The organism is Streptomyces canus (assembly GCF_041435015.1).
Lineage (GTDB): Bacteria > Actinomycetota > Actinomycetes > Streptomycetales > Streptomycetaceae > Streptomyces > Streptomyces canus_G.
In genome coordinates, this window is the sequence record NZ_CP107989.1 from 9,302,961 (window position 1) to 9,527,907 (window position 224,947).

Here is a 224,947-nt window from a genome sequence, read left to right on the forward strand (position 1 = left end):
GAAGATCCGCCGCCGAGTGCCCGCACTGAGGAAAGCCCCACGCTCGCCCGTCGCCGCTGCCGAATCTTTGGATTACGTTTGCAATACCATAGACTGGGTGAGTCGGTGAAGGGCAAACGGTCCTTCCGGCCGGCGAAGGAGTGTGTGGCGTGGTGCGGTACGGCAAAGAGCACAAGTCGGAGACGAGGCGGCGGATCATCGAGACGGCGGGCCGCCGGTTCAAGCAAGACGGTATCGACGGCTCCGGGGTCTCGACGCTCATGAAGGACGCGGGGCTGACCAATGGCGCCTTCTACGCTCACTTCGCATCCAAGGATGACCTCGTCACCACGGCCATCGCCGACCAGTTGAAGGTGCAGGCCGAGAGCGTCGTCGCGCTGGCCGAGCCTGGCCGTGCCGGGCTCGAGCAGATAGTGCGGGGTTACCTTTCGCCCCAGCACCGGGAAATGCTTGGCGACGGCTGCCCCAACGCCGCTCTGCTCGACGAGATCGGGCGCTGCACCGAGACGACCAGGCAGGCGTACACCGACGGTGTGCTGATCCTGGTCGAGGGCATTGCCGCCCGTATGGCGCCCGAGTCCCCGTCCTCCGCACGTGTGAAGGCACTCAGCCTCCTCGGCCTGATGGCCGGGACGCTGCAGCTTTCCCGCGCCTTGACCGACAGCCGGCTCGCCGACGAGCTCCTCGAACAGGGCGTCGACAACGCCCTCGCCCTGCTGGACTCCTGGCAGCGCGCCTGACGCACTCGCGCGCGGACCGCCCGCATGGCTTCATCGTTGACGGTCAGGTGCGCCATGGCCAGGTCCATTTCTCGCACCCAGACGCAGAGGCGGAGGCGTGGGACGGGCGTGTGGAGGAGGGACGCGTGGCTTCTCGCTGATGCCGGGTGAGGAGCACTGCACTCCCTCGGCAGTGTGCACGGAGGGGTCTACGCGACTTTTACAGCTCGCTTGATCCGACCGTGAAGGTTCTCCGGCGGATCACCGTGGACACCGGCAAGGTCCGAGCCATCGGTACGGTCGTCATCAACAGAGGACGCCGAACCGCCCTGGCGCAGGCCCATTTGGTCGACGACTCGGACCGCCTGCTGGCCCACGCCACCAGCGGTCGGGAGAGCTGCCCGGTGCCAACCGCATCCGGCGGACCATCGGACGTACGGCCTCGGACAGGTGCCTTCCAGCAGGCACCGTCGCACGACAGAAATGGGTTGCGGCTGAAGATCGTGACGCGAATGCTTCGCCCATGAAGATGCACGCCAACCAGCTGACCGTGTCACCTGAGACGGTGCGCATATTGGTAGAGCAGCAGTTTCCCGAGTGGCGGAACCTGCCGGTCAGGAGCATCGCGGCGCAGGGCACGGTCAACGCCGTCTTCCGTATCGGCGACCGGTTCGCAGCCCGATTCCCTCTTGAGTCCGCGGACGTCGAGTCGACGCGGCACTGGCTGGAGTCCGAAGCGGAAGCGGCTCGCGAGCTGGCAGGTCGCACGCGTTTCCCGACGCCCGAGCCGGTCGCGCTCGGTGAACCTGGGGCAGGTTACCCGCTTCCGTGGTCGGTGCAGACGTGGCTGCCCGGCGTCGTGGCCGCCCACGAGGACCCAGGCGAATCGTCAGCGTTTGCCGGTGACTTGGCCGATCTCATCGGCGAACTGCGAGCCATCGACACGCGTGGCCGCACGTTCGCCGGCACGGGCCGAGGGGGGGACCTGCGGTCCCATGACGCGTGGATGGAGACCTGTTTCCGACACAGTGAGCAACTCCTGGACGTCCCTCGGCTGCGCCGTATCTGGGCAACTCTGCGTGATCTGCCGCGAGGTGCCGCTGAGGACGCCATGGCCCATTGCGATCTGATTCCTGGCAACGTGCTCGTGTCCGCCGGCCGGCTTGCGGGAGTTCTCGACGTCGGCGGCTTCGGGCCGGCCGACCCTTCGCTGGACCTTGTGAGTGCGTGGCATTTGCTCGAGGCCGGGCCGCGGCAGGTGCTCCGTGATCACCTGGGCAGCGACGACCTTGAATGGGAGCGAGGCAAGGCGTGGGCTTTCGTTCAGGCGATGGGGTTGGTCTGGTACTACGTCAAGAGCAACCCGGTCATGAGGCGGACGGGTCAACGATCCTTGGAACGCATCCTGGCGGACGAGGCGCTCGCGTGACGTGAGGCAGCCGCTGGTCCCGGGTGCGGACATCCTGATGGGGCCTCATCGCGGCCTCATCGCGGCCTTGGCGGAGCCGGAGCTGCGCGGTCGTGCTCAGTGTGCCGGGGACAGGGCGCCGCGGAAGGTGCGCCGGTAGGCGAGCGGTGAGATGCCGATGGCGGCATGCAGGTGTTCTCGCAGTGATGTGCCGCGCGCGAAGCCGACTTGGCCGGCGAGCCGAAGTCGAGAGCCGTCAGCCCTGCGGCTGCGGCCACGGCGCCACCACCTGCGGAGCCTCCGGACGTGCGTGCGGTGTTCCACGGGTTCAGCGTCGGTCCGAACATCGGGTTGCCCGCCTGGACGTCCTGGTTCCCCGCGGGCATGTTGGTCTTGCCGATGATCACCGCACCTGCGGAACGCAGTCGTCGTACCGCCTCGGCGTCCTGGCCGGGCACGTGGTCCTCGAGATCGGTCCGACCACAGACGGTCCGCAGGGCGGTCTCGTAGCTGTCCTTCAGCGTGATCGGCAGGCCGTGCAGCGGGCCGAGGTCCGCCCCGCTCGCGCGCTGCGCGTCGGCATCCCTGGCCGCGCTCCGCCTGCTCGACGTGGAGGGTGACGATCGCGTTGAGCGTCTCGTTGTGGGACTCGATGCGGCCCAGGTGGACCTCGAGGAGTTCCTCACTCGACACCTTCCCCGAGGCAGCGCGCTCAGCCTTCGCGCACCGCTCGCCCGAGGCCGACGGCGAACCGCTGCCATCGTTGCGGCGCGGTCGCGCCCCTCAGTCGATGAACGTGCGGGCGTTCTCGACTCCCCGCTCGAGGACCTCGTCGGCGAACTTGCGGTCGGCGAGGGCGCGGGACAGCTGCAGCGTCCCCACCATCATGGTGAAGAGCCCGATGGCTCGGCCGCGAGCGGACTGTGGATCCGCGGGCGCCAGACGGACGGCGATCTCTTCCACGATGGCCGTCGCGCCCTCGGTGTACGCCTGCTTGGTGCCGTCCGCGCAGCGGCCGATCTCGTCGAGCAGAGCGGCGGAGGGGCATCCGGTGCCGGGCCGGTCACGGTGCTCGGGCGACAGATAGCCGCGAACGAAGTCCTCAAGTCCCTCTCGGCCGGGCCGCAGCGTGTCGCACTGATCCGCCAGTGTGTGCAGTTCATGGGCGACGACGTGGGCGACGAGGTCCTCCTTGGAGGCGAAGTGGGCGTAGAACGCTCCATTGGTGAGCCCGGCGTCCGCCATCAGTGTGGAGATACCCGAACCGTCGATGCCGTCCTGTTTGAATCGTTGGCCGGCCTTCTCGATGATTCGCTGCCGCGTCACCTGCTTGTGCTCCTTGGCGTAGCGCGCCACAGGCCTACTCCCCTTCGCAAGGTGAGGCCGTCGCCATGCAGGCCGAGCCTCAGTCGATGGTCTGACGTTCATAATATTACGTCCGTGAGGCAATGTGTGTGGCTTGTGGACCCGCCGTGATGCCCCCCGGGCCCGGCTGAGTCTCTGAAAGTAAACTCAAACGGTTAGAATCGCTCGCATGGATGCGTGGACCGATGGTCTCCAAGGCACCGGCATGGATCCCCGGCTCGACCGGGACACGTCGAACTGCTCGATCGCGCGGACCCTTGAGGTCGTGGGGGAGAAGTGGACGATCCTGATCTTGCGTGAGGTCTGGTACGGCTCGTCCCGCTTCAGTGAGTTCGAACGGGTCCTCGGCTGTCCTCGTAACCTGCTCGCGGCACGGCTTCGGATGCTGGTGGAGGAAGGGATCCTGGCGACCGAGACCTACAAGGAGCCGGGCTCGCGGAGTCGGCCGAAGTACGTGATCACGTCCAAGGGGATGGATCTGGTGCCGGCCGTGATGGGGCTGCTGCAGTGGGGCGACCGCTACCGTGCCGACCCGGAGGGGCCGGCGGTCCTGACACGGCATCGCGAGTGCGGTGCCCGCGTCGACGTCCAGATCCGCTGCGAACAAGGCCATCCGGTGCAGGCGAAGGACATCGAGAGCGTCCCCGGGCCGGCCTTTCGCGTGAGGTCGCCCGAGTGAACTGAGAACTTCTCGGTCAGTGTCGAGTCGTAGGGCCGCTCTGTCGTGAACGCGCCTGAAGGAGGCGGACCTTGGTGCGGTTTCCGCAGCGGGACATGGAGCACCATCGGCGATTGCGGGCCGGGGAGCGGTCCGGGAAACGCAGGGCGCAGCGATCGGCTCCACAGACGCGTACGCGCCCGATCTCGGCGGACAGAAGCAGGTCGACGGCGTCCTGGGAGATGAGCGCCAGGGCGAGTGCGGGGTCGGCGGCGAGGGGCGTGGGGCCGGCGGGTTCCAGGCGATCGCCGGTGATGACGAGTTGCAGCGCGGGTCTGGGGGCCGCCGCTGCCGACCGGTTGAGCAGCGTCACGCGCCGGGGGTACTCGGCTGTCGGCGACCGCCAGTACGGCCCGGTCGACGCTCTCACGCAGCCGCCGGGAGGTCATGAGAACGGCTGCCGTGGCGGGCGGTGGTCCCCGGTGTGAGCGGAAGGGTCTCCCGGAGCCGGCCCGTCAGGTCGTCCGGTTCCCGGAGGGCCTCCACCGCAGTGGTTCTCCACCGGCTTCGGGGAGTATGGGCGAAGTCCGGGCAGACCCGTCCGCCGTCCCAGATCTTCGACACCCGAGATCGACTCCGGAAAGCTCCGGAGATCTGGCGTGACTACGCGGACGTCGTCACCGGTGCCGAGATCCCGGAGTGCGGCCACTCCATCCCGGAGGAGCAGCCGGAGGCGCTGTTGGCGCATCTGCGGCCATTCCTGGCCGGTGCGACGACGGGCTGAGGGGCGGCCCCGCCGTAACCGGCTGGGCCGCCCCTGGGTTTTGGGGTCAGGTAGCGACCGTGACACCAGGCGGAGTATCTCCCAGGGCAAGGCCGGCAGCAGGGTCGTCGGCCTTGCGCCGGCGGGGCATCAGCAACGCCACAGCCGCTGCCAGGGCCACCGCACCGCCCCCGACCCACAGCGCGGGGATCAGTCCGTCCACGAACAGTGACGCGGATCCGTAGCCACCCTGGGCGGAGAAGACCGCGGCCAGTGACGCCACACCGACGGCGCCGCCGACCTCACGGATGGCGTTGTTGGCGCCGGAGGCGATGCCCTGCTCCTCCGGACGGACCGTGCTCATGACGAGGTTCGCGCTGGGAGCGAAGAACATGCCCAGGCCGATGCCGCAGACGATGAGCGCGGGCAGCATGTGGGGGTAGGCGACGTGGGGCTCGACGGTGATGGCCCAGAGCCCGAGGCCGACGGCGTTCAGGGCCATGCCCGCCGTGACGACGGGTGCGCCGCCGATGCGGTCGGACAGTGCCCCGGCCAGCGGCCCGGCGATCATGGGCATGGCGGTCCAGGGCAGCATGCGCACGCCGGCCTGCATCGGCGAGTAGCCGCCGACGGTCTGCAGGTACTGGCTGAGCAGGAAGATCGACCCGAACATGCCGAGCAGCATCAGCAGGCTGGCGGCGTTGATGGCGCTGAAGGAGCGGTGACGGAACAGGCGCATCGGCAGCATCGGGTGCTTGGCGCGCAGTTCGTACAGGATGAACCCGACGAGCAGGGCGGCACCGGCGAAGAAGCCGCCGAGCACCGTGGTGCTGCTCCAGCCGTCGGCGTTGCCGCGGACCAGGGCATAGACGATGCCGAACAGTCCGCCGCTGGCCAGAACGGTGCCCACGAGGTCGAGGGTCGGGTTCGGGCCGTGGCTCTCGTTCAGCCGCAGCAGGGCGAAGGGGATCAGCGCCAGACCGAGGGGTACGTTCACCCAGAAGATCCACTGCCAGGAGAGGTTTTCGGTGAGTGCGCCGCCGATGAGCGGTCCGGTGGCGACGGCGATGCCGCTGGCCGCGCCCCAGACACCCAGGGCCGCGCCGCGCCGTTCGGCAGGGACGGCGGCCGACAGCAGGGTGAGCGTCAGCGGCGTGACGATCGCGGACCCGACGCCCTGCGCCGCACGCGCGGCGATCAGTTCACCCATCCCCGGTGCGAGGGCGGCGGCTGCCGAGGCCGTGGTGAAGATCCCGAGCCCGATGGCGAACAGCCTCCGCCGGCCGAAGCGGTCACCCAGCGAAGCGCCGAACATCAGCAGGACCGCGAAGGTGAGGGTGTAGGCGCTGACCGTCCATTCGAGGTCCTCAAGGCCGCCGCCGAGGTCTTCGCGGATGGAGGGGAGGGCGGTGGTGACGATCAGGTTGTCGAGCGCGGTGATGAATCCGGCCGCGCTGGTGATGACCACGGCCCAGACGGCGCTGCCGCCCCGAACCGATTGCTTGCTGTGCTGTTTCATGGCGTTCCCTGGGCAGACGTACGGGGTGATGGATCAATGACGTGAAGGCCGGCGGCCGACGGCACGGGGGAAGCGACAGCGAGCACCGGCATCCGCCGGACTCGGGGTGGATCGCCGGGCGGCTGGTCTCAGGGGAGCTGCGGGTACAGCACGGAGACGCCTCCGGCCAGTGCGGCCTGCGCCTGGCGCGAGGCGTCGTCCGCGACGATCTCGTAGGCGCCGTCGGCGATGCCGTCGACGGCGATCCGGGCGATGTCGGTGGGATCGGACTTGGGCGCGTCGACGCCTCGGACCATGTCGGTGTCCATGTAGCCGACGTGCAGGCCGGCCACGCGGATGCCCTGGTCGGCGAGTTGGAGGCGCAGGGCGTTGGTGAGCGACCACTGGGCGGACTTGGCGGCGCAGTAGGCGCCGAAGTCCGGGAAGCTGACCCAGGACAGGCCGGACAGGACGTTCAGGATCGCCCCACCGCCGTTGGCCGCTATCTGGGGTGCGAAGGCGCGGGTCACCGCGAGGGTGCCGAAGTAGTGGGTGTCCATTTCCAGGCGGACGGCGTCCAGGTCGGCGGTCAGCAGGTCGGCGCCGGTGGACGACCCCGCGTTGTTGACCAGGACCGTGACATCGCCGGTGACCTCGGCGGCCGCGGCGACGGAGGCGGGGTCGGTGATGTCGAGCGCGATCGGCTTGGCGCCGGGCAGGTCGACCTGGTCGGGGTTGCGGGCGCCGGCGTAGACGGTGGCGCCGCGGCTGAGCAGTTCGGCGGCGAGGGCTCGGCCGAATCCCCGGTTGGCTCCGGTGACAAGGACAGTGCTGGTGGAGAGGTCCATGGAGGGTCCTGGTGCAGTGAGTCATTGAATTACGACCATAATCTAAATGTGCATGGGTGATGATCGCAAGCGCTCTGCGCGGAGAGGTTGCGCCTGGCGTCTGGCGCGCGACCGGCCCACACATGACGCGAGAGGGGCCCGCCCTGCGTGGGCGGGCCCCTCTCGCGGTCCGTCAAAGGCGGACTCAGAGCTTGACGATCATCTTTCCGACGGGTTCGCGGTAGTGGAGCCTGCCCTCGGCCGGCCGGCCGCCGGCCTCGCGGACGAAGTCCGGCTGGAGGTCCACCTCTTCGCTGTACGACGAGAGCGGCAGCGGCCTCCTCGCTCCTGGCGGGTGACGTTCGGGACGCTGTGGGCTGCTCTGGAACCACGTTGATCAGGATCGGGCGGCGAGTGCAGCGTGGGCGGCACGCAGCGAGGCCTTGTCGATCTTGCCGACCGCGTTCTTCGCGATGGCTTCCACCACGAAGAACGCGGTCGGGCGCGTGTAGCCGGTGAGGCTGCGCGCACAGAGGGCTTTCAGGGCCGACGGATCGACGGTCGCCCCCGGTCGCGGCTGGACGTAGGCGACGACCACCTCTCCCCACTGCTCGTCGTGTGCGCCGATCACGGCGGCCTCGAGCACCGCCGGGTCGCCGGCGAGCACGTCCTCGATAGACGCTGGTCGCCGCCGCGGCCGAGGGCGTTCGACGAGCGCGCCGCCAAGCGGGTGCGTACCTTCCCCTACGGCGACGCGAAACGTGCCGCCACGACAGCCCCCGGCACGGCCCATCTCGGTTGGCCGGAGGCCTTTCCCCCCGCTGGAGCGTCGAGGCGGGCCTGGGCCCGGCTCGGACGGTGGACGCGCCCGGTGCGAATCGCCGCCACGATCCAGGCACCCTTGCTGCGCTCGGCGAAGGCGTCGGCTGCTCTGGCCGGGTGGTCCGAGCGGCTCCCGGGATCACCGCGTGATCCGGACCCCGATGGCAGGTCCCTCGTGATCGCGGTCGCGCGCGACGGCCAAGGCCGGCCCCTGGCCCACGGAGGCCCTCTTCGGACCCTATCCGTACGGGATGACGGGTCCCTTGTGACGTGGGCGCCGCCCGCGCGGCACAGCCCGATGCCGTCCTCGAGCCCGGTGCGTACGGCCCGTTCGCCGCCGTCGGCCTCGACGCCGCTCGGACTCGGTGCCGCCGACGCAGGAGTACACGGAGTCGACGGGGCGTCGCTCCGCCGTCGATGATGGCGGAGCGGGCATAGATCACGGCGCCGGGGCGCTGAAGCGGAGGTCCGGGGAACTGCTGCCGAGGTGGTGCACCATGTGGTCGCCTCACTCGTCGTCCACCGATTCCCCGGCGGCGGGCGGTGGCGGATGCCGCCGCTGTCGAGCTGATGACCAGGTTGTTCGATCGGAAGGAAGCCGTCCATGGACGAGCAGGGTGAGCGCTTCGACGTCGTCGTACTCGGCGCGGGGCCCGGCGGATACGTAGCCGCCATCCGGGCCGCCCAACTGGGCAAGCGCGTCGCGGTCGTCGAGGAGAAGTACTGGGGCGGCGTCTGTCTGAACGTGGGCTGTATCCCCACCAAGGCCCTGCTGCGCAATGCCGAGCTCGCGCACCTCTTCACGCGCGAGGCGAAGACCTTCGGCATCAAGGTGGACGGTGAGGTCTCCTTCGACTACGGGGAGGCCTTCCGTCGCAGCCGGAAGGTCGCGGACGGCCGGGTCAAGGGTGTCCACTACCTGATGAAGAAGAACAAGATCACGGAGATCAGCGGTCGCGGTACGTTCCTCGACCCGCACACGCTCCAGGTGGCCGACTACGACGGCAACACCCGCACCATCGGCTTCGATCACTGCATCATCGCCGCCGGGGCGAGCCCCAAGCTGCTGCCCGGCACCCGCCGTACGTCGCGCGTGGTGACGTTCGAGGAGCAGATCCTGGCCGAGGACCTGCCGCAGTCCATCGTGATCGCGGGCGCCGGCGCGATCGGTGTCGAGTTCGCGTACGTGCTGCACAACTATGGCGTGAAGGTGACGATCGTCGAGTTCCTGGACCGGGTCGCACCGCTGGAGGACGCCGAGGTCTCCGCCGAACTGGCCAAGCAGTACCGAAAGTTGGGCATCGACGTCCTCACGTCGACCCGCGTCGAGTCGATCGACGAGTCCGGCCCGCAGGTCCGTGTCACGGTCACCGGCAAGGACGGCTCCCAGCAGGTCCTGGAGGCGGACAAGGTCCTGCAGGCGATCGGCTTCGCCCCTAACGTCACCGGATACGGCCTGGAGAACACCGGCGTGCGCGTCACCGAGCGCGGCGCGATCGACGTCGACGGCCGTTGCCGCACCTCCGTCCCGCACATCTACGCCATCGGCGACGTCACCGCGAAGCTGATGCTCGCGCACGCCGCCGAGGCGATGGGCGTGGTCGCCGCCGAGACGATCGCGGACGCGGAGACCATGGAGCTGGACTACGTGATGATCCCGCGGGCCACGTTCTGCCAGCCGCAGATCGCCAGCTTCGGCTACACCGAGGCACAGGCGAGGGAGAAGGGCTTCGACGTCCAGGTCGCCAAGTTCCCCTTCACCGCGAACGCCAAGGCGCACGGTCTGGGCGACGCGACCGGCTTCGTGAAGCTGATCAGCGACGGCAAGTACGGCGAGCTCCTCGGCGGTCACCTGATCGGCCCGGACGTCACCGAACTGCTCCCCGAGCTGACCCTGGCCCAGCAGTGGGACCTCACCGTCCACGAGGTCGCCCGCAACGTCCACGCCCACCCGACCCTGGGCGAGGCGGTCAAGGAAGCCGTCCACGGCCTCGCCGGCCACATGATCAACATGTAGCTCGGGGGAATGACCCGGCAGTGTCAAGGGAACGATCCGGAGTGACCTCGGGTGCGGGGATCGGTGTGATGCTCTGGAGACAGGCGGAGGCTGTGGCCACACCTGGGCGTACGGCAGGCGCAGCCGGCTTCGGGGCCGGCGATCCCGGGCTGTTCACCCCGGACTCGGTGACCTGGCAGATGCACGGCGACCCGATGATGTGGGTCGCCGGCATCCGCGCGCTCTACCTCCAGGCCCTGCACCCGCGCGCGCTGCGCGGGGTCATGCAGAACTCCGACTTCCGGCGCGAGGCCTGGGGCCGGCTGATGCGCACCGCCAACTTCGTCGGCACGACGACGTACGGCACCACGGAGGCCGCCGAGAAGGCCGGCGCCCGGGTCCGGAAGATCCACAGCATGCTCGGCGCGACCGACCCCGAGACCGGCGAACGCTACGGCGTCGACGAACCCGGACTGCTGCTGTGGGTGCACTGCGCCGAGATCGACTCCTACCTCCAGGTCGCCCGCCGCTCCGGCTTCCGCCTCACCGACGAACAGGCGGACCGGTACATATCCGAGCACCGGGTCTCCGCTCGCCTGGTGGGCCTGGACCCCGACGCCGTACCGGCGAGCCAGTCGGAGATGGCCGCCTACTTCGAGAAGATGCTCCCCGAACTCGCCGCTACGCCCGAGGCCCGGGAAGTGGACGACTTCCTGCTCCGCCCGCCGACGCACCCCCTCCTCGTCCCGGCGCGCGAGGTGCTGTGGCGGCGCGTGGCCCAGCTGGCGTACGCCGCCCTGCCGCCCTACGCCCACGAGCTGTACGGCAGGAAAGCGCCCGAACCCATCACCGTCACCCGCCAGTTGCGTGCCACCGGAACCCTGCTGCGCCGCGTTCCCGCCCGTCTGCGCTGGCAACTCCCGCCCAAACACATCCTCCGCGCCATGGCCCGCCTCGGCCCGGGCTCCCGGCCCGCCCCGTACAAACGCGGACGATAGGTCGCCATACTGGACGAGCCAGGGGAGGGCGGGGCGAACTTTACGGGGGCGGTCGCAGGAGATGGGGGACAGCAGGCTCATCCAGGGGCGGTACCGGCTGCTCGATCCGATCGGGCGCGGCGGCATGGGCGAGGTGTGGCGGGCGCGCGACGAGTCGCTGGGCCGCCATGTCGCCGTGAAGTGTCTCAAGCCGCTGGGCGGACACCACGACCAGACCTTCACCCGGGTCCTGAGGGAGCGGTTCCGGCGCGAGGCGCGCGTGGCCGCCGCCCTCAGCCACCGCGGCATCACGGTCGTCCATGACTTCGGCGAGTCCGACGGCGTCCTCTACCTGGTGATGGAGCTCCTGGACGGCCGCAACCTCAGCCAGCTCCTGGAGGACAACAAACAGCACCCGCTGCCCGTCGCCGATGTCGTCGAGATCGCCGACCAGGTCGCGGCCGCCCTCGCCTACACCCACCAGCAGGGCATCGTGCACCGGGACCTGAAGCCCGCGAACATCGTCCGGCTCACCGACGGCACGGTGAAGATCTGCGACTTCGGCATCGCCCGCCTCGGCCACGACGTGGACTTCACCTCCCGGCTGACCGGCACCGGCATCGCGATGGGCACCCCGCACTACATGTCGCCGGAGCAGATAGGGGGTTCCGAGGTCGACCAGCGCAGCGACCTGTACTCCCTGGGATGCGTGCTGTACGAGATCGCCACCGGGGCACCGCCGTTCGACCTGGAGGACGCGTGGGCGATCCTCGTCGGCCACCGCGACACCCCACCCCGGCCGCCGCGCAGCCATCGCGCCGAACTCCCGGAGTACCTCGAGAAGGTCATCCTCGACCTGCTGGCCAAGCAGCCCGAACAACGCCCGCACGACGCCCGTGAGCTGGGCCGCCGGATCGCCCTGGGCCGCACCACCCCGGCGTACGTACCCACGGTGGTGACCCCGCGGCCCGACTTCCGGCCGCAGGAGTCCGCCGAACCCGCCCGCCCCCGCGAGACCCGGCTGCCGTCCTGGACCCGTGGCATGACCACCGGCCACAAGGCCACCGGCGCCGGCCTCGTCACCACACCGCCGGACGCCGGAGCCGGTCTCACCGGCGAGTGGATAGCCCGACCCGCCTCCGGCCGCACCGAGGAACCCGTGCCGGAGGAGCCGCCCCTGGCCTCCGCGCAGGCCCTCGCGGCACTCGCCGGACGGCACAACGCGGGACTCAGCCTCGGGCGCCTGGGCCGCTGGGCCGAGGCCGGCGAGGTGCACCGCGCGGTCGCCGCCGAGCGCGAGCACCTGCTCGGCCCCGACCACCCCGACACCCTCGCCAGCCGCTACGAGGTCGCTTTCACCCTCAGCCGCACCGGCCGCGCCGCCGACGCGCTGCGCGAGTACAAGCACGTGGCCGCGAGCAGGACCCGCGCCCTGGGTGCCGATCACCCCGACACCCTCGCCGCGCGCCAGGAAATGGCGTACGTCCTCGGCCAGTTGGGCCGCCACTTCGACGCCCACCAGGTCTACAACTCGGTGCTCACCGCACGGGAGCGCGGTATGGGCCCCGACCACCCCGACACCCTCCGCTGCCGCCACAACCTCGCCTTCAACCTCAGCAGGCTCGGCCGTCTGGAGGACTCGTACCGCATGGCGTGCGAGGTGGCCGCCGCCCGCACCCGGGTACTGGGCCCCCACCACCCCGACACGCTGGTCACCCGCTACGAAGTCGCCTACGCGCTCGGCCAGTTGGGGCGCTGGGTGGAAGCCCTGCAGACTTACCACGAGGTCGCCGAAGCCCGCGCCCGGGCCCTCGGCCCCGACCACCCCGACACCCTCGCCGCCCGCTACGAGGTCGGCATCAGCCTCGGGCGCCTCGGCCGCAGCACGGACGCACTCCAGCTCTACCGCGATCTGATCGAGGACCGTACCCGCATCCACGGCCCCACCCACCCCGAGACCCTGCGCGCCCGGCACGGCCTCGGCGTCAACCTCGGCCGCCTCGGCCGCTGGGAAGAGGCCCTCGCCGAGTCCCGTGACGTGTGCGCGATCCGTGAACGTGTCCTCGGGGCCGACCACCCGGACACCCTGGTCAGCCGTCGCGAGGTCGCTGTGGGCCTGGGCTGGCTGGGGCGCTGGTCGGATGCCCTCACCGAGTACCGCAGGGTGGCCACCGCCCGCGAACGCGTCCTCGGCGCCGACCACCCCGACACCCTCGCCAGCCGCAACGACGAGGCCCACTGCCTGGAGCAGCTGGGGCGGGGCCCGGAGGCGGTGGAGCTGTACCGCCGGGTGGCGGTCCTGCGGCAGCAGCGGGCGTCGGGGGAGTAGTGACCCGACACCAGCGCTGTGGGCCGGCTGCGGTCCACCTCTGGCCGACCTAGATCACCACGTGTTACGAAGAACCATGCCTGCACACGAGGGACACCACCGCAGTTACGACGCCGTCATCGTCGGCGGGGGCCACAACGGACTGGTCGCCGCCGCCTATCTGGCCCGGGCCGGGCGGTCCGTACTGGTGCTCGAGCGGCTGGGGAACACCGGGGGCGCTGCGGTTTCCACGCGGCCGTTCGCGGGGGTGGACGCCCGGCTGTCGCGCTACTCGTACCTGGTCAGCCTGCTGCCCAGGAAGATCGTCCGTGACCTCGGCCTGGACTTCCGCGTCCGCACGCGCAATGTCTCGTCGTACACCCCCGTGGAACGCGACGGGAGGCCGACCGGTCTGCTCGTCGGCGGCGGCGGGCGCCGCACCAGGGAGGCCTTCGCCCGGCTCACCGGCGGCGAGCGCGAGTACCAGGCCTGGCAGCGGTTCTACGACATGACGGGCCGCGTGGCGCAGAGGATCTTCCCCACGCTCACCGAGCCCCTGCCCAGCCGGGACGAACTGCGCCTGCGGGTGGACGACGAGGAGGCGTGGCGGGTCCTGTTCGAGGAACCGATCGGCGCGGCCGTGGAGGATCGTTTCGCCGATGACCTGGTCCGGGGTGTCGTCCTGACCGACGCGCTCATCGGCACCTTCGCCGACGCCCACGACCCCTCCCTCAAGCAGAACCGCTGCTTCCTCTACCACGTGATCGGCGGCGGGACCGGCGCCTGGGACGTCCCCGTCGGCGGCATGGGCGCCCTCACCGACGCCCTGGCCACGGCGGCACGGGACGCGGGCGCGGTGCTCGCCACCGGGCACGAGGCCGTACGGATCGACACGGACGGCAGCGCGGCGGAGATCACCTATCGCACGGCGGACGGAGAGGGCGCCGTCGCGGCCCGGCACGTCCTGGTGAACGCCTCACCGCAGCAACTCGCCGTGCTCACCGGCGACCAGCCGCCCACGCCCGCCGAGGGTGCCCAGCTCAAGGTCAACATGCTGCTCAAGCGCCTCCCGCGGCTGCGCGACAGCGAGGTCGACCCGCGCGAGGCGTTCTCCGGCACCTTCCACATCGCCGAGGGCTACCAGGAGCTGGCCACCGCCCACGCCCAGGCCGCCGCCGGCCGGCTTCCAACCGCGCCGCCCTCCGAGATCTACTGCCACTCCCTCACCGACCCGACGATCCTCGGCCCGGACCTCGTCGAGCAGGGCTACCAGACCCTCACCCTGTTCGGCCTGCACACCCCGGCCCGACTGTTCGACCGGGACAACGACGCCGTACGCGAGGAACTCCTCAAGTCGACCCTCGACCAGCTCGACGCCCACCTCGCCGAGCCGCTGGCCGACTGCCTGGCCACGGACGCGGACGGCCGGCCCTGCATCGAGGCCAAGACCCCGCTCGACCTGGAGCGGGACCTGCGGCTGCCCGGCGGCAACATCTTCCACCGGGAGCTGTCCTGGCCGTACGCCCAGGAGGGCACCGGCCGCTGGGGCGTGGAGACCCGGCACGCGAACGTGCTGCTGTGCGGGGCGGGCGCCGTGCGCGGCGGCGGGGTGAGCGGCGTGCCGGGACACAACGCGGCGATGGCCGTGCTGGAGGAACTCGGCGACTGACACCCACTGCAGCGTGTCCTGCCTTCGGACACGGCTGCTGTGTCCCGTTCGTGTGCGGGTGTCTTCGGGCTCTGTTGCGGTGCGCCGTTCGTGTGCGCCTGCGCTCGGGCTGGGTGTGGTGTCCCGTTTGTGGCCGCTCGCCCCTCTCGGCCGGCTGCCGTGTTCCGTTCGTGTGCGGGTGTCGTCAGGGCTGCTCGGTTGCCGGGAGCCGCTCGTGTGCGGCTGCCCGCGGGCTGGTTGCCGTGTCCGGCTCGTGGCCGCTCGCCCCTCATGCTCGGTTGCCGTGTCCCGTTCGTGTGCGGGTGTCTTCGGGCTCGGCCGCCGTGCACTGCTCGTGTGCGCCCGCGGGCTGGTTGCCGTGTCCGGCTCGTGGCCGCTCGCCCCTCATGCTCGGTTGCCGTGTTCCGTTCGTGTGCGGGTGTCTTCGGGTACGGCCGCCGTGCACTGCTCGTGTGCGCCTGCCCCCGGGCCGGTTGCCGTGTCCGGCTCGCGGCGCCCATCCCTCACGCCCGGCTGCCGCCGTCGACCCGGAGCACCACTCCGGTGACGTACGAGGCCCGGTCGCTCAGGAGCCAGGCCGCGGCCTCGGCGATCTCGGCCGGGTCGGCGCCCCGGCCCAGCGGTGTCTGCGCGACGAGTTGCTCGACGATGCCCGGGGAGTTCGCCTCCCATGCGTCGATCATCTCGGTCAGCGTGGTGCCCGGGGCGATGGCGTTGACGCGGATGCCTTCCGGCCCGTAGGTGGCGGCGGCCGAGGCGGTCAGGCTGTTGACCGCCCGCTTCGCGGCGCCGTACGCGGGCAGCCAGGGGTTGGCCATCAGGCTGCCGACACTGGAGTTGTTGACGATCGCGCCGGTGCCCGAGGTGGCCCGGATCGCAGCGATCTCGGCTTTCATCGCCAGCCACGGACCCTTGAGGTTGACGGAGATGACGTGGTCGAAGTCGGCCTCGGACAGCCGGTCCATCGGGCCGGGCTGCTGGATGGTCGCACCGTTGTTGAAGGCGATGTCCAGTCTGCCGTACAGCTCGACGGCCCGATCCACGGCGGCTTGGACGCTCACCGGGTCGGCCAGGTCGCACAGGACGTAGTCGGCGGTGCCGCCGGCCGCCCGGATCTCCTCGGTCACGGCCTTGAGCTGGGTCTCGGTGCGGGCGGCGAGCAGGACGCGGGCACCCTCCCGGGCGAACAGCCGTGCGGCCGCCGCGCCGATGCCACGTCCGGCACCGGTGATGAAGGCGACCTTGTCGGCGAGCAGGGGTGTGATCGTGGTGTTGGTCATGCCGACGACCCTCCCCCCGGCCGCGATCCTCATCCAGGCACCAGTGGTACCTGGCTGGGCGGCCTGGAACCCGCGCACACTGGGCACGTGGACCGACGAGAACTGGCCGACTTCCTGCGCAGCCGACGCGCGCGCATCACCCCCGCCGACGTGGGCCTGCCCGCCGGACCGCGCCGCCGCACCCCGGGCCTGCGCCGCGAGGAGGTGGCGCAACTGGCGTACATCTCCACCGAGTACTACACCCGGCTGGAGCAGGCGCGCGCACCCCGTCCCTCCCTCGAGGTCCTGGCCCAGGTCGCCCGCGCACTGCGCCTGTCGGATGCCGAACGCGATCACCTCCACCATCTCGCCGGCACTCCGCCGGGCCCGCTGCCGGGCCCCTCCCGCGAGGTGCGCCAGAGCATCGTCGACCTGCTGCACCGGCTGCCGCAGGCCGCCGCGATCGTGCTGTCGGCGACGTACGAGGTCATCGCCTGGAACGACCTGGCGGCCGCCCTCATGGAGGACTTTTCCGCCCTGCCCCGCCGCGACCGCAACCTCGTCCGGCGGAGGTTCCTGGAACCGCGTCGCGGTGGCCGGTGGCTGTCCAGCGTGTCGGACGCCGACGAGTTCGCCCGGAGCGCCGCCCAGCACCTTCGCGCCGCAGCGGCCCGCTACCCCGACGACCCGGAAATGACCGGCCTGGTCGAGGAGCTCCTCGCCGGCAGTGAGGAGTTCGCACGGCTGTGGGCCGCCCACGAGGTGGCCGCGCGCCCCACCCTCCGCAAGACCTTCGAGCATCCCGTCGTCGGCCCTGTCACCGTCAACTGCGACGTTCTGGACATCACCGACCGCGACCAGCGCGTGATCATCTACACCGTCGCTCCGGGGTCGCCGTCCGAGGAGGCGTTCCGGCTGCTGTCGGTCGTCGGTACGCGGCGCATGGACATCCCCGGCTGAGTGATCAGTCCGCGCAGGCAGGACGCCGTACGCCCTCTCCACGCGCAGCCCGTCGACGTACGCGCCCCGGCCGGCGTGCAGCCGGCAACAGGTCCGACCCGATCCGGCGACCTGAATCTGACGGAGCATCAGAAAACCCCTTCCGTCGTCCGGTGGTCTGCGGCATCCTGCGGCCATGCAGACGGAGCTGAGCAAGAAACTGGGAGTCGAGCACGCCGTCTTCGGCTTCACGCCGTTCCCCGCCGTCGCCGCGGCCATCAGCCGGGCCGGCGGTTTCGGAGTGCTCGGCGCGGTCCGTTACACGGCCCCTGACGAACTCAAACGCGACCTCGACTGGATCGAGGCGAACGTCGACGGCAAGCCGTACGGCCTGGACGTCGTGATGCCCGCCAAGAAGGTCGAGGGGGTGACCGAGGCGGACGTCGAGGCCATGATCCCCGAGGGGCACCGGCAGTTCGTCAAGGACACCCTCGCCAAGTACGGCGTGCCCGAACTGGCGGAGGGCGAGGCGTCGGGGTGGCGTATCACGGGCTGGATGGAGCAGGTCGCCCGCAACCAGCTGGACGTCGCCTTCGACTATCCGATCCGGCTGCTCGCCAACGCCCTCGGCTCCCCGCCCGCCGACGTGGTGGCCCGCGCGCACGATCAGGACGTCCTCGTCGCGGCCCTCGCGGGCAGCGCCCGGCACGCGGTCAAGCACAAGGAGGGCGGCATCGACATCGTGGTCGCGCAGGGCTACGAGGCCGGCGGCCACACCGGAGACATCGCCTCCATGGTCCTCACGCCCGAGGTCGTCGACGCCGTGGACCCGCTGCCCGTGCTGGCGGCGGGCGGCATCGGCAGCGGACAGCAGGTGGCGGCCGCGCTGGCACTCGGGGCTCAGGGTGTGTGGCTGGGCTCCCTGTGGCTGACCACCACGGAGGCCGAACTGCCCTCGCCCAGACTCATCGAGAAGCTGCTGGCGGCCGGCTCCGGCGACACCGTCCGCTCCCGTGCGCTGACCGGGAAACCCGCGCGCCAGCTCCGTACGGAATGGACCGACGCCTGGGACTCCGCCGACGGACCCGGCACCCTCCCGATGCCCCTGCAGGGCCTGCTGGTCGCCGATGCGGTGTCCCGCATCCAGAAGTACGAGGTGGAGCCACTGCTGGGCACGCCCGTCGGCCAGATCGTCGGACGGATGACCAGCGAACGCAGCGTCCAGGCCGTCTTCGACGACCTCACCCGCGGCTTCGAGAAAGCCGTCGACCGTATCAACCGCATCGCCGGAAGGAGCGGCCAGTGACGAGCACACCTCCCGCGGGATTCTGGGCCCAGGCCACCCAAGACCCTTCGCGTACGGTCCTCATCGCCCCGGACGGCTCGCCCTGGACCGCCGGCCGCCTCCACGCCGCCGCCAACCAGCTCGTGCACGGCCTGCGCGCCGCCGGACTCGAACGCGGTGACGCCTTCGCCGTCGTCCTGCCGAACAGCGCCGAGTTCTTCACCGCGCACCTCGCCGCCAGCCAGGCCGGCTTCTATCTGGTCCCGATCAACCACCACTTCGTCGCCCCCGAGATCGCCTGGATCGTCGCCGACTCCGGCGCCAAGGTACTCATCGCGGACGAACGCTTCGCCGCCGCGGCACGGCAGGCGGCCGACGAGGCGGGCCTCCCGGCGAGCCACCGCTACGCCGTCGGCGAGATCGACGGCTTCCGGCCGTACGCCGAACTCCTCGACGGGCAACCGGAGTCGGCGCCTGCCGACCGCGAACTCGGCTGGGTCATGAACTACACCTCGGGTACGACGGGCCGCCCGCGCGGAATCCGCCGGCCCCTGCCCGGCAAGCGGCCGGAGGAGGCGTACCTCGGGGGCTTCCTCGGCATCTTCGGCATCCAGCCCTTCGGCGACAACGTCCACCTGGTCTGCTCGCCGCTCTACCACACGGCCGTCCTCCAGTTCGCGGCCGCTTCCCTGCACATCGGGCACCGGCTGGTCCTGATGGACAAGTGGACACCCGAGGAGATGCTGCGGCTGATCGACGCACACCGGTGCACCCACACCCACATGGTCCCGACCCAGTTCCACCGCCTGCTGGCCCTGCCGGAGGAGGTCCGGGCGCGCTACGACGTCTCGTCCATGCGGCACGCCATCCACGGAGCCGCCCCCTGCCCCGACCATGTGAAGCGGGCGATGCTCGACTGGTGGGGGCCCTGTGTGGAGGAGTACTACGCGGCCAGCGAGGGCGGCGGAGCCTTCGCGACCGCCGAGGACTGGCTGAAGAAGCCCGGCACGGTCGGCAAGGCCTGGCCCATCAGCGAACTCGCGATCTTCGACGACGACGGCAACCGGCTGCCGCCAGGCGAACTCGGCACCGTGTACCTGAAGATGAACACGGGCGGCTTCGCGTACCACAAGGACGAGGCCAAGACGAAGAAGAACCGCATCGGAGACTTCTTCACCGTGGGCGACCTGGGTCTGCTGGACGAGGACGGTTACCTCTTCCTCCGCGACCGCAAGATCGACATGATCATCTCCGGCGGGGTGAACATCTACCCCGCCGAGATCGAGTCCGTCCTGCTCCAGCACCCCGCAGTGGCCGACGCCGCCGCCTTCGGCATCCCGCACGACGACTGGGGCGAGGAGGTCAAGGCCGTGGTGGAACCGGCCCCGGGCCGCGCGCCCGGGCCGGACCTGGCCGAAGACCTCCTCGCCCACTGCGCCGCACAACTCGCCGGCTACAAGCGCCCGAAGAGCGTCGACTTCATCACCGAGATGCCCCGCGATCCCAACGGCAAGCTGTACAAGCGACGCCTGCGGGATCCGTACTGGCAGGGGCGCTCGCGACCGGTGTGAGCCTCAGGAACGGACCCGGACGACCCGCAGCGCCGGCGACGACAGGATGTCCTTCTCGCAGAACCGGGACGTCACCCACTTCTCCGCCGAGAACAGCCGCGTCTGGTCGCTGAAGTGCGGTGAGTTCGGGTTCGAGGACTGGGAGTACGTCAGCAGGGTCCGGGCCACCGGGCAGCGACCGCCGTCCCAGCCCACCGCCTGGATGTAGCTGGACCCGGTCGTTACCTCCGTGTATCCGCCGCCCGCCGGGTCCCACACCGGCTCGACCTTGTTCCACACCCCCAGCGACTCGGTACCGCCCGGAACGGCGATGCGCTTGCCGTTCCGTACGACGAACTGGTGCTCCCCGAGCCGCGAGTCCAGCGGGACACCGGCCGCCCCGAGCTCGGTCACCGTGTCCGCGAGGGCCGTGGCGAAGGCCGGCGCGTCGGTGTTGAGCGTGTTCGGGGTGCCCACCGGGTCGGCCGCCGAGAACGGCACCTTCCACAGCGAGGAAGTGGGCAGTTTCCGCCAGAGCCGGTCGAAGAGCAGCGCACCCCGGCTGTCGGTGTTCGCGGTGCGGTCCCAGGCCGCGAGCACCCCGCAGGCCTCGCGGACGTCAACCGAGGCGCCGTCACTGCCTGTTGCCGTGCCACCAGGAAGCGCGGCACATGCCTTCGCCGCGTCCGCCGCCGCGAGGCCGCCCCCGGTCACCCGGTTGGCGAACTGCTGCGCCTGAAGGTCCCGTACGGTCAGCCGCCCGCGCGCGGCCATCGCGGACACGTCCTGGAGAGCACCACGGGTGCGCATCGAGCGCTGTGTGCCCACGGTGCCGAAGACCCGCTCGTACCCGGTGATCGGCCGCTCGGCGTTGGCCAGCCAGGCGCTGTCGTTGGAGTTCTCCGCGTACGGCGCGTCCTTGAGGACCGGCATCTTCGCGGGCCCGAAGATCCCCGGCTGCACGGCGTCCGGATCACTGCCGAGGGCACAGTCGCCGCGCGAGCCGTCGAGGATCGCCACGCCCGAGGCGGGGTAGGTGACCCTGCCCAGGGGAGTGGAGCAGCGCTGGGCCAGCTCGTCGGTGATCCGGGGGAGCACCTGGGACTGGGTGAACAGCGTGTGCCCCTGTGCGTCGGCGGCGATCGTGTTGACCCACGGCAGACCCTGGGTGCGCTTCAACGCGCCCAGAACGTCACCGGTACTGCGGGCCTTGCTGAAGCCGAGGGCCGTGTCGGAAGCGCGCAGGTTGGTGGCGTTCGGGTCATTGAGGGCGTACGCCGTCGTGGTCGTCCAGGGCAGGGGCAGCGAGGCGCCGAGCGAGGTGACGACCGGGCCGTACCGCGTCCACCACTGGGTCTTCGTCACCGGTTCGCCGCCCTGGACGGCGACGGTCACCCGGCGCTCGGTCATCCGCTCCGGTTTGCCGTCGACGAGGTACGTCGTCGGGTCGGCGGGGTCCAGGGTGAGCTGGTGCAGGTTGAGGGTGACGCCCGTGGCCACGGTGTGGCTCCAGGCCACCTGCGCGTTGTGGCCTATGGAGATGGTCGCCGAGCCGAGCAGCGAGCCGCCCGCGATGTTCAGTTCGCCGGGGATGGTCTGCTGCGACTGCCAGAAGCGGCGGCCGCCCTGCCAGGGGTAGTGCGGATTGCCGAGGAGCAGCCCGCGGCCGTTCGCCGTCGTGGCCCCGCTGAAGGCGACCGCGTTGGAGCCCATGTCGGCGGAGTCGGCGGCGAAGAGTTCCCGGGCCGCGCGGGCGGTGTCCCGGGCGTCGGGCGCGCCGGATGCGCCGGTGGTGGACGCGGGCGGCTGCGCGGCCGTGATGCCGTCCACGGCCCGGCCCTGACCGCCGAGCACGGCCAGCGCGAAGTTGCGCGCGGCCACGTCCTGGACCGTCACCGGGCGCACCCAGCCGGCACCCTTGCACGCCGGGTCGGTGATCGGGTTCTTCCGCAGCCAGGCGTTGTAGCCCGCCGCGAAGCCCCGCATCAGCTCCTTCACCGCACGGCTCGGACCGCGCGGCGCAGGCGTGGCCATCAGCTTCTCCACCGTCCCCGCCTCCCGCACCCCGCGGAAGTACAGGTCGCTGGAGAGGTTCCTGGTGGCCGAGGAGAGCGCGGTGTCGGAGGCCGCGTCGGCCCCGAAGAAGCGCGAACGCTCGCCGCGCACGGTCACGAAACCGTCGGCGAGCGTGCACACCTGGTCGGTGGCCTGCGCCCACCCGGTGCCGAAACCGAGGTCCGCGTAGTTCTTCGCGAGGATGTGCGGGATGCCGTACTCGGTGTAGCGGATGGTGGCGGACAGACCGCCGTGGGACGGATGTTCCTGTTTCTGCTGGTTCTGCGCGGCTGCGGCCGGCAGCGTGCCGACGGCGGTGAACAGGGCCACGGCCGCGACGACGGCGTGTCTGAGACGGGTGCGCATCGTGCCTCCCAACGTCGTTGAGGGAAGGAGCGGTTGAGCGTACCAACCGGTAGGTTGTCCCGTATGACGCCTGGACACGGCAGTACGGTTGACGGGGTGCTGCGGCGCAGCGCCCGGCGCACCCCGGCGCGCGTCGCGGTGGAGTACGGCGAGCGATCGTGGACCTACGAGGAACTCGACGACGCCGTCTCACGGGCGGCGCGCGTTCTCCTCGACCAGGGCCTGGACCGCGGTGACCGGGTCGGCGCCTACGGCCACAACTCGGACGCGTATCTGATCGGCTTCCTCGCGTGCGCCCGCGCGGGACTGGTCCACGTGCCGGTCAACCAGAACCTCACCGGCGACGATCTCGCGTACCTCGTCGGCCAGTCGGGCAGCACGCTCGTCCTCGCCGATCCCAACCTCGCGGGGCGGCTGCCGGAGGGTGTGCGCACGGTGCCCCTGCGGGACGCCGACTCGTCGCTGCTGGCCCGCCTGGCCACGGCGTCGCCGTACGACGGCCCCGAACCGCGCAGCGAGGACCTCGTCCAGCTGCTGTACACCTCGGGGACGACGGCCCTGCCCAAGGGCGCGATGATGACCCACCGGGCCCTGGTCCACGAGTACCTGAGCGCGATCACCGCCTGCGATCTCAGTGCGGGTGACCGGCCCGTGCACTCGCTGCCGCTCTACCACTCGGCCCAGATGCACGTCTTCCTGCTGCCGTATCTCGCGGTCGGCGCGACGAACATCATCCTCGACGCGCCCGACGGCGACCGCCTCTTCGACCTGATCGAGCAGGGCCGCGCGGACAGCCTGTTCGCGCCGCCCACGGTGTGGATCGGACTGTCCAACCGTCCCGACTTCGCCACGCGTGACCTCGGCGGGCTGCGCAAGGCGTACTACGGCGCCTCGATCATGCCGGTGCCCGTCCTGGAACGACTCCGCGAGCGCCTGCCGAAGCTGGCCTTCTACAACTGTTTCGGCCAGAGCGAGATCGGTCCGCTCGCCACCGTCCTCGCGCCCGACGAGCACAAGGGGCGGATGGACTCCTGCGGCCGTACCGTCCTGTTCGTCGACGCGCGGGTCGTGGACGAGAACGGCAAGGACGTGCCGGACGGAACGCCCGGCGAGATCGTCTACAAGTCGCCGCAGTTGTGCGAGGGCTACTGGGACAAGCCCGAGGAGACCGAAGCGGCCTTCCGGGACGGCTGGTTCCACTCCGGTGACCTCGCGGTGCGGGACGCGCACGGTTACTTCACGATCGTCGACCGGGTGAAGGACGTCATCAACTCCGGTGGCGTGCTGGTCGCCTCACGCCAGGTCGAGGACGCGCTGTACACGCACGACGCCGTGGCAGAGGTCGCCGTGATCGGCCTGCCCGACGAGCGGTGGATCGAGGCCGTCACGGCGGTCGTCGTCCCGCGCGGCGAGGTCACCGAGACCGAGCTCCTCGACCACGCCCGGGAGAAGCTCGCCCACTTCAAGGCACCCAAGCGGGTGGTGTTCGTGGACGAGCTGCCGAGGAATGCGAGTGGGAAGATCCTGAAGCGGGAGCTGCGGGACCGGTTCGCGGGCTAGCGGGGGCGCAGGTCGACGATCCGGCGGATCTTTCCGACGGACCGCTCCAGGGACTCCGGTTCGACGATCTCGACGACGACCGACACCCCGATGCCGTCCTTGACGGCCGTCGCGATGGTCCGTGCGGCCGCGTCCCGGGTCTCGGGTGTGGCGCCCGGCCGGGCCTCCGCGCGCACGGTGAGGGCGTCGAGGCGGCCCTCGCGGGTGAGGCGGAGCTGGAAGTGCGGTGCGACGCCCGGGGTGCGCAGGACGATCTCCTCGATCTGCGTGGGGAAGAGGTTCACCCCGCGCAGGATCACCATGTCGTCGCTGCGGCCGGTGACCTTCTCCATCCGCCGGAACACGCGGGCCGTGCCCGGCAGCAGCCGGGTCAGATCCCGGGTCCGGTAGCGGATGACGGGCATCGCCTCCTTGGTGAGCGAGGTGAACACCAGCTCACCCCTCTCGCCGTCCGGCAGCACCTCGCCGGTGATCGGGTCGACGATCTCGGGGTAGAAGTGGTCCTCCCACACATGGAGCCCGTCCTTGGTCTCCACGCACTCCTGCGCGACGCCCGGGCCGATCACCTCCGACAGCCCGTATATGTCCACGGCGTCGATCGCGAACCGCTCCTCGATCTCCCGGCGCATCTCCTCGGTCCAGGGCTCGGCACCGAAGACGCCCACGCGCAGGGACGTGCCGCGCGGATCGACACCCTGCCGCTCGAACTCGTCGAGAAGCGTGAGCATGTACGACGGGGTCACCATGATGATGCGGGGTTCCAGGTCCTGGATGAGCTGGACCTGGCGTGCCGTCATGCCGCCGGACGCGGGGACGACCGTACAGCCGAGCCGTTCGGCGCCATAGTGAGCGCCGAGTCCACCGGTGAACAGCCCATAGCCGTACGCCACATGCACCACGTCCCCGGGCCTGCCGCCGGCCGCCCGGATGGAACGCGCCACCATGTCGGCCCACAGGTCCAGATCGTTGTCGGTGTAGCCGACGACCGTGGGGCGCCCGGTGGTGCCGCTGGAGGCATGGATGCGCCGCACATGGTCCCGGGGCACGGCGAACATCCCGTACGGATAGTGCTCGCGCAGGTCCGCCTTGGTGGTGAACGGGAACCGGGCCAGGTCGGTCAGGGAGCGGCAGTCGTCAGGCCGGACACCCGCCTTGTCGAAGGACTCCCGATAGAACGGCACGTGCTCGTACGCGTGCCGCAGCGACGCCCGCATGCGCTCCAGCTGCACCGCCCGCAACGCCCCGGCATCCAGCCGTTCCCCCGAGTCCAGCAGCTCCGCCGCATCCGCCATCGGAACGTCCCTTTCGCCAACCGCGTCATCACGGGCGACCGATCATTCGGTCGTGGTGGGGATCAGTAATCCAGGCGATCGGCGCGGAGGCAAGTCACTTCGCGAACGCCGTCATGAAGCGGTCGCGGAACTTGTCCATGCCCCACTCGGGCGCGTTGTCGGCGGGCTTGAGGCCGTCCGTCCAGTTCCAGTCGTCGACCCGGTCCAGCACCTTCGGGTCCTTGGCGACGATCGTGATCGGCACGTCCATGCTGGTCGATCCCTTGGTGACGGTCGGGACGGGCTGGTGGTCGCCGAGGAAGACCAGAACCGTGTTCTCGTCGCCGTAGCGCTGCATCCACTGGGTCAGGCTGTCCACGGAGTACTGGATGGCCTTGCGGTACTCGGTGCGCACCCGCTCCTGACTCTTCCAGACCTCCGTCGGGTTCGTGCCCTCCTTCTTGATCTGCTCGAAGACGGAGCCGTCACCGAGGTCGTTCCAGTCGATCGTGTGGGCGATCGGCGACCAGGGGTTGTGACTGGACGCCAGGATGATCTCCGCCATGATCGGGTCACGGTTCTTCTTGCCGTGCTCCAGCTTCTGGAAGGCCTCCAGGCTGAACTGGTCCGGCACGGGGGTCCAGCTGAAGTACGGACCCTTGTAGCCGAGGTGCGTGGAGTCGTAGATGTGGTCGAGGCCGAAGTACTTGCCCTCGGGCCAGGACTTGCGCACCCCCGGCACGATGCCGACCGTGCGCCAGTCACCGGTCTTCTGGAAGTAGCTGGTGAGGGTCGCGCGCTTGCTGGAGGTGAGGTTCAGGTACCGCTGCTGGTTCTTGACCCACAGGCCGGACAGGAAGGTGGAGTGCGCCATCCAGCTGCCGGCGCCCGTCACGGGGGACTTCAGCCAGCCGCTGCGCGACGCGAACCCGGCCGACTTGAGCGTCGCGTCGCCCTTCTTGAGGGTCGCGTCGATCTCGGGTGCCATCGCCGGGTCGTCGATCGCCACGCGGCCGTAGCTCTCGATGAAGGTGAACATGACGTCCTTGCCGTGCAGCCCGGTCAGGAGCTGGTCGGGAGGCGTGGCGGCGAAGGCGTCGACGGCGGACTGCTTCTCGAAGACCTTGGCGTCGCCCAGTCCGTTGCGGACGTGCTGCACCCGGTTGGCGAGGAACTCGGTGTTGCCCTTGGTGGCGAACGCGACCCCGCCGAACTGCACGCCCACCGTGAAGCAGGTGACCCAGACCGTGCCGAGGACGAGGGTGGTGCCGACGGCCGTCTGACGGTGCCGGGACATCACGTTCGCCAGCCGTACCACCGCCCACGTGCACAGCGCGAGCACGGCGATGAACAGGACGATCACCCCGGTCACCGCGAGCACCTCGCCGGTGCGGCCGAACGACTCCCTGAGCCAGTCCGTCGCGTTGCCCAGCATGATCCAGTCGAAGACCAGGTCGAACGGCCTGGCCAGGGTCTGGTAGAAGCCCATGTCCATGAACTTCAGGACGGTGAACAGCCCGAGGAACACCCCGGAGAGGACGGCCGCGATCCGGCGCGCCTTCGGCGGCAGCACGAGAAGGACGGCCGTGAGGACGATCGCCTCGACGGGGAGACGGAAGAACGACCGGAGGTTCATGTGGTCGAGCCGGTTGGGGAAGAGCAGCACGAGCAGCACCAGCAGACCGGCCAGCACGCTCGTCCCCACGGACACGCCATGGGCCTTACGGGGGTAGCGGCGGCGCCAGCCGAACCAGCCGGGGCGTGGGGAGTCGTTCCGCGCGGGACCGCTCTCGTCACCGGTTTCCGAGGACTCCGCCGTCTCCGTGGCCTCGGCGGTCTCGGCTGCCCCAGCCTCCGCTACGGCCTCCTCCGTCAGGTCTTCCCGCGTCGCACCCCCACCTTCCGCTTCCGCCTCGCCCCCAGTGGTACCCGGCAGTTGGCGAGAACGAGTGAAGAGCGACACCCGGTGGTCCTTCCGTGCGGTCTTGCTGTGACGTGCGGTCGTGCAGCGACGGCATGACGAACAGGGCCCAATGACCGAGCCTGCCACCACCAGTACGTTCGCACGTCACGTTCGGTTCAATCGCACGGGGTCGGGATTCGACCGTCACCCGTCCGCCGCCACCGCCACCTTCTGCGCCCACCGATAGTCCGCCTTGCCGCTCGGGGACCGGCGGATGGACTGAGCGAGCACCAGCTGGCGCGGCACCTTGTACCCCGCGAGCCGCTCCCGGCAGTGGGTCTGGAGGTCGTCCAGGGACATCCGCGCCGCGCCCTCGCGCAACTGCACGACGGCCGCCACATGGTGCCCCCACCTCACGTCCGGCACCCCGGCCACGAGCGCGTCGTACACGTCGGGATGCGCCTTGAGCGCCTGCTCGACCTCCTCCGGGTACACCTTCTCGCCGCCCGTGTTGATGCACTGCGAGCCCCTCCCGAGGACGGTGACGACCCCCTCCTCGTCGACGGTGGCCATGTCCCCGAGCAGCACCCAGCGCTCGCCGTCCTTCTCGAAGAAGGTGTCGGCGGTTTTCCGCGGGTCGTTGTAGTAGCCGAGCGGCACATGGCCGCACTGGGCGACCCGGCCCACCTCGCCCACGGCCACCGGTTCGTGCGTGGCCGGATCGACCACCTGGGTACGGGAGTTCACCCGGACACGGAAGCCACGCTCAGGGCCGGAGTCCTCGGTCGCCGTCCCGTTGAAGCCGGACTCGGAGGAGCCGAAGTTGTCGAGCAGCATGGCGTTCGGGACGAGTGCCCGGAACTGCCGGCTCACCGTGTCCGACATGATCGCGCCGGACGAGGACACGCTGAACACCGACGACATGTCGGTGCCCTTCATCGGGCCCTCCAGCGCGTCGATGAGCGGCCGCAGCATCGCGTCACCCACCAGCGACATGGCGCTGACCTTCTCCCGCTCCACGGTCCGCAGCACTTCCTCGGGTACGAACCTGCGATGCAGTACGACCCGTTGGCCGAAGTTGAAGCCGATGAGGGTGGTCAGTGTGGAGGTGCCGTGCATCAGCGGCGGTGTGGGGAAGAAGGTGATCCCCGCCCCGCCCGCGGCGACCCGCTCGGCGAGTTCCTCGGGCCGCTTGACCGGCTCACCGGTGGGTGCGCCCCCGCCCAGCCCCGAGAAGAACAGGTCCTCCTGACGCCACATGACACCCTTGGGCATCCCGGTGGTACCGCCGGTGTAGATGATGAACTGGTCGTCGGCCGAGCGCGCCGGGAATCCGCGCTCCGGCGACCCGCCGGCCTCGGCGTCCGTGAAGTCCACCGCCGGCAGCCGACCCGGTTCCCCGTCCCCGGCCCGCACCAGGTGCCGCAGCCGTTCCGCCTGCGGCAGCGCGGCCGCGACCCGGTCCGTGAACTCGGCGTCGAAGACGAGCGCCACCAGATCCGCGTCCCGGTAGAGGTATACCAACTCCTCTTCCACGTATCGGTAATTGACGTTGACCGGGACGATCCGTGCCTTCAGGCAGCCCAGCAATGTCTGCACGTACTCCACCCCGTTGTAGAGGTGCAGCCCGACGTGCTCACCGGGCCGTACTCCGCTGTCGAGCAGATGGTGGCCGATGCGATTGGCCGCGGCGTCCAGTTCCGCGTACGTCAGCCTGCGCTCCGCGCCCGTACCGGGAATGTCGAGGTACGCGAGCGCCTCACGGTCCGGCACCACGTCGACGACGGACTCGAACAGGTCGGCAAGGTTGTACTCCACCGCTCCTCCTGACCCAACACGGCCTGCTTCTCCGACGGTTCGCCGGTCATCAGAGCAAAGGGCGGCGTGACTGTGAAGGGTTCGCGCGAATAAATCTGACTGACTGTCAGAAAACCCTTGAAGTGCGTCGGCACCTCCTGCAACCTGTTCTCGTTCTGGCAGAGGGGAGACGGGCGATGAGTGGGACGGAACACCTCAACATCCAGCGTGAGGGCGCCACACTGGTGCTCACGCTCAACAGGCCGGAGGCGAAGAACGCGCTCTCGTTGCCGATGCTGGTCGGCCTCTACGACGGCTGGCTGGAAGCGGACGCGGACGACTCGATCCGCTCGGTCGTCTTCACCGGCGCGGGCGACTCGTTCTGTGCCGGCATGGACCTCAAGGCCCTCGCGGGCAAGGGCACCGGCGGCGAGCAGTACCGGGACCGGCTGACCGCCGACCCGGACCTGCACTGGAAGGCGATGCTGCGGCACCACCGCCCCCGCAAGCCGGTGATCGCGGCGGTCGAGGGCTACTGCGTCGCGGGCGGCACGGAGATGCTCCAGGGCACCGACATCCGGGTCGCCGGCGAGTCCGCGACCTTCGGCCTCTTCGAGGTCAGGCGCGGCCTGTTCCCGATCGGCGGCTCCACGGTCCGGCTGCAACGCCAGATCCCGCGCACCCACGCGCTGGAGATGCTGCTCACCGGCCGCCCGTACACCGCACGCGAGGCCGCCGACATCGGCCTGATCGGTCACGTCGTCCCGGACGGCACGGCGCTCACCAAGGCCCTGGAGATCGCCGAACTGATCAACGCCTGCGGTCCGTTGGCGGTGGAGGCGGTGAAGGCCTCGGTCTACGAGACGGCCGAGACGACCGAGACCGAGGGCCTGGCCGCCGAGCTCAAGCGGGGCTGGCCGATCTTCGACACCGCCGACGCGAAGGAGGGTGCCCGCGCCTTCGCGGAGAAGCGGCAGCCCGTTTACCGGCGCGCGTGAGCGATGTCGTCGCAGGTGCGTCGGACACTGCGGGCCGTCGGTGGCCGGCCGCGCAGTTCCCCGCGCCCCTCGGGCGTCGCACCGCCGAGCCACCGTCCGCCCACCCACGCGCGTCCGTCCTCGAAGGAGGCACGCCCTCGATGCCCGAAGTACTCAAAGCCCCTCTGGTCGTCGAATTCCCCTTCACCCGCTCCCTCGGCCCCGTCCAGAGCGCCTTCCTGACCGGCCTGCGCGAGCGTGTCGTCCTCGGCGTGACGACCCGCGACGGCCGCACCCTGGTCCCGCCCGTCGAGTACGACCCCGTCACCGCCGAGGAGATCAGCGACCTCGTCCACGTGGGCACCACCGGCACCGTCACCACCTGGGCCTGGAACCACGAACCCCGTCGCGGTCAGCCGCTGGACACGCCCTTCGCCTGGGCCCTGGTGAAGCTCGACGGCGCCGACACCGCCCTGCTGCACGCCCTCGACGCCCCCGGGCCCGACGCCGTCCGCACCGGCATGCGCGTGCGGATCCGCTGGGCCGAGGAACGCCGCGGCGCCATCACCGACATCGCCTGCTTCGAGCCGTACGACGGAGACGATTCCACCGTCACCGTCCACGCGGGCGAGTTCGAGGACCCCGTCCACGGCATCGTCGCCCAGGCCCGCCTCGACTACACCTACTCACCGGGCCGCGCCCAGACCGCGTACATCAACGCCCTCGCCGAACACCGGGCCGTCGGCGAGCGCTGCCCGGCCTGCCGCAAGGTGTACGTCCCGCCGAGGGGTGCATGCCCCACATGTGGCGTGGCCACAGCGGAACAGGTGGAAGTAGGTCCTGCCGGCACGGTGACCACCTTCTGCATCGTCAACATCAAGGCGAAGAACCTCGACATCGAAGTCCCGTACGTCTACGCCCACATCGCCCTCGACGGCGCCGACCTCGCGCTGCACGGCCGGATCGGCGGCATCCCGTACGACCAGGTGCGCATGGGCCTCAGGGTCGAGCCGGTGTGGAGCGAGGGCGGCCGCTACCCGGACCACTACCGGCCGACCGGCGAACCCGACGCGGACTACGAGACGTACAAGGAGCTCCTGTGACCAGCGACGCAGCCCCGGAGCCCCGCGACATCGCCGTCGTGGCCTTCGCCCAGTCCGACACCCTGCGCTCCACCGCCGAAGTCTCCGAGGTGGAGATGCTCATGCCGGTCCTGCACGACGTCATCGCGCAGACCGGTCTGAAGACCGCAGACATCGGCTTCACCTGCTCCGGTTCCTGTGACTACCTCGCGGGGCGGGCCTTCTCCTTCACCCTGGCCCTCGACGGCGTGGGCGCCTGGCCGCCCATCTCCGAGTCGCACGTCGAGATGGACGGGGCCTGGGCCCTGTACGAGGCGTGGACGAAGCTGCTGTCCGGGGACGCCGACACCGCCCTGGTGTACGCGTACGGCAAGTCCTCACCCGGATCCCTGCGCGACGTGCTCACCCGGCAGCTGGACCCGTACTACGTCGCCCCCCTGTGGCCCGACTCCGTCGCCCTCGCCGCCCTCCAGGCCCAGGCGCTGATCGACGCGGGCGCCACGGACGAACCCGAGCTGGCGGCCATCGGCGCCCGGAGCCGCGCGACCGACAACCCGCGCGCACAGCTCAAAGGCCCTGTACCGCAGGGCGATTACCTCGTACGACCACTCCGCACCGGAGACTGCCCGCCCGTCGGAGACGGGGCTGCCGCCGTGGTCCTCGCGGCGGGGGAGCGGGCCAGGGAGCTGTGCGAGCGCCCCGCCTGGATCCGCGGGATCGACCACCGCATCGAGGCGCACTCGCTCGGCGTCCGTGACCTCACCGACTCTCCCTCCACCCGCCTGGCGGCCGAGCGGGCCGGGGCCTTCGAACGGCCCGTGGACACCGCCGAGTTGCACGCGTCGTTCACCTCGCAGGAAGTCGTCCTGCGCAAGGCGCTGCGGCTCGGTGACGAAGTCGCCGTCAATCCGTCCGGCGGTGCCCTCGCCGCCAACCCGATGATGGCCGCCGGGCTCGCCCGTATCGGCGAGGCCGCCGCCCGGATCCACCGGGGCGAGTCCGACCGGGCCCTCGCCCACGCCACCTCCGGGCCCTGTCTCCAGCAGAACCTGGTCGCCGTACTCGAAGGGGATCCGCGATGAGCAAGGAGCCCGTGGCCGTCGTAGGGATCGGCCAGACCAAGCATGTCGCGGCCCGCCGGGACGTGTCGATCGCCGGGCTCGTCCGCGAGGCGGCCGTGCGGGCGCTCGACGACGCCGAGTTGACCTGGGCCGACATCGACGCCGTGGTGATCGGCAAGGCGCCCGACTTCTTCGAGGGCGTCATGATGCCGGAGCTGTACCTGGCCGACGCGCTCGGCGCGGTGGGCAAGCCGATGCTGCGGGTGCACACGGCGGGCAGCGTCGGCGGCTCCACGGCGCTGGTCGCCGCGAACCTGGTGGCGGCCCGGGTGCACTCCACCGTCCTCACCCTCGCCTTCGAGAAACAGTCCGAGTCCAACGCCATGTGGGGCCTGTCCCTGCCGATCCCCTTCCAGCAACCCCTGCTGGCCGGAGCCGGCGGCTTCTTCGCACCGCACGTGCGCGCCTACATGCGGCGCACCGGCGCGCCCGACACGGTCGGGTCGCTGGTGGCGTACAAGGACCGACGTAACGCGCTCAAGAACCCGTACGCGCATCTGCACGAGCACGACATCACCCTGGAGAAGGTCCAGGCCTCGCCCATGCTCTGGGACCCGATCCGCTACTCCGAGACCTGCCCCTCCTCGGACGGCGCCTGCGCGATGGTGCTCACCGACCGGGCGGGCGCCGCGCGGGCGCCCCGGCCGCCGGCCTGGATGCTGGGCGGTGCCATGCGCAGCGAGCCGACGCTCTTCGCGGGCAAGGACGCCGTGTCGCCCCAGGCGGGCAAGGACTGCGCGGCCGACGTGTACCGGCAGGCCGGGATCGCCGACCCGCGCCGGGACATCGACGCCGTCGAGATGTACGTGCCGTTCTCCTGGTACGAGCCCATGTGGCTGGAGAACCTCGGCTTCGCCGACGAGGGCGAGGGGTGGAAGCTCACCGAGGCCGGCGTCACCGAACTGGACGGGGATCTGCCCGTCAACATGTCGGGCGGCGTGCTGTCCACCAATCCGATCGGCGCCTCCGGCATGATCCGCTTCGCCGAGGCCGCCCTCCAGGCCCGCGGACAGGCCGGGGAACACCAGGTGGAGGGCGCCCGCAGGGTCCTGGGGCACGCCTATGGCGGCGGATCCCAGTTCTTCTCCATGTGGCTCGTGGGGTCTGAGCCCCCTGACGCGTGAATTGCCTCCTGAAAGGTCCCCCTCACGTGGCCTGTCGGCGGTCGGGGTCGATCGCTAGGCTGGCCGCGGACGACGCAATCGGGAGGAGCACGGACGTGGCCGAGACCACCATCCAGCAGCAGCCGCTCATGGGCTGGGAGAAGCCGGAGCTGGACCTGAGCAACGCCGACTGGCACTCGAGCAGCCGCGGTCGGGGGGATGTCCAGATCGCCTTCGTCGAGGGGTTCATCGCGATGCGCAACAGCGGCCGCCCGGAGAGCCCTTCCCTGATCTTCACCCCCGCGGAATGGGGGGCGTTCGTGTCAGGGGCACGGGAAGGAGAGTTCGACCTCACCTGAGGGTGAGCGAAAAGGGGCCCTGGCCCACGTGTTAATGGATGCGGCGGAACCTATCATTAGCCGTATGCAGGACACGATCGACAGGGACGCCCGTCTCACCCTGGACCTGGCCCTCACCATCCGGCACGACGGACACGGCGGCGTCGCCGACGACCTGGCCGACCCCGTGGGTCTCACCGCCTGGGTCCGGGACCATGCCGAGACGCTGCCGGACGCCTCGCACTTCGTCGCCGACGAGGGGACCCTCGCGGCGGTCCGTGACCTGCGGGCCGCCGTCCGAGCCCTCTTCGCCCGCGCCGTGCGTCCCGGCGAGCCCAGCCCCGCCGACGCGGCACGCCTGCTGCCCGTGCCCGAAGCCGTCGCCCGCCTCAACGCGGCCGCCGCCCGCACCCCGACCGTCCCGGTGCTGCACTGGACCGACGACGCCGAACCCGTCGTACACCGGCAGCCGGTGCCGCGGGGGACCGACCTCACGGCCGTACTCGCGCAGGCCGCGATCGCCTTTCTCGCCGGAGCGGACCGGCACCGGCTGCGCGCCTGCCATGCCCCGCGCTGCGTCCGCTACTTCCTGAAGGATCATCCGCGGCAGGAGTGGTGCAAGTCCTCCTGCGGCAACCGGGCGCGGGTGGCACGGCATCATGAGCGCCACCGGGGGCAGGGGAGGGGCCGTGACGTCGAAGGCGGGCAGACGGCGGTTCAGGAAGCGGGGAAAGCGGCGGGGTGAGCGGTTCCGTTCGGCCGCAGCCGCCGGCGTCGGGGGGCTGATCCACGTTCTCGCCGTGCTGTACGAACATGTCTTCCAGCCATGACCCGAGTGGGTCGACACGGGCCCGTACCGCACCACGCAGGCGTACGCTGAGGTGCCTGTAGGTGGTCACGGTGTGCGCCCGCTCCCCGCGCGGGTGTGCCGCCGTGACGGGGGGTGCGCCATGGTGCAGCGCAGTGTGCGGAGCAGAAGGACTCTCCTGGAGCGGGAGAGTGAACTTGCCGCCGTCGACGAGGCGTTGGCAGAGCTCACCGGGCTGCGCACGGACGGTGCCGAAGCGCGCGGGCGCTCCCGCGGCGCTGTGCTCGCCGTCGCCGGCCGGGCCGGCATCGGCAAGACGACCCTGCTCACCGAGGTCCGTCGCCGTGCCGCCGCCCGGGGCTGCACGGTGCTGGCCGCCCGCGGCGGCGACCAGGAGCAGCGGGTCGCCTTCCATGTCGCCCGGCAGCTGCTGCAGCCGCAGTTCGCCGGCGCGGGCGAAGCCGATCTCCGTGCCCAGCTGGGGAGTTGGTTCGACATCGTCGGCCCCGCACTCGGCCTGTGCGCTCCGACCGACGGGGCGCCGCCCGACCCGCAGGGCCTGCGGGACGGACTCGACTGGGTGCTCACCCATCTCGCCGTCCTGCGCTCCCCGATGGTGCTGGTGCTCGACGACGCCCACTGGGCCGACCCCGAATCGCTGGGCTGGCTGGCCGCGTTCGCACCCCGTGCCGAGGAACTCCCGCTGCTGGTGGTCGTCGCCTACCGGCCCGACGAACTCCCCGACCACGCCGAGTCGTTCAGGGCACTGCCCGGCCGGGCCGGCGGACGCCCGCTCGACCTGGAACCGCTGAGCGCCGTCGCCGTCGCCCGTCTCGTACGGGAGACGCTCGGTGCGCACGCCGACGACGCGTTCTGCCGGGAATGCTGGGCCGTCACCGCGGGCAACCCCTTCGAGACGGTCGAGCTGACCGCCAAGGTGCACGACCGCGGCGTCACCCCGACCGAGGACGCGGCGCACCTCCTGCGTGATCTCGCGGCCGCGGTCAAGGGCAGCGGGCTGGTCGCCCGCCTCGAACGCCTCGGCACCTCGACCGTCCGCTTCGCCTGGGCCTGCGCGGTCCTCGGCACCGAGATCCATCCCCACCTCGCCGCCGCCGTCGCCGGACTCGGCCACGAAGAGGCCGCCGACGCGGCCGACGCCCTGCGCGGCGCCCGCATCCTCACCGGCGGCGAATCCCTGGAGTTCGTCCACCCACTCATCGCCACCGCCGTCTACCGGGCCATCCCGGCCGGGTTCCGCGTCGCGCTGCACGGCCAGGCCGCCTGGTGCGTGGTCGACGACGGACGGGGCCCTGCCGCCGCCGCCCGCCACCTCCTGGAGACGCATCCCGACGGCGACCCCTGGGTCGTCCAGCAACTGCGCGCCGCCGCGGCCGAGACCCTGCGCTCCGGCGCTCCCGACGCGGCCCGCAGCTATCTCGCCCGCGCCCTGCGCGAAGCTCCGCCTTCCGAGGACCGGGCCGCCGTCCTGTACGAACTGGGCAGTGCCTCCCTGCTCACCGAACCGGCCACCACGGTCAACCACCTGCGCGCCGCCCTCGAGGAGCCCATCGCCGACTCCGCTCTGCGCCACCGCATCGTCTACCGGCTCTCCCAGGTCCTCGCCCACAGCGACCGCCTCGCCGAGGCCTCCGACACCCTCGCCCGCGAGATCAGGGTCACCGGCGACGCCCGCGTCAAGCTGCGCATGGTGGCCGAACAGTTCATGTGGGACGCCTTCCGCGCCGACGAACCCGACCACCCCTCCCGCTCCCGCCGCATGGCGCGGCTCGCCGACCGTCTCACCGGCCGCGACCTCACCGAGCGGTACATCATCGGCCTGCGCACCTGGGACGCCGTCCTGCGCGGCGAACCCGCCCACATCGCCCTCCACCACGCCGAGCGCGCCCTCGTCGGCGGCCTCGGCTGGGCCGATCCCGACCGCGGCTTCGAGGTGCCCGTCCTGGTCGCCCTCGCCTTCACCTACGCCGACCGCCCGGGCCGCACGGAGGAGCTCTTCGCCGCCGGGATCGCCGACTTCGAACGGCAGGGCTGGCGCGGCGCCCACCTCTCCTTCGCCTACACCCTGCTCGCCTACGTCCGTTTCCGCCGCGGACGCCTGGCCGAGGCCGAGGACTTCGTCCGCGCGGGACTGCGCCTCGCCGAGCGCGTCGGGCCGGGCACCCCGGCCCAGTGGTACGCCGTGGGCATCCTCATCGAGGTCCTGCTCGCCCGTGGCCGGGTCCACGAGGCCGCGCAGACCGCCGAGGACCACTCCTTCGGCCCCCCTTTCCCGGCCGTGGTGGTCTTCCCCGACGCCCAGACCGTGTACGGCGAGCTGCTGCTGGCGCGCGGCCTCACCAAGGACGCGGCCGCCGAGCTGGCAGCCGCCGGCCGCCGCCTGGAACCGCGCGGCATGCGCAACCCCGCGTGGTGCCCCTGGCAGCTCCACCTGGCCCGCGCCGAGAGCCACGACGCCCCGGAGCGGGCGGTCACGACGGCCCTCGAAGCGGTGGCACGAGCCCGCCAGTTCGGGACCCCTTCGGCGGTGGGCCAGGCACTCCGGCTGGCTGCCGAGGTCTCACCGGACTCGGCCCGAGTGAAGCTCCTGGAGGAGTCGGTCGCCCACCTGGAACGTTCTCCGGCCGCGTACGAGCTCGCCTGCGCGCTGGTGGCGCTGGGCACGGAACTCCGTCGCACGGGTCGTGCCCGGGAGGCGGCGGAACACCTCTACCGGGGTCTCGACACAGCCGTCCAGTGCGGCGCCGACGGTCTGATCGAGACCGCCCGCGACGAACTGACCGCCGCGGGCCTCCGTCCCCGCCGGCTGCACAGCACGGAGACGGACACGCTCACGGCGCGCGAACGTACGGTGGCGAACCTGGCGGCGCAGGGACACACCGAGGAGGAGATCGCGAAGGAGCTGAACGCCGATGAGCAGACGACGACACGGTTGCTGTCGGCCGTATGTCGCAAGCTGGGAACGGACAGTGCAGGCCTGCGAACGGTGAGTGGTCCCCCGTAGGGGCGCGGAATCGCGCGGCAGGTCCCCACCCACCTGCACCCGCACGACCACGTGACTGCCCATTACCATTGGCGCATGTCGTTTCTCCGCCGCCGTAGTGCCACCCCCGCCGGTCCAGACTTCGATGTCCTGGCCATGGACCCGGGCGACTGGCCCGGCAACCTCGGCGCGGGGCTCCTGCCCGCCCCCGACGGCACCTGTCAGGGCGTTTTCCTGCGCTACGACCTCTTCGGCGGCCGCGGCCCCGCGATGATCATCGGTAACCTCCCCGAGGGCTCCCCGGCCCGCGAGGTCCCCGACGGGCAGGTCCCCTTCGAGGTGGCGCAGCTGCTGATCGCGCTGGAGAACGACGAGGAGGTGACCGTCACCGACACCGAGGAGATGCCGGTGATGCAGGGCGACAACCTCCTGATCGTGCGCCGCCTCAAGCTCTCCGAGAGCCGCATCTCCTGCGTCCAGTTCGATCGCAGCGACAACGTCCTGGTGACCATCGCCGCCTGGGACCGACCGATCACGGACGACCTGTACGCCCTCCTCAAGCCCTTGCCGGCGGAGCTCTTCCAGCAGGCCTGAACGTGTGGTGAGCGTCCGGCGGGTGGCGGCCCCACCCCGGAGGAGTGGAGCTTCCACCCGCCGAACGCCCCCTACCGGCGCCGGCCCGAGGGCTTCACCTCGACGTCCGCCGCCCGCACGAACTCCACCCGGTGGCCGTACTGGATCTCGTAGTACAGGTCCTGGCCGACCACGACCTTGTGCGAGTCCGTCGTGAAGGTGACCGCGTAGTAGTACTCGCCGGGCACCTTGTCACCGATCACGTACGTCTGGCCCTTGAGCAGCTTGTACGGCAGCGGCGACACCGCCTGTGCGGGGACCCCCGTCGGATAGGCGGAGGCCTCGGGGTAGGCGCGGCCGTACACCGGGACGCTGTCGAGGCCCTCCTTGGGGGTGACGACGAGACCGGCGGTACTCACCGCGGTCGGGTTGCTCCTGGGGTTCTTGAACCACGCCTTCTGGCCCAGGTACCAGATCGCCGTCCAGTCACCGTCCCGGTCCGCGACTGCATACTGCTGGCCGGTGGAGACCCGCGACGAGAGGTCGTTCACGTCGGTCGTCGGAGCCCGGCCGCCCATACCGATGTCCGTGATGAGAGCGGAGTTCTCGTCGGGGGACGAGTGGAGCCGTACCTCGCTCGAACCGTGGGACGCGCAGGGCTCGCCCTTGGCGACGCAGCCCGTGTACTGCGGCTGGTTGGTCGCGTAGTCGGGCCGGATCGTCACCAGGCCGCCCCGCTTGGCGGAGGTCGCCTTGAACGGGTGGCCCAGCAGCTCGAAGTAGTGCCGCCAGTCCCAGTACGGGCCGGGGTCGGTGTGCATGCCCGAGACGGTGGAGGTCGTCGGGCCCGGCACGTTGTCATGGCCGAGGATGTGCTGCCGGTCCAGCGGGATGCCGTACTTCGCGGAGAGGTACTTCACCAGCCGCGCCGAGGACCGGTACATCGCCTCCGTGTACCAGGCGTCCGGATTCGCCAGGAAGCCCTCGTGCTCCAGACCGATCGACTTCGCGTTGATGTACCAGTTGCCCGCGTGCCAGGCCACGTCCTTCGCCTTCACATGCTGGGCGATGTGACCGTCGGTCGAGCGCAGGGTGTAGTTCCACGACACATAGGTGGGGTCCTGCACCAGGTTGAGGACACCCTCCCAGGCGCCCTCCGTGTCGTGGATGACGATGTATTTGATGCTCTGCGAGGCCGGACGGTTCCCCAGGTCGTGGTTGCCGTAGTCGTTGTCCCCGAACTCCTCGTAAGGTGCCGGGATCCACTCGCAGGACACGCTCTTCGGGCACTCGGTGTTGCCGCTGCCGAGCGTGCGCAGCCCCGTCCGGGCGAGCTGCGCGGTGTCGGGGGCGAGCGTCGGCTGCGCGGTCAGTGCGATCCGCTGACCGGCGTCCGTGGTGCGCTCCTCGCCGGTGCGCAGCACGTCGAAGACGTCGTTCGCGTACGCTGCCGCCGTCGCGCTGTCGTCCGCGCCGGAGAAGCGGGCCACCGCGCCGTACCAGTCCGCCGGGTCCTGGCTCAGCGGCTCGCCCAGGTCCTTCTGTGCGGCGGCCAGCAACGCGGCACCGCCGGCGATGTTCGCCGCGGGGTCGGCGCGCAGGTCCCCGGCGCTCAGACCGCTCAGCTCGGCCGCCTTCGGCAAGGTCTCCAGCCGGGCCGGGAGCTCGGTGGGCGTCGGCACCTTCGTCTCCGGGAGCAGCGCCGGGCGGGCGCTGTCGCCACGGGCGTCCTCCGTGCCCTCGCTGTGGTGCGGTCCCGAGGCGAGTGCGGTGCGGGCGTCGGTCAGGTGCATCGGGCCGTAGCCACCGGTCACACTCGGCGCTCCGGCGTGGCCGTCCCAGCGGGACTGGAGATAGGAGACGCCGAGGAGGACGCTCTGCGGGACGTGGTACTCGGCGGCCGCCGAGGCGAAGGCCTGCTGGAGGCCGGCCGAGGAGTCTTCGGCCTGCGACGGGGCCGCGCCGAGCAGGGGCAGCAGCAGGGCGGTGCCGGCCAGCGTGCCGATCACCCTCCGGGTGGCTCTGTTGGGGTCGGTCGTGGATCCTCGCAATGCAGCCTCCTGGGACGGTCGGGCGCGATGAGCCGTGCGGGGCCGGGCGTGCGTCAGTGGTACCGGCTTGCCGACGATCCGTCAATCATGCCCAGGGGCAGACGATTTCCCATGTCAATGAGGGGTGCCGGGAGTTTCGTGGCTGATGCATCCAGGCCTGCGGGGCGTCAGTGGCGTACACCAATGTCCCCTGGCGAGGAGCCGCACATACGAAGGTCCGCGGTGCGCCCAAGTCTTCGGGGCGCACCGCGGACCTTCGTCCCCGTCAGCGAGTGCCGACCGCCGCGCGCACGGCCCGACGGGCCAGCTGGCAGTCGTCGTGCAGCCGCCTCAGCAGCAGCCGCTGTTCCTCGCCGGACGGCGCAGCACCCGGGTGGGCCGCGCCCGGTGCCGCCGGGGTCGCGTCGTGCATCGAACGCTGCACGGCCGTCTCGTAGGTACGGATCTCACGAGTCAGGACGAGCATCAGGTTCACCAGGAAGGCGTCCCGCGAGGCGGGGCCCGCCGACTGGGCGATCTGGCTGATCTGACGGCGGGCCACCGGGGCGTCGCCGAGGACCGACCACAGCGTCGCCAGATCGTAGCCCGGCAGATACCAGCCCGCGTGCTCCCAGTCCACCAGCACTGGACCGGCCGGTGAGAGCAGGATGTTCGAGAGCAGCGCATCGCCGTGGCAGAACTGGCCCATGCCCTGTCGGCCCCCCGAGTGGGCGATGCCGTGCAGCAGCTTCTGCAGGTCGCCCATGTCCCGGTCGGTCAGCAGTCCCAGCTCGTGGTAGCGGGAGATGCGGGCCGCGTAGTCGAGGGGGGCGTTGAAGGTGCCCGCGGGCGGACGCCAGGCGTTGAGCCGGCACACCGCGCCGAGCGCCGCCCTGATGTCCGCGCGCGGCGGGGCTTCGGCCGGATGCCGGTGCAGAGCCGCCACCCGGCCGGGCATCCGCTCGATGACCAGGGTGCAGTTGTCCGGGTCCGCCGCGATCAGCCGCGGGACGCGCACCGGGGGCCGGTGCCGGACGAACGAACGGTATGCGGCTATTTCGTGCCGGATCCGCTCGGCCCATACGGGGGAGTGGTCGAGTAAGCACTTGGCGACAGCCGTGCTGCGTCCCGTCGTACCGACCAGGAGCACGGAGCGTCCGCTGCGGCGCAGCACCTGCACCGGGGCGAACTCCGGGCAGATCCGGTGCACCGACGCGATCGCCGTGCGCAGCTGGGCGCCCTGGGGGCCGGACAAGTCGAGTCTCCCGCTGAGCGGTTGGGTGCCGAGCCCCGGAACGCGCCGCGTCCTGCCCGTACCCGGTACGGGGGCCGTCGGACGCGCGGGGTCGAGGTAGGGGCCACCGCCCGCCGGGCGGAGATGCGGCGACCGGGGCGGGGCGGACACAGAGGACGATGCTGCGTACATGGGCGAGACAGATCCCTTCGTGTGCCTGCTGTGCCTGGAGAAGCAGTGCGCTGCCCGACCCGGAACACGGGGTGCACCCTGGGGAATGTCCCAGTGAGGTCCGGGTCGGGGTGGCGCGTTCCTACCTCACCGCAGACGCGCACTGGCACACCATCTGGCGCACCCTGGCGAACCCTGGCGAATAGTCCCGGAGCAACTGACACGGGGCTACTGTCAACTCAGCCGAGTACCTGGGGGCTTGATGTGAGCGGACAACCCAACACCCGACTTTCGGACCTGTTCGGCCTCGCCGGCTGGTCCAAGGGTGAACTCGCGAGGCTGGTCAACCGGCAGGCGGCGGCCATGGGCCATCCGCAGCTCTCGACCGACACCTCGCGGGTGCGGCGGTGGATCGACATGGGAGAGATCCCGCGCGATCCGGTGCCGCGGGTGCTGGCGGCTCTGTTCACCGAGCGTCTCGGCCGTGTCGTGACCATTGAGGACCTCGGTCTGGTCCGGCACGGGCGTACGGGGAAACGGCAGGGCGACGGGAGCGTGGAACATCCCGACGGCATGCCGTGGGCGCCCGACCGAACCGCCGCGGTCCTCACCGAATTCACGGGAATGGACCTCATGCTCAACCGACGCGGCTTGGTGGGCGCGGGTGCCGCGCTCACCGCGGGATCCGTACTCAGCAGTGCCATGCACGACTGGCTGCACACCGATCCGGCCCTCACCGCCGATGCCCCCCAGTTCGACGACCCCCTGCACGCCGACCCCGCTGGGTTCGACCGCTACGAGGCCGCCCCCATCGGGTCGCAGGAGATCGAGGAACTGGAGCGCTCGGTCGAGGTGTTCCGGGCCTGGGACGCGGCCCGCGGCGGCGGGCTGCAACGCAAGGCGGTCGTGGGCCAGCTCAACGAGGTGGGCGGCATGCTCGCCTACCGGCAGCCCGACCATCTCCAGCGGCGCCTGTGGGGCGTCGCCGCCAACCTGGCCGTCCTCGCGGGCTGGATGTCCCACGACGTGGGCCTCGAACCGACGGCTCAGAAGTACTTCGTCATCGCCGCCCATGCCGCGAGAGAGGGCGGTGACCGGCCCCGCGCCGGCGAGGCGCTCTCCCGTGCGGCCCGCCAGATGGTGCACCTGGGCCGGCCCGACGACGCACTCGACCTGATGAAGCTCGCCCGGTCCGGCTCCGGCGAACAGGTGCTGCCCCGCACCAGGGCGATGCTCTACACCATCGAGGCCTGGGCACAGGCTTCCATGGGCAAGGGCCAGGCGATGCGCCGCACCCTCGGACAGGCGGAGGACCTCTTCGTCTCCGACAAGAGCGACGTGCCACCGCCGAGCTGGATGCAGACCTTCAAGGAGGAGGACCTGTACGGCATGCAGGCCCTGGCCTACCGCACGCTGGCGGAGCACGATCCGAGTGCGGCCGCGCACGCCCAGCACTACGCGGAGAAGGCCCTCGCCCTGCGGGTCGACGGACGGCAGCGGTCGAAGATCTTCGACTTCCTGTCGATGGCCTCGGCCTGCTTCATCGCCGACGACCCCGAACAGGCGGACCGCTATGCGCGGCTGGCGCTGGTGTCGATGGGCTCCAACTCCTCGCACCGCACCTGGGACCGGCTGCGTCAGATGTACCGGCTCACCGCCGAGTACTCCAGCTACCCGAAGATCAACGAGCTGCGCGAGGAGATCAGGCAGGCACTGCCGAAGCCGAAGGGAAGGGGTGGCAACAGCGCTCGGGCGTGAGCTTGTTATGCAGTCACCTTCGCGATGAGCACGCAGGCGTCGTCCTCGCGCTCGGTCTCGCCGAACTCCTCCATGACCATGCGCACACAGTCCTGTGCGGTGCGCGCCCCGTCGAAACGGGGGGCCAGGTCGAGGAGCCGGTTCACGGCAGCCGTACTGCTGCGCCCGGGTACCAGTCCGTCCGTGTGCAGCAGGAGCAGGTCGCCCGGTTCGAGGGTCTCCTCGGCCTGCGCGTAGACGGCTCCGGAGGTCGCGCCGAGGAGCACGCCGTCGGGTGAGTTCAGCCTGCGCCCCGTCCCGCTCCGGAACAGCAGCGGGGCGGGGTGCCCGGCCTGCGCCCAGACCAGGGTGCGGGTCTTGGGACGGTAGCGGCAGCAGACCGCGCTGCCGAGAGCCGGCTGCACGGTGGCGTCGAGCAACTGGTTGAGCAGCGACATCAGTTGGCCGGGTTGGGTGCCCGCCATCGCCATGCCGCGCACGGCGCCGAGGAGGGTCGCCATGCCGGAGGCCACGGCGACTCCGTGCCCGGTGAGGTCGCCGACGCTCAGCAGGGTCTCGCCGTCGGCCAGTTCGAGTGCGTCGTACCAGTCGCCGCCGATCAGGGCGCTGGCCGACGACGGTAGATAGTGGGCGGCCAGGTCCAGGGTCTCGGTGCCCTGGTGCGGGAGCCGCAGGGAGCCACGCCACGGCGGCAGCACGGCCTCCTGCAGCTCGACCGCGAGCCGGTGCTCGCTCTGCGCGCGCTGCCTCTGGCGTTGTAACGAGTCACGGGTCTCGCTCACCGCCCGTTCACTGCGCCGCAGTTCGCTGACGTCCCGCAGCACGGCCCACATCGAGGCGGTGCTGTCGTCGGCGCCGAGCACGGGCTCGCCCATCATGTGGACGGTGCGCACCTCGCCGTCCGGGCGCACGACACGGAACTCGCCGTCTATGCGTTTGGCATCGACCAGACAGTCCGTGACCATGCCCGTCAGTGTCGGCCGGTCCTCGTCGAGCACCAGGGAAGGGAGTTCGTCGAGGGTGAGCGGGGGAGCTGTGCGGTCGCGGCCGAGTATCTCGTACAGCTCCCCGGACCAACTCGCCTCGTCCGTAAGGAGGTTCCACTCCGCGCTGCCGACCCGGCTGAGCAGCGAGCCGCGCCGGGGAGCGGGCGGCGCGGTTCGCGCGGCGGACTGTGCCCCGGGTACCGACGGCACGGGCGGCGGGCCTTCCCGCAGCTGCGCCAAGTGCTCGTCCAGATCGGTGAGTTGGTGAAGTGCGAGGTCGTACAGCGCGCGCTGCCAGCGCTCCTGGGGGTCCGAACCGTCACTGGGCGCGTCCCGTCGTACGGCGTCCACATCGCCCTTGAGCCGCCGTGTCTGCGAAATCAGCGCGTCGACCGAGCCGCGTCCTGGCGGCTGGGCGGCGGGGTGGTCCGCGGAGAGGTGGGACGGCATGACGCACTCCGATGCGGGGACGGTTCGGCCTGGGCGGGGCGGAGGGACCGTTACGACTGTTGCACAGGGCGCGACGCGCTGTAAGGGATTTGGCAGCACACGATACGGTGGTGCTTCTGGCATATGCCACAGTCTTCGCAGAGGGATCGGGCGGAGCGTGTCGTCTACGCCCTTTGATGGTGCAAGTCGTAGGCGCTGTACGCGACTTGGTGGGTCGGTGGGGTGTCCGATCCGGTGTTCATCTGCGTGTTCGACGGTCCTTTGTTCTAAGGAGTCTGGCAAGACCTCGTGGTGAAGTCGAGGAATCTTGCCATGTGACGCAGGTCACATTAATTCACCCCCGTTCAGGCGTAATGCAAACGCCACTTGCGAGGTCGTAAGTACACATCGGCACAACCGGCCGACCTCTCGCCCGCAGTGGAGACCGTATGGACACGACCCTCGAGCAGCCCGCCCCTGCCCGGCTGATCACCGCGGAGAACCAGGAACTGCCCGTCCCCGCCATCCTGCGCTACGACTCCACCGACCCGCTGGCCGTCTGTGTCGACTTCCCGCCCGAGGTCTCCCTGGACGGACAGGCAGTGACCTGGACCTTCGCCCGTACCCTGCTGGAGGAGGGGCTGCGGGGGCCGGCCGGCGGCGGGGACGTGCACCTCTGGCCGTGCGGCCGGAGCACGACGGTCGTGGAGTTCCACTCGCCGTATGGTCTCGCCCTCCTCCAGTTCGGCACGCCCGCCCTGCGAAGCTTCCTGCTCCGCACCTATGCGGTGGTCGACGCAGGGCAGGAGGACCTCGGCGAGGCCGTCGAACAGGGGCTCAGCGCGCTCTTCGGGGGTGTCTGAGTGGCGTAGGGCGGTCTCAGTACCGCAGCACCCCCGCGATGCCGTCGGATCCTCCCAGCGTGCCGTCCGGTACGAAACGGACCTCGGCACCGGTCTCCAGGCATTGTTCGACGATCTCGTCCACGATGTCCTCGCGGGCGTCGAGGTCGCCGCTCTCGGCCGGCATCAGATGGTCGCCGCCCGCATCGCGGACCGTGACCCGGTAGTTCTCCTCGACGGCCAGCAATCGCAGTCGACCCTCCCGGGCGCTCTGCCAGATCTCGTCGACACCGGCCGCGAACGCCCTCCGTCCGCGCGCCGCTTCGAGCTCCAGGGTCACCGCGTCGGTGCTCCTGCGGGCTTCCGCGGCGACCAGTGGCCGGACCGCATGCCAGACCGCGTCCGGGGTGCCGTGCGCGAGACCGCCGTGCGGGACGTGCACCGCGTCCTTGGTGACGCTGCCGACGTCGTCCAGCGCGGACAGTGCCGCGGTCTCGCCGGTGATGTACAGCGGCCGCGGGTCCTCGCGCAGGAGCTTGGCCAGCGCCGTGTCGGTGTCCCGCAGGAAGTGCCGCGTGTCCTCGTCCCGGAACGTGCTCGGCATGTCACCGATCCGCTCCAGGCGCTCGGAGTCGAAATTCTCGCGGGTCCTGGTCAGCGGAAAGCCGCCGGCCCGGTGCTCGGTGACACGGTCGACGCCGCCGTTCCACAGTGTGGCGCGGTCGGCCGAGACCGACAGGACCCAGAACGGGCGCTCCGAGGCCTGGGCGGAGACGAGGTTGCGGGTCAGGAAGGTGTCCGAGAGCACCACGCGCTCCGGTACGGCACGGGACAGGGACCACACCTGGTGCTCGCCCGGAGCGGCGAAGATCACCAGACCGTCCTCGGTATGGGAAAGATCGATCTCGGCGAGGGCCAGGTCGAGCTGCCGGACGACATCGGCGCGCCGCTCCCGGGGGACCGCCGGGTCGGCCTCCAGCTGTTTCTTGGCCTCGGCCACCACATTGCGCAGCCGGACCGGGTCCTGGGCGTTCTCGGGTTCACGGCGGTGGGTCGGCGTGAGTACGGACACCGCCGGATAGGCGCGCGGTCGGCGCAGTTCGGAGAGGGTCGCAGGGCTGAGTGCGTGCTCCATAACAGCACCATAGGGCCGATCGGCCGATCAGGCATTTGGGGCAACTTGATCGGGCACTCAGGGCATTCCTCGGGCTGCCGGCGCTGCCGGCGCTGCGGGTCGTCGGGACCGGCGGGGATGTGTACGCCTCCGAACGCCAACGCTGCTGCGCAAGGCCGGCATGGGCGTCATCACCATCGTCGGTGCCGAACCGGGGCGCGGCCGGGGCGGCGGGCACCGTACGACCTGCCCGATCGTGCGGATCCGGTGGAGTTCTGACCACGTCGATGCGGCTTCGGCCGGGCGCGGCAGCCACCGTCGGGTGGTCTTCAACTCCTCGGCCGTCTCGCTCCGTTCACTCATGCCGGGATCGCGGACGGAGTGGATCTCAGTCGTCGCGTTCGGGCCCGCAGGAGCTGCCGTCGGGCGGGAGACTGCCGTACAGCAGGAAGTCGTCGACCTTGCGGTGCACGCACGTGGAGGAGCCGTAACCTGTGTGGCCCTCGCCCTTGTTGTCGAGGACCACGGCCGAGTCGCCGAGGCGCTTGGCGGTCTCCACGGTCCAGCGGTACGGCGTCGCGGGGTCGCCGCGGGTGCCGACGAGGAGCATCTTCGGGGCGTGGACGTCGCGCACCTTCTCGCGGATGAAGTCGGTGCCCTTCGGGCGGCCGTAGCAGATCAGGTACTCGGTGAGCCGGTAGCGGCCGAAGACCGGCGACGCCTGATCGTAGGCGGCGCGCAGCCGGGCCAGGTCCTTGGTGATCCGGTCGGCGCCGGGGCGGTCGGGATCGTCCGCGCAGTTGACCGCCATCAGCGCCGCCGGAAGATTGTCGAGCGGTACGTCCTCCACGTCGGTGAGGGTGCTGTGCGTCGGGTCGTCGGAGGGAGCGTGCGCGCGGGTGAGGACATCGGAGCCGCCGCCCGTGAAGCCGAGGACGCCCGCCGTGTCGCCCTGCTCCACCAGCTCGGCGAGCGCCCGCTCCAGCGAGGGCCACAGATCCTTGCTGTAGAGGGCCTGGCCGATGGCGCCCACCAGGTCCTGTCCGGTGAAGTCGGGGCCGAAGCCCGTCGGCACCGGATCCTCGTCCAGCGATGCCACGAGCTGCAGGACCTGTTGCCGGGCGCCGCGCGCGTCGGTGCCGAACGGACAGGCGATGTCCTTCACGCACCAGTCGACGAAGTCCTCCAGCGCCGTCTGCTGCCCGGCGGCGCCCGCCACGCCCTGTTCGGCCAGCGGCTCGGTGAGGGTGTCCACGCCGTCCAGCACCAGCCGGCCCACCTTCTTGGGGAACTGGGCCGCGTAGACCGCGCCGAGCCGGCTGCCGTACGAGAAGCCGAGGTAGTTGAGCTTCTTGTCGCCGAGGGCCTGGCGCATGACGTCCAGATCGCGGGAGACGTTCACCGTGCCGATGTGCGGGAGCACGGGCCCGGAGTGCTTGGTGCACTGGTCGGCGGCCTTCCGCAACGTCCCGAGCACGGCCTGCGGGTCCTGGTCGAAGGCGGTGTCGTCGTCGGTGGCCGCGAGCGCCTGGTCGGTGCCGTTGCCACAACTGACCGGGGAGGACCTGCCGACACCGCGCGGATCGAAGGACACCACGTCGTACTCGTCCGTGAGGGCCATGAAGTCGTCGCCGTCGGCCGCGAGGGCGGGCACGCCCGCGCCGCCCGGGCCGCCGAAGTTCAGCAGCACCGAGCCACGCTTGTGCTTGGTCGTGGCCCGGTAGCGGGCGAGTGCCAGTTCGAGGGTGCCCGCGCGGGGCTTGGCGTAGTCGAGGGGAACAGTGACCTTTCCGCACTGCAGGTCCTTCGGGGCCTCCATGCCCACGCACTTCGACCACTTGATCTTCTGGCGGTAGAAGCGCGACAGGTCCGGTCCGGAGCCGTCCGTGACCATGGACGGCAGTCCGGCGCCGAGCAGGGCCAGCCCCACGGCTCCGGAGAGAGCGCATCGCCGCCTCGTCACCTTGGCGAGCATCCATGCCTCCAAGGACGCCCATCGGCGCCCTCGATCACGATAAGCGGCCGTTCTACGGGCCGCCTCCGGGGAGCGCGATCACGGAATGTGCCCGGCTCTGTGCTCGCTCGATGCGCCTGAGCCGGCCTATGCCGGACCTGTCCAGCTCGCCGCGCGATGCTGCGCTCGCCCGCGGCCCTTCGGGGTACGGCGACCGGTTCACCCCCGCTCGCGCGCCGGGCGATGTCCCGCTCGCCTGCGGTGTCGGCCGTGCGGTGCGGTGCTTATGCCCGGTCGTTCGTCGGCCTGTCCCGCTCGCTCTCGGCTGTCCCGCGCGAGACGCCATGCTCACGCCGGGTCGTCCCCATGGGTCTGTCCCGCTTGGCCTCGGCTGTCGGCTGCGCGGTGCCGCGTCCGTCCTGTGCCCTCCGCTGTACGGTCACCCCGGCCTCCGCCGTACAACCGCCCCCGTCCTCCTCCGCGCGGCTCTGCGCTCGCCCCCGGCCCTTCGCCGTGCGACAACCCGCTCACGCCCTCCCTCCCGTCGCCACCGCCGTGAGCAGCACCATCCCGGAGTCCCCGTGGGCCGGCAGGGGCGGGTCGGGGTCGACGTGGGTGATCGACAAGTCCCGGGTGAGGGGGGTGAACACCTCCGTGACGGTCTCCGGGTTCACCGGACAGCCCGGCCAGCGCGAGGTCGGTCCGATGCGGTGGGTCGGCATGTTCTCCATGAACGCGGCCACCAGATGTCCGCCCGGCACCACACAGCGGGCGAACGCCCGGCAGAAGTCAGTGAATTCGGCGATGTCCTCCGTGGCGCCCTCGGCGACGAAGTGCATGGACGCCAGCTCGTACCCACCCCGCTCCAGGTCCCGGACGTCCGCGTGGACGACGTGCACCTGCGCCAGCGACCCCGCGAGCGTCCTCGGCACCGCGGGGTTGAGGTGCCGGCACAGCGCGTGGAAGGGCAGCCAGCTCGCGTCGGGCCCGCAGACGATCTGCCGTTGCAGATAGGCCACATTGCCCGCGCCGGCCTCGACGGCATCCACACGGCGGCTCGCCGCGGACGCGAGGATCAGCGGGTAGAGGTTGGGCCCGGCACCGAACTCCACCGAGCGGGCGACCCCGCCCGGTGCCAGACGCCGGTAGAACGCGGAGTGGTGGGTGATCACTTCGGCGTCCGAGGGATGCAACTCCCGGTAGTTCTCGGCGAGATAGTCGGCGACCGGCCAACGGTCCCAGTCCACGTCGTCGTTGTGCGTCATCATCGCCGCATCCACCTCCTCAGTCCCTCGGGCACGGCCGGAAGCGTCCCGCCGGCGCGGTCGGTGTGGCGAGATGGTCCCAGCACCCGCCCGGTCTTGCGGTACACGCGCCCACCAGGGCCGGCGGTGCGCGGGCCGGTGCACCCGGGTACCGGTGAGTGCGGTGACGGCCCACAGAGACGTACGCGCAGCGAGGACCGTCACGCAGGCGACCGTGCTGACAGCGACCGGAGTGACGTGAGCGGCCATGAGCCGACGATCTTTTTCGATCGTAGGCACCGGGGCGCGGGGCTGCATCCCGGCAGAGCGCGTCAGCTCTGATGGAACCGGCCGTGCAACTGCCGTACACGCTCCGTCAGCTCGGGCACCGGCCCCTCCACGATCACGCCGGGGGCGACCTCGTTGACCGGCAGTGTCCGCACCGGGGGTGCCGGGACGCCCAACTGGGTGAGCCACTGGGTCAGTTGCTGGGACGAGGCGACGTACACGATGCGTCCGAGGCCCACCCAGGCGTGCGCGGCCGCGCACATCGGACAGTGCTCGCCGGAGGTGTACACGGTGGCCGCCGCCCGGTCCTCGGGCGTCATGTGCGCCGCCGCCCAGCGGGCCAGCTCGAACTCGGGATGCCGGGTGCGGTCCCCTGAGGCCACGCGGTTGTGGTCCTCGGCGAGGATCTCGCCGTCGGCGCTCACCAGGACCGAGCCGAACGGTTCGTCCCCGGCCTCCAGCGCCTCGGTGGCCAGCTCGACGCAGCGGCGCAGATACGGCAGTTCGGTTTCCTTCACGATTCTGTGTCCTTCGCGACCATGGAATACGGCCCTCCTCGCCACGAGCCTAAGGTCATCGCCGCGTCGCCGGGAACGCGTTTCGGGCCACGGTGACCACCCCGAGGGCCACCGCGACCAACGGCAACGCGGTCCACGGCAGCGCCCCGGCGCCCCAGCCGTCCAGTGCCAGACCCCCGGTCAGCGAACCCACCGCGATCCCGGCGTTGTACACCGTGGTCTGCAACGACGTGGCCACGTCCGCCCGCTCCGGACCCGACGCGTCGATCAGCGCCGTCTGGATCAGCGTCGGCGCACCCCCGAAGGCGACGCCCCACAGGGCGACCGAGATCAGCAGTACACCAGGGACCCCGGCGGCCGGCCCCAGCGCGAGCATCACGGCCGCGCACAGCGCCAGCGCGCCGATGAGCGTCGGCCGCAGATGCCGGTCCACCAGCACCCCGGTGATCCAGATCCCCACCACCGTCGCCGCCCCGAACACCAGAAGCACCAGTCCCGTACGGCCGAAACCGGCATGCGCCGCGAACGGGGCGACGTACGTGTACATCACCTGGTGTCCCACCAGCAGGAACAGCGTGACGGACAGGACGGCCGGGATGCCCGGCAGCGCGGCGACCCGGGCGAGCGGCACGCGCGCGTGCGCCGTCTCGCCCGGGAAACCGGGCACCCGCCACCGCACCCAGCCCACCAGCAGCACCGCGAGCCCGGACAGCAGCCCGAACGCCGTGCGCCAGCCCACCGTCCCGGCCAGCGCGGTCCCGGCCGGGATGCCCAGGGCCAGGGCGAGGGTGATCCCGGCGAGGACGATCGCGATCGCCCGGCCGCGCCGCTCGGCCGGCACCATCCGTGCCGCGTACCCGGCGAGCATCGCCCAGAGCGTCCCGCCCATGGCCCCGGCCACCAGCCGTGCCCCGAAGGTGAGGGCGTACGACGAGGACATCGCCACCACCGCGTTGCTCACCGCGAAGCCGAGCAGTGCCCCGACGAGCACCGGCCGGCGTGGCAGCCCGCGCAGCATCGCCGTGAGCGGGATCGCGGCGGCGAAGGACGCGAGCGCGTACCCGGTGACGAGGAAGCCGATCCGGGCTTCGGAGACGCCCAGATCCGGGGCCATGCGGGGCAGCAGACCCGCGGGCAGCAGCTCGGTCAGCGCAGCGGTGAAGGCGGCCGTCGACAGGGCGAGGAGCCCGGACCACGGAAGCGGGACGGAACTGGGCGGGGCTGTGCCCTTGGCCGGGCAGGTGGTGGACATGCGACCATGATCGGACCTTCACATCAGTGTGAAGGCAAGGGCGACCCGGGAGTACGCGATGAAGATCGGTGAACTGTCCCGACGCACCGGAGTCCCCACCCGGCTGCTGCGCTACTACGAGGAGCAGGGCCTGCTCCACCCCGAGCGCACCGACAACGGCTACCGCGCCTTCGGAGAGGCCGCGGTCCGCGACGTCCAGCAGATCCGCGGGCTGCTGGACTCGGGCCTGACCACGGAGATGATCCGCGTGATCCTGCCGTACCTTTCGGGGCCGGAGGAGATCCTGTTGCCGCCCGAGCACCTGACACCTCGGACCGCGGCTCTCCTGGAGGCCCACGTCGATCGCATCCAGGCCCGGATCGACTGTCTTGCCCGCAACCGCGACCGGCTCAGCGCCTACCTGGCGGCGGTCCGCGCGGAGGCCGGGCGGCCGTAATCGCCATTGCCGCAAAGGCGTCCGGGTGATGAAGTGAGCCCATGGATCATGTAGCGGTACTCGCCCTCTTCGACCGGGACATGCGCGAAGGCGCACAGCCGGACGGTCCCGGTGCCCATGTCGAGCGGGTCGGCGGGGTGGTCCGCCAGGTCGCCGCCGAGCACGGCTGGAACGGCGTCGTCTGGTCCGACCTGGACGCGTCGAGCGCCGACAAGGCGATCGCCGAGCAGATCGCGTACTACACCGGGCTCGGCCGCGAGTTCGAGTGGAAGCTGTACGGCCACGACCTGCCGTTCGACCTCGGACAGCGGCTCAGGGCAGCCGGATTCACTCCCGAGCCCGAGGAGACGCTGATGATCGCCGAGGTCGCCGACCTCACCCTGGACGTCGAACCGCCCGAGGGGATCCGTTTCCTTCCGGTCACCGACCGGGCGGGCGTCAACCTCGTGGCGGATGTGCACGAGAAGGCCTTCGGCACCGACAGCTCCCGGCTGCGGCACCAGCTGCTCGCCCGGCTGGACGACCCCGACAGCGTGGTCGCCGTCGTCGCGCTCGCCGGAGACGAGCCGGTCAGCGCCGCCCGCATGGAGCTCGTGCCCGGCACCCGCTTCGCCGGCCTGTGGGGCGGCGGCACCGTCGAGAGCTGGCGCGGCCGCGGGATCTACCGCGCCCTGGTCGCGCACCGGGCCCGCGCCGCCGTGGAGCGTGGATACCGCTACCTCCAGGTCGACGCGCTGGCCACGAGCCGGCCGATCCTGGAACGCCTCGGGTTCGAGCCGCTGACGATCACGCAGCCGCACGTGTACCAGCCGTAGCACCCGGCGGCCGGGACAGCTGTGGTCAGGTGGCGGGGACGGCTGTAGAGGCCGGCGGCCGCGATGTCACATCCGGGCCCGCCCGATCCGTCGCACCGGTATGACGACGAACCAGAACCAGAGCATCCTCCTCGCCGGCGCGAGCGGCGTCCTCGGCCGCCACGTCGCCAGGGCCCTGACCGACGCGGGCCACAAGGTCACCGGACTCGGCCGGAGCGAGGGCAACGGCGTCCGGGCCGACCTCATGGACCGCGAGGCCCTGCTGCGGGCCGTGGACGGACAGCACTTCGACACGGTCGTCCACGCGGCGACCGCCCTGCGCAAGCCGCCCATGCGCCACCGCGACATGTACGCCACCGACGCGCTGCGCATCGAGGGCACCGCCCACCTCGTCGAGGCCGCCCGGGCCACCGGCGCCCGCCGTTTCGTCACCGAGTCGATGGTCTTCGGATACGGGTACGGCGACTTCGGCGACCGACCGGTCACGGAGGACGACGAGTTCGCGCCGCGCGGCACCGACCCGGAGCTGGAGCGGCACCTCGCCGGGATGCGTACGAAGGAACAACTCACCTTCGAGGCGGCCGGGTTGGAGGGCATCGCACTGCGCTTCGGCCTCTTCTACGGCCCCGGCGGCACCGACAACGTCCTGGCCCTGCTGCGCAAGCGGCAACTGCCCGCCCCCGCCGACCACGGCCGGGTCCTGCCGTGGGTCGAACTCACCGACGCGGCCCGCGCGGTGGCCGCGGCGGTCGTACACGGGCGCCCGGGGCAGGCGTACAACGTCGTGGACCGCGCACCGCTCGGCTTCCGCGCCCATCTGCTGTGCGTGGCCGAGGAGTTCGGACTGCCGAAGCCGATGAGCGTACCGCTGTGGCTCACGAGGCCGATGAGCTACGCGCACACGATGTTCTCGGCGAACCTGAGGGTGTCGGCGGAGAAGGCCGAGCGGGAACTGGGCTGGACGCCCGCGTACCCGTCCAGTCGCGACGGTCTGGCCGCACTGCGGGCCGCGACGGCCCGGTGATCACAGATCGAGCTGGTACTCCACGGACCTGTGCGTCGGCAGGTATCCGAGTGAGTCGTTGACGGCCAGCATCGGCTTGTTGCTCTCCGCGGTGTCGGTGCACAACCCGGACAGTCTCGGGTACCGTTCGAGCGCGTGGCAGACGGCCGCGGCCTTCATCCAGCGGGCGAGGCCCTTCCCGCGGTGCTCGGGCAGCACAGCGGTGCCGTAGTGCTGTCCGTCCCCTGATCCGTCGCCCGGCACGACCAGTTCGGAGAAGCCGACCACGCTGCCGTCCGTCGCGTCCACGGCGGCGACGGTGTGCAGCAGCTCTCCGCGTCGCGCGATCGCCTCCGCGGCCGCGATCACGCGCTCCACGTCCCAGACGACCCTGCCGAAGTCCGTGCCCTCCATCGGCATGTCGTCCATCGCCCGCCGCGAGTCGGCGAAGGACCGCGCCAGCGCGTCCGGCACGGTGCCCTCCCACTCGGCCAACCGGTAACCGGGGTGCGGCAGTTCGACGAGCGCGTCGATCGCGGCACGATCGACGTCGGCCAGCGGGAGCCGGGCGTAGGTGAGCGCCAGGACCTGCCGGAAGCCCCGCGCGGCCAGAAACTGATCGGCGGGGGAGCCCTGTACGGCCTGCGCGATCACAGACCGCCGCCCCTCCGCCTTCGCGGCGCCCACGGCGGCCTTCAGCAGCCGGCTTCCGACGCCCTGCCGCCGCTCGGCGCCGTGCACGGCGAGGTGTAGTTCGGCGAGGTGCTCCTGCCCCTCCTTCGTGAACAGCCGTAGGAAGGCGGACCCGAGCGGGACCCCGTCGTCCCCGGAGGCCAGCCAGGCCAGACGGCGGCTGGAGGCGGTGGGTTCGAGGTCGGCGAGCGGGGTGATGGGGAAGCGCAAGCGAGTCTCCGTCAGGGAGGGGGCGGCGGGCGCTTGAAGCCTGCCGTCGCACTCCGGCGGGCGCAACGGGATTTGACGTCGGGGCACCCCCACGCGTCGGAGCACCCACACTCAGGGCACTCACGTGCGGCGGCGCGCCGGAGTCTCCGGCGCGCCGCGTTCTCGCGTGTGCTGGTGTGGTGCCCTGTGCCGTACGACCGTCAGCGGCGCGCCTTCGACCGGTCCAGCGCCGCCACGCCGAGCGCGGCGAGACCGATCTGGATGAGCCACTCGACCCAGTCGATGCCCTTGGTGTCGGCCACGTCGAAGGCCCCGGCGATCGCCGAGCCGATCAGTGCGGCCACGATGCCGACCAGAATGGTCCACAGAATTCCGATGCGCTGACGGCCCGGAACCACGAGCCGGCCCAGGACACCGATGACTATGCCGATCACGATGGCACTGATGATGCCGTCGACTTCCATCTCCGCCCCTTTTCTGATGAGCCCCGATGTAGTCCGGATGCCCGCTGGGGGCGGCGTCAGTCCGGCTCCGTCCCAACCGTCGGTCAACACCCGGTCAATCCTGGTCCGGAGTAGCGGACGATTCTGTTCAGCCTTCTTCGTGTCATGTACCGTTCAAATTAATCGCATATCTATGCGCGTAGTTCCCTTCCCGCATCACCCTTCCCCCACTCCTCACGGAGGTATGCCGGATGCTCGGACTTACCGTTCCCCGCCACAGACTCGGCGCGGTCCTCGCCGGATTCAGCCTCATCGCCGCGGGTGTCGCCGTGCAGGTCGCCGCCACCCCCGCCGCCGCTGCCACCCCGCACCGGATCCTCTTCGACAACGCCCACGCCGAGACGGCCGGCAACGCGGACTGGATCATCTCCACCGGTCAGCCCGACCCCCTGGGGGAGGACTCCTCGCCCTCCGCCGAGACCGACTGGACCGGCGCCCTCTCCTCCTGGGGTGTCGCCCTCCAGAAAACCGGCGACTACAGCCTCAGGACCGCGACGAGCGCCCTCACTTACGGCGGCTCCGCGGCCACCGACCTGTCGAACTTCGACACCCTGGTCCTGCCCGAGCCCAACACGCTCTTCACCACCGCCGAGAAGACGGCGATCATGACCTTCGTGAAGAACGGCGGCGGCCTCTTCATGATCTCGGACCACACCGGCGCCGACCGCAACAACGACGGCGAGGACGCGGTCGAGATCCTCAACGACCTGATGACCAACAACAGTGTCGACTCGACCGACCCGTTCGGCTTCTCGATCGACTCGCTGAGCATCGGCTCGGACTACCCGAGCGCCATCAGCGACAGCAGCAACCCCGTCCTGCACGGCTCCTTCGGCACCGTGACCAAGAGCCTGATCGCCAGCGGCACCACGGCCACCCTCAAGCCCGCCGACAACTCCGCCGTCAAGGGCCTGCTCTACCGCACGGGTTACTCGGGCAACACCGGGGCCTTCTTCGCGACCAGCACCTTCGGCAGCGGCCGCGTCGCCTTCTGGGGCGACAGCTCACCCATGGACGACGGCACCGGCCAGTCCGGCAACACCCTCTACGACGGCTGGAACGACTCCGGCGCCACCAACGCGGCCCTCGCCCTGAACGCCACGGAATGGCTGGCGGGCGGCAGCGGCAGCGGTGGTGGCGGCGGTTCCACCTGCACGCCCGCCCAACTCCTCGGCAACAACGGCTTCGAGTCGGGCAGCAGCGCCTGGAGTGGCACCAGCGGCGTGATCACCAACTCAGGCGACGAGTCCGCCCGCACCGGCTCGTACTACGCCTGGCTCGCCGGCTACGGCTCCGCGCACACCGACACCCTGTCCCAGTCGGTGACCGTCCCGGCCGCGTGCACCACGGCCACGCTCAGCTTCTACCTGCACGTCGACACCGCCGAGACCACCACCAGCACCGCCTACGACACCCTCAAGGTGCAGGTCCTGAACGGCTCGGGCACGGTACTGGGCACGCCGGCCACGTACTCGAACCTCAACGCGGCCTCCGGCTACACCCAGCGCAGCTTCAGCCTGGCGGGTTACGCCGGCCAGACCGTCACCCTCAAGTTCACCGGCACGGAGGGCTCCACCCTCCAGACGTCGTTCGTCATCGACGACACGGCACTGAACGTCAGCTGACCCGCTCGGGGACCCACCCGGTCACGGCCGTCACCTCGGCCGCGATGTCGATCACCGTACGCCCGTCGGTCACCACGCGCAGCGTGCCGGCGGGCGCACGCTCGTCCAGCATCCGAGCCTTGCGGGCGCTGCCCCGCAGCTCCCGCTCCAGCTCGGAGCCGAGCTCCCGCCCGGCCAGCCGCCGCTCGGTCGTCTCGTCGCTCGCGGTGAGCAGGACCCGTACGATCCGGACGCCGACGCCCATCGCCCGCCGGAACACGCCCGTCGACTCCTCCAGCACGCTCACGGTGTGGGTGTAGACGAGGCGCCGGTAGCCGAGTTCGGCGTAGTTCCCCCACACGGCTGTCAGATTGCGCTCAGCGACGGCGGCCCGGTGCGGATCGCCCCCGGGCGCCGGATGCACCTGCCCCATGAAGTCACCGTCGATCACCGCATGGGCGACCCGAGCGGCCCGCAACCTCGCCGAGATCTCCCAGCCCACGGTCGTCTTGCCGACTCCGGCACGTCCTCCGAGGAGCAGAACCTCCGCGTGATCCATACGGCGAGAGTGGCACGCCAAGTCTCCGCAGGGCCACGGAGTTTCAGGCACGCAGGCGCCACGTGCGCAGGACGACCTCCCGGCCGCGCGACACCCTCCGGACCGGCGGCTCGTCCGTGAGCTCGAACGCACAGGACCGGGCGACCGCCTCACTCGCCGCGTTGGCGGCGTCGATGCACAGCACCACCCGACGGGGCCGGATCTCCCGGACGGCGTACTCGGCCGCGAGGCCCACCGCCCGCCCGGCGAGCCCTTGGCCGCGGTGTGCGGGCCCGATGCCATAGGCGAGTTCCAGGTCACGCTCGTCCGACCCGCTGCGGAACAGCAGCACCTCCCCGCGGGGGAGGAGCCCGTCCGTGGTGACGGCCAACTGGATCCTCCGTCCCTCGGCCTGGCCCTCCCGCGCGCCGGCGAGATAGGCGCGCGCCGCGTCCAGGTCGAACGGCGAGGCCACCGGCGTCCAGCGGGCCATCTCCGGATCGTCGTAGAGCGCGACCAGGTCGGCGAGGTCGGCGTCCGCCCACTCGCGCAGCCGGACGCCGTAGCCTTCGAGAGGTGCGGGCGGGACAAGGGTGAAGGTCTTGTTCGTGTCCATGGGTCGATCCTGCCCCGGGAGGCGGTCGGTGGAGGAGTCGGTGCTCGGCGGCGGCGCGGTCAACGAGGTCGTCCGCGTCGGAGAGACCGTGCGGCGCACACCGTCGCAACGGTCGCCGTTCGTACGGGAGTTGCTCGCGCTGTTCGAGAGCGCCCACTGGCGTGGCGCGCCCCGGTTCCTCGGCATCGACGAACACGGCCGGGAGACGTTCGGCTACCTCGAGGGGAGGGCCGGGGTGACCTTGTCCGAGCGCGTCGCCGCCCGTGACGACGAAGCCCTCGTGGAGGTCGCCCGACTCGTCCGGTCCTTCCACGACCTGACCCACGGGACGCCGCTCGCCGGCCATCGGGACGTCGTCTGCCACAACGACCTCGCGCCGAAGAACACCGTCTACGCCGTGGCGGACGGCGCATGGCGCCCTTCGGCCTTCATCGACTGGGACCTGGCCGCCCCGGGCGCCCGGATCCACGACGTCGCCCACGTGTGCTGGCAGTACCTCGACCTGGGTCCGGCCGTCACCGACGTGGCGGAGGCCGCTCGCCGGATCCGGCTGATCTGCGACGCCTACGGCCTCGACGGGCGGGACCGGCTGCTGGACACGGTGCTGTGGTGGCAGGACCGGTGCCGGCGAGGAATCGAGGCCGGGGCGCTGCGCGGCGAGCCGGCCATGGTCGGGCTGCGGGAACGGGGGGCCGTGGACGAGGTACGGGCCGCCTGGGAGTGGGTCGCCGGTCACCGGCGCGAGCTGGGCTCCCTCCTGGGGTGACGCCATGCGGAGGGGGCCGGTCCACCGAGTGTGGACCGGCCCCCTACTCCTGGGTCGAGGATTCTCTACGGCTTGGGTGCGCTCTTCGCCGCCGTGACGGTGCACATCAGCCCCAGGATCACCGCGAGGGCGCCGATGATGATGTTGTTCAGCGCCACACCGGCGTCGGGGCTCTCGCCGACGACCCAGGGGGCGATGATCATCCAGATGCCGACCGCGCAGAAGGCCCAGCTGAGGCCGTACATGCGCTCAGGGGTCTGGGTGAATCCGAGGGCCAGCAGACCGGTCGCTATGCCCACGATGAGGTTGTGGGTCACGAGGGCGGGCTGGCTCGTCGTGTAGTGGAGTATCCAGGGGGACACGGCGCAGTACAGACCGAGCAGGAACACCGGTCCGTCCACGAGCGCCACATCACGACCGCCGAGCATGCGGGCGTAGCGTTCCCGCATTTCTGGAGCGTCAGGGTGGCTGGTGATGTCACCTCTGGTGTGCGAGACGTTGGCCATGACTCGTCTCCTTTGACTTGCTGGCCTGACCGCGTCTGGTGCGGTGTGCGGTAAGCGCCGCCTGCATACATTCTGCGCTTATTTTCCCTTTATGTGTAGAGGTGGCGGCCCGTCTCCCGGTTCCCGGCCGACCTCAGTCACGGCCCCGGGCCCGCTTGAAGCGGGCGAGTCCCTCGGGCAGCTCCACGATCGGATCCGGATAGTCGAGCGCGGCGCGGTCCAGACCCCGCAGCTTCCACGGCTCGTGCACCACGGGCCCCCGCAGCGCGGCCAGTTCGGGCACCCAGCGGCGGACGTAGGCGCCGTCGGGGTCGTAGCGCTTGGCCTGGGTGACGGGGTTGAGGACGCGGTGGGGCCGGGTGTCGGTGCCGGTACCCGCCATCCACTGCCAGTTGAGCTGGTTGTTGGCGAGGTCGCCGTCGACCAGCAGATCCAGGAAGTGCCGGGCACCGACGCGCCAGTCGACGTACAGCGTCTTGGTGAGGAAGCTCGCCGTCAGCAGCCGGCCACGGTTGTGCATCCACCCCTCGTGGCGCAGCTGGCGCATCGCCGCGTCGACGATCGGGTAGCCGGTGCGGCCTTCCTTCCACGCCGCGATGTCCTCGGCGGCGGCCCGCCCGGAGCGCCAACGGTCGTGTCGGGTGCGGTAGTCGGTGGCGGCCGCGGCAGGGCGTGCCGCGAGCACCTGCCGGTTGAAGTCGCGCCAGGCGAGCTGCCGTACGAAGGCCTCGGCGCCCGGACCGCCTGCCCGGCGCGAGCGGTGGACGAGTTCGACGGGGGAGAGGGTGCCGAAGTGAAGGTGCGGGGAGAGCCGGGAGGTCGCGTCGCCGGCCAGGTCGTCATGGTGGTCCTCGTACGCGGTCACGCCCGCCCGCAGCCACGTGGTGAGCTGCTTGCGGCCCTCCGTCTCACCGCCGGCGGCGAGTCCTTCCGAGAGTCCGGACAGCTCGTCACGGGACGGCAGGAGCTCGGACCCGACGCCGTCAGGGACCCGCACGGTCCGCGGGGCGGCGAGCGGGTCCCGCAGCCGCTCCTGGGACCAGCGCCGGAAGTAGGGAGTGAAGACGGCGAAATGGTCCGAGGCTGCCGGGACCACCGAGCCGGGAGCGACGGCCGTGGTCACCGTGTCGTGAACGTGCAGCCGTACGCCCTCCGCCTCCAGGGCCCGGCGCAGCCGCTCCTCCCGCCGGTGGGCGTGGGCGCTGACGTCGGACGCCATGTGCACCTCGTCGGCGTCCGCCTCGGCGGCGACCTTGCACACCTCCTCGACGAGGCTGCCGTGGCGCACGACCAGCCGGCCGCCCCGCTCGCGCAGACCGGCGTCGAGGTCACGCAGACAGTCGGCCAGGAACGCCAGCCGGTTGGGGGCGGCGAATCCGGCGGCGTCCACGGCCTGGTCCCGCACGAACAGCGGGACGACCTGCTCGGTGCCGTCCAGGGCGGCTCGGAGCGGCGGGTGGTCGTGCAGGCGCAGGTCGCAGGTGAACAGGACGACCGAGATGCTCATGGTGCGTACTCCGGGATGCAGAGAGGAGCCGGGAGGTCAGGGGGCAGGGGTGTGCTGCGGATCGCGGGCCGTCGAACCCGCCGCTGTCCGGGCGATGTTGCGGGCCATGCCACCGAAGACGATCGCGTGGAAGGGGGAGACGCTCCACCAGTAGGCGTGGCCGAGCAGACCGTGCGGATGGAACAGGGCGCGCTGCCGGTAGCGGGTGCGGCCGTCCTCGTCCGTGACCGCGCCCATCTCCAGCCAGGCCAGGCCCGGCAGCCGCATCTCGGCCCGCAACCGCAGGAGCCGGCCGGGCTCGATCGCCTCGACCCGCCAGAAGTCCAGCGAGTCGCCGACCCGCAGCCGGGCCGCGTCCCGGCGCCCCCGGCGCAGTCCGACCCCGCCCACCAGCCGGTCCAGCCCGCCCCGCACCGCCCAAGCGAGCGGGAAGGAGTACCAGCCGTTCTCGCCGCCGATGCCCTCGATGACCCGCCACAGCGCCTCCGGCGAGGCGTCGACACGGAGCTCCCGGTGGTCGCTGTAGAGACTTCCGCCCGCCCAGTCGGGGTCGGTGGGCAACGGATCGCTGGGGGCGCCCGGCACCGAGGCAGACGACCACCGCGTCGTGACCCGCGCCTCCCGCACCCGCTGCAGCGCCAGTCGTACGGCCTCGTCGAAGCCGATCGGACGACCGGGCGGGCCGGGGAGATGGCGGGCGATGTCGTGCTCGCGGCAGACCACCTCGTGCCGCAGCGACTCGGTCAGCGGCCGGGCGATCGAGGCGGGCACCGGTGTCACCAGGCCCACCCAGTGGCTCGAGAGCCCGGGGGTGAGCACCGGCACCGGAAGGATGATCCGGCGCGGCAGTCCGGCGACCGCCGCGTACCTGAGCATCATCTGCCGGTACGTCAGCACCTCCGGTCCGCCGATGTCGAAGGCCCGGTTGACGTCCGACGGCATGCGGGCGCTGCCGACGAGGGCCCGGAGCACATCGCGGACCGCCACGGGCTGGATGCGGGTGTGCACCCAGCTCGGGGTGATCATCACGGGAAGGCGTTCGGTCAGGTACCGCAGCATCTCGAAGGACGCGGAACCCGAGCCGATGACGACGGCCGCCCGCAGGACCGTGGTCGGGACCTCGGAATCGAGCAGGATGCGGGCCACCTCGGCACGGGACCGCAGATGCGGGGAGAGTTCGTGCTCGGGCACGCCCGCCGGGGTGAGCCCGCTGAGGTGCACGATCCGCCGTACGCCCGCGATCCGGGCCTGCTCGGCGAAGATCAGCGCCGCCCTGCGGTCGGTCTCCTCGAAGTCCTTGCCGGAGCTCATCGTGTGCACCAGGTAGTACGCCACATCCATCCCGGCCAGTGCGCGGGCGACGGATGCGGCGTCGGTCACGTCACCGGCCACCACCTCGGCACGGTCGGCCCAGGGATGGTCGCGCAGCCGGTCGGGGGAGCGGGCCAGACAGCGCACCCGGTGTCCCGCCGAGAGGAGTTCGGGGACGAGCCGGCCGCCGATGTACCCCGTGGCGCCGGTCACCAGGCAGCGCAGTCCCTCTCGCGTGTCGTCGTGCTCCATCGGCCCTCGGTCCTTCGTCCAGGTCCCCCCTGCTGATCACTTCCGTGGCGTGGCTCGCTCCGGATGCGGTGCCGCGTGAACTCATCGGCGGGGCCACCACGCCGCCCGGCGCACGCGACCGCCCCGACCGCCCTGAGCCCGCTGCCCCTGGCACGCTCCGGAACCGGAACCGGAACCTGAACCGGGACGGGAGCAGGCGCGGGGCGAGCAGTGGCCGGGACGCGTTCGTGACCATGCTGCGCCGGCACCGGTTCCTGCCGACGGCCGACGCCCGTGGACGAAAACGCGGGCTCGGGAACATGATCGCGCCCATCGCGGGAAGCCGCACTCGTACGGAACAGGACGGTTCGAGTCGTACATCGATGCTGGAGGTGTTCGCCGCTATGGGCGCGAAGGTGTTGGAGCGGTTTCCAGCGGGAGCTCCTCGCGGATCGTGGCCGGCGGAGGAGTACGCGGCGGAGCGACGAGCCAAGGGTGAGCCGGCGACCGTCGTGATGGATCTGAAGTCGGACGCGTTCCTCGTGGTCGTCCCGGGGCGAGACGAGGACTGAACGGGGCACGCTCCTCCCCGGAGCGGCTCAGTCGGGCGGGGTGAGCGTCCCGCCCAGGTGCCGGGCCCTGCGGACGAACACCTCGTGCAGGTCCCGGGCCGCCCGCGGCACGGACTCGGCCCTGCGGCGCTGAAGCATCAGCAGCACCCGGGTCGTGTCGCCCTCGATCGGCCGGTGGGTGATCGTGCCCTGCCGCTCCAGCGGATCCCCGACCACGCTGAAGTCGGGCAGCACGGTCACCCCCAGCCCCTCGGCCACCATCAGCTTGCCCATCTCGGCGCCGTCGGTGGAGTACGCGAAGGACGTGCCGTGGTGGCCCAGCAGCCGGTGGACGAAACGGTGCATGACATAGCCGGTGCGCATCGCGATCAACGGCTGGGTGAGCAGGTCGTCCACCGACACACCGGTCCGCGCGGCCAGCGGACTGTCCGGGCGCAGGCACACCACCGGCCGCCCCCGCAGCAGCTGAGTGGACTCGAATCCCGCCGGCGTGTCGTCGCCGTCGAGGTGATTGACCAGACCGAGGTCGAACCCGCCCTCGGACAGGGCCCGGTGGATGTCCGTCTGCTGCGCGCCGACCACCTCGACCTGGGTGACCGGATGAGCGGCCCGGAAATCCTCGACCGCCGGAATGAGCAGCGGCACGGTCGCCGCGTTCACCGTCCCGACCCGGACCATCCGGCTGATGCGGTGCTGCTCGCCCGCCGCCGCCCGCAGCCGGTCCACCGCCTCCAGTACGCCGACGATGTGCGGAAGCAGCTCCCGGCCCTCCGCGCTCATCGTGGCCCCGGACCGCTTGCGCTCCAGCAGATCGACCCCGAGCTCCCGCTCCAGGTTCCGCACGGTCTCGCTCAACGCGGGCTGCGACAGGCGCAGTTCGTCCGCCGCCCGGCGCAGTGAGCCGAGCCGGGTCACCGCGGCGATGTATTCCAGCTGTTCCGTCCGCATGCCCGCAGAATGCGGGTCATTTCCCGCCCGGTTCAAGGGTTTCCCTGTCACACGTTCGTGAAATTCAATGGTCCGCGATACGAGACCGGTCGGGTTTACCTTGACGCCTCTCGCCACCGGCTGTCACGATCGACGACATGAAGATGCGACTGGACCTCACGCGGCGACGCCATGTCGACCTCGCGCGCGTCTCCAGTGCCTCCTGTTGCGCCGCGGCCTGATCAACCTCCTGTGATCCGCCGCGCTTTCCCTCTTTCCGAGGCTTTCCCCGCCTGAATTCCTTGTGCCCGCGCACCTCTTGAATTCGGCGTGCCCGAAAACATTCCGCAACAGGAGTCACGCATGCCTGCCGCGCCCGTGAAATTCGCCTACTGGGTCCCCAACGTCAGTGGGGGACTGGTCACCAGCAAGATCGAGCAGCGCACCGACTGGGGCTACGACTACAACCGCGAACTCGCCGTCCTCGCCGAGAACAACGGCTTCGACTACGCCCTCAGTCAGGTCCGCTACATGGCCAGCTACGGCGCCGAGTTCCAGCACGAGTCGACCAGCTTCAGCCTCGCCCTGCTGCTCGCCACCCAGCGTCTGAAGGTCATCGCCGCCGTCCACCCCGGCCTGTGGCACCCGGGCGTCCTCGCCAAGCTCGGCGCCACCGCCGACCACCTCTCCAAGGGCCGCTTCGCCGTGAACGTCGTGTCGGGCTGGTTCAAGGGTGAGTTCACCGCCCTGGGCGAGCCCTGGCTGGAGCACGACGAGCGCTACCGCCGCTCCGAGGAGTTCATCACCGCCCTGCGCAAGATCTGGACCGAGGACCATGCCGAACTCGGCGGTGACTTCTACCGGTTGCGGGACTTCTCCCTCAAGCCCAAGCCCCTCAACACCGAGGATCGGCCGCACCCGGAGATCTTCCAGGGCGGCAACTCCAGCGCCGCCCGCGCCATGGCGGGCCGGGTCTCCGACTGGTACTTCTCCAACGGCAAGGACTTCGACGGAGTCGTCGAGCAGATCACCGACGTCCGCAAGTCCGCCGCCGAAGTCGGGCGCACGGCACCGAAGTTCGGCCTCAACGGCTTCCTCATCGCTCGGGACACCGAGGCCGAGGCCCGCGAGACGCTGAGGGAGATCGTCGCCAAGGCCGACACGGAGGCCGTCGAGGGATTCGGCGCGGCCGTGAAGCAGGCCGGACAGTCCACCGGCGACAAGAAGGGCATGTGGCAGGACTCCACCTTCGAGGACCTCGTCCAGTACAACGACGGCTTCCGCACCGGTCTCATCGGCACGCCGGAGCAGATCGCCGAGCGGATCGTCGCCTACAAGAAGCTCGGCGTGGACCTCCTGCTTCTCGGTTTCCTGCACTACCACGAGGAGGTCGAGTACTTCGGCAGGCGAGTGCTGCCGCTCGTGCGGGAGCTGGAGTCCCAGCTCCCGGACTCCGACGCCTGATCCCCCACCCGCGAAAGAGGTCATCCGCATGAGCACCGCCACGCCCACCGACTGGCAGACCCGCCCCGTCCCCGAGACCGCCCAGGACTGGATCGCCCGCGCCGCCGAGGTCGCCGCCGTCCTCGCCACCGACGCCGCCGAACGCGACCACGTGGGTGCCACCCCGTACGCCGAGGTCCATCTCCTCAAGGACGCCGGCCTCGTCACCCTGCTCGGTCCCACCGAGCACGGCGGTGGAGGCCAGGACTGGCCCACCGCCTACCGGGTGGTCCGCGAGATCGCCAAGGCCGACGGCTCCATCGGCCAGCTCCTCGGCTATCACTACCTGTGGTTCTGGGCCGCCCGCCTGGTCGGCACCCGCGAGCAGTGGGAGCACGTCGAGGCCGAGGCGTCCCGCAACCGCTGGTTCTTCGGTGGCGCGGTCAACCCGCGCGACAAGGACGTCGTGGTGACCGAGGACGGCGACGACCTCGTCTACACCGGCCGCAAGTCCTTCTCCACCGGCAGCAAGGTCTCCGACGTCACCGTCCTGGAAGGCGTCCTGGAGGGCACCGACCAGCACATCTTCGCGATCGTGCCCTCCGACTCGGAAGGCCTGACCTTCCACGACGACTGGGACAACATCGGTCAGCGCCTCACCGAGAGCGGGCGCGTCACCCTCGACGGCGTGCGCACCCCGTGGTCGAGCGCGGCCGGATATGTCGACAAGGTGTTCCAGCCGCGCGTCTACAACACCCTCAACGTCCCCACCATCCAGCTGGTCTTCGTCAACTTCTACCTGGGCATCGCGGGCGGCGCGCTGGAGACGGCCGCCACGTACACCCGTGAGAAGTCGCGCTCCTGGCTGCACGGTGGCTACGAGCGAGCGGTCGACGAGCCGTACGTCATCGACATCTACGGCGACCTCACCGCCAAGCTCTGGGCGGCCGAGGCCCTCGCCGACGCCGTCGCCGCCGAGGGACAGAAGCTCCACGACGACCCCGACGCGGTCACGGATCAGACGCGAGGAGACTTCGAGGTCCGGGTGGCCGCGGTCAAGGCCCGCGCCACCGACGTGGCCCTGGAGATCTCGAACCGGATCTTCGAGGTGACGGGCGCCCGCTCCACGGCCACCTCCGAGGGCCTGGACCGCTTCTGGCGCAACGTCCGCACCCGCCCACCCGTCACCCGACCACCGCCCCTCAAAGAGGCGCTTCGCGCCGCACCTTTGGATGCCACGACCCGGTCGCGTACAAGCGGCGCGAGGTCGGCCGCTGGGTCCTTGAAGGCGAGCTGCCCGAGCCTACCTGGTACTCCTGACCGCTTCCCCAGGGGCGCCCCCTCCCTACCGGGGGCGCCCTCCTCCCCGAAAGAGGACCGCATGGCCACCGTCCTGTCCGTCTCCGGCAGTCCCTCCGCCTCCTCCCGCACCAACCGGCTGCTGCGCCATCTCGACCGGCGCCTGACCGCGCAGGGCCACGAGGTGATCCCGCTCGACGTCCGCACCGTCCCCGCCGAGGCCCTTCTCGGCGCCGACTTCAAGCACCCGGCGATCGTCGAGGTGACCGAGCTCTTCGAGCGCGCCGACGGGATCGTCGTGGGTACTCCTGTCTACAAGGCGTCGTACTCCGGTGTCCTCAAGGCCCTGCTCGACCTGCTCCCGCAGTACGCCCTTCTCGGCAAGACCGTGCTGCCGCTGGCGACCGGCGGCTCCACCGCCCACGTCCTGGCCATCGACTACGCGCTCCGTCCGGTCCTCAGCTCCATGGGCGCGGCCCACATAGTGCAGGGCTGGTTCACCCTCGACAAGGACATCTCCGTGCAGGAGGACGGCTCGCTGATCGTCGCGCCGGCCGCGACCGAGGCGCTCACGCAGGTCGTCGACCAGTTCTCGACCGCGCTGGGACGGCGGCCGGTGCTCGCGGCGGCGGGCTGATCCCCATGACAGCCCATGTGATCGCCGACGACGCGGAGGCCCTCGCGGTCGCCGCGTCGCTGGCCGCGGAGTTCCGCACGGGTGCCTCCGCAAGGGACATCCAACGCAGGCTGCCGCGCGAGGAGTTGGATCGGCTCTCCGCCTCCGGTCTGCTCGCTGTCACCGTCCCCGCCGAGCACGGGGGAGCGGACGTGAGCGCCTCCACCCTGGCCGAGATCTTCCGGCTGCTCGCCTCCGCCGACGGAAGCCTTTCCCAGATCCCGCAGAGCCACTTCGCCTACGTCAATGTGATCCGCCGTCAGGGCACCGACGAGCAGCAAAAGTTCTTCTTCTCCGAGCTGCTGGCCGGCCGCCGCTTCGGCAACGCGCAGTCCGAGGCCGGAACCAAGCACGTCCAGGACATCCGCACCCGCCTGCAGCCGGGGCCGGCCGGCTCGTACGTCCTCGACGGCGTGAAGCACTACTCCACCGGCGCCCTGTTCGCCGACTGGATCCCCGTGCTGGCCCGCGCCGAGGACGACAAACTGCACGTCGCCTACGTCCCCGGCAACGCTCCCGGCCTCACGGTGATCGACGACTGGGACGGACTCGGCCAGCGTACGACGGCCAGCGGCACCGTCCGCCTCGAAGGCGTCGAGGTCCCGGCCGACCGGGTCCTGCCCCACCACCTCACCTTCGAGGGACCCCAACTCCACGGAGCCGTCGCCCAGTTGCTGCACGCCGCCATCGACGCCGGGATCGCCGGGGGAGCGCTCGCGGAGGCCGCGGAGTTCGTCCGGACGAAGAGCCGTCCGTGGTTCGAGAGCGGAGTCGAGACCGCCGCCGAGGACCCCCTGCTTATCCAGCGCTTCGGCGAACTGGCCATCCAGGCAAGAGCGTCCGAGGCCCTGCTCCGGGAAGCCGCCCGTGCCGTGGACGCCGCCCGGGCCGACCTCACCGACGACTCGGCGGCCGAGGCGTCCATCGCCGTGGCCGCGGCCAAGGTGTCGGCGGCCCAGGCCGCGGTGGAGGTCGCGAGCGCCCTGTTCGAGGTGTCCGGAACCCGATCGGCGCTCAACTCCCTCAATCTGCACCGGCATTGGCGCGATGCCCGCACCCATACCCTGCACGACCCGACCCGCTGGAAGATCCAGCACATCGGAAGGTACGTGCTCAACGGCACCCGGCCACCCCGGCACGGCCTCCTCTAGCGAACTGCGGACCTTCCAGATCGGAGCCCTCCCATGTCCCTCACCTTCCACTGGTTCCTGCCCACCAACGGCGACAGCCGCCATGTCGTGGGCGGCGGTCACGGCACGCCCGCCACCGTCTCCGGACGGGACCGGCCGCCGACGGTCGCCTACCTGAGCCAGATCGCCCGCGCGGCCGAGGACCTGGGCTTCGTGGGGGCGCTGACGCCCACCGGCGCCTGGTGCGAGGACGCGTGGCTGACCACCGCCATGGTCAGCCAGAACACCGAGCGCCTGAAGTTCCTGGTCGCCTTCCGGCCCGGGTTCGTCTCACCCACCCTCGCCGCGCAGATGGCGTCCACCTTTCAGCGGCAGACCGGCGGGCGGCTGCTGCTCAACGTGGTCACCGGCGGGGAGAGCCACGAGCAGCGGGCCTACGGGGACTTCCTCGACAAGGACGCCCGCTACCGCCGTACCGGAGAATTCCTGGACGTCGTACGGGGGTTGTGGGAGGGCAAGACCGTCGACCTGCGCGGCGAGCACCTCCACGTCGAGGACGCGAAACTGGCGCGTGTGCCCGATCCGGTGCCCGAGGTGTACTTCGGCGGATCCTCGCCCATCGCCGGGGAGGTCGCCGCCAAGTACGTCGACGTGTACCTCACCTGGGGCGAGCCGCCCGCGCAGGTCGCCGAGAAGATCGCCTGGATCCGTGGGCTCGCGGCGAAGGAGGGCCGCACCCTGCGGTTCGGGATCCGCCTGCACGTCATCACCCGGGACACCTCCGAGCAGGCCTGGGCCGAGGCGAACCGTCTCCTGGAGGGCTTCGACCCCGAGACCGTGAGGTCGGTGCAGGCCGGGCTCGCCCGCAGCGAGTCCGAGGGGCAGCAGCGCATGCTCGCCCTGCACGGCGGCGGCGCTCGCGACGGCCTGGAGATCCACCCCAACCTGTGGGCCGGTATCGGCCTGGTGCGCGGTGGCGCGGGAACCGCACTGGTCGGCAGCCACGACGAGGTCGCGGAGCGGATCAAGGAGTATCACGCCCTCGGCATCGACGAGTTCGTGCTCTCCGGCTACCCGCATCTGGAGGAGGCCTACTGGTTCGGCGAGGGAGTCCTGCCACGTCTGGCCGCACAGGGGCTGTGGCAGCACCCGGCCGGTAAGCAGGCCGCGCCCTCGGCGCAGGTGCCGTTCGCGAGCTAGGCCCTCACCACGTACGCTCACGGGCTCGACCTGCGCAACCGTCGAGAGGAACAGCCCGTGAGCGACTGGCCGTTGACCAGGATCTTCCACAGCAGCTCGGGTGAGGTCCGCTGGGACAGACTCGGAGACCCGGGCCGGGACCCGGTCGTCCTCCTCCACGGCACGCCCTTCTCCTCCTATGTCTGGCGTGCCGTAGCCCGCGCCCTCGCACGCCGCCACCACGTGTTCGTGTGGGACATGCCCGGCTACGGGGCCTCGGAGAAATTCGCCGGCCAGGATGTCTCCCTGGCGGCCCAGGGCCGGGTCTTCACCGAGCTGCTGGCGCACTGGGATCTCGACCGACCCCGGGTCGTGGCCCACGACTTCGGCGGTGCCGTGTCCTTGCGGGCCCATCTGCTGCACGGTGCCCGCTACGGCTCGCTCGCCCTGGTCGACCCGGTCGCGCTGGCCCCCTGGGGATCGCCGTTCTTCCGGCTCGTCGGCAAGCACTCCGACGTCTTCGATCAACTGCCGCCCGCCCTGCACCGGGCCCTCGTCCGCGAGTACGTCGGCTCCGCCAGCGGCCCCGGCCTGCACCCCACCGTCCTGGACCGGCTGGTCGAACCCTGGCTCGGCGACCCGGGCCAGGCGGCCTTCTACCGCCAGATCGCCCAGGCCGACCAGCGCTACACCGACGAAGTGCAGGACCGGTACGGTGAGATCGCGATCCCGACCCTGGTGTGCTGGGGCGAGGACGACACCTGGATCCCCGTCGACAAGGGGCACGAACTCGTCGCGCGCATCCCGGGCGCACGCCTCGAAACCGTTCCGGGCGCCGGTCACCTCGTCCAGGAGGACGCCCCCGCCCACCTCACGGCCGCCCTCGTCGACTTCCTGGCCTAGGTCCCTTCTGATGGACCTCCGCGGCGTCACGGCGTCCGGCACGCACGCTCGCCGCACGGCGCAAAGGGACAGGTGGCTCCGCCACATGACCCTTCGCACCGCACGCCGATCGCACGCACCGGACGCCGCTCCTTCCTCCACGGAGATCCATCAGAAGGGCCCTAGAGCTGCGCCAGCGCGTCCAGATGGGCGCGGCGCACGTCGGTGGTCTGTCCCTGCACGAGCAGGAACATCCCCTCGCGGAAGAGCCGTTGGGCCGTACCGTCGAGGCCCATGGCCCGGCCGCCCCCGGCCACGACGGCCGCGGTCGTGGCGGCGCGCATCAGGTCGTACGACCGCGTCTTGAGCGCCAGCCGTTCGGCGACGCGCTCATGCAGGACGGGGTGGTCGGCCAGGGCGTACACCTGCCCGCGCACCGCGTCGAGGCGGCCACGCAGGGCACCCGCGGTCTCGGACTCCCCGGCGTCGTCCAGCACTTGGAGCGCCGCGTACGCCACCCCGAAGACGGCGGGGGAGGCGTTGGTGTTGCGGGGCCGGTCCACCAGCGCGAACGTCTCCTGCGGAGTGCGGAGCACCACCGCGTCATCGGGCAGCCACAGGCCGTCCAGCTCCAGGGAGACCGTCCGGGCCGCGGTGAGCGCCGCCAGCCGCATCGGCTCCGACGCCCGCAGTCCCGGCTGTTCGCGTGCCTCGGTGAACGCGAACACCACCTCGTCCGCCTCGCTCACCCCGGCCAGCAGCATCACGTCGTTCAGACCCCAGCCGGTGAACCACGGCACCGTCCCGTCGAAGCGCCAGCCGCCTCGCTCGGCCGTCGCCCGCACCGGCACCCGCGGAAAGGCGCGGACGTGGGCGAACGCGATCCCGGCCAGCAGCTCGCCGGTCGCCAGCGGCCCGAGCAGCCGCTCCCGCACCGGCAGGGCGGACTGCGCGAGCAGCCGCACCGGCGAGTGGTGCTGGGTCTGCACGAACCACGTGGAGCAGCACGCCCCGGCGAGGATCTCCTGGACCTCCCGCGCCACCGCGTCCGGGGCGCCCGCACCGCCGTACTCCTTCGGTGCGCTCACCCCGAGCAGGCCCGAGCGCCTGATCGCGTCGAGGTGGCTCGCGGGCACGCCCTCCTGATCGACCCGTGCCGCGTGCGGGGCGAGGAGGCCGGCCGCGAGGGCGTGGGCGGTGGCGAGGAGCGGGTGCGGTGCGGCGGTGGTCATGGACAAGATTCTCCCGATCGAGTCGCGCGCGGTGTCGATCCGGGGGTGTGCCGTTCGTGTAGGAGGTGAGACACACGCACAGGAGGAGAGCGACATGCAGTACTACCTGCTCAACGTCATGCAGCCCGGCTGGGACGAGCTGCCCGCGCCCGAGGTCCTGGCCGAGATCGGCAAGCGCCTGGACGCCTTCCACCAGGAGCTGCGCGAGGCCGGGGCCTGGGTCTTCGCCGGGGGCCTGCACAGCCCCGACTCCTCGACCGTGCTGCGGCCGCGTGACGGCGACGTGCTGATCACCGACGGGCCGTACGCCGAGGGCAAGGAACAACTCGGCGGCCTCTGCATCGTGAAGGCGCCCGACCTGGACGCGGCCCTGGAGTGGGGACGCAAGGCGGCCCTGGCCACCACCCTGCCCATCGAGGTGCGCCCCTTCCAGCACCAGTCCGAGGACTGATGACCCTGGACATCGAGGGCGTCTTCCGCGAGGAGTACGGCCGCGCGGTCGCGGTCCTGGTCCGCTTCCTCGGCGACATCGACCTCGCCGAGGAAGCGGTCCAGGACGCCTTCACCACGGCTGTGCGGCGCTGGCCGGAGACCGGTGTGCCGCCCAGCCCGGCCGGCTGGATCATCACCACCGCCCGCCATCGCGCGATCGACCGGCTGCGCCGCGAGTCCACCAGGCAGGCCCGCCACGCCGAGGCCGCCCTGCTGCACGCCCCCGACGCACCGCCCGAGGAGGGCCCCGTGCGCGACGAACGGCTCCGCCTCATCTTCACCTGCTGCCACCCCGCCCTCGCGCCCCAGGCACAGGTCGCCCTCACCCTGCGCCTGCTCGGCGGCCTCACCACCGCCCGGATCGCCCGCGCCTTCCTCGTCCCCGAGCCGACCATGGCCCAACGCCTCGTCCGCGCCAAGGCCAAGATCCGCGACGCCCGCATCCCCTACCGCGTCCCCCGCGACGCCGACCTGCCCGACCGGCTCAAGGGCGTGCTCGCCGTCGTCTACCTGATCTTCAACGAGGGGTACGGCGGTACAGCCGACCTGTGCGCGGAGGCCGTACGCCTGGGCCGTGTGCTGGCCGAGCTCATGCCGGACGAACCCGAGGTCACCGGTCTCCTCGCACTCATGCTGCTCGTCGACTCCCGCCGCGCCGCCCGCACCGATGACAACGGTGAACTCGTGCCGCTGTCCGAGCAGGACCCGGATCGCTGGGACCGCGCGCTCATCGCCGAGGGCCAATCACTCGTACGGCGGTGTCTGCGCCGGAACCATCCGGGGCCGTATCAGATCCAGGCCGCCATCCAGGCCGTGCACAGCGACGCGCCCACCGACTGGGGGCAGGTCCGCCGGCTGTACGACCAGCTGATGGCCGTGGCTCCCAGTCCCGTCGTGGCCCTGAACCGGGCGGTCGCCGTGGCCGAGACCGACGGACCCGCACAGGCCCTCGCCCTGGTGGACGCGCTGGACCTCGACGACTACCACGTCCTCCACGCCGTCCGGGCCGACCTGCTGCGCCGGCTCGGACGCGACGCGGAGGCCGCGGACGCCTACGCGAAGGCCGCGGAACTCACCGAGAATCCGGCGGAGCGTACCTATCTCGAACACCGCCGCCGCTCGCTGTCCCCTCGGCGCGAAAAGTCCTGACGGCGGCCCGGAATTTACCCGGACGCGAAAAGGTTGCAATATGCATCTGATCGTCGAGACCCGGCCGCAAGGCCCGCCCACCCCAGCGAGGCATCCGTGAACCACCCCGCCCCCGAGCAGCCCGCCGACGTCGTGGCCCGACTGCGCGCCACCTTCCGCAGCGGCCGCACCAAGCCCGTCGCATGGCGTACGACCCAGCTGCGCCGTCTGCGCGAGATGCTCACGGAGAACGGCACGGAGCTGGCCGCCGCCCTCCACGCCGACCTGGGCAAGAGCTCCACCGAGGCCTTCCGCACCGAGATCGACTTCACGATCCGCGAGATCGACCACACCCTGGAGCACCTCACCGACTGGCTGCGGCCCGAGTCCGCCCCGGTCCCGGCGCACCTCGGCGCCGACGCGAGCGCCCGGACGCAGTACGACCCGCTCGGCGTCGTCCTCGTCATCGCCCCCTGGAACTACCCGGCCCAGTTGCTGCTCGCCCCGGTGGTCGGCGCCCTCGCCGCGGGCAACGTGGTGGTCGCCAAGCCGAGCGAGCTGGCCCCGGCCACCTCCGCCGCCCTGGCCCGGCTGCTGCCCGCCCACTTGGACACGGACGCCGTGGCCGTGGTCGAGGGCGGCATCCCGGAGACCACGGCCCTGCTGGCCGAGCGCTTCGACCACATCTTCTACACCGGCAACGGCGCCGTCGGCCGTATCGTCCTGCGCGCCGCCGCCGAGCACCTGACCCCGGTCACGCTCGAACTGGGCGGCAAGTCCCCGGCGTTCGTCGACCGCGACGCCGACCTCACCGTCGTCGCGGACCGCCTGGCCCGCGGCAAGTTCCTCAACGCCGGACAGACCTGCGTCGCCCCCGACTACGTCCTGACCGACCCGGAGACGGCGGCCGCCCTGGAGCCGCTGCTGGCCGGCGCCGTGGAAACGCTGTACGGCAGCGACCCCGCCGACTCCGGCGAGTACGGACGCATCATCAACGAACGGCACTTCGACCGCCTCACCGGCCTGCTCGACTCGGGCCGCACGGTCGTCGGCGGCGCGAGCGACCGTACGAGCAAGTACATCGCGCCCACCGTCCTCGCCGACGTGGACCCCAAGTCCCCGGTGATGCAGGAGGAGATCTTCGGTCCGATCCTGCCGATCGTCACCGTCCCCGGCCTCGACGAGGCCATCGACTTCATCAACGACCGGGACAAGCCGCTCGCGCTGTACGTCTTCACCGACTCCGACACGACACGGCGCCGCATCGCCGACGAGACCTCCTCCGGCGGTCTCGGCTACGGCCTGCCGCTCGCCCATCTCACCGTCTCCGACCTGCCGTTCGGCGGCGTCGGGGAGAGCGGCATGGGCAACTACCACGGCCGCTACTCCATCGAGACCTTCAGCCACCGCAAGGCGATCCTCGAGAAGCCCCTCGGCTAGGGCGCGTGTCGGGTCGTGATCCATGAGCTCGCGGCCTCCGGCGTGGGTGCCCCGTCCGGGGTGCGGGGCCCGGCGATCTGCGGCTGCGCCGCGTGGACGCGAATGACCGGAAGCGTTGCCCAAGGCGGGTGGGCAGGCGGGAAGACGGGCAGGCAGGCAGCGGCCGGGGCACGAGGGCCGCGGCCGCGCGCCCGCCAGGGCGGTGTCAGAGCATGGCCAGCCGATCCACCAGCAGCTCCACCCTCGGCTCGGCGTCCTCGGGCAGCAGGCGGCCTGCGCGGGTCAGGGTCGCAAGGCCGTGCAGCGCCGCCCAGAACGCCTCGGTGAACAGTCCTGGGGGGACGCCGTCGCCGGCGACCTCGCCGAGAGTCTCCAGCAGGGCGGCGAAGGCGTCCTTGAGGGGCTCGGGGGTGTCCTCCTGTGCGTACGCCAGGCCACCGTCGAGCTGGAACAAGGCGTCGTAGACCGCCGGATTGCGTACGGCGAAGTCGAGGTAGGCGCGGGCCAGGGCGACGACCCGGGCGCGGGGGCGGTCCGCGGCGGCGGTCGCTGCCCGCACCGCCGTGGCCAGTTCGGCGGCCCCCTGAAGGGCGACGGCGCCGATGATCTCGCGCTTGCCCCGGAAGTGGCTGTAGAGGACGGGCTGGCTGTATTCGATGCGCTCGGCGAGCCGACGGGTGGTGACTGCGTCCCAGCCCTGCTGCTCGGCGAGTTCGCGGGCTGTCGCCACGATGAGGCGCTCGCGCTCCGCCCGTTCGCGCTGCTTGCGTTCCTGTACCGACATGAATCGATCCTAGCACTGCTAGACAATCGAGCGACAGTAGTACTAGCGTTGCCTCATCAGCTAGCAACGCTAGTTCACGGAGGGATCGTCATGCTCAACGCACTCGGGGTCGTCACCACCGTCGTCGTCGGCCTGATGGTGGGGGTGGAGTTCTGCGTCGCCTTCATCATGAGCCGGATCCTGGACGCGCTTCCCGGGGACAGCGGCCAGCTCGGCCACGCCCACGGCGGCCGCATGCTCGGCGCCCTGATGCCGTTCTGGTACATCGGCTCGCTCGTCCTCAGCGCGATCTGGGCCGTCGCCGGATGGCACCACCACGGCGCCGGACTCGTCGTCACCGCCGCCGGACTGCTGATCGTCAGCGTGGTCATGTCGGTGCTGCTGCTCGTCCCGATCAACAACCGGAACAAGACCTGGACCCCCGAGAACCGGCCCGCCGACTGGAAGCAGCAGCTGCACCGCTGGGAGCGCTACCACTACGTCCGCGTCGCCGTCATCATCGCCGCCTTCGCCCTGCTCGCCTCCGCCCTCGTCTGATACCGGCGCCGAGAGAACCGACTAGGTCTCGCAAGGGGGAGAACAATGTCGCTGAACAAGATCAATACCGTACTGACCACCGCCTTCATCCTCTTCATCCTCTGGTTCGGGACGGAGTTCATCCTGAGCCCGGAGACGACGGCGCCGGGCTTCGGCCTGCCGAGCCGGCCGTCCGGCGACGGCGGCGGCTTCCTGGTCGTCAAGGGAATCCGCGATGTCGTCCTGGCCCTGGTCCTGGGCGTCCTGCTGGTGACGGGCCACCGCCGGGCGCTGGGCTGGGTGCTGTTGGTGGAGGCGCTCGCCGCGTACGGCGACATGACTACGGTGCTGGCCCACCACGGCTCCGTGGCCACCGCGCTCGGCGTCCACGGCCTGACCGCGACACTGATGGTGGTCAACGGACTGCTGATCATGCGCGAGACCCGCAAGGGCGCGGCCGCTCCGGTCGCGCCCGCCCCGCGGCCCACCTGAGGCGCGGACGGGGCGTGATCAATCCGTGGGTTTCGCCCCCGTTCCAGGCGCGGCAGGACGACGAGCCGGTCCGGGTCCACCTCGACCGGCTTCGCCGCCGCGATCAGGCAGGGCATCGAGCACGCCGGCGTCTCGACCCCGCCCGGCTGGATGCCGCATCGGCGGCGGCTTCGCCGCCGCGATCAGGCAGGGCATCGAGCACGCCGGCGTCTCGACCCCGCCCGGCTGGATGCCGCATCGGCGGATCGCCACTCCTTTCGCCCACGGGGACCGCTTGCATCGAGGGCCATCGATCGAGTTCGAGCTGGGTGAGCTGGTCAGGACTTGTTCCCCGACGGCCTCCTACTGCGGTCGCATCAGGTCCACGTCCTCACCCCAGGCATCCAATACCGCGCCGTGCCCAGCTCGTCGGGCCACTGCCTCGACCCGGGCGAAGAGACGACGCTGTGTCGACACGTCGCCTGTTCCTGTGATGTGGTCCGCGGCGTCGAGCAGCATGCCAGTCTCCCAGCCAGGCAGCGGGAATCGGGCAAGCTCCCATTCCAGATACTTGTTGTAGGGACGGGGACGACGGTCGAGAGCGAAGAGCAACTCCAGCAGAAACCGGATGCTGTCGGCGGCATCAAGCCGGGCCGCGAGCGCATGTCCGTCGCGGTCGTTCTTGACCGAGCGGTAGAGGGAGTTGGCGTAGGCATCGAGCCATTCGCCCGCCTCTCGGAAGGCTTCATCGGTGTCGAGGCGTGCCTTGCCGGCCAAGATCTGGGCGATACCTCCATCGAGCCGGTCGAGCACGACCCGGGCGCGGGCGAGGGCATACCGCTCGAAGCCGGGCATTCCAGCGGCGCGGAACTCATCCAGGGAGAGGATGACGAGATCGAGTTCCGGGGTGCGGTGACCCGCAAACCGGGTGAGAGCCGTCGTCGCGCCGGCTTCGAGAACGACGTACAGGTCGTGGTCGGAGTGCTCGGTGGTCATGCCCTCGTGGGCTCGGGAACCCTTGAGGACAAGGCCTACGACAGCAGAATCAGCGGTGGCGAGTTCGACGAACGTGTCGTAGGTGATGGCCTTCTGAGCAGTCATTGATGATCTCCGGTGTTGTGATGACGGGTACGCCAGCCGGGTGGTCCCGAACGCATCGGGGCCACCCGCACCGTCTGCGGCGGCACTTGGCCGCCGCCCGGAAGATCAACTCACATGCGGACACTATCGTCCGGCCAGGCGAAAGGTCTCGCATGTGGCCGCACAAGCACGACACGCACGCAGGTCAGTCGTGAGCCCTGGAAATCAACGCGCGGCCCAGGTGCGGAGACATAAGCACCCACTTGTGGAATGCGGATCGAGTCGACCGGCCAAGGGCATCATCGGCGCCCGGTAGTCGCCGTCTACGCTCTTGGCATGCAGCGCAGTGATGTCACGCGAGACGACGGCACATGGGTGGGCCTGTCCTTGGACGTACAGCACCGTCACCAGCCGGAACTGTGTGTTTTCACTGCTGGGTCACGGCTGCTGATATCCCAGCTGTCGCGGCCTGTGCTGCTCGCCGTCGTCGAAAAGCCCCTCCAGGGCGTGGACTTCTGGCGTACCGACGAATACCGCTCCTTCGTCCCACCGTTGCGCGCCGACGTGGGGCGTGCCCTGTCGGGCAGCCGGCAAGGTTGGGCTCACCGCTTCGCGCAATACCTCATCGACCCGCCGGGCAGCCCGTTGCACGAGGGCCGGTGGCTCCTCTCGTGCGAGAGCCCGCTCCCGCGCTGGCGCCACGCTGCCACTTCGCACGCCGAGTACTGGAGCTCACTGCTCGTCGAGGGCCATCCGGACGGATACATCGACTGGTTCTTCCACTCCACATCGTTCGAGGTCCTGCCGCTGCGGCCCATGCCCGGCCCCGGCGACAGCCGAGTCAAGGCGTACCGCAAGCAGGTCCGCGAGGGGACGCTCCCACCCGTTCTGCTGTGGTGGGTCAGTGGCCTGGACTGTCATCTGATCCTGGACGGTCACGCACGACTCGCCGCGGCGATCGCCGAGTCCGTTGAGCCTCCGCTGCTGCATGTGCACCGCACCGTGCCGCGCGATGACCTGGCCGCACGTATCGATGACGCCGTGGGCTTCTATGAGTACGAACTGGCACGCTTCGCCGAACTCCGCGCCATCCACGGTCCCACCGTCCCGGACGGCGCCGCCACAGCCGGCCCACAGCTCGTCCGCCTCCTCCACGATGTGAACACCGCGGAACAGCCGACCTGGGCCTGGCCCTTGCCCGGAGGGGAAGGCCGGTGGCGTCGCATCGCACGCGAGGTGACCGTCGGCAGGGACTGGCTCCGTACCCAAGCCCTGCCGAATCACATTCCCCGACCATCACGTCGGGGCGTACCGCGAGGGACGCTCCACCTGTGACGAAGGACTGCTTCTCCCGGGCGCACGAAGCCCTTTCGCCCGGACAACGCGCTGCCCGTCGACATGACGATCCCGGACGACCCGCTGGTCTGCTTGATCGGCGCAGCGGGTTCGGGTAGATCGGCGTGGGCTGCCAGCACCTTGCCGACACGCAGGTCCTCGAACTCGACATTCGACGGTGCGCTGGACCTGCTGAAGGATGTTGACGGAGTCTGCGAGTGACGGCATGATGACCGACTGCGTGGCCTACGCCGAACCTCCCGCGACCGTCCCCAGCACGGTCTCCTGTCGGAGGCAAAGGGACCAGGGTCTCAGGTCGTTGTTGCAGCCCGATCGCCTCGTGCGAGGTTGCTGGGGAGCCGTCGCTCAAGGCGTGGAAGGCCGCGATGACAGCCCGTAGGAACTTCAAGAGCCAGGTGCGCGCCCGCGCCGCCAAGACCGGCGAGTCCTACACATCCGCCCTGCGGCACTTCCGTCCGACTCCATCAGGAGACGTCATGTCGGAAGCAGGGAATCCCAAGAGCGTGCGGCTCGCCGTAGCGCAGACGCTCGTACGCGATGACCCCCGAGACGCTGAAGCGCTGCGCCAAAGCGGGCGTGAGGTCCGTGCTCTGATGCGTGAGGCCAGGGCTCAGGGAGCGAGGATCGTGCACTTTCCGGAAGGCGCGATCTGCTTTCCCAGCAAGTTCGTCATGTCCGTCGACGGCCCTGACGCGGTCGGCCCGGCGGACTGGGGCCGGTGCCAGTGGCCCGTGCTCCAATCGGAGTTGGCCGCGATCGCCGAACTGGCCCGCGAGTTGCGGCTGTGGACGGTGATCCCGTCGGTGCACCGCCTGACCGGCCCGAACCGCCCGCACAACAGCCTCTACGTCATCTCCGATCGGGGCGAGGTCGTCACGCGCTATGACGAGCGCCTGCTGTCGAAGACGAAGGTCTCGTACATGTACTCGCCGGGCGTCTCACCGGTGACGTTCGAGGTCGACGGTGTGCGCTTCGGCTGCCTGCTCGGCATGGAGATCCACTACCCGGAGTTGTTCGCAGAATACGAGAGGCTGGATGTCGACTGCGTGCTGCTCTCCACCAGCGGCACGCCGGGCAACTCCACCGCCCCAGCCCAAGTCCAAGGCCACGCCGCGTTCAACAGCTACTGGGTCAGCCTGTCGGGGCCGGCACAGGACAGCGTCACCGCACCGACCGGAATCGTCGCTCCCAACGGCGACTGGCTTGCGCGGTGCCCCGCGGACGGGTCGCCGTCGGTAGCCGTCGTGAACCTCGACGACAGCTCCGAGGCCGCCGCCTCGGCACTGACCTACGCGCGTCCCTGGCGTCGTGAGTCGCGCTCGGGCCTCTACACCGAACACCAGGTGAGCGACCCTCGCAGCGAAGACCGGACCGCTGCCTTCTAGCTGTCCGTCCCTCACCTTGGTGAAACCGCTGACGAGCGGAAGGCGCCCTGTACACCGGCTTACGGTCTCACCCGCGATTGAATGTGGCTGCTGTGCGTTGAGCCCAAGGGTTAGGGTCGTGGCTGACCATTGTCACTGGAGGGGATCCGAGGATGAGCGGGATAGTGGCGGCAGTCAGCAGCAACGGTGAGTACTCCTTCACCAAGCCGAACCGGGACAGCATCATGCTGCTCGCCGGGCTCGGTGTGGAGGGTGATGTGCATGCCGGCGTGACGGTCAAGCACCGCTCTCGGGTCGCGCAGGACCCCACCCAGCCGAACCTGCGCCAGGTCCACCTCATCCATGAGGAGCTCTTCGCCGAGGTCAGCGCAGAGGGATTCAAGGTGAGGCCGGGTGACCTCGGCGAGAACATCACCACCCGCGACATCGATCTGCTGGGTCTGCCGGTCGGCACGCTGCTGAGCATCGGCGACCATGCGGTGCTGGAGGTGACTGGCCTGCGCAATCCCTGCCTGCAGATCGACAACTTCCAGGATGGGCTGCTCAAGCAGGTTGTCGGCCGCGATGAGGCCGGGAACGTCGTGCGCAGGGCCGGAATCATGAGCATCGTGAAGCAAGGCGGCCCGGTGGGCCCGGGCGACACGATCAAGGCGGAGCTTCCCAGCGGACCGCACCGGCCTCTGGAGCGGGTCTGACGTCTCCTTTGGGCGAGCCGCGAAGTGGCCTGGGCCGCGCGGGTTCTTGTGGTGTGAACATCAAGCAGGCCCGCGCGCTGTGAGTGCGTCCGGCATGAACGGCGCCAGGGCAGCCGAGCCGCCAGGCCCCACGGCGCCTATCGCGCGACACCGTGGCCCTCGCCGGCTTCCTCCACGGTCCGGATGTGCCGGGCGAGCGGGGCCCGCGCCGGAGGCGCTCGCGCATCCGGGCGACGCGCACGGATCTGGGCGGTCACGGTCGGCTGCGGTAGCCCGAGGAGCGGGGCCGCGGCGGTGAAGGTGCCGGAGCTGTGGACGGCAAGGAAGGTGCGCAGGAGGTTGAGGTCCGCCGTCGGCCGCGCACCTCGTAGAGTTCCAGGTGTCGGCTACCGAGACCGCCTGGACCGTCAGGCGGGACGGCGAGTCCGAGGAGCGGTTCGACGTGCCGCCCGGTCGGCTGGTGGAGGATCTCCCCGGTGGCGGGGTACGCGTCCCGACGCAGGAGACGCGGATCGGCGAGCCCGCCGCCGCGCCGGCCCAGGAGCGTCCGAACCCGATGCTCAGCAGCCACCGGGCGTGGCTCGACGGACTGATCCGCGCCGCTTCCGGCAAGCTCGACGCCTGACCGCACATCCGCACCCCGCAGAGAGTTGACCTCATGACCGACAAGCTCACCGTGAGCGTCCTGGGCACGGGCATCATGGGCGCCGCGATGGCCCGCAACCTCGCCCGCGCCGGACACACCGTCCGTGCCTGGAACCGCAGCGCCGCCAAGGCGCAACCGCTGGCCGCGGACGGCGTCGAGATCGCCGACAGCCCCGCCGAGGCCGTGCGGGGCGCCGACGTCGTCCTGACCATGCTGTACGACGGTCCCGCGGCCCTGGACGTCATGCGTCAGGCCGCCGAAGGGCTCCGCCCGGGCATCGCGTGGGTGCAGTCGACCACCGCCGGCGTCGAGGGAATCGCCGAGCTGGCCGCCTTCGCCCGCGAGCACCGACTGGTCTTCTTCGACGCGCCCGTTCTGGGCACCCGCCAGCCCGCCGAGGCCGGTCAGCTGCTGGTCCTCGCGGCCGGCCCGGTCGACGGCCGCGGTGCGGTGACCCCCGTCTTCGACGCGGTCGGCGCGCGCACGGTGTGGACCGGCGAGGACGGTGCCGAGGGCAGCGCGACCCGGCTGAAGCTGGTCGCCAACAGCTGGGTGCTCGCGGTGACCAACGCGGCCGGAGAGGCCCTCGCCCTCGCGAAGGCCCTCGGCGTGGACCCGCAGGGCTTCTTCGACGCCATCGACGGCGGCCCCCTGGACATGGGCTACCTGCGGGCCAAGTCGGGCCTGGTCCTCAACGACCAGTTGTCGCCGGCCCAGTTCGCGGTCTCCACCGCCGCCAAGGACGCCCGCCTGATCGTCGAGGCCGGGGAGCGGAGTGGAGTCCGCCTGGACGTGGCCGCCGCGAGCGCCGAACGCTTCGAACGCGCCGCCGCCCAGGGGCACGGCGACGAGGACATGGCCGCCGCCTACTATGCAAGCTTCGACGAGAACGCCTGAACCCAAGGCTTTCGAGGAGGAACCCTTCGTGTCCAAGCCCCCGCTGCCGCCCGCGGCCGTCGAACTGCTGCGCCGCCCCAACCCCTGTGTCATGGCGACCCTGCGCTCCGACGGAACGCCGGTCTCGACCCCCACCTGGTACCTCTGGGAGGACGGCCGCGTCCTGATCAACCTGGACGAGGGCCGGATCCGGCTGCAGCACCTGCGCCGCGACCCGCGCGTCACGCTCACCGTCCTGGACGGCGACAACTGGTACACACACGTCACGCTCATCGGCCGCGTGACCGAGATGTACGAGGACGAGGGCCTCGTCGACATCGACCGCCTCTCCACCCACTACGGCGGCCGTGCCTACCCGAACCGGGTCCGGGCCCGCTTCAGCGCCTGGATCGAGGTCGAGCGCTGGCACGGCTGGGGCGAGATGAAGGACAGTGACCAGGCTTCCGGGTGAGGAGACCGCGGCGAGGGCGCGACCGCACCCTCGCCCGCCCGTCAGCGGACCGAGCCGGGCCGACTCGGTCTGATGCGGAGTCCCGGCCGCCGGGTGTCAGACGGTGCTGCTCAGCGGGTGGCTGAAGCCCTGGCCGGAGATGAGGCGGGCGCCCTCGGCGAGCTCCGTGGCGAAACGTTCGACGGCCTCGTAGGGGAACCGGTGGCTGGGGCCGCTCAGGGAGAGGGAGGCGACGACCTTGCCGGTACGGCCGGTCACGGGCACCGCCACGGCGGTGAGCCCCTCGTCCCACTCGCTGCTGCTGACGGCGTAGCCGCGTTCGGCCGCCTCCGTGACCCACGCCCGCAGCCGCTCGACGTGTGCCTCGCCCTGCGGTGAGGCCGCCGCGACCCGGAGCAGGAACACCTCCGAGGCGTCCCGCAGCAGGATCTTCGAGGAGGCGCCGGCCCACAGCGGCTGTTCGTCGCCGACGTCGACGACATGGCGCAGCGGGTGTGGGCTCTCCTCATGGGCGACGCAGATGCGGTGGACGCCTCGGGCGACGAAGAGATTGACGGTCTCGCCGAGCCGGTCCGCGAGATCGCGCATGACCTTCCGGGTCTCCTGCGGCACCTCCCACTGGCTGCGCGCGAGATAGGCCCAGCGCCACAGCGCGGGCCCCGCGACGTAGCCGGACGGGTGCGAGCCCAGCAGGCCGGTCTCCTCAAGGGTCTGGACCAGACGCAGCGCGGTCGTCTTGGCGAGCCCCGTCGACTCGGTGATCTCCCGCAGGGTGATCACGGGCCGGTCCTCGGTGAGCAGGGTGAGGATCTCGAAGGCCCGCCGCACACTGCGCACCCCACCCGCCTGCTGATCGGAGTCGCCGCCCGCCCCCGCCTGTCCCTCACTCACGCGCTGCCTCCCCGTACGTTTCCTGCGGCCCTCGGCCGATGTTGTTCCCGACCGTAGTCCGCTGTGCGGACCAGGGAAACCGCAAGGCCGAAGAGATCTCGTTCGAGCGGCTCGACGGGGCCTTGTTCGAGGAGCCCACTCCCTCTAGGCTGACCGCACAGCGGATCAGTAGGACCATCTAGTGGTCACCTTGGAGTCCCAGTGACAGCTGCAGTCCTCACGGCACCGGAACGCATCGCCACGGTTGAGGCTCGGGCGGAGCCGTTCTGCGGACCGGGCGATGTGATCGTGGAGAGCACGGAGTCGGGCTGTGCGGCACGGACTTGGCGGTGTTCCACGGCAAGCGGGACGCCCCGGCCCTGCGTCCCGCCGTGGACCGGGCCGTGCCCGGAGCCACGGTGGTGCTGCGCGGGTCGAGGATCTACGACCACCTCGGCGACTTCAGCGCCGCCATGACCGAACTGCCCGCGGTCCGGCTTCCCGCGCGCGGGCGCAGGAGGCCGGGGCCGCCGGACGGGCCGGGAAGACCTGGATCGACCTCGGGAGCGAGTATGCGCACGACCACGGGAGCGAGTATGCGTAAGTCCATCGCCACCGTCTGCCTCAGCGGCACCCTCACCGAGAAGCTGACGGCCGCCTCACGGGCCGGCTTCGACGGCGTCGAGATCTTCGAGAACGACCTTCTGGCGAGCCCGCTCGCCCCCGAGGAGATCGCTGCCCGCACAGCCGACCTGGGCCTGAGTATCGACCTTTACCAGCCGATGCGGGACATCGAGGCGGTCCCGGAAGAGATCTTCGCCCGCAACCTCAGGCGCGCCCGGCGCAAGTTCGAGCTGATGCGCAGGCTCGGCGCCGACACCGTCCTCGTCTGCTCCAGCGTCGCCCCACAGGCCGTGGACGACGACGCCCTCGCGGCCGAGCAGCTGAGCCGACTCGCCGACCTGGCCCAGGAGTTCGGCATCCGGGTGGCCTACGAGGCACTCGCGTGGGGGCGGCACGTCAGCACGTACGGCCACGCCTGGCGGATCGTCGAAGCCGCAGACCATCCTGCGCTCGGCACCTGCCTGGACAGCTTTCACATCCTCTCCCGGGCTTCCGGACCCGAGGACCTCAAAGGCATCGCGGACATCCCCGGCGACAAGATCTTCTTCCTCCAGCTCGCCGACGCCCCCTTGATGGCCATGGACGTCCTCCAGTGGAGCCGCCACTACCGCTGCTTCCCCGGGCAGGGCGGCTTCGACGTGGCCGGACTCCTCCGTCACGTCCTGAACGCCGGATACGACGGCCCCCTGTCCCTGGAGGTCTTCAACGACGTCTTCCGCCAGGCGGACGCGGGCCGCACCGCGCTGGACGGGCTGCGCTCCCTGCTCGCCCTCGAGGAGAACGCCGGCGTCTCCCCGCTCCCGGCTCCGGTGATCCCCTCCGGCGTGGCCTTCGCGGAACTCGCCACCAGCGACCCCGAACCCGTCGGCGAACTCCTCTCCGCTCTCGGCTTCACCCGCACCGCCCGTCACCACGGCAAACCGGTCGACCTCTGGGAGCAGGGTACGGCCCGGGTCCTGGTCAACACGGGTGCCGCCGGCCGCCGTACCGACACCACCCTGGCCGCCGTAGGCCTGGAGACGGCGGATCCGGCGGCCTCCGCCCGCCGCGCGGAAGCCCTGCTCGCACCCGCCCTGCCCAAGCGCCGTGCCGCCAGGGACGTTCCGTTGGAGTCGATCGCGGCCCCCGATGGCACCGAGGTCCTCTTCTGTGCGACCAGCCGTCCCGAACTCCCCAGCTGGACCGACGACTTCACCTGCACGGCCGAGAACGGACCCGGGGACGCCATGGTCATCGACCACCTCGCGCTGACCCAGCCGTGGCACCACTTCGACGAATCGGTGCTCTTCCACCGCACGGTACTGGGCCTCAGCCCGCACGAGACCGTCGAACTCGCCGACCCCTATGGCCTGTTCCGCAGCCGAGCCCTGTCGGCCTCGACCGACGGGCCCCGGCTGGTCCTCAACCTCGCGCCCGCTCCGGAGGATGGCGGCGAAACCCGAGCCCGGCACGTGGCGTTCGCCGTCGACGACATCGTCGCCGCGGTGCGCCGCTTCCGGGCGGCCGGGGCAGGGCTGCTGCGCGTCCCGGCGAACTACTACGACGACCTCGATGCGCGATTCGATTTCGCCGAGGGGGAGTTGGAGACGTACCGCGAGCTGGGCATCCTCTATGACCGTGACGAGCGGGGCGGCGAGTTCCAGCACTGCTACACCGAGACGGTCGGCCACGTCTTCTTCGAGTTCGTGCAGCGGACCGGCGGTTATTCGGGGTTCGGCGCGGCGAACGCGCCCATCCGGCTGGCCGCGCAGCGAAGGTAGGAGTTCGGAAACTGCCGACGGTGGTGGGCCGGAGGTGTGTCATCATCCGCCGATGACCTCCGAAACGATCACCGCGGACGCGGCAGGCACTTGGACACTCGGCGATCTCACCGTCAACCGCGTCGGCTTCGGCGCGATGCGGCTGACGGGCAGCGCGGCCTTCCACTTCGGCACCCCGAGCGACCGGCAGCGGTCGATCGCCGTGCTGCGCAGGGCGATCGAGCTCGGCGTGAACCACATCGACACGGCCGCCTTCTACTTCTCCTCGCTGCGCTCCGCCAACGAGATCATCAACAGCGCACTGTCCCCGTACCCCGACGACCTCGTCATCGCCGCGAAGGTCGGGCCCTTCCGGGACTACACGGGCGAGTGGGGCACCTCGGCCCGACCGGAAGACCTGCGCGGTCACGTCGAGGAGAACCTCCGTCAGCTCGGCCGCGACCACCTCGACCTGGTGTATCTCCGCCGGATGCGCCAGGACTCGGTCGCCGCGCACTTCGGGGCCCTCGCCGAACTGCGCGACAAGGGGCTGATCCGGCACCTCGGCATCTCCGACGTCGAGCCCCGGCACCTTGCCGAGGCGCAGGCCATCGCGCCGGTGGTGTCCGTGCAGAACCGCTTCGGGCTCGACTCCCGCAACCGGGTCACCGACGACATGGTGCGGATCTGCGGCGAACAGGGCATCGCCTTCGTGCCGTTCTTCGCGATCGCCGGGGACGCCGGAGCCGAGGGCGCCACCACCGCTCACGACGAGGCGGTGCTCGCCGTCGCACGGGCGCACGACGCGACCCCCGCCCAGGTCCGGCTCGCCTGGACCCTCGCCCAGGGCCCGCACGTCCTGGCGATCCCCGGCACCTGCAACCCCGACCATCTCGCCGAGAACATCGCGGCCGGCGCGCTGAGGCTCACCGACGGCGAGCTGGAGATCCTGAACTCACTGCATCAGAAAGCCGGTTGATAGATCAGACGGCCCACACGCCGTCCTGCATGACGTGCCGCCCGCGCATCTCGTGCTGCCCGTGAAGGGCCTGCACCGTGCGCGGGCGCACCTGGAAGAAGGCGTAGGAGGCACTGTCGAGGCGCGGGTCCCAGCCCGTCTTCGCCAGAAAGACGTCGATCGCCCCGGGCGGCACGTCCTCCCCGCTATAGGTCCGCACATCCCCGTCGATGAGCACGACGTCCTGGGTGTCCCCGAACGCCAGCCGGGTGCGCCCGCCGTCGCGCAGATTGCGGCCCGTGGGATTGGTGATCCGCGTGGACAGCCAGACGGACTCGCCGTCCCAGGCGAACCACAGCGCGACCAGACACGGCAGCCCGTCGGCGTCCGCCGAGGCCACCCAGATGTCCGTCTCGCGCTCCAGCCGGGCCAGTACGTCGCGCTTGCGCTGTTCGGGGGTGCGGCTCTCGGTGATCGTCATGGCCGGGACGCTACCGGCCGCCTCGCCCCGGCGCCTCGGTCCGGGGCCCTACGACCGCCGCCCGAGGCGCCGCCCACCCGCGGAGTCCGACAGGCAGTCCCGCCTCACTTCCGGCAGCGTTGACGTCACCGTCCCCACCTGCGGGCTCGCTCGAGCGGGAACCCCTCGGCAGGCGTCCCGCCCGCCGCCACAGGCTCCTCCGCCGTGCGGCCGCGCGCACTGGTCCGGCCCGTAGCCGATCGGGCAGGCCGTCGTCATGGGCTCCTCGTTGTGCGGCTGGGCCCACGGGTCCCGCCTGAGTCGGTCGGGCAGGCCGCCGTTATGGGCTTTCCGTTGTGCGGTTGGGCGCAGTGGTCCGGCCTGAGTCGGTCGGGTCGGCCGCCGTTATGGGCTTTCCGTTGTGCGGTTGGGCGCAGTGGTCCGGCCTGAGTCGGTCGGGTCGGCCGCTGTCATGGGCTTTCCGTTGTGCGGCTGGACGCACCGGGCCGTGCCCGTCTCAGTCGGCCGGGCAACAACGTTGATCGCCGCAGCCCTGATCCGTGCTGGGGCACCCCGCTTCGCAGCCGGTCCGGTCCGGACCGTCGCGGAGCGTCTGAGCTTTGGAGCGGGCCGAGCCGCCCCAGGGCACCCGCGCCGTGCAAGCAGCCCAGAGCCACCACGGGGCGCCCGCGCCGTGCAGCCGGTCCGATCCGTCGCAGTGCACCCCGCCGTGCAGTCCAGCCGCCCTGCTCCTCAGCGCAACCCCTAGCCCAGCCGCTCGTGCAGGAAGGGCACCGTGCTCTCCCATGCGCGGGTGGCGGACTCGGCGTCGTAGACCGGGCGGCCGTCGTTGAAGAAGGCGTGGTTCGCCGGGTAGAGGCGCAGGTCCGGGGTGATGCCCGACTGCTGCCGGACGGCCGCGCGCAGAGCGTCGAGGCTCTTCGCCGGGATGCTCTCGTCGAGCTCGCCGTAGTGGCCCAGGATCTCCGCCTTCAGGCCCGAGAAGTCGGGCAGCTCGCCCTGGATCACGCCGTAGAACGGCACCGCGGCGCTCACCCGGGGGTCGGCCGCCGCCAGGTAGAGGACGAAGCCGCCGCCCATGCAGAACCCGACCGCGCCGACGGTGTCCGAGGTGACCTCGTCCAGCGACAGCAGATGGTCGACCGCGCCGGAGAGCAGTTCCACACCCCGCGAGACCGGGAGGTCCTGCATCATCCGCAGGGCCTCGGCGCTCTCGTGGGCGACATTGCCGCCGTACAGGTCGGGGGCGAGGGCCACGAAGCCCGCCGCCGCCAGCCGGTCGGCGACGTCGGCGATGTGGTCGGTCAGGCCCCACCACTCCTGGATGACGATGACGCCCGGCCCGCTCCCGGACGGCGGCAGCGCCAGATAGCCGTGCGCGGTGGTGCCGCCGCTCGGGAAGGTGACGTTCTGGCGGGCGGGAGCTCCAGTCGACTTCGGCAGTTCTGTCATGGTGCTCGACTCCTGTGCGGCAGTCCGGTCATGGGGCGCCGGAGCCGTGACCCCGGCGGTGATCACCAGCCTGTCACGCGGCACACGGCCCACGCACAGGAGCCCCGGCCGACCCGACTGGCGCCGACAACGTTTTACGTATAACCTCTCCCGTCAACCACCCGCTACCAGCCGTAAAGCAGCCGCCCCGAGAGGACGTCGTTCCGATGAGACGCGTCGCCCTGGTCACCCTCGTCGTCGACGACTACGACGAGGCGATCCGCTTCTACACCGAAGCCCTCGGCTTCCGGCTCGTCGAGGACACGCCCCGCTCCGACGGCTCCCGCTGGGTCGTCGTACGGCCGGACGACCGCGAAGGCGGCACCGACCTGCTGCTCGCCCGCGCCAAGGGTGAGGCTCAGCGGACTCGGGTGGGGAACCAGACCGGCGGGCGCGTCGGCTTCTTCCTGCACACCGACGACTTCGCCCGCGACCACGCCCGCATGCTCGGCGCGGGCGTGACCTTCCTGGAGGAGCCGCGCCACGAGCCCTACGGCTCGGTCGCCGTCTTCCAGGACCTCTACGGAAACCGCTGGGACCTGCTCCAGCCCGCCGACTGACCTTCACGACACCCCTGTTCGAAGTCCGAGGAAGACCCCGCCATGACCGCTACGCGCGTAGACACCGAACTGATCCGCCGCCTCCCCAAGGCCGTCCTGCACGACCACCTCGACGGCGGCCTGCGCCCCGCCACCGTGGTGGAACTCGCGGCGGAGATCGGCCACACCCTGCCCACCACCGACCCGGACGAGCTCGCCGCCTGGTACTTCGAGGCCGCCAACTCCGGCGACCTGGTGCGCTACATAGCCACCTTCGAGCACACCCTCGCCGTCATGCAGACGCGTGAGGGCCTGCTGCGCACGGCCGAGGAGTACGTCCTCGACCTGGCCGCCGACGGGGTCGTGTACGGCGAGGTGCGCTACGCCCCCGAGCTGAACACCGACGGCGAACTGACCATGGCCGAGGTCGTCGAGACGGTCCAGGAGGGCCTGGCCGCCGGCATGGCGAAGGCCGCCGCCGCCGGCACCCCGGTACGGGTCGGCACGCTGCTGTGCGGGATGCGGATGTTCGACCGGGTGCGCGAGGCCGCCGACCTGGCCGTGGCCTTCCGGGACGCCGGTGTCGTCGGCTTCGACATCGCCGGCGCCGAGGACGGCTTCCCGGCCGCCGACCACCGGGACGCCTTCGAGCACCTGCGCCGCGAGAACGTGCCGTTCACCATCCACGCCGGTGAGGCCCACGGCCTGCCCAGCATCCACCAGGCCGTGCAGGTGTGCGGCGCCCAGCGCCTCGGCCACGGCGTGCGGATCACCGACGACATCGTCGACGGCAAGCTCGGCCGGCTCGCGGGCTGGGTCCGGGACCGCCGTATCGCGCTGGAGATGTGCCCGACCTCCAACCTGCAGACCGGCGCCGCCACCTCGATCGCCGAGCACCCGATCACGGCCTTGAAGGACCTGGGCTTCCGGGTCACCCTCAACACCGACAACCGACTCGTGTCCGGTACGACGATGACCCGGGAGATGTCCCTGCTGGTCGAGGACGCGGGCTGGACGGTCGAGGACCTGCGCACCGTCACGGTGAACGCGCTCAAGAGCGCCTTCATCCCGTTCGACGAGCGCAAGGCCCTCATCGACGACGTCGTCCTGCCGGGCTACGCGCTCTGAAGCAGCCCCCGCACATAGGCGGCCTGTCCGACGTGCTGGAGATCGTCGGACAGGACGCTGATCAACCGGACCCCCAGGGTGACCGGCGGATCCCAGTTCTCGTCCACGACCCGGTCCAGGTCCGCGGCCGTCAGCCCGCGCAGGGCTTCGAGGCTCTGGGCGTGCACGGCGTCGTAGTAGCCGGTCAACAGGTCGGCGGAGTCGACCCGCACCTTGGCGACCTGCGCGGAGGTGTGGCCGTACCCGATGTCATGGGGCTTCAGGTCCAGGCCGAAGCGCTTCTCCCAGTCCTGGGTCAGCCAGACCTGGTCGAGGTCGAGGGCGCCGGCCACGTGGTCGTCCTGGACCCGGGTGAGATGCCAGACCAACCAGGCGACGGAGTTGGCGTCGGGAGCGGGGCGACGGTGGAGGTCGTCGAGGGTCAGTCCCTCGACGGCCGCGTGGACCTCTTCCTGGATGCGGGTGTACGCGTCGATGAGGATGTCCTTTGCATGCATGGTCTCCACCATCGCGCATCGCGCCGCGTCACGCGTCGGGAATCCAGCTCCCGTGGAAGCCCAGCGGCACCCGCCCCGGCAGATGGATCCGGGCGACCGGCTCGCCGCTGAAGTCCTGGGCCGCGAGAATCACCAGGTCCGAGGCGCCGCGATCGGGGTTGTGCACATACGCGATCGCGTACCCGTCGTCCTCCGCGGCCCGCTCGTCGCAGGGGTCGGACGGCACGAACACGGCCTCGCTCGCCGCCGCTCCCCGGGGCAGCCGGTGCACCTGCGAGGTGCCGCGCAGCAGGTCGTGCTTGATGAGCGCGTTGCTGAACGCCCGGTCGGGCGGGTTGCCGTCGACCGCCTGATAGGCCAGCGCCATCTCCGCGGCCGCCGCCGAGTAGCCGTAGCGGTGCCGGCGGGACACCAACGCCTCGTTGACGCGTGGGAATTCCTGAGGGCGGTCGTCGAGGGTCCGGGTCCGTACCCGCCCCTGACGCAGGTCCACCGTCCAGCGGTCCAGCCGGGGGGTGCCCGCTCCGTACGGCCCTCCCGAGCCGTTGCCCGCCACGAGGAAGGGCGCGTCGAAGTTCGTCATGTCGATGACCAGGTTCGGGCCCTCCTCGTACGCGTTGAGGGTGTGCGAGTAGTACACCGGGTCGACCTCGAACCAGCGGACCGCGCCCCCGGCGCGAGGCAGCACGCCGACCCGTGCCGGATGCCGGTCGTTCCAGACGTACGGCACGATGTCGCCGCGCTCGGCGCCCGCCGCGTCGAAGGTGACCGGCATGTCGAGGATCACCACATGGTTCTCGGTGAGCGCGAAGTCATGGATCATCGGCGCGTCCGCCACCGGGATCCGTGTGCTGCGCGAGACGCGGCCCGCCGCGTTCACGACCAGGTGCCGCACATGGTCCCAGGTCGGGTAGTAGGCGATCGCGTGCAGTTCATCGGCGTGGACGTCGTACTTGGTGTGCGCCGTGAACGCGCCCTCCAGGGTGCCCCGGAAGTCGTAGGTGCCCACGGTGTTCAGCTCGTCGTCGAGTTCGTACGGCAGCGGCCCGCTCTCCTGGAGCGCCAGGATCCGCCCCCGGTACGGGATCACGTGGGTGTTGCAGGGGAAGTCGTCCGGCGGCACCGGGCCCGGGTAGGGCTCGCCGAGCTTCTTCGCGACCTGGGACGAGCGCACCCAGCGGTTGCGGTACCACTCCGCGCGGCCCTCGCGCAGCCGGACGCCGTGCACCATGCCCTCGCCGAGCATCCAGTGGTGGGCGCGCGGGTCCTCAAGGCCCAGAGCGTTGGGGCCGTTGCGCAGATAACGGCCGTTGAGCTCGCGCGGGATGCGGCCGGTGACCGGCAGGTCGAAGGCCGTCAGCTCCTCGGTGACCGGCTTGAAGGCGCCCTCCAGGAAGGGGAAGCGGCGCGCTGTCCGGGGAGCCGCAGCGGCGGGCAGCGCGCCCGCCCCGGTGCCGACGAGCGCGCCGGCCGCCGTGATCGCCGCCGCGCCGCGCAGTACGTTCCGTCGTGTCGGGTCCGTCATCTTCCCTACTCCTGACCGTGGTTGTTCTCGGGAACGGTCATGAGTCTGGTGCGCGGGACGGATCAGGTCACGAGGGGTGGACCCCCGTCGGGGGGTGTACTCAGACCCCCTGTTTCCAGCAGCGCCATCAGCGCCCGCGCCGCCGGACTCGTCGCCTGCGAGGGCGGCAGCAGGGCGACCGTCTCGTACACGGTCTCGCCGGTGCCCTTGACCGGCAGAGCCGTCAGCGACGACCGCTTGTGCCGGAAGTGCTGGGGCACGACGGCCACGCCGAGGTTCTCGTCCACGAGGTCGAGGAGACTGTGCACGTCGTTGACCTCCAGCGCGACGTTGCGACGCAGTCCCGCGGCGGCGAAGGCGGCGTCGGTCGTGCGGCGCGGGCCCCAGTCGGGATGGAAGTCGACGAAGACCTCGCCGCCCAGATCCTCCGGTGTCACGGCCGCGCCGACGGCCGCGAGCCGGTGGCTGGGGTGGCACAGCACGGTCATGGGCTCGCTCGACAGCGGTACGACGCGCAGCTGGTCGGTGTCCTGTTGCGCCGCCCGGACGGCGAAGGCCAGATCGAGCCGTCCGGCGGCGACCTCCTCGGCGAGGGCGGCGGACCCCGCCTGGCGCAGACAGATCTCGACGTCCGGATGCTGGCGCCGGAACGCGGCGAGCAGCCCCGCCACGTGCAGCCCGGCGATGCACTGCTCGGAGCCCAGCGCGAGCATCCCGCGCAGCACCCCCTGCACGGCCGCCACCGCCTCGTGGGCCGCGCGCACCTGTGCGAGGATCCGCTCGGCCTCGCCGAGCAGTGCCCGCCCCGCCGGGGTGAGCGTCACCCGGCGCGTGGTCCGCACGAACAGCGGGGTCTGCAGCTCCCGCTCCAGCGCCCGGATGGACGCGGACAGTCCCGACTGGGACACCAGGAGCCGCTCGGCGGCCCGCGTGAAGTGCTGGTCCTCGGCGACCGCCACGAAGTGTTGGAGATGGCGCAGTTCCATGATTGAGAAGCCTATCCGCTGAATTCCATCGGATTCTTCTGTTGGACCAATGCCCCCAGGTCGCGAAAGAGTGGATACAGGTTCAAGACCCTGGTTCCACCGTGCCAACCCCTCTGGAGTCGCGTTGTACACCGCACACCCCGACCGCTACGTGGAGATGCCCTACCGGCGCACCGGACGCAGCGGCCTGAAGCTTCCCGCGATCTCGCTCGGTCTGTGGCACAACTTCGGCCCGGCGGACCGTACGGTCGAGACCCAGCGGGCCATCCTGCGCCGCGCCTTCGACCTCGGCGTCACCCACTTCGACCTCGCCAACAACTACGGGCCGCCGCCCGGCGCCGCCGAGTCCGCCTTCGGCGAGGCCCTCAAGGCCGACCTCGCGGCCTACCGCGACGAGCTGATCGTCTCCACCAAGGCCGGATACCTGATGTGGCCCGGCCCGTACGGCGAGTGGGGTTCCCGCAAGTACCTGCTGTCCTCGCTGGACCAGAGCCTCACCCGGATGGGTCTGGACTACGTCGACATCTTCTACTCGCACCGGCCCGACCCGGAGACTCCCCTGGAGGAGACGATGGGCGCCCTGCACACCGCGGTCCAGCAGGGCAAGGCGCTCTACGTCGGCATCTCGAACTACTCGGCCGAGCAGACCCGCGAGGCCGCCCGCATCCTCGGTGAGCTGGGCACCCCGCTCCTCATCCACCAGCCGCGCTACTCGATGCTGGACCGCCGCCCCGAGGAGGGCGGTCTGCTGGACGCGCTGGACGAGCTCCAGGTCGGCTCCATCGTCTTCTCCCCGCTGGAGCAGGGCCTGCTGACCGGCCGCTACCTGGACGGCATCCCCGAGGACTCGCGAGCCGCGAGCGACAGCCCCTTCCTGAACTCGGACGCGGTCACCGCGGACCTGGTGCAGCAGCTCCGCGAGCTCAACGACATCGCCAAGGGCCGCGGCCAGACCCTCGCCCAGCTGGCCCTGGCCTGGGTCCTGCGCGGCGGCCGCGTCACCTCGGCCCTCGTGGGCGCCAGCAGCCCGAAGCAGATCGAGGACAGCGTGGGCACGATCGCCAACCTGGACTTCGACGCGGAGGAACTGGCGAGGATCGACGCGATCGTCAAGGCGTGACCGGCGCGGCCGTCATGGCCGCGGGAGGTTGAACGGACGGGCACCGGCTTCAGGCCGGTGCCCGGGCTCGTTGCGCCTGGCGTGCCCATGGCCACAGGGTGACCCGACCCGGGGCGGCGGCCTGCACGCGGTCGAGGCGGCGCTGCGAGTCGCCCGTCACGTCACCGGCCGCTCCGGTGTCGTCGGGGGGCACGGTCGTTTCCAGGGGCGTACGGCCGCCCCGCGTCGGGGGTCCCGTGGGGCAGGCCTGATCAGCCGGTTCGCTCCTCGATCCGCACGGTGACCGTGTCCCCGGCCTCCTTCCCGATGGCCTTTCGCACGTCGGCCTTCACCGGCAGCATGTGGGTGCCGTCCCCGAGCGCCATGAAGGAGCTCCGGAAGGGGTGCCCGTCGATCGTCCCGCGGACCTTCACCAGTCCGCGGGTGCCGAAGAACTCGACGGAGGCGGGCCAGTGGACACAGGTCCAACTGCCTTTCTCCGGTTTCCTGCTGAGGACCGCGGTGAATTCCGCGTCCACTTCCCCGGTAGTGGCCATGAGGGTCTCCCTCGCCGGTGGCTTCTCTCCAGGAGACCACCGGCGAGGGGAAAACTCATCGCGGCCGTCGCTCACGCCCCGTCCGGAACCCGGTCGAGAAATCCGAGCACGGTCCTGATCCGGCCGTCACCGGCCAGCGTGATCACGTCGGATCCGGCGACGGGCGCCGAACCGTCGACCTCGCTCACGAGTTCCCAGGAGAACCGCGCGGTGTCGTGATGCCCGTCGACGGCGCCGGTGAGCCGGAACGCGAAACCGGGGAACTGCTCGTGGGCCGCCGCGATGACCCCGGCGATCTGCTCGTGGCCGACCACGTCGGCGAGCGGGTCGGTGTAGCCGCCGCCCACCGCCCAGGCGGCCGCCACGGCTTTCGTACGCGCCTTCGGCTCCCTGGCGTTCCAGGCTTCGAAGTAGCGGCTGACGGCGTTCTCGTAACGATCTGTGTTCGCGGGCATGGGTGATCAGCCTCCGTCGAGGTCGTCTGTGCTGGTGGGACCTGATACCGCAACCCTGCCCGCGCCCCTCGGAACCGTCGATTACTTCCCGGGTAATGACGTTTGAGTGTGTACCCGTCAGATTTCGGCCAGGAGGGCGGGCGAATATGCCAGGAGACTGGCCAAAAAGATGTGGTGACAGTGTTTCAGTAGTGAACATACTCGACTGACAGGTCTTCACATCGAGCGAAGAGTCCGTCACGTACAGCACGGAGAACCGCGTACCGCGCATGAGCCGCACGAAAGCGAGGCCCTGCCGCCAGGTGAACGGAGCAAGCGGGGGAGTGGATCGTGCACGACGAATTCCTGTGCCATGTCACGGGGTACGGCATCTGCGACGGGCGGCGCATCGGCGTACCGCTCGGAACCTATCGCGCACCCACCCTCGCCCTCGCCCTGTGGTGGTTACGTGACCGGGCCTCGTGGATCGCCGACCGATTAGACCCCCAGCCCGAGGCCGAGTACTTCCCGGCGGGCGCCCTCGCCCCCGTCGCCGGCACCGTGCGCGACGTGCCCGCCGTCATGCGGGCCTGGTGTGCCGACCTGTACCAACAGGATCTGGTCGCCGACGAGTTGGCGGCCGGCCGGCTGGTCCGGATCGCCGCCAGTGACGACACCACCGAGTACGAACTGCTCGCCGAGTCCGTGGACGCGGTGAGAATGCACCGGATGGCCTCGGCGCTCTTCACACCGGTCGCCTGAGCCGGGCCGACGCCCTCTGTGCGCGGCGCCCGAACCGTGCCGCCAGGCGGCAAAGGTGGTGAATCGGTAGAATTCTGGCATGGCGGAGCGGCCGGTTGCACCGACGGCGCCCGAGCTCGTCCTGGAGACCGACACCGGCTCCACGGTGATGAGCCCGGGCCACGACTACCACGTGGGGCGCGACCCGTTGAGCGACATCGTCATCGACGATGCCCGGGTCTCCTGGCACCACGCCGTGCTGCGACCCGACACCGACCACTGGACCCTCGAGGACGAGAACAGCACCAACGGCACCTACGCCGACGGCCGCCGCGTCCGCGAGTGGGACGTCGGCCCCGGCAGCGTGATCCACTTCGGCAGCCCCGCCGACGGCCCCTGCGCGGTCCTGCTGGGGCGCCTGGCCCCCGAGCGCCCTTCCGCCGTCTCGATGCCGGGCCTGACCGGCACCTTCCGGCGGCCCACCGCCGTACGCCCGCTGCCCACGCGCACGGTCCGTATCGGCCGCGCCGACGACAACGACCTCGTCATCGACGATCTGGTCGTCTCCCGCCACCACGCCGAGCTGCGCGCCCTGCCCGACGACAGCTACGAGATCGCCGACCTCGGCAGCCACAACGGCACCTATCTCAACGGTCGGCCCGTCACCGGCGCCGCCATCGGCCCCGGTGACATCGTCGGCATCGGCCACTCGGCGTTCTGCCTGGTCGGCGACACGCTCCAGGAGTACGTCGACACCGGCGAGGTCTCCCTCGACGTCCAGGACCTCACGGTCGCCGTCGACCGCGGCCGCAAGACCCTGCTCGACCACGTGTCCTTCCCGGTGGGGGAGAAGTGCCTGCTCGCGGTCGTCGGCCCGAGCGGCGCCGGAAAGTCCACCCTCCTGAACGCCCTCACCGGACAGCGCCCCGCCGACCACGGCACCGTCCTCTACGACGGCCGCGACCTCTACCGCGACTACGCCGAGCTGCGCCAGCGCATCGGCCTGGTCCCGCAGGACGACATCCTGCACGCCCAGCTCACCGTCCGCAGCGCCCTGTCCTACGCCGCCGAACTGCGCTTCCCGCAGGACACCGCCAAGTCCGAGCGCCGGGCCCGGGTCGACGAGGTCATCCGGGAACTCGGCCTGGAACAGCGAGCCGCCCAGCCCGTGCACAGCCTGTCCGGCGGCCAGCGCAAGCGGGTCAGCGTGGCCCTGGAGCTGCTGACCAAGCCCTCCCTGCTCTTCCTCGACGAACCGACCTCCGGCCTCGACCCCGGCATGGACCGCTCGGTGATGCACATGCTGCGCGGCCTCGCCGACGACGGCCGCACCGTCATCGTCGTCACCCACAGCGTCCTGAGCCTCGACGTCTGCGACCGCCTCCTCGTCCTCGCGCCCGGCGGGAAGATCGCCTACTACGGCCCGCCCGAGGACGCCCTCGCCTACTTCGGTTTCGCGCAGTGGCCGGAGGCCTTCGAGGCCTTCGAACGGGACCAGGACCGGGACTGGTCCGGCGACTTCCGCACCTCGCCCTTCCAGCACCAGTACGTCGCCGAGGCCACCGCACAGCCCCGGATGCCCCGCTCCGAGCCGGTCATCATCGCGCCCCCTCCCAGGCCCCGCAGCCGCGGCGCCCAGCTCGGCACCCTGATCCGCCGCTACGGCGCCGCTCTCGGCGCCGACCGCACCTTCCTCGTCATCATGATCGCCCTCCCCTTCGTCATGGGCGCCATGGCCCGTGCCCTCGCGGGCAGCCAACTCACCCGCGACACCGCGATGAACGCCCTGCTCATCCTGTGCGTCGGAGGAGTCCTCACCGGCGCCGCGAACGCCGTGCGCGAGCTGGTGAAGGAGCGGGTCATCTACCAGCGCGAACGAGCCGTGGGCCTCTCCAGATCGGCGTACCTGATGTCCAAGGTCGTCGTGCTGGGCACGATCACCGTCGTGCAGGCGGTGGTCCTGACCCTGGTCGCCCTCCTCGGGGTCGACCTCAACGCGCCCGGTGGCGAAGGTGTGTTGATGCCGCCCCTTGCCGAGATCACGATCGCTGTCGCCCTTCTGGCGTTCACGGCGATGATGCTCGGTCTGCTCGTGTCCGCGCTGGTGCGCAAGGAGGAGGTGACGATGCCGCTGCTCGTGCTGCTCGCCATCGTCCAGGTCGTCTTCTGCGGGGCCTTGCTGAAGCTCGACGGTGTGCCCGGCCTGGAACAGCTGTCCTGGCTGGTGCCCTCGCGCTGGGCGCTCGGAGCGATGGCCGGCACGATCGGCCTCGCCCGGATCGTGCCGGGCGACCTCACCGGCGATCCTCTGTTCAAACACTCGGCGGGGGTGTGGCTGCTGAACATCGGCATGCTCGTCGTCCTCTCCGTGCTCTTCGGATACGTCGTCTCGCGGCTGCTGCGCCGCCACGAACCCGCGGTCATGCGGAAGTAGGCCGCCGATGACGACACCCGACTTCCGGCCCACCCACGTCGTGCCCGGCCAGGGCATGCCCGCCTGGGACGCCCCCGACCCGGCCCGCCCCACCGTCCCCCTCGACCCGCTCCTGCCCGTCCAGCTCTCGGAGCGACGCGGCGACTGGGCCCACGTCCTGTGCGCCAACGGCTGGTCGGCCTGGGTCGACGGCCGCCACCTGGTCGCCGTACCGCAGGATCCCCCCGCCCCCGACAGCCCGCTCACCCGCGCCGCCGACCCACGCCCCCTGCTGGCCCGCGCCGACGAGACCCTCGCCCGCTACCGGGCCGCGGTCGAGGAGCTGGCCGGCGGCGGCCTCGACGGGGAGGCGTTCCGCGGCCGCACGCGGGGACTGCGGATCGGTGTGGTCGTCGACGGGGAGCACGTGTGGCTGTACGACGCCCAGCACGGACGCTGGGTGTACGCGGACGGGACCCGGCTGAACACCTACGCCACCGATGACGGGCCACAAGCGGGCGGGCCTCAAGCGGGCGGACATGCCCCCACCCAGGTCGTGACGCGCGATGGCACGTGAGACCAGCCTCTTCTCCGGCAGCCCCTCCGAACTGGTCGGCAGACAGGTCGCGAGCTACCGCATCGAGCAGGAGATCGGCCGCGGTGGCATGGCCGTCGTCTACCGGGCCCGGGACCTGCGCCTGGACCGCACGGTGGCGCTGAAGCTGCTGGCCCCCGAACTGGCCCGCAACGACACCTTCCGCAACCGCTTCAGCCACGAGTCCCGGGTGGCCGCCGCGATCGACCACCCGCACATCGTCCCTGTCTTCGAGGCGGGCGAGACGGACGGCGTCCTGTACATCGCCATGCGGTACGTCGCCGGCAGCGACCTGCGTCATCTCCTGGACCGCCAGGGCCCGTTGCCCCTCCCGACCGCCTTGCGGATCGCCGCCCAGATCGCCTCCGCGCTCGACGCGGCCCACGAGCACGGGCTGGTCCACCGGGACGTGAAACCCGGCAACATCCTGGTCGCCCGCGGCACCGACAGCGACCACCCCGAGCACACCTACCTCACCGACTTCGGCCTCACGAAGAAGTCCCTGTCGTTGACCGGGTTCACGACGGTCGGCCAGTTCGTCGGCACCCTCGACTACGTGGCACCCGAGCAGATCTCGGGCCGCCCGGTCGACGGCCGCTGCGACGTCTACGGTTTCGCCTGCGTGGTCTACGAATCCCTCACAGGCCACCCGCCGTTCCGCCGCGACGACGACATGGCCCTGCTGTGGGCCCACCAGTACGACGCCCCGCCCGCCCTCTCCGCGTCCCGCCCCGGCCTCCCCGCGCCACTCGACGCGGTGTTCGCCAAAGCCCTCGCCAAGGCGCCCGACGACCGCCACGACTCCTGCCTGGCCTTCGTCGCGGCCCTCCGCTCGGCGGCGACGGGCGCTCACCCGCCGACGGAGGTCGCCCTGCCGACCGTGGAACCACCGGAAACCCAGCCCAAGTCCCCGCCCCGCTGGGCGGAGCCGGTGGTCCGGGGACGGTAGTCAGCCCAGGCCCAGCCCGTTCAACGGCAGCTTCCGCGCCGGCACCCTGCGGTGGCTGATCCGCCACTGCGCACCGACGCGGATCACGGTGTCCTCGTACGTGACCGAGCCGCACGCGCCGTCCGCCATGACGCCGGTCCAGGGCCCGGGCGTCCACCAGGTGTCCGTGCAGCGCGATCAACTAGGCCACGGCAAGGCGGTCTTCAAGAGCCGACGTCATGGCATGCCCCTTCCTCGGCTGAGCGCACCCTGCCACGCCCTGCCTCACGCGTCAGCCGGTTTGATCTCTCCTTTGCGCCGCACCGGCCGTGCCAGCAGCGCGCCGAGGAAACCGGTGACCAGACCCCACAGGGCGCCGAGGCCGACCGCCGTCCAGAGCTCCGGCTCGAGGAACAGCTTTCCGCCCAGGCCGCCCCCGAGGTCGCCGATGCCGAGCACCGACAGTCCGTAGTGGGCGGAGATCCGGCCCATGAGGCAGATCATGAGAACCGTCAGGGCGAGGGCGACCGCCAGATGCACGGCGTGTCGCCAGGCGCGGACCCGGGCGGGTGAGCGGGCCGCCATCAGGAACGCCACGGCCAGCAGCAGGACCGCGTCGACGACCACCAGCCACCAGATCCGGCCGTCGTGCTCGGAGAGGGTGTGCAGATCGAGCGTGGCGGTGTCCTTGGAGCGCAGCACCTCGTCCAGGACGTGCGGCATGGGCAGTCCGAAGGGCCCTTCCACCCGGCCGTTCCAGGTGGCGCCCAGGCCGATGGTCAGAGTGAGCCAGACCAGGTTCGGCATGCCCAGCAGGATCACCGCGAGCGTCTCACGCGCATGGCCGCGCGTCGCGGCGACGACCAGGGCGACGAGGGTGCCGAGGACGACGTAGGCGAGCAGCAGGACGACCATGGCGTGGGCGGCCGGCCGTACCGACTGCTGGAACGGCAGCAGCCGACCGGGCAGCGGAGCCCGGGCCGACACCAGCAGGGCCAGCACCAGGACGCCGGCCATCCACAGCAGGCCGAACAGAAGGGTCTGCGGTACGTCCGTGGTGAAGCCGACCTCGGGGGAGACACCGAACAGATCCCCCAGGTCGCTCAGTGTGTCGTCGCCGAGGGAGAGCTTGAACGTCTGGCGGGCCGCGTAGGCCAGGGCGAGGAGCGCCGGCAGCCACAGGACGGCGATCCGGGCGGCCCATCCGGCGAGCTCCCGGCCGCTCGCGACCGCCCGGTGCCGCAGTGGACGCAGAAAGCCCGCGCCGAGCACCAGCGCACCCGTCAGGGTGACGGAGAGGGGGATCACGGTGAGCCCGGCCTGGGTGTCGGCGAGCCCTCCCGCGCTTCCCGACAGCTTGATCGTGCCGCCGACGGCGGTGACCACGGCCGCCGCGACGACCCGGGGGAACGCGTGGTCCGGAAGGTCGGACGCACCCGCCGCCCACAGCCCCAGCGCGGCCACCACCCCCATGGCGCCCAGCGAGACCAGGACCGTGGCCACGGCCTGCACCCAGCCGTGGCGGGCGACGACTGCCTGGTCAAAGGGGGGTTGGGGGCTCACCCTGCCACGCTAAGCAGCCCCGGCACGGCGCGCCCGCCGGGAGGTCCGTCCGCGTCCGCTTGCGGACGGCACAAGGCCGGAGCAGAGAATAGGTACGGAACGTAGAAATGCGGCTGAACCGGGGCAAGCGCATCGCGCGCCGCAGGAATCCCGAGTCGGGAAGAAGAAGAGCTCGTGAGCGTCGAACCTCCGTCGTCAGGCCGCCCCACCGGGCCACCCTCCGGCCCGCTCTCGGGCCCCTCGCAGCCGCCTTCGGGCCCGCCCTCGCAGCCCCCGGGCAGCAGCGGCGGGGCATCCGCGCCCGAACCCCGCCGCCCCTGGTGGAGGTCGGCACCCCGGGTCGCGATGATCGCCACCGCCGTGGTCGCCGCCGTGGTCCTCGCGGTCGTCTTCACCCGCTCCGACGGCGGCTCCACCTCGGCCGGAGGCGACGGCGAGGTCTTCCTCCAGGCCGCCGCCAAGACGGGCCCCGACCCCTTCACGGAGTCGACCGCGAAAGACAGCTCAGCCCCACCCGTCTCCGCCTCCCCGGCGGACACCTCAGAGCCCGCGAACGCCGTACGAGGCGTCGACGGCGGCGCCCCCGGTCTCTACGGCGGCACCCGCAACGTCTCCAGCTGCGACGTCGAGAAGCAGGTCAAGGCCCTCCAGGCGGACCCGTCGAAGAACAGGGCATTCGCCTCGGTCGCCGGCGTCCAGCCGACCGAGGTCCCGGCCTACCTGCGCTCGCTCACACCCGTCCAGCTGCGCATGGACACCCGCGTCACCAACCACGGCTACCGCGACGGCGCCGCCACCAGCTACCAGGCCGTCCTCCAGGCCGGCACCGCTGTCCTCGTCGACTCCCACGGGGTGCCCCGCACCCGCTGCGCCTGCGGCAACCCGCTGACCCCGCCGGTCGCCCAGCAGACCACGCCGAAGCGCACCGGCGACTCCTGGCCGTCGTACCGCCCCTCGAACGTGGTCGTGGTCGCGCCCTCCACGACGGTCATCAACATCTTCGTGATCTACGACCCCGACCATCACGACTGGATCGCCCGGCACCGCGGCGACACCGGGGGCAAGGACCACAAGACCCACCCGCCGGTAAGGCCCTCCCCGTCGGTGAGCGCGTCCACGCTGCCCCCGACCTCTCCGTCGCCCTGCGTCTCCACGTCCAAGGGAGCCACCGGGACCCCCTCCGGATCGGCGAGCCCTTGCCCGCCGACCTCGACCGCCCCGTCCTCACCGGCCCCGAAGACGCCCTCGACGAAGCCGCCCACCAGCGAATCCTCGGGTGACGAGTCCGTCACGCCCGACTCCTCGGCACCGCAGTCGCCCCTCGTGTCCGACACCACGCCCGGCACCACACAGTCGGCGTCCCTGTCCAGCGGTCCGGTGTCCTGGGTGATGTGACGCGTCACCTGGACTGCGGCGCGTGGCTCGGGGTACGAGGACTGGTGCAGCAGCGTCCGGCCAGTCCGGCTTCCGAGAGAGAAACGCATGATCGAGCACCTGGACGGGGCAGTCATACCGACTGGTTTCGACGTGCCCGTGGAACCCCTGAGGCAGGCGGCGCACTACACCGGGGAGCCGGGAAGTATCGCCGAGGCGCGGTCGTTCGCCGCGGACTTCCTCGGCAGGCTCAGAACCGAGTGGTGTGCCGCCATCGGTGACCGCACCGAGGAGGAGGTCCTCCTCGTGGTGAGCGAACTCGTCACCAACGCCGACCGGCACAGCAACGGGCCCTACATCCTTGAGCTGGAGGGCACCGACGCCACGGTCGCCGTCACGGTCTACGACAGCAGCGCCACCCTGCCCCGCAGGTTCCCGCGGGATCCTGAGCGCGTGGGGCGGCACGGCCTGGAGATCGTGCACGTCCTGGCGCGCGAGGTCGCGGCGGAACGCGTACCGGTGGGCAAGCGGGTGAGGGCGGTACTGGGCTTCAGCGGCAAGGAATGAGCCCGCCCGGTACTCGGGGTAGTGCAGCGGGTGCCGTCCCGGGGCGGCACCCGCTGCTTTCGCTGTCCGTGTGCGTCAGGCGCAGCCCAGCTCGCCCAGCATGCCCTCGCGCAGCCGAGTGATGATCCGCTTGATCAGCCGGGACACATGCATCTGCGAGCAGCCGAGCCGCTCACCGATCTCCGACTGGGTGGCCTCCTCCACGAACCGCATGTGGATGATCTGCCGGTCGCGGTCGCTGAGCTCGGCCATCAGCGGGGCGAGTGACTGGAAGTCCTCGACGAGCCGCAGCCCGTCCTCCTCCACACCGATGAAGTCGGCGAGCACCGCCTCGCCGCCCTCGGGGCCGTCGCCGGTCAGGGCCGCGTCCAGGGACGAGGAGTTGTAGCCGTTCGAGGCGATCTGTGCCTCGATCACCTCGTTCTCGGAGATGTTCATCAGGGTGGCGAGTTCGGCCACCGACGGGTCCCGGTCCAGACGGCTGGCGAGCTCCTCGCGCGCCTTGGCCAGCTCGACGCGCAGCTCCTGCAGGCGCCGGGGGACGTGCACCGCCCAGGTGGTGTCGCGGAAGAAACGCTTGATCTCGCCGACGATGTAGGGCAGCGCGAACGACGTGAACTCGACCTCGCGGGACACCTCGAACCGGTCGATCGCCTTGATCAGGCCGATCATGCCGGTCTGGACGATGTCCTCCATGTCGTCCCCGCGGCCCCGGAACCTTCCGGCCGCGAAACGCACGAGCGACATGTTCATCTCAATGAGGGTGTTGCGCGCGTACTGGTACTCGTGCGTCCCCTCCTCGAGCTCGGTCAGACGGTGGAAGAACTGACGGGACAGCTCCCGCGCGTCCCGCGGTGCGACGGCCCGCGGTTCCTCGACTCCCGGCAGCGGTGTCTCACCCGTCCTGGTCCCGCTGGCGTGCTCGGTGACCTGTGCCTCCGAACGATTCACGGCGGTGACGACGGTATGCATTACCTCTCCCACGAAAGTCACGGCTCGACGTCTGCCTCTTCGGCCTGGGTTGTCTCGGGTCCTGCGGATGGTACGCGGTGTGCCGTGTACCCGGAACGCGACAACATATGCGTCCCCGGCCACCGGCCGACCAATTGCCCGCAGCTCCCTCACCTTGCGCGTACCCGAGGAGTGACGACGCATGCCCGGCATGTGGCCCAGTGGCGCGAAATCGACGCTGCTCAGAGAGCGAGACGGGCCGTGACGATCAGTTCGTGGAGATACCGCTTGGTGACACGGCCGCCATGGCGGGTCTCGATCAGATCCCGGATACAAGCCAGGAGGCCCTCGCGGCGGGTGCTGTCGAGGGCCCGGTGGCCCGAGTAGGTCAGGAGCACGTCGATGTACTGGTCTGTGGTGTAGGTGATGTCCTGTTCGAAACGGGTCACCGAGACGGCACCGAAGCGCGGACACCTCTCGAATTCCTCCGTGTCCGAGGTGATCTCCGACGACGGCTGGAGCCGCAGTCCGGGCGGCGTGGCCGGATCCCAGCGTTCGTAGCAGTCCTGGGCCCGGGCGAAGAAGTCGACGGTGCCGCCCGCCACATGCGAGGTGACGACCACGGCGAGGTGCCCTCCCGGGCGCAGCGCGTCCGCGGACTTCTCCACGCGGACGGCCGGGTCGAGCCAGTGCCAGGCGGTGGCACAGGCGACCAGGTCGAAGGGCTCGTCCGGCAGGGTCCAGCCCTCGAAGTCCGCGTGGCGCACCTCGACACGGGGGAACACGCCCAGTCGCCGCCGGGCCACCGCCGCCATCGCGTCGCCCAGTTCCACGGCGGTGACGTGGCAACCGAACTCGGCCAGGGCGCGGGTGAGCTGGCCGGTCCCGGCGCCCACCTCCAGGACACGGCTCCCAGGGCCGAGGCCCGCCACCTGGGCCAACTCCGCGACCAGAGCCGGGGGATAGCCCGGCCGCGCCTTGTCGTACAGCTCCGCCGCCTCGTTGAACGTGTCGCGCAGCACCGGTTCCCGCACTTTCCCGTCGGACGATTCCACCCAGGGCAGAATGCCGGACCCTTCCCATGGCGGCCACGGAATTTAGGCTGATCCGGTGAGCAACGAAGCGCCGAACCAAGCCCGCGTGATCCCCCTGCGCCCGCAGTCCGTGCGCCCGGGGACCGCCCGCCCAGTGTCCGAACGCCCCGCCACGACCCCGCCCCGGGAGCCCGTCGACAGGCAGACCAGGGAACCTCTGTGGCGTGACCTCGTCGGAGACGTCCTGCGCCGCGAGCGTCTCGCCCAGGAACGCACGCTCAAGGACGTGGCCGACGCGGCCAGGATCTCGATGCCCTATCTCTCCGAGGTGGAGCGCGGCCGCAAGGAGGCCTCCTCGGAGGTCCTCGCGGCCGCCGCCCACGCTCTGGGCCTCGGCCTCGGCGATCTGCTCTCCCTGGCCCAGGGGGAGCTCACCCGGCACTCGGCGCGCAGCCGTCGCGCGGTGCCGGGATCGCCGTACAACGGGATGTGCCTGGCGGCCTGAGGCGACGGGGCCGGTGCCTCAGACCGTCACGAGGCGCCGGCTCACCACCTCGTCGGCCAGCCCGTACTCCACGGCCTCCTCCGCGGTGAACACCTTGTCGCGGTCCATGTCCGCGCGCAGGGTCGCGATGTCGTGGTGGGTGTGGCGGGCCAGCACCTCCTCGACCTGGGAGCGGATGCGGACCATCTCCTTGGCCTGCAGGGCGAGATCGGAGATCGCGCCGCGGCTGCCGCCGGAGGCGGGCTGGCCGAGCAGCACGCGCGCGTGCTCGAGCACGAGCCGTCGCCCGGGATCCCCGCCCGCCAGTAGCACGGCCGCCGTGGATGCCGCCTGGCCCACGCAGAGCGTCGAGATCGGCGCCTGCACATAGGTCATCGTGTCGTAGATCGCCATCAGCGAAGTGAACGAGCCGCCCGGGGAGTTGATGTAGATCGAGATCTCGTTCTCCGGTGCCGCCGACTCCAGATGCAGCAACTGCGCGATCACGACGTTGGCCACCCCGTCGTCGATCTCGGTGCCGAGGAAGATGATCCGCTCGGACAGCAGTCGGCTGAACACGTCGGAGGACCGCTCGCCGTGCGCGGTCCGCTCGACGACGTACGGAATCGTGTAGTTCGCCATGTCACAGCCCCATCCGTCGCTTCGAGGCGGCCGGGCGGACGTCGGCGAGCGACTCCAGGACCCGGTCCACCATGCCGTACTCCCTGGCCTCCTCGGCCGTGAACCAGCGGTCGCGGTCGCCGTCGCGGGCGATGGTCTCCGGTGTCTGGCCCGTGTTTTCGGCGAGGAGCCGCTCCATGGTCTGCTTGCTGTGGTCCAGGTTCTCCGCCTGGATCAGGATGTCGGCGGTGGTCCCGCCGATGCCCGCGGACCCCTGATGCATCATGATCCGCGCGTTCGGCAGGGCGTACCGCTTGCCGGGCGTGCCCCCGCAGAGCAGGAACTGGCCCATGCTGGCCGCGAAACCCATGGCGAGCGTCGACACGTCGTTGGGAATCAGCCGCATCGTGTCGTAGATGGCGAGGCCCGCGTACACGGAGCCGCCCGGACTGTTGATGTACAGGCTGATGTCGGTGCGCGGGTCCTCCGCGGACAGGACCAGCAGCTGGGAGCAGACGCGGTTGGCGGAGACCTCGTCGACCTGGGTGCCCAGCAGCACGATGCGCTGGGCGAGGAGTTGGGCGGCCAGTTGGTCGTCGAAGCGGGTGGGAGGGGTGTCGCCCTCCTCGGCCCGGATGGAAGTCATGGGCTGTCCTCGTGGTCGTAGGGATGCCGTCGGCTCCACTGTTGACCTCGGACCATGCCTCGAAGCGGTTTCTCTGCCGGTGGCAGATTCGCCACCGGCAGAGCGCGGGCCCAGCGGGCGCTCAGTTCTTCTCGCGCAGCTGCCGGAAGAACGCGCGCACGTCCTCGACCAGCAGGTCCGGCTCCTCCATCGCCGCGAAGTGGCCGCCGCGGTCGAACTCGGTCCAGCGCACGATGTTCTCGGTGCGTTCCGCCTTGTGCCGCAGCGGGATCTGGATCTCCGCCGGGAAGACGGCGAGGGCGGTCGGCACGGTCGACGGTTCGGTGGGCCGGGCCACCCTCCCGTCCGTGGCGTGTGCCCGCTCGTAGTAGATCCGGGCGGCCGAACCGGCGGTCCCGGTCAGCCAGTACAGCATCACGTTGGTCAGCAGCCGGTCCCGGTCCACGGCCTCCTCGGGCAGCTCCGCGGAGTCGGTCCACTCCTGGAACTTCTCGACGATCCAGGCGAGTTGGCCGACCGGCGAGTCGGTGAGCGCGTAGGCGAGGGTCTGCGGCCGGGTGGAGTGCAGAACGGCGTACCCGGTGCCCTCGCCCGACCAGGCGCTCCACCGGCGCCAGGACTCCAGCGCGCTCTCCCGTTGCTCCGGTGCGAGAGGAGCGAGTTCCTCCTCGGTCGGTTCGTGCGTCGCCTGCGCGCCCGGCAGCAGGTTGAGGTGGACGCCGATGACCCGCTCGGGGTGGGCGCGGCCCAGCTCCCGGGAGATCGCCGAGCCCCAGTCGCCGCCCTGCGCGCCGAACCGCTCGTAGCCGAGCCGTGTCATCAGCTCGGCCCACGCGTCGGCGATCCGGCCCGCCTCCCAGCCCGTGTCGGCGGGCGGCCCGGACAGTCCGAAACCCGGAATACTCGGTACGACGACATGGAAGGCGTCGGCCGGGTCGCCGCCATGGGCCGCCGGATCGGTCAACGGGCCCACCACGTCCAGGAACTCGACGATCGAGCCCGGCCAGCCGTGCGTGATGACCAACGGGGTGGCGTCCGGCTCGGGGGAGCGGATGTGGGCGAAGTGCACGGTCGTCCCGTCGATGACGGTCGTGAACTGCGGCCACTCGTTCAGCCGCGCCTCGGCCGCGCGCCAGTCGTAGGAGTGCCGCCAGTGGTGCGCGAGCTCGCGCAGATAGCCGGCCGGCACCCCGTACGCCCAGCCGGTGGCCGAGAGGTCGTCGGGCCAGCGGGTGCGGTCGAGCCGGTCGTGGAGGTCGTCGAGGTCGCTCTGCGGAATGTCGAGGTGGAAGGGCCGGACGAGGTCCGGGTGCTCTGGGGGCGCAGATGTCATGCCCGGATGCTAGTTCGCACGGGTGTATAGGCCACCTGGATTAATCGGCCGTCCGACCGATGAGTTCCACGGCGAGGATCGGTCCACACAGATGACGAACGTTCCCACACCCAGGAGGTACGCATGTCCACCGACGGTTTCACCACGTGTCTCTGGTTCGACGGCCAGGCGGAGGAGGCCGCCCACTACTACGTCTCCGTCTTCAAGAACTCCAGCATCGGCGAGGTCGCCCGCTATCCGGAGGACGCGCCCCAGCCCGCAGGCAGCGTGCTGACCGTCGAGTTCACGGCCAACGGCCACCGGTTCCTCGCGCTGAACGGCGGCCCCGAGTTCAAGTTCACCGAGGCGGTCTCCTTCATGGTCTTCTGCGAGAACCAGGAGGAGATCGACTACTACTGGACCAAACTCACCGAGGGCGGTGGCGAGCCCGGCCCCTGCGGCTGGCTGAAGGACAGGTACGGCCTGTCCTGGCAGGTGGTACCGGACCGGCTGCAGGCCATGGTCACCGACCCGGACCCGGCGAAATCGGCCCGTGTGATGAAGGCGTTCATGGCCATGAGCAAGTTCGACATCGCCGCTTTGGACAAGGCCTACGCGGGCGAGTGAGCGCTCCTCGAACGCTCTCGAACCGTCCTCAGGACGAACCGATCACCCGCGTGATCTCCCGGGCGATCCGCAGGATGCCGGGGGAGCGGGCCGGGCAGGGCCTGGGCGTGGACGTCGTGGGCGCCAGACAGAAGTGCAGATAGTCCTTGTCGAGGTGCAGGGCGGTGCGGTCGCGGTCCGGCTGGGTGCAGTAGTCGGGATGCTCGTGCTCGTAGGGGGTGCACGGCAGGTACTGCACCCAGGTGTACCGGGAGCCGGCGGGTGCCACCGTCGCGCCCGCGTCGGCGACGACGTCCCCGGAGGCGGCCGCCTGCTCCTCGTACAGCTCGTTCACCCGCCGGACCCGGTCGGGGGTGATCGGATCCGGGCCCTGCGCCACCCACACGATCCGCGGCCGCCGCTCACCGCCCGCCGCCGCGATCTGGTCGGTCAGCCGGCGAAGGTCGGCCCGGTACCTGCTGAAGTACTTCCTTGGCGAGGCGGCATGGCTGATCCCGTCCATGCACCACGTGTAGCCCCACGCGTTGCCCCAGAACTGCAGCACCACGACGTCCGGGTGCCGCGCGCGGACCAGCGCGGCCGCCTTGTCCCGGTCGGGCACCAGCGACTTCTTCCCGGTGCCCTCCAGGTAGTCGCACGGTGTGGTCCCCGAGTACGGCGCGCTCGTGTACGTCGCCCGCAGCTCCCGGCGCAGCTCCTGCCCGAGGACCTGCTGGGCCTCCATGGCCAGCGAGTCGCCGAGATACAGCACACGCGGGGCGGCCACGGCCGTGGAGGCGCTCGGGGAGGCCTGGGCGCGCTGATGCGTGGTGGCCGCACGGGAGACGTCCGGAGTCGGTGGCGCCGTCTCCGGCCCGTCCGAGGGGTCGCTGCAGGCACCGAGCAGCAGGACTGCGGTCAGTAACCCCACGATCCACCTTGTCCGCATGCGCGACTCCCGCCCCGGTCGCCGAAAAACGGTTCCCCAGGCAAGCACAGCCGGGCCCGAGGGGGAAGACACGCGGCGTGGCGAGGTAGGACCGGGGCTCGCGAAACAGCCCCGGTCCTTCCGATCACACGCGGTCGGCAGCGATCAGCAGGTACTGGAAACTGCCGTTCCGGTAGGCGGTGAGAAAGGTGTCCTCGATTCCCGTGACCAGATGGTCGGCCTCCTTGCGCAGCTCCCAGTAGGGCAGGGCCGCCTCGGTGAGGTCCTCCACGTGCACCGGAACCAGCCGGTTGCGGGCCATGGCGCGGAAGTACGCCGAGCGGGGATGGATGTCGCAGATGTAGTGGGCGTTGATGAGCGAGACCTCGCGGGATGCCTGCCCGTAGGTGTCGTTGTAGCAGCCTGTGATCACCACATAGCGTCCGCCCCGGCGCAGCAGCCGCGCGTGCTCCGCGAACAGCAGGTCCAGCTCGACGTACATGGTCGACTCGTTGTTCCAGGAGGCCGCGTAGGCCCCGGAGGGCAGCCCGGTGTCGAGCATGTTGCGGTGGTGGTAGCGCACCAGGTCGTCGATGCCCCGCTTGCGGGCCTGGGCGTTGGCGAACTCCGCCTGCTTCTCGGAGATGGTGACGCCGTCTGCGTGGCAGCCGTGGTGCAGATGCGCCACGACACTGCCGCCGCCGCGCCCGCACCCCGCGTCGAAGACACGGTCCTCGGGACGGAGCGGGCCGAGCCGGGAGGCGAGGAGTTCGGCCTGGGCGTGTTCGAGGCGGTGCAGTTCGGCGGTGATCCGCTCCCGCCGCCGTACCGGATCGGGTTCCTCGAGGACGGAGCGGTCGGCCTCTCCGATGCCGTAGTGGTGGTGGTAGAGGTCGTCGAGCCTTCCGAGTTCGAGGTTGACCGGGTTCTCCTCGGCGTTCCAGTAGTCCGCGACTCGGGTCTGGTACGTCGACTGGGTCGGCACCGGAATGGTCCGGGCGCCGGCGTGGGGGGCGGTGGTCAACGGTGACTCCTCGTGCTGGTGCGTGTGACGTCCTGTCATGCGAGCGTGCTTTACCAGTAGTTGGGCAGGTGATAGCGGTGGCTGTTGGTGGCGTGCCACTCGTGGTTGCCGGCCACCCAGTCGGACAGGCTCCGGGTGTAGCGCTCCACGAGCGGTGAGGTGGCGGAGAGCAGGGCCGACTCCTCGTCGAAGGCCTCCATGATCCGGTTGTGGATCTCGACGGCCTTCAGATAAGCGGCCTTGAGCCCGCACCGCTCGTTCGCGGCGATGACCTGGGGCAGGTTGAGATGGGTGGGGTCGGCCAGTTCCTTGGTGAAGGAGTACAGGTCGTTGACGAGGGTGGTGGCGTTGCCGGCGAGTGCGGTGAGGCGCTGGATCTCGGGGCGGGCGTACACCACCTCGGGCAGTTCCCAGCCGTCGACCGCGTCGACGATCGACAGACAGGGACGGAAGTTGTTGAACTGCCGCATCACCAGGTACTCCCATACCCGGGGCATGTACCGGGTCTCGCCCCAGGCGGCCTCGCCCAGATAGCCGAGGTGGAGCCGGGCGATGTCGTGCAGGAACCGGTCGGTCTGACTGGGAGTGGCGATGACGGCGTAGTCCTTGAGGGCCCAGTGGTACGACCTGAGCGGCCCGTCGGCCTGCACTCCGCTCAGCCACTGCTCCTGGAGGTCGGGCGGGCCGTGGTACGGGTCGAGTGCCGCCTGGGCCAGGACCAGCCGTCCGCCGAGGCCGCTGCGCGAACCGCCCTTGTCCTCGTCCTCCTCGCAGTAGCAGTTGTCGACGATGTTCTCGGCGAGAAGCAGCTTCCCGGCCACGGTGAGGCGTTCCGAATCGGCCGCCTCCGGGTGTTGGAGCACCACGGCCCGGCCGAACTGGAACCCCGAGAAGTCCCCGTTCCATGTCTCGGGGAACAGATCCAGGCGCCTGGCCCAGGCTTCCAGCCTGCGGTCGATCTCCGCGGCCTTCACCGGGTCGGCGGGGGCGACCTTCCGGTACCTCAGACCGGGGATCGCCCCACCGGGCCGGCCGGCGCGCAGGGTGCTCGCGATGTCGGGCGGCCCCGGCAAGGACGGGGTGTTCATCGCGGTCACTCGGCCGTCCGGCCGATCTGAGCGTTCTCCAGGATCCCGACCGCGTCGGGCACGAGGATGGCCATCGAGTAGTAGGCGGTGACGAGGTAGCGGATGATCGAGTTGGTGTCGATGCCCATGAACCGTACGTTCAGGCCGGGTTGGTACTCCTCGGGGATGCCGGTCTGGTAGAGCCCGATGGCCCCCTGGTCGCCCTCCCCGGTGCGCAGCGCGATGATGCTGCTGGTGTGCTGCGGGCTGACCGGGATCTTGTTGCAGGGAAAGATCGGCACCCCCCGCCAGGCGGGGATCTCGTGCCCCTCGACGCTCGCCGTGCCCGGCACCAGACCGCGCCGGTTGCACTGCCGGAAGAACGCCGCGATGGCCTTCGGATGGGCGAGGAACAGCTTGGTCTTGCGGCGCATGGCGAGCAGTTCGTCCATGTCGTCGGGGGTCGGCGGCCCGGTGAAGGTGCTGACGCGCTGGCCGTGGTCGGCGTTGTGCAGCAGCCCGAACTCCCGGTTGTTGACCAGCTCCCACTCCTGGCGCTCGCGGATCTCCTCGATGGTGAGCCGCAGTTGCTGCTCGGTCTGGTCCATCGGGTTGTTGTAGAGGTCGGCGACCCGGGTGTGGACCCGCAGCACGGTCTGGGTGAGGGACAACTCGTACTCGCGCGGGGCGAGTTCGTAGTCGACATAGCCGCCGTTGATTGTCGGCTCCCCGACGTGGCCCGCCTGGACGGGGACGTCGGCCTCGCCCTTGCGGTTCATCGGCAGGCTCTGCCGCCGCGCGTAGGCCTCCAGATGGGCCGCGAGGGACGGCACCCGCTCCGTGAACTCGGTGACCACCGACCACGGGAGGACCAGCACCACGCCCGCGGTCTCGGCCCGGACCGAGCTCAGCCACAGCGGATCGGGCTGCCCTATGGCCTCGTCGCCCATCTGGGCGCCGTCGGTGACGACACCGACGATCTCCTCCTCGCCGTACTTGCCCTCGGTGAAGCGGGTGAAGCGGCCGTGCACGACGAGGTAGGCCTCGGTGACCGGCTGACCGGCCTCGACCAGGACCTGGCCGGCGCGGATCTCCCGGACCCGGAAGCGGGTCGCGAGCTCTTTGAGGACCTCGGTGTCGGAGTAGCCGCGCAGAGTGGGGAGTTCGGTGAGTGTCTGGGGGATGACCCGGATGTCGTCGGCGCCGTTCTGCTCGAACTGCACCCGGCCCCGGCCCACCCGGAGCTGGAGGCGCCGGTTGACCCGGTAGGTGCCGCCCTTCACGTCCATCCACGGCAGCATGCGCAGCAGCCAGCGGGAGCTGATGGCCTGCATCTGGGGTTCGGACTTGGTGGTGGTGGCGAGTTGCCGGGCGGCCGTGGTGCTGAGGCTGGTGAGCCGGTCTTCGGACGGGGGGTCGGGTTCGTCGACGGCGGGGCCGGTGGCGCTGTCCGGTGTGGACACATTCCCTCCTGGGAGGTGAGCGGGCTGGCCTTGCGCGAGGACCAGCCAAACAGCTGGGGCGCCGCCTGATCAGGGCGTGAAGGGGGCGGCTTCACGGTCGGGAAGGTGTAAACCTTGCAGGTGAGGCAGTCGGCGCATCATGAGTGCCCCCGCGCTCCTCAGGACAGGTCGTTCACCAGTACGGCCGCCCCGTCGAAGCGTCCCGCCTTCAGGTCCCGCAGCGCCCGGTCGGCCTCCGACAGCGGATACGTGTGCGTGGTCGCGCGCACGCCGTGCCGGGCGGCCAGGGTCAGGAACTCCCGGCCGTCCTCACGGGTGTTGGAGGTGACGCTGCGCACCTCCTTCTCGTAGAACAGCTCGCTCTCGTAGTGCAGCGCGGGCACGTCGCTGAGGTGGATCCCGGCGATCGCCAGCACCCCGCCCCGGTCGAGAGCCCGTAGTGCCAGGGGGACCAGGTCACCCACCGGCGCGAAGAGGATCGCGCTGTCCAGCGGCTCGGGAGGCATCTCGTAGGCGTCCCGCGCCGAAGCGGCTCCCAGCTTCAGCGCCAGCGTCCGAGCGGCCGCACCACGGGTCAGGACGTGCACGGTGGCGCCCTCGGCCAGGGCCACCTGTGCGCACAGATGGGCGCTGCCCCCGAAGCCGTAGAGCCCGAGGCGCCCGCCCGGTGGCAGCGAGGCCCGCCGCAGCGCCCGGTGGCCGATGATCCCCGCGCACAGCAGGGGAGCGAGCGACACGTCGTCGAGCCCGCCGGGCAGCCGGTAGGCGAAAGCGGCCGGTACGACCGTGTACTCCGCGTAGCCGCCGTCGGCGTCCCAGCCCGTGTACCGGGAGGCCGGGCACAGGTTCTCGGACCCGCGCACGCAGTACGGGCACGTCCCGTCCGTCCGCCGCAGCCAGGCCACCCCCACCCGCTGACCGACCTCGAAGCCGCGCACCGCCGCTCCGAGACCGGCCACCACGCCGACGACCTCGTGCCCCGGCGTCACCCCCGGCCGGTGCACCGGCAGATCCCCCTCGGTCACGTGCAGGTCGGTGCGGCACACCCCGCACGCGCGCACGTGCACGAGAAGTTCGTCGTCACCCGGCTCCGGGACCGGCCGTGCGACGAACCGGAGGCCGCCTTCCTCGACCGGTCCCGGAGCCGCCACCGACCACGCCCGCATCGTCATGGGAGTTCCCGCCCTCGCAGAGTGTCCTTTCTGTCCAGTTTGCAGCGGAATCGTCCGTTCGACGCGCGGTCGGGCGCACCCGTGACTAGCGTGTGGAGTCGGACCGACCACCGATTCGGGAAAGGCCGCGATCATGGCCGTACAACCTGAGGGAACCCCCTGCTGGGCCGATGCGATGTTCAGCGATGTCGAGGGGGCCAAGAGCTTCTACGGCGACGTCCTGGGCTGGACCTTCGGCGAGGCGTCGTCGGAGTTCGGCAACTACACGCAGGCCTACGCGGACGGGAAGGCCGTCGCCGCCGTCGTGCCGCCGATGCCCGGTCAGGAGGGCCATTCGCAGTGGTGCCTGTACCTCGCGTCGTCGGATGCCTCCGCCACCGCCGGCAAGATCCGTGACAACGGCGGCGAACTGCTCATGGAGCCGATGCAGGTCGGCGACTTCGGCACGATGTGCCTGGCCCGCGACCCGAGCGGCGTCGTCTTCGGCGTGTGGCAGGCAGGCACCCACGAGGGCTTCGAGGCGCCGCCCGAGCAGACGGGGGCGTACTGCTGGGCCGAGGTCTACACCCGCGAACCCGAGAAGTCCGACGCGTTCTTCCCGGCCGTCTTCGGCTACAGCGCCCGGCAGATGCAGGACGACGCCATCGACTTCCGCATGTTCAACCTCGGCGACCACACCGTCCTCGGTCGCATGAAGATGACGGACGACTTCCCGCCCGAGGTGCCGCCGTACATCAACGTCTACTTCAGCGTCGACAGCTGCGACGACGCCGTCGCCCGCGCCACCAAGCTCGGCGGCGTCCTGCGCTTCGGGCCCATGGACTCCCCGTTCGGCCGGTTCGCCGCCCTCAGCGATCCGCAGGGTGCGAGCTTCTCAGTGATCGACGTGACGACGACCCAGGGCGACATGCCCCAGATCTCCGACGTGCCCTAGCCGCTGCGCACCGCCGTGACCACCACGGTGGTGTAGTGCATCGAGAAGCTCCCGCCCAGCGCGTCGACGGCGTCGCCCAGGCCGCTGAGCAGGGCGTCGAGCTTCTCTGCGGGCAACTGCCCGTGGCCGCCGAAGGTGGGTACCTGGTCCAGCCACTCCTCGCGGGTGTAGACCCGGTCCCACTCGAAGCGCCACTGCTCCGGCTCACCGAAAGCGGCCGCCTTCCGGATCCCGTCGGCCGCGGTGGCGCCGACGCCGGCGTAGGCGTCCGGGCCGGTCATCCGGCGCCAGTCCATCGGCATGCCGGGCACGGCCCGGGCGTACGCCTCGGTGAGCGCCTCGGCCACGTCGCTCGAGGGCTGGAAGGTGTTCCAGAAGAGGGCCAGCCGGCCGCGCGGCCGCAGCGCCCGGGCCGCCCGGTCCGCACCGGCGACGGGGTCGACCCAGTGCCCAGCGCGATCTGGGGCGCGTCCCGGCCGACGACGACGTGGACCTGCTCGCCCCCGCTCTGATCGGGGCGGCGCGTCTTCTCTTCGCCGACACGGAAGGGGTGCCACCCGGGGACGGGGAGGCCCGCAGGGTCGTGGTCACGGTGGTCATGGTGGAGTGAAGGGGCGTCCCTCCGCTCATGGCATGATCGGGCGCATGCGTGAACGACTGGTGGCCGCGTGCGACGGCGCTTCGAAGGGAAATCCGGGACCTGCGGCCTGGGCCTGGGTCATCGCCGACGCGTCGGAGACGCCGGACCGCTGGGAGGCCGGGCCGCTCGGCAAGGCCACCAACAACGTCGCCGAACTCACCGCACTGGAGCGGCTGTTGGCGGCGACCGACCCGGATGTGCCGCTGGAGATCCGGATGGACTCGCAGTACGCCATGAAGGCCGTCACCACCTGGCTGCCCGGGTGGAAGCGCAACGGCTGGAAGACCTCCGCGGGCAAGCCGGTCGCCAACCAGGAACTGGTGGTCCGGATCGACGAACTGCTCGACGGGCGTTCGGTCGAGTTCCGTTACGTCCCCGCCCACCAGGTCGACGGCGACCCGCTCAACGACTTCGCCGACCGCGCGGCCAGCCAGGCGGCGATCGTCCAGGAGCCCGCGAGCAGCGACCTCGGCTCTCCGCAGCCGCCGCCGTCGCCGGACACCCCCAAAGCCGACCGCCCCGCCCGGGCCAAGTCGCCCAAGCGGAGCGGCGGTTCGTCTTCTCGTACGATCAAGGCCAAGTTCCCCGGCCGGTGCCTGTGCGGACGTTCCTACGCGGCGGGCGAGCCCATCGCGAAGAACGCCCAGGGCTGGGGGCACCCGGAGTGCCGTACGGAAGCGGCCGGTTAGGGGCCGGTCGCGACGCGACGGTCAGATGACCGCCCCGCGCCACTCCCCGGTCTCCTGACCACGCTCCTCGATGAACGTCTTGAAGCGCTCCAGGTCGCCCTTGGTCTGCCGCTTCACGAACCCGAGCCTGTCGCCGACCTTCTCGGTGATGCTGTCCGGGTGGAAGTCCATCTGGAGCATCACCTTGGTGTGGGCGTCGTCGAGGCGGTGGAAGGTCACCGCACCCGCCTGCTTGGCCTCGCCGGCGATCGTGGTCCACGCGACCCGCTCGTCCGGGATCTGCTCGGTGATCTCCGCGTCGAACTCCCTGTGCACCCCGTTGACGTTGGTCACCCAGTGCGTGAGCGTGTCGGTGCGCTGTTCGATGCGCTCGACCCCGCTCATGAACTCGGGGAAGGTCTCGAACTGCGTCCACTGGTTGTAGGCGGTGTGCACCGGCACGCCGACCTCGATGGACTCCTCGACCTGCGACACGGGTGAATCCCTCCTTCGTCTGCTCGGTGTGTACGGCGCGGGTACCGCACGACCTGCGGGGCAAACCGGACGAGACGATCGTCATTCGCTGTCGAAGGTGTAGTGGCGGGTGTGGTCCAGCAGGTCCGCGGGGCGCTCCTCGTTCCACGGCCTCATGGGCTCGTCGAGGTCGACGACCTCGGGTGTTCCGCCGGTCGGGACATAGCGGGAGTCCGGATGCCGCCGTTGCCACTGGGCCCACAGCTTGTCCACGTAGGCGTGGTGGAGCCAGAACACCGGATCGTTGGGGGAGACCCCGGTCGCCATCTGCCCGCCCACCCAGACATGGACCCGGTTGTGCAGATTGACCCCGCGCCAGCCCTCCAGATGGTTGCGGAAGCCGTCCGACGCGCTGTTCCAGGGCGCCATGTCGTACGTCGCCATGGACAGCACCGACTCCACCTCACCGCGGGTCGGCAACTCGCGTACGTTGCTGCCGAGCGAGCGCCGCAGATACGTACGGCCGTCGACCCGCACGCTGATCGGCCAGTTGCCGCTGTCGGCGGCGAACGGGCCGTCCATCACCCGACCGTCCCGGCTGCGCCCGGTGCCGCCGAGGAAGTCGGGACCCCACAGTGACGCGCGCGGGGAGCGGTCGGTGCTCCAGTCCCAGTAGGGGAGTGCCACCGAGGCGTCCACCGACTGCAGGGCACGCTCGAAGTCGAGCAGGAATCTGCGGTGCCAGGGCAGGAAGGAGGGCGAACGGTGGCCGGTACGCTCGCCGTTGTCGGTGTCGGCCATGATGAAGCCGTTGTGCGTGGTGACGAACGCGTCGTAGCGGCCGCTGCGCTTCAGCTCCAGGACGGCGGCGACGAAACGCCGCTTCTCGTCGGCGGTCAGGGCTGCCTGGTTCTTGCGGACGGTCATGTGCGGATGCTCCAAAGAGGCGTACGGAAGGTCAGTTGGCGGGGAACGGCAGCAGCTGTGCGCCCTGGAGCTCGTCCACGGCGGCCCGTGCGGCGGCGCGCGGGGTGGGCACCGGGTCGTAGTGGCTGACGACGCTGATCCAGCTGCCGTCGGCGTTGCGCATCACGTGCAGTTCCCTCCCGTCGACCGTCACGGCGTATCCGTGATGACCTCCCGGCCGGCCCTGTATCCGGCGGCCCTCGTAGACCTCGTCGAAAGCCTCCGGTGCCCCGTGGTGGTGTTCTTCGGCGGACGCCCGCGGGGCGGCGACGGACGCTGCGGCGAGGGCGGCCGTCGCGGTGAGCGCGGTACGGCGGGTGAGTTCCGGCATGCGGTGAACCTCCTGAGTCGACGGACTCCGCATGCCTATCGGCCCCGCCGAGAGCGGGAGAAATCATCCGCGACCGGTTGGCTGTGATCCAGACAATTACCACCATGTCGTACAGTGTTGAACAAAGATGATCTTGCTGTGGAGAGGGCTTTCCGAGGCCCGGTCGGAGGAATTCCTCCTCGTTCCGAGGGTGATCCCGGTGATCCTTTGCGGGCGGCCCCGCCGCCAGTGGCCCGCCTCACGTGCGGAAAGTGACGTGATCCGGAGCGCGGGTCACGCATCTCCGGGCTGCTACTCTGCGTTGCCAATCGACCGCTTTGAGTAATTACTAGGGGTGCGTGTGAAGGTCGCCTGCGTCGGCGGCGGGCCCGCCGGCCTGTATCTCTCGATCCTGCTGAAGCGGCAGGACCCGTCCCACGACATCACTGTCCACGAGCGCAACCCGGAGGGCTCGACCTACGGCTGGGGGGTCACCTACTGGCGCGGGCTGCTCGACAAACTCCACGCCCACGACCCCGAGTCGTCCCGCGCGATCGAGGAGGCCTCGGTCACCTGGAACGAGGGCGAGGCCCGGGTGCGGGACCTGGTCACCCGGCGCGACAGCGACCCGGGCTTCGGCATCGGCCGCCACCGCCTGCTGGAGATCCTCGCCGAGCGGGCCCGCTCGCTGGGCGTGCGGCTGGAGTTCGAGAGCGAGATCACCGACGGCAACCTCCCCGAGGCCGACCTCGTCGTGGCCGGCGACGGCGTGCGCAGCGCCCTGCGCACCGGACAGGCCGACCACTTCGGTGCCGAGACCAAGGAAGGCCGCAACCGCTACATCTGGCTCGGCACCAGCAGGGTCTTCGACTCCTTCACCTTCGCCTTCGTCGAGACCGACCACGGCTGGATCTGGTGCTACGGCTATCCCTTCAGCCCCGAAGGCAGCACCTGCGTCGTCGAGTGCGCGCCCGAGACCTGGACCGGCCTCGGCCTCGGCAGTGCGGACGAGGCCGACGGTCTCGCCCTGCTGGAGAAGCTGTTCGCCGAGGTCCTCGACGGCCACCCCCTGATCGGCCGCTCCGCCGGCGCGGGCAGCGCCCAGTGGCTCAGCTTCCGCACCCTCACCAATCGCACCTGGCACCGCGACAACCTCGTCCTCCTCGGCGACGCCGCCCACACCACCCACTACTCCATCGGCGCCGGTACCACCCTCGCCCTGGAGGACGCCATCGCCCTGGCCGACGCCCTGCGCCGGCACACCGAGCTTCCGCAGACCCTCGTCCGCTACGAGCGGCAGCGCAAGTCGGAGCTGCTCTCCATCCAGAGCGCGGCCCGCTACAGCGCCCAGTGGTACGAGAACCTGCCGCGCTACATCGGCCTGCCCCCGGAGCAGATGTTCGCCCTGCTCGGCCAGCGTCACTCGCCGCTGCTGCCCTATGTCCCGCCTCAGCTGTACTACCGGCTGGACAAGGCCGCCGGGCAACTGGAGGCGCTGCGCAGGATCAAGCGCTGGCTCGGGCCGAAGGTGGCGCGCGGCGTGCACGCACGGGAGCTGGCCTCTCGCAAGTAGCTCGGCGGCCGTGGAAAGGGTATTGGGTGAATGGCGATTCACCGCTAAAGTGAATTGTCATTCACCCAGTTTTCCTTATCGAGTCCGGAGCGCCGATGGACCAGCAGGGCCCGATATCCCCGCCGCGCGGAGCACGCCTGCGGACCCGGCTCACCGTCCCGGTGCTGGCGATGTGCGGCACGCTCATGGCCGTCATGCAGACCGTGGTCGTCCCGCTGCTGCCGGACCTGCCCCGGCTGACCCACTCCTCGCCCGGCGCCGTCTCCTGGATGGTCACCGCGACCCTGCTGGCCGGTGCGGTCCTCACCCCGGTGCTCGGCCGAGCCGGTGACATGTACGGCAAGCGCCGGGTGCTGACCGGCGCCCTCGGCCTGATGACGCTCGGTTCGGTGATGTGCGCCCTGTCGTCCGACATCACCGTGCTCATCGCGGCCCGCGCCCTGCAGGGTGCCGCCGCCTCCGTGGTGCCGCTGTCGATCAGCATCCTGCGCGACGAACTGCCGCCGGAGCGCCGGGGTTCCGCGGTCGCGATGATGAGCTCCACGGTCGGCATCGGCGCCGCGCTCGGTCTGCCGCTGGCCGCGATGGTCGTCCAGTACGCCGACTGGCACACCATGTTCTGGATGACCAGCGCCCTCGGCGCCCTCGGGGTCGCGGCCGTGTCGTGGGCGGTCCGTGAGTCGCCGGTACGACAGCCGGGCCGCTTCGACGTGCCGGGCGCCCTGGGATTGGCCGTGGGCCTGGTGAGCCTGCTGCTGGGGGTGTCCCAGGGCGGGCAGTGGGGCTGGGGCGGCCCCAGGGTCCTCGGCCTGTTCCTGGTGTCCGTCGCCGTCCTGGCCCTGTGGTGGTGGCGCCAACTGCGCACCGACGAGCCCCTGGTCGACCTGCGGCTGGTCACCCGGCCGCGGGTGGGTCTGTCCCACGTGGCCGCCCTGCTCACCGGCTTCGCGTTCTACGCCAACTCCCTGGTCACGGCCCAGCTGGTGCAGGCGCCGAAGGCCACCGGCTACGGGCTCGGCCTGTCGATCGTGGCCACCGGCCTGTGCCTGCTGCCGGGCGGAGTCACCATGCTCCTGTTCTCACCGCTCTCGGCCCGGATCTCCGCCTCCCGTGGTCCGCGCATCACACTCGCCCTGGGCGCCGCGGTCATCGCGTGCGGCTACGCGGTACGCATCGCGGACAGCCGCGATCTGTGGATGATCATCCTGGGCGCGACCGTGGTGGCCACCGGCACCACCCTCGCCTACTCGGCGCTGCCCACGCTGATCCTGCGCGCCGTCCCGGCCGAGCAGACGGCCTCCGCCAACGGCGTCAACGTCCTGATGCGCACCATCGGCCAGGCCACCTCCAGCGCGGCGGTCGCGGCGGTACTGGTCCACCACACCAGCCCGGTCGGCGGCGCACTCGTGCCCACCCTGCACGGCTACCTGATGGCCTTCGCCATGGCGGGCGCGATAGCCCTCGCCGCTTGCGCGGCTGCGCTGACCATCCCCGGCGACTCCACCCCCGACGGGACCCGCAGGGCCAAGGGCCGCACCCGGGGCGCGCGGGACGGGGCGATGGAGGGAGCATGAGTGCCGTGAGCACACCGCCCCCCACCACGACCGCCCGCCGGGACGCCGAGGCTACCAAGGCCGCCATCCTCAGGGCGGCCCGCTATCTCCTGGCCCGCACCCCCCACGCCGACATCACCCTGAAGGCGGTCGCCGAACGCGCCGGGGTCAGCCCGCCGTTGATCGTGAAGTACTTCGGCAACAAGGACGCGCTCTTCGCCCGCGTGATGTCCTTCGAGTCCGACGCGACGGCCCTGCTCGACGCCCCCCTGGACGAACTGGGCCGTCACATGGTCCGCCATGTCCTCACCGGCCAGATCGAACGAGGCGCCGACCCCCTGCTCCGGATCGCCTTCGCCCCCGTCCAGGGCGAACACGGTGACATCCTGCGCGTCAACTTCCGCTCCCAGGTGGTCGAACGCCTCGCACAGCGGCTGCGGGGCCCCGACGCCGGGCTGCGCGCCGAACTGGCGGTGGGCACCCTCCTGGGCCTGGGCGTGATGTACGGCATCGCCCGGGGCACCGACCTGAGGGCGAGTGCCGTGGAGGACGTGGTGGACCGGTACGCCCCCACGGTGCAGGCCCACTTGACGCCCTAACGGAACAGCCGGTCCAGGAAGGCGTTGCCGAACACCCCGTGCGGATCGAGCCGGTCCAGCACCCCCGCGGCCTGGCCCCACACCGCCTCACCGAACGAACCGGGAATGACCGTCCCCAGCACCCCCTCGTCCTCCCACACGGCGTCGTCCGTGTAGGCCCACCCCTTGGACCACTCGACGCGCGTCCCGTCGTAGCCATTGATGAGGAACTGCTCGATCTCCCGCAGGAAGGTCTCCGCGTACGGCGTCCCCGGCAGCGTGAGGATGTCCAGCCACACAGCCGTGTCCTTTTCGGGATGCGCCTGATCCGCCCGCAACGCCGACAGCAGCGGTGCCCGCGCCCCCTCCAGCTCGGCCTCGGCCGGATCATCGAGCCCGGTCACCCTGATCTCCACCGTTCCGTTGACCGGGAACCGCCCCTGCGCGGTGTACGCGGCGAGCCGCTCCCGGTAGAAGTCCGTGAACTCCGAGACGACCCGCTGCACTTGGTCCCGGCTCGTGAGGACCGCGTACCCGTTCGCGGTCACCCGGAGCGTCGTCGGCTTGATGTAGAGCATCGTGTTCTTGGACGGCCCCCAGATGTCCGCCGACAGCGTCGCCGTGAGCCCCACCGTCGCCACGTCCAGCTGCGCGTTCCCGAGCACCGGCGCCAGATACCAGGCCGCCTCCGACATCATGCGCCCGGCCAGATCCGCCACCAGGGTCGGAACGTTGTCGGAGAAGGGATAGTTGTACGGCGTGGTCACGCGCCGCGAGGTCAGCGGCCTGGTCGGCGCCACGCTCCACACCTTCAGCCACGGGAACTCCGTGTAGGCGAACCAGATCGCCTCGACCCGCCCGGCCTCCTCCAGGAAGCTCGCGAAGGTCCGCCCGTCGCCGCCGGGCGCCGCGAAGAGCTCGGCCGCCGGAATGTCGACCCGGCTGACACACCGCAGATTGCTGTTGGCGCCGACCCGCAGCACGACCTCGGTGACGAAGGTCCGTCCGAGATGGGTGAGCAGGGCGGCGCTGTCGGCCTCGGCACGGCTGAACTCACGCAGCACGTACGCCCCGCCGTCCTCGTCCCACACCACCGCCGTCAACGACAGGATGCGATTGCTGAGCGAGCCGTACGTCTGTCCCGGCAGCCGCTGCTCCCCGTCGGCCGGAACGGCGGTGCCGTGCGCGTCGACCGCCAGCGCGCCGCCCAGGGTGAGGTCGCCGGGGGCGGGCGCGGCGGTCACCCCGAGCCCGTGCTCCTCCAGATAGGTGAGGAGCGCCTCCAGCGTGACGCCGGTGCCGGCCCGCACGGCGGAGGCGGAGTCCAGGGACAGGCCGGTGAGGTGGGAGGCGGTGTCGACGAGGAGGACGGGCGCGTCCGACGCCGTGCCCTCCGTGACCGTGAGGGGCGACCAGCCGTGCGAGGAGCCCCGGGCGCGCACCCGCCAGCCGTGCCGCCAGGCCCAGTTGACGACCTCGGTCACCTGGTCCGGGCCGGTCGGGGCACAGGCCCACAGCCCGTCGGCGGTGATCTCGCCGACCCAGTTCCGGTACGCCGAACGGCGCAGGGCCACGCCCGCCGGGAAGTCGGGCAGCTCCTCGGCCGCTGCCGCCGGGTCCGCCGGCAGCAGAATCGGTACGGCGGCCAGGGCCGCGGCGCTGAGAAGGAAGCCGCGACGGGACCAGGACGAGTCGTCCTGCGGGTGGTTGCTCACTGAACGATCAGTCACGGGGGTCACGCTAGGCGCTCGTTGACACGTGCATGCCTTACGTCGAAGCGTGTCACTCATGTGAGTGAATAATTCACCGACGTCGGCCCGGAGCGGCCCGTTCCGCGCAGGTCGGTGACGGATGACAGACTGACGCCATGGACGAGCGCACATTCGGCAGGTCGCAGCAGCACGCATCCGTGGTCGGACTCGGCACCTGGCAGCTGGGGGCCGACTGGGGAGACGTCGACGACAAGGAAGCCCTCTCGGTACTGGAGGCGGCGGCGGAGGCCGGGGTCACCTTCTTCGACACGGCGGACGTGTACGGCGACGGACGCAGCGAGCAGACCATCGCCACCTTCCTGAGTGGCCGGCCCGACCTGCATGTGCTGGTCGCGACCAAGATGGGCCGCCGGGTCGACCAGATCCCGGAGAACTACGTCCTCGACAACTTCCGTGCCTGGAACGACCGTTCGCGCCGCAATCTCGGCGTCGACCGCATCGACCTGGTCCAGCTGCACTGCCCGCCGACGCCCGTCTACTCCACCGACGCGGTGTTCGACGCCCTCGACACCCTGGTCGAGGAGGAGCGCATCGCCCAGTACGGCGTCAGCGTCGAGACCTGCGAGGAGGCGCTGACGGCGATCGCCCGGCCGGGTGTCGCGAGTGTGCAGATCATCCTCAACGCCTTCCGCATGAAGCCGCTGCGCGAGGTGCTCCCCGCCGCGCGGGACGCGGGCGTCGGGATCATCGCCCGGGTCCCGCTGGCCTCCGGCCTGCTGTCCGGCAAGTACACCAAGGACACGGTCTTCCCGGAGAACGACCACCGCGCCTACAACCGGCACGGCGAGGCCTTCGACGTCGGCGAGACCTTCTCCGGCGTCGACTACACGACCGGTGTCGAGGCCGCCGCCGAGTTCTCCGCGCTCGCCCCCGAGGGCTACACCCCGGCCCAGCTCGCCCTGCGGTGGATCATCGAGCAGCCGGGCGTCACCACCGTCATCCCCGGCGCCCGCTCGCCCGAGCAGGCCCGCGCCAACGCGGCCGCCGCCAAGCTGCCGCCGCTGTCCGACGAGACCCTCGCGGCCGTCCGGGATCTCTACGACCGCCGGATCAAGGACCAGGTCGAGAACCGCTGGTGACCCACGCCCGGCTCCGGGAGGTGGCCCTTCGTCGCTCCCGGAGCCGCGCTGTTTGAACGATCAGCCACCGGATACCCGTAGCGCATGGTCGAGACGGTGAGACGGACGGGCCGCGACGAGACCGAGGACGAGCGCGCGGACCGCATGTGGGGCGAACTCATCCAGGAGATACGCGTCGCGCAGACAGGTGTCCAGATCCTGTTCGGCTTCCTGCTCACCGTGGTGTTCACACCCAAGTACGACGACCTCGCCCACGCCGACCAGGTCATCTACATCGTGACCGTCGTCCTCGGCTCCTGTGCCACCGGAGCCCTCATCGGGCCGGTCTCCCTGCACCGCCTCGTCTCGGGGAGACGCATCAAACCCCAGGCCGTGCGGATCGCTTCCCGGCTGACCTTCGTGGGACTGGTGCTCCTGCTCACGACGATGACGGCCGCCCTGCTGCTGATCCTGCGGGTCGCGACGCACGACTCCTGGGTGCCCTGGCTCGTCACGGCAGTGGTGGCCTGGTACCTGCTGTGCTGGTTCGCTGTGCCCCTGTGGACCCGGCGCCGCTATACGACCGAGTGACGCGCAGCCCGTCCAACTGCCGGTCGTGCAGGCCGCTCAGCGACAGCACGGACACCGTGGCGCCGATCAGCGCGCAGAACATGTCCCACTGGGTGTCCCACACATCGCCCTGCGTGGCCAGGAAGGCGTCCGCCGCCTGACCCCCGGTCACCGCGGCCGCCCACTCCAGCATCTCGAAGACGGCACTGAAGGCCAGACACGCGCACACCGTCAGCGGCGCAAGCCAGCGGCTGCCCCGCAGCGGTGAGGTACGGCAGAGCAGCTCCCGCACCAGGACCGCCGGCACGAAGCCCTGCATGAGATGGCCGAAACGGTCGTACGGATTGCGGTCGAGCCCGAAGGTGTCCCGCACCCAGTCGCCGAGCGGGACCTCGGCGTAGGTGTAGTGGCCGCCCACGATCAGCACGAGCGCGTGGACCGCCAGCAGACAGCACAGCAGGTCCGTCAGCGGGAAGCGGCGCCACGTCAGCACGATCAGTGGCAGCCCCACCAGGACCCAGACGGTCTCCAGGAACCAGGTGGTGCGGTCGCGCGGGCCCCAGGCCGACAGGGCGAGCGCGGCGACCACGGCCCAGGCGAGCAGGACCGGCAGGGGCCGGCGCACAGCGGTCATGAGGTGCTCCTTGTCGTCGGAGCCCTCATCGTCGGGGCAGGGGACCGACCGCGGCATGAGTACGGCTACTCAGCCCGCGTGCGCATCAGCCCCGTCTCCGCCTCAGCCTCCCGCGAGGACGGAGGCCAGGAAGTCGTCCACGCTGACCTCTTCCTGCCCCGGCGGCACGATCTCGCGGGTCTCGCGCAGGAAGGACGCCAACGCCGGGCCCCAGGCGAAGACCACGGCGTGCTGGCGGCCCCCGTCGGCGCGTGCGTCGCCGTAGAACTCCATGCGGAGCTCCTCCCAGACGCCGGTCGAGACGGGGCTGAGCCGTACGTCCCCGACCCCGACCGGACCGCGCAGCCCCTCGGCGAGCATCTCCCGGTCCAGCCGCCACCGGGCCAGCACCCGGCCGTCATGGCTGAACACCGCGGTGACGGCGAACGGGTCCCCCGCGTCGTAGCCCAGGTGGGCGAGCACGGGGCAACGGCCCGTGCCGCCCGCCTGCAGTTGCACGACCAGAGTCTTGTGCGCGGTTCTGCGGACGAAGGAGTTCACCTGAAGGCCTCCGGGAAGAGCGACGTGTCGCCCTCTAGTACCCCTCACACGCCCAAGATGCTCAGCCGTCCGGGTGATTCCCCTTCGCGGTGCGCAAGGCCGTGATGCACGAGGCGATGGCCTGCTGGAGTTCCTCCAGTTGCTGGACCATGTCGTCCTCGTAGAAGTCCTGGGCGTCGTCGAAGGTCAGCTCCTCGAACACCTTGGTGGCCTTCTGGAGGCTGTTGTAGAACTTCGTCCGCCGTTCCTGGACCCGGAGTTCGGGGTCGGCCTCCACGGCCTCGGCGACGAGGGACTTCATGGTGTCGAAGGCCTCGGCCGCCCACTCACCGGTGTCCTCGTCCTCCTCCAGCTCCTCGAGGAGGGACAGGTGCCGCTCGGCCTCCTGGCGCAGGTCGACGGGTGCGTCGATGGTCTGCCCGGCCGGGGTCCTGACCCGACCGGACTCGGCGATCTGGCGGACGTATCCGATCCGGTCGGCCGCTCGGCTCTCGGTGGCCACGGCCTTCTTCAGATCGTCCGTGCGCACCACGTCCCGGGCCAGGGAGGCCTGGAGCTCCGGGTCCTCCTTGATCCGGTCGAGCAGCGCGCCGCGCGCGGCCCGGGCCGTGGAGGGATCGGCGAGGATGGCGGCGCGCAGCGCGGTCGGGTTCTCGGCGACCTCCAGGGCCTTGGTGGGCCGGATGCCCTCGGCCTCGGCGGCCTCGGCGATGGCGGTGCCGCGCTCGGAGCCGGCGCTGTTGCGGGAGACGTAGTAGTCGAGCCACACGTCCGCGTCCGGCAGCTCCACCTCCTGGCCCGGCGCCAGCGCCTCGAAGTGCGGGACCATGCCGTCGTCCGCGGCCCGGTCCCAGGCCTTGTAGTAGCGCATGACGCGCTCGGGCGAGCAGCCGGCGAGCTCGGCGAACTCCTTCGCGGACACCTTCGGTGTCTCGTCCGCGCTCTGGCCACCGGGCCGCACGCTGCGCGCCACCATCAGGCCGAAGGCCCATCCGCCGGTCCGCGCGTAGACACCGAACTCTCGGGCGTCCCGCGCGACGAGGTCGGACAAGGGCGCGCCGGACGTCTCGACCGAGGTCTCGGAGGACGTGTCGGACGGGTCGATCGCTAGGGTCACGGGTGCTTCTCCTGGGCAGGCTCGTTCGGACCGCACGATGTGCGGGTCGGAAGCCTATTGCACCCTCGGGTGCCGCCGGGGAGGCCGGCCCGCTCAGGCGAACGCGTCGCGCAGCGTGGGCAGCAGCGTCTTCGCCGACCAGTCCAGGAACTCCGGTTGCGAGTCCCCGCCGATCTGCACCAGGGCGATCTCGGTGAAACCCGCCTCCGCGTACGGCCGTACCGCCTCGACGAAGTCGTCCGGGTCGTCGCCGCAGGGAATCGACTCCGCGACGTCGTCGGGTGTGACGAACTGGGTGGCCGCCTCGAAGGAATCCGGGTGCGGGAGCTCGGAGTTGACCTTCCAGCCGCTGCCGAACCAGCGGAACTGGGAGTGCGCCCGCTTGATCGCCGTGTCCCGGTCGGGGTCGTAGCAGACGGGCAGTTGCCCCACGCGCGGCTTGCCCTCGCCGCCGTGCCGGTCGAACGCGTCGAGGAGGCCCGCCTTGGGCTCCGTGGCGATGACCAGGTCGGCGAGGCGGCCGGCCAGTTCGCAGGACTGTTCCCCGGAGACGGCCAGGCCGATCTGCGGCGGCTCGTCCGGCAGGTCCCACAGCCGGGCCGACTCCACGTCGAAGTGGTTCCCGCGGTGGTTCACATGACCGCCCCGGAACAGCGCGCGGATGATCTCCACCGCCTCTTCCAGCATCTCGTGCCGTACGTCGGCCGACGGCCAGCCGCCGCCCACCACATGCTCGTTGAGGTTCTCGCCGGAGCCGAGCCCCAGCCGGAACCGGCCCTGTGAGAGCAGTTGCATCGTCGCCGCCTTCTGCGCCACCACCGCCGGGTGGTAGCGGAACGAAGGACAGGTCACGTACGTCATCAGCGGAATGCGGGAGGTCGCCTGGGCGGCCGCGCCGAGCACGCTCCACGCGTACGGCGAGTGACCCTGCGACCGCAGCCACGGGAAGTAGTGGTCCGAGGTCACCGAGAAGTCGTAGCCGGCCTCCTCGGCCCGCACCACATGGCCGACGAGCTCTCGCGGGCCGGCCTGCTCGGTCATCATCGTGTATCCGATTTGCACCATGAGGGCCGAGTCCCCGGTGTCCGGAGGGGAAAACGGGCTTCCCGGGCCCTCTCGATCACGTCCGGAGAACAAGAGAGGATGCCCCTATGAGCTCCCTGCCCACGAGCACCCCCGCGGCCCAGGGCGTCGACGCCGCCGGCATACAGGCCTTCCTCGACGCCCTCGAATCCGACCCGGCCATCGAACCGCACAGCCTGATGCTGCTGCGCCACGGCCGGGTCGTGGCCTCGGGCTGGTGGGCGCCGTACGCCCCGGACCGGCTCCAGCTTCTCTACTCGCTCAGCAAGAGCTTCACCGCGACGGCCGCCGGGTTCGCCCTCGCCGAGGGACTGATCGGGCTCGACGACCCGGTGATCTCGTACTTCCCGGAGTTCGAGGCCGATGTCACCGACCCGCGCAGCCGCGCGATGCTCGTACGGCATGTCGCGTCGATGGCCAGCGGTCATCTCGAGGAGACACTGGACCGGGCGCGCGCACAGGACCGCGACGAGCTCGTCCGGGGCTTCCTGCTGGTGCCGCCCGACCGGGACCCGGGCACCGTCTTCGCCTACAACCAGCCCGCCACCTACACCCTCGCCGCGATCGTTCAGCGCGTCACGGGCCAGAAGCTGACTGAGTACCTGCGGCCCCGGCTGTTCGAGCCGCTCGGCATCGGCGAGGTGGCCTGGATCCCCGACCGCAGGGGCCGTGAGCTCGGCTTCAGCGGGCTGCACGCCACCACCGACGCCGTCGCCCGGCTCGGCCTGCTGTACCTGCGGGGCGGGGTGTGGGAGGGCGAGCGACTGCTGTCCGAGTCATGGGTGGCCGAGGCGACGCGGACCCAGATCTCGCACGGGGCACCGCCGGTGGGCGGCTGGTCGGACTGGCAGCAGGGCTACGGCTTCCAGTTCTGGATGGCGCGGCACGGCTACCGCGGGGACGGGGCGTACGGGCAGTTCTGCGTGGTGCTGCCCGAACAGGACGTCGTGCTCGCGATCACCTCGGAGACCTTGGACATGCAGAAGGTGCTGGACCTGGCCTGGGAGCATCTGCTCCCCGCGTTCGGCGCAGACCCGCTGCCCGGCCGTGAGGCGGCGGACACGGCCCTGGCCGAGCGTCTGACACGGCTCGCGCTGCCGCCCGCCGAGGGCAAGGCGACCCCCGCGGACCGGGCGGAGGACGGGAACACCGCCTTCACTCCCCACGGCGGTGCCTGCGCCGACCAGCCGTCCCTGAACACGGTCGAGGTGGACCCGGGGGGCCGCGTGACGCTGGTCGACGACGGCGACCGGATGGAACTGAGGCTTGGAACCGGAGAGGCCGGCTGGACGGTCGCCGACGAGCCCGTGCCGGTCGCGGTCAGCGGCGGCTGGACCGACGCGGAGACCCTCGCCGTCGACGTGGCTTTCCTGGAGACACCGCACCACCTGCTGGTGACGTGCTCGCTCGGGGACCGGACGTTCACCGCGCGCTGGCGCACTCAGCCCCTGCACGGCGGACCGCTGCGGCGGATGCGCGCGCCGCGCTCAGTCTGAGGGCACGTGGAGGGTGCTCAGAAAGGTGTCCAGCGCCACCTGATTCGCGTTGTCGTCCCAGTCGGCCGCCGGGGTCGTCCAGCGCAGTGAGTAGCCGTGGCCCCCGCCGATGAGGAAACCGCGGCCGAAGGTGCGCACCCGGGTGCCGTCGACCTCCTCGATCCACTGCATGTCGGCGGCCTCGCGGCCCTGGTAGGTCGTGGCGCTGATGTCACCGATGCGCTGGTAGCCGGGGTTGTCCTCGAGGCCCGGTTCCACGTCGTCGCGCCACACCGCCACGGCGTCCGTGCCGACGGCCTTGCTGTAGGTGACGGCGAGCGTGCGCGGGTCACCGGAGGCGCCGAAGGTGACGCGGTATGCCAGGCCGGCCTGGCGTTGGGTCTCCAGCGGCTTCCATCCCTTGGGCAGGGCGATGGAGAAGCCTTCGGGGGAGTGGTACTCGCTGTATCCGGACGGCAGCCCCGTGCCCGCGGTGGGAGAGGCCGTTCGGCTCGGCGTGGGCGTGGGTGTGGGCGTCGCGGGCGGTTCGACGCTCTCGTCGGTGCGGCTGCCGGGGGCGGTGACCGACGGGGAGGGGGCCGGAGGCGGCGGGGCGGGCGCGGAGGCGGAGGCCGACGCGGACGGGGCGGGCGCCTCACCTGTTGTCGCACTGTCGCTGCCGGGCAGCGCCTTGGTGACCGTGAGGACGGCGGCGGCCACCGTGACGACGGCCAGGGCGGTCCCCGCGATCAGGAACCGGCTGCCGCGGCCCGGAGCCACGCCGTGCAGGACGCGAAGCCGGGACCGGGACTCCTCCTCATGCGGTGTGTCGGGGTCGTCGTCGAGAACCCGGAGGAGGGCGCCCCGCACGGCGGTGCGGCTCAGCCGCTCCCGGGAGTCCTTGCGCAGCAGCCCCTGCACGGTCTGGGTGAGGGGACCGGCGCGCACCGGCGCCCGCAGCGGCAGCCGGTCGACCCCCTTCAGGGTGGCCGCGGGCCGGTCACGGTCACGGAAGGGCGGACGTCCCTCGACCAGCGTGTAGAGGATCGCGCCGAGCGCCCACAGGTCGGCGGCCGGCCCGATGCGCTCGTCACGGGCCTGTTCGGGGGAGGCGTAGGACGGTGCCGAGAGCCGGGGGGCGAGGGTCGCGCCGGCCAGGCCCCAGCCGGTGACGACGACGGAGCCCTGGTGGTGCACGAACACCTGGCCGGGGCTGAGTTCACCGTGCGTGATGCCCTCGCCGTGCGCCGCCTCCAGCACCTCCAGCAGTTCCAGACCGATGCGCGCCGCCCGTACGTGGTCGAACGTCCCCTGGCGGCCGAGGAGTTCACCCAGGGGGATGCCGTCGACCGGCTCGGTGACGGTCCACAGGGTGTCCTCCTGCGTCACGGCGTCCACGACCGCGGTGATCCGGCCGGGGGCGAGCACCCGCATGGTCTTGGACATCCGAACGACTCCCGCGGCCGTGCGCAGCGAGGTCTCCTCGTCGGTGCCGGCCGGAAGTCCGATCTCGGTGAGCAGGCAGGGGCGTTCGGTCGAGACGTCCTCGCCGTACCAGCAGGTCCGGTTGGTCTCGCGGTGCAGGACATCCAGGGGCCGGTACCGTCCGGCGACCAACTCGTGTGTGGAGACGTGCGCCTTGACCATGGTCATCCCTCGCTGAACCCCTGGCTCTCACCTTTCACAGAGGTACGGCGGGTGCGGCGGGATATGTTCAATCACATCGTCAACCGATGGAATCCGCTTTCTGGTTGCTCGGTTTCTGACTTACGAGTCAGGAGAACGAACGCAGTCGAGCACTCCTCTTACCGCAGCCCGAACCGCCCGGCCCAGTCCATGACGTCGGCGGTGGTCGCGTTGCCGCCGCACACGACGAGGCCCAACCGGCAGTCGTCGCCGACGCGTTCCAGCACCTTCCGGGCGGCGGGCAGTAGACATCCGGCCGCCGGTTCGCCCCACACCTTGGCGTGGTCGGCGAGGTCGAGACAGCCCTGCACGGCCTCCCGGTCCGGGACCACGAGGACCTCGGTGACCAGGGCCGCCACATGGTCGTACGTCAGCTGTGAGACGGACGGGGCGCTCAGCGTGGACACGACGGAGGACAGCGCGACGGGTACCGGCCCGCCCGAGGCGAGTGCCTGGGACATGGCCTCGGCCCCCTCGGTCTCCACACCCCAGACCCTGACACCGGGACGACGCGCCCGCAGTGCCGCCGCGACGCCGGCGATCAGGCCTCCGCCCCCGACGCTGACGAGGACGTCGGTGAGGTCGCCCGCGTCGTCGGCGAGTTCCAGTCCGACGGTTCCCTGCCCCGCGATCACCAGGGGGTCGTCGAAGGGATGGACCAGTGTCAGTCCCTCGTCCCGCAGCCGGTTCACCAGCGAGAAGGCACCGTCCATGTCGTCCGTCAGGCGCAGCGACGCCCCGGCCGCCGCCACGATCTCCACGGACCGGGCGGGCGCCGAACGCGGCATGACCACGGTCGCCTTGACGTCGAGCGCCGCCGCCATGTGGGCGAGGGCGATCCCGTGGTTGCCGCCGCTGACCGCCACGACCCCGGCCGCCCGCTCCGCCTGACTCAGTGACAGCAGCTTGGCCGTCGCCCCCCGCGCCTTGAACGAGCCGGTGCGCTGGAGCAGTTCGAGTTTGACGGTGACGTGAGCACCGAGCAGCGCGGACAGGCCGGGGCTGGGCAGGGTCGGCGTGCGTAGGACGTGTCCGGCGATCAGTCCGGCCTGCTGCTCGATGTCCGTGATCCCGATCAAGACGGTTCCTTCCGGCGGGGAGAGCTCTTCTCGAACCCTGTCCCGGCGGTCGGCGCCGGTCAACTCGGCATCAGAGATCACGCCGCAGCAGGTAGTCCAGCAAAGGCCGCAGCTCGTACGCCGTCTCCGCCAGGGCCATGCGGCGGCGGGCCTCGGCGAGCGCGGCCGACCGGCCGCCGCACTCCTCGACCAGGTCCGCCATCTCCTGCGGGGGCCCGCCCGACTCCAGGAGCCGCGCCAGACGCGCCGCCGCAGAGGTCGGTGAGTCGAGCGCGGCCAGTACCGGGAACGTCTTCTTGCGCTCCCGCAGATCGCCGTGCACGGGCTTGCCCGTGACCAGAGGATCGCCCCAGATCCCCAGGACGTCGTCGACGATCTGGAACGCGACCCCCAGATGCCGCCCGGCCCGGTCCAGGGCGGCCACCGCCGCCGGGGGCGCCCCGCCGAGCAGAGCGCCCAGCGCCGCCGCGCAGCCCAGCAGCGCGCCGGTCTTGTGCTCGGCCATGGCCCGGTACTCCTCCGGCCGCACCCGCTCCGGTCCCGTCCAGGGGCGGGTGGCGAACAGGAGGTCGTCCGCCTGCCCCCGCACCAGGTCGGACAGCGCGGCGGACAGGCGCCGAACGGCGTCGGAGCCGGCGTCGACCAGGGTCTCGACGGCCAGCGCGAACAGGGCGTCACCCGCGAGAACGGCCGGGCCGGTGCCGTAGGCCTTCCACACCGTGGGGCGGCCGCGCCGGGCCGGGTCGCCGTCCATGATGTCGTCGTGGAGCAGCGAGAAGACGTGCACCAGTTCCACCGCGACCGCCGCGGGCACCCCGGCCCGCCCGGGCGCGCCGGCCGCCTCGGCTCCCAGCACGGCGAGCGCCTGGCGCACCCCCTTTCCGCCGGACGCCGCGGCGGGGGCGCCGCCGACCTCGCACCAGCCGAAGGAATAGGCGGCCATCTCGCTCATCCAGGGGTGCAGTCGGCCGACGGCCTCCTGGAGCGCCGGCTGGACCAACCGGCGGCAGCGGGTGAGGACTTCGGGAGCGGCGAGCGTGGTCACCGTACCGCCTCCGTCCGCACGCCGAACTCCTCCTGGGCCCGCGCCACCATCTCCCGCGCGTGCCGCAGCCCGGTCCGCTCCAGCACACGGGCCAGATCGTCCAGTTCGGCCGCGGTCTCGGCGCGGTCGCGGCCCAGGCGGGCCAGGGACTTGGCGAGCCCCAGCCGGGCCAGGGCCTCCCCGCGCGGTTCGCTCATGGCGCGGAACTCGGCGAGCGCCTGCTCGTACAGGTCGCGGGCCTCGGGGTAACGCCCCGCGCGGTAGAGCACGTTGCCGCGCATCTTGTGGTTGTAGGCCAGCGCGCTGGACAGGTTCATCTCCCGGCAGGTCGTCTCCGCCTCGGACAGCAGGGCGAGGGCCCGCCCCGTGTCGCCGTCGCGCACGGAGAGGAGGTCTGCGAGTCCGCGCAGCGCCCAGGCGTGACCGCGCCGGTCATCGGCGCCCGAGGCGATCCGGGCCGCTTCCTCGAACATGGCGAACGCGGTGTCGTAGGACCCGGTGTTGCGGTGCATCTGTGCGATGCCGGACAGCGCCCACACCGTGTGCCGTGCCTCGCCACGCCGTCTGGCTTCCGCCAGCAGTTGTTCGTGCAGCCGGCCGACTGCTTCGTAGTCGCCCTGGATACGGCCAGTCTCGGCCAGCCCCGCCAGCGAGTAACCGCGCACCACGACATCCCCGCCGCGCTCGCCGAGTTCGGCCGCCAGCCCCAACAGTCGCCGGGCCAGGGCGAAACCGCCGCGCTGGCGGGCCAGCGTGCCGCCGCTCCACAGTGCCCAGGCCATGCCCGCGGTGTCCCCGGCCCGGCGGGCGGCCCGGTAACTCGCCTTCCAGGCGCGGTCGGCGTCGGCGACCCGGCCGAGCCTGCGCAGCGACTCGGCGACCGCGAGTCCGGAGCGGGCCGCCTCCGCGTGCCGTCCGGCTCGCTCGGCCGCTCTCAACTGCTCGGTGCCGGCGGCCAGGACCTCGTCCAGTGAGGAGTTCACGGAGAGGGTGGTGAGCGCGCCCTGGTACTCCGGGGCGAATGCCTTGCCGTACATGCATGCCTTTCCGTCCGTATACACCTCATCTATACCTGCTGTGTATACATGGTGTGCATAGTGCCTCGAAAATGAGCCCCGACCCGGGGGCCGGGGCATCATCCGTTGCCGGTCAAGACGTGGACGGAGCCGGACGGGTTGCCTGTGAGGCGCAGATCACTCCCTGGGGCCTCAGTGCTGCTGCGCCTTCTGCGGGGTCACCTCGCTCGGCCGTACCACGACGTATCCCGAGCCCTGCAGCACCAGCTGCACCGCCTCCCCGGAACCGCCGCGCAGCATCGACCCGATGGACTGCGAACGGTGCAGCGAGGTCGCGAGGCCCGCCGTCCACCCGACGACGGCGTCCGTGTCGACGTACACCGGGAACTCCGGCGAGACCGGGATCACCAGCGGGTTGCCCTCGCAGACGAGCCCGAGCCTGCCGTGACCCGTGAAGACGCTGTTGAACAGTCCGCCACCGGCTATGCCCGCGCCCTTCACGGTCGATATCCGGTACGCCAACGAGGCGTCGAAGCACAGGACGTTGCGACCGTTGACCGTGAACTCGTCACCCTGTTCCACGTCGACGATGAAACAGTTCTGCGCCTCGTGCGCGAACCAGGCCTCGCCCTGCCCGCGCACGGTCATCAACGGCAGGCCCTCGCCGGTGACGGCCCGCTTGAGCATGCCCCCGACGCCCTGGCCCTTGCGCTCGAACTGGAGATTGCCGCGGTAGGCGACCATCGCCCCCTGGCGGGCGAGCATCTCGCCGTGCACCGCGTACCTGATGCACTTGGAGTTCTCGACCGTCATACCCGGCGCCGTGGCCGGCTGCACCATGTGCTCACTGGAAAAGAGGTCACCCTTCATGGGGGCATCCTGGCCCGGAGGGATCCCCTCCGCCAAGATCGCGGCCCAACTCTCGTCCGCTAGGCCCGCTCAGGCGCCGAACAACTGGGTCCAGTACGTGCCCGCCGGGCCGCCGCCCGCGAAGCCGATCCCGATGTGGGTGAAGCCGGGCTTGAGGATGTTGGCGCGGTGACCGGGGCTGTTCATCCAGCCCTCGACGACCTCGGCGGCCGAGCGCTGGCCGCACGCGATGTTCTCCCCGATGGAGCGACGGGTCGAGCCCGCGGCGGCGGCCCGGTCCCAGGGCTGGGTGCCCTCGGGGGAGGTGTGGGAGTAGAAGGCGCGGACCGCCATGTCGGTGCTGTACGCCTGCGCGGCACGGGCCAGAAGGGGATCGACGCCGAGCGGCGGCAGACCGGCCCGGGCGCGCTCGCGGTTGGTGAGGCCGACGACCTCGTCGGCGGTCCGCGTCAGGTCGGCGGGCGTGAGCGGCCTGGTCCACAGCGCCGTCCAGTACACGTCGCCGGAGCGGCCGTTGGTCGCGTGTGCCAGACCGACGTGGCGGAAGGCCGGATCGTGCAGGGTCCGCCGGGGCTGCTCGGTGCGCAGGCAGTACTCCACGAACTCGGACGGGTCGCGGGGGCCGGAGACGAGGTGCTCGCCGACGGTGAGATACGCGTATCCGGTGGCGGTGAGCCGCTGGAAGACCGAGACGCCGTCCGGGCCCTCCACGCCGAGGCGGTCCGCGGAGGCCATCGCGGAGGCGTGGCCACGGGCGGCGTCGGTGAGACGGGGGTCGAGCGTGACCGGGGGTGAACCGGCCGTGGAGCGCGCCGAGTTGACCAGGGTGAGGAAGGCGGCCAGATCAGGGGAGGCGGAGGGTGCGGGGGAGCGGAGCAGGGGCGCGGGGCGGGTCGGAGGCGGCGGGTGGGCCGGGGACGTCCCCGAGGGCGTCCGGAGGGCGGGAGCGGCGGCACCACGTGTCCCCGACACCGTCAAGGGCCCGGAGGGCACCGCGGTCGTCGGCGTGTCGTCCATGACATCCACCCCGAAGTCCCGCGCCAGCCCCGCGAGCCCGTCCGCGTACCCCTGCCCCAGCGCCCGCAGCTTCCAGCTGTCACCGCGCCGGTAGATCTCTGCGAGCAGCAGGAGGGTCTCCTGCCGTGGCCGCGTCGGCGCGAACCGGGCGAGCGGGCGGCCGCCCGCACCGGTGACCTGAAGGACCGGGGCGGGCAGCCGGCCCAGGGGGGTGCCGGGGTCGGCCGGGCTGATGACCACCGTCACCCTGGAGGCGCCCGCACGCAGGCCACGGGGATCGATGGTCAGGGTGTCGCCGGAGAGTCGGGCGCCGGGGGCCGAGGGCTGGTTGTAGAACACGAAGTCGGCGTCGCCCCCGACCTTGCCGTCGTCGTCCGTGACGAGGGCGGACACATCGAAGGGGCCGGGAACCCGCACGGTGACGGCCCCGTCGGGGAGGGGCAGATTGCCCCCGGGGACCAACTCGCTCATCCTGCCGCCCTGGTGTCGTCGCTCGCCGGGAAAACGCACACCAGGGCGCAGGGGTTCCCGGCGTGCTCAGTCCAGCGTGACCGCCGGGGCCATGTCCTCGTGCCGCTCCACCGGAGCCTTGCCGCGCGGCGCCTTCGTGGCCTTGCCGCAGAACGCGGAGTCGAGGGTGCGCAGCATCGTGTTGAGGACCCTGCCGTTGTTGGAGGTGTTGGCGACCGCGGCGAGAGCGCGCTTGCCGTCCTTCGTGGCGAACGCGTACGTGTAGAAGCCCTGTACGGCACCCGTGTGGCCGTACACCGAGACCCCGCACGACAGATCGCGACGGCGCAACCCGAGGCCGTACGCCTGACCGCTCCCCGCCGGCGCCCATCGCTCCATCTGCGCCAGTTGCGCGGCCGAGGTGAGCCGGCCCGCGAGCAGGGCGGACAGGAACGTGTTCAGGTCCCGGGTGCTGGAGATGAGCGCGCCCGCGCTCTGCGCCCACGACGCGGTCTGCTCGGTCGCGTCGACGAGTGGGGCGCCGGCCTGGTCCGGGGTGAGATAGCCGCGGGCATGGCGGCCGGGGATCTTCATCCCGGGGTGCACATAGAACGTGTCGCGCAGCTGCAGAGGTTCGATGATCCGCTTCTCGTACTCGGTCCGCACCGGGTTCCCGGTCAGCTTCTCGATCAGCATCCCGGCGACGACGAAGTTGGTGTTGGAGTACGAGTACACCGCGCCGGCCGCGTTCGTGCGCGGTTTGCGCAGCGAGCGCTTCACCAGCTCCTCGGGGGTGAAGACCTTCTTGCGGACCGCCTCGAACCCGGAGACCGTCTTGGCGAACATGTCATTCGTGTAGTCGTAGAGTCCGCTGCGGTGACTCAGGACGTGCCGCACCGTGATCCGGTCGTCCGGCAGCAGCCCGGGCAGATAGCGGTTGACCGGCGCGTCGAGTTCCAGCTTCTTCTCGTCGACCAGTTGGAGCAGGACGACGGCGGTGAAGGTCTTGGTGACGCTGCCGATACGGAACCGGTCGGTGTCGCTCATCGTCTGCTCGCTCTTGCGGTCCGCGACGCCGACCGCGGCCCGGTACACCGTGTTCCCGTCGTCGATCCGGGCCATGGACCCCGGCGCGCCCTGTGCCGTCGCGGAATGCAACACGCCGAGCAGACCTGTGAGATCCACCGCGGGTGCGGCGGGCGACCCGGCGTGGGCGGGGACCGCGAGCAGGGGCAGCAGGACCGCTCCGGCCACCGTCCCGACCATCACTCGTGCTGATGCCATCCGGCTGATCTCCTGTCGTTCCGTCAGTTTCCATACGAATGCGGAGATTATCGCCATCAAAGACGCAAAAAGTGATGATTGACCGCTCCGGTCGACACAGGAGTCTCTTCAGGAACGCACAGCCAATCCTGCTTCTTTTATTGACGAAGGAAAAGAAGCCCTCTAAGTTCCCGGCCATGCGCTCCACCCCTCGCGCCGAGACGTTTCCCGCCCATACACCCGCCGCCTCGCAGGTGTTCACCACCGTGCTGTCCCAGGGCCCCCTGCCCCGCCTGGAGGTGGCCCGGCGGGTCGGTCTGTCGCCGGCCGCCGTCACCAAGGCGGTCCGGCCGCTCATCGAGGCCGGATACCTGGTGGAGGGCGCGGACGAGGAGGCCCGTCCGGCGCTGGGGCGGCCCGCGAACCTCGTACGGGTCGACGGCGGGCGGGCGCTGTTCATCGGCGTCAAGGTCACCGGCGACGAGATCATCGGGGTCCTCACCGACCTGTGCTGCCGTATCCGCGTCGCCCGGCATCTGCCGCTGCCCGACCGCGAGCCCAGGACGGTGCTCGCGAGCATCACGGACCTCGTCCAGCGCCTCCTCGCCGAGGCGGACGGCTCCACGGCCCCGGTCCTGGGTCTCGGCATCGCGGTCTCCGGTGACGTCGACCGCGGCGAGGGCACCGTCCGCTACTCGCCCTTCCTGGAGTGGCGCGACGTCCCGCTCGCCGAACTCGCCGCCATGACCACGGGGTTGCCGGTCACCGTCGACAACGACGTACGCGCCCTGACGGTCGCCGAGCAGTGGTTCGGCGCCGGAGTGGGCCTGTCCGACTTCGCCTTGGTCACCGTGGGTGCCGGCATCGGCTGCGGCCTGGTGGTGCACGGCCGTGTGGTCGCCGGGGCGCACGGAGTGGCCGGGGAGATCGGCCATGTGACCGTCGACCCGGCCGGCCCGCTCTGCCACTGCGGCAACCGCGGCTGCGTCGAGGCGATCGCCGGGGAAGCCGCGATCGTCCGCCAGGTCCGCGAGGCCGCCGGTGCCGAACTCCCCGACGCCGCCGCAGCCTTGCACCTGGCCCGCGAAGGTGTCTCCGCAGCTCGGGACGTGTACGCGCGCGCGGGCGAGGCGATCGGCCGGGGCATCGCCACCGTCGCCAACCTCCTCGGCCCCGAACGCGTGATCATCTCCGGCGAGGGACTCGCCGCCTACGACCTGTTCGCCGAGCAGATCCGCGACGCCTTCGTCGCGGCCGCCTTCGGCTCCGCCGCCCAGTGCGACGTCCGCACCCACCCGCTGCCCTTCGACGAGTGGGCCCGCGGAGCCGCCGCCACCGCCATCCAGTCCTTCATCACCCCGGACCCGAGCCGATAAGAACCCGCACCCCATTGGAGGTACGACCCATGCGGTCATCCTCGTACTTCGCCCTGCCCGCCAGAGCGCTGCTGGTGCTCGCCCTCACGGCGGTCGCCGTCCCCACGGCCCACGCCGCCGACACCCCCGCGGCGTCCCTCGCCGCCAAGCCCTACATGGGCTGGTCCAGTTGGAGCATGCAGTCGTCCAAGTACCCCGGCCTCAACCCGGACGGCGACTACAGCTACCTCACCGAGGCCAACGTCCTGAAGCAGACCGACGCCATGGCCGCCAAGCTGAAGAAGTACGGCTACGAGTACGTCAACATCGACGCCGGCTGGTGGATGGACAAGGCCTGGAAGTCCGGGTTCGACCAGTACGGCCGCCAGAAGCCCGACCCGGTCCGCTTCCCCCACGGCATGAAGGCCGTCGCCGACCGGATCCACGCCAAGGGCCTCAAGGCCGGCATCTATCTCCCGGCCGGCCTGGAGAAGGGGGCGTACGGCGACGGGAGGACACCGATCCGGAACGCCGACGGCTGCACCACCGCCGACATCGTGTACGACGACCTGCGTACCACCAACGGCTGGGACAGCGCGTACAAGCTCGACTTCGCCAAGCCGTGCGCCGGCAAGTACATCGACTCCCAGGCCCAGTTGATCGCCGGCTGGGGCTACGACTTCCTCAAGCTCGACGGGGTCGGCCCCGGCTCCGGGAAGAGCGGCGACCAGTACGACAACGTTGCCGACGTGGCCGCCTGGAACAGGGCGATAGCAGGCACCGGCCGCACCGTCCACCTCGAACTCTCCTGGTCTCTCGACATCGGCCACGCCACCGACTGGAAGAAGTACTCGCAGGGCTGGCGCATCGACACCGACGTCGAGTGCTACTGCAACACCCTCGTCAGCTGGGAGAACTCGGTCGACGACCGCTGGGACGACACCCCCGCCTGGACCCGGCACGCCGGACCCGGCGGCTGGAACGACCTTGACTCCCTCGATGTCGGCAACGGGCAGATGGACGGCCTGACCAAGGCGGAACGGCAGAGCTACGCCACCTTGTGGGCCATCGCCAAGTCCCCCCTCTACACCGGCGACGACCTCACCCGCCTGGACTCCTACGGCCTGTCCCTGCTGACCAACCGCGAGGTCATCGGCCTCAACCAGGGTCCCAACCCGCCCGCGCACCCGGTCACCCCGTCCGACCCGCAGCAGGTCTGGGCCGCCAAGAACCCCGACGGCACCTACACCGTCGCCCTGTTCAACCTCGCCGACGCCCCCGCCGCCGTCACCGCCGACTGGACCACCCTCGGCTTCACCGGCAAGGCGTCCGTCCGCGACCTGTGGAACCACGAGAACCTCGGCACCTACAAGAACAAGGTGGCCCAGGCCCTGCCCGCCCACGGCTCGCGTCTGTTCACGGTCACCCCGCACGGCACCGGACTCGCCTTCACGGGATACGAGGCCGAGTCCTCCGCGAACACTCTCGGCGGCAACGCCTCCGTCGCCGACTGCTCCGCCTGCTCCGACGGAAAGAAGGTCGGCAACTTGTACCTCGGCGGGACCCTGACCTTCCGCGACGTCGTCGTCGCCAAGGCCGGCACCTACCAGATCAAGGTCTCCTACATCAGCGGTGACGCCCGCTCGGTGGACGTCTCGGCGAACGGCGGCGGCGCCACCCGCCACAAGCTCCCCGCCACCGGCGACTGGGGGACCGTGTCGAGCGTGTACGTGCCCGTGACGCTCAAGGCCGGCGCCAACACGATCACCTTCGACAGCGGCACCGGCTACGCACCGGACGTCGACCGGATCGACGTACCGAAGTCCTGATCGAGCCTCCAGGAGCCGCCATGACCCCCGACCCGTCCAGACGCGGTGTCCTCGCGCTGACCGCCGCACTCGCCGCGCTGCCCACCTTCACCGCGACCGCGGCACCTCAACGACCCGCCGACGCACCCGCCCTCGACGCCGACCCGCGCCACCGACTCCGGTGGCAGGCTCCCGCCGACGAACACTCGATGATCGAACAGGGCCTGCCCGTCGGCAACGGCCGCCTCGGCGCCCTCGCGAGCAACGACCCCGGCCGCGAACTCCTTCTCGTCACCGACGCCACCCTGTGGACCGGCGGCCTCAACGACATCCTCGACGCCGACGGCCAATTCCCCTACGGCCGCCAGGACTTCGGCTCCTTCACCCTGCTGGCCCGGCTCACCGTCGACATCCCCGACCACGACCTGTCCGCCGTCTCCGGCTACCGCCGCACCCTCGACCTCGCCCAGGGCGTGAACGAGACGTCGTACGTCCGCTCCGGCGTGACCTACCGGCGCCAGATCTTCGCCAGTCATCCCGACGACGTCATCGTCCTGCACTTCGGCCAGAGCGGAGGAGGCCGCTACACCGGCACGATCACGCTGGAGGGAACCCATGGCGAGGAGCCCGCGGTCTCCTTCGGCGCCACCCTCCCGAACGGCCTGAGATACGGGGCCGCGATCGCGGCGTACGGCTCCGGCGGCAGCGTCACCGTCGAGGGCCCGCGCATCGGCTTCACCGGGTGCAGGGAGCTCACCGTCGTCCTGAGCGGGGGCACCGACTACGCGCCCGACGCCGCCGCGCACTTCCGTGACCCGTCCCTCGACCCGCACAAGCTCGCACGTGCCAAGGTCCGCGCCGCCGCCCGGCACTCGGCGAACACCCTGCTGCACACCCACACCGCCGACCATCACGCCCTGTTCGGGCAGTTGGACGTCTCGCTCGGCACCTCCTCCGCCGAGCAGCGTTCCCTCGACACCTGGGAGCGCCTGCGCGCACGCGCCAGGGACGGAGTGCCCGACCCCGAACTGGAGGCCCAGTACCTGCAGTTCGGCCGCTACCTGATGATCGCGGGATCACGCGGCAGCCTCCCGCTGGGCCTCCAGGGACTCTGGCTCGACGGCAACGACCCGGACTGGATGGGCGACTACCACACCGACATCAACATCCAGATGAACTACTGGGCGGCCGACCGGACCGGCCTGTCCCCGTGCTTCGACACGTTCACCGACTACTGCCTCGCCCAGCTCCCGTCCTGGACCGATCTCACCCGCAGGCTGTTCAACGACCCCCGCAACCGCTACCGCAACTCCACGGGGAAGAACGCCGGCTGGACGGTCGCCATCTCCACCAACCCCTTCGGCGGAGGCGGCTGGTGGTGGCATCCGGCGGGCAACGCCTGGCTGTGCAACTCCCTTTGGGAGCACTACGAGTTCACCGCCTCCCGCGCCCATCTGGAGAAGATCTACCCCCTCCTGAGAGGCGCCTGCGAGTTCTGGGAGGCGCGGCTGCTGACCACGACTCTCCCGGGCACCTCACGGGAGGTCCTGATCGCCGACAGCGACTGGTCGCCCGAGCACGGCCCGCTCGACGCCAAGGGCATCACCTACGCCCAGGAACTCGTGTGGGCGCTGTTCGGCAACTACTGCACGGCCGCGGCCGAGTTGAGGAAGGACGCGGAGTTCGCCGCCACGATCGCCGGCCTCCGCAAGCGCCTCCACCTCCCCCAGGTCAGCCCCACCACGGGCTGGCTGGAGGAGTGGATGTCCCCCGACAACCTCGGCGAGACCACCCACCGCCACCTGTCGCCGCTCGTCGGTCTCTTCCCCGGCGACCGCATCCGCCCCGACGGCTCCACCCCGGCCGACCTCGTCGAGGGTGCCACCGCCCTGCTCACCGCACGCGGCATGGAGAGCTTCGGCTGGGCCAACGCCTGGCGCGCTCTGTGCTGGGCCCGCCTCAAGAACGCCGACAAGGCCTACCAGCTGGTGGTCAACAACCTCCGGCCCTCCGGCGGAGGCAGCAACGGCACCGCCTTCAACCTCTTCGACATCTACCAGGTGGAACAGGGCCGCGGAATCTTTCAGATCGACGCGAATCTGGGTACCCCTGCAGCGATGATCGAGATGCTGCTCTACTCCCGCCCCGGCCACCTGGAACTCCTGCCCGCCCTGCCCGACGCCTGGGCCGCCTCCGGCTCCCTCACGGGAGCAAGAGCACGCGGCGGCTTCGTCGTGGATCTACGCTGGCGGGATGGGAAACCGACCGAAGCACGGATCCGCAGCGCCGGAGGCCGCACCACGACGGTCGCGTACGCGGGAAGCGCCCGCACGGTGACACTGAAGCCGGGCGCCACGGTCACCCTGAAGGGCTTCGACCGATGAGGCGCCGGACGGCCCGAGGGGCCCGGCTCCTCGCGGTCACGGTCGCGGCCGCCGCACTCCAGGCCACGCCCGCACCGGCCGCCGTCAGCCCGCCGGACGGAGTGATCACCTGGGGCACGAGCGCCTACCCCATCGGAGACTCGGCGGCCGACCGCGGCTACCGCATGGTCGTGCACACCAGCGTCGGCGGCACCGACCCGCGCATCCGGCTCTCCAACGCGTTCGGCCACCAGCCGGTCACCTTCGACAGCGTCTACGCCGGTCTCCAGCTGAAGGACGCCGAGCTGGTGCGCGGCACCAACCGGCCGCTCACCTTCGACGGGTCCTCCTCCGTCACCGTGGAACCCGGCGCCACGGTGTACAGCGACCCCTTGTCCGGCAGGCTGGCCGCCGGGTCGAACCTGGTCGTCAGCCTCCACACCCCGGACGCGGCGGGCCCGGTCACCGGCCACTGGATGGCCCTGCAGACGTCGTACGCCACCCAGGGCGACCACACCGCCGAGGAGAGCGGCGCCCACTGGACCGAAGGAATCGGGTCGTGGTTCTACCTCGACGCGGTCTCGGTGCGCACGCCCGCGGCCACCGGTGCCGTGGTCGCACTCGGCGACTCCATCACCGACGGCTGGCACTCCACCGGCGACCACAACCGCCGTTGGCCCGACTACCTCGCCCGCCGCCTCCAGAAGGCCCACACCACGGTCAGGGGCGTGGCCAACGAGGGGATCTCCGGCAACAAGGTGCTGGCCGACGGCGCCGGGCCGAGCGCCCTGAACCGGCTGGACCGGGACGTCCTCTCCCAGCCGGGCGTGCACACCGTGTTCCTCTTCGAGGGGGTCAACGACCTCAAGGCCCACACCGGTGTCACCGCACCGGATCTGATCGCCGGCTACCGCGAGATCGTCGACCGGGCCCACGACGCCGGCAAGTGCGTGGTCGTCTCCACCATCGCCCCCTTCAAGGGCTGGCCGGAATGGGACCCGGCCGCCGAGGCCGTACGGCAGGAGGTCAACGACTTCATCAGGAGCCACGGCGACGAGTTCGACGCGGTCACCGACTTCGACCGCGTCCTGCGCAGCCCCTACGACCACGAACGGATACTCCCCGTCTTCGACGGCGGTGACCACATCCACCCCAACGACAAGGGCATGCAGGCGATGGCGGACTCCGTCGACCTGAACAGCCTGGACTGCGCACACCGCTGAGGGAGCGTCAGCCGCGGGCCGTCGTCTCCGGGGAGATCAACCCCTTGCGGTAGGCGACGGCCACGGCCTCGGTGCGGCTCGCCGCGCCCAACTTGGCCAGGATGTTGGAGACATGCACACTCGCCGTCTTGCCGGTGATGTACAGCTCCTCGCCGATCTGGCGGTTGCTGCGCCCCCGGGCGAGCAGCCGCAGCACGTCCTGCTCGCGGGCCGTGAGCAGCGACGCGGTGGACGGGGCCTCGACGAGCCGGCCGCGCCGGATCAGCTCGTCCAGCTGCTCCAGCAGCACCGTGGCGCCGAGCCGGGCGAACACCTCACGAGCGGCACGCGCCTCGGCCGCGGCCTCCTCACGCCGGTCGGCCGCGAGCAGGGCCTCGGCGTAGCGCAGCCGGCAGCGCGCCGGTTCGTACACGTCACCGAAGTCGAACGCGGCGACCGCCCTGGCCCAGGCGTCAGCGTCCGGCCCCGACGCGGCCCGTGTCCACTCCGCCTCGGCCCGGGCCAGCCAGGCCTGCCCTTCCGGTCCCTGCGCCATCCCGCCCTCGCCGTGCACGGCGGCGGTCCTTGCCAGCTCGACCAGCTCGGTCGCGGTCTCCGCCCAGCGGCGCGCCCCGTCCTGGTCTCCCTTGCGGCGCAGATCGTCGGCCCGGTCGGCGACCGCGGACAACGCGAGGGTGGCCAGCCGGACGGTGACGTGGGGAAGCGCGCCCGTGTCGTCGGTCAGCGCCGCGACGGTGGACCGCATCCGCTGTACGGCGTCCTCCGCATCGCCCCGCAACGCCGCCGCGTCGGTCAGCGCGATACCCGCGACGAGCGTGGCCATCCAGTCGAAGGGCCCCTCCAGCAGGGCCCGCGCTCGGTCGGTGGCCCTGAGGTCGCCGCGCGCGAGGCCGACGTACAGCGCGGGCGCCATCGTGTACCCGCCGGCCGCGGGCAGCACGTCGGCATCGGCGTGCGCCGCCCGGACACAGTCGTCCCAGCGGCCCAGCGTGTACAGCACCAGCAGCTGGAGGTAGCGCATCTCCATCGGATACGGCGACGACAGCAGCCCGGCGCGACGGGCACGGTCCAGCCCTTCGGTGAGCCAGGGCAGACACTCGTCGAGGTGCCCGGACTCGAAGCAGCCGACGGCGAGATTGAACAGCGCGCGCATCTCCACGGGGGTGCTGCCCGCCCGCCGGGCCAGCTCCCGGGCCTCCCGCAACCGCTCCCGCCCCGCCTCCGTGCGGCGGCCGCCGCCTTCGAGGACGGCCAGGGAGATCAGCAGATCCGCCTGGGCGTCCGGTACGTCCAACTGCTCGGCGGTGCCGAGGGCCTGCCGGGCGACCCGCAGCGCGACCTCGTTCTCGCCGACGTGCCGGGCCGCCATCACATGGGTGGCCGCGGCCCACACCCAGGTACGGGACGGTGGATCGGCGGGGATCATGGCGAGCGCCTCGCTGCTGTACGCGAAGGCCGCGGTGAGGTTGTCGACGCTCATCAGGTTCCCGGCGAGCGTGTAGCGCACCCGGGCGGCGAGTTCGGAGTCCGCCTCCTGCCCGACACCGGCGAGCGCGGCGCGCGTGAGCGAGACCGCCCGGTGCAGTTCGCCGGTGTGGGCGGCCGCCGCCGAGGCCCGCAGCATGAGCCGTACCCGGTCGACGCCCTCACCCGAGGGCCGCGCCGCCGGCTCCACCGCCGACCACAGGTCGAGGCCCGCCTCCAGATGCCGTAGCTCCTCGGCGGGTGCCCCCACCCGCTGGGCGTGGTCCGCGGCCTCCAGCGAGGCGGCGAGTGCCTCGGCCAGGTCGTGGCTCTCGCGGTAGTGGTGGGCCCGCTCCGCAGCGCTCTCGGCCCGCTGCCCGCGCCCGTCGAGCAGCCGGGCGAACGCCCCGTGCAGTCGTGCCCGCTCGCCCGGCAGCAGATCGGCGTACACGGCCTCACGGGCGAGGGCATGCCGGAACGCGTACGTGTCCCCTTCACCGGGCACCAGCAGCTGTCGCCCGATGGCCTCCCGCAGCGCTGTCTCCAGCTCTTCCTCGGGCAGTCGTACGGCATCCCGCAGCAGGTCGTGCTCGACGCGGCGCCCGGCGACGGCGGCGGTGCGCAGCATCTGCTGAGCGGTGTCGGAGAGCTGCTCGAACCGGATCAGCAGCACATCGGCGAGCCCACTGGGCACCCCGCCGTCCCCGCTCCCCGTGGCGGCGAGCAACTCCTCGGCATAGAACGCGTTGCCCTCGGCCCGCTCGACGATCCGCCGCACGGTGTGGTCGGGCAGCGGCGCCTCCCGCAGCGACCGCACCAGCCGGGCCACCTCGCCGTCGGCCATCGGCCGCAACTCCAGCCGCTCGACCCCGGGCAGCCGCACCAGCTCGGCGAGCAGCGGACGCAGGGGATGCCGCCGGTGCAGATCATCCGCCCGGTACGAAGCGAGCACGGCCAGCCGGTGCGTGGGGGACCCACCCGCCGACCGCTGGAGGATCCCCCGGCTGAGCAGGAACCGCAGCAGATCGCGGGACGACTGATCGGCCCAGTGCAGATCCTCCAGGACGAGCAGCAGGGGAGCGATGTCCGAGAGGTCGGCGAGCAGTCCGGCGATCCCCTCGAACAACCGAAGCCGCCCACCGGAGTCGCCGACAGCACCGCCGCCCAGCAGTCGCCCCACGGCCGGATAGGCGGCGAGGGCATCGGCGAACCGTTCGTCCTGGGCGAGTGCTCCCAGGACCTCGGTGAACGGCAGATACGGCAGGCCGACATCGCCGAGATCGACGCAGTGCCCGGTGAGCACGGTCATCCCGGCCGACGCTGCCCGCCCCGTGACCTCGTCCAGCAGTCGTGTCTTGCCGACCCCGGCGTCCCCGGCGACGAGAACAGCCCGGGCCTCCCCGCTGCGGGCACGCTCCAGCACACCGGAGAGCCGGGTCAGCTCGTCTTCTCGCCCTATGAGAGGCGTACTGATGGAGATCTGCGACACGAGTACATCCTGGCACTTTGTACTGACAGCACCCGCCACCGGACGGAGCGCCCCGAGCTCCTAGGCGCTCACCGTCGCAACACCCGTGCCCAATCCGCCGGCACCCGTCCCTGCGGCCCAGGAGCCGGCTGACCCTCCGGATGACTCACCGGCGCCGCGAGATCGGGCCCCGCCTCGAACATCTCACTCGTCTCGAAGTTCCAGAACCACTCCTCACCCGGCTCGAAACTCTGCACCAGAGGATGCCCCGAGTCCCGGAAATGCCCGGTCGCGTGCTGCCCGGGCGAGGAGTCGCAGCACCCCACGTGCCCGCACTGCGCACACCGCCGCAGATGGAACCACCATCCGCCCGCCGCGTCGCACTCGACGCACCCGTCCCCGCTGGGTGGCACGGTCGGGTCGATCCCCTTGATGTCGGTCATTCCGACTCCTCGGTCGTGTCGTTGTCCACGGCGGTCAGCGGAAGCAGCACCTGGAAGCGGGTGTCGCCCGGTGACGACTCCACCTGCAGCGTGCCGTGGTGCTTGTTGACCACGATCCGCCAGGAGATGTCGAGCCCGAGACCCGTCCCCTCGCCCACGGGCTTGGTGGTGAAGAAGGGATCGAAGATGCGCCCGCGGATGTCCGGCGGCACCCCGGGCCCGGTGTCCCGGAACTCCACCAGCAGCCGGTCGTGTTCGAGTGCGGTCCGGACGGTCAACGTCCCGTCACCGCCGACGCTGTTGATGGCCTGCACCGCGTTGTCGATCAGGTTGGTCCACACCTGGTTGAGCTCGGCGGGGTAGGCCGGGATCCTCGGCAGCGTCCGGTCGTACTCCTTGACCACCTTGATCTGCTGCCCGATCTTCCCGGACAGCATCAGCAACGTGCTGTCGAGGAGTTCGTGCACGTCGGCCACCTGATACGGCGCCCGGTCCAGCTGGGAGTACTGCTTCGCCGCGTCGACGAGATGCGAGATCCGGGCCGTGGAGTCGTTGATCTCGTCCATCAACAGCTCGGTCTCGACGGTGTAGTTGAGCCAGCCGATCGCGTTCGGCAGGATCTCCTCGTCCACCGCCGCCGCGACCTGGTCCAGCCAGTCGGCGTCGAGGCCCGCCTGCACGAAGGTGGGCGCGATCCGCCAGGCCTCCTGGATGCCGTGGTCGTCGAGCCAGTCGCTGAGCGCGTCCTCCCGGTCGGAGGCCTCCAGCGGGCTGAGCGAGGGCGCCTTGGCGACCCGTTCGGCCGTGCGCTCCTGGATGTCGATGAGGTTCGCCATCACTTCGGGGCTGTAGGACCCCTGGGCGATGATCGCAAGCTTGTGCCGCATCTTGCCGACCCGCTCGCGCAGCGTCGCCGTGGCCCGCACGGCCGCGGCGGCCGGGTTGTTGAGCTCGTGCGTGAGACCGGCGGACAAGGAGCCGAGCGCCAGCAGCCGTTCCCGCTGGCCGATGGCCCGCTGGGTGTTCTTCGAACCGAAGAAGAGCCCCTCCAGCAGATGGACGGCCATCGGGAACCATTCCTGCATGAAGGCCGAGAACGTCTCCGCGGGCAGCACGAAGAACCGTGAGGGCTCGGTGACCCGCATGGAGCCGTTGTACGTCTGCTGCACGCGGTCGCCGAGGTACGCCTGCATGGATCCCGCGTAGACCCCGGGCTGCGAGGTGCGGCTGATCTCCACGTCGTCACCGCCGACCCGGCGGGAGAGGACGACCGTGCCCTCGATCATCACGTAGAAGCACGTGGCGGGTTCACCCTCGGTGTACACCGGACCGGGTTCGAACCGCTCCACCCGGCCCCCGGCGCACAGCTGCCCGAGCTGCTCCGGAGTGAGCTTCTCGAACAGGAACAGCGACCCGATCTCCCCGGGGCTGCACGGCATCAACTGCCCGCTCATGACTGCTCCAGATACCGGTGGACGAGCATCACGGCCATGGCTCCCTCTCCGACGGCGGACGCGACCCGCTTCGCGGACTCGGCGCGCGCGTCGCCCGCGACGAACACGCCCGGAATGTTGGTCTCCAGGTGGTACGGCGGCCGGTCCAGCTCCCAGTCCGCCGGCGGCCGCCCGTCGGGGGTGAGGTCGGGTCCGGCCAGGATGAACCCGTGCTCGTCCCGCAGCACCGTGCCGTCCAGCCAGCCGGTCAGCGGGGCCGCTCCGATGAACACGAACATCCACTGCGCGTCGACGAGTTCGGTCTCCCCGGTCTCGGTGTCGCGCAGGGTCAGCTGCTCCAGGTGGTCGGAGCCGTGCGCGGCCTCGACGACGGTACGCGCGCGTACCGAGATGTTGGGCGCCTCCTCGATCTGCTGGATCAGGTAGTGCGACATCGAGGCGGCGAGGTCGGGGCCGCGCACCAGCAGGGTCACCGACTTGGCGCCCCGGGACAGGTACATCGCCGCCTGCCCCGCGGAGTTGGCGCCACCGACGATGTAGATGTCCTGCCCCTGGCAGGAGGCCGCCTCGGTGAGTGCCGAGCCGTAGAACACCCCGCAGCCGGTGAGGTCCGTGCAGCCCGGCGCCTCCAGCTGCCGGTACGACACGCCGGTCGCCAGGATCACGCTGTGCGCGGCCACCGCCGACCCGTCCGAGAAGCGCACGGTGCGGGCCGCGCCGTTGACCTCCAGGCCCGCCACCTCACGGGCGGTGAGGATCTCCGCGCCGAACTTCGTCGCCTGCCGGCGGGCCCGGTCGGTGAGCTGAGCGCCCGACACACCGTCGGGGAAGCCCAGGTAGTTCTCGATCCGTGAGCTCTGCCCGGCCTGCCCGCCGGTCGCCGACCGTTCCACGAGCACGGTCCGCAGCCCCTCCGAGGCCCCGTACACCGCCGCGCCGAGCCCGGCCGGGCCGCCGCCGATGACGACGAGGTCGTAGAAGTCGGCGGTCGGGGTCGTGGCGAGGCCCACGTGGGCGGCCAGGTCGGGTGCCTCCGGCTTGACCAGGGGCGTGCCGTCGGGGGTGATCACCACCGGCAGCCGCTGCCCGTCCTGCCCCGCGGCGGCCAGCAGCCGCTGCCCCTCCGGCTCCTCCGTGGAGTACCAGCGGTACGGCACCTGGTTGCGGGCCAGGAACTCCCGCACGTCCGAGGACCGCGCCGACCAGCGGTGTCCGATCACCTTGGTGGCGGGCACCGGCCGGTAGTCGCTGCAGCGCCACGCCTCCAGGAGGTCGTCCAGCACCGGGTAGAGCTTCTCCTCGGGCGGGTCCCACGGCTTGAGGAGGTAGTGGTCGAGATCGACGACGTTGATCGCGTCGATCGCCGCGCTGGTGTCCGCGTACGCCGTCAGCAGCACGCGGCGGGCGCCCGGATACACGTCAAGGGCCTGTTCGAGGAACTCGATGCCGTTCATCTGCGGCATGCGGTAGTCGGCCAGGATCACCGCCACGAGGTCGCCGCGCAGCTTCAGTTCCCGCAGCGCCTCCAGCGCGGACTCGCCGGACTCCGCGCGCACGATCCGGTACGACTCGCCGTAGCGCCGCCGCAGATCGCGGGCGACGGCGCGGGAGACCCCCGGGTCGTCGTCCACGGTCAGGATGACGGTCCGCGCCGATTCGGCGGCCTGTGCCATACGTCTCCCACCCCGAGCGGTCGGTCAGGGCCCGGCGCCCCCCGTGGTCACCGACCCGGTCCCGCCCATCGTATGTTCGATCGCCCGGCTCCGCGCAGGTATGGCAGACCCTGCCGGGGTCAGGCTCGGCGCTCGCCCAGTACGCAGAACTCGTTGCCCTCGGGGTCCATGAGCGTGACCCACGACTGCTCGCCCTGCCCCACGTCCGCGTGCCGGGCGCCCAGGGCCAGGAAGCGGGTGACCTCGGCCTCGTGGTCGTCCGGGCGGAAGTCGAGATGGAGCCGGTTCTTGACGGTCTTCGCCTCCGGTACCGGCACGAAGAGCAGTCCCGGCATCCGGTCCTTCTCGGGGCGGATCTCGAACTCGTCGGGCGAGTCCTCGACCACCACCCAGCCCAGTGCTTCGGCCCACCAGCGTCCGAGGGCGGCGGGGTCGGCGGAGTCCACGATGACTTGTTCCCATTCCAAGGTCATTTCGGCAGCGTAGTGAAGACTGGGCTCCGACGTCACCGCAATACAGGGAGGCCACCGCATGACCCGCCCGATCACCGCAGGGATCGACGGAACCGAGGAGAGCCTCGCCGCGCTGGACTGGGCCGCGCGGGAGGCGGTCCGGCGAGACGTGGCGCTACGGGTGGTCCACGCGTGGCGGTTCCAGCCGTACGAGGGGATCGACGCGGGGGACCGGGACACCCAGGAGGGGTGGGCGCGGGACGCCGTGGGCGAGGCCGTCCGGACGGTCACCGGGCGGCACACCGGACTCGACGTGTCCACCGAGGTCGTCGAGGGCGGCAGCGTGGACGTGCTGGTGGCCGCCGCGGCCGACGCCGAACTGCTGGTCCTCGGCTCCCGCGGGCACGGGCCGGTCGTCGGCTTCCTGCTGGGCTCGGTCGGCCAGCAGGTGATCGCCGAGGCGGCGCGGCCCGTCGTCCTGGTGCGCGCCGGGGATCAGGTCACCGCGGAGGCCTCTGGACGCGAGATCGTCGTGGGTCAGGAGGGCGAACCGGAGGACAGCGCCGACGTCCTGCGGTTCGCCTTCGAGACGGCGGCGGCACGGGGGGCCACCGTGCGCGCCGTACGGGCCTGGACGCTGCCGCCGGTGTTCGCCTACAGCCCTGGCTCGCTGCGGCTTCTGGACGAGGCCGGGGGACTGGAGCCGTACGAGAAGAAGGCTCTGGCCTCGGCGCTCCAGCCGTGGCGGGAGCGCTTCCCCGAGGTGCCGGTCGTCGAGCACATAGAGATGGGCAGCGCGGGCCAGGTGCTGCTGTCGGTGACCGCGCGGGCCCAGCTGATGGTCGTCGGCCGCCGGGCCCGCCGTACCGCTGCGGGGGCCAGGATCGGGTCGGTCGCGCACGGCGTGCTGCACCACGCGGACTGCCCGGTGGCCGTGGTGCCGCACACCTGAGGTCAGTCCGCGGTGGCGGGGGTGGGCTGGAGGGTCTCCCGGGCCTTGGGGAGGATGTTCTTGATGTAGTCGTCCACCGCCGTGTCGAGGCCGATGTCGTGCTGGGCCCGCTCGGACAGGTACCAGCGGTGCTCAAGGAGCTCGTGGTAGATCTCGGCCGGGTCCATCGACCCGCGCATCTCGAGCGGCACGGCCCGCACCGTGGGCCGGAAGACGTCCCGCACCCAGCGGTGGGCGAGCACCTCCGGGCGGGCGCCGAGGGGGTCGCCGGGGGCGTAGTCGTCCTGGGTGGCCATCCAGCTCTCCAGGTCGTTCAGCAGCCGCCGGGCCTGGTTCTCCTCGGCGTCCAGGCCCGTCAGGCGCAGGAGCTGGCGCTGGTGGTGGCCCGCGTCCACGACCTTCGGCACGAACGTGACCTCGTCGCCGTTCGGCGCGTGCTCGATCTGCATCTCGGCCACGTCGAAACCGAGGTCGTTGAGCCGCCGGATCCGGCGTTCGATGTAGTGGTACTTGCCCGCCGGGTAGACGGACCTGCGGGTCAGCTCCTCCCACAGGCTGTTGTAGCGCGAGCAGATCTCCATGCCGAACTCGATCGCGTCCACCGAGGGGTGCAGCGCCCCGGAGGCCTCCAGGTCGAGCAGTTCGCCGCTGATGTTCACGCGGGCGAGGTCGAGGTCGTAGTCCCGCTGCCCGGGGCTGAGCTGCGGATGCAGGTCACCGGTCTCGGCGTCCACGAGATAGGCGGCGTAGGCGCCCGCGTCCCGTCGGAAGAGCGTGTTGGACAGCGAGCAGTCGCCCCAGGCGAACCCGGCCAGGTGCAGGCGGACCAGAAGGACGGCAAGCGCGTCCATGAGCCGGTGCATGGTGGCGGGCCGCATGGTCGTCTCGAACATCGAGCGGTACGGCATCGAGCCGCCCAGATGCCGGGTGACCAGCACCGGCTCCAGCGGGGCGTCCTCGGCGTCGGCGCGTCCGGTGACCACGGCGAGCGGATCGACGGCGGGGATGCCGAGCCGGTCCAGGTCGCGCAGCAGCTCGTACTCGCGCAGCGCCGGGCGCTCGGCGAGCTCCTTCACGGCGATGACCTCGTCACCGGCCCGGGCGTAGCGCACCACGTGGCGCGAAATGCCGCGCGGCAGCGGGACCAGGACCTCTTCCGGCCACTGCTCCAGCGGCAGCTGCCACGGCAGTTCGAGCAGGAGCGCGGGATGCTCCGGGTTCGTCGCGCTGATCTGCAGTGCCATCGGTGCTCTGTCCTCGCCTGGTCGGTGATCGTCACCTCACCTTAGAGCGCGCGGTCCCTGGCCTGAAGTGCCGCTTCACGGACTGGACCACGGTGCACCGGCCCGTGCCCCGGCAGCAGCACATCGCCCTCCAGTTCCGCGAACACGTCCAGCGACGACACGGCACGAGCACGCTCGTGATGGAACATGTCCGGCAGCAGCTGGGGGCCCTTGACCCGGGAGGTGGGGTGACCGCTCACCAGACCGTCGCCGGAGATCACCACGCCGCGCTCGGGGAGGTGGAAGGCGCAGTGCCCGTCGGTGTGTCCCGGCGTGTGCACGGGCACCGGACGACCCGGCAGATCGAGCGTGCCTTCCGGCGGGAACGGCTGCGGGGAGACGACGGGCACATGGGCCGTGCCGCCCACCCGGATCGCGTGCACCGCCCACGGCAGCACACCGGGCCGCCAGCCGTTCTTCAGTACCGTCCCCACGGACACCTGGTGCAGGAACTCCCGCCGCGCGTGCGGCACTTCGGCCTCGTGCAGGTAGACCGGCGTGCCGTAGGTGCTGCGCAGGTACTCGGCGGAGCCGAGGTGGTCGTTGTGGGCGTGCGTGATGAGTACGGCGGTGACCGCCTCCGGTGAACTCCCCACCTCCGCGAGGGAGGCGAGCACCTGCTGCCGGTCGCCCGGATAGCCGGTGTCGACCAGCGTGGCCGCGCTTCCTTCGGTCAGGATCACCCAGTTGGTGTTGCTGCCGTGCACCAGATAGGTGCCGTCCGCGACTTGCTGCACGCCTGCGCTCATGATCGCCCCACCCGATGAGTCCCTGCCCGACGGCACACAGCAAAGCAGACGCTCAGGCGATCCGGAGCGGCGGGTACCGGTCTTCCAGCGGTCAACTTCCGTGGTGACGAGGCTGCCTCCGGCACCGTCCGCCGGAGGCAGCCCCCGCGTGCGGCAGAAGCAGCCGCCTCTCCGCCTCAGCGCACGCCGTGCGGGCGGAACTGGATGCTGATGCGCGGTCCCGTGGCGCGCGTGGACTTCGGTACCGCGTGCTCCCAGGTGCGCTGACAGGAGCCGCCCATCACGATCAGGTCGCCGTGTCCCAGCGGCCGTCGTACGGCTTCGGCGCCGCCGCGCGCCGGTCGCAGCACCAGGTCGCGCGGTGCGCCCACGGAGAGGATGGCGACCATGGTGTCCTCGCGGGCGCCCCGCCCGGTCCGGTCGCCGTGCCAGGCGACGCTGTCCCGGCCGTCGCGGTAGTAGCAGAGCCCGGCGGTGGTGAAGCGTTCGCCCAGCTCCTCGGCGTAGTGCGCGGTGAGCGCCTCGCGGGCCTCGGTGAGCACGGGATGCGGCAGCGTGTCGTCCACGCCGTAGAAGGCGAGCAGGCGCGGTACGTCGACGACGTGGTCGTACATCGTGCGGCGCTCCGCTCGCCAGGGCACCTCGGCGGCCAGCTGTTCGAAGAGGGGGTCGGAGCCGCCGAGCCATCCGGGCAGTACGTCGATCCAGGCGCCGAAGCCGAGCACGGTTCGGCGGATCCCGTCGAGGGGGCCGAGCCGCAGCTGGTCGGTCTGGTCGAAGAGAGAGCCCTGGAGGTGCGCGGTCATGGATCCAGCGTACTCCTTATTCGAAAATCTGTTCCAATGAAATCCGTCGAGGTGTTCGACACTTTCGATGCATCGTTGTATCGGATACATTGACGTATCGAACGGAGGGCCCGCCATGGCGACACAGGACACGACCAGGCGCGTGACCAGGCGCCGGGTCCGCACGCGCGCCAATCTCCTGGACGCGGCCTTCGCGGTGTTCGCCGCCAAGGGCTTCGGGCGCGTGTCGATCGAGGAGGTCTGCGAGGCCGCCGGATACAGCCGGGGCGCCTTCTACTCGAACTTCGACAGCCTCGACGAGCTCTTCTTCGCGCTCTACCAGCAGCGCGCGGACCTGATCGCGGAGCAGGTCTCCGGGGCCCTCGCCCTCGACGGGCCGGAGCTCGACGTGCTGGCCGCCGTCGACCGGGTCACCGAAGTACTGCTCCTCGACCGCGACTGGCTCCTGGTCAAGACCGACTTCCTGGTGCACGCCGCCCGCGTGCCCGAGGTCGCCCGGACCCTGCTCGAACACCGGGCGCGCCTCAGGCGGGCGGTCGCCGACCGGCTGGCACGCGCGCGTGGGCACACCGAACTGTCCGCCGTGCTGGCCGACGTCGAGGACGCCGCCCACGCCGTGGTCGCCGCCTACGACGGTGTCACCGTCCAACTGCTGCTGGACGGGGACCTCGAGCGGGCCCGCGTCTGGCTGAAGCAACTGCTCACCGCGCTGCTCACCGACAGCAGCGACACCACCGTATGAGGGAAGGGACGGTCGCCATGGATGCCGACGTCATCGTCGTCGGAGCGGGGCTCGCGGGCCTGGTCGCCGCGCACGAGCTCACCAGCCGCGGCAAGAGGGTCGCGCTGGTCGACCAGGAGAACGCCGCGAATCTCGGCGGCCAGGCCTTCTGGTCTTTCGGCGGACTCTTCCTGGTCGACTCCCCGGAACAGCGGCGCCTCGGCATCAAGGACTCCTTCGACCTCGCCTGGAGCGACTGGCAGGGCAGCGCGAAGTTCGACCGCGTCGACGACGAGGACTCCTGGGCGGTGCGCTGGGCACGCGCCTACGTCGAGTTCGCGGCGGGGGAGAAGCGGTCCTGGCTCGAGGGGCACGGGATCAAGCTCCTGCCGACCGTCGGCTGGGCCGAGCGCGGTGACCTCACCGCCCACGGACACGGCAACTCCGTGCCCCGCTTCCACATCGCCTGGGGCACCGGCACCGGAGTCGTCGAGCCCTTCGTGGGGTACGCCAAGCAGGCCGCCCGCGACGGACTGCTGACCTTCTACCACCGCCACCAGGTCGACGAACTGGTGGTCGAGGACGGCACCGCCCGGGGCGTGCGCGGCACGGTGCTGGCCGCGGACAACTCCGCGCGCGGTGTCGCCTCGAGCCGTGACCGGATCGGCGACTTCGAGCTCACCGCCCACGCCGTCGTCGTCACCACCGGCGGAATCGGCGCCAACCACGACATCGTCCGCCGCTACTGGCCCGAGCGGCTCGGTACCCCGCCCGCCGAGATGGTCACCGGCGTGCCCGCCTACGTCGACGGCCGGATGCTCGACATCAGCGCCGGCGCCGGGGTCCGGCTGGTCAACCGCGACCGCATGTGGCACTACACCGAGGGCATCCAGAACTGGGACCCGATCTGGCCCGGCCACGGCATCCGCATCCTGCCCGGCCCCTCGTCCATGTGGTTCGACGCCCTGGGCCGCCGACTGCCCGAACCCTGCCTGCCCGGCTACGACACCCTCAGCACCCTCAGGCACCTGCGCACCACCGAGGACATCGCGGACCACGACCACTCCTGGTTCATCCTCACCCAGAAGATCATCGAGAAGGAGTTCGCGCTCTCGGGCTCCGAGCAGAACCCCGACCTCACCGCCAAGGACCGCGCGGGCTTCCTCAAGGAGCGGATCCTCGGCAAGGGAGCTCCGGGACCGATCGACGCGTTCCTGCGCAAGGGCGCGGACTTCGTGACCGCCCCGAATCTGGAGCAGCTGGTCGAGAAGATGAACGGGCTCACCGACAAGGCCCTGCTCGACGCCGCCGGGATCCGCCGCCAGATAGAGGCCCGCGACCTCCAGATCGCCAACTCCTACAGCAAGGACGCCCAGGTGCAGGGCATCCGCAACGCCCGCCGTTACATCGGCGACCGCCTCGTGCGGGTCGCCACCCCGCACCGCATCCTCGACCCCGCCGCCGGCCCCCTCGTCGGCGTCAAGCTGCACATCCTGACCCGCAAGACGCTCGGGGGCATCCAGACCGACCTCGACTCCCGCGCCCTGGGCACCGACGGCAAGCCCCTCGAAGGGCTGTACGCGGCGGGCGAGGTCGCCGGTTTCGGCGGCGGCGGTGTGCACGGCTACAACGCGCTCGAGGGCACCTTCCTCGGTGGCTGCCTCTTCTCGGGGCGTGCGGCGGGCCGGGCGGCGGCCAAGCAGGTCGGCTAGTGCCGAGGCACTAGGACTCCAGCAGGCGCACCAGCACGGCGGCGTGGCTCCGCTCCGGCGTCTTCGACGCGGTCAGCAGGGTCACGTCACCCTTGCCCGCCAACTCCCGGATGCGGTCCAGGAGTGCGGCCGCCTCGGGATCGGCCAGCTCCGCCTCGTAGCGCTCGGCGAACTGCTCGTACGACCCCTCGCCCGCGTGGTACCAGCGGCGCAGCTCGGTCGACGGGGTGAGCGCCTTCGGCCACTCGTCCACGCGGGCCGCGTCCTTGGACAGCCCGCGTGGCCACAGTCGGTCGACCAGGACGCGCACGCCGTCCGCGGGCTCGGGGGGTTCGTAGACACGGCGGATGCGAACGCTCACGGATGACCTCTCGACGATGGGAGGAGTGCGTCGGGAGCGTACTGCGCAGCCGGGTGTGACTTGACCTGATCAAGGGTGAGTTGCGGCGGAGGCGGCCTTTAGTGTGAAGCCGTTGCCCACCCCCCGACCTGTAGGAGCGCACGTGCCGAAGGCCGGCAGACGCACTTTCGTCCTCGCCACCACCCCCCTCGCCCTCGTGGCGCTGCTCGGGGCTGCCGCACCTCCGTCGACGGGCTCGTCCGGAGCAGGCGACCCCTACTTCCCGCTCGCCGGAAACGGCGGATACCACGTCGATCACTACGACCTGACGCTCGGTTACGACCCCGGCAGCGGCCATCTCGACGGCACGGCCGTCCTCACCGCCCGCGCCGGCCGGAGCCTCAGCCGCTTCGACCTCGACTTCAAGGGCCTGACCATCACCGGCCTGACGGTCAATCACGCCAAGGCCGGCTTCCGCCGCGACGGACAGGAACTGGTCGTCACCCCGAAGCGCGCCCTGCACAAGGGGGAACGGTTCACCATCACCGTCACCTACCGGGGCAAGCCCCGCCCCGTCACCGACCCGGACGGCTCGCTCGACGGCTGGATCCCCACCGACGACGGCGCCTTCGTCGCCGGGGAACCGCAGGGCGCCATGACCTGGTTCCCGGCGAACAACCACCCCACGGACAAGTCGTCGTACGACTTCACGATCACCGTCCCCAAGGGGCGTACCGCGGTCGCCAACGGCGTCCTCCTCTCCCGGCGGACGGCGCACGGAACGACCACGTTCCGCTGGCGTCAGGGCGAGCCCATGGCCGCCTACCTGGCCACGGCGACCGTCGGCAAGTTCAACGTGCAGCAGTTCACCACCAAGAGCGGCATTCGGGTCTACAACGCCGTCGACCCGCGCGAGGCCGCCGCGGCGGCCCCGGTCCTCAAGAAACTGCCCTCCGTCCTGGACTGGGAGAGCAAGCTGTTCGGGCCCTATCCGTTCCGTGCCGCGGGCTCCATCGTGGACCGCGCCCCGAACGTCGGCTACGCGCTGGAGACCCAGAGCCGTCCGGTCTACGACCGGGCGCCCGACCTGAGCACTCTCGTCCACGAGAACGCCCACCAGTGGTTCGGTGACTCCGTCTCCCTCACCTCGTGGAAGGACATCTGGCTCAACGAGGGTTTCGCGACCTACGCGGAGTGGCTCTACGCCGAGCAGCACGGCGGCGACAGCGCGCAGAAGACCTTCGACGGCCTGTACGCGAAGCCCGCGAGCGACGACCTGTGGGAATTCCCGCCCGGCGACCCCGGCAGCGGCGCCAACATCTTCGGCACCCCCGTCTACGCCCGTGGCGCCATGACCCTGCACGCGCTGCGCACGAGGGTCGGCGACCGGGCGTTCTTCCTGATCCTGCGCTCCTGGGCATCCGGGCACCGCGACGGCAACGGGACCACCGCGCAGTTCCAGCGCCTGGCGGAACGGGTGTCGGGGAAGGACCTGGACGGCCTGTTCCACACCTGGCTCTACACGGCGGGTAAACCGAACCGGCCCTAGAACCTGACCAGTTCCTTACAAGTGTCGGCCAGAGTCGTTCCATGATCACACGCAGAACCCAGGTGGCCCTGCTCGCCGCATCCCTGCTTCTGACCGGATGCGGCGGCGGTGCCGTGGCCGGCACGCAGGGCACGCCCCTTCCCTCTCAGGAGCCTTCGGAGCCCTCGCCCTCACCCTCGTCGGAGATGTCCGTCGAGGTCGCCCCCCAGCAGATACCCGGGCTCGGCCCGAAGACGTGGGCGAAGGTGCCGGCCGACGCCCGACAGGCCGTCGTGGTCACCGGGCGGGGCCGCGACTCCTCGGCCTCCACCGTGGTCCTGTACGAGCGCACCGAGGCCGGCTGGCAGGCCGGTGCGAGCTGGCCCGCGCACAACGCCCTCAAGGGCTGGACCGACCACCACCTGGCGGGCGACCTGCGCTCTCCGACCGGCGTCTACACCCTCACGGACGCCGGGGGCCTGCTGAAGAACCCCGGCACCAAGCTGCCGTACGACCGCGGCGTCGGCTTCACCGCGCCCGGCACGGGCTTCGAGGGCGAGCCGCTGGCCGGCTCCTTCGACTACGTGATCGCCATCAACTACAACCGGCAGCCCGGGACTTCACCCCTGGACTGGACCCGGCCCCTCGGCGCGGGGCGCGGCGGCGGGATATGGCTCCACGTCGACCACGGCGGACCCACCCACGGTTGTGTGAGCATCGCCGAGGACCACATGAAGAAGCTGCTCCTCACCCTGGACCCGGACCTGCATCCGGTCGTCGTCATGGGCGACGCCAAGTCTCTGGCCCGCTGAGCGCTTAGGATCCGCCGGGTGTGCGCACATGTGCTGGTTGCCGAGGACGACGAGATGCAGGCCGAACTCATACGGCGTTCCCTGCTCGCGGAGGGCCACACCGCCACCGTGGTCCACGACGGGCGGGCCGCCCTGGACGCGGCCCGGCGGCTCGCCCCCGACCTCGTCGTCCTGGACCTGATGCTTCCGGTGATCGACGGCTTCGGCGTGTGCCGGGTGCTGCGCCGCGACGAGGACATTCCCGTCGTGATGCTCACCGCGCGGTCGGAGGAGGACGACGTCCTGCTGGGCCTGGAGCTGGGCGCCGACGACTACATGACCAAGCCGTACAGCCCGCGCGAACTGATGGCCCGTATCCGGACCGTCCTCAGACGCAGTGGACGGGGCGCGGTCGCCGACCGGCCCGAGGAGCCCGTCGTGCGTGCCGCAGGCCTGGCGGTCGATCCCGTACGGCACGAGGTGCGCTGTGACGGGGCGCCGGTGGACTGCACGCCGGCCGAGTTCGAGATCCTCCTCGCCATGGTCGCCGAGCCGGAACGGGTCTTCTCGCGGCGGCAGTTGCTGGAGGTCACCCGGGGCACCGACCGGGCCTCCACCGAACGGGCCGTGGACGTGCACATCATGAACCTGCGCCGCAAGATCGAGGCCGACCCGCGCCGGCCGGTGCGGCTGCTGACGGTGTTCGGCGTGGGCTACAAGCTCAGCGGCGGCCGCGGATGAGCGCTCGTATACCCCTGCACAAGCGGCTGCTGGTCCGCCTGCTGATCACGTCCGGGCTCATCGCCGTGTGCTCGGTGGCCGCGACCGCCTGGCTGGCCGTGGCGACCACCACCCAGGCCCTGCGCGAGGAACAGGGGCAGGCGCTCGCCGACGACATGGAGGTCCTCGCCGAGCTCAGCGGATACGCGGCGACCCACCCCGACTGGACCGGCGTGGCCGCCACCGTGCGGGAGCTGTCCGCGAAGACGGGCCGGCGCATCGCCCTCGTCACCCCCGACCGCAGGACCGTCGCCGACTCGGCCGCCCGCGGCACCGCCCTGCCGCCGAGCGCCGCCGCCACCGTCGACCCGCTGCGCACCGACACGTACAGCGAACGCGGCGCCCAGATCGGAGGCATCGACCCCCGGGTGGTCGGGCCGTACCGGCTCACGAAGGGGGAGCGTACCGAGATCGACGCCAACGCGCGCAAACGCCAGTCCTGTTTCGCCCGGAACGGCATCGAGACCACCGTCGTGCACACCCCGAGCGGCCGGGCGGTCCTCACCGAACCGGACAGTTCCGTGCAGCCCTCCTACGTGCCCGACGCCTGCGCCGACGGGGTCCTGAACACGCCGATGCCCACGGAGCAGAAAGCCCTGGACGCACTTCAGGCAGGGGCGCGCGCCTGCCTGACCCGCAACGGCCTGAGAGCCGATACACCGTTGATTGTCGGCGCCGGGCGCGCGGGCGCCGACTTCGCGTCCTCGTCGTCGGCGCCCACGTTCGTCAAACAGGACGCGAAGGAGGCACGCGAGGCCCAGGCCTGCCTCGACGACGCCCGCCGCGCCCAGCTCGACCCGTATGTGGCCCCGGTGGCCGAACTCTTCCTGGGTACCGGTGACACGCCCGCCGTGCTGTTCGACATGTCCCCGGCCAACAAGGCCAAGGTCGTGGGCACCGCGGGTCTCGTGCTCGCCGTCACCGTCGCCGCGACCGCACTGGTCGCCACCCGGCTGGTGCGCCCGCTGCGCGCGCTCACCGCTGCGGCCCAGCAGCCGCCCGAACTCCATGTGCGCGTCCCCGTCACCACCCGCGACGAGACCGGCATCCTCGCCGCGGCCTTCAACGACCTGACCGAACGCCGCGAACGCCTGGAAGCCCAGCGCAAGGCGATGGTCAGCGACATCGCCCACGAACTCCGCAGCCCGCTCACCAACATCCGCGGCTGGCTGGAGGTCACCCGGGACGGCGTCGTCGACCCCGACCCCGCCCTGCTCGCCTCCCTGCACGAGGAGGCTCTCGTCCTCCAGCGCGTCATCGACGACCTCCAGGACCTCGCCGCCGCCGACGCCGGCACGCTGCGCCTGCACCGGGAGCCCGTCCGCTGCGACGAACTCCTCCAGCAGGTCGCCGCCGCCCACCGCGTGACGGCCGGCGCGGCCCGGGTCGAACTGCGCACCGACATCGACGGCGAGCCCTGGCTGGACGCCGACCCGCTCAGGATGCGGCAGGCGCTCGGCAACCTCGTCTCCAACGCCCTGCGCCACACCCCGGCCGGCGGCACGGTCACCCTGTCCGCCCGCCGGGACGGCGACGGCATCACCTTGGCGGTCGCCGACACCGGCACCGGCATCGCGCCGGACGACCTGCCCCACGTCTTCGACCGGTTCTGGCGCGCGGAGAAGTCCCGCAGCCGCCGTACCGGCGGATCGGGCCTCGGCCTCCCCATCGTCCGCCACCTGGTCGCCGCCCACGGCGGAACGGTCGAGGCGGCGAGCGAGCCCGGCATCGGCAGCCTCTTCACCCTGCGGCTGCCCGGGGGCCCGGCGCCTCAGCCGTACTCCTGATTTTCTTCGTGGCGCGCGGGTACCCCGTATCCCTGCGAAAGGAGAGGAAGGAGCGGGAGGTCGGGACATGAGCGTGCCGGACGGGTTGCCGGTGGTACGGACCCTCGCTGAACTCGGGAGCCTGACCGAACAGCACGGTCAGCTGTACGTGCGCTGGTCGCGTGGCCCCGAGGTCGATCTGGCCCGCGCGTCCAGCACCGACGAACTCACCGGCGTGTCGCTGCCGGGACTGTCGGCGAACGCGCTCGACGTGGAGGAGTGGTGGCAGGACCGGCCCGTGCAGCTGTGGGTGGCCCGCCGCCTGTACGACTACTCCCACCTCCCGCACGAGAAGGGTCCGGACGTACGCCCCTGGGTCCTCCAGGGGCGCGAGCGGGGCCGGGGGCCGGACAACGAGCCGCTCGTCACGGACGTGCGGCCGATGTGCTGGATCGACCCCCGGGTGATCGACGAGGCGCGGGCCGAGGTGAGCCGGCAGGAGAACACCTGGGGTCCGCTGCGCCGCACGGCCCGCTGATCGGGCCCGGTCGCCGCACGTGGCGTCGACCGGGCCCGATCGTCGGACCCCGCTGAACGGAACCGGTCAGCCGGACCTTCTCCGCGCGGCGGCCGCGCGCCGGGCGAGTGCCCGGCGTTCCGTCTCGCTCGTGCCGCCCCAGACGCCGATGCCCTGGCCGGTGTCGAGCGCCCACTGAAGACACTGCTCCTGGACGGGGCAGCGCCGGCAGACGGACTTGGCCTGCTCCGTCTGGACCAGTGCGGGGCCGGTGGTGCCGATCGGGAAGAAGAGATCCGGGTCCTCGCGGCGGCACGCGGCATGGGTTCGCCAGTTGTCCATCAATAGTCACCTGCGATCGAAGTCGTACGTGCCCTCGTGCATGCCTTACTCGTTTTCGGGTCACCTGTCGATGCGCGGTGAAACAATCGGGTCCTGTGGGACGCGCCCCATCACTGCTCCCGCAGGCCCCACGGGGAGCCGTAGGCGGTCAGCAGATCCAGGAAGGGGCGGGCCGGGAAGGCCTCCGGACCGAGGACTCCCGCGCCGGACCAGGCGCCGGTGGCGAGGAGTTCGAGGGCGACGACCGGGTTCACGGCGGTCTGCCACACGACCGCCTGACAGCCGTACTCCGCCATGGACCACTGGTTGTCGACCACGTGGTAGAGGTACACCTCGCGCGGCGCCCCGTCCTTGACACCCTTCACCCAGGTACCCGCACAGGTCTTGCCGTGCATCCGCTCGCCCAGCGTCGCCGGATCGGGCAGACAGGCGGCCACGACGTCCCGGGGCGAGACCGTGACCGGCCCCGCGGCGCCCGGCACGGTCACCGGCGCGGTGCGGTCCAGGCCGAGCAGGTGCAGGGTCTTCAGCGTCTCCACGAACTCGCGGCCCAGGCCGTACTTGAAGGTGACCCGGCGGGCGCCGACCCAGCGGGGGACGAGCAGCACCTCCTCGTGCTCCACGTTCACGCACTCGACCGGGCCGATCCCCTCGGGGAAGTCGAAGACCTCCGGCTCGCTGAAGGGTTCCGTCGTGAACCAGCCGCGGTCGGCCTCGTAGACCACGGGAGGGTTCAGGCACTCCTCGATGGTGGTCCAGATGCTGAAGGATGGGGCGAAGTCGTAGCCGTCGACGGTGAGATCCGCGCCGTCGCGGACACCGATCTCCTCGATCTCGTCGAAGAGCTCATCGGCGGCGTGCCGGGCGAAGACGTCCGAGAGACCCGGCTCCACACCCATGCCGACGAGGGCCAGAGCGCCCGCCTTCTCCCACTCCTCGGCCTGCGCGAACTGCTCGTCGCCCAGCTTGACCCCGCATTCCTCGTAGGGCCGCTCGGGGTGCGGACGCGACAGGGACATCGCCATGTCGACATAGGCCGCTCCGGCGGAGCGCGCCGCCCGGAACAGGGGCATCACGAACCGCGGGTCGGTGGCGTTGAGCAGGACGTCGCAGGCGTGCCGCTCCAGCAGGGCGGTCACGGCCGACGCGTCGCTCGCGTCCACGCGCTCGGCGCGGAACCGGTCGGCCCGGTCCCCGAGCGCGGTCACCGCGGCCTCGGCGCGGGCCGGGTCGTAGTCGGCGACGACCATGACGTCGAAGAACGGCCGCCGGGCGGCGATCCGGGTGATGGCCGTGCCGACGCCCCCGGCGCCCACGAGCAGTACACGCATGACAAACACTCCCTTACGGGTCAAAGGTCGCAGATGTGCGGGGCCCTGGCGGAGATACAACGCCGTGCGCTCGTTTAAGGTCAATGGCGTTGGCATAAGGAGCCGCCATGCCGAAGCCCGTGGTCCCCGAGGACAAGCGCCGTCGGCGCCGGCCCACCAGGAGCGGCACCGTGCTGTCCGAGGGGCTCATCGTCGAGACGGCTCTGCGGATGCTCCGCGAACACGGCAGCACCGGCCTCACCGCCCGCCGCCTGGGCCTGGCCCTGGACGCCGACCCGAGCACGCTCTACCGCTACTTCCGCGGCATGGACGACCTGACGCTGGCCATCGGCGACGCCCTGATCGGGCAGGCGCTGGAGGGCTGGGCGCCGACGGGGCGCTGGCGGCACGATCTGCGCGAGGTGGGCCTGCGCATCCACGCCGCGTACGTCGCCCATCCCCAGGCCGCCGTGCTGACGACCAGCAGGGTCACCGGACGGGCCAACGAACTGGCCGCGGACGAGGCGGTCCTGGATGTCCTGCGCAGGGCGGGCTTCCCGCTTGCGGACACGGTGCGGATCTACCACGCCTTCATCGACCAGACGCTGGCCTTCGCGGCCCTGGACGCGGCGTCGCTGGCCCTGCCGAGTGCGGCGCTGGACGCCGACGAGTCCATGTGGCGCTCGACGTACGCCCACCTGCCCGGCGACCGCTACCCCCGGATCGCGGAGGCGGCACCCCTTCTGGCCACCCGCATGGTCACCAGCGCCTATCCGACGGCCTTGGACATGCTCCTGGACAGCGCGGAGAGGGAGCTGGGCAGCGCCCCCTAACGGATCCGCCGTCCCTCGACGGCTTGGCGCGGCGGTTTCATGTGAGCCTGTCCGACGCTGCCGCCGCCACCGCCTCCGCCACCGCGGCCAGTGCGGGCGAGTCCAACTTCCACTGCTGCCAGTACAACGGCACGTCGACCGGCCGATCCGGCGCCAGCGAGATCAGCCGCCCCTCCCGCAGCAACGCCCCCGCCTGGATCTCGGGAACCATCCCCCACCCCAGTCCCAGCGCGACCGCCTCCACGAACCCCTCGGACGCCGGCACCGCATGTCGCACCCGGCTCGCCCCACCGAGGCCCAGCTGTCGCAGGAACCCGTCCTGGATGTCGTCACTGCGGTCGAACGTCACCACCGGCGCCTCCGCGAGCCGCTCCCGCGACGACCTCTCGAGATACCGCGACACGAACCCGGGACTCGCCGCGGCGAGATACCGCATCCGCCCCAGCGCCCGCACGGAACATCCCGCCACGGCCTCGGGCGAAGACGTCACCGCCGCCATCACCAGCCCCTCTCGCAGCAGCTCCGCCGTACGGGTCTCGTCCTCGCGCCGGAGTTCGAAACACAGCCGCTCCCGTTCGGGAACCCGCGTGAGCGCTCCCAGGAACCAGGTCGCCAGGGAGTCCGCGTTCACCGCGACCGACACCCGGGTCACCTCCCCCTCGCCCGGCATGCCCAGCTCGGTGAGAGCGTCCCGCTCCAGCCGGGCCAGCTGGCGGGCGAACCGCACCACCACCTCGCCCGACTCGGTTGGCCGCACCGGCTTCGTGCGCACCAGCAGCACCCGCCCCGTGCGCTGCTCCAGCGCCTTCACCCGCTGACTCACCGCCGAGGGGGTCACGTGCAGAGCGGCGGCCGCGGCGTCGAACGTGCCCTCGTCGACCACCGCGAGCAGGGTCCGCACCTGATCCAGGGGAAGCTCGGTCATCATCACGACAGCTAATGATACGTAAGAATCTTTAGCTGTACCTGCGGTGATCGTCTCCGTACCGTCGACGTCATGCCCGCTTCCCTGTCCGCCGCTGCCGCCGGTTTCGGCACCGGCCTCTCGCTCATCGTCGCCATCGGCGCTCAGAACGCCTTCGTCCTGCGTCAGGGCATCCGCCGCGACGCCGTCCTCGCCGTCGTGGGCATCTGCGCCCTGTCCGACGCCCTCCTCATCGCTCTCGGCGTCGGCGGTGTCGGCGCCGTGGTGGTCGCCTGGCCGGGCGCGCTGACCCTGGTCGGCTGGATCGGGGGCGGATTCCTGCTCTGTTACGGCGCCCTCGCCGCCCGCCGGGTCTTCAGGCCGGGGGAGTCGGGCCTGAAGGCGGAGGGCGACGCGACGGGCTCCCGGAAGCGCGCGGTGCTGACCTGTCTGGCGATGACCTGGCTCAACCCGCACGTCTACCTCGACACCGTGTTCCTGCTCGGATCCGTGGCCGCCGATCGCGGTCCGCTGCGCTGGACCTTCGGGCTCGGCGCCGTGCTCGCCAGTCTGTGCTGGTTCGCGGCCCTCGGCTTCGGGGCTCGGCTGCTCAGCCGCTTCCTCGCCAGGCCGACCGCATGGCGCGTGCTCGACGGACTCGTCGCCGCCACGATGGTCGCCCTCGGCGCCACGCTCGTGGCCGGAGCGTGACGTCATCAACGGCCGGGTCCACAAGCTGAGATACCGCGTCCCGGGCTTCTGGACGGTGCTGCGATAGTGAACCCTGGATCCGTTAGATGTAACGAGCAACCAGGAAGCGCGTGGACACCGGCGAGAGCAGCACCGCACCCAGGACACCGGCCGCGGACGAGGTGCCGCCGCCCCGGCGCGGCTGGCGTCGCTGGGCGATGGACACCCGCCCGCTGCGCATCCCGGCCTACCGCCGGCTGTGGAGCTCGACCATCGTCACGGCCGTCGGCAGCCAGCTCACCGCCGTCGCGGTGCCCAAGCAGATCTACGACATCACCGGCTCCTCGGCCTGGGTCGGCGCCGCGAGCATGGCAGGACTGCTGCCGCTGATCGTGTTCGCGCTGTGGGGCGGCGCCGTCGCCGACAGCATGGACCGCCGCAAGCTGCTGCTGATCACCAACACCGGAATCGCCGTCACGTCGGTCCTGTTCTGGCTCCAGGCCGTCAGCGGGCTCGACTCGGTGGCGGCCCTGATGGTCCTGCTCGCGGTGCAACAGGCGTTCTGGGGCCTGAACGCCCCCGCCCGCAACGCCTCCATCGCCCGTCTGGTCCCCGAGGCGCAGCTGCCCGCCGCCAACGCCCTCGGTTCCACCGTTATGCAGACCGGTCAGGTGGTCGGCCCCCTGCTCGCGGGTGTCCTGATCCCGGTGATCGGCCTGCCCGAGCTGTACCTCATCGACGCCCTGGCGCTGTGCGTCACGGTGTGGGCGGTGTACCGGCTGCCCTCCCTGCCGCCGCTCGCGGCCGCCGCGGCGCGTCGGGCCGGCGTCCGCGAGATCGCCGAGGGCTTCCGCTACATCTCCGCGCACAAGGTGCTGTTGCTGTCTTTCCTCGCCGACATCATCGCCATGGTCTTCGGCATGCCCCGGGCCCTGTTCCCACAGCTCGCCTCCGAGACCTACGCCCCGTACGGCGAGGGGTTCGCGCTGGGCCTGCTGTTCGCGGCCATCCCGATCGGCGCGATGGCCGGCGGGCTGGTCTCGGGCACGTTCTCGCGGGCCCGTCGGCACGGCTGGATGGTCATCGGCGCGGTCGTCGCCTGGGGCGTGGCCATCACCGGCTTCGGGCTGAGCGGCAGTCTGTGGCTCGCCGTGGTGTTCCTGGCCGCGGCCGGGGTCGCCGACATGGTCTCGATGGTCTTCCGCGGGGCGATCCTGCTCTCCGCCGCGACGGACGAGATGCGCGGCCGTATGCAGGGTGTCTTCACCGTCGTCGTCGCGGGCGGCCCCCGCCTCGCCGACGTCCTGCACGGCACGGCCGGCTCGGCCTTCGGCGCCCGGCCCGCGGTCGCCGGCGGCGGCATTCTGGTCGTCACCGTCATGCTGACCCTGGCCTTCACCGTGCCGGCGCTGCGCCGCTACCGCGTCTGAGACCTGGAGAGCTCCCTGCCGCCCTGGACCCAGAGCCTCGGCAGACCACGTTCGCCCCGTCGCGATGCCCGGCAGGCCCTCTCGCCGCACCGGCCGAAAGCCGAAGTGCATCCAGTACAAGGACTTCCGGCCGTCACGCCGGGAGCACACACCGGCCGTTCCTCAACGGGCAAACGTTGCCTGCCGAGGCACTAGAGACCACCCCGCCGGTGCGTGCCGTACTGCTCCATGAGCTTGCCCCGGGTCGTCTCCAGCCGGTGGGCGAGGATCTCGGCGACGCTGCGGACCAGGATCATGCCGAGCTCCTTGTCCTCCTCGCACAGCCGGAGCACCGCCGCCGCGTCGAACTCGTGGGCCCGCACGGGGCTGAAGGCCTCCGCGCCGAAGTCCCACTGGTACGGCGGGAACAGCCAGGACCAGCCGAGCAGGTCGCCCGAGCCGAGTCCGGCGACCGTGACCCGGTGACGGCTGGTCACCTGCTGGGTCAGCGAGACGGCTCCGGAGCGGATGACCCAGAAGCGGTCGGCCGTACCGCCCGCCTCGAAGATGTGGAAGTCCTCGGGGAAGGAGACCTCCTTGGCGAGCGTCATCAGGCTCTGGCGCTGCGGCTGCGGCAGTGCGGTCAGCAGTTTTATCGCTTTGGTCATGACGCGGGGCTCCTCGCCGGCGATGGATTCCGGTGTTGTGCCTACGCCCATTTCAGCGGCTGCCGCCGTCCGGGGCACCTCGGCGGATGTGAGGATCTGGCCAGGGCATGAAAAAGCCCTGGCTGGACGGGGGAGGCCAGCCAGGGCAGACAGAGGTGGTGTCGGAGGACGGTAGGTCGACCCCGTCACCACGTATGAATGAACCGTAAACCATCCATGGCGATTTCGCGCAATGGGAACCGAGGTGCGTGACCGGTTTCACTCGGCGGACGCGTTTACCACCCTGATCGTCTTCAGCTCCGCGTCGGCGGGATCGGGCAGGTTCATGCCCGCGGCCAACTCGGTCCGCAGGTATGCCAGTACGGGCTCGGTCAGCAGCTCACCGGGCAGCACGGCCGGGATCCCCGGCGGGTACGGCGTGATCATCTCGGCCGCGATCCGCCCGGCGGCCTCGCCGACCGGCACGTTCTCGGCCGGACCGAAGAACGCGTCCCGGGGAAGCCTGACCTGCTCCATCCGCAGCTCGGACGGCGGCGGTACCTCCACTCGCGGGGCGGGGCCCAACTCCGGCGCCGCCCGGGCGAGATCCCTGAGCGCCGCGAGCAACTTTGTCCCCGGCGGTGGTAGTCGGCCAGAGCTTCCAGAACGGGTGCTTGGGTGTGGTCGACAGGGATGGGGCTCGGGTGCCCGACCCGGACGTCCGTCAATCAGCCCGTGCCGGACCCCCGACGGTCAGCGGCTGCCCGGCCTGAGCACCTCGTCCAGCACCCTGATCACCGCCTCGTAGGCCAGGGTGCGTACGGCTGCGTCCCCGGCGGCCTCCGGATCGGAGGGCCGCAACTCCTCGCTCCGCGCCCGCCAGGACCGCTCCTCCTCCGCCGCACAGGCCCGGGCGCGCTGGATCCGGCGCAGCAGTTCATCTGAGTCCACGACATCCGTCATACCGTCCGCGTACCCCGGGAACGCGAACGGTATGGCCGAACGTCCCGTCCGAAACGGGGAGGTTTGACCGAGCGCGGAGAGGTCAGCCGCTTACTAGAGGCTCACGGAGAAAGCGCACCGTACAGGGGCACCGTGTCCGTGGGTCGAGCCGGGCCCGGCCTCCGCTGCACCGCCCCAAGAGCCAGTCGATCATCGATCAGGAGCCACCTCATGTGCGAGGAGCACAGGGCCGAAGCCACCCCCGAACTCGCCGTCGCGCACCTGCGCGCGCGATCATGGCCGTGCCGGCCGGCCGAGGCACGACAGGCGGTCGAGCGGGCCGTGTCCGAGCGCTGCCGCACCACGCACACCTTGTGCGATGCGCAGGCCCTCTCGGACGCGCTGCTCGTCGCCTCCGAACTCACCACCAACGCGATCCTGCACGGCGGCGGCATCACCGACTTCCACGTCGACGTCGAGGGCCGGGGCGTGTGCCTGTCGGTCAGCGACCGCAGCGCCGAGCTGCCGGTCGCCAAGGAACCCGTCGATCCGCAGGGCAGGTGGCGGCCCGGCGGCCACGGCTGGCCGATCGTCTGCCGCCTGGCCCGCGACGTCCGGGTGACCGACCTGCCCTCGGGCGGGAAGTGCATCACCGCCGTGGTGCCCCTGAGCTGATCCGGCACCTCTGTGGAAGCCGCCGGAAACGGAGTTTCGACAGCGGAGTTTGGGCCGCATACAGCAGGGCAGACGCAGTTTCGTGCTTCGGACCGGAGGCGCGCCAGCGGGAGCTGTATGGCTGCTGCGGGCCCCTTTTCGGCGGTCCCGGCAGCATTCCTCCCGCGGTCAGTCCCTGAACCCGTTCTTCAGGAGCGAATCCGCATGCTCACCGACACGTCGACCAGCCGTCCCACCACCCAGGACCGCCCCGCCCCCGCCGGCAGGCGGCGGCACGACGACGCCCCCGACACCATGGCCCTCTTCGCCCGGCTGGCCGGGCTGGAGCAAGGCCCCGAGCGCGACGCCCTGCGCGACGAACTCGTCACCGCCTGGCTGCCCATGGCCCACCGCATCGCCGGCCGGTTCCGAGACCGCGGCGAATCGCTGGAGGACCTGCGCCAGGTCGCGGCCCTCGGGCTCGTGAAGGCCATCGACCGGTTCGAACCGGAACGCGGAGCCTTCGAGAGCTACGCCGTGCCCACCATCACCGGCGAGGTCAAGCGCCACTTCCGGGACCGCATGTGGGCCCTCAGGGTGCCCCGGCGCGTACAGGAACTGCGCAACAAGGTGCGGGTGGCCCGCCGCGAGCTCACCCAGAACCCCGGTTCCCCCGAGCCGACACCCGCCGACCTCGCCGCCCACACCGGCCTGACCGAGGACGAGGTCACCACCGGCCTGGAGGCCCTCGAAAGCTTCAGCACGCTGTCCCTGGACGCCGAGCTCTCGGCCGGCGACGACGGCTACAGCCTCGCCGACACCCTGGGCGCCCCCGACACGTCGTACGACGTCGTGGTCGACCGCGAATCCGCCAAGGAGGGCCTGCGTCGGCTGCCCGAGCGCGAGCGCGCCATTCTCTACATGCGCTTCTTCGAGGACATGACACAGAGCCGTATCGCCGACCAGCTCGGCATCTCGCAGATGCACGTCTCCCGGCTCATCAGCCGCAGCTGCGCGCGCGTGCGCGACGAGGCGCTGGCGGACCGGGCGCGGAGGCAGGCCGCCGACGGGTCGGGCGAGGCGTGAGCTTACGAGGAGTGAGCCCGATGCTGATACCCGACCGCGCGTTCCTGCGCCGTCTTGTCGACGCGTATGAGGCGCTGCGGGCCGAGGAGGCCGCGAAGGTGGCCGAGCCGAGCCCGCGGGCCCGGGATCTGGCCTACACACTCTGTGTTTCCACCGGCACGCGGGACGTGCGGCTGGCCCTGGAGACGGCTCACCGCCTGCTCGCGGCCATGCCCGACCGCGCGCGACTGGCCGACTGACCGCACTCCGTGTGACCGCCCGCCAGGACGGCATCCGGACTTCGAGGGGGGTTGACATGACCACGAGTTCCACGGCACAGACCGGCCGGATCGAGGCCAAACGCGCGGCGCGCGGTTCCGTAGTGGAGGGCGCCGCGCGCGCGGGGTTCACCGCCCGGGGAGTGATCTATCTACTGGTCGGGGTGCTGGCCCTGCAGATCGCCTTCGGCGACGGCGGGCGCCAGGCCGACCGCGGTGGCGCCCTCGCCGCCCTCGCCGACAAACCGTTCGGTTCCGTCGTCCTGTGGGCGCTGGGCATCGGGCTCGTCGGCATGGCGCTGTGGCGGCTGTCCGAGGTGGTGTTCGGCTCGGTCGGTCCTGACGGACGTAAGGCCACGAAACGGCTGCTGTCGGGGGCCCGCTGCGTTTTCTACGCGTTCGTCGCCTATTCCGTGCTGTCCTTCGCCGCCGGCTCCGGCAGCGGAGGATCGAGCGACAAACAGTCCAAGGACATCACCGCCCGGGCCCTGGAGTGGCCCGCGGGGCAATGGCTCGTGGGCGCCGCGGGCGTCGGCGTCGCGGTGGCCGGTGTGTGGATCGCCGCACAGGCGCTGCGCAGGTCCTTCCACGACAAGCTCAAGCTCGCCCAGATGGGCCCGCGGGTCAGGAAGCTGGTCGATGTGACGGGTGTCGGCGGCGGAGCGGCGCGCGGAGTGGTGTTCACCGCCGCGGGCGCGTTCGCCGTCCGAGCCGCTGTCGACTACGAGCCCAAGAAGGCGAAGGGCCTCGACGACACGCTCCGCTCGTTCGCCGAGACACCCCTCGGACCGTGGCTGCTCGTCCTGGTCGCGGCGGGGCTGGTGCTGTTCGGGGTGTTCTCGTTCGCGATGGCCCGCTGGCGACGTGTCTGATCGGCGGGACACGGGGAACCCGAGGGACATGAACGAACCCGAGCTTCCGCCCGACGGTAGGCCCGTGGACGTCTACCTGAATCTGTTGCGCATCCGCATGGCCTCGGAGGACTACGAGACGCTGCTCGACGTGGTCAGCCCGGTCCTGCGGGCGATCGAGGAGCAACAGCTGCCCGCGTTGGACTTCGCGCTGGAGGACAGTCAGCAGGAGGGGCTGCCCCAGGTGGTCCGCGACGAGGCCGCCCTGGTCATCGCCACCGCCGTGACCGGCCGACTGGACAACAAGGTGATCGAACTCCATGTCGACGAGGGCACCAGCCCGATCCGGGTGGTCACCGACGCGGACACCGCCGACGACCCGGTCCGCCTCGGCGAGATCGCCGACTACATCCGCGAGCGCCGTCGGCTCGACGACGAGCTGCGCGGCATCGCCGAGGTGAGCGGTCTGCCCACGGACCTCTGAGCACCGGGCCCTATCGCTTCGGCGCCGTGACCGGCACGTGAAGCGGCCTGGCCAGACCCGTCACGGTCTCGTCCAGACGCTGTACGTGCCGCAGCACGCGGTCGGTGACACGGCCGAAGCGCGGGGTGCCGGGGACTTCGGTGTCCAGCAGGGACGCGATGCTCGGCCCGGTCTCGACCCGGTCGGTGGAGCGCTCGTCGGCGACATGCGCGGCGATCGCCGCTATGTTGTCCCCGATCCGCCGGCCGGCTCGGCGCAGCCGGGGATCCGCCGCGATCGAGGGGTGTGTGGACAGCAGTTCGGCCGTCGCCGCCAGCGAGCGCGCGTGGTACGCACATGTCTCCAGGAGCGCCACGACATAGCGGGCCGTGTCGCGCCGGGCCCGCAGCGGTGTGATCGGATGCGTCAGCGGCTGGGTCGCCGCCCGCAGATCGGCCAGCGCCTGGTCCAGGTCGCGCGCCTGGTCGAGCAGTTCGACGGGGGAGCCGCCGCTGAGCTGGTCCACGGCGGCCTCGGTGACCTCGCCGAGCCGCTCCAGGACGGTGACGAGCAGGTCGTTCGTACGGCGGTCCGTGCGCACCGGCAGGACGAACGCCGCCGCTATCACTCCGCAGGCCGCGCCGAGCGCGGTCTCCTCCACGCGCAACACCAGCACCGAAAGGCTGTAGGTGTGCAGCAGCGTGTAGAGGAGCCCCAGGGCCGCGGTGACGAAGAAGGACATCAGCGTGTAGGAGAGCGGCGCGGTGTAGAACATCGCGAACACCAGCACCAGCACCAGGGCGAACGCCGTCCAGGTGTGCTGCCCGACGGCCCCCGCCAGCACGATCCCGGCCAGCACGCCGAGGACGGTCCCCAGCAGCCGGCGGTAGCCCTTGACCAGGATCTCGCCCGTGGACGCGGTGTTCATGAAGACGATCCAGCAGGTCAGCACCGCCCAGTACCAGCGCTGGCTGGAGAGGAACTCGCCCCCGACGATGGCGAGCGAGGAGCCCACGGCCACCTGTACCGCGGCCCGCGTCGTGGGCCGCCCGAGGCCCTTGAGCTCCTCCTGCGTCCCGGCGTCCTCGTCATCGGCGTCGATGACCGCGTCCTCGGCGTCCAGCTCCTCGCGCGAACGGGCCGTCGCGGGGGAGTCGTCCGACTCGTCCTGCGGACCGTCCAGGGCGATCCTGAGCCCCAGCACCGCGCGGGCGGCCTCACCGACACCTCGGAAGACGTCCTGGACGGCGGGCGGCGCGGGCGGCAGGTTCTCCTCCTCGCGGTAGCCGAGGAGCCGGTTGCGGACCTGGGACAGTGCCGTGCCGGACCTGGCGGCGACGGGACGCAGCACCAGCAGCCGCAGCGCCTCCAGATCGCGGCGCACCCGGGCCATCGCCTCGTCCCGGCCGTCCATCCGGCCCGCTCGCGGGGCCGGCGCGCCCGGCAGATGCAGGGTCAGCGTGTCCGCCCGCCCGGCGCTGCGGGCGCTCAGCAGCAACAGGCCGAGTCGCTCGGCGGCGATCTCGGCGTCCGCGACACGCCGCTGTACCAGCCGCGCCGCGGCCGCGTCGGAGGTCCCCTCCTCCAGCCGCCCCTGGATCATCAGCGCGGTCTCGTGCAGCCGCGCGGTCCCCTCCCGGACGTCCTTCAGGGCCTCGTCGATCTCCTCGGGCCCGGCGTCCAGCAGTTGGAGCTGTGCGGAGACCAGCTGGGCCAGCCGGGCCCGGAAAGCCTCCCGCAGGCGTTCGAGAAGGCCCGCGGGAGCCTCCGGCACCAGTAGGAAGCGTGCCGCCGCGCTGCACAGGAAGGCGACGCCGAGGACGCCGTACAGCTCGGGCAGACCGGAGACGGTCGCCCCGACGAACAGGGACACGAAGTAGAGCTGGAAGCCGATCAGTCCGAGCGCGGTGCCCCGGTCGCCGAAGCGGCGGCCGTAGACGGCGCAGAAGATCAGCGCGACGAAGAAGAGGTCACCGGCCACCACGCGGGAGCTGAGGAGCGCGCCCAGGGACATCGAGGCCAGCGCCACCGGGAGGCCCAGGGCGAGCGTCACGGCCTGCGGGGCGCGCTGCTTCTCCCGGATGGCGAACGTCGCGACCATCGCCGCGATGGCGCCCGCCACCAGATGCGGGACGTCGGCCTTCAGCAGACCGAGTACGACCAGCGTGAGCGCGATCGCCCCCACCGTGCGCAGCCCGGCGGCCAGCCGGAGCAGCCCCGGGTCCGACGCGGCGACCCGGTCGCGCAGCCTCGCTGTGTTCACTCCGCCGTACTCACTCCCGTGTCACGTCATGATCCGTTCCAGCATGGCAGGCGGGGTGGCTCCGGTGATGTGCGCCCCTCCTACTGGTCCAGTGCCCGCGCTCCCTCGACCTGCTTCCGGACCTGTTCCGGCGTCAGATACGCGTCGGTGTACTCGAAGTCCTTCAGCTTGGCGGGCTTGCGGGCCTGGAAGCCGGTGCGGACGAAGTCGTCGCCCGCGATGGCGTTGAGCGTCCAGTTCGTCGCCACGCGGACCTTGGCGACGTTGGTGCGCAGCGCGGCCCAGTGGTAGCCGCGGGCCGCGAACTGGGCGGGCAGGCCGCGCAGTTCGATGCCGAGCGGCTTGGACACGGCATCCGTGCCGCCGAGGTCGACGACGAGGCCGAGGTCCTTGTGGACGTACGGCTTCAGCGCCTGGCCCCGCAGCGTCGCGATGACGTTGTCGGCGACCACCTTGCCCTGGCGCATGGCGTGCTGCGCCGTGGGCGGGCAGATCGCGCTGTCGTCGTCCTTGGCCTTGTCCGGCACGGCGGCGGAGTCGCCGAGCGCGAAGACGCCGTCCTGGCCCGGCAGGGTCATCTCGGCGGTGACCGCGAGCCGCCCGCGGATCGTCTCGGCGCCGAGCGTGGCGATCAGCGGGCTCGCGACGACCCCGGCCGTCCAGATCAAGGTCCGGGTGGGGATCACCCGGCCGTCGGTGAAGGTGACCTCCTCGGGGCCCGCCTTCTCGATGGAGACGCCCAGCGACACGTCGATGCCGCGCCGGCGCAGGATCTCCTGCGCGCTGCGTCCCAGCTTGTCGCCCAGCTCCGGCATCAGCTTCGGGGCGATGTCGATCAGATGCCACTTGATCAGTGACGGGTCGATGCGCGGGTAGCGCTTGACCGCCGCGTGGGTGAGTTTCTGCAGACAGGCGGCGGTCTCGGTACCGGCGTATCCGCCGCCGACGACCACGAACTGCAGCCGGGCCGCGCGCTCGGCCGGGTCCTGGCTGGCGTCCGCGAGATCGAGCTGGGAGATGACGTGGTCGCGGATGTAGGCGGCCTCGGCGAGGCTCTTCATGCCGAAGGCGTGATCGGTGAGCCCGGGGATGTCGAAGGTGCGGGTGATGCTGCCGGGAGCCAACACGATGTAGTCGTACGGCTCGTTGATGATCTCGTCGGTGATGGTGCGGATCACGCAGACCTTGGACTTGAGATCCACGCCGATCGCGCCGCCCGGGATGATCCGGGTGCGGTACTTCTTGCTGCGGCGCAGCGAGACGGCGATCGACTGGGGCGTCAGCACGCCGGAGGCGACCTGGGGCAGCAGCGGGAGATAGAGCTGGTAGGCGAACGGCGTCACCAGCGTGACGTCGGCTTCGTCCGGGGAGAGTTTCCGCTCCAGCCGGCGAACGCATTCGACACCGGCGAAGCCGGCGCCAACCACCAGGATCCTGGGTCGTGTCACGGTGTTCATCCCTTTCTGCGGCTCCAGGCGGTCTGCCTCGAACGCCCTTCGTCTGCCCGTGCGGGCGCGACGAATGCGTCGAGGACCACCATGCCCGTCCTGGCCTGAAAGTGCACTGGGAGAAAAGTGAAGGAGGTGCGCGGACCGGACGCCGAGAAACCGCTTGTGCGGGTGCCGGCCCCCGAATGTGTGTGCGGCAGAGGGGTATTGGGTGCTAGGGGCCCGCTCGCAGCGGAGAGTCGGGCCGTGCAGGGCCACGGAGGGAAGGAGCAGCGTGACCACCGACAGAATCTGGTCGTACGCGCCGGACAGCGGATACGTCGAGGGACAGGACCTGACGGGCTTCACCGTCGTCGCGAGCGACGGCACGATCGGACACGTGGACCGGCAGGCCGCCCCGCACGGCATGGGACACCTCGTCGTCGACACCGGCGTCTGGGTCTTCGGCAGGAGCGTCCTGGTACCGGTGGGCGTCGTCACCGGCGTCGACACCCAGGGCCGACGCATCACGCTGGCCTGCACCGGGTCGGAGGTGAAGGCGGCCCCGCGTTTCGGGACGGACAGCGAGACCAGGGACCGCGATTACCTTGCGGCGGTCGGCGCCTACTACCTGAGGCTCGCGGCCACGGCCTGACCGGGGCCGGGGGAAGTCACCACGGCAGAAAGGCGTGCACGTCCTTGCCTCGGTCGTCCGTGACCACGCTGACCTGGTCGCACAGGGCGTGCACGAGGTGCCAGCCGACGCCCCCGCCGCCGCTGCGCGGATCGAAGGCGCGGGGCGCGGGCGGTGTGGGATTGGTGTCGCGCAGGGTCACGTGCACGCCGTCGAAGGTCCGGCGCAAACGGAGTGCGAAGGGGCCGGGAGCGTACTGGACCGCGTTGGCGGCGAGTTCGGTGACGATCAACAGGATGTCGTCCCAGTGCTCGGCGCTCGCGGGCGGCACCCGGTCGGCCAGGTCGCCGAGGAATTCCTCAGCGGCAAGCCGCGCGCCCGTCACGCAGTGCGGTTCTCCCGCGAAACGGGTCGTACGGCTCGGAATCGCTTCGGAAGTCAGTGTCTCGTCCCAATGCGGCTCGGTCGCCATGCCGGAGTTCACCCCCGTGGAGTCGGCAAGGCTTTGTCCTTTCACTGGCATCGCCATTGTGCTGTGTTCCCGAGGGGACGCGACCCAATCGTCCTCGGGCATGTCGGCTCGGACGCATCACCCGAACACGTTGTCCGAGTCGTCCCAGCTCAGCACGTCCTCTGCCGGTGTGCGCCGGGCACCGGGCGAGCGGGCCTGGTACATCGCGTCGATCTCCAGCGCGTACCGGCGCACGATCTCGTCCCGGCGCAGCTTCATCGACGGCGTCAGCAGGCCGTTGGCCTGGTCGAACGGCTCCGACAGCACCCGGAACACCCGGATCGACTCCGAGCGCGAGACCGTGCTGTTGGCGGCGGCCACGGCCCGCCCGATCTCCTCCCGCAGCGCGTTCTCCTCCCGCGCCGAGGGGTCCTGCTGGGCCACCAGGACCCCTCTCCAGTGGGCCAGGAACACCGGGTCCAGGGTGAGCAGGGCGCCCACGCAGGGCCGGTTGTCACCCACCACCACGGCCTGGTGGATGAGCGGGTGCATCCTCAGCCGGTGTTCCAGAGCGGACGGGGCCACGCTCTTGCCGCTGGTGGTGACGATGATGTCCTTCTTGCGGCCGGTGATCGTCAGATAGCCGTCGGCGTCCAGCCGCCCGAGGTCCCCGGTGGCCAGCCAGCCGCCGTACAGCGCGGCCCGTGTCGCGGCCTCGTCGTTGACATACCCCTGGAAGACCGACGGCCCGCGCACCAGGATCTCTCCGTCGTCCGCCACCCGCAGGTCCACACCCGGCAGGGGCCGGCCCACGGTCCCGGACTTCTCGCGGCCCAGCGGCTGCATGGTGATTCCGCCGCAGGTCTCGGTGAGCCCGTATCCGTCGTGGACGTAGACACCGATGCCCTCGTAGAACAGGGAGAGCTCACGGTTGAGGGTGGAGCCGCCCGAGGTGGCACGCCGGGCCCGGCCGCCCAGCGCTGCCCGCAGTCTGCGGTACACCGTCCGTTCGTACAGGGCGTGCTGGAGCCGCAGGTCGAAACCGGGACCGGGGCCCTCGCCCAGCCGCTGCCGCTCGCAGGCCAGGGCGAAGTCCCGTGCCGTGTCGGCGGCCCGCTCGAACAGGGCGCCGCGGCCCGCCTGCTGGGAGGCGCGCAGGAAGTTCTTGTAGATCTTCTCGAAGACCGAGGGGACCGCGTAGAAGTAGGTGGGGCGGAAGGAATTCAGGGCGGAGGCCAGCGCCTCCTCGCTCAGGTCGGGCTCATGGGCCATGAGCAGACCGCCGCGGATGCACACGCCCTGGATCATGAGGCCGTACACATGGGAGAAGGGCAGGAAAGCGAGGACGGACGGCTGCTGTCCCGCCGGTGCCGTGATCCGGCGCCAGCCCTCGAGCAGCGTGTCCACGGGGCTCGCGAGGCCGCGGTGACTGAGTGCGCAGCCCAGCGGACGGCCCGCGGTGCCGGAGGTGTAGGTGACGACCGCGGTGGAGTCCGGCAGCACGATGCGGCGCAGCGACTCGACCGTGGCGAGCGGGATCATCCGGCCCCGCTCCGTCAGCCCTTCCAGGGCGTCCGCGTCCAACTGCCAGACATGGCGGAGTCCGGGCAGCGAGGCGCACACCGAGCCGACCGTCATCACCGCCTGCTCGTCCTCCACCACCACGGCCACACAGCCGGTGTCCCGCAGGATCCACTCGACCTGTTCGCGCGACGACGTCGGATAGATCGGCACGACCTCGGCGCCGACCGTCCACAGCGCATAACTGAGAACCGTCCACTCGCAGCGGGTGCGCGCCATGATCGCCACCCGGTGGCCGGGCGAGATCCCGGACGCGACCAGCCCCTTCGCGAGGTCCACCACCTCGTCCCTCAGCTCCACGGCCGTGACCTCCTGCCAGCCTCCCGAGGAACCCTCGGGACGGCGGGCGAGCACCGGCAGGGTGGGGTCGAGCTCCGCCCTCTCGAAAACGCTGTCGGCCAGGCCACCACTGGAGCGCGAGATGGTCCGGGGAGCGAGGGCGAAGTCGCGCATGCGCTGCTCCTGACGTGTACGGGCTGTGACTGAGCCGACGAGATCGGTCATCGGCGGTGCTCGAATCTAGCCCAGGTGTGAGCGGGCGGTACCTGGAATGCGGAAGTAAGCGGTCACCCGTGATCTGGTCGAGATCCGGGCACTCGGACCGCATCAGGTCCCTGTGACGGCTACGCCTGCGTCAGCCGCACGCACTCGGTGACCACATCCCGCAGGCTCCCGGTGCGCTCCAGCAGCTCGCGCTGCACCCGGGCACCGTTGCCGTGCCGCAGCAGTTCGGCACAGGACTCGCGGGCCCGGTCCAGGTCACCGCTGTCGGCGAGCGCGTCCTCGACGTGCTCCAGCAGGGCCCGCACCACCGTTTCCGCGGGCATCCGATGCATGGTCGCCGGGTGGAGCAACTCCTCGGACAGTCCGGAGCGCGCGGCCCGCCAGGCGGCCAGCCGCAGCAGGCTCACGCTGTGCGTCGACGGCTCCCGGCCCGCCCGCCACTCGCGCGCGGCCGTCTCCACCAGCCCGCGGGCGAGGGTCGCCAGGAGAACAGCCGTGTCCGCGTGCAGACAGACGTCCGAGACCCGGATCTCCACCGTCGGGTAGTTCCGCGACAGCCGGGCGTCGAAGTAGATCATTCCCTCGTCCAGGATGACGCCGGTCGCCACCATGTCCGCGACCCGCCGGTGATAGCGCTCCGCCGAGCGGAAGGGCTCGGTCGGACCGGCCGACGGCCAGCGCTGCCACACCCGGCTGCGGTAGCTGCCGTAGCCGGTGTCCTTGCCCTGCCAGAAAGGCGAGTTGGCGCTCATCGCGGTCAGCACCGACAGCCAGGGCTGCATCCGGTCGACGACGGCGACGGCCTCCTCGTCGGATTCCACGGACACATGGACGTGACAGCCCATGACGAGCTGCTCGCGGGTGGCGAGGCCGTACTGGTCCGCCATCCACTGGTAGCGGCGGCCGATGCCGACCGAGGGGCTGACGGGCAGCGGCGAGGTGGCCAGGGAGGCCACGGCACAACCACTGTCGCCGGCGAGCCGGGCGGCCTCCTTGCGGCAGCGCACGATCTCGGCGCGGAGCTCGTCCATCCCCGACTGCGGGTGAGTGGCGAACTCCAGCATCTGGTTGTGCAGCTCCTTCTCGAAGACGTCCTGGTCCGGCCCGTCCTGCGCGGCCCGCGCGAGCACGGCCGCGGACAGCGCCTGCGGCTCGCCGGTCTCGGGGTCGACCAGGAGGAGTTCCTCCTCCACTCCGACGGTGCGCACGTGATACAGCCCCTTCTGTGGCGCTCGGCGACGACGAGGATGCTCGTTCTCGTACGACCCCGACTGCCCCTTCGGGACCGGTCGGACACCTCCGCGTCGCCCGAGGACTCAGTCGGGCATCGGGACCAGCCACACCGTGGCGAGCGGCGGCAGGGTGAACCGCAGCGCCCCGTCCTCCGCCTTGACCGGGTCACGCTGGACGATGTCGCCGCCGCCGTACCGCGCGTCGTCGGTGTTGAGGGACTCCTGCCACAGGGGGAGACCGTCGGGAACGGTGAGGCGGTAGTCCTCGCGCACGACGGGGGAGAGGTTGGAGACCGCGAGCAGCGGGCTGCCCGCCGCATCGAACCGCAGGAAGGCGAAGACGTTGTCCTCGGCCGCGTCCCCCACCACCCACCGGAAGCCGCCGGGGTCGGTGTCGCGCTGCCAGAGCGCGGGTGTCGCCCGGTAGGCGGTGTTCAGGTCACGCACGAGGTCACGGACGCCCCGGTGGTCGGCCTCGGCCCCGTACGCCGGATCGAGCAGCCACCAGTCCGGGCCGTGGGACTCGGACCACTCGGCGCCCTGGGCGAACTCCTGGCCCATGAACAGGAGCTGCTTGCCGGGGTGGGCCCACATGAAACCGAGATACGCGCGGTGGTTGGCGCGCTGCTGCCACCAGTCGCCCGGCATCTTGGACACCAGCGCCTGCTTGCCGTGGACGACCTCGTCGTGGGAGATGGGCAGGACGTAGTTCTCGCTGTAGGCGTACACCATCGAGAAGGTCATCTCGTTGTGGTGGTACTTGCGGTGCACCGGCTCATGGCTGATGTAGCCGAGGGAGTCGTGCATCCAGCCCATGTTCCACTTCAGGCCGAAACCCAGGCCCCCGCTGTCCGTGGGGCGGGTCACGCCGTCCCAGGCGGTGGACTCCTCGGCGATCGTGACGACACCCGGCGCCCGGCGGTACACGGTCGCGTTCATCTCCTGGAGGAAGGCGACCGCGTCGAGATCCTCCCGCCCCCCGAACACGTTGGGGCTCCACTGGCCGGAGTCGCGCGAGTAGTCGAGATAGAGCATCGAGGCGACCGCGTCCACGCGCAGCCCGTCGATGTGGAACTCCTCGCACCAGTACACGGCGTTGGCGACCAGGAAGTTGCGCACCTCCACGCGCCCGAAGTCGAACTCGTAGGTCCCCCAGTCCGGGTGCTCGGCACGCCGGGAGTCTCCCGGCTCGTACAGGGGGTCCCCGTCGAAGCGGGCCAACGCCCAGTCGTCCTTGGGGAAATGGGCCGGCACCCAGTCCATGATCACGCCGATACCGGCCCGGTGGAGGGCGTCGATCAGGTGCTTGAAGTCGTCGGGGGTGCCGAGTCGGGCTGTGGGCGCGTAGAAGCCGGTGACCTGGTAGCCCCAGGAGCCGCCGAAGGGGTGCTCGGCCACGGGCATCAGCTCGACGTGGGTGAAGCCGAGGTCCTTGACGTACCCGGGGAGCTGCTCGGCGAGCTGACGATACGTCAGGCCCTTGCGCCAGGTCGGAAGATGGATCTCGTACACCGAGAACGGCGCCTCGTGCACCGGGATCTCGCCGCGGCGGGCCATCCACTCCTGGTCGCCCCACTCGAAGCGCGAGGAGGTCACCACGGACGCCGTCGCGGGCGGCACCTCGGTGCTGCGCGCCATCGGGTCGGACTTGAGGAAGCGGTCGCCGTAGCGCGAGGTGATCTCGAACTTGTAGCGGGCGCCCTCGCCGATCCCCGGCAGGAACAGCTCCCACACCCCCGACGAGCCGAGCGAGCGCATCGGGAACGCCTGCCCGTCCCAGAAGGTGAACTCGCCGGCCACCCTGACCCCTTGGGCGTTGGGCGCCCACACCGTGAAGCGGGTGCCGGTCACCCCTTCGTGGGTCATCGGTTCGGCGCCGAGCGCCTTCCACAGCTGCTCGTGGCGGCCCTCGCGGATGAGGTGGAGGTCGGTCTCGCCGAGCGCGGGCAGGAAGCGGTACGGATCGTGCGCCTCCTGCTCCCCGTCCGCATACGCCACCACCAGGGTGTAGTCGGGGATCGTGTCGAGGGGCAGCAGACCGGAGAAGAGGCCGTCGCCCTCCGACGCCAGCCGCCTGCGCTCGCCGTCGATCACGACGCTCACCGCGCGGGCGAACGGGCGCAGTGCCCGGAAGACGATCCCACCCGCGACCGGGTGGGCGCCGAGCAGGGCGTGCGGGTCGTGGTGGGCGCCCGCCAGCAGCCGGCCCCGGTCCATGGGGTCGAGCGGCGGGGCGGGAGCACAGCGCGCCACTCCGGACGGCTCGGGCAGTGAGGTGTCGCGCAGGGCCACGGCTCAGTCTCCTCTCACGGCGAGTCGTTCGATCGCCGCCATGGGCACGGGCAGCCAGTCAGGCCGGTGTCGTGCTTCGTACAGGACCTCGTAGACGGCCCGGTCGGTCTCGTAGGCGCGCAGCAGGCCGTGCTTCTTGCGCGGATCCCATCCGGCGAGGGCGGCATAGCCCCCGCAGAAGGCCTCCCGGCAGCGGCGGGCCCACTCCGGCCGCCAGGGCCGGCGCTGCCGGGCCGCGTAGTCGAAGGAGCGCAGCATGCCCGCGATGTCCCGCACCGGGGACTGGGCGGTGCACCGCTCGGCGAGCGGGCGGGACGGCTCGCCCTCGAAGTCGATGACGAACCACTCGCGTCCCGCCCGCAGCACCTGCCCCAGGTGCAGGTCACCATGGACGCGCTGTGCGGGCGGTCCGGAGTCGCACGTGGCCAGCGCGCCGAACGCGCTCTGCAGGCCGGGGACGAACGGCCGCAGCGCCGGCACGCTGTGCGCGGCGGAGTCCAGGCGTTCGGTCATCGCGGCCGCCGTGGAACCGTTGTCGTCGTGGCCGCTGCCGGGGAAGGCGGCGGCCAGGGCGAGGTGCACCTCGGCCATGGCCCGCCCCAGCTCGTGGGCCTGCACGGTGAAGTCGTCACCCGACGCCAGTGCCTGCAGGGCCAGTGCCCAGCCGTCGGACGCGTCGCGCAGATACGGCTGCAGCACGCCGAGCGTCGCCCCCTGCGGATGCGTGGTCCGGAACCAGGCCACCGGCGCCGGTACCCGACGGCAGCCCTGTCCGGCCAGCGCGACCGGCACCTCCAGGTCCGGATTGACCCCGGGCTGGATCCGGCGGAAGACCTTGAGGATGAACTCGTCGCCGTACACCAGTGAGGAGTTCGACTGCTCGGTCTCCAGCAGCCGCGGTGGCAGCCCGGCGGGCACCGGCACCGACGGGTCGACCTCGAAGCGCAGGGGACCGGCCGTGCCGGGCTGCCGCAGCCGCTCGAGCAGCAGCTGCGCCGAGCGCGGGTCGTGCAGGGCGTCGTAGATCGTCAGGCCGGCCAGCGGGCCCCGCTCCGCACGGCCGATGAGGGCGCGCCCGAGACGCGGCGAGAGGTGTTTGCGCACGCCGAGCAGCAGCTGGTAGCAGTCACCGGCCGGGGCGCCGCCCGGTCCGGGCACCCCGCCGAGACCGGTGTGGACCAGCAGATGCAGACAGCCCGGGAACAGCTCGGTCATCGACAGCAGACCGAGCTCGCTCACGGGGCGGTCCTTGCCCGCGAACCAGCGCTGCCGCGGCAGCCATTGGCGCAGCAGCTCGCCCAGCGAGGTCATGAGATCGGTCGCGAGCGCGGGCCTCGGGCTGACCGATGCGGTCTTCGGCATGGTGACGCGTCCTTTCGTCGGCACGCTCAAAGGCGTCGGCCGATGCGGGATGCGACTCGGGAGAGCCGGAACCAGTAGAAGCCGTGTCCGCCGAGGGTCAGCAGATACGGCAGTTCACCGATGGCCGGGAACCGCACCCCGCCGAACAGCTCGACCGGGTGCCGGCCGTCGAACTCACGCAGATCCAGTTCCGTGGGCTGTGCGAACCGGGAGAAGTTGTTCACGCACAGGACCAGGTCGTCCTCGTACTCCCGCAGAAAGGCCAGCACCGCGGGGTTGGAGGACTGCAGTTCGGTGAAGCTGCCGAGACCGAACGCGGGGTTCTGCTTGCGGATCTCGATCATCCGGCGGGTCCAGTGCAGCAGGGAGGACGGCGAGGCCATCGACGCCTCGACGTTGGTGACCTGGTGCCCGTAGACGGGGTCCATGATGATCGGCAGGTTGAGCCGGCCCGGATCGGCCGCGGAGAAGCCCGCGTTGCGGTCGGGCGTCCACTGCATGGGGGTGCGTACGGCGTCGCGGTCGCCGAGCCAGATGTTGTCGCCCATGCCGATCTCGTCGCCGTAGTAGAGGATCGGCGAGCCGGGCAGGGACAGCAGCAGGGCGGTGAACAGTTCGATCGTGTCGCGGTCGTTGTCGAGCAGGGGGGCGAGGCGCCGTCGGATGCCGATGTTGGCGCGCATACGCGGGTCCTTCGCGTATTCGGCCCACATGTAGTCGCGTTCCTCGTCGGTGACCATTTCGAGGGTGAGCTCGTCGTGGTTGCGCAGGAAGATGCCCCACTGGCAGCTCGACGGGATCGCCGGCGTCTTGGCGAGGATTTCCGAGACGGGGTAGCGGGATTCGCGGCGGACCGCCATGAAGATGCGGGGCATGACCGGGAAGTGGAACGCCATGTGGCATTCGTCGCCGCCGGCCTGGTAGTCGCCGAAGTAGTCGACGACGTCCTCCGGCCACTGGTTCGCCTCGGCCAGCAGCACCGTGTCCGGATACATCGCGTCGATCTCGCGGCGCACCCGCTTCAGGAACTGGTGAGTGGCCGGCAGGTTCTCGCAGTTGGTGCCCTCCGCCGCGTACAGATAAGGGACGGCGTCGAGCCGGAAGCCGTCGATGCCGAGGTCGAGCCAGAAGCGGAGGGCGGCCAGGATCTCCTCCTGGACGGCCGGGTTCTCGTAGTTGAGGTCCGGCTGGTGGGAGAAGAAGCGGTGGAAGTAGTACTGGCCGCGGACCGGGTCGTGACTCCAGTTGGAGGCCTCGGTGTCGACGAAGATGATCCGCGCGTCCTCGTACTGCTTGTCGTCGTCGGCCCACATGTAGTAGTCGCCGTAGGGCCCGTCCGGGTTCTTGCGGGACTCCTGGAACCACGGGTGCTGGTCGCTGGTGTGGTTCATGACGAAGTCGATGATCACGCGCATGCCGCGCTGGTGGGCGGCGTCGACGAACGCCACGAAGTCGGCGAGGTCACCGAACTCCGGCAGGACGGCGGTGTAGTCGGAGACGTCGTAGCCGCCGTCCTTGAGCGGTGACTTGAAGAACGGCGGCAGCCACAGGCAGTCGACACCGAGCCACTGGAGGTAGTCGAGCTTGGCGGTCAGGCCCCTGAGGTCGCCGACGCCGTCGCCGTTGCTGTCCTGGAACGAACGGACCAACACCTCGTAGAAGACCGCACGCTTGAACCAGTCGGGGTCCCGGTCCTTGGCCGGGGTGTCCTCGAAGGTGTCGTGGACGGGCTCGTTGACGGTCACGGTGTGGATCCTCCGATCTGCGGCGACGACCTCCGGACCTGGAACACGTGCGCGGGTGCCCGACCGGGCTCCAGACGCACATAGTTGTTGCTGTTCCAGTGGTAGGTCTCACCCGTCAGTTCGTCGTGTACGGACAGGGACTCGTGCCGTTCCAGGCCGAGTTGCGGCATGTCCAACGAGACCGTGGCCTCCTGGGTGTGGTGCGGATCCAGGTTCACGACCACCAGGACCGTGTCGTCACCGGCGCGCTTGCTGTAGGCGATGACCGCGTGGTTGTCGGTGTGGTGGAAGCGGAGGTTCCGCAGGCGCTGGAGGGCGGGGTGCCGGCGCCTGATGGTGTTGAGCTGGGTGATCAGGGGGGCGAGGGTGTCGGGGGTGTCCCAGTCGCGGGCCTTGAGCTGGTACTTCTCCGAGTTGAGGTATTCCTCGCTGCCCTCCCGTAGCGGGGTGTTCTCGGCGAGTTCGTAGCCGGAGTAGATGCCCCAGGTCGGCGAGAGGGTCGCGGCCAGGACCGCGCGCAGCGCGAACGCGGGCCGGCCGCCGTGCTGGAGGAACTCGTGCAGGATGTCGGGGGTGTTGGCGAAGAAGTTCGGCCGCATGTAGGAGGCCGCCTCACCGGAGAGCTCGCTCAGGTACGCGGTGAGTTCTTCCTTGGTGGTGCGCCAGGTGAAGTAGGTGTAGGACTGCTGGAAGCCGATCTGGGCCAGGGTGTGCATCATCGCCGGGCGGGTGAACGCCTCGGCCAGGAAGATCACGTCCGGGTCGGTGGCGTTGATGTCCGCGATCACCCGCTCCCAGAACACCACCGGCTTGGTGTGCGGATTGTCCACCCGGAAGATCCGCACCCCGTGGTCCATCCAGTGCCGCAGCACCCGCAGCGTCTCCGCGATCAGCCCGTCCATGTCGGCGTCGAAGGCGATCGGGTAGATGTCCTGGTACTTCTTCGGCGGGTTCTCCGCGTACGCGATGGTGCCGTCGGGGCGGTGGTGGAACCACTCCGGGTGCTTGTGCACCCAGGGATGATCCGGCGAGCACTGCAGCGCGAAGTCCAGCGCGATCTCCAGACCCAGCTTGCCGGCCTCCGCCACGAACCAGTCGAAGTCCTCCAGCGTACCCAGGTCCGGGTTGACCGCGTCATGCCCGCCCTCCGGCGAGCCGATCGCCCACGGCACGCCCACATCCTCGGGACCGGCGGACAGGGTGTTGTTGCGGCCCTTGCGGAAGGTGCTGCCGATCGGATGGATCGGCGGCAGATAGACCACGTCGAAACCCATCGCCGCGATCGCCGGCAGCCGGCGCGCCGCAGTGCGGAACGTGCCGTGCGGCCGCTGCGGGGTGCCCTCCGAGCGCGGGAAGAACTCGTACCACGACCCGAACAGCGCCCGCTCCCGCTCCACCAGCAGCGGCAGCGTCTCCGACGCCGTGATCAACTCCCGCAGCGGGTGGCGGGCGAGCACCGCGTCCACGTCAGGCGTCAGGGCGCCCGCCAGACGGGTGGCGACCGGCAGCGAGTCGTCGGCGAGCGTCTTCGCCGCGGCCATCAGCACCGCGTGCTGGGGGCCCTCCGGGACACCCGCCGCCGCCCGGGTGTAGAGCTCGGCGCCCTCCTCCAGGACCAGACCGGTGTCGAGGCCTGCAGGAACCTTTATGCGGGCGACGCGGCGCCAGGTGCCGACCGGGTCGCTCCAGGCCTCGACGCGGTACGTCCAGCGGCCCTCGAGGTCCGGAGTGACCTCCGCGCCCCAGCGATCGCTGCCGGGGGCCACCTCCCGCATCGGGGTCCAGGGGCCGTGCCGCCCTTCCGGGTCGGTCAGGACGACGTTCGCGGCGACCGTGTCATGGCCCTCGCGGAACACCGTCGCGGTGACCTCGAACGTCTCTCCCACGACCGCCTTCGCCGGACGCCTGCCGGACTCGACGGCAGGGCGGACATCCCGTACCGGGATGCGGCCGATGACCGGGGTGGAACTCATGCTCTCGCCTCCGCCGTGCTCGAGGCCGGGCGCTGACTGCGCCCGGCCGGGGATCGAAGCTGCGCCGGAAGGGGCTACCTCCCCGCGGGGGAACGTTCCGCGGATCTCGGCGGACCACGCCTGGCGACGCCCCCCGTGCGGGGCAGGTCGCTCTGCTCCTGGAGGTAGGCCCCCACGCTGGTGCGCAGATAGCGCTCGGCGGCCTCGGCCGCCTCACGCGCGCAGCGCTTGCCCATCAGCACGCACAGCGTGTAACCCGAGTCCTCGAAGGTGGCCCGGACGGTGCGGTCGGCGGGGGAGGCCAGCATGACGCGCTCCCAGGCGCGATACCGCCGAAGTTGCCGGGCGACTTCGGCTTTGGCCGGTAGCAGCATGGCGCCGTACACCTTTCCGGGCTGGAGCAGATGCGGGACTCGCGAGATCTTCACTCATGGTGCACGGGTAACGACTCAGCGTCTTGTTGGGTCTTCAACTACCTCACTGGTCGCTCGTGTTGCACGAATGGCGTAGCACTCCCACTCTGGAGTGACTCTGAAGCGATCAGCACTCACGCTCCGTGTTTCGGGGTCCGGTCCCGCGGGGGCCGGAGGAGCGGGAGCTTCGCCGGTGAGGAGTGACGATGAAGACCGCAGTGCCCTGCTACTACCACCTCGACGTGGAGGTCAGCCCGGAACGGGTCGGGCAGGTCAGGCGCATCCTGGCCGCCCATCTACGGCTCTGGGACCTCGAGACCCTGGTCGAGCCCGTCTGCGGTGGTGCCGAACTGCTGCTCAAGGCCATCGACGAGCACGCGAGGGACAAGAACACCTCGATCGAGCTGTGGTGGAACGGCCAGCACCTCATCACCGCCGTCGCCGAGAACGACAGCGAGCTGCGCCCGGACCTGGATCTGCGCGCCTGCCTGGAGCGGATCGCCGCGATGAGCGACGGCTGGGGCTGCTGCGCCACCGACACCGGCAGCAAGGTCATCTGGTTCTCGCAGCGGGCCCGCGCCGGCGAGCGCGTCCCGCTCGTGCCGACGGCCCCCGAGCCCACCCTGCGGGAGGTGCTCCAGGTGCCGCGCGAGATGCCGGTCGCGGTCCTGGCCGCCACCACTGCCGACGGCGGGTGCTGAGCGTGCCGTCGTCCAGGAAGAAGCCGTACAAGAACGGGAAGCGGGTGCCGGCCTGGAGCGGGCACCCCTACCCGCTGGGCGCCCAATTCGACGGCGAGGGCACCAACTTCGCCCTGTTCAGCGAGGTCGCCGAGCGGGTCGAACTCGTCCTGGTCGACGAGCGCGGCGCCCACACCGCCCTTGAGCTGACCGAGGTCGACGGCTTCGTGTGGCACGGCTTCGTGCCGGGCGTGGGGCCGGGGCAGCGTTACGGCTTTCGGGTGCACGGACCCTGGCAGCCTTCACTCGGCCACCGGTGCGATCCGGCGAAGCTGCTCCTCGACCCGTACGCCAAGGCGGTGGACGGGGAGACGGACAACCACCCCTCGCTCCACACCCCCGAGGCCGACAGCGCCGGGCACACCATGCTCGGCGTGGTCACCGACCCGGCCTTCGACTGGGGCGACGACCAGCCACCCAGGCGCTTCTACGCCGACAGCGTGATCTACGAGGCCCATGTCCGCGGCCTCACCCGCACCCACCCCGATGTCCCGCCGGAACTGCGCGGCACGTACGCCGGTCTCGCCCACCCGGCGGTGGTCGACCACCTGACCTCGCTCGGTGTGACCGCCGTCGAACTGATGCCGGTGCACCAGTTCGTGCAGGACGGGGTGCTCCAGGACCGGGGCCTGGCCAACTACTGGGGCTACAACACGATCGGCTTCTTCGCGCCCCACAACGCCTACGCCGCCCACGGCACCCGCGGCCAGCAGGTCACCGAGTTCAAGGCGATGGTCAAGGCGCTGCACGCGGCCGGGCTCGAAGTCATCCTCGACGTCGTCTACAACCACACGGCCGAGGGCAACGAGAAGGGCCCCACGCTCTCCTTCCGGGGCATCGACAACGCCTCGTACTACCGGCTGGTCGACGGCGACTGGGGGCACTACTACGACACCACCGGCACCGGGAACAGCCTGCTGATGCGGCACCCCTACGTGCTCCAGCTGATCATGGACTCGCTGCGGTACTGGGTGACCGAGATGCACGTCGACGGATTCCGCTTCGACCTCGCTGCCACGCTGGCCCGGCAGTTCCACGAGGTGGACCGGCTGTCGGCGTTCTTCGACCTCATCCAGCAGGACCCGGTGATCAGCCGCGTCAAGCTGATCGCCGAGCCGTGGGACGTGGGGGAGGGCGGCTACCAGGTCGGAAACTTCCCGCCGCTGTGGTCGGAGTGGAACGGCAAGTACCGGGACGCCGTACGGGACTTCTGGCGGGGCGAGCCGCACACGCTGGGCGAGTTCGCCTCCCGGCTGACCGGCTCCTCCGACCTGTACCAGCACAGCCGGCGGCGCCCGCGAGCCAGCGTCAACTTCGTGACCGCGCACGACGGTTTCACCCTGCGCGACCTCGTCTCCTACAACGACAAACACAACGAGGCCAACGGGGAGAGTGGTCAGGACGGCGAAAGTGACAACCGGTCGTGGAACTGCGGGGCCGAGGGCGAGACCGACGACCCCGCCGTACTGGAGCTGCGGGCCCGCCAGCAACGCAACTTCCTTGCCACCCTGCTGCTCTCGCAGGGCATTCCGATGCTCTGTCACGGCGACGAGCTCGGCCGCACCCAGCTGGGCAACAACAACGCCTACTGCCAGGACAACGAAATCTCCTGGATCGACTGGGAGTTGAGCGAGGAGCAGCGTGAACTCGCCGCGTTCACGCGGCGCGTGATCGGCCTGCGCACGGCGCACCCCGTCCTGCGCAGGCGCCGGTTCTTCCGCGGCGAGACCGTCACGCACGCGGGGCAGCCGCTGCCCGACCTGGTCTGGCTGCTGCCGGACGCCCGCGAGATGGCCGAGGCGGACTGGCAGCGCTCCGACGCGCACGCGGTCGGCGTCTTCCTGAACGGCGACGCCATCGCCGAACCGGATCCGCGCGGACGCCCGGTGGTCGACGACTCGTTCCTGCTGCTGCTCAACGGCCACTGGGAGCCCGTCGACTTCCGGCTGCCGGGCCCCGCGTACGGCGAGCGCTGGACGACCCTGCTCGACACGGCGGAACCCCAGGGCGCCGACGAAGCGGAGCACAAGGCCGGCTCGGAGATGACGATCGAGGCGCGCAGCCTGGTGCTGCTGTCGAGGCCGTCCCGGGCGGGTGCCTGAAAGCGGGCGCCTGAAAGCGGGCGTCAGAAAGCTGGCGCCTGTAAGGCGGGGTTTTCGGCGCTCGCCCTCAGTGCACGCGGCGTGAGGTCACCGTGAACTGGGCTCCGTCGGGGTCGCGCAGGACGGCGTCCTCGCCGTTCTGCGAGAGCACGCTGCCGCCGCGGACCTCCGCCGCCTTGGCGCAGGCCGCCACATCCGCGACCGCGAAGTGGACCTGCCAGTGCGGCCGGATGCCGGGATCGGGGGCCGAGCCCAGCGCCCCCGACTCGATGCGCGCCACCACGTCGCCCCTGCTGCGCAGCACCACCTCGCCGGCCTCGTAGCGGACCTCGCAGCCGCCGGGACGCTCCGTCGCCCAGTCGAGGACCTCGCCGTAGAAGATCGCGGCGTCGAACGCGTCGCGGGTGTGCAGCCGTACGAAGGCCGGCTGGGCGCGGCGCCACCTCTCCCAGTTGGCGACGAGCTCGCCCTCCCAGACGCCGAAGGCCGCCCCGTCGCGGTCCGAGAGCAGGGCCGCCCGGCCGGGCGGGAAGGACAGCGGGCCCACCGCCAGGGTGCCACCGCGTTCCTGTACGCGGGCCACTGCCTCGTCCGCGCTGGGCACCGCGAAGTACGCGGTCCAGGCCACCGCCATCTGCCACATCGACGCCACCGCCGCGATCCCGGCGACGGGCGTGCCGTCCACCAGCGCGACCCGGAAGCGCTCGCCGAGTTTCAGGGGCTTCCACTCCCACCCGAGCACGGCCCCGTAGAACTCCTCCGTGGTCTGCTGGTCACGGCTGGTCAGGCTGACCCAGCAGGGGGCACCGAACACATGGTGCGTGGAGACGACATCCGCGGTCGCGGTGGGATGTCCCGGATCGTGGTTCATGGCAGTCGCGTCCTGCTCTCGTCGGCCGGCGGCCACCGGGCGGTTTTCGACCAGTGTCCGTCCGGAACCGCTTCGGGCGCCTGCCGAGTACCCCCGAGGCGGCGCCGAAACGGTGGCCCGCACGCCTGCCGCCCGGTGGCGCGGGCCTGTCCGGGTGACACGATGGACGGGTGCCAGTCGTACCGAACGAACCCGCCGACGAGTCGGACCGGATCTTCGCCCTGGAGGAGGAGATCGGCCAGCTCAAGGAAGCGATGGCCTCGCACGCGGTCGTGGACCAGGCCATCGGCATGGTCGTCGCGCTCGGCAGGGTCGCCCCGGATCAGGGCTGGGAGGTACTGAAGGACGTCTCCCAGCACACGAACATCAAGCTGCGCAACGTCGCGGACCTGATCCTCATCTGGGGACGCTCCGGCGACATCCCGCCGGAGATCCGAGCCGAGCTGGAAGACGCCCTCGACCGTTACGGCCCCACGCAGATTCCGGGGGCGCCGCCCGAGTGAGCGCGTGATGCGGGCTCAGTCGGCGTCGGCCAGGACCTCCTCGCGCAGGTGCGCGAAACACGTACTGAGCAGCCGGGAGACATGCATCTGCGAGATGCCGAGTTCCTCGGCGATGCCGCTCTGTGTCATGCCCTGGAAGAAGCGCAGGTACAGGATGGTCCGCTCGCGCTCCGGCAGGGCCTCCAGACAGGGCCTGACGGCCACACGGTCGACGACCACGTCGAAGCCGGGGTCGGGGCCGCCGAGCGCGTCGCCCAGGGCGTAGCCGTCGGTGCCGGGCATCTCCGCCTCCAGCGACAGCGCCGAGAAGCACTCCAGCGCCTCCGCACCGGTGCGTACCTCGTCCTCGGTCAACTGCGCCCGCTCGGCGATCTCGGCCACGGTGGGCGCCCGCCCTGGCGTCTGTGCGAGCTCCTTCGATGCCTGCCGGACCCGGTTGCGCAGGTCCTGCACCCGGCGCGGCACGTGCAGCGTCCACATGTGGTCGCGGAAGTGCCGCTTGATCTCACCGGTCACGGTCGGCACCGCGTACGCCTCGAAGGCGCTCCCGCGTGCCGGGTCGTAATGGTCGACCGCCTTGACGAGTCCGAGGGCGGCCACCTGGTAGAGGTCCTCGAGGGACTCCCCGCGGCCCCGGAACCGGACGGCGATCCGCTCGGCCATGGGCAGCCAGAGCTCGACCAGCTCGTCCCGCAGAGCCTTGCGTTCCGAACCGTCGGGCAGTCGCGCCAGGCGCACGAACGCCTTGTCGGTGTCGGGGGCGTCGTCGTGCGGATGAGGTTGTCTTCTGGTGGCGACGGACGACATGCCGCGCACCTCCCTGTGGTGCTGGATGGACAGACACCGTGGGAGGCGCGCAATCGGACGTGAGGAAGGACATCCGGGGCCCTCTGAGCGGGCTCCCACGGAAACGTGCCTCCTGTCCGAAGCACTTATGTGTGGATTCCCGTTCTCGGACGAAATGAAACAAAGAGAATGAATCGTCGGATATGCGCTTGACCAGCTCTTGGGCGAGTTGCCTCTGTTGCAGAGGTAACCTCGGCGATGTGGACGAGGAGACCTTCCCGGAAGAGCTGGCCGACGCGCTCGTCGGCGTCCAGCGGCTGCTCAGGCGCAGGCTGCGCGCCGGACTGACCGTGCCGCGGCTGCGCGGCGCCGAGGTCGAACTGCTGCGCCTGGTCGAGTCACGGCCCGGCATCGGCGTCTCCGACGCCGCCAAGGAGCTGTATCTGGCCGGGAACTCCGTCTCGACCCTGGTCAACCAGCTGGTCAAGGAGGGCCATCTGGTCCGGGAGACCGACCCCGCGGACCGGCGCGCCGCCCGTCTGCTGCTCACCGAGAAGGCCGAGGCGCGCCTCGGGGACTGGAAGCAGCGGCGCGTGGCGCTCGTGGGCCGGCACATCACCCGACTGGACGCGGCCGATCAGGAGGCCCTGCGCGCGGCACTTCCCGCGCTCCGCGCGCTCGCGTTCACGCTGCACGAGGAGGCCGAGGAGAAGTGACACCCGAAGCTGTTTCCTGTACGGGGCTCGCCTACGCCTTCGGTGACACCACCGCCGTGGACGGTCTGGACCTGACCGTCGAGGAGGGGGAGGTCTTCGGACTGCTCGGCCCCAACGGCGCCGGCAAGACCACCGCCATCCGCTGCATCACCACCCTGCTCACCGTCCCCGCCGGCATGATCCACGTCTTCGGCCGGGACACCGCCACCGACGCGATGGCCGTACGCCGGCTGCTCGGTTACGTCCCGCAGCAGCTGTCCGCCGACGCGAACCTGACCGGCAGGGAGAACGTCACCCTGTTCGCCCGGGTCTTCGACGTCGCCCGCAAGGAACGCGCCGAACGCGTCGCCCAGGCCCTGGCCGCGGTCGACCTCACCGAAGCCGCCGACCGGCTCGCCAGTACCTACTCCGGCGGCATGGTCCGCCGGCTGGAGCTCGCCCAGGCCCTGGTCAGCGCGCCCCGGCTGCTGATCCTCGACGAGCCGACCATCGGCCTCGACCCGATCGCCCGCACCGGCGTGTGGGAGCACATCAACGCCGTGCGTGAGGCGACCGGCATGACGGTCCTCGTGACCACCCACTACATGGACGAGGCCGACCAGTACTGCGACCGGGTCGGCCTCATGCACCGCGGCCGCATCCGCGCCCTCGGCACCCCGGACGAACTCCGCCGGGGCCTTGCCCAGAGCCGGGGCACCGAGACCCTGCCGACCCTGGAGGACGTCTTTCGCGACGTCGCCGGCAGCGGACTCGAAGACGAGGGAGGGGATTTCCGCGATGTCCGAAGCACCCGCCGCACCGCGAACCGTGTCGGCTGACCCGGGATCCATCAGTCTGCTGCTCCGCCCGCCGGAGCCCCGCGCGGGCTGGCGAGTGCTGCCCGCCCGGGTCGTGGCGATGTGCGCCGTGGAACTGCAGAAGCTCGGCCACGACCGCACCGAGCTCTACACCCGCGCGGTCCAGCCCGCCCTGTGGCTGCTGATCTTCGGTCAGACCTTCACCCGCATCAAGGCGATCCCCACTCAGGGCATCCCCTACATCGACTATCTGGCGCCCGGGATCATCGCCCAGTCGGCGATGTTCATCGCGATCTTCTACGGCATCCAGATCATCTGGGAGCGGGACGCGGGCATCCTCAACAAGTTGCTGGTCACGCCCACCCCGCGCTCGGCACTCACCACGGGGAAGGCCTTCGCGGCCGGCGTGAAGTCGCTGATCCAGGCGGTCGTCGTCATCGTCATCGCCGCGCTCCTCGGGGTGTCCCTGACCTGGAACCCACTGAAGCTCCTCGGCGTGGGGGCGATCGTGATCCTCGGCTCGGCGTTCTTCTCCTGCCTGTCGATGACCATCGCCGGCATCGTGCTCAGCAGGGACCGTCTGATGGGCATCGGGCAGGCCATCACCATGCCGCTCTTCTTCGGCTCGAACGCCCTGTACCCCCTGTCCGTCATGCCGGGCTGGCTCCAGGCCGTGAGCAAGGTGAACCCGCTCAGCTACGAAGTCGACGCCCTGCGCGGCCTCCTTCTCGGCACCCACGCCCATCTGGCGCTCGACTTCGGGGTGCTGGCCGTGGCCGCCGCGCTCGGCATCACCGCGGCCTCCTCGCTCCTCGGCCGACTGGCCCGTTGATCATGCGTGCGGAACGTGATGTGCGGCACGCCCGTGGAAGGGTTTTTCCGGCCGCTCGACAGATTCTTCCTGCGCACGGCTTGATCAGCGATCAAAGGGGGTGAATTCCCTGGCCACAGCGCATTCCGCTCATTTGACAGTGCATTGAGCACACAGATAGGAAGCAGCTCTCTGAGGTCGAAGAGGTGCACTGTGTACGAGCCGAACGTGGTCGGGGACTGGCAGGAGTACGACGAGCATGCCGGTCTGCGTGTCCGCGTCCACCGTCTGGAGGCGGCCGAGCCGCCGCGTGGACGCGACGACGCCGCCGAAGGGCTCACGTACTTCAGCGTCCGTGTGACCGTCGAGAACCGTGGAGATCTGCATCCGACCGTCCATCTCGAGGACGGTCAGATCGACGTGCGGATCGGCCCCGACGGCGAGAGCGCCTTCATCGACTGGCGCAACTCGCAGTTCATCGAGGGCTTCGACGTCTACCCGCTGCGCCGTGCCACCGCCGTGCTGTTCGCGGCGGGACCGGAGACGAGCCTCGGCCAGATCGACGTGCAGATCCAGCTGCGGGTCGACGACGAGTGGGCCGACCGCCGGCTGTGGGCGGGCGGCATCGGACTCGACGAGGGAGCCACACACGCGGGCGTGGGCCGCGAGGGCCTGGCCTGCCAGGTGAGCAACTTCCTGCGGGACCAGGCCGAAGAGGGCACTGCCTGATCCCGCGTGGGCTCAGTGCGGGATGCCGTCGATGATCTCGCGGGCGCCCTGACGCAGCAGAGCCACGGCGACCGAGGTGCCCAGCGTGGCCGGATCGAGCCGGCCCGCCCACTCGTGGGCGTTCAGCCGCGTCTTGCCGTCCGCGGTGAACACACAGGCGCGCAGGGAAAGTTCGTCGCTGTGGTCCACCCGCGCGTACCCCGCGATCGGGCTGTTGCAGTGGCCCTGCAGGACATGCAGGAACATCCGCTCGGCGGTCGCCTCCCGGAAGGTGTCCGGATCACCCAGCGCGCTGACCGTGTCGATCAGCTCGGTGTCGCCCACCCGGCACTGGAGCGCGAGGATGCCCGCGCCGATCGGCGGCATCATCGTCTCGGGGGAGAGGATCTCGCTGATCACGTCCTCGCGGCCGATGCGTTCCAGGCCGGAGACCGCGAGCAGCAGCGCGTCCGCCTCGCCGGCCGCCAGCTTGGCCAGCCGACGGTTGGCGTTGCCGCGGAACGGCACACACTCCAGGTGCGGGTGGGTGGCGGCCAGCTGGGCCACGCGGCGCACCGAGGAGGTGCCGATCCGGGTCCCGTCCGGAAGCTCGTCCAGAGTGAGGCCGCCCGGGTGGATCAGGGCGTCGCGGATGTCGTCCCGCTTCAGGAACGCCGCGAACGTGGTGCCCGCCGGGAGGGGCCGGTCGGCGGGCACGTCCTTCACGCAGTGCACCGCGAGATCGGCGTCACCGGCCAGCAGCGCGGCGTCGACCTCCTTGGTGAACGCGCCCTTGCCCTCGACCTTGGACAGGTCGCCCATCCACTTGTCACCGGTCGTCCTCACCGGTACGACCTCGGTGCGCACACCGGGGTACAGGGCCGTCAACTCGCTTCTGACACGCTCCACTTGAGCCAGCGCCATCGGCGAGTCACGGGAGACGATGCGGATCAGTTCCGGGAGGGACATGCGGGACACGATAGACCCTGCGGAGGAGCGGCGTTTGATGCTCAGGGAGCAACGGGTAGGGAGAAGCGCACCTTTTGCCTGGCGCGGGCGCCCATCCGGTCGTAGAACCGGATCGCCCCGTCGTTCCAGACCGGCGTCTGCCACTGCACCTCGTCGAGCCCCAGCGCGCGGGCCTCGGCGGCCACGGCGTCCATGAGCAGGACGCCGAGTCCGAGGCCGCGGTGGCCGGGCAGCAGGAACAGGCAGTCCATGTGCAGGTATTCGCGGCCCTCCCAGGTGGAGAGCTCCGGCGAGCAGGTGGCGTAGCCGACGACTTCGCCGTCCGGGAGTGCGGCCACCAGGCAGCGCAGACGGGGCGCGGCGGTGTCGAAGAGGAGCGCGGCCAGTCGGTCGGGCAGGTCGTCCGGGGGTGGTGCCGCCTTCTCGTACTGCGCGTGCCGGGCGGCGAGTTCGGCGACCGCGGGGAGGTCGGCGCGCTCGGCGTGCCGGACGAGAGGGGCCTCGCTCATCGGACGTCGCCCGCGATCGTGTCCGCGCCCCAGGCCGTGAGCCGTTCGGCGAGCGACCCGGTGCCGTCCAGGACGTGCCGGGAGTACGCGTCCCGCTCGTGCGCGAGTACGGCGGCCTCCCCTACGCAGGGCGCGAGGCCCGTCCGGCCGGGCCGCAGGGCGTCGGGCCTGCCCACCGGGCCGGCGAAGATCGCCAGATCCGCCATGTCGCCCTCGATCCAGCTGTGGACCAGGACGTAGTCGCCGTCGCCGCCGGAGTGCACGATCAGGACGGCGAGCCCCAGGGAACCCCGCTGCGGCCCGAGTCCGAGGTGCCGCGCGGCGATCCGCAGCCCGGCCTCGGCGTCCTGGTCGGAGACGGTGCGACCGGGCGCCTCCAGTGCGTACACCTTCACCAGGTGACCGGCGGCCTCCCTGGTGCCCAACGGCCGTGCGGGGCGGGCGTGGTGGGAGTCGGCGAGGGCGAGCAGGGCCTCGGTGTCGACGGCGGCGGGCAGGTCCTCGTGAAGATCCATTCGGCCATCATCGGATGTTGGGCTCGGGTGCGTCCACCGCCGCCCTCGAGACGACCGACTCCGGCCAGGACAGCACCACCAGCGCCACTGCCGTCAGCAGCCCGCCCGCGAGGAACGTGCCGCGGATCCCGGTCAAGGGCAGCAGCGCGCCACCGAGCAGGGCGCCGACGGCCACGCCCACGTTGAACGCGGCCGAGTTGGCGGCGAGGGCCGTCTCGGTGCGTCCCGGCGCGACACGCAGCACCTGGCTCTGCGTCGCCATGAACAGCGGTGCCACCGAGGCGCCCAGCAGCATCAGCAGGACGACGGTCGCGCCCTGGCCGCTGCCGCCCGCGTACAGGCCGATCAGAGCAACGGTCTGTCCCGCCACCGGCACGGTCAGCGTGGCCCGTGGAAACCGGTCCAGCAGAGGGCCGGCCACCGTGACCCCGGCCAGCGCCGCCGCCCCGAACGCCATGAGCACCGCGCTCACCGCGTCCTGGCCGAACCCGCTCACCTCGTCCAGGAAGGCCACGATGTACGTGAACCCGGTGAACGCGCCCGTCACCGAGAGCGCGGTGGTGGTGAGCACGACCGCGAACCGGCGCCGGTCGGGGGCGGCCCCGTACGCCGAATGACCCTCCTGCGGCGGTGAGGTCGGCAGTAGTACGGCCACCACGGCCAGCGATATGACGGCGAGTGCGCCGAGGACGGCGAACGGCACCCGCCAGCCGCTGTGCCCGCCCAGCCAGGTCCCCGCCGGTACCCCGGCGACCGTGGCCAGCGAACCGCCGACCGACAGCAGCCCGATGATCCGGCCCCGGCGCTCGGGCGCGAACAGCCCGACCGCGACCGGCCCCATCACCGCCCAGAACAGCGCCTGCGCCAGCGCGGTCGCCACCCGGGCCGCCAGCAGCAGACCGTACGACACGGCGGCGAGCGCGGAGATCCAGCTGGCCACCGCGAGCACCGCGAGCAGACCGGACATCAGATGTCGGCGCGGCACGGACCGGGTGACGTGGGCCAGCGGCAGGGAGCCGACGGCCACCGCCAGGCCGTAGCCGGTGACCAGCGCGCCCACCGCCGTGAGCGAGACCCGCAGATCGTCCGCCATCAGGGACAGCAGACCCACCGGGAGGTTCTCGGTGGTGTTGAAGGTGAACGCCGCCAGCATCAGCGCCGCGACGACGGCGGCCCTGCGCCAGGGGGCCGGACGTACGCTGCCCATGCATGTGCCTTCCGGGGGAGGGGAGTCGGGGACGGCAAGCGTGCGGTGCCGAGGGCGGGGGTTCTACTCTTTCGATCCAGGACGAATCACTCGCAGGTGCCGGGGGGAACCGCTGTGCCGCTCACGCTGCGTCTGGGGACCGACGACCTGCGACGGTGCCGGTTCGCGGTCTCCCCGCTGTGCCAGACCCACGAGGCGCTGCGCATGCTGCGCCGGTCCGCCCGGCACGGCTACCACCGGGCCTGGCTGCGCCGCGCCGCGCCCACCGTGGCCGGACTCGACCTGTCCCCGCTGTGGCTGTTCATCCCGCCGGTCGGCGGCTACACCCCCGACTTCCTGGGGCCGCCGCCGGAGGAGCCGTACCCCCGTTTCGAGGACGAACTGGCCCGCGTGCGCGCCACCGATCCCGCCCTGGCCCACACCGAGATGGCCCGCTCGCTCGCCTGCACACCTGGGCTCACCGAGTCGCCGCAGGGCCGGGCCGCCCTCGACGACCCGGCCGCTGCCGTGCGGCGCCTCGCCGACCTCACCGAACAGGCCTGGCGGGCGCTGGTCGCCCCGGACTGGGCACGCCATCGTGCCGTGCTGGAGGCCGACATCGCCCACCGGTCCCGGCAGGTGGCGGACGCGGGCCTGGACGCGCTGTTCGCCGGTCTGCACCCGGACGTCGACTGGGCCGACGGGAGCCTCACCCTTCCCGTGCGCGGCGACCTGACGGACGCCCAACTCGCCGACGGACGGGGTGTGCTGCTCATGCCGAGTGTGTTCGTCTGGCCGGATGTGGTGAGCGGCTTCGCCCGGCCCTGGCAGCCGACGGTCATCTATCCCGCGCGCGGCATGGGCGGACTGCACACCGACGAGATGCCGCGCCCCTCGGAGGCGCTCGCACGCCTGCTGGGACGGCAACGAGCGGCGATCCTGGCCGGCCTCGAGGACCCGGCCTCGACCACCGACCTGGCCCGCCGCCACGGGCTCGCCCCCTCGACCGTCTCCGCCCATCTGTCGGTCCTGCGGGAAGCGGGTCTGCTCGGCTCACGACGACGGGGCCACCACGTGCTGTACGAGCGAACGCCGCTCGGCGACGCGGTGGCCTCCGGCGGCTGAGCTGTGCGGTGGTTCGGGTTGGTCGGTGGGGGTGGTGGTGGGGCGTGGTCGGGATGAGTCGGGGGATGCGGTGGTGTCCGCTGGCTGAGGTGTGGGGTGGTTCGGGTCGGCTGCTGGGGACGGCGGGTCCGGTCTGGGTGGGCGGGTGAGCGGGGGTGTTGGATGCGGTGGCCGGCGCCTGGCCTGCGGGGGCGGTTGGAGTTGGTTGCTGGGGGCGGGGGGTTGGGTCTGGTGGGGCGGTGAGCCGGGTGAGGGTACGGTGGCCGGCGCTCGGCTTGAGGTGGTGGGGGGCTGAGGTCGGCGGGCGGGTGGACGCGGGCGGGGGCTGCCTGCGCTGGATCGCTGTCCCTGGTGCCCACCACGGCCGGCCGCACGGAATCACCGCGGGCCGGAGCGTGGTCGGAGCCCCATGTGTGACGTCGGTTCCCGCGGGGCTCAGACGAGCGGCTCGCTGAGTTCGACCGAGCGCAGGGCGGCCGCGAGGGCCTGTTCGTCGCCGATGTCCAGGGCGGTGTCGGTGAGCTTGATGACGTGCTCGTCGCCGTGGGCGAGGGCTCGTTCCACGACCTCTTCGGGCGCCAGGTGCGCGGGAGGGGCGTAGGCGACCGGCGCCACGGGCGCGTACATCGCCGTCACCGCCGCCGACGCCGTCCAGGCCGCGTGCAGGCTGGGTATCCACTGGTCGCGGGGAAGGGAATCCAGGGTCCGCAGCACGGCGTTGGGGGCCGTGGCCGCGTGGACGAGCATCGTCGGCTCGCCGTGACCGTGGGTGGCGTAGCGGTGGGTCGCGGCGCGGACGAGTTCGGTGAGCCGCTCCTTCGCGGTGTCCGGGTCGGTCACCTCCTGCGCCCACACGGGCAGTCGGCGTACGGCGGCCAGACGGTTCCGGAACCCCACGTGCCCCGGCCCGATCGCGGGTACGGCGTCCAGGGCGTCCGTGGCGGTCGCCGCACCCGGCAGAGTCACGAGCCCTGTCACGGGCTGGTGGCGGGCCGCCCAGTAACCCAGCGCGTGCGCGAGTTCGGTGAGCCGGGGCGCGTTCTCCTCGGCCTCCACGGCGCGGACGGCGTGGCCGACCCGGATGACCGTGTGTGTGGCACCGCCGTACAGGCCCGGCAGCAGGCGCGGCCACCACTCGGCGAGCACGTCCTTCCAGGGGCGCTCGGCGAGCGCGCGGGAGAAATGGTCGGTCCAGTCCGCGATCCGGCGCGGATCACCCAGCGCCGAGGGCCAGTTGTCGTCCGTGACGGGGGCGGTGCGGTCGGGGAAGTCCTCCAGCCTGTCCCGGTAGAGGTCCAGCCACCGGTGCACGGAGCCGGCCTGCCCGTGCGCGGCGAGTGCCTCGACGACCATGGGGGCGTGGTTGGACAGCCAGCCCTCTCGCTCCGGGCCGGAGGCGTGGACGCGGTCCAGGGCCTCCTCGAGGTGTCCGCTCGTGTCGCTCGTATCGATCGTGTCCATGAACGGGACGCTATGCCGGGTGCGGGCCGGCGGGGATCGGGCGCGGGACGGAACCCGTGGGTGCGGGGGACCTAGGTCCCGCGCCCGATCGTGTCACCGGGTCAGGCGTTGGGGTCGAAGGAGATCCCCGACGGCTTCGCCGACGACAGGTGGGCCGCGAAATTGGCGTCCTTGAGACCGAAGTTGGCGCTGCCGAAGTCGTACGCGCTCAGCTTGTCGCGCAGCCCCGCCGGGTAGCCGTTCCAGCCGACCAGCGGCGGGTACTGCCACGTGCCCTTGGCGTTCTCCGGCGGCTCGTCCCCCGAGTTGGCCAGCCGGAAGCAGTGCGTGCTGACGCCGTCCTTGTGGTAGACGATCTTCGCGTGCGTGCCGTCGAAGCGGACGCCGGAGGCCGCGCTCACCGTGAACGAACCGTGGTTGGACGTCGACACGTACTGGATCGTGCCGTTCTGCACCCAGATCACGACGTGCTCCCAGTCGTTGCGGTGCCCGCCGATGCTGCTGTTCGCTATCGCCTGGTCCTTCTCGAAGTACAGGCCGTACATGTAGGCGCACCAGCCGTTGTTGCACTTGTAGCGCGAGTACGTGTTGGTGTTGTCGAGGTCCGAGGCGTCATGGCACTCGCCGCTGAGTGAACCCGTCGGGTTCAGACCGCCGTTGATCGTGCCGTCGGGGCCGATGGCGGGCGTCGAGTAGCAGCCGTCGGTGTCGTAGTCGAAGGCCGGCTGGTAGGTGTACTCGGCGCTCTCGGCGTTGGCGGGCAGTGCCTTGGGCGGGGCGGCGAACGCGGCGGAGGGGAAGGCGACCACGAGCGCGGCGGCGCCGGCCAGGCCGGTGAACCATCTCGTGCGGTGCTTCTTGAACGACGGTGACGCCACTGCGTCCTCCTCGTGGTCCGGGCGCAGCCCAACGGCTGTGAGGTTACTGGGGAGTTCAGCTTCCCGGCTTTTCATGTCCGCGCCAAGAGGTCGAAGGCGTCACTCCGGTTACGACCGGCCCAACGGTTCGGATCACACAGGTGCGTCGGGGAGGTCGGCCGAGGACTCCTCCGGCGCGAGATCAGGCCGCAGCCGCAGCCAGGACGGCTGACGCAGCAGCCCCGCCCGGGTACGGGTGCTGTAGCGGACCTCGCCGACCAGCCGGGGCAGCACCCAGTGCGCACCCGGGACCCGCGGCACGGGATCGAAGGGGCACACGTCCGTGGCCGCGGTGGCCAACAGCGAGGCGAGCTCTGTCCGTTCCGCCTCGCTCCAGCCGGTGCCCACATTGCCGACGTAGTGCAGCCGCCCGCCGCCCCGCTGTCCGACCAGTACCGATCCCGGCAGGCCCGTGAGCCTGCCCTTGCCGGGCAGCCAGCCGCCCACGACGACGTCCTCGCTGCGCATGTTGCGGATCTTGATCCAGGCGCGGGAGCGCACTCCTGGCTCGTACACCGAGTCGAGCCGTTTGCAGACCAGGCCTTCCAGACCGTGCTCACGCGTGGCGCGCAGGGCCTGTTCGCCGTGGCCGACGAGGGCGGCGGGTGTCGACCAGTGCGGGCCGGTGAGTTCCAGTTCGTCCAGTCGAGCGCGCCGCTGTGCGTAGGGGAGGGCGAGGAGCGAGCGCGGCCCCAGGTGCATCAGGTCGAACAGCACGAGATGCACGGGCGCTTCGGCCGCCCGGCGCGCGGCTCTGGCCGGGGAGTGGGCCAACTGCATGCGCGGTTGCAGCAACTGGAAGTCCGCACGGCCCTGTTCGTCCAGCGCCAGGATCTCCCCGTCGAGCACGGCGGGGGTGGCGCCGAGCGCACCGCCCAGTGGCCGCAGTTCGGGATAGGCGCCGGTGATCTCCTCCCCGGACCGGGCGCGCAGCACCACGTCGCCGTTCCCGGCGAGGTAGACCACCACTCGCTGGCCGTCCTGCTTGGTCTCGTAGGCCCATCGCGCGTCCTGTGAGGCGGGCGGCAGGGCGCCGGGTGTGGCGAGCATGGGTGAGATCGACGGGAGGGTCACGGGTGAGTTGTCGACGCGAGCACCGGCGGTCACGCGCTCCGCGCACCGGTTTCCCCTGAACGGGCGCCGCCCCGGGGGCCGGTCAGACCTCCTGGTACAGGTTCACGATGTTGCCGTCCGGGTCCCGCAGCCACAACGACCGGCGGCCCCACGGCTGGGTGGTCGGCGGCTTGAGGATCTCGACGCCCTGGGCCGCGAGCCGTTCGTGGCGTGCGTCCACGTCGGTGACCCGGAACTCCACGGTGAAACTCCCGCTCGCGGCGGCGGCCGTCGAACCGGGCACCATCGACTCCATGCCCCGGGTGGAGAAGAAGGACAGGACGGCGCCGGGGACCGTGACCCGGGCGAAGGGCGCCTCGCCCTCCACCTCCGCGTCGAGGACTCTCGCGTAGAAGGCGGCGAGCGCCGGGACGTCGTGGGTGATCAGGGAGGTGCCGGTGAAGTGGGGCCGCATCCGCAGATCGTAGGCGGAGGGTCGGACAACCGGGGCGGGGACCGGGCTGGGCCGCGGTGGGGCCGGATGTCGGAGGACGCAGGTCAGATGATGCCTCCGTTGGCCCGCAGCACCTGCCCGTTGACCCAGCGACCGGTCGGGCCGACCAGGAACGACACCACGGAAGCGATGTCCTGGGGGGTCCCCAGCCGCTCCAGCGGGGGCTGTGCGGCCAGACGAGCGACGGTCTCCTCGTCCTTGCCGTCGAGGAAGAGGTCGGTCGCCGTCGGTCCGGGGGCCACCGCGTTGACGGTCACGTCACGGCCGCGGAGCTCACGGGCGAGGATCAGGGTCATGGCCTCGACCGCGCCCTTGCTGGCCGCGTAGGCGCCGTAGCCGGGGAAGGCCAGGCCCACGACCGAGCTGGAGAGGTTGACGAGCGCGCCGCCCGGGCGCAGTCGGCGCGCGGCCTGCTGGTCGACGACGAAGGTGCCGCGGATGTTGGTGCGGTACAGGGCGTCGAGCTCGGCGAGGTCGAGCTCCGCGATCGGGGAGAGGGGCATCCGGCCCGCCGCGTGGACCACCGCGTCGACACCGCCGTACGTGGCTTCCGCCTGGTCGAACAGAGTGGCGACCGCGGTCTCGTCGGCGACGTCCGCGCGGGCGGCGTACGCGGTGCCGCCCACCTCCTCGATGGCGCGCACGGCCTGGTCGGCGGCGTCCTTGTTGCCCGCGTACCCGACGACGACCGCGAACCCGTCGGCGGCGAGCTGCTGGGCGATCTGCCGTCCGATGCCGCGCGATCCGCCGGTCACGATCGCGACACGCTGTTCCGTTCGGGGCTGAGTGGTCATGACTGCATCCTCCTAGGGTATCGCTGATACGACTTTCTCGTATCGACGATAACACAGAGTCGTAGCGATGGTAACTACCCTCTCGTATCGATGCTACGAATGCCGTACCGTGGGAGGTATGGATGCGAGGGAAAAGATCCTGGACGCGGCCACCGAGCTGCTGGCCGGTGCGTCGGCCGCCGATGTCTCCACGCGCGCCGTGTGCGAGAAGGCCGGGGTGGGTGCGCCGATGCTCTACCGGCTCTTCGGCGACAAGGCCGGTCTGCTGGCCGCCGTGGTCGACCGGGGATTCGAGCGGTATCTCGCGTCCAAGCGGGAGGCGCGGCCGAGTGGGGATCCGGTCGAGGACCTGAAGAGTGGCTGGGACAGCCACATGCGCTTCGCGCTGGAGCACCCCAGCCACTACCGCCTGATGTACTCGCCCGAGCTGACCGCGCCCCCGGCCGCGGCCCAGGAGGCGCACGACCTGCTGCACGGCATCCTCGAGCGCTGTGCGGCCGCGGGACGGCTGACGGTGCCGCCCGCGCTGGCCACGCAGATGATCATGTCCGCCAATGTCGGGGCGGCCCTGTCGATGCTGACCAGGCCCGAGCAGTACGCGGACACGAAGTACTCGGAGCGGCTGCGGGACGCGGTGCTGGATTCGGTGGCCCGGCCCGCCGACACCGACCCGCCTCGGGAAGGAAGCCCGGTGCCCGTCGCGGCCGCCACGCTGGCGGCCCGCCTGCGCGCCGACCTGCCGCAGACGCTCACCGCGGCGGAGTCGGCCCTGCTTCAGCAGTGGCTGGAGAAGCTCTCCGAGCGGTGAGGGGTCAGCGCTCCTCGGGCGGCAGCGGCTGCACCAGACCGGACTGGTAGGCCATGACGACGAGCTGGGCGCGGTCCCGGGCGCCCAGTTTCGTCATCGCACGGTGGACGTGGGTGCGGACCGTCAGGGGGCTGACGAAGAGCTTCTGCGCGATCTCGTCGTTGGAGTGCCCCTCGGCGACCCACGCCATCACCTCCCGTTCCCGGGTGGTGAGGCCGTTCAGGTCGTCGGCGGCCGCGAGCCGGGTGCCCAGGCCCGGAGCGGAGAGGAAGCGGGTGATCAGGGTGCGGGTGGCGCCGGGGGAGAGCAGGGAGTCGCCGGCCGCCACGGTGCGGATGCCGGCGAGCAGGGCCTCGGCGGTGACGTCCTTGCCGAGGAAGCCGCTGGCGCCGGACCGCAGTGCCTGCGCGACGTACTCGTCGATCTCGAACGTGGTCAGGATCAGCACCCGCGTGTCGGACAGCTCGGAGTCCGCGCAGATCACGGACGTGGCGGCCAGGCCGTCGGTCCCCGGCATGCGGATGTCCATGAGGATCACGTCGGGCCGATGGACGCGCGCGAGGTCGACCGCCGCGGCGCCGTCGGTGGCCTCCGCGACGACCTCCATGTCGTCGCACGAGTCGATGAGGATCCGGAAGGTGGCCCGCAACAGGGCCTGGTCGTCGGCGAGCAGTACGCGGATGGTCATGGGATCCGATCTTGACGTGCCGAGGTGATGGGGACCGGGACAGCCGAGACCGACCCGCCGCGTCCGGCCGGTCCATGCCGGGACGGCCCTCGCCGCCCACGCTGCCGGACAAGGACGCGGACAGTCGCGGCGCGGCCGTCAGGGCGACGACCGTACGGACTGCCGCCGCGACCCCTCCCGGCCGAGTGGGCCACGCGTCCCCACCTCCATGGTCCGGATCGCCAGTCTTGCGTAACCCGGTCCGCTCGTCGTCGTACCACCGCCGTCCATCGCGCGTACTGAGAACGCAGTACGCGCCAGGGGCGGGTCCTCCTCGGGCAGGACCTGGTGGTCGCCGGTCGGCGACCACCAGGCGTGGGTGTCAGCGCCCCGAGGGCGTTCCGGCCGAGGTCTCCGCGGCGGCCGGTGCCGGGGGGTCCGCCGGAACCGCGGCGCGCGGGCGCGGGATGAAGGAGGCGAGGGCGAAGGCCAAGAGCGCGGCGCCCGCGCCGATCGCCATGACGGTCTTGAAGCCGTTCTCGGACGGCAGCGCGTAACCGCCCAGGTCGATGGTCATCTGGGCCAGCACGACACCGGCGATGGCACTCGCGCAGGACGTGCCGATGGACCGCATCAAGGTGTTCAGGCTGTTCGCGGCCGCCGTCTCGGACGCAGGTACGGCGCCCATGATGAGCGCGGGCATCGAGCCGTATGTGAACCCGATGCCGGCGCCGATCACGGAGGAGACCAGCACCAGGTGCCAGACCTCGGACATCAGCACGATGTTCAGGCCGTACCCGCAGGCCACGATCAGCGCGCCGATCATCAGTGTCACCTTCGGGCCCTTGGTCTTGGAGACCGCCGCCGAGACCGGGGCCAGAGCCATCATCACCAGGCCGGACGGGGCCATGACCAGACCGGCGGTCAGCAGCGACCTGCCCAGGCCGAAGCCCGTCCGAGTGGGCAGCTGGAGCAGCTGCGGGAGCACGAGCGACATCGCGAACATCGAGAAACCGACCGCGATCGAGGCGAGGTTGGTGAACAGCACCTGACGACGGGCGGTGGTGCGCAGGTCGACCAGCGGCTGGGCGGTGCGCAGTTCGAACAGGCCCCAGGCCAGCAGGACGATCACGGCCGCGGTGAAGAGCCCGAGCGTGGTGCCGCTCGTCCAGCCCCAGTCGGCACCCTTGGAGATGGCCAGCAGGAGGCAGACCAGGCCGACCGCCATGCCCACCGCGCCGACCGCGTCGAAGCGGCCACCGGTGCGCACCCGGGACTCCGGCACGAACGCCAGGACGAGGACGAGGGCTGCCGCGCCCATCGCGGCCGAGGCCCAGAACAGGACGTGCCAGTCGAAGTTGTCCGCGATCAGCGCAGCGGTCGGCAGGCCCAGGGCACCGCCGACGCCGAGGGAGGCACTCATCAGCGCGGTGGCCCCGGCCAGGCGCTCGGCGGGCAGTTCGTCGCGCATGATGCTGATGCCGAGCGGGATGACACCGGAGGACAGGCCCTGCAGCGCACGGCCGACGATCATCGGGACCAGGGCGTGGCTGATTCCGCAGGCCACCGATCCGACCACCAGCATCACCACGCTGACCAGCAGCATCCGGCGCTTGCCGAACATGTCGCCGAGCCGTCCGACGACCGGAGTGGCCACGGCTGCCGCGAGCAGGGTCGCGGTGACCGCCCACGCGGTGTCCGAGGCCGGGGCGTCCAGCAGTCTGGGCAGCTCCGGCACGATCGGGATCACCAGGGTCTGCATCAGCGAGACGACGATTCCGGCGAAGGCCAGCACCGCCACCACGGCGTTCGGCCGCGGCGCGGCCACAGCGGCCGTGTCGGCGGATCTGGCGGGAGCGTCGGACATGAAAGAGCCTCCAGGGCAGGGGGGCGGGACCGAAAGCCGTGGGAGAATTAAGTCAGGTGCTTGACTTAGCGTACCGGTCCGGTGCCGGAGTCTCCCGAGGGGGACCGTGTGGTCCTGCGCACCGTTCTCGACGTGCTGTTGCGTAGGCTTCCGGCACTGGAACCCGCCGCATGGCCGGCGGGCCTCGGGCGGCTCGAGGGGCTGGCCGTCGGAGGGCTCAGCGAAGTCCCGGTGCGGTGGTGAGCATGGCGGGCAGGGCGGTACGCGAGGAACAGGTCAGCGCGACCCGGGAGCTGATCCTGACCGCGGCCGAGCGGCTCTTCGCCGAGCGCGGTGTCCTCGCCGTGTCCAACCGTCAGGTCAGCGAGGCCGCGGGGCAGGGCAACAACGCCGCGGTCGGCTACCACTTCGGCACCAAGGCCGACCTGGTCCGGGCGATCGCCCGCAAGCACCACACCCGTATCGAGGAGATCCGCGCCCGGCTGCTGGCCGAGGTCCGCGACTCCACGGACGTACGCGACTGGGTGGACTGCCTGGTCCGGCCCGTGCCCGAACATCTCGCCGCGCTGGGCAGCCCCACCTGGTTCGCCCGGTTCTGCGCCCAGGTCATGACCGACCCGGTACTCCAGCAGATCATGGTCGAGGAGTCCATGTCCTCGCCGTCGCTCCGGCAGATCGTCGAGGGCCTGAACCGTTGTCTGCCCGAACTGCCCGCCGATGTCCGTGCCGAGCGGTCCGAGATGGCCCGGCATCTGATCGTGCACATGGCCGCCGACCGCGAACGGGCCCTGGCCGAGAACACCCCGACACCCCGCGCGAACTGGCACGACGCCGCCACCGGCCTCGGTGACGTCGTGGTCGCCATGTGGACGGCTCCGGTCACTCCGACCCGGTAGAAGATCCGAACCGGGGAGGGTGTTGCTTGAGTTAGGCAACGAAAGCGCTAGGGTGGGCGGGCGATCCCCTCCGACGAACGGTCTCGTCCATGCATGGCAGTTCCAGCGAGAGACGGGCACTCGCCCGCGGTGCCGGTCAGCGCCTCCTGGTCGTCGCGGGCGACTCGGGCGCCGCCGAACTGCTCTCCACCACACTGGAGTTGGCGGGCTATCGGGTCGTCGCCGTCGCCGCTGCCGCCGAAGGCCTGGCGCGGTTGACCCGGGAGCGGTTCGATCTCGTGGTCGTCGACGCCGGCCTGCCGGACGTGACCGAACTGGGCCGCAACCGGCCGACGTTGGCCCGCCGGCCGCCGGTGCTCCTGCTGATCGACTATGAATCCCTGGACCGGATCGTGCCCGAACTGGGCCTCGGGGAGCGGGACTACGTCACCAAGCCGCTCCGCGTGGCCGACCTCCTGGCCAGGGTGCAGGTCCTGCTGCGCGGTACCGGGGCAGGGCCCGCCCGGACCGGCGCCCTCTGCTACCGCGATCTCGTGCTGGACGACACCCTGTGCGAGGCTCGTCGCGGGCCGCGCGGCCTCGATCTCACCCCTGCCGAGTACCGGCTGCTGCGTCATCTCCTGGTCAACGCCCACCGGGTGCTGTCCAAGGAGCAGATCGGCCGGTACGTGTGGGGCGACCACCGAGGCGACAACGCGATCGAACAGCTCGTCTCCCGGCTGCGGCGCAAGGTGGACCAGGAGGCGCCCGAGCTCATCCATACCCGGCGTGGCTTCGGCTACTGGCTGGGACGCGCCGACGCGGAGGCGTGAGGGTTCGGCTGCAAACGGTGGGTACTGGTGTCTCCGGGCGGACTCTCCATGCACAACTCACCTGTGAGTAAAGTGAGTTGACGATACGCCAGGTGTGTGATCCGGGTCACGTCAGCTTCCCGTCAGGTCACTGGCGGGATGACGTCAGCCCGGTCTGTTTGCATGTGTTCACCGAGGCCTCGACCACTTCGCCCCGGCGCTCCGCCCCCTCGGGCAGAGCCCCCCACCACCGAGGAGAACCATGGCCGAAACCGTGGCCGGTCCCGCGCACGACGTCGCGGGCACCGCCCCCGAGTTCCCCATGCCGCGTGCCTCCCGCTGTCCCTTCGACCCGCCGCCCGGTCTCAAGGAGCTCCAGGAGCAGGGGCCGCTCGCGAAGGTACGCCTGTGGGACGGCAGCGAGCCCTGGCTCGTGACCCGCTACGCCGAGCAGCGGGCCGTCCTGGGCGACCCCCGGGTCAGCGCCGACACCGAGCAGCCGGGCTATCCGACCAAGGCCAGTGCCGAGGCCGGTGAGGGCAAGCTCAGCTTCATCATGATGGACGACCCCGAACACGCCCGGCTGCGCCGGATGGTGACGGCACCGTTCGCCATCAGGAAGGTCGAGGCCCTCAGGCCCGCCGTACAGCGGATCGTGGACGGCCTGATCGACGACATGCTGGCTGGTCCCGGTCCCGTCGACCTCGTCGAGGCCTTCGCCCTGCCGATCCCGTCGCTGGTCATCTGCGAACTGCTCGGCGTGCCCTACGCCGACCACGCGATGTTCCAGGACAACACCAGGACGATGGTCCGCACGACCGCGACCCCCGAGGAACGCGGCGCCGCGACCCGGGAGATCGCCGGATATCTGGCCGGTCAGATCGCCCGGCGCCTCACCGACCCCCAGGACGACCTCCTGTCGGGCATCGCCGGGCGCGTCGCCGCGGGGGAGCTGACGCACGGGCAGGCCACGGAGATGGCCCTGCTCCTGCTGATCGCGGGCCACGAGACCACCGCGAACATGATCACGCTGGGTACCGCCGCCCTCCTCGAACACCCTGACCAGCTCGCCCTGTTGCGTGACACCGACGACCCCAAGCTCGTCGCCTCGGCGGTCGAGGAACTGCTGCGCTACCTCCACATCACGCACCTGGGGCGCCGGCGCGCGGTCACCGAGGACATCGAGCTCGCCGGGCAGGTCATCAGGGCCGGCGAGGGCGTGATCATGGTCAACGAGATCGGCAACCGCGACCCCGAGGTGTTCGAGGACCCCGACCGCCTCGACATCACCCGCGACGCCCGCCGCCACGTCGCGTTCGGCTTCGGCGTCCACCAGTGCCTCGGCCAGCCGCTGGCCCGCATGGAGCTCCAGGTCGTCTACGGCACCCTCTACCGGCGCATCCCCACCCTCAGGCTCGCCTGCGCCCTGGAGGACGTGAGGTTCAAGCACGACGCGTTCATCTACGGCATCCACGAACTGCCGGTGGCCTGGTAACGGCTCCCGCCCACCCACGACAACCGCGAGAAGGACAAGGGGAATCCCATGAAGGTGGAACTGGAAGCCGACAAGTGCGTCGCCTCCGGGCAGTGTGTGGTCGCCGCCATGGACGTGTTCGACCAGGACGACGAGGGCATCGCGATCCTCCTGACGGAAGAGGTCGGCGACGACCAGGTCGACGACGTCAGGGAAGCCGTCGCCGTCTGTCCGGCCGCGGCGATCCGGCTGGTCCAGGCGTGAGGCGGATCGCCGTCGTCGGCGCCTCGGCCGCCGGGCTCTCGGCGGCCGAGGCGCTGCGCCGGCAGGGGTACGACGGCGCGATCACCCTCATCGGCGAGGAGCCCGAACCTCCCTACGACCGACCGCCGTTGTCCAAGCAGGTCCTGGCAGGGGAGTGGGAGCGGGACCGGCTCGCCCTGCGCACCCCCGCCGACCTCGCCGCGCTCGACCTCGACCTGCGGCTCGGTGTCGCGGCGAAGGGCCTCGAACTCGGCTCCCGCACAGTGGAGTTGGGCGACGGATCCGAGGTGCCGTACGACGGGCTGATCATCGCCACCGGAGTACGGCCGCGCCGGCTGCCTGGTGAGGGCGCGCACGTGCTGCGCACCCTGGACGACGCGCTCACGCTGCGGGAGCGGCTGAGCGCCGGGCAGCGCCTGGTCGTGGTGGGCGCCGGTTTCCTCGGTGCGGAGGCCGCCGCGGTCGCCTGGCGCCTCGGTGCCGAGGTGACCGTCCTCGAACCCGCCGCGGTGCCGCTGGCGCACGCGGTCGGCGCCGAGGGCGGGCGGATGCTGGCCCAGGTCCATGTGGACCGGGGCGTCGACCTGCGCTGCGGAGTCACCGTGACCGAGGTGACCGAGGACGGCGTCCGGCTCGCCGGTGGCGAGGAGATCGAGGCGGACGAGGTGCTCGTGGCCATCGGCTCGCTGCCCAACACCGAGTGGCTGGAGGGCAGCGGGCTCACGGTGGGCGACGGGCTGGTGTGCGACCAGTACTGCGAGGCCGCGAAGAACGTGTACGCGGCCGGCGATGTCGCCCGCTGGTACAACCCGTTGTTCGGCACCTCGATGCGGATCGAGCACCGCACCAACGCGGCCGAGCAGGGCATGGCGGCCGCCCGCAACCTGCTCGCAGCCGAGGGGGCGCGCAAGCCGTTCGCGCCCGTGCCGTACTTCTGGTCCGACCAGTACGACATGAAGATCCAGGCCTACGGCTTCCTGCGCGGGCACGACGAAGTCGCCGTCGTGGAAGGTGACTTGGCGCAGCGCCGGTTCGTCGCGGGGTACCGCACCGACGACCGCGTCAGCGGTGTCCTCGCGGTGGGCATGCCGCCCAAGGCGATCCGGCGGTGGCGGCAGGCCATCGCTACCGGAGCGGCCTGGCGCGAGACCGTGCGGACGGGCGTCCCGGCGGCCGACGTCTGAGTGTTCGGGGGGGCGCGGGCCACGGGTCGGCTGCCGGCGTTCCCTCCCGTACCCGCCCCGTACCCGCGCTCAGGCCCTCCGTAGGTTACTTGAGTTACGCAACAAGATGGTAAACTGGCCAGTATGCCCTCACAGCCGCTCCCCGACGTCCCCGCGTCCCCGGAAGTCATCGAGATCGAGCGGGCGCTCACCCGCATCACCTACCTGAGCACCCGGGCCCGGCAGCACGACCGGCTGATGGCCCTGGCCGAGGTGCCGCTGGACCGTGCCGCCGTGGCGCTGCTGCGGCAGGTCGCCGACACCGAACCGATGCGCCCGGGCGAGCTGGCCAACCGACTGGGTGTGGAGGCCTCCCACGTCACCCGCACCGTCCAGCAGCTGCAGAAGTCGGGTTATGTCACGCGTGTCCCCGACCCCGACGACCGGCGCGCCCAGCGCATCCAGCTCACCGAGACCGGTCAGCAGGCGATCGACCGCATCCGCGACGCCGGCGCCCGCGGTATGCAGCTGGCCCTGGCGGAGTGGTCGCCCGAGGAGCTTCGGCAGCTCGCCGGGCTCTTCCATCGCATGGTGGACGACTTCCTCTCCTACTCGATCGACGACGACAGCGAGGAGCCGACACCGGCCGGGACCGCCTGAAGCTCATCGCACCGGAAGGCGTGGAGCGGACGGTCGCACCGCGGGCTCGCGAAGCCCCCGCAGCAGCAGGCCGCCCAGCGCGGGCAGGACGATCAGCGGTACCAGCGCGGTCCGCAACGACGTGGCGTCGGCCAGCGCCCCTACCGCCGGGGCGGCCAGCCCGCCGACGCTCACCGTCAGGCCCAGCGTGACCCCGCTCGCGGTACCCACCCGCCCCGGCAGAAAGTCCTGGCCGAGGGTGACGTGCAGGGAGAACGGCACGTACAGGCAGGCCGAGGTGAGGGCGACGAAGAGATACACAGCGGGGCCGGGGACGAGCACCAACCCGGCCACGGCGAGCACGGTCAGCGCATACGCCCGGCGCACCACCGCGACGCGCCCGTACCGGTCGGCGAGCCGGCCCCCGAGGACCGTGCCCACGGCACCGCCCGCGTAGAGGACGCACAGCGCCGCCGTACCGGCCACGTCCCCGCCGCCGACGCGCTCACGGACGTACAGCGAAACGAAGGCGCTCAGCCCGACGAACACGACCGACCGGCACACCACCGCGCCCGCGAGCCGCAGGAACGACGGCCAGTCGTCGCTCCCGGAGCTCTCGGTCGGCCGTCCGGTCTGCGCGCGGACCCGGGACGCGCGTACCGCCGCAGCGCACAGGGCCGCACCCGCCACGGCCGGCACGACCAGCAAGGGTGAGGCGTTCAGCCCGCCCGTGGCGATCACGGCGGCGACCAGCAGCGGGGCAAGGGCGAAGCCGACATTGCCGCCGAGCGCGAACCACCCCATCCCCGTGTTGCCGCCGGACGCGACGGCTCGCGCGGCCCTGGCGGCCTCCGGGTGGTAGGCCGCGACCCCGATCCCGGACACGGCGACCGCCGCCAGAGTGAGCGGATAGGAGCCGACGACCCCACTCAGCGCCACCCCCGAACCCGCGGTCAGCGCGCTCAGGGGCAGCAGCCACGGCATCGCCCAGCGGTCGGTGAGCGCGCCGAACAGCGGCTGCACCACCGACGACAGCAGGGACGCGGCCAGGACGATGCCCGACGCGGCCGCATACGAAGAGGCGCGCTCGGCGACGAAGAAGGGCACCAGGGCGGCGACGGCCCCCTGGTACACGTCCACACAGGCGTGACCGAGCGACATCAGCGTGAGGGAACGATTCCTGGACACCGGACGAGCTTCGCCCGAGTGGTGTCCGGCCCGCTTTCGATAATCTGCCCATTGATGTCGAACATCCGCCACCCGGCCATGCGCCACACCCCTTCGGCGCCCACGCGTGCCCAGCACCTCGCCGCAGGCGAACGCATCGACGCCCACCGGCACGACGACCACCAGATCGTCTACGCGGGTTCCGGTGTCCTCGCGGTCACCACCGACGCCGGCACCTGGTTCGCGCCCGGTACCCGCGCCATCTGGGTCCCCGCGGGCACCACCCACGCCCACCGCGCCCACGGCCGGCTCGACCTGCACCTGGTCGGCCTCCCCGCCGACGACAACCCGGTCGGTCCGGACGCCCCGACCGTCCTCGCCGTCGGCCCGCTGCTGCGCGAGCTGATCCTCGCCTACACCCGCGACCCGGCCGACGACAGCCCCGAACGTCACCGCCTGCTCGCCGTCCTGCGCGACCAGCTGCGCGCCTCGCCCCAGCAGCCCCTGCTGCTGCCCACCCCCACCGATCCCCGGCTGGCCGAGGTCTGCGCGCTCGTCCACGCCGACCCCGCCGACCCGCGCACCCTCGCCGCCCTCGGCGCCGCGACCGGTGCCTCGGAACGCACCCTCAGCCGACTGTTCCGCGGCGAGTTCGGCATGACCTTCCCACAGTGGCGCACTCAGTCGAGGCTCTACCACGCCCTGCGCCTGCTGGCCGACGACGTCCCCGTCACGACCGTCGCCCACCGTTGCGGCTGGTCCTCCGCGAGCGCATTCATCGACGTCTTCCACCGCTCCTTCGGCTACACCCCGGGCACCCACAACCGTCGTTCCCGGTGAGGGCGGAGGCCGCCGCACGAGGTGCCTGTACCGTCCAGTAATGTGCGCGGCAGCCCCCCAGGAGGAGGAACCGTGTCACGGTCCCCACGCTCGCCCCTGCTGCTCGCCGGCCTGCTGGCCACCGCGGGCGTCACCCACTTCGCCGCACCACGTCCGTACGACGCCACCATCCCGCGGGCCCTGCCCGGCAAGCCCCGGACCTGGACCTACGCGAGCGGTGCCGTGGAGCTCGCGCTCGCCGCCGGTCTGGCGCTGCCGAAGACCCGGCGGACCGCGGCGCTCGCCACGGCCGCCTTCTTCGTCGGGGTGTTCCCCGCCAACGTCAAGATGGCCGCCGACTGGCGTGACCGTCCCGCACCGCTCAAGGCGGCGGCTCTCGGACGGCTGCCGCTGCAACTGCCGCTCGTGCTGTGGGCACGCAGCATCGCGAAGAACGGGGAGGGCCAGGCATGAGCAAGGCGATCGAGACCGGCGACATCGTCGAGGACTTCGAGCTCCCGGACGAGACCGGCACCAGCCGCAAGTTGTCCGAGCTGCTCGCCGACGGCCCGGTCGTGCTCTTCTTCTACCCCGCCGCCCTGACCGCCGGCTGCACGGCGGAGGCCTGCCACTTCCGCGACCTCGCCGCCGAGTTCGCCGCGGCCGGCGCCCGGCCGGTGGGCATCAGTGGCGACACCGTCGAACGCCAGCAGGAGTTCGCCGGACAGCACACCCTCGGCATGCCCCTGCTGTCCGACGCCGACGGCAAGATACGCGAGCTCTTCGGCGTCAAGCGAGGCTTCTCCCTGGCTCCCACCAAACGCGTCACCTTCGTCATCGCCCAGGACCGTACGGTGCTGGAGGTCGTCCGCAGCGAGCTGCGCATGAACACCCACGCCGACCGCGCCCTCGCCGCTCTCCGCGAGCGCGGAAAGTGACGGTCGCAGGACGGAGGAGCCCCGCAGTCCTCCGTTTCGGTTGAACCGGCCGGACAAAAGAACGATCCTGAACAAATGGTGCACGGATCTGCTGCGGCGATCGTCGATACCCGAGGTGTGGTGAGGGGCTGGAGCGAGGGCGCCCGCGAACTGACGGGATACCCGGCGGACGAGGTCGTGGGCCGCTCGGCCCGTGACCTGCTCACCGAGGCCCCGACGGCCGAGGCCGTCGCGGATCTGGTCGGCGCCGTCGTGCTGCGCCGCCGTGACGGCTCGTCCCTCGCGCTGCTGCTCACCGCCTGCGCCGTGCTCGGTGAGAACCGGGAATGCTCCGGCTACATGATCACCGCCGAGGCTCCCGGTGGCCCCGAACCGACCCTGGCGGGCCAGGCCTTCCAGCACGCGTCCTTGGCCATGTCGGTCTTCGACGCGAGTCAGCGCTACCTGCGGCTGAACGATGTGGCCTGCCGGATCATGGGCGTACCGCAGGAGGCGCTGCTGGGGCGACACTTCCCGGAGAGCGTGGAGGACCGTCTGGCGCATCGCGGCTGGCTCGCCCATCTGCGCCAGGTCGTCGACACCGGCCGTCCGGTTCGGTACGAGAGCTTCACCGGGGCTCCCGCGCTGAACCGGGAGCACGCGTGGACCACCGACATGTGGCCCCTGCGGGACGGCGACGGTGAGGTCCACGCGGTGGCCATCGCGTCGTTCGACAGCACCGAGCAGTACTGGGCCCGGCGGCGACTGCTTTTGCTCAACGAGGCGGCGGCCACCATCGGCACCACCCTCGACGTGGTGCGCACCGCCGAGGAACTCGTCGAACTCCTCGTGCCCCGGTACGCCGACTTCGCCAGCGTGGACCTCCTCGACTGGGTGCTCGGCGCGGACGAGCCGCCGACCGCGCTGGAGGGCGACGTCGTCCTGCGCCGCGTCGCCCACGCCTCCGGCCACGAGGGCACCCCCGAGGCCGCCGTCCGCCTCGGCGAGACGGACGTCTACCCTGCCTCCTCGCCGCCCGCGCGGGCCCTGCGGGAGGGACGGGGGGCCCTCAGCCAGGCCGGCGAGCCCGACTTCGTGCGCTGGGTGGCCGAGCGCAACGCCCGCGCCCCGGCCGGCCGCTCGTACCGCAAGGGCGTCCACTCGGTGCTCGCCGTGCCGCTCAAGGCCCGCGGCACCACCCTGGGCGTCGCGGTCGCCGTCCGCATCGCCCACCCCGACGACTTCGGGGACGACGACGCCGTCCTCGGCGAGGAACTCGCCAGCCGGGCCGCCGTCTGCGTCGACAACGCCCGCCGTTTCGCCCGCGAACGCACCACCGCGCTCGCCCTGCAGAGCAGCCTCCTGCCGCGCGGCCTGCCCGGACAGGCCGCGGTCGAGGTCGCCCACCGCTATCTGCCCTCCGGCTCGCTGGCCGGCATCGGCGGTGACTGGTTCGACGTCATTCCGCTCTCCGGCAGCCGCGTCGCCCTGGTCGTCGGTGACGTCGTCGGCCACGGCATCCCCTCCTCGGCGACCATGGGCCGCCTGTGCACGGCAGTGCGCACCCTCGCCGACGTCGACCTGCCGCCCGACGAACTCCTCACCCACCTCGACGACCTCGTCACCCACCTCGCGTCCGACGACCGCCCCGACGAGGGGGGTGAGGTCGCCGAGCTCGGCGCCACCTGCCTCTACGCCGTCTACGACCCCGTCTCGCGCCGCCTCACCGCGGCCTCCGCCGGTCACCCGCCACCCGCCGTCGTCCTGCCCGACGGCACGGCGCGCCTCGTCACCCTGAGCACGGGGCCCCCGCTCGGCGTCGGTGGCCTGCCCTTCGAGGCGACGGAGATCGAACTGCCCGAAGGGGCCGTGGTCGCCCTCTACACCGACGGTCTGACCGAGGACCGGGACCGCGACGTCGATCACGCCACCGACGAACTGTGCCGCGCGCTCACCGCGAAAACGGACACCCTCGACGAGCTGTGCGACACCGTCCTGAAGGCCGTACTGCCCGAGGAGCCCGGTGACGACGTGGCCCTGCTGCTGGCCCGCACCCGGGTTCTCGGCGCGGACCGGGTCGCCACCTGGGGCGTCGAGCCCGACCCCGCGCACGTGGCCGTCACCCGACAGGCCGCCACCGAGCAACTCGCCGTCTGGGGACTGGAGGAGGCCTCCTTCGTCACCGAACTCGTCGTCAGCGAGCTGGTCACCAATGCCATCCGCTACGGCGAACCGCCCATCCAGCTCCGGCTGATCCGTGACCGCACCCTCATCTGCGAGGTCTCCGACGGCAGTTCCACCTCACCGCACCTGCGGCGCGCCCACGCCTTCGACGAGGGCGGCCGCGGGCTGCTGCTGGTCGCCCAGCTCACCCAGCGCTGGGGAAGCCGGCAGACCGGCAGCGGAAAGACGATCTGGGCCGAGCAGTCGCTGGAACCGCCCGACTTCTGATCACTGCGCTCACTCGAAGGAGCAGCCGGGGTTCGGCACGTCCTCCGAGTACGGCGAGCCGTGCGGGAGCACGTACAGCACTTCCAGGACGAGCGGGGTGGTCCCTTCGTTGCGGCCGAGGTGGACGTCGCTCGGCCCGCCGGGCTCGCGCACCACGGTGCCCTGCCGATAGACGCCGTCACTGGCGCAGTCGGCGTGGTAGTGGCTGAGGGTGCCCTGCTTGACGTACCCGTAGACGGGACCGTCGTGGTAGTGCCAGCCGGTCGCCTGACCCGGCGGGACGGTGATCTCTCTGAGGACGTAGTCGGTGTCGCCCACGGTCTTCTGGGCGATCAGCGTGCCGGTCACTCCGGGGCCGGGCGGGGTCGCCTGTGCGGTGCCGCCGGCGAAGACGGTGGCGGTGACGACCGCGCCGGATATGGCGGTACGGAGCGCGATGCGCATACGGAAGGCCTCCTGGCTCGTGTTCTGGGCGACGCATGTCGCGGTGAACGTCGCTGTGAACATAGAGGCACGGAAAGCCAGTTGGGGGGAGATTCGGTGGATCTTCCAGCTCAGTTCTCCTCGGCGGCGACCTGGGCCAGGGTCCGGCCGGTCCGCACCGAGCGTGCCCGGCGCGGATCGGGCGTGCCGTGCCCCGGTGCCCGCCCCTCGGCCGCCTTCACCAGCAGCCAGGACCCCTCACGGAACCGGGTGAGCGCGTACGTGCCGTGCAGTTTCGATCCATGCAGCCGGAACGTGGCGTGCCCGCGCTTCAGCGACTGGCCGAAGTCCACGGGACGTCCCTTCTTGTCGTGGCTGAGGGGCTCGTAGGTCCCGTGGTCCCAGACGATCACGGTGCCGCCGCCGTACTCGCCCTGCGCGATCACGCCCTCGAACTCCTCGTACTCCAGCGGATGGTCTTCCGTGGGCACGGCGAGCCGCTTGTCCTGGGGGACGTCGGAGGGGCCCTTCGGGACCGACCAGGACTTCAGCACGTCGTCGATCTGGAGGCGGAAGTCGAAGTGCAGGGTGCTCGCGTCATGGATCTGCACGACGAACCGCGGCTTAGCACCGGTGTGCCCTTCCCGGCCCTCGGGCTCACCAGTGCGCGCGAAGTCCCGCTTGCCGCGGTAGTCCCGCAGTCGCTCAGTCACGCGCCCCGGGTACCCCTCCCGCGCTTCAGAACTCCTCGTGCACCTCCGGGTCCCCGCCGAGGCGCCGGTGCGCACGGTCGGCGATCGCCGCCATCTCGGCCTCGCTCAGCTCGAAACCGAAGACGTCGAGGTTGGTGCGCTGCCGCTCGGGGTCGCCGGACTTGGGGATCGGCAGGGCGCCGAGCTGGATGTGCCAGCGCAGGATCACCTGGCCGGGCGTGACACCGTGCGTCTCGGCCACGTCGGCCACGGCCGGATCGTCGAGGAGGTCCGAACCCCGGCCCAGCGGACTCCAGCTCTCCGTCACGATGCCCTTGTCGGCGTGGAAGGCGCGCAATTCGTCCTGCGGGAACAAGGGGTGCAGCTCGACCTGGTTGACGGACGGCAGGACCCCGGTCTCCTTCTCCAGCTGCTCGATGTGCGCGGCCGTGAAGTTGGAGACCCCGATCGACCGTACGAGACCCTCCTCGCGCAGCTTGATCATGGCCTTCCACGAGTCGACGTACCTGTCGACGCGGGGGAGCGGCCAGTGGATCAGATACAGGTCCACGTACTCCAGGCCGAGACGGGCACGGGACTCCTCGAAGGAGGCCAGGGTCTCCTCGTGGCCGTGATGCCGGCCGGGCAGCTTCGTCGTCACGAGGATCTCCTCGCGCGGGACGCCGCCGGCGGCCACGCCACGGCCGACACCGGTCTCGTTCCGGTAGTTCGTCGCCGTGTCCAGGAGCCGGTAGCCGCTCTCCAGGGCGGTGGCGACCGCCCGCTCCGCCTCGGTGTCGTTCATCGGCCAGGTGCCCAGACCGAGGGCGGGGATCTTCGTACCGTCGTTGAGCGTGTGTGCCGGGATGCTGATCACGTCCGGACCTTCC

214 protein-coding genes and 6 pseudogenes are annotated in these 224,947 nt (G+C 71.0%); 109 read left to right on the forward strand and 111 right to left on the reverse strand.

The window, feature by feature from the left end; all coding sequences use genetic code 11:
- Positions 1-149: 149 nt before the first annotated feature.
- Positions 150-740 (forward strand): TetR/AcrR family transcriptional regulator, encoded by a 591-nt coding sequence (locus OG841_RS42340; protein WP_328636514.1) that lies wholly within the window; start codon positions 150-152, stop codon positions 738-740.
- Positions 741-1,242: 502 nt separating this feature from the next.
- Entirely contained in the window at positions 1,243-2,148 is a 906-nt protein-coding gene (locus OG841_RS42345) for an aminoglycoside phosphotransferase family protein (protein ID WP_371569686.1), read from the forward strand.
- A gap of 96 nt (positions 2,149-2,244) precedes the next feature.
- On the opposite strand, the pseudogene OG841_RS42350 reads toward OG841_RS42345, so the two are convergent.
- The 3 genes and pseudogenes from OG841_RS42350 to OG841_RS42360 form a co-directional block, all read right to left on the reverse strand.
- Positions 2,245-2,367: pseudogene (locus OG841_RS42350) on the reverse strand (helix-turn-helix domain-containing protein); the annotation flags it as partial.
- A gap of 56 nt (positions 2,368-2,423) precedes the next feature.
- Positions 2,424-2,888, reverse strand: a pseudogene (locus OG841_RS42355) (amidase family protein); the annotation flags it as partial.
- 22 nt (positions 2,889-2,910) lie between these two features.
- The gene (locus OG841_RS42360) at positions 2,911-3,483 is read right to left on the reverse strand and encodes a TetR/AcrR family transcriptional regulator (protein WP_371569687.1); all 573 of its coding nucleotides are present in this window, start codon (positions 3,481-3,483) and stop codon (positions 2,911-2,913) included.
- 214 nt (positions 3,484-3,697) lie between these two features.
- On the opposite strand from OG841_RS42360, the gene OG841_RS42365 reads away from it, so the two are divergent.
- Positions 3,698-4,171 (forward strand): winged helix-turn-helix transcriptional regulator, encoded by a 474-nt coding sequence (locus tag OG841_RS42365; protein ID WP_328643456.1) that lies wholly within the window; start codon positions 3,698-3,700, stop codon positions 4,169-4,171.
- A gap of 16 nt (positions 4,172-4,187) precedes the next feature.
- Here the strand turns inward: OG841_RS42365 and OG841_RS42370 are convergent, their stop codons facing one another.
- Positions 4,188-4,523 carry a CGNR zinc finger domain-containing protein gene (locus tag OG841_RS42370; protein ID WP_371569689.1) on the reverse strand — a complete coding sequence of 112 codons (336 nt, stop codon included), beginning with the start codon at positions 4,521-4,523 and terminating at the stop codon, positions 4,188-4,190.
- A 177-nt stretch (positions 4,524-4,700) separates the two neighbouring features.
- Here OG841_RS42370 and OG841_RS42375 point away from each other — a divergent pair, with 177 nt between their 5' ends.
- A complete protein-coding gene (locus OG841_RS42375; protein ID WP_328636510.1) occupies positions 4,701-4,934 on the forward strand; it encodes an alpha/beta fold hydrolase in 234 nt (77 codons plus the stop codon).
- Positions 4,935-4,980: 46 nt separating this feature from the next.
- Here OG841_RS42375 and OG841_RS42380 read toward each other — a convergent pair whose 3' ends face one another.
- From OG841_RS42380 to OG841_RS42390, 3 genes are all read right to left on the reverse strand, one after another.
- The gene (locus OG841_RS42380) at positions 4,981-6,432 is read right to left on the reverse strand and encodes a DHA2 family efflux MFS transporter permease subunit (protein ID WP_328636509.1); all 1,452 of its coding nucleotides are present in this window, start codon (positions 6,430-6,432) and stop codon (positions 4,981-4,983) included.
- A 128-nt stretch (positions 6,433-6,560) separates the two neighbouring features.
- A complete protein-coding gene (locus OG841_RS42385) occupies positions 6,561-7,259 on the reverse strand; it encodes an SDR family oxidoreductase (protein WP_328636508.1) in 699 nt (232 codons plus the stop codon).
- A 376-nt stretch (positions 7,260-7,635) separates the two neighbouring features.
- The gene (locus tag OG841_RS42390; protein ID WP_371569693.1) at positions 7,636-7,905 is read right to left on the reverse strand and encodes an AMP-binding enzyme; all 270 of its coding nucleotides are present in this window, start codon (positions 7,903-7,905) and stop codon (positions 7,636-7,638) included.
- Positions 7,906-8,664: 759 nt separating this feature from the next.
- Between OG841_RS42390 and lpdA the strand changes: the two genes are divergently transcribed.
- From lpdA to OG841_RS42410, 4 genes are all read left to right on the forward strand, one after another.
- Positions 8,665-10,077 carry a dihydrolipoyl dehydrogenase gene (gene lpdA, locus OG841_RS42395; protein ID WP_371569695.1) on the forward strand — a complete coding sequence of 471 codons (1,413 nt, stop codon included), beginning with the start codon at positions 8,665-8,667 and terminating at the stop codon, positions 10,075-10,077.
- Positions 10,078-10,256: 179 nt separating this feature from the next.
- A complete protein-coding gene (locus OG841_RS42400) occupies positions 10,257-11,054 on the forward strand; it encodes an oxygenase MpaB family protein (protein ID WP_328643455.1) in 798 nt (265 codons plus the stop codon).
- Between the two features lie 61 nt (positions 11,055-11,115).
- Positions 11,116-13,362, forward strand: coding sequence for a serine/threonine-protein kinase (locus tag OG841_RS42405; RefSeq protein ID WP_365116975.1), 2,247 nt, complete (start codon positions 11,116-11,118; stop codon positions 13,360-13,362).
- A 76-nt stretch (positions 13,363-13,438) separates the two neighbouring features.
- A complete protein-coding gene (locus OG841_RS42410) occupies positions 13,439-15,010 on the forward strand; it encodes a phytoene desaturase family protein (protein WP_371569697.1) in 1,572 nt (523 codons plus the stop codon).
- Positions 15,011-15,513: 503 nt separating this feature from the next.
- Here OG841_RS42410 and OG841_RS42415 read toward each other — a convergent pair.
- Positions 15,514-16,323 (reverse strand): SDR family NAD(P)-dependent oxidoreductase, encoded by an 810-nt coding sequence (locus tag OG841_RS42415; RefSeq protein WP_371569699.1) that lies wholly within the window; start codon positions 16,321-16,323, stop codon positions 15,514-15,516.
- A 54-nt stretch (positions 16,324-16,377) separates the two neighbouring features.
- Between OG841_RS42415 and OG841_RS42420 the strand changes: the two genes are divergently transcribed.
- The 3 genes from OG841_RS42420 to OG841_RS42430 all read left to right on the forward strand — a co-directional run bounded on the left by OG841_RS42420 (position 16,378) and on the right by OG841_RS42430 (position 20,064).
- A complete protein-coding gene (locus tag OG841_RS42420) occupies positions 16,378-17,229 on the forward strand; it encodes a helix-turn-helix transcriptional regulator (RefSeq protein WP_328636502.1) in 852 nt (283 codons plus the stop codon).
- 175 nt (positions 17,230-17,404) lie between these two features.
- Positions 17,405-18,514, forward strand: a complete 1,110-nt coding sequence (locus OG841_RS42425; RefSeq protein ID WP_328636501.1) for an NAD(P)H-dependent flavin oxidoreductase — start codon at positions 17,405-17,407, stop codon at positions 18,512-18,514.
- A complete protein-coding gene (locus tag OG841_RS42430; RefSeq protein ID WP_328636500.1) occupies positions 18,511-20,064 on the forward strand; it encodes an acyl-CoA synthetase in 1,554 nt (517 codons plus the stop codon). The genes OG841_RS42425 and OG841_RS42430 overlap by 4 nt, the downstream gene beginning before the upstream one ends.
- 3 nt (positions 20,065-20,067) lie before the next feature.
- Here OG841_RS42430 and OG841_RS42435 read toward each other — a convergent pair whose 3' ends face one another.
- The gene (locus tag OG841_RS42435; protein ID WP_371569703.1) at positions 20,068-22,464 is read right to left on the reverse strand and encodes a penicillin acylase family protein; all 2,397 of its coding nucleotides are present in this window, start codon (positions 22,462-22,464) and stop codon (positions 20,068-20,070) included.
- 63 nt (positions 22,465-22,527) lie between these two features.
- On the opposite strand from OG841_RS42435, the gene OG841_RS42440 reads away from it, so the two are divergent.
- The gene (locus tag OG841_RS42440) at positions 22,528-24,024 is read left to right on the forward strand and encodes an acyl-CoA synthetase (RefSeq protein ID WP_371569705.1); all 1,497 of its coding nucleotides are present in this window, start codon (positions 22,528-22,530) and stop codon (positions 24,022-24,024) included.
- Here OG841_RS42440 and paaK read toward each other — a convergent pair.
- The 3 genes from paaK to OG841_RS42455 all read right to left on the reverse strand — a co-directional run bounded on the left by paaK (position 24,021) and on the right by OG841_RS42455 (position 29,016).
- Complete coding sequence (gene paaK / locus OG841_RS42445; RefSeq protein ID WP_328636497.1) at positions 24,021-25,316, reverse strand: phenylacetate--CoA ligase PaaK; 1,296 nt, start codon at positions 25,314-25,316, stop codon at positions 24,021-24,023. The genes OG841_RS42440 and paaK overlap by 4 nt on opposite strands.
- Before the next feature lie 94 nt (positions 25,317-25,410).
- Positions 25,411-27,258 (reverse strand): sulfatase, encoded by a 1,848-nt coding sequence (locus tag OG841_RS42450; RefSeq protein WP_371569707.1) that lies wholly within the window; start codon positions 27,256-27,258, stop codon positions 25,411-25,413.
- A 144-nt stretch (positions 27,259-27,402) separates the two neighbouring features.
- Positions 27,403-29,016: an acyl-CoA synthetase gene (locus OG841_RS42455; RefSeq protein ID WP_371569709.1), complete on the reverse strand. Its 1,614-nt coding sequence runs from the start codon at positions 29,014-29,016 to the stop codon at positions 27,403-27,405.
- A 176-nt stretch (positions 29,017-29,192) separates the two neighbouring features.
- Between OG841_RS42455 and OG841_RS42460 the strand changes: the two genes are divergently transcribed.
- The 8 genes from OG841_RS42460 (at position 29,193) to OG841_RS42495 (ending at position 38,022) form a co-directional block, all read left to right on the forward strand.
- Positions 29,193-29,993, forward strand: coding sequence for a crotonase/enoyl-CoA hydratase family protein (locus OG841_RS42460; protein WP_371569711.1), 801 nt, complete (start codon positions 29,193-29,195; stop codon positions 29,991-29,993).
- A gap of 140 nt (positions 29,994-30,133) precedes the next feature.
- Positions 30,134-31,075 carry an OB-fold domain-containing protein gene (locus OG841_RS42465; protein ID WP_328636494.1) on the forward strand — a complete coding sequence of 314 codons (942 nt, stop codon included), beginning with the start codon at positions 30,134-30,136 and terminating at the stop codon, positions 31,073-31,075.
- A complete protein-coding gene (locus OG841_RS42470) occupies positions 31,072-32,136 on the forward strand; it encodes a thiolase domain-containing protein (protein ID WP_371569713.1) in 1,065 nt (354 codons plus the stop codon). The genes OG841_RS42465 and OG841_RS42470 overlap by 4 nt, the downstream gene beginning before the upstream one ends.
- Positions 32,133-33,299, forward strand: a complete 1,167-nt coding sequence (locus tag OG841_RS42475) for a thiolase domain-containing protein (RefSeq protein ID WP_328636492.1) — start codon at positions 32,133-32,135, stop codon at positions 33,297-33,299. Before OG841_RS42470 ends, OG841_RS42475 begins: the two co-directional genes overlap by 4 nt.
- A 95-nt stretch (positions 33,300-33,394) precedes the next feature.
- Positions 33,395-33,637: a DUF397 domain-containing protein gene (locus OG841_RS42480; protein ID WP_028807758.1), complete on the forward strand. Its 243-nt coding sequence runs from the start codon at positions 33,395-33,397 to the stop codon at positions 33,635-33,637.
- A gap of 64 nt (positions 33,638-33,701) precedes the next feature.
- Complete coding sequence (locus tag OG841_RS42485) at positions 33,702-34,361, forward strand: CGNR zinc finger domain-containing protein (protein WP_371569716.1); 660 nt, start codon at positions 33,702-33,704, stop codon at positions 34,359-34,361.
- A gap of 205 nt (positions 34,362-34,566) precedes the next feature.
- Positions 34,567-37,449: an ATP-binding protein gene (locus OG841_RS42490; protein WP_371569718.1), complete on the forward strand. Its 2,883-nt coding sequence runs from the start codon at positions 34,567-34,569 to the stop codon at positions 37,447-37,449.
- Positions 37,450-37,524: 75 nt separating this feature from the next.
- Positions 37,525-38,022 carry a hypothetical protein gene (locus OG841_RS42495; RefSeq protein ID WP_328636489.1) on the forward strand — a complete coding sequence of 166 codons (498 nt, stop codon included), beginning with the start codon at positions 37,525-37,527 and terminating at the stop codon, positions 38,020-38,022.
- A 71-nt stretch (positions 38,023-38,093) separates the two neighbouring features.
- On the opposite strand, the gene OG841_RS42500 is transcribed toward OG841_RS42495, so the two are convergent.
- Both OG841_RS42500 and OG841_RS42505 read right to left on the reverse strand, forming a co-directional pair.
- A complete protein-coding gene (locus OG841_RS42500) occupies positions 38,094-40,052 on the reverse strand; it encodes an N-acetylmuramoyl-L-alanine amidase (RefSeq protein ID WP_371569720.1) in 1,959 nt (652 codons plus the stop codon).
- Between the two features lie 265 nt (positions 40,053-40,317).
- Positions 40,318-41,457, reverse strand: coding sequence for an aminoglycoside phosphotransferase family protein (locus tag OG841_RS42505; protein WP_328636487.1), 1,140 nt, complete (start codon positions 41,455-41,457; stop codon positions 40,318-40,320).
- Positions 41,458-41,700: 243 nt separating this feature from the next.
- Here OG841_RS42505 and OG841_RS42510 point away from each other — a divergent pair, with 243 nt between their 5' ends.
- Positions 41,701-43,194, forward strand: a complete 1,494-nt coding sequence (locus OG841_RS42510; protein WP_328636486.1) for a DNA-binding protein NsdB — start codon at positions 41,701-41,703, stop codon at positions 43,192-43,194.
- 5 nt (positions 43,195-43,199) lie between these two features.
- On the opposite strand, the gene OG841_RS42515 is transcribed toward OG841_RS42510, so the two are convergent.
- The gene (locus OG841_RS42515; protein ID WP_328636485.1) at positions 43,200-44,630 is read right to left on the reverse strand and encodes a PP2C family protein-serine/threonine phosphatase; all 1,431 of its coding nucleotides are present in this window, start codon (positions 44,628-44,630) and stop codon (positions 43,200-43,202) included.
- A gap of 428 nt (positions 44,631-45,058) precedes the next feature.
- Here OG841_RS42515 and OG841_RS42520 point away from each other — a divergent pair, with 428 nt between their 5' ends.
- Positions 45,059-45,472 (forward strand): SsgA family sporulation/cell division regulator, encoded by a 414-nt coding sequence (locus OG841_RS42520; RefSeq protein ID WP_328636484.1) that lies wholly within the window; start codon positions 45,059-45,061, stop codon positions 45,470-45,472.
- Positions 45,473-45,488: 16 nt separating this feature from the next.
- Here OG841_RS42520 and OG841_RS42525 read toward each other — a convergent pair whose 3' ends face one another.
- Positions 45,489-46,586, reverse strand: a complete 1,098-nt coding sequence (locus OG841_RS42525; protein ID WP_371569724.1) for a baeRF3 domain-containing protein — start codon at positions 46,584-46,586, stop codon at positions 45,489-45,491.
- 83 nt (positions 46,587-46,669) lie between these two features.
- Between OG841_RS42525 and OG841_RS42530 the strand changes: the two are divergent.
- Positions 46,670-46,827 (forward strand): annotated as a pseudogene (locus tag OG841_RS42530) (arginine deiminase family protein); the annotation flags it as partial.
- Between the two features lie 126 nt (positions 46,828-46,953).
- Here the strand turns inward: OG841_RS42530 and OG841_RS42535 are convergent.
- The 4 genes from OG841_RS42535 to OG841_RS42550 all read right to left on the reverse strand — a co-directional run bounded on the left by OG841_RS42535 (position 46,954) and on the right by OG841_RS42550 (position 51,821).
- Complete coding sequence (locus tag OG841_RS42535) at positions 46,954-48,540, reverse strand: alpha/beta hydrolase (RefSeq protein WP_328636482.1); 1,587 nt, start codon at positions 48,538-48,540, stop codon at positions 46,954-46,956.
- 506 nt (positions 48,541-49,046) lie between these two features.
- A complete protein-coding gene (locus OG841_RS42540; protein WP_328636481.1) occupies positions 49,047-49,787 on the reverse strand; it encodes a class I SAM-dependent methyltransferase in 741 nt (246 codons plus the stop codon).
- 308 nt (positions 49,788-50,095) lie between these two features.
- Positions 50,096-50,572, reverse strand: a complete 477-nt coding sequence (locus tag OG841_RS42545) for a nucleoside deaminase (RefSeq protein ID WP_328643454.1) — start codon at positions 50,570-50,572, stop codon at positions 50,096-50,098.
- A 52-nt stretch (positions 50,573-50,624) separates the two neighbouring features.
- Positions 50,625-51,821, reverse strand: coding sequence for an MFS transporter (locus OG841_RS42550; RefSeq protein ID WP_328636480.1), 1,197 nt, complete (start codon positions 51,819-51,821; stop codon positions 50,625-50,627).
- Positions 51,822-51,879: 58 nt separating this feature from the next.
- On the opposite strand from OG841_RS42550, the gene OG841_RS42555 reads away from it, so the two are divergent.
- The 3 genes from OG841_RS42555 to OG841_RS42565 all read left to right on the forward strand — a co-directional run bounded on the left by OG841_RS42555 (position 51,880) and on the right by OG841_RS42565 (position 54,096).
- Positions 51,880-52,257, forward strand: a complete 378-nt coding sequence (locus OG841_RS42555; protein ID WP_328636479.1) for a MerR family transcriptional regulator — start codon at positions 51,880-51,882, stop codon at positions 52,255-52,257.
- Positions 52,258-52,298: 41 nt separating this feature from the next.
- Positions 52,299-53,072, forward strand: a complete 774-nt coding sequence (locus tag OG841_RS42560; protein WP_328636478.1) for a GNAT family N-acetyltransferase — start codon at positions 52,299-52,301, stop codon at positions 53,070-53,072.
- A 100-nt stretch (positions 53,073-53,172) separates the two neighbouring features.
- Positions 53,173-54,096: an NAD-dependent epimerase/dehydratase family protein gene (locus OG841_RS42565; RefSeq protein ID WP_328636477.1), complete on the forward strand. Its 924-nt coding sequence runs from the start codon at positions 53,173-53,175 to the stop codon at positions 54,094-54,096.
- Here OG841_RS42565 and OG841_RS42570 read toward each other — a convergent pair whose 3' ends face one another.
- Positions 54,097-54,978 carry a GNAT family N-acetyltransferase gene (locus tag OG841_RS42570; protein ID WP_328636476.1) on the reverse strand — a complete coding sequence of 294 codons (882 nt, stop codon included), beginning with the start codon at positions 54,976-54,978 and terminating at the stop codon, positions 54,097-54,099.
- A gap of 200 nt (positions 54,979-55,178) precedes the next feature.
- Positions 55,179-55,442, reverse strand: a complete 264-nt coding sequence (locus tag OG841_RS42575; protein ID WP_266553470.1) for a GlsB/YeaQ/YmgE family stress response membrane protein — start codon at positions 55,440-55,442, stop codon at positions 55,179-55,181.
- A 230-nt stretch (positions 55,443-55,672) separates the two neighbouring features.
- On the opposite strand from OG841_RS42575, the gene OG841_RS42580 reads away from it, so the two are divergent.
- On the forward strand, positions 55,673-57,106 hold the full coding sequence (locus OG841_RS42580; protein ID WP_371569729.1) for a hydrolase: 1,434 nt from the start codon (positions 55,673-55,675) through the stop codon (positions 57,104-57,106).
- On the opposite strand, the gene OG841_RS42585 is transcribed toward OG841_RS42580, so the two are convergent.
- Complete coding sequence (locus OG841_RS42585) at positions 57,099-57,644, reverse strand: AAA family ATPase (RefSeq protein ID WP_328636474.1); 546 nt, start codon at positions 57,642-57,644, stop codon at positions 57,099-57,101. The genes OG841_RS42580 and OG841_RS42585 overlap by 8 nt on opposite strands.
- Before the next feature lie 43 nt (positions 57,645-57,687).
- Positions 57,688-58,239 carry a GNAT family N-acetyltransferase gene (locus OG841_RS42590; protein ID WP_371569731.1) on the reverse strand — a complete coding sequence of 184 codons (552 nt, stop codon included), beginning with the start codon at positions 58,237-58,239 and terminating at the stop codon, positions 57,688-57,690.
- 28 nt (positions 58,240-58,267) lie between these two features.
- On the opposite strand from OG841_RS42590, the gene OG841_RS42595 reads away from it, so the two are divergent.
- The gene (locus tag OG841_RS42595) at positions 58,268-59,005 is read left to right on the forward strand and encodes a phosphotransferase (protein WP_371569733.1); all 738 of its coding nucleotides are present in this window, start codon (positions 58,268-58,270) and stop codon (positions 59,003-59,005) included.
- A gap of 65 nt (positions 59,006-59,070) precedes the next feature.
- Here the strand turns inward: OG841_RS42595 and OG841_RS42600 are convergent, their stop codons facing one another.
- The 3 genes from OG841_RS42600 to OG841_RS42610 form a co-directional block, all read right to left on the reverse strand.
- Positions 59,071-59,511: an SPW repeat protein gene (locus tag OG841_RS42600; protein ID WP_371569735.1), complete on the reverse strand. Its 441-nt coding sequence runs from the start codon at positions 59,509-59,511 to the stop codon at positions 59,071-59,073.
- A gap of 133 nt (positions 59,512-59,644) precedes the next feature.
- On the reverse strand, positions 59,645-61,018 hold the full coding sequence (locus OG841_RS42605; protein WP_371569737.1) for a cryptochrome/photolyase family protein: 1,374 nt from the start codon (positions 61,016-61,018) through the stop codon (positions 59,645-59,647).
- 36 nt (positions 61,019-61,054) lie between these two features.
- The gene (locus tag OG841_RS42610) at positions 61,055-62,581 is read right to left on the reverse strand and encodes an SDR family oxidoreductase (RefSeq protein ID WP_371569739.1); all 1,527 of its coding nucleotides are present in this window, start codon (positions 62,579-62,581) and stop codon (positions 61,055-61,057) included.
- A gap of 362 nt (positions 62,582-62,943) precedes the next feature.
- On the opposite strand from OG841_RS42610, the gene OG841_RS42615 reads away from it, so the two are divergent.
- Complete coding sequence (locus tag OG841_RS42615; RefSeq protein ID WP_059208846.1) at positions 62,944-63,132, forward strand: hypothetical protein; 189 nt, start codon at positions 62,944-62,946, stop codon at positions 63,130-63,132.
- 27 nt (positions 63,133-63,159) lie between these two features.
- Here OG841_RS42615 and OG841_RS42620 read toward each other — a convergent pair whose 3' ends face one another.
- Positions 63,160-64,080, reverse strand: coding sequence for a LysR family transcriptional regulator (locus OG841_RS42620; protein WP_328636469.1), 921 nt, complete (start codon positions 64,078-64,080; stop codon positions 63,160-63,162).
- Positions 64,081-64,223: 143 nt separating this feature from the next.
- On the opposite strand from OG841_RS42620, the gene OG841_RS42625 reads away from it, so the two are divergent.
- The 7 genes and pseudogenes from OG841_RS42625 (at position 64,224) to OG841_RS42655 (ending at position 70,689) form a co-directional block, all read left to right on the forward strand.
- Positions 64,224-64,301, forward strand: coding sequence for a putative leader peptide (locus tag OG841_RS42625; protein WP_350786652.1), 78 nt, complete (start codon positions 64,224-64,226; stop codon positions 64,299-64,301).
- A 121-nt stretch (positions 64,302-64,422) separates the two neighbouring features.
- Positions 64,423-65,523: a dimethylsulfone monooxygenase SfnG gene (sfnG, locus tag OG841_RS42630; protein WP_328636468.1), complete on the forward strand. Its 1,101-nt coding sequence runs from the start codon at positions 64,423-64,425 to the stop codon at positions 65,521-65,523.
- A 28-nt stretch (positions 65,524-65,551) separates the two neighbouring features.
- Positions 65,552-66,822, forward strand: a pseudogene (locus tag OG841_RS42635) (acyl-CoA dehydrogenase family protein).
- A 61-nt stretch (positions 66,823-66,883) separates the two neighbouring features.
- Positions 66,884-67,438: an NADPH-dependent FMN reductase gene (gene ssuE, locus OG841_RS42640; protein ID WP_328636467.1), complete on the forward strand. Its 555-nt coding sequence runs from the start codon at positions 66,884-66,886 to the stop codon at positions 67,436-67,438.
- A 5-nt stretch (positions 67,439-67,443) separates the two neighbouring features.
- Entirely contained in the window at positions 67,444-68,628 is a 1,185-nt protein-coding gene (locus OG841_RS42645) for an SfnB family sulfur acquisition oxidoreductase (RefSeq protein WP_371569742.1), read from the forward strand.
- A gap of 33 nt (positions 68,629-68,661) precedes the next feature.
- Entirely contained in the window at positions 68,662-69,807 is a 1,146-nt protein-coding gene (locus tag OG841_RS42650; protein ID WP_371569744.1) for an LLM class flavin-dependent oxidoreductase, read from the forward strand.
- A 57-nt stretch (positions 69,808-69,864) separates the two neighbouring features.
- Positions 69,865-70,689, forward strand: coding sequence for an alpha/beta fold hydrolase (locus OG841_RS42655; RefSeq protein ID WP_328636464.1), 825 nt, complete (start codon positions 69,865-69,867; stop codon positions 70,687-70,689).
- A 161-nt stretch (positions 70,690-70,850) separates the two neighbouring features.
- Here the strand turns inward: OG841_RS42655 and OG841_RS42660 are convergent, their stop codons facing one another.
- Positions 70,851-71,900, reverse strand: coding sequence for an acyl-CoA dehydrogenase family protein (locus tag OG841_RS42660; protein WP_371569747.1), 1,050 nt, complete (start codon positions 71,898-71,900; stop codon positions 70,851-70,853).
- Between the two features lie 94 nt (positions 71,901-71,994).
- Between OG841_RS42660 and OG841_RS42665 the strand changes: the two genes are divergently transcribed.
- From OG841_RS42665 to OG841_RS42675, 3 genes are all read left to right on the forward strand, one after another.
- Positions 71,995-72,351, forward strand: coding sequence for a YciI family protein (locus tag OG841_RS42665; RefSeq protein ID WP_266376129.1), 357 nt, complete (start codon positions 71,995-71,997; stop codon positions 72,349-72,351).
- Complete coding sequence (locus tag OG841_RS42670; protein WP_371569749.1) at positions 72,351-73,541, forward strand: RNA polymerase sigma factor; 1,191 nt, start codon at positions 72,351-72,353, stop codon at positions 73,539-73,541. Before OG841_RS42665 ends, OG841_RS42670 begins: the two co-directional genes overlap by 1 nt.
- A gap of 96 nt (positions 73,542-73,637) precedes the next feature.
- The gene (locus OG841_RS42675; protein ID WP_328636461.1) at positions 73,638-74,960 is read left to right on the forward strand and encodes an aldehyde dehydrogenase family protein; all 1,323 of its coding nucleotides are present in this window, start codon (positions 73,638-73,640) and stop codon (positions 74,958-74,960) included.
- A gap of 205 nt (positions 74,961-75,165) precedes the next feature.
- On the opposite strand, the gene OG841_RS42680 is transcribed toward OG841_RS42675, so the two are convergent.
- On the reverse strand, positions 75,166-75,744 hold the full coding sequence (locus OG841_RS42680) for a TetR/AcrR family transcriptional regulator (protein WP_328636460.1): 579 nt from the start codon (positions 75,742-75,744) through the stop codon (positions 75,166-75,168).
- Between the two features lie 90 nt (positions 75,745-75,834).
- Here OG841_RS42680 and OG841_RS42685 point away from each other — a divergent pair, with 90 nt between their 5' ends.
- Both OG841_RS42685 and OG841_RS42690 read left to right on the forward strand, forming a co-directional pair.
- Complete coding sequence (locus OG841_RS42685) at positions 75,835-76,281, forward strand: anthrone oxygenase family protein (protein ID WP_371569752.1); 447 nt, start codon at positions 75,835-75,837, stop codon at positions 76,279-76,281.
- Positions 76,282-76,326: 45 nt separating this feature from the next.
- Positions 76,327-76,752, forward strand: coding sequence for a DUF4267 domain-containing protein (locus OG841_RS42690; RefSeq protein WP_371569754.1), 426 nt, complete (start codon positions 76,327-76,329; stop codon positions 76,750-76,752).
- A gap of 342 nt (positions 76,753-77,094) precedes the next feature.
- Here OG841_RS42690 and OG841_RS42695 read toward each other — a convergent pair whose 3' ends face one another.
- Positions 77,095-77,832 (reverse strand): hypothetical protein, encoded by a 738-nt coding sequence (locus OG841_RS42695; protein ID WP_328636457.1) that lies wholly within the window; start codon positions 77,830-77,832, stop codon positions 77,095-77,097.
- Between the two features lie 315 nt (positions 77,833-78,147).
- On the opposite strand from OG841_RS42695, the gene OG841_RS42700 reads away from it, so the two are divergent.
- The 3 genes from OG841_RS42700 to OG841_RS42710 all read left to right on the forward strand — a co-directional run bounded on the left by OG841_RS42700 (position 78,148) and on the right by OG841_RS42710 (position 81,247).
- The gene (locus OG841_RS42700) at positions 78,148-79,146 is read left to right on the forward strand and encodes a hypothetical protein (protein ID WP_328636456.1); all 999 of its coding nucleotides are present in this window, start codon (positions 78,148-78,150) and stop codon (positions 79,144-79,146) included.
- 497 nt (positions 79,147-79,643) lie between these two features.
- Positions 79,644-80,552, forward strand: coding sequence for a carbon-nitrogen hydrolase family protein (locus OG841_RS42705; protein WP_328643453.1), 909 nt, complete (start codon positions 79,644-79,646; stop codon positions 80,550-80,552).
- Positions 80,553-80,704: 152 nt separating this feature from the next.
- Positions 80,705-81,247, forward strand: coding sequence for an MOSC domain-containing protein (locus tag OG841_RS42710; RefSeq protein WP_365117014.1), 543 nt, complete (start codon positions 80,705-80,707; stop codon positions 81,245-81,247).
- 236 nt (positions 81,248-81,483) lie between these two features.
- Here the strand turns inward: OG841_RS42710 and OG841_RS42715 are convergent.
- Positions 81,484-81,582 (reverse strand): annotated as a pseudogene (locus tag OG841_RS42715) (helix-turn-helix domain-containing protein); the annotation flags it as partial.
- A 44-nt stretch (positions 81,583-81,626) separates the two neighbouring features.
- Between OG841_RS42715 and OG841_RS42720 the strand changes: the two are divergent.
- From OG841_RS42720 to OG841_RS42730, 3 genes are read left to right on the forward strand one after another with little or no spacing between them, the layout of a single operon-like run.
- Positions 81,627-81,872 carry a hypothetical protein gene (locus OG841_RS42720; protein WP_365117017.1) on the forward strand — a complete coding sequence of 82 codons (246 nt, stop codon included), beginning with the start codon at positions 81,627-81,629 and terminating at the stop codon, positions 81,870-81,872.
- Between the two features lie 33 nt (positions 81,873-81,905).
- Positions 81,906-82,790: an NAD(P)-dependent oxidoreductase gene (locus OG841_RS42725; protein WP_328636453.1), complete on the forward strand. Its 885-nt coding sequence runs from the start codon at positions 81,906-81,908 to the stop codon at positions 82,788-82,790.
- A gap of 28 nt (positions 82,791-82,818) precedes the next feature.
- A complete protein-coding gene (locus tag OG841_RS42730) occupies positions 82,819-83,241 on the forward strand; it encodes a PPOX class F420-dependent oxidoreductase (protein WP_365117021.1) in 423 nt (140 codons plus the stop codon).
- Positions 83,242-83,337: 96 nt separating this feature from the next.
- On the opposite strand, the gene OG841_RS42735 is transcribed toward OG841_RS42730, so the two are convergent.
- Positions 83,338-84,132, reverse strand: coding sequence for an IclR family transcriptional regulator (locus OG841_RS42735; RefSeq protein ID WP_365117024.1), 795 nt, complete (start codon positions 84,130-84,132; stop codon positions 83,338-83,340).
- 575 nt (positions 84,133-84,707) lie between these two features.
- Between OG841_RS42735 and OG841_RS42740 the strand changes: the two genes are divergently transcribed.
- Positions 84,708-86,495: a bifunctional sugar phosphate isomerase/epimerase/4-hydroxyphenylpyruvate dioxygenase family protein gene (locus tag OG841_RS42740; RefSeq protein WP_371570991.1), complete on the forward strand. Its 1,788-nt coding sequence runs from the start codon at positions 84,708-84,710 to the stop codon at positions 86,493-86,495.
- Between the two features lie 52 nt (positions 86,496-86,547).
- On the forward strand, positions 86,548-87,453 hold the full coding sequence (locus OG841_RS42745) for an aldo/keto reductase (protein WP_371569759.1): 906 nt from the start codon (positions 86,548-86,550) through the stop codon (positions 87,451-87,453).
- Positions 87,454-87,457: 4 nt separating this feature from the next.
- Here the strand turns inward: OG841_RS42745 and OG841_RS42750 are convergent, their stop codons facing one another.
- Together OG841_RS42750 and OG841_RS42755 are read right to left on the reverse strand one after the other, a co-directional pair.
- Positions 87,458-87,913, reverse strand: a complete 456-nt coding sequence (locus OG841_RS42750) for a pyridoxamine 5'-phosphate oxidase family protein (protein ID WP_365117029.1) — start codon at positions 87,911-87,913, stop codon at positions 87,458-87,460.
- 744 nt (positions 87,914-88,657) lie between these two features.
- Positions 88,658-89,365, reverse strand: coding sequence for a dienelactone hydrolase family protein (locus tag OG841_RS42755; protein ID WP_371569762.1), 708 nt, complete (start codon positions 89,363-89,365; stop codon positions 88,658-88,660).
- Between the two features lie 206 nt (positions 89,366-89,571).
- On the opposite strand from OG841_RS42755, the gene OG841_RS42760 reads away from it, so the two are divergent.
- Both OG841_RS42760 and OG841_RS42765 read left to right on the forward strand, forming a co-directional pair.
- Positions 89,572-89,964: a VOC family protein gene (locus tag OG841_RS42760; protein WP_365117032.1), complete on the forward strand. Its 393-nt coding sequence runs from the start codon at positions 89,572-89,574 to the stop codon at positions 89,962-89,964.
- 42 nt (positions 89,965-90,006) lie between these two features.
- Positions 90,007-91,071, forward strand: a complete 1,065-nt coding sequence (locus OG841_RS42765; RefSeq protein WP_365117035.1) for an adenosine deaminase — start codon at positions 90,007-90,009, stop codon at positions 91,069-91,071.
- On the opposite strand, the gene OG841_RS42770 is transcribed toward OG841_RS42765, so the two are convergent.
- The 3 genes from OG841_RS42770 to OG841_RS42780 all read right to left on the reverse strand — a co-directional run bounded on the left by OG841_RS42770 (position 91,059) and on the right by OG841_RS42780 (position 94,079).
- Entirely contained in the window at positions 91,059-91,568 is a 510-nt protein-coding gene (locus OG841_RS42770; protein ID WP_371569765.1) for a mycothiol transferase, read from the reverse strand. The two genes, OG841_RS42765 and OG841_RS42770, sit on opposite strands and share 13 nt — an antisense overlap.
- A 28-nt stretch (positions 91,569-91,596) precedes the next feature.
- Positions 91,597-93,093 carry a carotenoid oxygenase family protein gene (locus OG841_RS42775; RefSeq protein ID WP_328636443.1) on the reverse strand — a complete coding sequence of 499 codons (1,497 nt, stop codon included), beginning with the start codon at positions 93,091-93,093 and terminating at the stop codon, positions 91,597-91,599.
- A gap of 62 nt (positions 93,094-93,155) precedes the next feature.
- Positions 93,156-94,079 (reverse strand): LysR family transcriptional regulator, encoded by a 924-nt coding sequence (locus OG841_RS42780; RefSeq protein WP_328636442.1) that lies wholly within the window; start codon positions 94,077-94,079, stop codon positions 93,156-93,158.
- Positions 94,080-94,203: 124 nt separating this feature from the next.
- Between OG841_RS42780 and mgrA the strand changes: the two genes are divergently transcribed.
- On the forward strand, positions 94,204-95,199 hold the full coding sequence (gene mgrA / locus OG841_RS42785) for an L-glyceraldehyde 3-phosphate reductase (protein ID WP_365117040.1): 996 nt from the start codon (positions 94,204-94,206) through the stop codon (positions 95,197-95,199).
- A gap of 49 nt (positions 95,200-95,248) precedes the next feature.
- Here mgrA and OG841_RS42790 read toward each other — a convergent pair whose 3' ends face one another.
- The 3 genes from OG841_RS42790 to OG841_RS42800 all read right to left on the reverse strand — a co-directional run bounded on the left by OG841_RS42790 (position 95,249) and on the right by OG841_RS42800 (position 96,190).
- A complete protein-coding gene (locus OG841_RS42790; RefSeq protein ID WP_371569768.1) occupies positions 95,249-95,392 on the reverse strand; it encodes a hypothetical protein in 144 nt (47 codons plus the stop codon).
- A gap of 58 nt (positions 95,393-95,450) precedes the next feature.
- Entirely contained in the window at positions 95,451-95,735 is a 285-nt protein-coding gene (locus tag OG841_RS42795; RefSeq protein ID WP_371569770.1) for a DUF1905 domain-containing protein, read from the reverse strand.
- A 71-nt stretch (positions 95,736-95,806) separates the two neighbouring features.
- Positions 95,807-96,190: a nuclear transport factor 2 family protein gene (locus OG841_RS42800; protein ID WP_328636439.1), complete on the reverse strand. Its 384-nt coding sequence runs from the start codon at positions 96,188-96,190 to the stop codon at positions 95,807-95,809.
- Between the two features lie 330 nt (positions 96,191-96,520).
- Between OG841_RS42800 and OG841_RS42805 the strand changes: the two genes are divergently transcribed.
- The 4 genes from OG841_RS42805 to OG841_RS42820 all read left to right on the forward strand — a co-directional run bounded on the left by OG841_RS42805 (position 96,521) and on the right by OG841_RS42820 (position 100,867).
- Complete coding sequence (locus OG841_RS42805; protein ID WP_371569772.1) at positions 96,521-96,931, forward strand: hypothetical protein; 411 nt, start codon at positions 96,521-96,523, stop codon at positions 96,929-96,931.
- Between the two features lie 79 nt (positions 96,932-97,010).
- Positions 97,011-99,344 (forward strand): ABC transporter ATP-binding protein/permease, encoded by a 2,334-nt coding sequence (locus tag OG841_RS42810; protein WP_371569774.1) that lies wholly within the window; start codon positions 97,011-97,013, stop codon positions 99,342-99,344.
- 7 nt (positions 99,345-99,351) lie between these two features.
- The gene (locus OG841_RS42815; RefSeq protein ID WP_371569776.1) at positions 99,352-99,900 is read left to right on the forward strand and encodes a hypothetical protein; all 549 of its coding nucleotides are present in this window, start codon (positions 99,352-99,354) and stop codon (positions 99,898-99,900) included.
- Positions 99,890-100,867 carry a serine/threonine-protein kinase gene (locus OG841_RS42820; protein ID WP_328636436.1) on the forward strand — a complete coding sequence of 326 codons (978 nt, stop codon included), beginning with the start codon at positions 99,890-99,892 and terminating at the stop codon, positions 100,865-100,867. The genes OG841_RS42815 and OG841_RS42820 overlap by 11 nt, the downstream gene beginning before the upstream one ends.
- On the opposite strand, the gene OG841_RS42825 is transcribed toward OG841_RS42820, so the two are convergent.
- Positions 100,868-100,996 (reverse strand): hypothetical protein, encoded by a 129-nt coding sequence (locus OG841_RS42825; protein ID WP_328636435.1) that lies wholly within the window; start codon positions 100,994-100,996, stop codon positions 100,868-100,870.
- A 135-nt stretch (positions 100,997-101,131) separates the two neighbouring features.
- Positions 101,132-102,409 carry a streptophobe family protein gene (locus OG841_RS42830; RefSeq protein WP_371569779.1) on the reverse strand — a complete coding sequence of 426 codons (1,278 nt, stop codon included), beginning with the start codon at positions 102,407-102,409 and terminating at the stop codon, positions 101,132-101,134.
- 174 nt (positions 102,410-102,583) lie between these two features.
- Between OG841_RS42830 and OG841_RS42835 the strand changes: the two genes are divergently transcribed.
- A complete protein-coding gene (locus OG841_RS42835; protein WP_328636433.1) occupies positions 102,584-103,804 on the forward strand; it encodes a DUF6777 domain-containing protein in 1,221 nt (406 codons plus the stop codon).
- A gap of 87 nt (positions 103,805-103,891) precedes the next feature.
- Positions 103,892-104,350 carry an ATP-binding protein gene (locus OG841_RS42840; RefSeq protein WP_328636432.1) on the forward strand — a complete coding sequence of 153 codons (459 nt, stop codon included), beginning with the start codon at positions 103,892-103,894 and terminating at the stop codon, positions 104,348-104,350.
- 75 nt (positions 104,351-104,425) lie between these two features.
- Here the strand turns inward: OG841_RS42840 and OG841_RS42845 are convergent, their stop codons facing one another.
- Both OG841_RS42845 and OG841_RS42850 read right to left on the reverse strand, forming a co-directional pair.
- Complete coding sequence (locus OG841_RS42845) at positions 104,426-105,322, reverse strand: RNA polymerase sigma factor SigF (RefSeq protein WP_057611434.1); 897 nt, start codon at positions 105,320-105,322, stop codon at positions 104,426-104,428.
- Positions 105,323-105,543: 221 nt separating this feature from the next.
- Entirely contained in the window at positions 105,544-106,323 is a 780-nt protein-coding gene (locus tag OG841_RS42850; protein ID WP_328643452.1) for a class I SAM-dependent methyltransferase, read from the reverse strand.
- Positions 106,324-106,411: 88 nt separating this feature from the next.
- On the opposite strand from OG841_RS42850, the gene OG841_RS42855 reads away from it, so the two are divergent.
- Entirely contained in the window at positions 106,412-106,840 is a 429-nt protein-coding gene (locus OG841_RS42855; RefSeq protein ID WP_328636431.1) for a helix-turn-helix domain-containing protein, read from the forward strand.
- A gap of 18 nt (positions 106,841-106,858) precedes the next feature.
- Here the strand turns inward: OG841_RS42855 and OG841_RS42860 are convergent, their stop codons facing one another.
- From OG841_RS42860 to OG841_RS42870, 3 genes are all read right to left on the reverse strand, one after another.
- Positions 106,859-107,461, reverse strand: a complete 603-nt coding sequence (locus OG841_RS42860; RefSeq protein WP_020117991.1) for a ClpP family protease — start codon at positions 107,459-107,461, stop codon at positions 106,859-106,861.
- A gap of 1 nt (position 107,462) precedes the next feature.
- The gene (locus OG841_RS42865) at positions 107,463-108,086 is read right to left on the reverse strand and encodes a ClpP family protease (protein WP_059208879.1); all 624 of its coding nucleotides are present in this window, start codon (positions 108,084-108,086) and stop codon (positions 107,463-107,465) included.
- Between the two features lie 121 nt (positions 108,087-108,207).
- On the reverse strand, positions 108,208-109,419 hold the full coding sequence (locus OG841_RS42870; protein WP_371569783.1) for an epoxide hydrolase family protein: 1,212 nt from the start codon (positions 109,417-109,419) through the stop codon (positions 108,208-108,210).
- Between the two features lie 123 nt (positions 109,420-109,542).
- On the opposite strand from OG841_RS42870, the gene OG841_RS42875 reads away from it, so the two are divergent.
- Positions 109,543-110,025 (forward strand): VOC family protein, encoded by a 483-nt coding sequence (locus tag OG841_RS42875; RefSeq protein WP_328636428.1) that lies wholly within the window; start codon positions 109,543-109,545, stop codon positions 110,023-110,025.
- A 28-nt stretch (positions 110,026-110,053) separates the two neighbouring features.
- Here OG841_RS42875 and OG841_RS42880 read toward each other — a convergent pair whose 3' ends face one another.
- From OG841_RS42880 to OG841_RS42900, 5 genes are all read right to left on the reverse strand, one after another.
- Positions 110,054-110,953 (reverse strand): SGNH/GDSL hydrolase family protein, encoded by a 900-nt coding sequence (locus tag OG841_RS42880; protein ID WP_328636427.1) that lies wholly within the window; start codon positions 110,951-110,953, stop codon positions 110,054-110,056.
- Between the two features lie 124 nt (positions 110,954-111,077).
- Positions 111,078-111,956, reverse strand: a complete 879-nt coding sequence (locus OG841_RS42885) for a geranyl diphosphate 2-C-methyltransferase (protein ID WP_371569786.1) — start codon at positions 111,954-111,956, stop codon at positions 111,078-111,080.
- A gap of 50 nt (positions 111,957-112,006) precedes the next feature.
- On the reverse strand, positions 112,007-113,044 hold the full coding sequence (locus OG841_RS42890; RefSeq protein WP_328636425.1) for a family 2 encapsulin nanocompartment cargo protein terpene cyclase: 1,038 nt from the start codon (positions 113,042-113,044) through the stop codon (positions 112,007-112,009).
- Positions 113,045-113,049: 5 nt separating this feature from the next.
- Positions 113,050-114,486 carry a family 2B encapsulin nanocompartment shell protein gene (locus OG841_RS42895; protein WP_328636424.1) on the reverse strand — a complete coding sequence of 479 codons (1,437 nt, stop codon included), beginning with the start codon at positions 114,484-114,486 and terminating at the stop codon, positions 113,050-113,052.
- Between the two features lie 158 nt (positions 114,487-114,644).
- Complete coding sequence (locus OG841_RS42900) at positions 114,645-115,652, reverse strand: zinc-binding alcohol dehydrogenase family protein (RefSeq protein WP_328643451.1); 1,008 nt, start codon at positions 115,650-115,652, stop codon at positions 114,645-114,647.
- Between the two features lie 139 nt (positions 115,653-115,791).
- On the opposite strand from OG841_RS42900, the gene OG841_RS42905 reads away from it, so the two are divergent.
- Positions 115,792-116,592: a VOC family protein gene (locus OG841_RS42905; protein ID WP_328636423.1), complete on the forward strand. Its 801-nt coding sequence runs from the start codon at positions 115,792-115,794 to the stop codon at positions 116,590-116,592.
- Here OG841_RS42905 and OG841_RS42910 read toward each other — a convergent pair.
- Positions 116,589-116,939, reverse strand: coding sequence for a hypothetical protein (locus OG841_RS42910; RefSeq protein ID WP_365117068.1), 351 nt, complete (start codon positions 116,937-116,939; stop codon positions 116,589-116,591). The genes OG841_RS42905 and OG841_RS42910 overlap by 4 nt on opposite strands.
- 140 nt (positions 116,940-117,079) lie before the next feature.
- On the opposite strand from OG841_RS42910, the gene OG841_RS42915 reads away from it, so the two are divergent.
- Together OG841_RS42915 and OG841_RS42920 are read left to right on the forward strand one after the other, a co-directional pair.
- On the forward strand, positions 117,080-117,202 hold the full coding sequence (locus tag OG841_RS42915) for a hypothetical protein (RefSeq protein WP_371569790.1): 123 nt from the start codon (positions 117,080-117,082) through the stop codon (positions 117,200-117,202).
- 23 nt (positions 117,203-117,225) lie between these two features.
- Positions 117,226-117,921 carry a ribonuclease H family protein gene (locus OG841_RS42920; RefSeq protein ID WP_328636421.1) on the forward strand — a complete coding sequence of 232 codons (696 nt, stop codon included), beginning with the start codon at positions 117,226-117,228 and terminating at the stop codon, positions 117,919-117,921.
- Between the two features lie 21 nt (positions 117,922-117,942).
- Here the strand turns inward: OG841_RS42920 and OG841_RS42925 are convergent, their stop codons facing one another.
- The 3 genes from OG841_RS42925 to melC1 all read right to left on the reverse strand — a co-directional run bounded on the left by OG841_RS42925 (position 117,943) and on the right by melC1 (position 119,671).
- Positions 117,943-118,395, reverse strand: a complete 453-nt coding sequence (locus tag OG841_RS42925) for an SRPBCC family protein (protein ID WP_328636420.1) — start codon at positions 118,393-118,395, stop codon at positions 117,943-117,945.
- An 81-nt stretch (positions 118,396-118,476) separates the two neighbouring features.
- Entirely contained in the window at positions 118,477-119,301 is an 825-nt protein-coding gene (gene melC2 / locus OG841_RS42930; protein ID WP_328636419.1) for a tyrosinase MelC2, read from the reverse strand.
- Positions 119,302-119,332: 31 nt separating this feature from the next.
- Positions 119,333-119,671 carry an apotyrosinase chaperone MelC1 gene (melC1, locus tag OG841_RS42935; protein ID WP_328636418.1) on the reverse strand — a complete coding sequence of 113 codons (339 nt, stop codon included), beginning with the start codon at positions 119,669-119,671 and terminating at the stop codon, positions 119,333-119,335.
- A gap of 340 nt (positions 119,672-120,011) precedes the next feature.
- Between melC1 and OG841_RS42940 the strand changes: the two genes are divergently transcribed.
- The 3 genes from OG841_RS42940 (at position 120,012) to OG841_RS42950 (ending at position 123,375) form a co-directional block, all read left to right on the forward strand.
- Positions 120,012-121,223, forward strand: a complete 1,212-nt coding sequence (locus OG841_RS42940) for an FAD-dependent monooxygenase (RefSeq protein ID WP_371569793.1) — start codon at positions 120,012-120,014, stop codon at positions 121,221-121,223.
- 95 nt (positions 121,224-121,318) lie between these two features.
- Positions 121,319-122,797, forward strand: a complete 1,479-nt coding sequence (locus OG841_RS42945) for an MFS transporter (RefSeq protein ID WP_328636416.1) — start codon at positions 121,319-121,321, stop codon at positions 122,795-122,797.
- On the forward strand, positions 122,794-123,375 hold the full coding sequence (locus tag OG841_RS42950; RefSeq protein WP_328636415.1) for a TetR/AcrR family transcriptional regulator: 582 nt from the start codon (positions 122,794-122,796) through the stop codon (positions 123,373-123,375). Before OG841_RS42945 ends, OG841_RS42950 begins: the two co-directional genes overlap by 4 nt.
- Here the strand turns inward: OG841_RS42950 and OG841_RS42955 are convergent.
- Positions 123,372-125,084, reverse strand: a complete 1,713-nt coding sequence (locus OG841_RS42955; protein WP_371569796.1) for a cholesterol oxidase substrate-binding domain-containing protein — start codon at positions 125,082-125,084, stop codon at positions 123,372-123,374. The two genes, OG841_RS42950 and OG841_RS42955, sit on opposite strands and share 4 nt — an antisense overlap.
- Positions 125,085-125,221: 137 nt before the next feature.
- Between OG841_RS42955 and OG841_RS42960 the strand changes: the two genes are divergently transcribed.
- Together OG841_RS42960 and OG841_RS42965 are read left to right on the forward strand one after the other, a co-directional pair.
- A complete protein-coding gene (locus tag OG841_RS42960; protein WP_328636414.1) occupies positions 125,222-126,205 on the forward strand; it encodes an aldo/keto reductase in 984 nt (327 codons plus the stop codon).
- Positions 126,206-126,289: 84 nt separating this feature from the next.
- Complete coding sequence (locus OG841_RS42965; RefSeq protein ID WP_328636413.1) at positions 126,290-126,775, forward strand: DUF6328 family protein; 486 nt, start codon at positions 126,290-126,292, stop codon at positions 126,773-126,775.
- Here OG841_RS42965 and OG841_RS42970 read toward each other — a convergent pair.
- The 4 genes from OG841_RS42970 to OG841_RS42985 form a co-directional block, all read right to left on the reverse strand.
- Positions 126,696-127,388, reverse strand: coding sequence for a DUF2238 domain-containing protein (locus tag OG841_RS42970; protein WP_328636412.1), 693 nt, complete (start codon positions 127,386-127,388; stop codon positions 126,696-126,698). The two genes, OG841_RS42965 and OG841_RS42970, sit on opposite strands and share 80 nt — an antisense overlap.
- 102 nt (positions 127,389-127,490) lie before the next feature.
- On the reverse strand, positions 127,491-127,928 hold the full coding sequence (locus OG841_RS42975) for an SsgA family sporulation/cell division regulator (protein WP_328636411.1): 438 nt from the start codon (positions 127,926-127,928) through the stop codon (positions 127,491-127,493).
- 61 nt (positions 127,929-127,989) lie between these two features.
- Positions 127,990-129,045: a hypothetical protein gene (locus OG841_RS42980; RefSeq protein ID WP_365117079.1), complete on the reverse strand. Its 1,056-nt coding sequence runs from the start codon at positions 129,043-129,045 to the stop codon at positions 127,990-127,992.
- 93 nt (positions 129,046-129,138) lie between these two features.
- On the reverse strand, positions 129,139-130,110 hold the full coding sequence (locus OG841_RS42985) for an LLM class F420-dependent oxidoreductase (protein ID WP_328636409.1): 972 nt from the start codon (positions 130,108-130,110) through the stop codon (positions 129,139-129,141).
- Positions 130,111-130,196: 86 nt separating this feature from the next.
- On the opposite strand from OG841_RS42985, the gene OG841_RS42990 reads away from it, so the two are divergent.
- Positions 130,197-131,624, forward strand: a complete 1,428-nt coding sequence (locus tag OG841_RS42990; protein WP_365117082.1) for a serine hydrolase domain-containing protein — start codon at positions 130,197-130,199, stop codon at positions 131,622-131,624.
- Here OG841_RS42990 and OG841_RS42995 read toward each other — a convergent pair.
- The 7 genes from OG841_RS42995 to OG841_RS43025 form a co-directional block, all read right to left on the reverse strand.
- Entirely contained in the window at positions 131,616-133,256 is a 1,641-nt protein-coding gene (locus OG841_RS42995) for a serine/threonine protein kinase (protein WP_365117084.1), read from the reverse strand. The two genes, OG841_RS42990 and OG841_RS42995, sit on opposite strands and share 9 nt — an antisense overlap.
- Positions 133,257-133,408: 152 nt before the next feature.
- Positions 133,409-134,368 carry a threonine/serine dehydratase gene (locus tag OG841_RS43000; RefSeq protein ID WP_328636406.1) on the reverse strand — a complete coding sequence of 320 codons (960 nt, stop codon included), beginning with the start codon at positions 134,366-134,368 and terminating at the stop codon, positions 133,409-133,411.
- A 70-nt stretch (positions 134,369-134,438) separates the two neighbouring features.
- A complete protein-coding gene (locus OG841_RS43005; RefSeq protein ID WP_328636405.1) occupies positions 134,439-135,413 on the reverse strand; it encodes a polyprenyl synthetase family protein in 975 nt (324 codons plus the stop codon).
- Positions 135,410-136,450, reverse strand: coding sequence for a tetratricopeptide repeat protein (locus tag OG841_RS43010; protein WP_365117088.1), 1,041 nt, complete (start codon positions 136,448-136,450; stop codon positions 135,410-135,412). Before OG841_RS43010 ends, OG841_RS43005 begins: the two co-directional genes overlap by 4 nt.
- 171 nt (positions 136,451-136,621) lie before the next feature.
- Positions 136,622-137,299: an AIM24 family protein gene (locus tag OG841_RS43015; protein WP_326671739.1), complete on the reverse strand. Its 678-nt coding sequence runs from the start codon at positions 137,297-137,299 to the stop codon at positions 136,622-136,624.
- 69 nt (positions 137,300-137,368) lie between these two features.
- The gene (locus OG841_RS43020; protein WP_371569802.1) at positions 137,369-138,787 is read right to left on the reverse strand and encodes a CAP domain-containing protein; all 1,419 of its coding nucleotides are present in this window, start codon (positions 138,785-138,787) and stop codon (positions 137,369-137,371) included.
- Positions 138,788-138,853: 66 nt separating this feature from the next.
- The gene (locus tag OG841_RS43025) at positions 138,854-140,050 is read right to left on the reverse strand and encodes a serine hydrolase domain-containing protein (protein ID WP_328636401.1); all 1,197 of its coding nucleotides are present in this window, start codon (positions 140,048-140,050) and stop codon (positions 138,854-138,856) included.
- Between the two features lie 176 nt (positions 140,051-140,226).
- On the opposite strand from OG841_RS43025, the gene OG841_RS43030 reads away from it, so the two are divergent.
- Genes OG841_RS43030 through OG841_RS43045 form a run of 4 tightly spaced genes read left to right on the forward strand, consistent with a single transcriptional unit; the run spans position 140,227 to position 146,778 of the window.
- Positions 140,227-141,405, forward strand: coding sequence for an ROK family transcriptional regulator (locus OG841_RS43030; protein ID WP_371569804.1), 1,179 nt, complete (start codon positions 140,227-140,229; stop codon positions 141,403-141,405).
- A 29-nt stretch (positions 141,406-141,434) separates the two neighbouring features.
- On the forward strand, positions 141,435-143,213 hold the full coding sequence (locus OG841_RS43035) for an alpha-galactosidase D (protein WP_365117097.1): 1,779 nt from the start codon (positions 141,435-141,437) through the stop codon (positions 143,211-143,213).
- Positions 143,214-143,233: 20 nt separating this feature from the next.
- The gene (locus tag OG841_RS43040) at positions 143,234-145,576 is read left to right on the forward strand and encodes a glycosyl hydrolase family 95 catalytic domain-containing protein (RefSeq protein WP_371569806.1); all 2,343 of its coding nucleotides are present in this window, start codon (positions 143,234-143,236) and stop codon (positions 145,574-145,576) included.
- The gene (locus tag OG841_RS43045) at positions 145,573-146,778 is read left to right on the forward strand and encodes an SGNH/GDSL hydrolase family protein (protein WP_365117102.1); all 1,206 of its coding nucleotides are present in this window, start codon (positions 145,573-145,575) and stop codon (positions 146,776-146,778) included. The genes OG841_RS43040 and OG841_RS43045 overlap by 4 nt, the downstream gene beginning before the upstream one ends.
- Positions 146,779-146,785: 7 nt before the next feature.
- Here the strand turns inward: OG841_RS43045 and OG841_RS43050 are convergent, their stop codons facing one another.
- The 5 genes from OG841_RS43050 to OG841_RS43070 all read right to left on the reverse strand — a co-directional run bounded on the left by OG841_RS43050 (position 146,786) and on the right by OG841_RS43070 (position 153,753).
- Entirely contained in the window at positions 146,786-149,731 is a 2,946-nt protein-coding gene (locus OG841_RS43050) for a helix-turn-helix transcriptional regulator (RefSeq protein ID WP_328636397.1), read from the reverse strand.
- Between the two features lie 68 nt (positions 149,732-149,799).
- Positions 149,800-150,153 (reverse strand): UBP-type zinc finger domain-containing protein, encoded by a 354-nt coding sequence (locus OG841_RS43055; RefSeq protein ID WP_328636396.1) that lies wholly within the window; start codon positions 150,151-150,153, stop codon positions 149,800-149,802.
- A complete protein-coding gene (locus OG841_RS43060) occupies positions 150,150-151,607 on the reverse strand; it encodes an ATP-binding protein (RefSeq protein WP_328636395.1) in 1,458 nt (485 codons plus the stop codon). Before OG841_RS43060 ends, OG841_RS43055 begins: the two co-directional genes overlap by 4 nt.
- On the reverse strand, positions 151,604-153,280 hold the full coding sequence (locus OG841_RS43065; RefSeq protein ID WP_266553711.1) for an FAD-dependent oxidoreductase: 1,677 nt from the start codon (positions 153,278-153,280) through the stop codon (positions 151,604-151,606). Before OG841_RS43065 ends, OG841_RS43060 begins: the two co-directional genes overlap by 4 nt.
- Before the next feature lie 119 nt (positions 153,281-153,399).
- Complete coding sequence (locus OG841_RS43070) at positions 153,400-153,753, reverse strand: VOC family protein (protein ID WP_328636394.1); 354 nt, start codon at positions 153,751-153,753, stop codon at positions 153,400-153,402.
- Between the two features lie 58 nt (positions 153,754-153,811).
- Between OG841_RS43070 and OG841_RS43075 the strand changes: the two genes are divergently transcribed.
- On the forward strand, positions 153,812-154,684 hold the full coding sequence (locus OG841_RS43075) for a universal stress protein (RefSeq protein WP_328636393.1): 873 nt from the start codon (positions 153,812-153,814) through the stop codon (positions 154,682-154,684).
- Between the two features lie 2 nt (positions 154,685-154,686).
- On the opposite strand, the gene OG841_RS43080 is transcribed toward OG841_RS43075, so the two are convergent.
- From OG841_RS43080 to OG841_RS43090, 3 genes are all read right to left on the reverse strand, one after another.
- Positions 154,687-155,928 carry a DUF4032 domain-containing protein gene (locus OG841_RS43080; RefSeq protein WP_328636392.1) on the reverse strand — a complete coding sequence of 414 codons (1,242 nt, stop codon included), beginning with the start codon at positions 155,926-155,928 and terminating at the stop codon, positions 154,687-154,689.
- Positions 155,929-155,969: 41 nt separating this feature from the next.
- A complete protein-coding gene (locus OG841_RS43085; RefSeq protein WP_328636391.1) occupies positions 155,970-156,716 on the reverse strand; it encodes an MBL fold metallo-hydrolase in 747 nt (248 codons plus the stop codon).
- 176 nt (positions 156,717-156,892) lie between these two features.
- Complete coding sequence (locus tag OG841_RS43090) at positions 156,893-157,522, reverse strand: alpha-ketoglutarate-dependent dioxygenase AlkB (RefSeq protein WP_328636390.1); 630 nt, start codon at positions 157,520-157,522, stop codon at positions 156,893-156,895.
- Positions 157,523-157,637: 115 nt separating this feature from the next.
- On the opposite strand from OG841_RS43090, the gene OG841_RS43095 reads away from it, so the two are divergent.
- Entirely contained in the window at positions 157,638-158,264 is a 627-nt protein-coding gene (locus OG841_RS43095; protein ID WP_328636389.1) for a TetR/AcrR family transcriptional regulator, read from the forward strand.
- A 17-nt stretch (positions 158,265-158,281) separates the two neighbouring features.
- On the forward strand, positions 158,282-159,955 hold the full coding sequence (locus tag OG841_RS43100; RefSeq protein ID WP_328636388.1) for an FAD-binding dehydrogenase: 1,674 nt from the start codon (positions 158,282-158,284) through the stop codon (positions 159,953-159,955).
- 10 nt (positions 159,956-159,965) lie between these two features.
- Here OG841_RS43100 and OG841_RS43105 read toward each other — a convergent pair whose 3' ends face one another.
- Positions 159,966-160,316: a DUF488 domain-containing protein gene (locus OG841_RS43105; RefSeq protein WP_328636387.1), complete on the reverse strand. Its 351-nt coding sequence runs from the start codon at positions 160,314-160,316 to the stop codon at positions 159,966-159,968.
- Between the two features lie 142 nt (positions 160,317-160,458).
- Between OG841_RS43105 and OG841_RS43110 the strand changes: the two genes are divergently transcribed.
- The 5 genes from OG841_RS43110 to OG841_RS43130 all read left to right on the forward strand — a co-directional run bounded on the left by OG841_RS43110 (position 160,459) and on the right by OG841_RS43130 (position 165,698).
- Positions 160,459-161,844 carry a M1 family metallopeptidase gene (locus OG841_RS43110; RefSeq protein ID WP_328636386.1) on the forward strand — a complete coding sequence of 462 codons (1,386 nt, stop codon included), beginning with the start codon at positions 160,459-160,461 and terminating at the stop codon, positions 161,842-161,844.
- A 41-nt stretch (positions 161,845-161,885) separates the two neighbouring features.
- Positions 161,886-162,635, forward strand: coding sequence for a L,D-transpeptidase family protein (locus OG841_RS43115; protein ID WP_328636385.1), 750 nt, complete (start codon positions 161,886-161,888; stop codon positions 162,633-162,635).
- Positions 162,636-162,653: 18 nt separating this feature from the next.
- The gene (locus OG841_RS43120) at positions 162,654-163,355 is read left to right on the forward strand and encodes a response regulator transcription factor (protein ID WP_328636384.1); all 702 of its coding nucleotides are present in this window, start codon (positions 162,654-162,656) and stop codon (positions 163,353-163,355) included.
- A complete protein-coding gene (locus OG841_RS43125) occupies positions 163,352-165,181 on the forward strand; it encodes a sensor histidine kinase (protein ID WP_328636383.1) in 1,830 nt (609 codons plus the stop codon). The genes OG841_RS43120 and OG841_RS43125 overlap by 4 nt, the downstream gene beginning before the upstream one ends.
- 67 nt (positions 165,182-165,248) lie before the next feature.
- The gene (locus OG841_RS43130; RefSeq protein WP_328636382.1) at positions 165,249-165,698 is read left to right on the forward strand and encodes a DUF6098 family protein; all 450 of its coding nucleotides are present in this window, start codon (positions 165,249-165,251) and stop codon (positions 165,696-165,698) included.
- Between the two features lie 66 nt (positions 165,699-165,764).
- Here the strand turns inward: OG841_RS43130 and OG841_RS43135 are convergent, their stop codons facing one another.
- Together OG841_RS43135 and OG841_RS43140 are read right to left on the reverse strand one after the other, a co-directional pair.
- Complete coding sequence (locus tag OG841_RS43135) at positions 165,765-166,019, reverse strand: WhiB family transcriptional regulator (RefSeq protein ID WP_057611382.1); 255 nt, start codon at positions 166,017-166,019, stop codon at positions 165,765-165,767.
- 110 nt (positions 166,020-166,129) lie between these two features.
- Positions 166,130-167,350 (reverse strand): saccharopine dehydrogenase family protein, encoded by a 1,221-nt coding sequence (locus tag OG841_RS43140; RefSeq protein ID WP_328636381.1) that lies wholly within the window; start codon positions 167,348-167,350, stop codon positions 166,130-166,132.
- Between the two features lie 107 nt (positions 167,351-167,457).
- On the opposite strand from OG841_RS43140, the gene OG841_RS43145 reads away from it, so the two are divergent.
- A complete protein-coding gene (locus OG841_RS43145) occupies positions 167,458-168,162 on the forward strand; it encodes a TetR/AcrR family transcriptional regulator (protein WP_328636380.1) in 705 nt (234 codons plus the stop codon).
- Positions 168,163-168,199: 37 nt separating this feature from the next.
- Here the strand turns inward: OG841_RS43145 and OG841_RS43150 are convergent, their stop codons facing one another.
- Entirely contained in the window at positions 168,200-169,090 is an 891-nt protein-coding gene (locus OG841_RS43150) for a LysR family transcriptional regulator ArgP (protein WP_328643449.1), read from the reverse strand.
- Between the two features lie 69 nt (positions 169,091-169,159).
- Between OG841_RS43150 and OG841_RS43155 the strand changes: the two genes are divergently transcribed.
- Positions 169,160-169,777, forward strand: coding sequence for a LysE/ArgO family amino acid transporter (locus OG841_RS43155; RefSeq protein WP_326671778.1), 618 nt, complete (start codon positions 169,160-169,162; stop codon positions 169,775-169,777).
- Positions 169,778-169,887: 110 nt separating this feature from the next.
- A complete protein-coding gene (locus OG841_RS43160; RefSeq protein ID WP_328636379.1) occupies positions 169,888-171,186 on the forward strand; it encodes an MFS transporter in 1,299 nt (432 codons plus the stop codon).
- A 191-nt stretch (positions 171,187-171,377) separates the two neighbouring features.
- On the opposite strand, the gene OG841_RS43165 is transcribed toward OG841_RS43160, so the two are convergent.
- From OG841_RS43165 to OG841_RS43175, 3 genes and pseudogenes are all read right to left on the reverse strand, one after another.
- Entirely contained in the window at positions 171,378-171,833 is a 456-nt protein-coding gene (locus OG841_RS43165; protein WP_328636378.1) for a cyclic nucleotide-binding domain-containing protein, read from the reverse strand.
- 258 nt (positions 171,834-172,091) lie between these two features.
- A pseudogene (locus tag OG841_RS43170) lies at positions 172,092-172,442 on the reverse strand (ornithine decarboxylase); the annotation flags it as partial.
- A 123-nt stretch (positions 172,443-172,565) separates the two neighbouring features.
- Positions 172,566-172,775, reverse strand: a complete 210-nt coding sequence (locus OG841_RS43175; RefSeq protein WP_328636377.1) for a hypothetical protein — start codon at positions 172,773-172,775, stop codon at positions 172,566-172,568.
- Positions 172,776-172,985: 210 nt separating this feature from the next.
- Here OG841_RS43175 and OG841_RS43180 point away from each other — a divergent pair, with 210 nt between their 5' ends.
- The 5 genes from OG841_RS43180 (at position 172,986) to OG841_RS43200 (ending at position 176,086) form a co-directional block, all read left to right on the forward strand.
- A complete protein-coding gene (locus OG841_RS43180) occupies positions 172,986-173,429 on the forward strand; it encodes an ATP-binding protein (RefSeq protein WP_328636376.1) in 444 nt (147 codons plus the stop codon).
- 204 nt (positions 173,430-173,633) lie between these two features.
- Entirely contained in the window at positions 173,634-174,494 is an 861-nt protein-coding gene (locus tag OG841_RS43185) for a SigB/SigF/SigG family RNA polymerase sigma factor (protein WP_328636375.1), read from the forward strand.
- A 20-nt stretch (positions 174,495-174,514) separates the two neighbouring features.
- Positions 174,515-174,733: a DUF5133 domain-containing protein gene (locus tag OG841_RS43190; protein ID WP_328636374.1), complete on the forward strand. Its 219-nt coding sequence runs from the start codon at positions 174,515-174,517 to the stop codon at positions 174,731-174,733.
- Between the two features lie 56 nt (positions 174,734-174,789).
- Positions 174,790-175,623, forward strand: a complete 834-nt coding sequence (locus tag OG841_RS43195) for a DUF1206 domain-containing protein (RefSeq protein ID WP_328636373.1) — start codon at positions 174,790-174,792, stop codon at positions 175,621-175,623.
- A gap of 28 nt (positions 175,624-175,651) precedes the next feature.
- Entirely contained in the window at positions 175,652-176,086 is a 435-nt protein-coding gene (locus OG841_RS43200; RefSeq protein ID WP_266553764.1) for a hypothetical protein, read from the forward strand.
- A 10-nt stretch (positions 176,087-176,096) separates the two neighbouring features.
- Here the strand turns inward: OG841_RS43200 and OG841_RS43205 are convergent, their stop codons facing one another.
- Both OG841_RS43205 and OG841_RS43210 read right to left on the reverse strand, forming a co-directional pair.
- Positions 176,097-178,328, reverse strand: a complete 2,232-nt coding sequence (locus OG841_RS43205; protein WP_328636372.1) for an FUSC family protein — start codon at positions 178,326-178,328, stop codon at positions 176,097-176,099.
- Positions 178,329-178,408: 80 nt separating this feature from the next.
- Positions 178,409-179,785: an NAD(P)/FAD-dependent oxidoreductase gene (locus OG841_RS43210; protein ID WP_365117130.1), complete on the reverse strand. Its 1,377-nt coding sequence runs from the start codon at positions 179,783-179,785 to the stop codon at positions 178,409-178,411.
- 265 nt (positions 179,786-180,050) lie between these two features.
- On the opposite strand from OG841_RS43210, the gene OG841_RS43215 reads away from it, so the two are divergent.
- Positions 180,051-180,410 carry a PRC-barrel domain containing protein gene (locus tag OG841_RS43215; protein ID WP_328636370.1) on the forward strand — a complete coding sequence of 120 codons (360 nt, stop codon included), beginning with the start codon at positions 180,051-180,053 and terminating at the stop codon, positions 180,408-180,410.
- A gap of 16 nt (positions 180,411-180,426) precedes the next feature.
- On the opposite strand, the gene OG841_RS43220 is transcribed toward OG841_RS43215, so the two are convergent.
- The 8 genes from OG841_RS43220 to OG841_RS43255 all read right to left on the reverse strand — a co-directional run bounded on the left by OG841_RS43220 (position 180,427) and on the right by OG841_RS43255 (position 191,903).
- Positions 180,427-180,861 (reverse strand): ATP-binding protein, encoded by a 435-nt coding sequence (locus tag OG841_RS43220; protein ID WP_266553772.1) that lies wholly within the window; start codon positions 180,859-180,861, stop codon positions 180,427-180,429.
- Positions 180,862-180,978: 117 nt separating this feature from the next.
- Positions 180,979-182,874 carry an AMP-dependent synthetase/ligase gene (locus OG841_RS43225; protein WP_365117134.1) on the reverse strand — a complete coding sequence of 632 codons (1,896 nt, stop codon included), beginning with the start codon at positions 182,872-182,874 and terminating at the stop codon, positions 180,979-180,981.
- Positions 182,875-183,044: 170 nt separating this feature from the next.
- Positions 183,045-184,133: a glutamate--cysteine ligase 2 gene (locus tag OG841_RS43230; RefSeq protein WP_328636368.1), complete on the reverse strand. Its 1,089-nt coding sequence runs from the start codon at positions 184,131-184,133 to the stop codon at positions 183,045-183,047.
- 108 nt (positions 184,134-184,241) lie between these two features.
- On the reverse strand, positions 184,242-186,449 hold the full coding sequence (gene glgB / locus OG841_RS43235) for a 1,4-alpha-glucan branching enzyme (protein ID WP_365117137.1): 2,208 nt from the start codon (positions 186,447-186,449) through the stop codon (positions 184,242-184,244).
- A 3-nt stretch (positions 186,450-186,452) separates the two neighbouring features.
- Positions 186,453-187,811, reverse strand: a complete 1,359-nt coding sequence (locus tag OG841_RS43240) for a maltokinase N-terminal cap-like domain-containing protein (protein WP_365117140.1) — start codon at positions 187,809-187,811, stop codon at positions 186,453-186,455.
- A 26-nt stretch (positions 187,812-187,837) separates the two neighbouring features.
- On the reverse strand, positions 187,838-189,556 hold the full coding sequence (treS, locus tag OG841_RS43245) for a maltose alpha-D-glucosyltransferase (protein WP_365117143.1): 1,719 nt from the start codon (positions 189,554-189,556) through the stop codon (positions 187,838-187,840).
- Positions 189,553-191,529 carry an alpha-1,4-glucan--maltose-1-phosphate maltosyltransferase gene (locus OG841_RS43250; protein ID WP_371569825.1) on the reverse strand — a complete coding sequence of 659 codons (1,977 nt, stop codon included), beginning with the start codon at positions 191,527-191,529 and terminating at the stop codon, positions 189,553-189,555. The genes treS and OG841_RS43250 overlap by 4 nt, the downstream gene beginning before the upstream one ends.
- A gap of 74 nt (positions 191,530-191,603) precedes the next feature.
- Entirely contained in the window at positions 191,604-191,903 is a 300-nt protein-coding gene (locus OG841_RS43255) for a DUF5133 domain-containing protein (RefSeq protein ID WP_359385796.1), read from the reverse strand.
- A 245-nt stretch (positions 191,904-192,148) separates the two neighbouring features.
- On the opposite strand from OG841_RS43255, the gene OG841_RS43260 reads away from it, so the two are divergent.
- On the forward strand, positions 192,149-192,643 hold the full coding sequence (locus OG841_RS43260; RefSeq protein WP_306986170.1) for a pep a2: 495 nt from the start codon (positions 192,149-192,151) through the stop codon (positions 192,641-192,643).
- Between the two features lie 44 nt (positions 192,644-192,687).
- Positions 192,688-194,784, forward strand: a complete 2,097-nt coding sequence (gene glgX / locus OG841_RS43265; protein ID WP_371570996.1) for a glycogen debranching protein GlgX — start codon at positions 192,688-192,690, stop codon at positions 194,782-194,784.
- A gap of 67 nt (positions 194,785-194,851) precedes the next feature.
- On the opposite strand, the gene OG841_RS43270 is transcribed toward glgX, so the two are convergent.
- Entirely contained in the window at positions 194,852-195,655 is an 804-nt protein-coding gene (locus OG841_RS43270; RefSeq protein WP_328636364.1) for a VOC family protein, read from the reverse strand.
- A gap of 170 nt (positions 195,656-195,825) precedes the next feature.
- On the opposite strand from OG841_RS43270, the gene OG841_RS43275 reads away from it, so the two are divergent.
- Entirely contained in the window at positions 195,826-196,158 is a 333-nt protein-coding gene (locus tag OG841_RS43275; protein ID WP_328636363.1) for an ANTAR domain-containing protein, read from the forward strand.
- A 15-nt stretch (positions 196,159-196,173) separates the two neighbouring features.
- Here the strand turns inward: OG841_RS43275 and OG841_RS43280 are convergent, their stop codons facing one another.
- Positions 196,174-196,965, reverse strand: a complete 792-nt coding sequence (locus OG841_RS43280; RefSeq protein WP_328636362.1) for a SigB/SigF/SigG family RNA polymerase sigma factor — start codon at positions 196,963-196,965, stop codon at positions 196,174-196,176.
- A gap of 239 nt (positions 196,966-197,204) precedes the next feature.
- Here OG841_RS43280 and OG841_RS43285 point away from each other — a divergent pair, with 239 nt between their 5' ends.
- From OG841_RS43285 to OG841_RS43300, 4 genes are all read left to right on the forward strand, one after another.
- A complete protein-coding gene (locus OG841_RS43285; protein ID WP_328636361.1) occupies positions 197,205-197,660 on the forward strand; it encodes a MarR family winged helix-turn-helix transcriptional regulator in 456 nt (151 codons plus the stop codon).
- Complete coding sequence (locus OG841_RS43290) at positions 197,657-198,478, forward strand: ABC transporter ATP-binding protein (protein ID WP_328636360.1); 822 nt, start codon at positions 197,657-197,659, stop codon at positions 198,476-198,478. Before OG841_RS43285 ends, OG841_RS43290 begins: the two co-directional genes overlap by 4 nt.
- Positions 198,438-199,289 carry an ABC transporter permease gene (locus OG841_RS43295; RefSeq protein ID WP_328636359.1) on the forward strand — a complete coding sequence of 284 codons (852 nt, stop codon included), beginning with the start codon at positions 198,438-198,440 and terminating at the stop codon, positions 199,287-199,289. The genes OG841_RS43290 and OG841_RS43295 overlap by 41 nt, the downstream gene beginning before the upstream one ends.
- A 192-nt stretch (positions 199,290-199,481) precedes the next feature.
- Positions 199,482-199,997 (forward strand): hypothetical protein, encoded by a 516-nt coding sequence (locus tag OG841_RS43300; protein WP_057612613.1) that lies wholly within the window; start codon positions 199,482-199,484, stop codon positions 199,995-199,997.
- 12 nt (positions 199,998-200,009) lie between these two features.
- Here OG841_RS43300 and hemC read toward each other — a convergent pair whose 3' ends face one another.
- From hemC to OG841_RS43320, 4 genes are read right to left on the reverse strand one after another with little or no spacing between them, the layout of a single operon-like run.
- Positions 200,010-200,945 (reverse strand): hydroxymethylbilane synthase, encoded by a 936-nt coding sequence (hemC, locus tag OG841_RS43305; protein WP_328636358.1) that lies wholly within the window; start codon positions 200,943-200,945, stop codon positions 200,010-200,012.
- Positions 200,946-200,986: 41 nt separating this feature from the next.
- Positions 200,987-201,454: a GNAT family N-acetyltransferase gene (locus tag OG841_RS43310; protein WP_328636357.1), complete on the reverse strand. Its 468-nt coding sequence runs from the start codon at positions 201,452-201,454 to the stop codon at positions 200,987-200,989.
- Positions 201,451-201,969 carry a hypothetical protein gene (locus OG841_RS43315; RefSeq protein WP_371569832.1) on the reverse strand — a complete coding sequence of 173 codons (519 nt, stop codon included), beginning with the start codon at positions 201,967-201,969 and terminating at the stop codon, positions 201,451-201,453. Before OG841_RS43315 ends, OG841_RS43310 begins: the two co-directional genes overlap by 4 nt.
- Positions 201,970-201,976: 7 nt before the next feature.
- Positions 201,977-203,176: an MFS transporter gene (locus tag OG841_RS43320; RefSeq protein WP_371569834.1), complete on the reverse strand. Its 1,200-nt coding sequence runs from the start codon at positions 203,174-203,176 to the stop codon at positions 201,977-201,979.
- Positions 203,177-203,290: 114 nt separating this feature from the next.
- On the opposite strand from OG841_RS43320, the gene OG841_RS43325 reads away from it, so the two are divergent.
- Positions 203,291-204,280, forward strand: coding sequence for an ArsR/SmtB family transcription factor (locus OG841_RS43325; RefSeq protein WP_371569836.1), 990 nt, complete (start codon positions 203,291-203,293; stop codon positions 204,278-204,280).
- A gap of 435 nt (positions 204,281-204,715) precedes the next feature.
- On the opposite strand, the gene OG841_RS43330 is transcribed toward OG841_RS43325, so the two are convergent.
- The 5 genes from OG841_RS43330 to OG841_RS43350 all read right to left on the reverse strand — a co-directional run bounded on the left by OG841_RS43330 (position 204,716) and on the right by OG841_RS43350 (position 209,019).
- Positions 204,716-205,741 carry a questin oxidase family protein gene (locus OG841_RS43330; RefSeq protein WP_328636353.1) on the reverse strand — a complete coding sequence of 342 codons (1,026 nt, stop codon included), beginning with the start codon at positions 205,739-205,741 and terminating at the stop codon, positions 204,716-204,718.
- A gap of 101 nt (positions 205,742-205,842) precedes the next feature.
- A complete protein-coding gene (locus OG841_RS43335; RefSeq protein ID WP_328636352.1) occupies positions 205,843-206,619 on the reverse strand; it encodes an NPP1 family protein in 777 nt (258 codons plus the stop codon).
- Between the two features lie 132 nt (positions 206,620-206,751).
- Positions 206,752-207,732, reverse strand: coding sequence for a non-homologous end-joining DNA ligase (ligD, locus tag OG841_RS43340; RefSeq protein ID WP_328636351.1), 981 nt, complete (start codon positions 207,730-207,732; stop codon positions 206,752-206,754).
- A gap of 82 nt (positions 207,733-207,814) precedes the next feature.
- Positions 207,815-208,186, reverse strand: a complete 372-nt coding sequence (locus OG841_RS43345; protein WP_328636350.1) for a VOC family protein — start codon at positions 208,184-208,186, stop codon at positions 207,815-207,817.
- A gap of 83 nt (positions 208,187-208,269) precedes the next feature.
- Positions 208,270-209,019, reverse strand: coding sequence for an SDR family oxidoreductase (locus tag OG841_RS43350; RefSeq protein ID WP_371569840.1), 750 nt, complete (start codon positions 209,017-209,019; stop codon positions 208,270-208,272).
- Between the two features lie 118 nt (positions 209,020-209,137).
- Between OG841_RS43350 and OG841_RS43355 the strand changes: the two genes are divergently transcribed.
- Positions 209,138-209,827 carry a TetR/AcrR family transcriptional regulator gene (locus tag OG841_RS43355; RefSeq protein ID WP_365120845.1) on the forward strand — a complete coding sequence of 230 codons (690 nt, stop codon included), beginning with the start codon at positions 209,138-209,140 and terminating at the stop codon, positions 209,825-209,827.
- 4 nt (positions 209,828-209,831) lie between these two features.
- Here the strand turns inward: OG841_RS43355 and OG841_RS43360 are convergent, their stop codons facing one another.
- Positions 209,832-210,515, reverse strand: a complete 684-nt coding sequence (locus OG841_RS43360) for a response regulator transcription factor (protein ID WP_328636347.1) — start codon at positions 210,513-210,515, stop codon at positions 209,832-209,834.
- Positions 210,516-210,876: 361 nt separating this feature from the next.
- Entirely contained in the window at positions 210,877-212,361 is a 1,485-nt protein-coding gene (locus OG841_RS43365) for an MFS transporter (protein ID WP_371569843.1), read from the reverse strand.
- 245 nt (positions 212,362-212,606) lie between these two features.
- On the opposite strand from OG841_RS43365, the gene OG841_RS43370 reads away from it, so the two are divergent.
- From OG841_RS43370 to OG841_RS43395, 6 genes are all read left to right on the forward strand, one after another.
- Positions 212,607-213,257 carry a TetR/AcrR family transcriptional regulator gene (locus OG841_RS43370; RefSeq protein WP_328636345.1) on the forward strand — a complete coding sequence of 217 codons (651 nt, stop codon included), beginning with the start codon at positions 212,607-212,609 and terminating at the stop codon, positions 213,255-213,257.
- Between the two features lie 89 nt (positions 213,258-213,346).
- Positions 213,347-214,069 (forward strand): response regulator transcription factor, encoded by a 723-nt coding sequence (locus OG841_RS43375; RefSeq protein ID WP_328636344.1) that lies wholly within the window; start codon positions 213,347-213,349, stop codon positions 214,067-214,069.
- A 241-nt stretch (positions 214,070-214,310) separates the two neighbouring features.
- Positions 214,311-215,543 carry a cytochrome P450 gene (locus tag OG841_RS43380; RefSeq protein WP_371569846.1) on the forward strand — a complete coding sequence of 411 codons (1,233 nt, stop codon included), beginning with the start codon at positions 214,311-214,313 and terminating at the stop codon, positions 215,541-215,543.
- A gap of 48 nt (positions 215,544-215,591) precedes the next feature.
- On the forward strand, positions 215,592-215,786 hold the full coding sequence (locus OG841_RS43385) for a ferredoxin (protein ID WP_328636342.1): 195 nt from the start codon (positions 215,592-215,594) through the stop codon (positions 215,784-215,786).
- Positions 215,783-216,970: an NAD(P)/FAD-dependent oxidoreductase gene (locus OG841_RS43390; RefSeq protein ID WP_371569848.1), complete on the forward strand. Its 1,188-nt coding sequence runs from the start codon at positions 215,783-215,785 to the stop codon at positions 216,968-216,970. The genes OG841_RS43385 and OG841_RS43390 overlap by 4 nt, the downstream gene beginning before the upstream one ends.
- 123 nt (positions 216,971-217,093) lie before the next feature.
- Complete coding sequence (locus tag OG841_RS43395; protein WP_371569850.1) at positions 217,094-217,609, forward strand: MarR family winged helix-turn-helix transcriptional regulator; 516 nt, start codon at positions 217,094-217,096, stop codon at positions 217,607-217,609.
- 3 nt (positions 217,610-217,612) lie between these two features.
- On the opposite strand, the gene OG841_RS43400 is transcribed toward OG841_RS43395, so the two are convergent.
- Positions 217,613-218,749 (reverse strand): MFS transporter, encoded by a 1,137-nt coding sequence (locus tag OG841_RS43400; protein ID WP_371571000.1) that lies wholly within the window; start codon positions 218,747-218,749, stop codon positions 217,613-217,615.
- Between the two features lie 81 nt (positions 218,750-218,830).
- Here OG841_RS43400 and OG841_RS43405 point away from each other — a divergent pair, with 81 nt between their 5' ends.
- The 4 genes from OG841_RS43405 (at position 218,831) to OG841_RS43420 (ending at position 222,942) form a co-directional block, all read left to right on the forward strand.
- Positions 218,831-219,595 (forward strand): AraC family transcriptional regulator, encoded by a 765-nt coding sequence (locus tag OG841_RS43405; RefSeq protein ID WP_328636340.1) that lies wholly within the window; start codon positions 218,831-218,833, stop codon positions 219,593-219,595.
- A 72-nt stretch (positions 219,596-219,667) separates the two neighbouring features.
- Positions 219,668-220,048: a DoxX family protein gene (locus OG841_RS43410; RefSeq protein WP_266520018.1), complete on the forward strand. Its 381-nt coding sequence runs from the start codon at positions 219,668-219,670 to the stop codon at positions 220,046-220,048.
- Positions 220,045-220,512, forward strand: coding sequence for a peroxiredoxin (locus OG841_RS43415; RefSeq protein ID WP_328636339.1), 468 nt, complete (start codon positions 220,045-220,047; stop codon positions 220,510-220,512). Before OG841_RS43410 ends, OG841_RS43415 begins: the two co-directional genes overlap by 4 nt.
- Positions 220,513-220,587: 75 nt before the next feature.
- Complete coding sequence (locus OG841_RS43420; RefSeq protein WP_371569853.1) at positions 220,588-222,942, forward strand: SpoIIE family protein phosphatase; 2,355 nt, start codon at positions 220,588-220,590, stop codon at positions 222,940-222,942.
- Between the two features lie 9 nt (positions 222,943-222,951).
- Here OG841_RS43420 and OG841_RS43425 read toward each other — a convergent pair whose 3' ends face one another.
- The 3 genes from OG841_RS43425 to OG841_RS43435 form a co-directional block, all read right to left on the reverse strand.
- The gene (locus OG841_RS43425) at positions 222,952-223,386 is read right to left on the reverse strand and encodes a cupin domain-containing protein (RefSeq protein ID WP_328643446.1); all 435 of its coding nucleotides are present in this window, start codon (positions 223,384-223,386) and stop codon (positions 222,952-222,954) included.
- 110 nt (positions 223,387-223,496) lie between these two features.
- Positions 223,497-224,078 carry a DNA polymerase ligase N-terminal domain-containing protein gene (locus OG841_RS43430; RefSeq protein ID WP_371569855.1) on the reverse strand — a complete coding sequence of 194 codons (582 nt, stop codon included), beginning with the start codon at positions 224,076-224,078 and terminating at the stop codon, positions 223,497-223,499.
- 25 nt (positions 224,079-224,103) lie between these two features.
- Positions 224,104-224,934 carry an aldo/keto reductase gene (locus tag OG841_RS43435; RefSeq protein WP_371569857.1) on the reverse strand — a complete coding sequence of 277 codons (831 nt, stop codon included), beginning with the start codon at positions 224,932-224,934 and terminating at the stop codon, positions 224,104-224,106.
- Positions 224,935-224,947: the final 13 nt, after the last annotated feature.

Excerpts from the sequence above, each read along its gene's own strand:
- OG841_RS42345 (WP_371569686.1), top strand. The coding sequence starts at position 1,243 with ATGAAGATGCACGCCAACCAGCTGACCGTGTCACCTGAGACGGTGCGC.
- OG841_RS42365 (WP_328643456.1), top strand. The coding sequence starts at position 3,698 with ATGGATCCCCGGCTCGACCGGGACACGTCGAACTGCTCGATCGCGCGG.
- OG841_RS42380 (WP_328636509.1), bottom strand. The coding sequence starts at position 6,432 with ATGAAACAGCACAGCAAGCAATCGGTTCGGGGCGGCAGCGCCGTCTGG.
- OG841_RS42385 (WP_328636508.1), bottom strand. The coding sequence starts at position 7,259 with ATGGACCTCTCCACCAGCACTGTCCTTGTCACCGGAGCCAACCGGGGA.
- lpdA (WP_371569695.1), top strand. The coding sequence starts at position 8,665 with ATGGACGAGCAGGGTGAGCGCTTCGACGTCGTCGTACTCGGCGCGGGG.
- OG841_RS42400 (WP_328643455.1), top strand. The coding sequence starts at position 10,257 with ATGCACGGCGACCCGATGATGTGGGTCGCCGGCATCCGCGCGCTCTAC.
- OG841_RS42405 (WP_365116975.1), top strand. The coding sequence starts at position 11,116 with ATGGGGGACAGCAGGCTCATCCAGGGGCGGTACCGGCTGCTCGATCCG.
- OG841_RS42410 (WP_371569697.1), top strand. The coding sequence starts at position 13,439 with ATGCCTGCACACGAGGGACACCACCGCAGTTACGACGCCGTCATCGTC.
- OG841_RS42415 (WP_371569699.1), bottom strand. The coding sequence starts at position 16,323 with ATGAGGATCGCGGCCGGGGGGAGGGTCGTCGGCATGACCAACACCACG.
- OG841_RS42425 (WP_328636501.1), top strand. The coding sequence starts at position 17,405 with ATGCAGACGGAGCTGAGCAAGAAACTGGGAGTCGAGCACGCCGTCTTC.
- OG841_RS42435 (WP_371569703.1), bottom strand. The coding sequence starts at position 22,464 with ATGCGCACCCGTCTCAGACACGCCGTCGTCGCGGCCGTGGCCCTGTTC.
- OG841_RS42440 (WP_371569705.1), top strand. The coding sequence starts at position 22,528 with ATGACGCCTGGACACGGCAGTACGGTTGACGGGGTGCTGCGGCGCAGC.
- paaK (WP_328636497.1), bottom strand. The coding sequence starts at position 25,316 with ATGGCGGATGCGGCGGAGCTGCTGGACTCGGGGGAACGGCTGGATGCC.
- OG841_RS42460 (WP_371569711.1), top strand. The coding sequence starts at position 29,193 with ATGAGTGGGACGGAACACCTCAACATCCAGCGTGAGGGCGCCACACTG.
- OG841_RS42465 (WP_328636494.1), top strand. The coding sequence starts at position 30,134 with ATGCCCGAAGTACTCAAAGCCCCTCTGGTCGTCGAATTCCCCTTCACC.
- OG841_RS42475 (WP_328636492.1), top strand. The coding sequence starts at position 32,133 with ATGAGCAAGGAGCCCGTGGCCGTCGTAGGGATCGGCCAGACCAAGCAT.
- OG841_RS42485 (WP_371569716.1), top strand. The coding sequence starts at position 33,702 with ATGCAGGACACGATCGACAGGGACGCCCGTCTCACCCTGGACCTGGCC.
- OG841_RS42490 (WP_371569718.1), top strand. The coding sequence starts at position 34,567 with ATGGTGCAGCGCAGTGTGCGGAGCAGAAGGACTCTCCTGGAGCGGGAG.
- OG841_RS42495 (WP_328636489.1), top strand. The coding sequence starts at position 37,525 with ATGTCGTTTCTCCGCCGCCGTAGTGCCACCCCCGCCGGTCCAGACTTC.
- OG841_RS42505 (WP_328636487.1), bottom strand. The coding sequence starts at position 41,457 with ATGTACGCAGCATCGTCCTCTGTGTCCGCCCCGCCCCGGTCGCCGCAT.
- OG841_RS42515 (WP_328636485.1), bottom strand. The coding sequence starts at position 44,630 with ATGCCGTCCCACCTCTCCGCGGACCACCCCGCCGCCCAGCCGCCAGGA.
- OG841_RS42520 (WP_328636484.1), top strand. The coding sequence starts at position 45,059 with ATGGACACGACCCTCGAGCAGCCCGCCCCTGCCCGGCTGATCACCGCG.
- OG841_RS42525 (WP_371569724.1), bottom strand. The coding sequence starts at position 46,586 with ATGGAGCACGCACTCAGCCCTGCGACCCTCTCCGAACTGCGCCGACCG.
- OG841_RS42535 (WP_328636482.1), bottom strand. The coding sequence starts at position 48,540 with ATGCTCGCCAAGGTGACGAGGCGGCGATGCGCTCTCTCCGGAGCCGTG.
- OG841_RS42540 (WP_328636481.1), bottom strand. The coding sequence starts at position 49,787 with ATGATGACGCACAACGACGACGTGGACTGGGACCGTTGGCCGGTCGCC.
- OG841_RS42550 (WP_328636480.1), bottom strand. The coding sequence starts at position 51,821 with ATGTCCACCACCTGCCCGGCCAAGGGCACAGCCCCGCCCAGTTCCGTC.
- OG841_RS42555 (WP_328636479.1), top strand. The coding sequence starts at position 51,880 with ATGAAGATCGGTGAACTGTCCCGACGCACCGGAGTCCCCACCCGGCTG.
- OG841_RS42560 (WP_328636478.1), top strand. The coding sequence starts at position 52,299 with ATGGATCATGTAGCGGTACTCGCCCTCTTCGACCGGGACATGCGCGAA.
- OG841_RS42565 (WP_328636477.1), top strand. The coding sequence starts at position 53,173 with ATGACGACGAACCAGAACCAGAGCATCCTCCTCGCCGGCGCGAGCGGC.
- OG841_RS42575 (WP_266553470.1), bottom strand. The coding sequence starts at position 55,442 with ATGGAAGTCGACGGCATCATCAGTGCCATCGTGATCGGCATAGTCATC.
- OG841_RS42580 (WP_371569729.1), top strand. The coding sequence starts at position 55,673 with ATGCTCGGACTTACCGTTCCCCGCCACAGACTCGGCGCGGTCCTCGCC.
- OG841_RS42585 (WP_328636474.1), bottom strand. The coding sequence starts at position 57,644 with ATGGATCACGCGGAGGTTCTGCTCCTCGGAGGACGTGCCGGAGTCGGC.
- OG841_RS42590 (WP_371569731.1), bottom strand. The coding sequence starts at position 58,239 with ATGGACACGAACAAGACCTTCACCCTTGTCCCGCCCGCACCTCTCGAA.
- OG841_RS42600 (WP_371569735.1), bottom strand. The coding sequence starts at position 59,511 with ATGGCCAACGTCTCGCACACCAGAGGTGACATCACCAGCCACCCTGAC.
- OG841_RS42605 (WP_371569737.1), bottom strand. The coding sequence starts at position 61,018 with ATGAGCATCTCGGTCGTCCTGTTCACCTGCGACCTGCGCCTGCACGAC.
- OG841_RS42610 (WP_371569739.1), bottom strand. The coding sequence starts at position 62,581 with ATGGAGCACGACGACACGCGAGAGGGACTGCGCTGCCTGGTGACCGGC.
- OG841_RS42615 (WP_059208846.1), top strand. The coding sequence starts at position 62,944 with ATGCTGGAGGTGTTCGCCGCTATGGGCGCGAAGGTGTTGGAGCGGTTT.
- OG841_RS42620 (WP_328636469.1), bottom strand. The coding sequence starts at position 64,080 with ATGCGGACGGAACAGCTGGAATACATCGCCGCGGTGACCCGGCTCGGC.
- OG841_RS42625 (WP_350786652.1), top strand. The coding sequence starts at position 64,224 with ATGCGACTGGACCTCACGCGGCGACGCCATGTCGACCTCGCGCGCGTC.
- sfnG (WP_328636468.1), top strand. The coding sequence starts at position 64,423 with ATGCCTGCCGCGCCCGTGAAATTCGCCTACTGGGTCCCCAACGTCAGT.
- ssuE (WP_328636467.1), top strand. The coding sequence starts at position 66,884 with ATGGCCACCGTCCTGTCCGTCTCCGGCAGTCCCTCCGCCTCCTCCCGC.
- OG841_RS42645 (WP_371569742.1), top strand. The coding sequence starts at position 67,444 with ATGACAGCCCATGTGATCGCCGACGACGCGGAGGCCCTCGCGGTCGCC.
- OG841_RS42650 (WP_371569744.1), top strand. The coding sequence starts at position 68,662 with ATGTCCCTCACCTTCCACTGGTTCCTGCCCACCAACGGCGACAGCCGC.
- OG841_RS42660 (WP_371569747.1), bottom strand. The coding sequence starts at position 71,900 with ATGACCACCGCCGCACCGCACCCGCTCCTCGCCACCGCCCACGCCCTC.
- OG841_RS42665 (WP_266376129.1), top strand. The coding sequence starts at position 71,995 with ATGCAGTACTACCTGCTCAACGTCATGCAGCCCGGCTGGGACGAGCTG.
- OG841_RS42670 (WP_371569749.1), top strand. The coding sequence starts at position 72,351 with ATGACCCTGGACATCGAGGGCGTCTTCCGCGAGGAGTACGGCCGCGCG.
- OG841_RS42680 (WP_328636460.1), bottom strand. The coding sequence starts at position 75,744 with ATGTCGGTACAGGAACGCAAGCAGCGCGAACGGGCGGAGCGCGAGCGC.
- OG841_RS42685 (WP_371569752.1), top strand. The coding sequence starts at position 75,835 with ATGCTCAACGCACTCGGGGTCGTCACCACCGTCGTCGTCGGCCTGATG.
- OG841_RS42690 (WP_371569754.1), top strand. The coding sequence starts at position 76,327 with ATGTCGCTGAACAAGATCAATACCGTACTGACCACCGCCTTCATCCTC.
- OG841_RS42695 (WP_328636457.1), bottom strand. The coding sequence starts at position 77,832 with ATGACTGCTCAGAAGGCCATCACCTACGACACGTTCGTCGAACTCGCC.
- OG841_RS42700 (WP_328636456.1), top strand. The coding sequence starts at position 78,148 with ATGCAGCGCAGTGATGTCACGCGAGACGACGGCACATGGGTGGGCCTG.
- OG841_RS42705 (WP_328643453.1), top strand. The coding sequence starts at position 79,644 with ATGTCGGAAGCAGGGAATCCCAAGAGCGTGCGGCTCGCCGTAGCGCAG.
- OG841_RS42710 (WP_365117014.1), top strand. The coding sequence starts at position 80,705 with ATGAGCGGGATAGTGGCGGCAGTCAGCAGCAACGGTGAGTACTCCTTC.
- OG841_RS42725 (WP_328636453.1), top strand. The coding sequence starts at position 81,906 with ATGACCGACAAGCTCACCGTGAGCGTCCTGGGCACGGGCATCATGGGC.
- OG841_RS42740 (WP_371570991.1), top strand. The coding sequence starts at position 84,708 with ATGCGTAAGTCCATCGCCACCGTCTGCCTCAGCGGCACCCTCACCGAG.
- OG841_RS42745 (WP_371569759.1), top strand. The coding sequence starts at position 86,548 with ATGACCTCCGAAACGATCACCGCGGACGCGGCAGGCACTTGGACACTC.
- OG841_RS42750 (WP_365117029.1), bottom strand. The coding sequence starts at position 87,913 with ATGACGATCACCGAGAGCCGCACCCCCGAACAGCGCAAGCGCGACGTA.
- OG841_RS42755 (WP_371569762.1), bottom strand. The coding sequence starts at position 89,365 with ATGACAGAACTGCCGAAGTCGACTGGAGCTCCCGCCCGCCAGAACGTC.
- OG841_RS42760 (WP_365117032.1), top strand. The coding sequence starts at position 89,572 with ATGAGACGCGTCGCCCTGGTCACCCTCGTCGTCGACGACTACGACGAG.
- OG841_RS42765 (WP_365117035.1), top strand. The coding sequence starts at position 90,007 with ATGACCGCTACGCGCGTAGACACCGAACTGATCCGCCGCCTCCCCAAG.
- OG841_RS42770 (WP_371569765.1), bottom strand. The coding sequence starts at position 91,568 with ATGCATGCAAAGGACATCCTCATCGACGCGTACACCCGCATCCAGGAA.
- OG841_RS42775 (WP_328636443.1), bottom strand. The coding sequence starts at position 93,093 with ATGACGGACCCGACACGACGGAACGTACTGCGCGGCGCGGCGGCGATC.
- OG841_RS42780 (WP_328636442.1), bottom strand. The coding sequence starts at position 94,079 with ATGGAACTGCGCCATCTCCAACACTTCGTGGCGGTCGCCGAGGACCAG.
- OG841_RS42795 (WP_371569770.1), bottom strand. The coding sequence starts at position 95,735 with ATGGCCACTACCGGGGAAGTGGACGCGGAATTCACCGCGGTCCTCAGC.
- OG841_RS42800 (WP_328636439.1), bottom strand. The coding sequence starts at position 96,190 with ATGCCCGCGAACACAGATCGTTACGAGAACGCCGTCAGCCGCTACTTC.
- OG841_RS42810 (WP_371569774.1), top strand. The coding sequence starts at position 97,011 with ATGGCGGAGCGGCCGGTTGCACCGACGGCGCCCGAGCTCGTCCTGGAG.
- OG841_RS42815 (WP_371569776.1), top strand. The coding sequence starts at position 99,352 with ATGACGACACCCGACTTCCGGCCCACCCACGTCGTGCCCGGCCAGGGC.
- OG841_RS42820 (WP_328636436.1), top strand. The coding sequence starts at position 99,890 with ATGGCACGTGAGACCAGCCTCTTCTCCGGCAGCCCCTCCGAACTGGTC.
- OG841_RS42825 (WP_328636435.1), bottom strand. The coding sequence starts at position 100,996 with ATGGCGGACGGCGCGTGCGGCTCGGTCACGTACGAGGACACCGTGATC.
- OG841_RS42840 (WP_328636432.1), top strand. The coding sequence starts at position 103,892 with ATGATCGAGCACCTGGACGGGGCAGTCATACCGACTGGTTTCGACGTG.
- OG841_RS42845 (WP_057611434.1), bottom strand. The coding sequence starts at position 105,322 with ATGCATACCGTCGTCACCGCCGTGAATCGTTCGGAGGCACAGGTCACC.
- OG841_RS42860 (WP_020117991.1), bottom strand. The coding sequence starts at position 107,461 with ATGGCGAACTACACGATTCCGTACGTCGTCGAGCGGACCGCGCACGGC.
- OG841_RS42865 (WP_059208879.1), bottom strand. The coding sequence starts at position 108,086 with ATGACTTCCATCCGGGCCGAGGAGGGCGACACCCCTCCCACCCGCTTC.
- OG841_RS42870 (WP_371569783.1), bottom strand. The coding sequence starts at position 109,419 with ATGACATCTGCGCCCCCAGAGCACCCGGACCTCGTCCGGCCCTTCCAC.
- OG841_RS42875 (WP_328636428.1), top strand. The coding sequence starts at position 109,543 with ATGTCCACCGACGGTTTCACCACGTGTCTCTGGTTCGACGGCCAGGCG.
- OG841_RS42880 (WP_328636427.1), bottom strand. The coding sequence starts at position 110,953 with ATGCGGACAAGGTGGATCGTGGGGTTACTGACCGCAGTCCTGCTGCTC.
- OG841_RS42890 (WP_328636425.1), bottom strand. The coding sequence starts at position 113,044 with ATGAACACCCCGTCCTTGCCGGGGCCGCCCGACATCGCGAGCACCCTG.
- OG841_RS42900 (WP_328643451.1), bottom strand. The coding sequence starts at position 115,652 with ATGCGGGCGTGGTCGGTGGCGGCTCCGGGACCGGTCGAGGAAGGCGGC.
- OG841_RS42905 (WP_328636423.1), top strand. The coding sequence starts at position 115,792 with ATGGCCGTACAACCTGAGGGAACCCCCTGCTGGGCCGATGCGATGTTC.
- OG841_RS42920 (WP_328636421.1), top strand. The coding sequence starts at position 117,226 with ATGATCGGGCGCATGCGTGAACGACTGGTGGCCGCGTGCGACGGCGCT.
- melC2 (WP_328636419.1), bottom strand. The coding sequence starts at position 119,301 with ATGACCGTCCGCAAGAACCAGGCAGCCCTGACCGCCGACGAGAAGCGG.
- melC1 (WP_328636418.1), bottom strand. The coding sequence starts at position 119,671 with ATGCCGGAACTCACCCGCCGTACCGCGCTCACCGCGACGGCCGCCCTC.
- OG841_RS42945 (WP_328636416.1), top strand. The coding sequence starts at position 121,319 with ATGGACCAGCAGGGCCCGATATCCCCGCCGCGCGGAGCACGCCTGCGG.
- OG841_RS42950 (WP_328636415.1), top strand. The coding sequence starts at position 122,794 with ATGAGTGCCGTGAGCACACCGCCCCCCACCACGACCGCCCGCCGGGAC.
- OG841_RS42960 (WP_328636414.1), top strand. The coding sequence starts at position 125,222 with ATGGACGAGCGCACATTCGGCAGGTCGCAGCAGCACGCATCCGTGGTC.
- OG841_RS42965 (WP_328636413.1), top strand. The coding sequence starts at position 126,290 with ATGGTCGAGACGGTGAGACGGACGGGCCGCGACGAGACCGAGGACGAG.
- OG841_RS42970 (WP_328636412.1), bottom strand. The coding sequence starts at position 127,388 with ATGACCGCTGTGCGCCGGCCCCTGCCGGTCCTGCTCGCCTGGGCCGTG.
- OG841_RS42985 (WP_328636409.1), bottom strand. The coding sequence starts at position 130,110 with ATGGTGCAAATCGGATACACGATGATGACCGAGCAGGCCGGCCCGCGA.
- OG841_RS42990 (WP_365117082.1), top strand. The coding sequence starts at position 130,197 with ATGAGCTCCCTGCCCACGAGCACCCCCGCGGCCCAGGGCGTCGACGCC.
- OG841_RS42995 (WP_365117084.1), bottom strand. The coding sequence starts at position 133,256 with ATGACCATGGTCAAGGCGCACGTCTCCACACACGAGTTGGTCGCCGGA.
- OG841_RS43010 (WP_365117088.1), bottom strand. The coding sequence starts at position 136,450 with ATGTACGGCAAGGCATTCGCCCCGGAGTACCAGGGCGCGCTCACCACC.
- OG841_RS43015 (WP_326671739.1), bottom strand. The coding sequence starts at position 137,299 with ATGAAGGGTGACCTCTTTTCCAGTGAGCACATGGTGCAGCCGGCCACG.
- OG841_RS43020 (WP_371569802.1), bottom strand. The coding sequence starts at position 138,787 with ATGAGCGAGTTGGTCCCCGGGGGCAATCTGCCCCTCCCCGACGGGGCC.
- OG841_RS43025 (WP_328636401.1), bottom strand. The coding sequence starts at position 140,050 with ATGGCATCAGCACGAGTGATGGTCGGGACGGTGGCCGGAGCGGTCCTG.
- OG841_RS43030 (WP_371569804.1), top strand. The coding sequence starts at position 140,227 with ATGCGCTCCACCCCTCGCGCCGAGACGTTTCCCGCCCATACACCCGCC.
- OG841_RS43035 (WP_365117097.1), top strand. The coding sequence starts at position 141,435 with ATGCGGTCATCCTCGTACTTCGCCCTGCCCGCCAGAGCGCTGCTGGTG.
- OG841_RS43040 (WP_371569806.1), top strand. The coding sequence starts at position 143,234 with ATGACCCCCGACCCGTCCAGACGCGGTGTCCTCGCGCTGACCGCCGCA.
- OG841_RS43045 (WP_365117102.1), top strand. The coding sequence starts at position 145,573 with ATGAGGCGCCGGACGGCCCGAGGGGCCCGGCTCCTCGCGGTCACGGTC.
- OG841_RS43055 (WP_328636396.1), bottom strand. The coding sequence starts at position 150,153 with ATGACCGACATCAAGGGGATCGACCCGACCGTGCCACCCAGCGGGGAC.
- OG841_RS43060 (WP_328636395.1), bottom strand. The coding sequence starts at position 151,607 with ATGAGCGGGCAGTTGATGCCGTGCAGCCCCGGGGAGATCGGGTCGCTG.
- OG841_RS43065 (WP_266553711.1), bottom strand. The coding sequence starts at position 153,280 with ATGGCACAGGCCGCCGAATCGGCGCGGACCGTCATCCTGACCGTGGAC.
- OG841_RS43070 (WP_328636394.1), bottom strand. The coding sequence starts at position 153,753 with ATGACCTTGGAATGGGAACAAGTCATCGTGGACTCCGCCGACCCCGCC.
- OG841_RS43075 (WP_328636393.1), top strand. The coding sequence starts at position 153,812 with ATGACCCGCCCGATCACCGCAGGGATCGACGGAACCGAGGAGAGCCTC.
- OG841_RS43080 (WP_328636392.1), bottom strand. The coding sequence starts at position 155,928 with ATGGCACTGCAGATCAGCGCGACGAACCCGGAGCATCCCGCGCTCCTG.
- OG841_RS43085 (WP_328636391.1), bottom strand. The coding sequence starts at position 156,716 with ATGAGCGCAGGCGTGCAGCAAGTCGCGGACGGCACCTATCTGGTGCAC.
- OG841_RS43090 (WP_328636390.1), bottom strand. The coding sequence starts at position 157,522 with ATGACCGCGCACCTCCAGGGCTCTCTCTTCGACCAGACCGACCAGCTG.
- OG841_RS43095 (WP_328636389.1), top strand. The coding sequence starts at position 157,638 with ATGGCGACACAGGACACGACCAGGCGCGTGACCAGGCGCCGGGTCCGC.
- OG841_RS43100 (WP_328636388.1), top strand. The coding sequence starts at position 158,282 with ATGGATGCCGACGTCATCGTCGTCGGAGCGGGGCTCGCGGGCCTGGTC.
- OG841_RS43115 (WP_328636385.1), top strand. The coding sequence starts at position 161,886 with ATGATCACACGCAGAACCCAGGTGGCCCTGCTCGCCGCATCCCTGCTT.
- OG841_RS43125 (WP_328636383.1), top strand. The coding sequence starts at position 163,352 with ATGAGCGCTCGTATACCCCTGCACAAGCGGCTGCTGGTCCGCCTGCTG.
- OG841_RS43130 (WP_328636382.1), top strand. The coding sequence starts at position 165,249 with ATGAGCGTGCCGGACGGGTTGCCGGTGGTACGGACCCTCGCTGAACTC.
- OG841_RS43135 (WP_057611382.1), bottom strand. The coding sequence starts at position 166,019 with ATGGACAACTGGCGAACCCATGCCGCGTGCCGCCGCGAGGACCCGGAT.
- OG841_RS43140 (WP_328636381.1), bottom strand. The coding sequence starts at position 167,350 with ATGCGTGTACTGCTCGTGGGCGCCGGGGGCGTCGGCACGGCCATCACC.
- OG841_RS43145 (WP_328636380.1), top strand. The coding sequence starts at position 167,458 with ATGCCGAAGCCCGTGGTCCCCGAGGACAAGCGCCGTCGGCGCCGGCCC.
- OG841_RS43150 (WP_328643449.1), bottom strand. The coding sequence starts at position 169,090 with ATGATGACCGAGCTTCCCCTGGATCAGGTGCGGACCCTGCTCGCGGTG.
- OG841_RS43155 (WP_326671778.1), top strand. The coding sequence starts at position 169,160 with ATGCCCGCTTCCCTGTCCGCCGCTGCCGCCGGTTTCGGCACCGGCCTC.
- OG841_RS43165 (WP_328636378.1), bottom strand. The coding sequence starts at position 171,833 with ATGACCAAAGCGATAAAACTGCTGACCGCACTGCCGCAGCCGCAGCGC.
- OG841_RS43175 (WP_328636377.1), bottom strand. The coding sequence starts at position 172,775 with ATGACGGATGTCGTGGACTCAGATGAACTGCTGCGCCGGATCCAGCGC.
- OG841_RS43180 (WP_328636376.1), top strand. The coding sequence starts at position 172,986 with ATGTGCGAGGAGCACAGGGCCGAAGCCACCCCCGAACTCGCCGTCGCG.
- OG841_RS43185 (WP_328636375.1), top strand. The coding sequence starts at position 173,634 with ATGCTCACCGACACGTCGACCAGCCGTCCCACCACCCAGGACCGCCCC.
- OG841_RS43190 (WP_328636374.1), top strand. The coding sequence starts at position 174,515 with ATGCTGATACCCGACCGCGCGTTCCTGCGCCGTCTTGTCGACGCGTAT.
- OG841_RS43195 (WP_328636373.1), top strand. The coding sequence starts at position 174,790 with ATGACCACGAGTTCCACGGCACAGACCGGCCGGATCGAGGCCAAACGC.
- OG841_RS43200 (WP_266553764.1), top strand. The coding sequence starts at position 175,652 with ATGAACGAACCCGAGCTTCCGCCCGACGGTAGGCCCGTGGACGTCTAC.
- OG841_RS43210 (WP_365117130.1), bottom strand. The coding sequence starts at position 179,785 with ATGAACACCGTGACACGACCCAGGATCCTGGTGGTTGGCGCCGGCTTC.
- OG841_RS43220 (WP_266553772.1), bottom strand. The coding sequence starts at position 180,861 with ATGGCGACCGAGCCGCATTGGGACGAGACACTGACTTCCGAAGCGATT.
- OG841_RS43225 (WP_365117134.1), bottom strand. The coding sequence starts at position 182,874 with ATGCGCGACTTCGCCCTCGCTCCCCGGACCATCTCGCGCTCCAGTGGT.
- OG841_RS43240 (WP_365117140.1), bottom strand. The coding sequence starts at position 187,811 with ATGCCGAAGACCGCATCGGTCAGCCCGAGGCCCGCGCTCGCGACCGAT.
- OG841_RS43250 (WP_371569825.1), bottom strand. The coding sequence starts at position 191,529 with ATGAGTTCCACCCCGGTCATCGGCCGCATCCCGGTACGGGATGTCCGC.
- OG841_RS43255 (WP_359385796.1), bottom strand. The coding sequence starts at position 191,903 with ATGCTGCTACCGGCCAAAGCCGAAGTCGCCCGGCAACTTCGGCGGTAT.
- OG841_RS43260 (WP_306986170.1), top strand. The coding sequence starts at position 192,149 with ATGAAGACCGCAGTGCCCTGCTACTACCACCTCGACGTGGAGGTCAGC.
- OG841_RS43270 (WP_328636364.1), bottom strand. The coding sequence starts at position 195,655 with ATGAACCACGATCCGGGACATCCCACCGCGACCGCGGATGTCGTCTCC.
- OG841_RS43280 (WP_328636362.1), bottom strand. The coding sequence starts at position 196,965 with ATGTCGTCCGTCGCCACCAGAAGACAACCTCATCCGCACGACGACGCC.
- OG841_RS43295 (WP_328636359.1), top strand. The coding sequence starts at position 198,438 with ATGTCCGAAGCACCCGCCGCACCGCGAACCGTGTCGGCTGACCCGGGA.
- hemC (WP_328636358.1), bottom strand. The coding sequence starts at position 200,945 with ATGTCCCTCCCGGAACTGATCCGCATCGTCTCCCGTGACTCGCCGATG.
- OG841_RS43310 (WP_328636357.1), bottom strand. The coding sequence starts at position 201,454 with ATGAGCGAGGCCCCTCTCGTCCGGCACGCCGAGCGCGCCGACCTCCCC.
- OG841_RS43315 (WP_371569832.1), bottom strand. The coding sequence starts at position 201,969 with ATGGATCTTCACGAGGACCTGCCCGCCGCCGTCGACACCGAGGCCCTG.
- OG841_RS43320 (WP_371569834.1), bottom strand. The coding sequence starts at position 203,176 with ATGGGCAGCGTACGTCCGGCCCCCTGGCGCAGGGCCGCCGTCGTCGCG.
- OG841_RS43330 (WP_328636353.1), bottom strand. The coding sequence starts at position 205,741 with ATGGACACGATCGATACGAGCGACACGAGCGGACACCTCGAGGAGGCC.
- OG841_RS43345 (WP_328636350.1), bottom strand. The coding sequence starts at position 208,186 with ATGCGGCCCCACTTCACCGGCACCTCCCTGATCACCCACGACGTCCCG.
- OG841_RS43350 (WP_371569840.1), bottom strand. The coding sequence starts at position 209,019 with ATGACCACTCAGCCCCGAACGGAACAGCGTGTCGCGATCGTGACCGGC.
- OG841_RS43355 (WP_365120845.1), top strand. The coding sequence starts at position 209,138 with ATGGATGCGAGGGAAAAGATCCTGGACGCGGCCACCGAGCTGCTGGCC.
- OG841_RS43360 (WP_328636347.1), bottom strand. The coding sequence starts at position 210,515 with ATGACCATCCGCGTACTGCTCGCCGACGACCAGGCCCTGTTGCGGGCC.
- OG841_RS43365 (WP_371569843.1), bottom strand. The coding sequence starts at position 212,361 with ATGTCCGACGCTCCCGCCAGATCCGCCGACACGGCCGCTGTGGCCGCG.
- OG841_RS43370 (WP_328636345.1), top strand. The coding sequence starts at position 212,607 with ATGGCGGGCAGGGCGGTACGCGAGGAACAGGTCAGCGCGACCCGGGAG.
- OG841_RS43375 (WP_328636344.1), top strand. The coding sequence starts at position 213,347 with ATGCATGGCAGTTCCAGCGAGAGACGGGCACTCGCCCGCGGTGCCGGT.
- OG841_RS43380 (WP_371569846.1), top strand. The coding sequence starts at position 214,311 with ATGGCCGAAACCGTGGCCGGTCCCGCGCACGACGTCGCGGGCACCGCC.
- OG841_RS43385 (WP_328636342.1), top strand. The coding sequence starts at position 215,592 with ATGAAGGTGGAACTGGAAGCCGACAAGTGCGTCGCCTCCGGGCAGTGT.
- OG841_RS43395 (WP_371569850.1), top strand. The coding sequence starts at position 217,094 with ATGCCCTCACAGCCGCTCCCCGACGTCCCCGCGTCCCCGGAAGTCATC.
- OG841_RS43400 (WP_371571000.1), bottom strand. The coding sequence starts at position 218,749 with ATGTCGCTCGGTCACGCCTGTGTGGACGTGTACCAGGGGGCCGTCGCC.
- OG841_RS43405 (WP_328636340.1), top strand. The coding sequence starts at position 218,831 with ATGTCGAACATCCGCCACCCGGCCATGCGCCACACCCCTTCGGCGCCC.
- OG841_RS43415 (WP_328636339.1), top strand. The coding sequence starts at position 220,045 with ATGAGCAAGGCGATCGAGACCGGCGACATCGTCGAGGACTTCGAGCTC.
- OG841_RS43420 (WP_371569853.1), top strand. The coding sequence starts at position 220,588 with ATGGTGCACGGATCTGCTGCGGCGATCGTCGATACCCGAGGTGTGGTG.
- OG841_RS43425 (WP_328643446.1), bottom strand. The coding sequence starts at position 223,386 with ATGCGCATCGCGCTCCGTACCGCCATATCCGGCGCGGTCGTCACCGCC.